This is a genomic window from Corynebacterium ulceribovis DSM 45146, from assembly GCF_000372445.1.
Lineage (GTDB): Bacteria > Actinomycetota > Actinomycetes > Mycobacteriales > Mycobacteriaceae > Corynebacterium > Corynebacterium ulceribovis.
This window is the reverse complement of sequence record NZ_AQUY01000001.1, coordinates 978,983-1,158,500: the sequence shown is the minus strand read 5'-3', so window position 1 is coordinate 1,158,500 and position 179,518 is coordinate 978,983. Positions and strand designations below refer to the sequence as shown.

Below are 179,518 nucleotides of genomic sequence, written 5' to 3'. Positions count from 1 at the left end.
CACAACTATGGTTGTGTTTGTTGTTTCGTGTTTTTGTCGGTGGTTATAGCGGTGAGGTCACGCCCGGTCCCATTCCGAACCCGGTAGCTAAGCTTACCTGCGCTGATGGTACTGCACACGGGAGTGTGTGGGAGAGTAAGTCACTGCCGACATTATTTTTTAGGCGGGGTTCTGGTTGTCACTTTGTGTGGCGGCTGGGGCCCCGCCTCTTTTCGCGATCCCAAAAGAAGTGAACGCCAGGAGCCATATTCATAGCCCTGGCTTTATCACTAACTAAAAGACTTCAGCCCCGGATATTTCGCCCAACCTTTGGGCGGAGCTGCCTCGAACTCCAACACCTGGCCGTCCGGAAGCGGCACCTCCAGCTGGTAGGCATGCAGCATCATCCCACGCACCCCGAGCCCAGCCACCACTTGGTTGAAACCTGGATTGCCATAGCGGGCGTCACCACCGATTGGATGCCCTGCATCCTGACAATGCACCCGAATCTGGTGCTTACGACCAGTCAACAAGCGCGCTTCCACCAACGTCGCCTCTTGGCCAAACCGCTGCACCACCCGGAATCGTGTTTCCGCTCGATCCCCATCCGGACGCGCCAAAGTCGCCCGCGACGTCCGCCGCAGAGGCGTGTGGCTCACCGTCAGATCTTCGGGCCAATATCCGTCAACAAGCGCAAGGTAGCGCCGTTTAATATCGGCCTCGCGGTCACGCAAAACCTCCTGCAAATGCCGCAGCGTTGCTGGATTCTTCGCAACCAGCAGCAACCCGGAGGTTTCGCGGTCAATGCGGTGGACAAGTTCGATATCCGGCAGCTCCGGAAATAGGTGGCGCAGCGCCTCAATGACCCCGACCTGGACATCAGTGCCGCCATGAACGGCATGCCCCGAAGCCTTATTGAGGACCAGCAGGTCGTCATCTTCATGGATAATTGATTTGGCAATTTGCTCAGCGAACGCCGCCGGCACATTAACCTTCTGCTGCGCCGCGACAGTAATAGCAGGCAGCTTCAGTTCTTCACCACCGACAATGCGGTAATTCTGCTTGACACGCCCGCCGTCAACGCGGATTTTCCCTTCCCGCAGCAGCCGGAAAATGAGATTGGCCGGCACACCCTTCAAATGGGCGCGAAGATACTTATCCAGCCGGCGATCCGCATGCGAATCCGGGATCGTGATAGTTTGCGCCGCTAACGTCCGGCCGCCGCCCGTGCGCTCTGAACGCCGGTTACGCTGCCCGGACCCCGAATTCCTAGTAATTTCGCATCACCGCAACTATATTCTTTATCCGCAGTGAAAAGTCCCTGCGTAATTCAACATTTTGTCTCTGTACTAATGAGTAGCCAAAGATACCGGGATCCCCAAATCCACGGCGCTCGGCACTAGCTACAATTAGCACTCATGACGATCGTTGCTGCAGCAGATGGTTCCTCTCTCGGAAATCCCGGCCCCGCTGGCTGGGCGTGGGTTATTGATGCCGACAATTGGGCGGCCGGTGGGTGGCCAAGCGGCACCAATAACAAAGGTGAGCTCACCGCAGTGCTGGATCTGCTGCAGAAGACTGCACATGTCACTGAGCCTCTGCATGTGGTGTGTGATTCGCAGTACGTCATCAACTCCATTACGAAGTGGATGCCCGGCTGGAAGCGTAAAGGCTGGAAGAAAGCCGATGGCAAGCCGGTTCAGAACGTCGAGTTGATGCAGCAGCTGGACCGGGCGATGTCGGGCCGGAAGGTGACCTTTGAATGGGTTCGTGGCCACGCTGGACATGAGCTCAATGAGCAGGCCGATCAGCTCGCCCGCGCCGCGGCGACCGCGTTTGCCAGTAAGCAGCCTCCGCAAGTGGGGCCGGGGTTCACCATTGTGCCCGCCGATACTGTTACCGCCCCGGTAGAACCTGCCGACGACGGCGCAGATGCGCTCTTTGACTTGCCGGAACCCACCACGGTTGACACCGAAACCCTCGTCCGCGCCCTGTTGGGTGGCGCCAGCACGGTGCGGTTGCGGCAGTTGATTGCCCCAAGCGCAGTGCTTATTGACGTTGGCGGCACCGCGTACACTCGCCGAACTGCAGTTTCTGCAGCTGGGAAGAAGCTTTTTGCGGGAGCGCTCGCACGTGCCCAGTCCGCGGATATTACTGTGCAGCGGATTTCGGACAGCACAGAAGTGGCTGTGGTGCGGGCGGAACACGTGGTGGCGTCGATGGTGTGGCAGCGCGTCGCGGGCTCGAGTGACGCTCAGCTGATTTCGCACCACGAATCGGCGTTGCACTAGACGCAGCGAAGGCAAGTCTTCAGGCTTAGGGCTGGTAGCGTGGAAGGTATCTAGCCGACGTGATATCCCGTCGGTTGCACTGACTTATCTGGAAACACGAAGGGACCACCTATGTCCGAATCCCAAGGCGGCGACCGCCGATCTGACCGTCCACAGCGCTCGAACTCTGCTCGCCGTAGCGGGCCAGGTGGTGGCGGTGGCGGTAAGCGGGAAGGTTTCCGCGGCGGCCGTGGTGGCGGCGGTGGCCGTGGCCGCGGTGGTCATGGCGGTCACGGTGGCCCAGGCGGTCGAGGTCGTGGCCGTGGTGGCCAAGGTGGATTCCGACCACGGGATGGCCAAAGCGGCCCTCGTCGCCACTCCAACCGTGCTGGCCAGGACCGCGACGAAAACCGGACTGGACCACAGCGCGCTGGCTACCGCGAAGAGCGCATGGCGATGCGCGAAAACGAACCAAAGATCCCAGAGGACATCCGCGCAGACGAACTCGAACCAGCAGTGCTGCGGGACCTGCGTTCCTTGGCGAAAGACAACGCCGATACCGTGGCTCGTCACATGATTGCTGCGGCCGCGTTCATGGCAGAAGATCCACAACGCGCCCTTGAGCACGCTCGCGCGGCGAAGAACCGTGCTGGTCGTGTGGCTGTGGTCCGCGAAACTAACGGCATCGCGGCATACCACGCTGGCGAGTGGAAGGAAGCCCTGTCGGAGCTCCGCGCGGCCCGTCGGATGTACGGCGGACCAGGCCTGCTCGCTGTGATGGCTGACTGCGAACGTGGTTTGGGTCGACCAGACAAGGCCATCGAATTGGGCCGGTCCGATGAGGCCCACGACTTGGCACGCCCAGAGGCGATCGAGTTGGCCATTGTGTTGGCCGGCGCCCGCCAGGACCTCGACCAGCCGGAAGCTGCTTTGGTCGAACTGGAACGCATGAGCCCAAGCTCCGAAGACAAGTCCATGGCCGGTGCCCGATTGGCCTACGCCTACGCTGACGCGCTGTTGGCCGTCGATGATGTCGCTGCCGCGAAGGAATGGTTCGGCTACGCACTCGCTGCCGACACCGAAGAAATGTTGGACACCGAAGACCGGCTAGCCGAGCTGAACAAGCCAGCAACGGAGGACTAACTGACCATGACATCGACACCGACGTTGGCAACCACCCACGACGCATTGCTGCTGGATCTCGACGGCACCGTTTATGAAGGCGGCCGCCCGATTGCCGGGGTGCTGGAAGTATTGACGGCGACCAGCCTGCCGATGCAGTTCGTCACCAATAATGCGTCCCGCGCGCCACACAAAGTTGCGGAGCAGCTGCAGGGCATCGGGTATAACGCCACCGCGGATGATGTCATGACGTCAGCCCAAGCGGCTATCGAACTGGCCGCAGCGCACGTGCCTGCTGGCTCCGCCGTGCTCGTACTGGGCACAGACTCCTTCAAGGATCTTGCCCGTGCTGCCGGGTACGCCGTCGTCGACAGTGCCGACGATAAACCCGCCGCAGTGTTCCAGGGACACAACCCGAACACCGGCTGGGCGCAACTTTCGGAAGCCGCGCTCGCCATTGCCAATGGCGCGCTGTATCTGGCATCAAACTTGGACACCACACTTCCGATGGAGCGGGGCCGCTATGTTGGCAACGGTTCGATGGTCGCTGCAGTGGTTTCCGCGACCGGCGTAGAACCGATTAGCGCTGGTAAGCCACTGCCGCCGATGTTCTTCAGCGCGGCCGCGAAGCTGAACTCGACGTCGCCGCTTGCCGTTGGCGACCGGTTGGATACTGATATCGCCGGTGGCGTCGCCGCCAATATGGATACCTACATGGTCATTTCCGGGGTGTCCGGCCACTTTGACACCTTGTTTGCCCCGCCAGCGCACCGCCCGAAGTACCTCGGCGCCACCATGGCTGGCCTCACGCAACCAGTATCCAGCGTTACCCCAGGGCCACAGGGCGGTTTCCTTGCCCATCGTGATGGCGCCGCAGTGGTGGTCTCTGGTGATGGCAGCATCGCTTCCGGTGAACACGCCGCGGCGAACCTGCTGCTGACGGCCGCCGAAGTCGTGTGGGCCACCAACGATGACACCAACCCGAACGCCATCACGGAAATTCGGGCTTCGTCGGATGCTGCGCAAGCAGCGCTCGACCAGTGGCGCTAACCGGACACGTGGTGGACCTAGTATGAGCCGAGCTCCTTCCCCCGCAGACCTCGCCGCCAGCACGCAGCCCTTGACGGCCGAGCAGCTGCGCGATGAATACACCGAGCTTATTGACGAAGTGACTGCCGCAGGTTCGGAACAAGATGCTGCGATTTTCGTCGAAAAGCTCGAACAGGCGCACACCCTCCTGCAGGATGCTTTGTCGGAAAGGAATAGTTAAATGAAACCGGCACGACGCCGCCTCGACGCTGAATTGGTGCGCCGCAAATTGGCGCGGTCGCGGGATGCCGCTGTGGAGTTGATCCGCGACCGCCGAGTGCTTGTTGACGGATTCGAAGCCCAAAAACCCGCTGCACAAGTCGAGCCGACCGCGTCAATTAAAGTCCTGGACAGCGATAATGACGACAATTGGGCATCACGCGGGGCACATAAGCTCCTTGGGGCCTTGGCCGCATTCGAACCAGCCGGACTCGACGTCAAAGGCAAACGAGTTCTCGACGCCGGGGCATCGACCGGAGGGTTTACGGACGTGCTGTTGCGCCGCGGGGCCCGCGAGGTTGTGGCTGTCGACGTCGGATACGGTCAGCTCATCTGGCGACTGCAAAATGATGACCGAGTCCAGGTGATGGACCGAACCAACGTGCGCACCCTTACTGCGGAAGCAATGGGCGGGCCTGCGGACATGATGGTGGGCGACTTGTCCTTCATTTCGCTGCGGCTTACCTTGCCAGCCATCGCCGAATCCTTGCGTGAAGGCGCTGACCTGCTGCCGATGGTCAAACCGCAATTCGAAGTCGGCAAGGACCGACTGGGTAGCGGCGGGGTAGTGCGCTCAGCGGAGCTGCGCGCTGAAGTTACCGAAGATGTCGCACAATTTGCCCGTGAGCTGGGACTATCGACCCGCGCAGTGGCCGCGTCGCCCCTGCCCGGGCCCAGCGGTAACGTGGAGTATTTCCTGTGGTTGGTCAAAGATGGCGGCGCCAGCGCCCCGACAGACGACGAGCTGCATGCAATGGTGACCCGCGCTGTGGAGGAAGGACCGCAATGAGTTCCGATCAAGACCACTACCCAATTCTGCCGGAGCCGATCCCTGCCGCAGAACTGCCAGCCCCTGGTGTGCTGCCGGGGCCAGCGCCGAAGCACCGTGAAATTCTTCTGGTGGCACACCCTGGGCGCAGCTCGAATATGGAAACCGCGGCGGAAGCGGCGAAGCTGCTGCAGGAAGCAGGGATTAACGTCCGGGTGCTGGGGTCATCGAACCCAACACCCATCATTGAACACCCAATTTTATCCCAGTTCCCGCGCTATGGTCACTCGCCGCATGCCGCGGTGGGCTGTGAGCTAGTCCTTGTTCTGGGCGGCGACGGTACCTTCCTGCGTGCGGCCGACCTGGCCCATGCGGTGGATTTGCCGGTGCTGGGCATTAACCTTGGCCACGTTGGCTTCCTCGCCGAATGGGAACAGGAATCGTTGGCGGAAGCGATTAACCGCGTGGTCGAACGCACATACCGCGTGGAGGACCGGATGACGTTGGACGTGAAAGTCTTTGACGCCAATGGCCATGAGATTGGCACTGGTTGGGCGCTTAATGAGGTATCCGTGGAGAACCTGAACCGCCGCGGTGTGTTGGACGCCATTTTGGAAGTCGATGAGCGCCCAGTGAGCTCTTATGGCTGCGATGGTGTGCTGGTGTCCACTCCTACTGGCTCGACTGCTTACGCCTTTTCCGCTGGCGGCCCGGTGCTGTGGCCAGAATTGGATGCCATTTTGGTGGTGCCAAATAATGCGCACGCCTTGTTTTCCCGTCCGCTGGTGGTCAGCCCCGACTCTGAGGTAGCTGTTGAGTCGAATCCGCATACGTCGGCGGCGGTGGCGGTGCTCGATGGGTTCCGTCCGATTCCGATGCCGCCGGGCGCGCGAGTAGAAGTGGTGCGTGGCAGCCAGCCAGTGCGCTGGGTGCGGCTGGATTTGGCACCGTTTACCGACCGGCTGGTTTCGAAATTCCGGTTGCCAGTTACTGGGTGGCGCGGCCCCAAGCGGTAGTCGCGCGCTAACCTGACACATATGCTCGCTGATATTCGCATCACCGACTTAGGTGCCATTCCGGACGCTACTGCGGAGTTTTCTCCCGGTTTAACTGTGCTGACCGGTGAGACTGGCGCCGGTAAAACCATGGTGGTCACCGGGTTGCGACTGCTCACCGGCGGCCGCGCCGACGCTGGCCGAGTCCGCACCGGAGCTGAACGCGCCACGGTGGAAGGTAGGTTTTTGCTTGACGACGTAGCGGAGGTGGCGTCGCGCATCTCCGAGACTGTGCAGGAAGCTGGCGGTGAATTGGACGAAAATGGGGATCTGCTGGTGGCTCGGCAGGTCTCGGCGAAGGGCCGCAGCAAAGCTCACGTCGGTGGCAGGTCTGTTCCGGCGGGCACGCTGGCTGCTGCCACCGAACCGTTGTTGACCTTGCATGGTCAAAATGATCAGCTGCGTCTGCTGGCAGCGGAACAACAACTACGAGCGTTAGATGAATTTGGCGGCACTGCCGTGCTGAAACTGGCAGCGCATTACCGCAGCATACGCGGCGCATGGAAAACCGCGGCGACGGACCTGCAGCAGCGCACTGAAAAGCGGATGGAGCGTGCCCAACGGGCCGACCAGTTGAGGTTTGCGATTGAAGAAATCAACGCCATTGACCCAGTTGCTGGCGAAGAAACCGAATTGGCCGCAACAATTCGTCGGCTGCACGACGCGGATGCGCTGCGGACCGCAGCAGCTGGCGCATTAGCGGCCATTGATGGGCCCGGCGCGGTTGCTGGCTTGGTCGGTGGCGCTGGTGATGCCGATGATGAGGAAGCTGCTGCCGAACTATTGGGCACTGCCGCCCAAGAACTGCGCGGCGCAACCGACAAAGAGCTGCAGGGCATTGGGACTCGGCTTGATGAAGTAACAACGACGCTTGCGGACATTTCCGCGGAGCTGGGCTCGTACCTGGAGAACTTACCTGCTGATGACGTCAGCGTCGACGAGCTGATGAACCGGCAGGCGGATCTGCGAACCCTGACCCGGAAGTATGCGCCCGATATTGCCGGAGTGGTGCAGTGGCGGGAGAAAGCCGAAGCCGCGCTGGCGCAGCTGGATGACTCAACCGAAGCGTTGGAGCAGCTGCGAGCTGACGTTGCCAAATTGGAACAACAGGTCGCAGCCGCAGCGAAAAAGTTGACTGCTGCTCGAACAAAAGCCGCGAAGAAATTGAGCACCGCGGTGACGTCGGAATTAGCCGGACTGGCAATGGGCCATGCCGCCTTGAGCGTGGATGTATCGGCGCTCGGCAAATTTGGTCCCGACGGTCAGGACAACGTGGCGTTCGCATTAGCGGAAAAGGATGGGACGAATCCGCGGCCGCTGTCGACGTCGGCATCGGGCGGTGAGCTCTCCCGCATTATGTTGGCGCTGGAAGTGGTGTTGGCTGCGGAAAGCCACGGCGGCACGTTGGTATTCGACGAAGTTGATGCCGGTGTTGGTGGCCGAGCTGCCGTGGAAATCGGGCGCCGGCTTGCCCGGCTGGCATTACGTCACCAAGTAATCGTCGTCACGCACCTGCCGCAAGTGGCGGCCTACGCCGACCATCATCTGCACGTGGCTAAAGACGTCGGCCATGGTCCTGCTGCGTCAGCGGTGACGACGCTGGCGGGAGAGGCGCGCGTGGAGGAATTAGCGCGCATGATGGCTGGGCTTGATGAGAGTGATTCTGGGCGCGCGCATGCCGCGGAGCTATTGGAACGGGCAGCTGCTGACCGAGCGGGCTGGAAGTAGCGCGGACTGGAAATAGTGCGGCTTGGCGGTAGTGGCGGCCTGACTGCGAGGATGCGTCGGCGCGCCTTACCTGGATAAGCGGACAGGTTTTGCACAATAAGGCTCATGAGTCTGTTCTCCCGCCAAACCACCACTGAACTGCCAGGCATCATCGGCGCGACGCGTGATGGTTCCCGGCCCGACCGCCTAGCCAAAAAGCTGCGCGAGGGAGACATCGTGGTGCTGGACGCACCAGATATTGACCGCGCCACCGCGCAAGCATTAATCGACGCCAAAGTTGCGGCAGTCCTGAACACCTCCCAGTTCACGACCGGTGCCGTACCAAACTTCGGCCCGCAGATGCTGCTCGACGCCGGCATCGTACTCGTCGAAGGTGTCTCCAACTATGTTTTCGAAAAGCTGAAAGACGGCCGACAAGGCCGCCTAGACGACACCAAACTTTTCTACGGCGACCGCCGCATCGCGGAAGGTAACCTCGTCACCGAAGCAGGCCTAGCAACCGCCTTCGATGAAGCACGCACCGGCCTAGCTGACCGGATGGAAGCGTTCAGCGGCAACCTCGTCGAATTCACCCGACACGAAGCACCGCTCTACATCGACGGGCTGGGTGTGCCGGACCTGCCAGTGAACCTGCGCGGGGAAAAAGTACTGATTGTTACCCCAGGGCACAACCGAAAAGCTCAGCTGAAAGAACTGCGGTTTTTCATTCGCGAATATGAGCCGATTCTGGTGGGTGTTGACGGTGGCGCTGATGTACTGTCCGAAGCCGGTTACACCCCGCACCTGATTGTCGGTGACCCAGAAGGCATCCGGGAAGACACTCTGCGCTCCGGCGCCAAAGTGATTCTGTCGGCCGAACCTGATGGCACCGCCGTAGGCCTAGAACGCATCCAAGACCTTGGCATTGGTGCGATGACCTTCCCGGCGCTGACCTCCGATGCCACGGACCTCGCACTGCTGTTGGCGGAATACCACCGCGCCGCGATGATCGTGTTGGCAGGAGACCGCTTCGACCTCGACGACCTCTTTGAGCACGCCGAGAAGCCGGACACCCCATCGACGTTGTTGGCACGGCTGAAAGCCGGAAACAAACTAGTGGACGCCCGGATGATTGCCGAGCTGTATGAAGTGAAGAGCTCTGGCTTCGGAGTGGCGTGGGCGATCCTCGGAATCTTCGTGCTGTTGGCTGCCATCATTCTGATTGCCGGGATGAACGGCGACGGTTCGGTCATGGAAAACCTCATTGATACTTGGAACAGCATTGCACTGTGGTTCCAGGGCCTATTTAAGTAAGGACATGGAATAGAACTATGGGGCGTAGCCGTCGAGTAAGTAAGTCCTATGTCTTTGCCGGCACCACCATTGGGGTGGCAGCGGGCCTATTGTTGGGAACCTATTTCCTAGGCCCAGCGTCGGAGAATCGATTGCACACTGGGCAGGAAGCCAGCAGTTCCTCACCCGCCAAGAAAGATGGCGACAAGGGCGCAGCACCGGATCCAGCTGTGCAGGCACAAGCGGATGCGGCCGATGAATTCATTGCGCAACACGCGGACGCGATGGTCAAGGATCAGTTGACCGACCGGCCAGTGATGCTGCTGCACACTGCAGATGCTGACCAAGCTGATGTCGATGAGGTAGCGAAGCTGTTGAAGGCCGCCGGGGCGAAGGAAGCTGGTCGGATTACCCTGCTGGACAAGTTCGTTAAGCCAGAAGGCGGTGACGAGCTGAAATCCATCGTGGCCAACGTCCTGCCGGAAGGTGCGCAGCTGTCCGAAGAAAAACGTGACCCCGGCACCCACGCCGGTCAAGCAATGGCACCGGCGCTGCTGCTGCACAAAGACAGTGGCAAGCCGCAGACCAATGATGCCGACCGTGCGCTTGTGCTGAAGTCGCTCCGGGAAGCAAAGTTCATTGATTACAAGGACGGCACTGTGGTGCCAGCACAACTGGCGGTCATCGTCACCGGTGATGGCACCACGCTGTCCGATCCTGGCTACCACGGGGCAGCCATCGCGGCTTTCGCCACCGCGCTGGACGACTTGGGCAACGGAGTTGTTGTGGCTGGGCGGTTTGCGTCAGCAAGCGAAAGCGGTGCGGTAGGTAAAATCCGTAACGATGAGCAGGCGCGCAAGCACGTGTCTACGGTGGATGATGTAGATACTGCAGCTGGCCGCGTGGCAACCGTACAGGCGGCAGCCGAACAGCTGAAGAACAAAGCGACAGCGTTCGGCGCGGCGGACAATGCCGACAAACCAGCGCAGTAGCTGAAGGCTCGTGGACCCGCGGGCCTTGTCCACCAGAAAGGCTGCGGAAATGTACGAAGTGACGGCGTCGGAAATTCTCTTGGAATCGCCGATTATGGCGGTGCGAAGCGACACAGTGACGATGCCTGGTGGACACAGCGCCAACCGCGAAATCATTGAGCACTTTGGTGCCGCAGCCATTGTCGCCATCAATGAGCGCCAGCAAGTACAGCTGGTGCGGCAATACCGACACGCGGTGCAACGCTACCTATGGGAGCTTCCTGCTGGGATTTTTGATGAAGCCGGAGAAGAGCCGGCGGCAGCTGCGGCGCGGGAACTTCAGGAAGAAGTGGGACTAGCTGGAGCGCACTGGTGGACGCTGACTGATGTTGTGTCCTCGCCGGGGATTTCCGAGGAAGTCTGCCGGATCTTTCTGGTGACCGACCTGCATGAGGTGCCACGTCCGGCGCCAGAAGATGAAGAAGCCGATATGACCGCACGGTGGGTCGACATTGACGATGCCGTCGCCATGGTGTTTTCCGGTGAATTGTCCAACAGCATTGCCGTGGCTGGCGTGCTAGCTGCCGCTCATCACATGCGCACCGGCACGAAGCTACGGCCAGTTGATGCGCCGTTTCCGCTGCGACCAATGCGGTTGGCGCGGCGGCGGTCGGCGGCACTAGGTGCCGGTAACTTGAAGCAATCGTTGCCGTTGGCGCAGGCCAATGAACTGAATGAAATGCGGCCGGACTAGATTTGACGGCAGAATAGAGCAGACAAGCGCTGACGACAACGAAGACGAGACATTGACAAAACCACTTGCTGCGGCAGAAGCGTGGCTGGACTTCCTGACCGTGGAAAAAGGTTCCAGCGAAAACACCCTGTCGAACTACCGACGCGACATGCGGCGGTACCTGCGCTACCTCGACACCATTGACCGCACTGACATTGCCGATGTGACCCAGGCAGACATTGAGAACTTTGTTGCCTACCTGCGCACTGGCGATCCCGAGGAAGCGATTCCGCCGTTGGCAGCAAGTTCCGCTGGTCGGGCCCTGGTCGCGGTGCGCGGACTGCATCGGTTTGCGGTGCAAGAGGGGTTGGCGAATGCGGATGTGTCGGCGGATGTGCATCCGCCACGGCCAGCGAAGTCGCTGCCGAAAGCACTGCGGGTCGATGAAGTGCTGCAGCTGTTGGATTCGGTGCCGCAGGGCACGGAGGCATCAGTGACGGATATCCGCGACCGGGCGTTGTTGGAGTTGCTGTATTCCTCCGGCGCTCGGATTAGTGAAGTGCTGGGGCTCAATATTGAGGACGTCAATTTCGAGGACAAACTGATTTTGCTGCACGGCAAAGGTGGCAAAGACCGAGTGGTGCCGGTGGGCGGCCCCGCGATTGCTGCGGTGGAAGCGTATTTGGTGCGGGCGCGGCCACTGTTGGCGACGGGGATGCGTCGCACGACGTCGGCGTTGTTTTTGAATACCTTGGGACGAAGGTTGTCGCGGCAGTCGGCGTGGCAGGTGTTGACGGTGACGGCGCAGCGGGCTGGTCTTCCGGAGGGGATTGGTCCGCACACGTTGCGGCATAGTTTTGCAACACATCTGCTGGAAGGTGGCGCTGATGTTCGGGTGGTGCAGGAGCTGCTTGGACACTCGTCGGTGACGACGACTCAGATTTATACCGAGGTGACTGCGGAGAATCTTCGGGAGGTTTGGGCGGGGGCTCACCCGCGCGCACGCTAGTAGGGGCTATCCTGTAGAGAGGAATCAACGGCGAAGGGTTGACCTCAACCCGCCGCCATACAGGAAGTCAAGGATAAGGGGTTGACTATGGCTGGTGATGGGCTTTTCGACGCTCCGGAGAGCGGAGTAGGTCTCACTGGTCGGCCCCTGCGCGACTACCCTGAGCCGCAACCAATCGACCGCACCCGACCACGCCCAGCCAAAGTGCTGGCGATGTGTAACCAGAAAGGTGGCGTCGGCAAAACCACGTCCACCATTAACTTGGGTGCCTCCTTGGCGGGTTACGGCCGTAAAGTGCTCTTGGTTGACCTTGACCCGCAGGGTGCATTGTCGGCAGGTTTGGGTGTGCCGCACGAAGAGCTCGATGTGACGGTCTACAACCTGCTGGTGGACTCGCAGGAAGATATCCGCGATGCCATCCATCCAACTAGCACCGACGGTTTGGATATCGTCCCGGCAAATATTGACCTGTCGGCCGCCGAAATTCAGCTGGTCAATGAAGTTGGCCGCGAGCAGGCTTTGGGCCGAGCATTGCGCCCAGTCATGCGAGATTACGACTACATCATTATCGACTGCCAGCCGTCCTTGGGCTTATTGACGGTTAACGCCCTAACTGTTGCCAGCGGCGTGATCATTCCGATGGAGTGCGCATACTTCTCACTCCGTGGCTTGGCTTTGCTCACTGACACCGTGGAGAAGGTTCGGGATCGTCTGAACTTTGAATTGGAGGTCGTGGGCATTTTGGTGACGATGTTTGACCGCCGCACCCGGCACGCCCGCGAAGTGATGGAACAGCTCGTGGAAGTGTTCGGGGACAAGGTGTTTGACAGTGTGATTACCCGCACGGTGCGCTTCCCAGAAACTTCGGTTGCCGGTGAGCCAATTACGTCATGGGCTCCGACTTCGCCTGGCGCTGATGCTTATCGTCAGCTGGCACGCGAGCTGGTCCAGCGGGTCGAGGGGTAGCATTTGGGTGCCCCGATTCAGGAAGAGATCCCGGGGTTTGCGGTTGCGCTGGAAAACTTCACGGGTCCGTTTGACCTGCTGCTGAAGCTGATTGGGCAGAAAAAGCTCGATGTGACAGAGGTAGCGCTCGCCGCGGTGACCGATGAGTTCATTGCCTGGACCCGTGGCCTAGATGCGATCGCAGAGCTAGACCAAGTCACGGAATTCTTGGTGGTTGCGGCAACGCTTTTGGACCTGAAAACCGCCCGGCTGCTGCCTCGTGGCGATGTCGAGAATGAAGATGACCTCGCGGTGCTTGAAGCCCGCGACCTGCTATTTGCTCGGCTACTGCAGTACCAGGCGTACCAAAAAGTGGCAGACCAGATGGCACACTGGCAGGCCACTGCCAAACGCCGGTATCCACGAGCAGTTGGGCTGGAAGCTCAGTTTGTGGATCTGCTGCCACCAGTACAGCTCGGCACAACGAGCGAAGAGTTCGCGGCCCTGGCGGCAGTGGCATTACGCCCCAAGCCACCGGAAACTGTGGGTGTGGACCATATCCATCAGACCCATGTGTCGGTTCCGGAGCAAGCTGGATATGTATTGCAGCAACTGTATGCGGCTGGGCAGGGTCAGTGGTTGAGTTTTTCCCAGCTGACCGGCGATTGTGAGCTATCACTGGAAGTGGTGGGCCGCTTTTTGGCGCTGTTGGAGCTGTATAAAGCGCACGCCGCCGAAGTGGAGCAAGCTGAGCCGCTCGGTGAGCTCAATGTGTCCTGGTCGGGGTTGGAGGTCGATCCGTCTGTGGTTGCGGCGGACAATTGGACATGAGTGAACCGAGTTGGGGTGGCGACGAGATGGATGAAATGGATGGAGCAGCTATGGAATCGATGCCGGATATTTCCCCGGTTCGCGCTGCTGTAGAAGCAATTTTACTGGTGGTGGACGTACCGGTCGACGAACCGACGCTGGCCAGAGCGGTTGGCTGCGACACCCCGGATATTCGCGAAGCACTCGCGCAGCTGCAGCGTGAGCTGCAGGCGCGGGGCAGTGGTATTGAACTGCGTCATCATGACGGTGGCTGGCGGTTTTATACTGCTGCGGCGCAGTCCGAATATGTGGAGAAGTTTGTTCTCGATGGCGCCCAGACCAAGTTGACTAGGGCAGCGTTGGAGACGTTGGCGGTAATTGCGTATCGTCAGCCAGTTACTCGGGCGCGGGTGTCGGCGGTGCGCGGCGTCAACGTCGATGGTGTGGTGCGCACTTTGCTTGCTCGTGGACTGATCGCGGAGGCGGGCTCCGAGGAAACTACTGGCGCGCATCTGTATGTGACGACGCAGCTGTTCTTGGAGCTCATGGGGTTGGACTCGCTGGAGCAACTCCCAGATTTGGCGCCGCTACTGCCGGATGTCGACATTATTGATGAGCCAAGCTAACCCCAGCCGAGTTAATATTCATTAACTTTCTTCGCCAAAATTACCCGAATGAACGCTGTTCAAGTTAGGGTGGGGAGTTATGACTGCGGTACTGCCTTCCCCTCATCACACTGACAGCAGCGCACTGGCGGCATACGACGCCGAACATATCTGGCACCCCTACGCGCCGATGCCCGCTGCCATCCCCGCCCACCCCGTGCACGCCGCGCGCGGGGTTTACCTCACTTTGGCCGACGGTCGACGCGTCATCGACGGCATGAGCAGCTGGTGGGCCGCCTGCCACGGACACGGCCACCCGCGCCTGCGCGACGCCGCCCACCAACAAATCGACACCATGAGCCACGTGATGTTCGGCGGCCTAACGCACCAGCCCGCCGCCGACCTGACCCGGAAGCTGTTACATTTGCTTAATGACGAATTGGACGTCGTTTTCTACAGCGATTCCGGATCCGTCAGTGTGGAAGTGGCCATCAAAATGGCACTGCAGTACCAACATGCGTTAGGCCGACCAGAAAAGAACCGCATTTTGACCTGGCGCGGCGGCTACCACGGCGACACCCAAGCCCCAATGAGCGTCTGCGACCCCGACGGTGGCATGCATAGCCTGTGGAAAGGCACTTTAACACCACAACAGTTCGCACCCGCGCCACCGCCACGCGGCTCCGGTCCGCTGACCCGCAACACTTACCTGGCGCATTTTGAGTCCTGCATCGACGAGCACACCGCCGCCATCATTGTTGAACCAGTGGTGCAGGGCGCCGGGGGCATGAACTTCCATGACCACGAACTGCTCGTTGGTCTGAGAGACATCGCCGACCGCCATGGTCTGCTGCTCATTGCTGATGAGATCGCTACCGGCTTTGGCCGCACCGGGGATCTCTTCGCCACAGCAGCCGCGGGCATCACACCAGACATCATCTGCGTCGGCAAGGCTTTGACCGGCGGTTTCATGTCGCTGGCTGCTACCGTCACAAAGCGCACTATTGCCGAAACCATCTCCGGCGGCGCTGGTGGCGGGCTGATGCACGGGCCAACATTCATGGCGAACCCACTGGCCTGCGCGGTGGCCAGTGCAAACCTGGACATTGTTGCGGAAGGGGCGTGGCGTGAGGACGTCCCCCGGATTGAATCCGGACTGCTCGCGGGTCTGACTCACCTCGGTGGCTCGCCGGCGGTGTCGCAGGTGCGGGTGCTTGGCGCAATCGGCGTCGTGGAACTGCATCGACCAGTAGATATGGCGTTGGCAACGGAAATTTGCCTAAACCATGGTGTTTGGCTGCGCCCATTTGGCACACTGGTCTATACGATGCCGCCGTACATCGCGACGGACCAGCATGTGGCCGAAATCTGCCAGGCCATCGAAGCGATTGTGCACGGCGAAGAACAACGACGGGAAGGTGCGCAATGAGCGTCCTATTTGTCACCGGAACCGGCACGGACGTCGGCAAAACCATTGCGACCGCAGCTATCGCCAGCACACTGAAAAGCCGCGGCGTCAGCGTGTCCGTAGTCAAACCCGCCCAAACCGGCGAATCCCCAGGCCACGGCGACCTCGCCACTATTCAGCGACTGACCGGAGTGGAATCGGTTCACGAATTCGCTCGCTACCCAGACCCATTGGCCCCAGCAACCGCAGCCCGGCGCGCCAAAATGGAACTACTCGACCTAGAAACCGTGGCGGGCTACATCCGCAGGCTCGACAAACCCGGACGAGTGGTGCTGGTCGAAGGCGCGGGCGGACTGCTTGTACGCATCGGCGACAACTGGAACCTAGCTGACCTTGCCGCACGCGTCCCACGCTCCCGCATGGTCGTGGTCACCTCCATGGGGCTGGGCAGTCTGAATATGGCCGAGCTGACTGTCGAAGCGGCAAAGCGACGTGGCCTGCAAGTCGTCGGCCTCATTGGCGGATCCATGCCCGCCGAGCCGGACCTAGCCATGCAAGAAAACCAGCAGGACCTACCCGCAGTGACCGGAGTGCCGCTGCTGGCCGTGATACCGGAAGGCGCCGGCGCACTGTCGCCACAGCAATTCCAGGAATCGGCGGCCAGCTGGTTCGAGGTTCCAGCAGGCAGCGTCATCAACAATCAAGGAGCATTTGCCGACGGCGCACCACGGTAGGTTTCAATTTCCAGGAAACTGGGCGGTAGAGTAGCTACCGAATACATTGACACAACAGAAAAGGACCACCGTGTCAGATACCGCTCGCCGAGAAGGCACACCGGAACCAGGAAACAGGACTACACCGTCCTCCGAAAATATGATTGTTTCCCACGCTAAACCAGCCCGGAAACAAAACGTCCAACCAGACCGCTCCGCCGCCGGAAAACCCGGTGAAGGAATCCGCCTGCAAAAAGTCCTCGCCCAAGCTGGTGTCGCATCACGCCGCCACGCTGAAATTCTCATCGACCAGGGCCGCGTCGAAGTGGACGGGGAAGTCGTCCGCGTCCAGGGCATGCGCGTGGACCCAAACACCTCCGTCATCCGCGTTGATGGCGACCGCGTACTGGTCAACGAAGACACCCAGTACTTCGCACTGAATAAACCGCGCGGCATGCTCTCGACCATGCACGATGACATGGGACGCGCTTGCCTCGGCGACATTGTCGGCGAACAGATTGCCGCCGGTCAGCGCCTCTTCCACGTCGGTCGCCTCGACGCCGACACCGAAGGCCTCATTTTGCTGACCAACGACGGGGAACTGGCGAACCGCCTGATGCACCCGCGTTACGAAATCAACAAAACCTACCTGGCCGAAGTCCTCGGTGAAGTCACCCGCAAGGACCTGCGCGCCCTGAAAAACGGCATTGAGCTGGACGACGGTATTGCCCGTGCCAACTACGCCGAAACCCTCGAATCCATCCAGGGCCGTTCCATCGTGCGTCTGGATATTCACGAAGGCCGCAAGCACATTGTGCGCCGTATGCTGAAAACGGCTGGCTTCCCAGTGCAGCGCCTCGTTCGCACGAAGATTCACACGGTGTCGCTGGGCGAGCAGTCCCCAGGCGCTATGCGCGCGCTGAACCGCTCGGAGTTGGCTTCGCTGTACAAGGCGGTGGGAATGTAATGACCGCCCCTTTGATTGTGGCCATTGACGGGCCATCCGGGACCGGCAAGTCGACGGTGTCCCGCGCAGTCGCTAAGCAGTTGCAGGCCTCCTACCTGGACACCGGTGCTATGTACCGCGTCGCGACTTTATGGGTGCTGCGCCAAGGCATCGACCCGAATGACGCTGAGGCAGTTGCCGCGGCCACTGCCGACCTGCCGGTGGGTGTGTCCTCGGACCCAGACACTAAGGAAGTGTTGCTGGCTGGTGAAGACGTGTCCGCGGAAATCCGGGGCGCCGAAGTGACCGCGCACGTGTCCGCGGTGGCGGCGGTGCCTGCGGTGCGCGATAACCTAGTGGCTATTCAGCGCCGGCTTGCCGCCGAGGCCGGACGCGTGGTGGTGGAAGGCCGCGATATTGGCACGGTTGTGCTTGTTGACGCTCCCACCAAGATCTTTATGACCGCATCCGCGGAAATTCGCGCGCAGCGACGATTCGACCAAGACAAAGCGGCCGGTCGAGACGCTGACTTTGACTACATTCTGGCTGACGTGCAACGCCGCGACCAGGCGGATTCCTCCCGGAAAACCTCCCCGCTGCGACCAGCCGACGATGCCACGGTGGTAGACACCTCGGCGCTGGCTATCGAAGAAGTCATCGCACGGATTATTGACCTTGTTCGCAACGACCAACCAGAAGGAGCTGCAGTACATGACTGAGACCCCACACGACGATGTCCAGCCGCAGTCGGCGACCCCCGCTGCAGACCAGGAACTGGACCAGCTGCTCGATTCCCACGAAGGGCTCATTGACCACACCGTCGCTGACCTGGAGTCCGGGGCGATTTTGTTGGACAGCGAAACCGACTGGGATGAAATTGAAGCCGCCTTCGGCGTTTTTGACGAAGCCGACGACGAAGCGGAAGCACTGCCGACCGTGGCGATCGTGGGTCGACCAAACGTGGGTAAATCCACACTGGTCAACCGCTTCATTGGTCGACGCGAAGCTGTTGTCGAAGACTTCCCAGGCGTGACCCGCGACCGGATTAGTTACCTTGCTGACTGGGGCGGTCGCCGCTTCTGGGTGCAGGACACCGGTGGCTGGGACCCAGACGCCAAAGGCATTCACGGCGCGATTGCACGCCAAGCTGAAGTGGCGATGCGCACTGCAGATGTCATCGTGTTCGTGGTGGACACACGCGTGGGCATCACCGCCACGGACGAAGTGGTCGCGCGGATGCTGCAGCGCTCGGATTCCCCAGTGATTTTGGTGGCCAATAAGGCCGACGGCGATAACCAACTTGCGGATGTCGCCGAGTTCTGGGGGCTGGGGCTGGACAATCCTTACCCAGTATCGGCGCAGCATGGTCGCGGCGCCGCGGACGTGCTGGAACTGGTGCTGAAGTCTTTCCCAGAGGTGCCGAAAGCTGCTGCGCTCCCAACCGGCCCGCGTCGCGTTGCCTTGGTGGGCAAACCAAATGTTGGTAAGTCTTCGCTGCTGAACCAGCTCACCGGTGAAGAACGCGCAGTGGTGGACAATGTTGCCGGCACCACTGTCGACCCGGTCGACTCGCTGGTTCAGATGGACCAGCAGTTGTGGCAGATCGTGGATACTGCCGGTATCCGTAAGAAGACCAAGACTGCGTCTGGCCATGAGTACTACGCGGGGCTGCGCACCCAATCGGCGATTGATGCCGCGGAAGTATGCATCTTCCTGGTGGATGCTTCCGAGCCGATCACTGAGCAGGACCAGCGGGTGCTGCGAATGATCCTCGATGCCGGTAAAGCCCTTGTGGTGGCGTACAACAAGTGGGACTTGGTCGACGAAGACCGCCGCGACATGCTGGAGCGAGAAATCGAACTGCAGCTGGCGCATATTCCATGGGCCCGGCGCGTGAACATTTCCGCTAAGACTGGCCGTGCGGTGCACAAGCTGGAGTCGGCGCTGATTGAGGCGTTGGACAGCTGGGACAAGCGTGTCTCGACGGGCAAGCTGAATAACTGGCTGCGCACCGTCATTCAAGAGGTTCCGCCTCCGACGCGTGGTGGCCGCACCCCGCGGGTGCTTTTCGCCACCCAGGCGTCGAGCTGCCCACCGGTGATTGTGCTGTTTACCACCGGCTTCTTGGAGCATGGCTACCGCCGATTCCTGGAACGCCGCCTGCGGGAAACCTTCGGTTTCCCAGGCTCTCCGGTGCGGATCGCGGTGCGGGTGCGCGAACGCCGCTCTCGCAAGTAGCTGCCGAATGTAGCTGCGGTTTGCAGCTACATCAGCTACAGCAGCAGCACAATCAGTGCCTGCGACGCAAGGATCTTGCCGATCATCATCACCGGGTACACCGCGGTGTATCCGCGTGCGGACAGTTCCGTCTTCGTCGCGGTATTCAAGTAGGCAATAATCGCCGGGTTGGTGGTGATACCGGCTGCCACACCCATCGATTCATCGAAGGTGAGTTTGCGCCAGCTCATCAATACGGCGATCACCAAAACTGCGCTGGCGACGGTGAGCACCAAACCCATGAGGATGTACATGAAGCTGGTCGGGTCCTGGAGTGCTTCCCGGAAACCGCCGCCCGCTTTGGTGCCAACACCGGCCATGAAAATCGCCATACCGAGCGTCTCAATGGTCTTATTCGAGTGATACGGCAGTTGCCAACGAATCGGCCCGGTCCGTCCCAAAGCCCCTAAAATCAGGCCCATAATGATGGGGCCGCCACCAAACCCCAGGGACACAGTGATGCCGCCGGGCAGCGGAATCGGAATCGCACCAAGCGCAATACCCAGCAGCAGACCAAGCGCAAACGGCAGCAAATCCGGCGAGGCGAGCGACTTTTCCGAATCCCCGATGAACTCTCGGACGTTATTGATATTGCTTTTTGACGTCACCACACGGATCCGGTCGGATGGCTGCAGCACATCGTCAGGGTGCGGGACAACGTCTTGGTCGCCGCGGCGCAGTCGGGAAATGAGGAATCCGTGGTCGCGCATGGTGTGCAGATCGCGGATTCGGCTGCCAATGACATCAGGGTTAGACACCACCATGCGGACATACTCCAAGTCCGTGCCGTCCGCGGTGTAATCTACTTCCTCGCCGAGCGCGGCGACCGCTTTATCAAGTTCTTCATCAGTGCCGTTGACCATAATGATGGACCCCACCGACAGTCGCGAGGTCGGCTCCAACAAGAACTGCTGTCCCTGAGATTTCACCAGCCGGGTAGCGATAACATCTGCTTCGATGAGCCCGGACAGGTCCGCGACAGTGCAGGAATCACAGTTGGGGAGTCGGTCAATGCGAATGGTGCGATACTGCAGCGGGGAAGCGAGCACGCCTTCCTTTTGCGCATCGGCAATGTGGTCGACTTTCAGCAGTTTCGCGCCAATAGCACCGACCAAGATCGCGCCGAGGATTCCGCCGGGGTAAGCCAGCGAGTATCCGATCACTGCTGGGGCGCCAGCGTCGGGGCTTCTTCCGTCACCAAGCAAATGCGGTACCGATTCCACAATGGTGGCCATACCTGGGGTGGAGGAGAGGGCACCGGCAAACATGCCGGCGCCGGTGATGCGGTCGAGTCCCGGCAGCAAAATGACGACCATGCCGAGGCCGATGAGCACGATGAGCACGACCACCGCGGCGATATTCATCGCGAAGCCGCGCGATTTCATGGTTTGCATGAAGGTGGGGCCCGCTGACAGGCCGATGGTGTACACGAAGATGGCGAGGCCGAATTGGTAAATCAGCGCTGGCATCAGAATGTCGGGGTTCGCGGCGGATAAGCCGACCGCAACAAAAAGGACGGCGGCAGCGCCAAGGCTAATCCCGCCGATTTTGATTTTCCCGATTGCTAACCCAACGGTGAGGATGACCGCCAAGGCAAGCAGTAGGTCATTAGCCAAGAAGTCGAGCATGGTGTCCTCTCGGAACTAAAGGATGAATAGCTCTTTCAAGGGTAGGCCAGGACGGGGCCGTGCTGGGGGCAAGAAAAATGTGGCCTGCGCTACGGTTCGCAGCGCTGCCGACGATTGCTGCACAGGGCCTAGCACAAAGCCTGCTGATTTTCTCCCTAAAGTTTCATATTTATTCCCTAAGTGCGATAGATTCACCTTACTTGCAAACAAGTGACCGTCGTCTCAACGGCGGTTGACCGTGAGGTCGACGAAACATGTCGGGCTCTCAACGACTTGAGGTATTTATGACTGCTAATGTGGTCGGTTTTGCATTGCTGATCCTCGGATTAGCTCTGCTGATCGGTAAAATCATCCGTGTTAAAGCCAAGTGGGTGCAGGCACTGTTCCTGCCGAGCTCCATCGTGGCAGGTTTCCTGTTGCTTCTGCTGGGCCCACAGGTACTCGGTAAATTCGACGGCCCATGGGGCGAATACGGCCTGTTCACTGAAGGTATTGTGACCACCTGGTCGAAGCTGCCGGGTCTGCTGATTTCCGTGGTCTTCGCCACGATGTTCTTGGGTCAGCCACTGCCGTCGCCAAAGCGTGCTGCCAAGTTGGTCGGTCCGCAGCTGTCCCTAGGTGTGGCGTTTGGTTCCGCCCAGTATGTGGTCGGCTTGCTGCTGGCTGCCCTGATTCTGGTGCCAGTGCTCGGCTCCTCCCCAATGACCGGCGCACTGATTGAAATCGCGTTCGAAGGTGGCCACGGTACCGCCGCCGGTATGCGCGAAGTGATGGAATCGGTCGGCTTCGCTGAAGGTGGTGACCTCGCTGTTGGTTTGGCCACGGTCGGTATTGTCGCCGGCATTGTGGTCGGTATCGGTCTGATTAACTGGGGCGTGCGCACCGGTAAGACTGAGGTGCTCAAGTCCAACGCTTCGATGTCCATCCAGGAGCAGCAGGGTCTGTTCCGTGAGGATGAGCACTACCCGGCAGGTAAGCTGACCAGCCGCCCATCGTCGGTGGAGCCATTGTCGCTGCACATGGCCATCATGGCGGTAGCTGTGCTGATTGGTTGGTGCATCCTGGAGTTCCTGCGCTGGGTCGAAAGCATGACTTACGGCAAGATCATGATCGACGACAGCACGAACCTGGAGATTTTCTCCTACGTGCCGCTGTTCCCAATCGCTCTGATTGGTGGCGTCATCGTTCAGATGATTGCCACTGCCTTCAAAATCGAACACCTCATTGACCATGGCCTGATGCTCCGTATCCAGGGTTTCGCACTGGACATGCTGGTGGTTGCGGCTATCGCTACGCTGTCGCTGAAGGCGATTGGCGATAATTTCGGTGCCTTCCTCATCCTGGCTGTTGCCGGTATCGCGATTAACGTCCTCCTCTTCCTGTGGCTGGCACCGCGGGTGATTGGCAAGTACTGGTTTGAACGTGGCATCGCTGACTTCGGCCAGTCGATGGGTGTGACCGCCACCGGTCTGATTCTGATGCGGGTCACCGACCCGCAGGCCGAAACCCCAGCATATGAGGCCTTCGGTTACAAGCAGTTGGTGTTTGAGCCATTCTTCGGCGGTGGTCTGATTACCGCGCTTGCTATCCCGGGTATTTACATTTCCGGTATTTGGCCACTATTCGGCATCATGCTGGTCTTGTTCATCATTTCGGTTGCGGTGGGTCTGTTCTACTACGCACCGAAAAATAGGAAGGAACGCGCGACGGAGGCTGCGGCGAATGCTGCTGCCGGGGGTGCCGCCACTGCGGCGAATTAGCGTTCCCCCAATTCGTCAATAAGCCCCAAAGCAGCGTCCCCCAGGCCAATCAGAACCATTCTGACGACCTGGGGGACATTTGGGCTTGTCGACGTATTGGTGCCGACAATCCGGGAGGGTTACTTCAGTTCCTTCGAGCTCAGGCCGAGCACGCGCCGGGCAATAACGAGGCGCTGGATTTCCTGGGTGCCTTCGAAAATGTCCAGGATCTTCGAGTCGCGGGTCCACTTCTCCACCAGGGTGCGCTCAGAGTAGCCCAAGGCGCCGGACAGTTCCACGGCCTTCAAAGTGATCGCAGTGGCGGTGCGGCCAGCCTTCGCCTTACTCATGGACGCTTCCTTATTGTTCGGCATCCCATTGTCGGCCATCCACGCAGCCTTGAGTGTGAGCAGGTAGGCGGACTCCCAGTCGCTTTCCAGTTTGATGAAGTCGGCAACAGCTGCGGACTGGTTCATCACTGGGGCGGTGTAGTCAATCTTCTGACCAGCCTTCTCCAGCAGCTCACGCAGCGCCTCGAGCGCAGCCTTGGACACACCCAACGCCATCGCCGCGACAATTGGGCGAGTGTTGTCGAAAGTGGCCATCGCACCGGCGAAGGACTTCTTCACATCAATATCTGGGGAACCCAGCAGGTTTTCCTTCGGCACACGGACGTTATCGAAGTTAATCTGCGCGGTATCCGAACCACGGATGCCGAGCTTTTCCTCCAAGCGCACCACCTTAAGGCCTTCGGCGGACTTGGGCACCACGAAAGACTTAATCGCAGCGCGGCCCTTCGACTTATCCAAGGTTGCCCACACGACAACATGGTCGGAGCGGTCACCAGAAGTCACGAAAATCTTGGTGCCGTTGATGATGTAGTCGTCGCCATCTTCCACCGCGGTCGTAGCGACCGCAGCGGAGTCAGAGCCAAAGGACGGTTCGGTAATCGCCATCGAGGCCCACACTTTGCCGAAGCGCTCCAGCTGCTCTTCGGTGGCCACGGCGGCGATCGCGCTATTGCCCAGACCCTGGTAAGGCAGCGACAGTGCCAGGGCGACATCGCCCCACGACATTTCCATCACGTTGAGCACCGCGGCCATGTTGCCACCGTTTTTCACACCGCTGGAGGTCTTCTTCGGCTTGTCACCGGACTTCTTCCGGTCGCCGGTGGCACCGGCCATGGCCATGCCACCTTCACTCATACCTTCGATCGCTGAGGTGAAGGTATCGAGTTCCTTCGGGTATTCGTGCTCGGCGAGATCGTATTTGCGGCTGATCGGGCGCAGAACATTCTCGGCGGCTTCGTGGGCAAGGCGCCGGGACAGGCGCAGTTTATTCGGTAGTTCGAGGTTAATCATGAGAAAACTCCTGCCTTAAAGAATGATGACGCCTTCAGCGATACCGATGGCCCGCAGATCGCGGTACCAGCGCTCCACTGGATGTTCTTTGACATAGCCGTGGCCACCGAGCAACTGCACACCATCGGAACCGATCTGCATGCCCTTATCGGTGGCAATTGCTTTGGCGAGAGCGGCTTCCCGGAAGAAGGATTTTCCTTGGTCGGCGCGGGCTGCGGCTCGAGCAACAACCAGCTTGAGGCCATCGAGTTCAGTAGCGATATCAGCTACTTTGAACGCCACAGCTTGGCGGTGACTAATTGGCTCGCCGAAAGCTTCACGCTCATTGACATAAGGCACGACATAGTCCAGGACGGCGTGGGCGGTTCCCGCTGCCAACGCTGCCCAACCAATGCGGCCGCGGGCAATGATTTCAGCCAGTTCCTGGGCGCGATCTTCGGCTGGGCGGCTGAGCCCGCCAAGGACATTGTCGACTGGCACGGTGACATCATCGAGGATGACGCGGGCAATGCCAGCTGGACGCAAACCCATGGACGGGTCAGCTTCGATGGTCAGGCCTTTGGCGTCAGCTTCGACGATGACGAGCAGTGGCATGCCTTCAAAGTCTGCGGAAATGATGAACAGTTCCGCGTTGATGGCATTGGGCACCAGTGCTTTGGCACCTTCAATAACCAGCTGGTCACCTTTGCGGCGGGCAGTGGTGACCGGTGCCATTGGGTCCGCCAGCGGCTGCGGTTCGACTAGTGCCACCGCTGCTGCAGGTGGGTTCTCGGAACCAAACGCAGGCAGGTAGGTTTCCTGCTGCTGCGCGGTACCAAAAGCGGTGAGTACATTGGCAACACCTGCTGGCGCGAGCGCCGCAACGGCGAGGGACAGGTCCCCGTAGGCAAGGGCCTCGGCGACCAGTGCATTGGTGACGGTATCTTCGCCGGTGGCGATGCCCTCAAACTCCTCAGGCACGTTAATAGCGACAACACCTAGTTCCGCGACTTCCTGTACCAAGCCTTCGGGCACCGTGGCGGTGTTGTTTGCCTCTGCGGCAACATCGCGCAGTCGAGTGCCGCGGAACTCAGCGATAGTTTCAATGAACATCTGCTGGTCTTCGCTCGGGTTGAGATCGAAGTTGTAGCTGCGCTTTTCTGGAGCCGCGCTCGTGGTGTCTGCAGCTGCCTCGGCGGCGGCCTTGTCGTGCGAGCCCAAGCGGATTGGCTTGGTTGCTTTGCTTACTTTCCGGAAACTGCGAGAGACCTGACCCATGGTGCGCACACCGGATTTGGTGGACTGGAAAACCACCCGGTCCACCACTGGTTGCAGTTCACGCTTAGTGACGAAATTAGAGCCACTCAGCGTGGTGAGGAAGCGCATGGCAGCTCCGATTGGCGTTTGCCGGCGACGATTCCGGCTGCTGGAGTTGCTGTTGGTCATTGCTAAACAGCCCTTTCCCGATTGTTGGGGTTAATACAACTTAAAACATAGCAAGTTGCATAGGTCACTTTCGGGAAATCACTGTTTTTCTTATCACATATTTAGAACTGCTTTTGGGAGCAATTTCGACGGCGCCCCAGAATAAGACACCACCAGCTGGTCGCGTGCCCGCGACGCTCCGACGTACAACATCGATCGTTCTCGCCGCAGCTGATCTTCCCGTTCCTGGCCGGTCAGTCCCAGTAGCGAGAACTGGTTAGGCACTGTGTCGGCCCCCACGCCCACGAGGGCAACATGCGTGTACTCGTGCCCCTTTGCCTGCGCAAAAGTAGTCACGCACACTTTTTCGCCAGCCGACTTTGCATTCGGGGTTTGTACAGTAGCCACGCCGAGCTTCTTCAGGGCACGGGCGACTGTGCCTTGTAGGGCAGTGGTGCGAGCAAAGACCGCTATGCGTGGCGGAGTGCCCGCTTCCTCGCCAATGCGCTGCCAGTCCTGAATCATCTGAGACACCCACTCGATCTCACCGTGGAAATCAGCACACGACTGCACGACCGGTTGCGGACCAGAACGCAGCGAATGGTAGCCAGAGAGGGTGTCGCCTTCTTCTTCGACACCATCGAGGTCTTCCCATTCCTCGTCACCAAGCAAAGCCTTGGCAAACTTCAGGTTCTGCCGAGTAGTGCGATAGTTCACCACCAATTCCCGGGCGCGGCCGCGAGTAGAAATCTGGAACTTCGACAGCGTCAACTCCGGGCCCGACGTGTGCTGATGCACATCGGCCGTAATGAAGATGTCATTGGCGCCAGCCTGGACCGCAGCGCGCAGCATTCGCCAATGGCCAGCATTTAAATCCTGACCTTCATCGACCATGGCGTGGTCAAACATTCGGCCAGTGCCACTAAGCAACTGAGAGCGGAGCACCTCCGCAGCGATAGCCGCAATCGCTGGGCCAGTGAGCCGGCCATGGTGTTGGCACAGCTCATGGAATTTGGTGACAATCTGCCACACAATTTCGCGCTTCTTTTTCGGAAGCTGGGTGCCACGCGCTTTCCGCGGCACCTTCAGATAGTGCTTCTCGGTGCTGACCTCCTGCGACAAAATCACACCGTTGTACTCAAAACTCATAAAGTGCATTGAGTCCATTGGATCAGGCATGTCTTCGTCAACAAGCGCAATGGCTTCCTGCCAGACTTCTAGGTCTTGGCCGGTATTGAATTCCTTGAGCCCACCGATGAAGGGGAAACCGAGGACAGCGTTGCTGGCGGCGGTAATCTCAGCTGGGGTGGCGCGCTCCAAAATCCATTGCGCCAACGTGTCGATGCCCGCCACCCAAGCGCCTGGCTCCCCAGGGTGCTCTGCAATTGGCGCGTCGGGGTTGAGCAGCAGAAGCTGGTCTTTAATCGCGGCCGCTAGCTCCGAAGTTCGCGTGGTCAACATCAGCCGCGGCGGCTTGCCCTGCTTCTGCTGCTGCAGCAAGTGGTTTGTCCGGTGCACAAGCACCACCGTTTTGCCGGTGCCAGCGCCACCTTTGATGCGCGCCGGGCCGTTGAAATCCTTGGTAACAAACTGCTGCTGTGATGGGTGTAGGAAAACTCGCCATTTCTGGAAGTCGCCGCCGGAGATGACTTTGCCAATGTCACTTTTATCGCTGTCGACAATAGTGAATTCACCACTGTTAGCTGGGTGCACCAAACCGGACACGAGCTGTTCGGCAGTAGGCTGCTGCTGGTCGGGGCCGTCGGAGGCATCAACGCTTCCCGGCAGTGCTAGAGCTTGGTATTCTTTAACCTGCGCAATCGTTCGCCCGCTAACCAGGGCTTTGAGCGCCTGCGCTTCAAAGACCGGCGCATTGTGCAGCAGAAAGTCCAGCTGCGATTCAGAGGTTGCGTTGCGGGCAAGGTCAAAGGTGTCTGGAGAGATTCCGAGTTCCCGCTGCACATCATCCGCATTAAAGCTTCCCAGCTCCTTGGCCGGGTTGAGTTCTTGGGCATAAGGGTTCTCTCCGTAGTCGACGGCTGGGTCGCCCGCTGCTTGACCGTCACTAAACGGATTGGCCCACGGATTATCGTCACCACCGCCTAGTTGGGCTGTCGGTTCCCAGGGAAGCTGGGGGAGGGCTGGCTCGTGCCGAATGGAGGTGATGCCGCTGGCCGCGTCATAGCTCAGGCTCATGCCCTGTGCTTGGCGCTGCGCTTCTTCAGCCTCGAAAGTGCCAACATAGAGATAGGTGACATCGTGCGGGTTAGCGTCGACGTGCGGGTTGGCGTCGTCATGCGGATTGGTGTTGCTTGCGCCGCGGATTTCGAAAAAGATCGAGGCATAGTCGGCATTGATATGACTGAGTCGGATCTGTTCGTCGGTCGCGCCGGGCACTGTGACCAGGGCATGGTCGCCGAGGTCGTCGCCGCGGCGCATTTTTCCGTGCAGGTTATCGAGTTGGCTAGTGATGTCTTTCGGCAGCGCGTTATCGCCGGTGCTTTCCGAAAAGATCATCGTGGCCATGTGGAACGTCCTTTAGTTGTCGACATCACGGTAGGTGGGGTAGGCATTCCAGCATAGCTGCGGTACATCTAACTTTGACGGATTGCCCAGGTAGACCTAAGCTTAGAAATGATAGAGACACCCCGTCACTAAAGCGTGTTACCAGACCGCGCCATCAAATTGGAGGAATCATGACTGACACCTCACTGTCCACCACAAAAGTCACTGCTAAAGGCGCTGCAGCCGAACGCCTGCTTTTCACCTTTGTCGCCATCTTTACCACCCTGGGTCTCCTCGGCGGCTTGTACTACCGAGAACTGACCAAGCTGAAGGACTTCGACACCATCGGTCACTTCACGCAGCTCAGCACCGTCCACACCCACTTTTTGGCTTTGGGTCTGCTCTTGGGATTCGCCATGCTAGCCCTGGTCCGCGTCTTCGACCTTTCCCGCTCCAACAAACTCATCCCAGCGATCTGGCTGTGGGCAATCGGTGTTCTGCTGACCGGCGGCATGCAAGTTGTCAAGGGCACCCTGCAAGTACTGGGCAATGAGGCTTTCGAGAGTCCCGCGATTGCCGGTATTTCTGGCTTGGGCCACATGATTATCACCGTTGGCTTCATCTTGTTCTTGATGGCACTTGGCCGAGGTCTGAAGCTGGACGCCCACCGCGCCTAACCCCCAGTGTGTGCCCCCGTTATGAACTCATGGCAAACTAGCGGCCATGAAAGCTTTCCCCGTAGTGCATATCAATGAGGTAGAAACCGCCATCTCCCAGGCTCAACTCGCCTTGGATATGGGTTCCGATGGTGTTTACTTCATTGATCACCAAGACCGTGATCCGCGCGACACGGTCTTGCGGGCGTATGGGGGCTTATTGACGAATACCCCAGACGTATTCGTCGGAGTCAATCTCTTGGGCAGCACTGTCAAGCAGGCATATGACATTTTGCTCGAATCGCTCAACAACGGGCTGATTCCGCGGATGCCCAATGCGCTGTGGTGTGACGATATCCGCGATAGTGGCACTGCGGACCTAGCTGAACTCGATGAGTTCCGTCGCAGCGAACCAGAACTGGCGAATATCACGCTGATGGGCGGCATTGCCTTCAAATACACGCCGAACTACACCTCGGACCCAGACCGCGCCGCTGCCGAAGCGAAGGAACTGGAACCCTACGTTGATGTTGTGACCACCTCTGGGCGTGGCACGGGCACTGCACCAGATGCCGAAAAGATTCACGCGATGAAGTCGGTCATTTCCAAGCCCCTAGCTGTGGCTTCCGGTCTATCCGCGTCGAACCTGCATCTTTTTGAGGGCATCGTCGACCAAATGATTGTGGGCACCAGCATTGAAACCCATGTGTATTCGGGGATTTTCAACACTGATGCCCTAGAAGAGCTACTCTCCGCGGCGCACGTGCAGCGCAACTAACGCGGAAGATTAGTCTTCAGCGCGCACCACGATGCCGTCGGCATCAGAGTAAAGCATTTCGCCTGGCTTAAATTCGATGCCGCCGAAAGCCACCGTCACGTCCCGCTCTCCGGCACCTGTTTTGGTGGACTTGCGTGGGTTGGTGCCCAGCGCTTTACAGCCAAAATCCATATCCCCAATGATGTGGGAGTCGCGAACAGCGCCATTGACGACCACGCCGGCCCAGCCGTGATCCTTGCCCAAACCGGCGATAATGTCGCCGACTAGTGCCGTGTGGACGGAGCCCGCGCCATCAATAACGAGGACACCGCCGTCGGATTCTTCCTGAAGTACCGACTTCAGCAGCGCATTGTCCTGGAAGCAGCGAACCGTGGTGATGCGGCCATAGAACTCTTTCTTGCCCCCAATATTGCGCAGTTGCAGGTCGCAGCTGCGGACATCTGGGCCAATTTCGTCTACAAGATCCGCGGTATTAATGAACTGGGTCACGGTGGGCTCCTTTATGAAATATGGGTTACAGGTCAATACAGGTCAGATTGTGCCACGCAACCGGACCCGCGAGCGGGGTGGGGTAGTAATTCCGTTATTGTGGGGTGAACGATTGTCCTGAGTAGGAGGCACGTCATGGCCCGATTCGGCTGGTTCTGGAAAATGCTTGGTGCCGAACAAAGCACCAACCAAAAGAAGAGCCGAGCGTTGGTATCCGAAGCCAACGATGTGGAAGCACAACTGGCCACACTCAGCGACGCTGAGCTGGTGACACTGGCGAAAGAGACCGCCACCGATGACGCCCGCCGCGCCGAGTTCCTTGCGGTGCTGCGCATTGCCGCGGAGAAGACACTGGGCATGCGCCCATTCGATGTTCAGGTACAGGGCTGTTTGCGCCTGCTCGAAGGCGATGTCGTGGAGATGGCTACCGGTGAAGGTAAAACGCTCTCCGGTGCGATGGCCGCTGTCGGCTATGCACTGGCCGGAAAGTCTGTGCATGTCATCACGGTGAACTCCTATTTGGCGGGCCGCGACCGCGACTGGATGGGTCCGTTTGTTGAGTTCTTCGGCTTGCGCACCGCAGCTATTACTGAATCGATGGACGCAGCAGCCCGACGCGAAGCGTACAAGGCAGATGTCCTATTCGCCCCAGTCAACGAGCTGGGCTTTGATGTCCTGCGCGATAACCTGATTTTGCACCGCGACCAGGCGGTACAGCACGGCGCCGACGTTGCGATTGTGGACGAGGCCGACTCCGCGCTTGTTGACGAAGCTTTGGTGCCGTTGGTCTTGGCCGGTAGCGCAGAAGGAGTGCCCCCAGCTGCCGCTATTACTGAAGTAGTTCGGGAATTGGCATCAGATATTGACTTCGAGATTGACCCAGGCCGTCGTAATGTCTTCTTGACGGACAAAGGTGCCCGTCGAGTAGAGCGCAAACTTCGGATCAACAACCTCTACGATGACGAGCATGTGGGCACAACCCTGGTTCAAGTGAACTTGGCTTTGCATGCCCAAGAGCTGCTTAAGCGCGATGTGGATTATATTGTCCGCGACGGATCGGTTGCCTTGGTCAACGCTTCCCGTGGCCGAGTGGCGGACCTGCAGCGCTGGCCGGATGGGCTGCAGGCTGCGGTGGAGGCAAAAGAAGGCCTTGAGGTATCTGATGGCGGCCGCATCTTGGACACCATGACAGTGCAAGAGCTCATCGGCTCCTACCCGCGGGTATGCGGCATGACTGGTACCGCAGTAGCTGCTGGCGACCAGTTCCGACAGTTCTATGGGCTCATGGTGTCGGTGATTGAACCGAATGAGACGTGTATCCGTGACGACTATGGTGACCGGATTTACGCGACCGAAAACGAAAAGTTCAATGCGGTGCTGGACTACATCGAAGAAGTGCACCGTACGAACCGGCCAATTTTGGTTGGTACCCAAGACATCGCGGAGTCTGAACGCATTGCCGAAGCTCTGAAGCAAGACGGTATCGACGTAGCTGTACTTAATGCGAAGAATGATGAACTGGAAGCAGCCATTGTGGCGGAAGCCGGCGCTCCGGGCCGAGTCACCGTCTCCACTCAGATGGCGGGCCGTGGTACCGACATTCGCCTAGGCGGCAAAGATGAAAGTGCCCACAAAGAGGTCGTCGACTTAGGCGGCTTGTGCGTGGTCGGCACTGGCCGACACCGCACTCGACGGCTGGACAATCAGTTGCGTGGCCGTGCCGGTCGCCAAGGTGACCCAGGCAGCTCCGTGTTCTTTGTCAGCTTGGATGACCCAATGGTCACTGAAGGTGGCGCCGGGGAAGAGCTCACGGCTATTCCAGAAGAAGATGGGCGACTGGTTGAGCCGAAGGTTGCTGAATTCATTGACCGTGCGCAGCGCGTCACAGAAGCGACGATGTTGCAGATCCACGGCACGACCTGGAAATACAACCAGCTGATTGTGGACCAGCACCGCATTATTGCCAAGCGTCGGGACCAGCTCCTGGATACTGATATTGCTTGGAAAGAACTAGCTGAAGCCGCACCGGAAAAGGCTAAGAGTGTGGCGGAAACCGTCAATAAGCAGACACGGGAACAGGCAGCGCGGGAGATTATGCTGGCGCACCTGGACAATGCGTGGTCGGATCACTTGGCCATGCTTGATGACCTGCGCGAATCCATTCACTTGCGGGCCATCGCCAAGGAAAGCCCGATCGATGAATACCACCGACAGTCCATCGCAGCGTTTAAGACCATTGCCACGGATGCAGTTGCAGAGGCAGTCACGACGTTTAAGAACGCCGAGATTACGGATTCGGGTGTGGACCTAGCTGCGGAAGACCTTGCCCGGCCAAGTTCGACCTGGACGTATATGGTCAACGACAATCCGTTGTCTGGTTCGGGCAGCGTCATTGGGGCAGTGGAAGGGCTCTTCCGTTAATGGAACGTCGCACAATCAAAAACCCTCGGTCGGGGCACAGCGCCCGCGCAATCCCACCCGGATTGCCGGAAGCTGACATTTCGGCAGCACGCTTTAACCGCGTGTGGACCGTGCCGAATATGTTGTCCTTCCTGCGGATTTTGCTTGTGCCAGTCTTTGCATGGCTGCTTGTTGGCCCTGGCGAATATGGGTGGGCACTGGCGCTGCTCGCGTTTTCCTCCGTCACGGACTGGGTGGACGGAAAAATCGCGCGGATGTTCAATCTGCAGACCAAACTGGGGCAGTATCTAGACCCAGCGGCGGACCGCCTGCTGGTGCTGGTCACGCCAATTGTGTTCGTTGTTGTGGGCATTCTGCCACTGTGGGCAGCCGTAGCGCTGGTACTGCGAGATGTGCTGCTGGCGCCGACATTGCTTATCTATCGCCGTCGGAACCTCGACAGTCACGTCATGTACCTCGGTAAAGCCGCGACGTTCGCGCTGCTGTGGGCCTTCCCGCTGTATCTTGCAGCGCGGGCTGGCTGGTCATTTAGTGGCTGGTTCGAACCATGGGCGCAGGCACTGATGTGGTGGGGAATTGCGCTATATCTATGGACGGGTGTGCTGTACATCTGGAAAGCCCTGCTGGTGCAGCGGCGAATCCCAGCGGCGTAATTACCCCCGTTCTGTTTCGACGGTTTCGATAGGTCTGCGACGGCTCTGACCGGCATAAACTTCAAAATCTCCGAAATCACAATCGATTACTTGATCCGCGGGCAGAAGTAACCGGCTATGATGACAGTCAAATACCTGTTAGTTCAGAACCGGAGGAATGGACCATGAGTGAAAACACCGGGATCCCTGAGGTTTCCGTGGAAACGACTTCTGTTTTCCGTGCGGATCTGCTCAAGGAGATGGAAGCGGAAAGCACCGCTCCGACGGTCTCGGGAGTTGAAGGCCTTCCGGAAGGCTCCGCATTGCTGGTCGTCAAGCGCGGCCCTAACGCAGGCTCCCGCTTCTTGCTGGACCAGCCAGTGACTTCCGCTGGCCGCCACCCAGATTCCGACATTTTCCTGGATGACGTGACTGTGTCCCGTCGTCACGCAGAATTCCGCCTTAACGCGAATGAATTCGAGGTTGTGGATGTCGGATCTCTGAACGGCACCTACGTTAATCGCGAGCCTAAGAACTCCGCTGTGCTGTCGAACGGTGACGAAGTCCAGATCGGTAAGTTCCGCCTCGTGTTCCTGACCGGCATGAAGAACGCCTAGTCAGTATTCGTGGCTGCAGTCCGTCGAATTTCCACCGCCTCAGCCCAGCGGGCAAGCACCAAGGCAAAAATGTCTATTGGTGCGGTCTTGGATGAACTCCATAAGGAGTTCCCTGAAGTCACCGTTTCCAAGATTCGCTTCCTGGAGTCTGAAGGACTCGTTTCGCCAGCGCGTACCTCCTCCGGCTACCGGCGCTTTTCTAGCGCCGACGTTGACCGGTTACGCTATGTGCTGACGACCCAGCGGGATAACTACCTGCCGCTGAAGGTCATCAAAGAGCAGTTAGATGAGCTTGATGACGCTGCCGTCACTGCAGCCATGACCGTTGGTGTCGTGCCGGCAAACGGCACATCTGGGCTGGCGCCAGTGGTGACGCCAGAACAGTTCCGTCGCCCACCAGCTACTCGGATTACCCCGGAGGAGCTGGCAGAGCAGGCAGATGTTGAGACAAGCTTTGTCACGACATTGAAGAAAGCCAAGCTTGTGTCCGCGGACGCATCCGGTTTCTTCACCAATGAAGATGTCGCGATTGTGCAAACCTGTGCGCAATTGGTGGCTGCTGGTATTGATGAGCGGTTGCTGCGGCAGCTGCGGACCGCCGCAATGCGCGAGGCGGACATTATTACGCAAGCTTCCGGTGTGGTTCCAACCTCGAAGGGTGACGATTCCGCTCGTGAACGTGCCCGCGAGCGGTCCCGCGAATTGACTGCGCTGGTTGTTTCATTGCATGCGCTGCTGGTTAAGGATCAGGTCTACGACGAATTGGGTGGCTAGATGAGCCTCATCGAAGTCGAATATATGGGCGTCCAGCTCTTCGGTCCTGAAGGTGATCCCGTCATCTTGCTGCACTGGCAGGAGAAGGACAAGTACCTGGCGTTGTGGATCGGCGCTGGCGAAGCATCCGAACTGGTGCTGCGTGACCGCGGTCTGGTGCCGGACCGGCCAAGTGCGCACGACGTGATGGTCGATATCTTGGAGCAAAAGTCCGACCCCGTTGACCATATTGAACTGGTCAGCTACCACATGGGCGTATTTGTAGCGGCAATTGTTACCGAAAGTCAGCTGAGCATCGATGCACGGCCATCTGATGCGCTCAATGTCGCGCAGATTGCTGACGTGCCGATTTTGGTCGATGAAGCGGTTCTGGATGCCGCGGCGATTGTGCTGCCGGACTCTTTCTTTGTCGATGAAGGCGAAGAAGAAGATGCCGGTTTGGTTCGCGAAGACGAACGTGTCGATGAATTCCGAAAGTTCTTGGAGAGCATCGATGCGGAAGACTTCGAATCTGGTTCCGGTGGGGACGATATTCCGAAGGAAAACCCGTAGTCGCAGCGAAAACCAGCACAGTTAGATCACGGCCTGGTAACAATATCCCTCAATCTAACCTTAAAGTTAAGGTTTAGGGCGTGTTATCCACTTTTGGTGTTGACATGGGCATACGCTTGGCGAAAGATAAACAACAAGCGTGAAGTTCCAAAGGGGTTATGCCAGTGAGCGAAGACAACTACGGTTTCCAAGAATCTCTCTTCGACATGGGGCCTGACGAAGAAGTCGGCTACCGTGTCCCAATTGCATGCCAGGTTGCTGGCATCACCTACCGGCAGCTCGACTACTGGGCGCGCACCGACCTAGTCAAGCCATCCATCCGCACTGCACAGGGCTCCGGCTCCCAGCGTCTCTACAGCTTCAAGGACATCCTCGTCCTAAAGATTGTGAAGGGCCTGCTGGACACCGGCATCTCGCTGCAGAACATCCGCCTTGCTGTCGAACAGCTCGAAGTCATGGGCGTCGACGACCTCGCTGGCATCACCTTGGTCTCCGACGGACACACCGTCTACCAGTGCCGCTCGAATGAAGAGGTCATTGACCTGCTGGCCGGCGGCCAGGGCGTCTTCGGTATCGCAGTGCCAGGCATCATGAAGGAACTGACCGGCACCATTGCCCAGTTCGAAGCGGAGCGCGTAGACCTCAGCTCCGAACCAGTCGACGAGCTTGCTGCCCGTCGCCGCCGGAAGATTTCCTAACTTTCGTTACTTCGCAAACGCTTGTTGCATAGCTTCTGCAAACTCAGGCGAGTCTGAAGTTTGCGCGCTGTAAAGCTCACCGCCAGTTTCCGCGGTGAGCTTTTCGTATACCTCGGCGTCAATCTTGTCGCCCAGCAGCACCACATCAATCTGCACCGGCCGCTTCGGATCCATCGCCTGCTGCAACTCGGATAGGAACTGCTCCGCAGTCGCACCAGAATCATCCGGCCCATCCGTCAGCAACACAATCCGGTTCACACCGCCGTCGTCATAAGCTTCCGTCGCATGTGCCAGGGCAGCGAGCACCGCCTGGTACGTCCACGTAGCGCCGCCGAATCCCAGTGCCTGAACTGCCTGCGCACTCTGGTGCCCATCATCGTTCTGGCCGAGCGGCACATTATCCCGCCACCCCTTCGTCACACCGGCCGACTGCGGCGACGAGTAATTCCACAACCCGACCCGCGCGCCATCGGCTCCGGCATCAGTCAGACCTGCTGCCGCCAACTCTTGTGCCCGGTCCATGCGGGTTTTTCCGCCCTCAACCAAACCCATCGACCCAGAAGTGTCCATGAGAAATAGGGTGGACACGACCTTGCGGTTGTCTGCGTCCTTCGGCTTGTCTGAGGTACCGGCCGCATTGTGCTTTGTGACGGTAGCAGCCAGCTGCGCGACTCGGCCGCCATTATGTGGTGGATTGGCTAAATCAACGTCACCAAGCCCGGACTTTTCCGCAAAACCTTGGAAGTCCTTCGCAGCGCGTGCGGCAAGTTCGGGGGTCTTGTCACTTGGAGTCATGGCCACCACCGGGCCTGGTGCAGTGAGATCCTCGGGGGAGACGAAGGCCTGTCCTGATGCGGAGGCCTGCTCTTGCGTGGCAGGCACGGCGTCATATTGGTCACCGATTCCCGCCAACAAGTCGGTCAGACTCTTGCCGCCAGCGCGGCGTGCGGCAGCCTCCGCTGCCTTGTCATCCAGACCCACCGCGGCAAGCACGGTGGCACTGACTGCTGCTTGGTCACCGCCGGCGGCAGCGATTTTCAGTTTGCCCAGGTCTGACCACGACTTGTCCTTCAGCTCAGCTTCCCGGTCCGGGGCGATCGCGAAACCTACCGGCACCTCGCCAGCGTTAGGGGTCTTGGTGTCCATGGCAACGCCACCGGCCTGAGCATCGGCGGCGAAAGCAGCACCCGCTGGCACCCACACGGCGGAGTTAGTGGCGCCACTGTCATCACCGGTCAGTGTTTCCAACGTGGTTGCTGACGCTTGCGTTGTCACCTGAGGCTTGACGCAATGATCCTGCACAACCGGATTGGATTCTTTATACTTGGTTACCAGCTCGCGCACCTGCTGTTCCAACGCGGGGTCAACGCTAATCGGGAGCGTCATATCGCCTGCGGCACAAGCGGTGTCATCGGCGCGGTTGGCAGCGGTATCGGAACGTAGCTGCCACCAACCCAGCACCAGCGCCACCACAATGATCAGCGCCAGCAGCACTAACAGCGGCCCGCGCGCAATCCGATAGTTCTGCTTCCCGTTCGAATGCCTGCCCATAGCCGCGTTAGCCCCTTTCGCCGCATAAAGATTTCCCTCAGCTTAGCGAATCGGCCAGTTCAAGCACGGTAAGAAGCTCTGCTCGGAGCGCCGCCGCTTCCGCAGCCAGCTGCCGCTGCCGCGCCACAAACTCAGTTTTGCCCTCCGGAGTCTCAATCCGCACCGGCTGGACATCCCACTCCCGCAAGTCATACGGCGACGATGCCATATCCAGCAGCCGCACCCGGCACGCATGCTCAAAACAGTCCAGCCACAATTCGCCAGGCACCAATGGCCCCAGCTTCGTCGCCCACTTGTACAAGTCCATATTCGCGTGCAAACAGCTCGGACGCTCAAATTCTTCCTGCTGCTCACGCGTTGGTGCAAGCGCATTCAATGGCCGTGCCGCGGCCGTAAAGAACCGGTAGGCGTCGTAGTGGGAACACTTAATATCGTGCTTTTCGACGACAGCGTCCGTCCCACGTTGCCCCAGCCGCAGTGGCTCCGGATGACGCGGGCGAGGGGAGCGGTACACCATTGCCCATTCGTGCAACCCGAAGCAGGAAAAACTGGACTCGTTAGCCGCGGTACGGCGCAGCAGCTGCTGAATATAGCGGTAGGTCTTCCCGCGACGCGCCCACAGTGCCGCAAGATCCGCGGCGACGCGGCCCTCTTCGTTGCAGCGGTAGTCGCGAAAAGTGGCTGCTTCGCTGCCATACCCGTCAATAAGCTCAAATCCAACGCCGGGGTGCCACCGCCGTAACTGTCCCGGATTGACCGGGTAATAATTGAACATGAAGTCCCAGACCGGGTGGCGTTCACCGCGGGTGCGGCGAGCCAAATGTGCGGCGGTGAGCCGATCGACGCGATCTTGGTGGGCCTGCTGACGGGCGCGCCACACCGCTTGGGGCAGCGGTGTCCACGTCGACGGAAGCCGGTTAGGCGTCGTCATGGGTCCAGTCGTGCACTTGTCCGACATACTCTTCAATCAGATCTTCGAGGGTGATGATGCCCAAAAGCTTAACGCCTCGGTGCACCTGCGCCATATGCGCCTGCTGACGGCGCAACAATCGCAACGTTTCATCCATCGCGCCATCGGGGTTCACATTGAGCAGTGGCCGGATATCCTCCGCATCAATGACCGTGTCGCGGCCCGTATTAGGCTGCAGCATCTGATCCAACATGTCCTTGACGTGCACATAACCCACATATGTGCCCGTACTCGTGCACACCGGGAAGCGGGAAAAACCAGTTTCGGCGACGGCATCTTCCAAATCGCCGACCGTCGGGCCGGAATCCCGATACGGCAAAGTGACAACCTTGTCGTAAGGGATAAGCACCTCATCGAGACGGCGCTTAGACGTGCGCAGCGCTTTCGACAACCGGGCGTGTTCTTCCGCATCGAGCAAGCCTTCCTGGCGGGACTCAGAAATCATCGACGCCAACTCCACGGAATTCACCGCAGAATCCAGCTCATCTTTCTGCTCAATTCCGAATAGGCGCAGCGTCATGCGCGCCACCCAGTTCAACGCCAACAGGAATGGCTTGGTCAGCTTGAAGAACACCATATGGGCTGGAACCAGCCACATTGCCATGGTTTCCGGCCCGGCCAGCGCGATATTCTTCGGCACCATCTCACCCAAAATAATGTGCAAAATGGTCACCAACAGCAGAGCAATCGCAAACGACAGCGGGCTTTGCAGCGACTCCGGCACACCAATGGCCTGAAATGGCCGGTCCAACAGATGCGCGATCGCTGGTTCGGAGACTTTACCCAGCAGCAAAGAGGCAATTGTGATGCCGAGCTGGGCGGCGGCCAACATCAGCGACAAATGCTCAGTTGCATCCAACACCACCCGCGCCCGGCGATTACCCTGCGAAATCAAGGTTTCCAACCGGTCGCGGCGCGCCGAAATCAACGCAAACTCCGCACCCACAAAAAATGCGTTAATGGCTAGGAGCAGGACCGTCAGACTGACACCAACGAGATCACTCATGGAACATCTCCTTCGCCTGCTCTGCCGTAATTGGCGTTAATACCGCACGGTCGATGCGGCGGCCATCCATCTGCGCAACACGGGCATACCACCGGCCTGGAATACCGGACTCAAACTCATCGAGCGCATCCCGCTCAGTTTCCGGCAGCAACACCCGGTCACCTTCCTGCGGGATCCGGCCCAAAACCGTCATAAGCAACCCACCCAAGGATTCATATGGCCCTTCCGGCGGGAAATAGCCGATCCGATGAGCAAGCTCGTCGACCCGCACCAAACCAGAGCAGTTCCATGAATGTGAACCAGTCCGGCGGATTTCCCGTTCCGCCTCGGCATCGTCATATTCGTCATAGACCTCACCGAGGATTTCCTCCACGACATCTTCAATCGTGACAATGCCTGCGGTGCCACCGTATTCATCAGCGATAAGCGCGACCTGTGAACCGGCAGCGCGAACTCGGTTCAGCACAGCATCGCCATCCAAACTGGTTGGCAGTACTGGCACCGGCTTGGCCAGTGACCCCACCGTCGTGGTGTAGCGGCGGGCCGCCGGAACCGAAAACGCGTCCTTGACGTGCACCACACCAATGGTGTCATCTAGGTCTCCGTCAGCGACTGGGAATCGGGAGTGCCCAGTTTCAGAGGCCACCTTCAGCAGGTCGATGACCGTGTCGGTTGCCTGCAGGAACTCCACGGTGGACCGCGGGGTCATTAAATCTTCGGCTGATGTTTCGCCGAACTTTAACGAACGGTCGAGTAGCAGCGCATCGGCGGACTTGAGGGAGCCGTGCTGAGCGGAGTTGCGTACCAGCGCAGCCAATTCTTGTGGTGACCGGGCGGAAGCCAATTCATCCGCGGGTTCAATGCCCAGTTTGCGGACTAGGAAATTCGCGGAGTTATTCATGCCGCGGATAAACAATGCGAAGACTCGGTTGAACGCCATGACGGGCAACACCACATATCGGGCGGTCGCCATCGGCCTAGAAATGGCCATATTCTTCGGCACCAACTCGCCGTACACCATCGACAGGATGGTGGCGATTATCAGCGCCAACACCAACGCCACCGCAGTGGCGCTGGTATCGGACATGCCGAATAATTCGAGCAGGGGAGTGAAGAACCGGGCCAACACTGGCTCTGCCAGAAAACCGGTTGCCAGAGTAGTCAGCGTGATGCCCAGCTGCGCGCCCGACAGCTGAAAGGACAGCGTGTTGTGCGCCTTCAGCACAGCGCGGGCTGGCGTATCGCCGCGAGTGCGAGCCGCGGTTTCAATGGTGGAGCGCTCCATGCCGGTCAGTGCAAACTCAATGGCAACGAACACGCCGGTAGAGGCAGTCAAAGCCACAAACCCCAGCAATGCCAGCAAGCTATACAAAACATCCATGGCTATTGTCAGCTCTTCTTTGGCCGCGGACGCTTCTTACGGTGCGGGCGAGACGGTTGCACGCGGCCCCGCGCCGACCGAGAGCCAGAAGAACCACCCGAAGATTTCTGCGCTGCCTTACCGGCAGGCTTCTTCCCAGACTTACCCGCTGGCTTCGTCGCAGCCTGCTGCGGCGCGGCGACCTGCTTGACCAGTTCTGGCCGAGCCCCAGTAATCTGCACCAACTCTGGGCAGCCCGGAGTCACCGGCAGCTCCGTCGGCGATACGCCAGCGCGAGCAAACATCTTTTCGACATCGTCGACCTGCGGCGGCAACACCAACGTCACAACAGTGCCGGATTCACCCGCACGGGCGGTACGACCAGCACGGTGCACATAGGCTTTGTGCTCCGCTGGCGGGTCGACATGCACCACCAAAGAAACGGCAGCGACATCGATTCCGCGGGCCACAAGGTCGGTGGCCACCAACACTGGAATCGACCCATCAGCAAAACCAGCCAGTGCTTTTGCCCGCGTGGTTTGGCCTTTATCGCCGTGCAGCCCAGCGCAGCGCACCCCAGCGCGGGTCAGCTTCTTCACCTGCTTGTCCACGCCGTATCGAGTGCGGACAAACATAATGGTTTTACCAGGCCGCAGCGCGATTTCAGCCGCGATGAGGTTCTTTTCTTCCCGCGATTCCACGCGGAACACGTAGTGCTCCATGGTGGTTACCGCAGCCTCGGATGGGGCGGTGGCGTGTTCAACTGGGTCGTTCATAAACCGATCAACGAGTTTTGCCACATCACCATCCAAGGTGGCGGAAAACAGCAACCTCTGACCATTGGCAGGAGTGCGAGCCAGCAAATCCACGACCTGCGGCAAAAAGCCCATATCTGCCATGTGGTCGGCTTCATCTAGCGCCGTGATTTCCACCTGCGACAGGTTCAGCGCACCTTGGCCAATCAGGTCTTTAGCTCGGCCAGGTGTAGCAACCACAATGTCCACGGGGGTGAGCAAAGCCTTTTTCTGCACATTGATGGACACTCCACCAATGACAGAGACCACGCGTTGGCCAAGCGCCGCAGCCGGCAGCGCCAAGTCTGCGCTGACTTGTTCGGCTAGTTCTCGGGTCGGCACCAGCACCAGACCTCGTGGGGTACCGGCTTTGGAGGAGCGGCCCGATAGCCGCTGCACCATGGGCAGCCCGAAACTGAGGGTTTTGCCGGAGCCAGTCGGTCCGCGGCCTAGGACATCTCGGCCGGCTAGGGCATCGGGGATTGCCGCTTCCTGGATCGGAAACGGCTCGGTAATGCCGCAGCTGCGTAGGGCTTTAGCGACCTCAACATTGATGCCGAGGTCGGTAAAACTTCGACTCGGACTTTCTGGTTCAGCCATCACTCTGGGTGGTTTTCCTTCGGGTTAACTTTCAACTTCGCTGCGGTCGCCAGACCACAGGGTGTGGAAAGCACCAGGCAAATCCACACGCTGGTAGGTGTGCGCACCAAAGAAGTCACGCTGGCCCTGAATCAAGTCAGCTGGCAGACGCTTAGCACGCAGTCCGTCGTAGTAGGACAGGGACGAGGCAAACACTGGAATCGGCAGGCCACGCTGAGTTGCGGCCACCACTACGCGGCGCCAAGGGTCAACGAGGTCCTTCAGCTCCAGCTTGAAGAATGGGTCAAGCAGCAGCGATGGCAGGTCTGGGTCGTTGGCGTAGGCGTCGGCGATGCGGTTCAAGAACTTCGCCCGGATGATGCAGCCGCCACGCCAGATAGTTGCCAAATCACCAGGCTTGATGGACCAGCCGTATTCCTTGGCACCGGCTTTAATCTCATCGAAGCCTTGTGCGTATGCCACCAGCTTCGAGGCGTATAGCGCGCGGCGCACGTCTTCAATGAACTCAGCGCGTTCCACTTCGTCATTAAGCAACTGTCCGGAAGGCAGCTGACCGTGTGCGGCCTTACGCTGCGCAAGCGCCGACGACAGGGCGCGGGCGAAGACAGCTTCGCCGATGCCGGTGACTGGGATACCAAGGTCGAGGGCGGCCTTGACGGTCCAGCGGCCGGTGCCTTTTTGGCCAGCGGCGTCGACAATGACGTCGACTAGTGGCTTTCCGGTTTTCGCGTCAACCTGGCGCAGCACCTCAGCGGTGATTTCGACGAGGTAGCTTTCCAGTGGGCCCTTGTTCCACTCGGCGAATACGTCAGCGATTTCTGCCGGTTCCATGCCTGCGACGTGGCGCAGCAGGTAGTAGGCTTCGCCAATGACCTGCATGTCGGCGTATTCGATGCCGTTGTGCACCATTTTGACGAAGTGGCCGGCACCATCGGTACCGATGTGGCGGCAGCATGGCACGCCGTCGACGTGGGCGGACACCGATTCCAGCAGCGGACCGAGCGACTTGTAGGACTCGGCTGGGCCGCCAGGCATGATGGATGGGCCGAGCAGTGCGCCTTCTTCACCACCGGAAATACCAGCGCCGACATAGTGTAGGCCTTGCGCGCGGATTTCCTTTTCGCGGCGGATGGTGTCGGTGAACAGGGAGTTACCGCCATCGATAATGATGTCACCTCCGTCCATCCGGCGAGCCAATTCGGCAATGGTGGCGTCGGTGGCAGCGCCAGCCTGCACCATAATCAGGGCGCGACGTGGCTTTTCCAGGGACGCGACGAATTCATCCATGGTTTCGGCAGCCAAGAAGTCACCTTCGGCACCGTAGTTGTCCATGAAACCTTCGGTGCGGGCGAAGGTGCGGTTGAACACGGCTACGGTGTGGCCTTTGGAGGCGAAGTTACGGGCGATGTTGGAACCCATGACGCCCAAACCGACGACACCGATGGGTGCGAGTTTGGTCGAATCTGCGGACTGTGCGGTTGCTACGGCATTGTCATTAGTCACCTGCACCACTCTACCTGTCCACCCGTCGGATTCGAACGCCGCGCGCACTAATTATGCAAACAGAGCAGTTTCGGTTGGTAATTTCCGTTACGGTTAGCTGCATCCACACCATTGGGCTTTTTGACGAAAGGGTACGGCCTTGAGCGCTGAAATTTTCACCGAGTTGATCCGCACCGCGACGCAGCGGGAACTAACGACAGCTGAAATTGAGCAGCTCAACAATGGAATGGCGGGTCCTGGGGCCCCAGAAAATTTCGACAAACTCATCGGGGACCGGTACCTGGCGGCGGGGCCAGAGGGCATCACGGTGGAGCTGACCGTCGGGCCGGAGCATTGCCAGCCATGGGGCATAACCCACGGTGGGGTATACGCGGCGTTGGGTGAAACCGCTGGCTCGATTGCCGCGTTCATTGCTGCGGGGGCTGACTTGAGCACACCGGTTGTTGGTACGGCCAACAACACGGACTTTATTCGCTCATCAAAAGTGGGTACGACCATTCACTCAACTGCGACGTTGGTGCATAAAGGTCGTACCCATCATTTGTGGTTGATTAACCACGTCGATGCCGACACCGGCAAGCCATTGGCTCGGACGAACTTGCGGCTTGCAGTGCTTGGTTAGCGGCGGCCGGTGTCACGAACTTCAAGGAGTTCGTCACCGGACAGATCCTTGAGTTGGTCCAGCGCACGACGGGCGTACATCTGCTGACGGGTCGACACCATCTGGTAGCGGTCGCGGGTCAGGACGTTCAGACCCCACGCGAACGCGGAGACGAAGCGGTTACGGAAGCCCACCAAGAACATCAGGTGGACAACGAGCCACAGCATCCAGCCGATGAAGCCGGTGACCTCGACCTTGCCCATCTTCACCACAGCGGAGAAGCGGGAGACAGTGGCCATCGAACCCTTGTCGAAGTAGGTGAAGTCTTCGCGCTGGCCTTCTAGGCGGCCAAAGACCTCGGCACCGATCTGGTCAGCGGCGTATTCGCCACCCTGCATAGCGACCTGAGCCACGCCTGGCAGTGGGGCACCGGACTCGCCAGCAAGGTGCATCATGTCGCCAATCACGAAAATTTCTGGGTGGTCTGCAACCGACAGGTCCTTGTTGACCTGGACGCGACCAGCGCGGTCGAGCTCTGCGCCAGTCTGTTCAGCAATCATCTTGCCAAGTGGGGATGCAGCGACACCCGCGGACCAGATCTTGCAGAAGGATGGGATGAAGGTTTCCGAGCCATCCTTGGCGTTCTTGTAGGTCACGCCTTCTTCGGTGACGTTGGTCACCAGGCAGTTCAGGCGGACCGAGACACCGAGCTTTTCCAGGGTGCGCTGTGCGTTTCGGCCCAGACGCTTGCCGAATGGTGGCAGGACCTGTGGCGCGCCGTCCAGCAGGATGACGCGCGCAGCGTGTGGGTCGTAGTTGGAGTAAGAAGACTTCAGGGTACGGTTCGCCAGCTCAGCGACCTGACCAGCCAGCTCCACACCAGTTGGGCCGGCGCCGACAATGGTGAAGGTCAGCAGACGTTCGCGCTCAACTGGGTCGGTGGTCAGTTCAGCCTGCTCGAAGGCAGCGATGATGCGGGCACGCAGCTCCAGGGCATCGTCGATGGTCTTCATGCCTGGGGCGAACTCGGAGAAGTGGTCGTTACCGAAGTACGACTGGCCAGCGCCCGCCGCGACGATGAGGTAGTCGTAGGCAAACTCGCCGGTGATATCGGCCAGCTTGGCGGTGACAATCTTGTTGTCCACGTCAATGTTGGTGACGTCACCTTGGATGACCGTGGTGTTTGGCTGGTTGTCCAGGATCAGACGGGTCGACGGTGCGATTTCGCCGGAAGAGAGCATGCCGGTTGCTACCTGGTACAGCAATGGCTGGAACAGGTGGTGGTTAGTGCGGTCGATGAGCGTGACATCGACGTCTGCGTCTTTCAGCTTCTTCGCTGCGAAAAGACCACCGAATCCGGAGCCGATGATCACTACGTGTGCTCGGCCGCTCTCTGGGTGGTAAGGCTTATCAGCCATGGATGGGGTCCTCCATCAAAATTTAATAAATGGTTACCGGGGACATGATAGGCCTATAGGGTGCAACACACAGAACTAGGCTACCAAGGTGCAGGTAGTTCGGTCGGTATCCTCAAAGGGGTGACCCAAATGACGAGGAGCTAGGGGGCAACTTTTATGAAGCATGAACCCATGGTTCCGCATGTCGATGCTGAGTTATGGCCAGGTGTTGCGGCTATCCCTTCGACAGCAAGTCATGCCGTAGGGATGCGCACCATTTTGATGCGCCGCCGGATAGCTAAGTTAGCCGAACACCACGGCGCTCTCAACGACCACGCTCTGACTATCTCCGACTCCGCGACATACGCCCGGATCGCCGAGTTTGGCTGGGTCGGACTGCTGGAGAGTTTCTTGGCCAAAGAATGGACCAGCGCAGACCTCACCGAGACCATCACTGCGTTGCTTACGGCTGGGTTGGATTCACCGGTTACTCGGCAATGGCGCAAACTCGCCGGCTCCCATGGGCTATTGACGCAGCACCAAGGCGATGGGGACGGCGGACAACTACCAAGTGACCTCGTAGCGTTGTATACCGGCGATAAACTCACCGCAGCCTCCGCATTATTCGCCACCGGAGTGCGAACCACCGTGCGCACGCCAGTGGAATCATTTGTGCCCGGCGCGGGACGTCGCGGTATCCCACAGTCCAACGTCATCGATCTCGTTGATATTGCTGCCCCGGATCCGATTGATCGTGCAGACCTAGTTGATGCTCAAGCCCGTCGTATCGATCGGATGCTTGATTCAGCGCAGGTGCGAGCGGGTGACCGAGTACTGGAATGGCCATCGTCGGGTGGGGAACTAGCGATCCGGGCAGCTGAGCGCGGCGCCAGCGTGACCGTCATGACCTCTGACCTAGACGAAGCCGATGCTGTGGCGGAGCGCTTTGAGGAAGCCGGTCTGCTTGGGGCAATTCGTATCGTCGAAACGCCCACTGCTATTCCCAATCCTCGGGAATTTTCTGGCATGTTTGATTGCATATTTTCGGTCGAACGTGTGGAAACCTTAGGGCGCGGTGGCCTGGTGCGGTACCTCCACGCGGCGGACCGGTTGCTGGCAGAAGATGGCGTCATTGTGATGCAGAACCTGCGGGCAACTGCCGGATTCGATTCGGAAGCTGGTTGGGCTCTCGACACGTTGCGGGCCTATTTGTGGCCGAAATTGTGGCTGCCAACGGCTGAGGAGATTCGGCAGGCTGCCGATAAGCACACTGGCTTGCGGGTCTGTGAAGAGGCGTCATTTCCTGGGCACTACGTGCAGACCATTGAGCAGTGGCAGGGATTGTTTGAAGCGCGCCAACGCGAAGCCGCAGGCCTCGGATTCGACCGTGTGTACCGCCGATTGTGGACGTGGTATTTCGCGCTGCTCCTAGCGTTACTGCAGTCAGAGCGGATTGACGTGGCGCAAACGGTGTTGCGGCGCCGAGTCCGACAATTGGGTCGGCGATAGTCCACTTGGTGACGGCGGCATACAAGTTGTAACTATTTTGTGCATTTTTGGAGTTTCGCTTCGGCTACCCGAAAGCATCGCTAGTTTTGTAAGTAAATCAAAGGCGATGCTAGTGAAGGAGCAATCATGACGAGCGTCTCTGAATCCATCTTCAAACCAGATGCGATCATCATCGGCTCAGGTCTGTCCGGACTGGTGACGGCATATGAAGCGGCCAAAGCAGGTCGTCGCGTAATGATTCTTGACCGAGAAGATTCGCCGAACTTGGGTGGCCAGGCTTTCTGGTCCCTTGGCGGTCTCTTCCTGGTTGATTCCCCAGAGCAGCGCCGCCTCGGCGTCAGTGACTCCGCTGAACTGGCGTGGCAAGACTGGCTCGGCTCCGCTGACTTCGACCCTGAAGGTGACAATGATGCCTGGGGCAAGAAGTGGGCCCGCGAATACATCAACTTCGCGACCTACGAAAAGCGCGACTATCTACGCGGCCTGGGGCTGCGAGTCGTGCCCACAGTCGGATGGGCTGAACGCGGTGACGGGCGCGCCGATGGGCATGGCAACTCCGTGCCACGGTTCCACTTGGCGTGGGGCACTGGGCCGGAAATTGTCCGAATCTTTGAAGAGCAGCTACGGGAGCAAGAAAAGCTGGGCCGCGTGCAGTGGGCGTGGCGCCACCGAGTTGACGAGATTGTCCAGGAGGACGGCAAAGTTGTTGGCGTCCGCGGTAAAGTGCTCGAAGATTGCGCCTATATGGGACGCGGCGCGAAATCCAACGAGCGGGAACTGTCTGACTTTGAAATCCGCTCTCCGAACGTTGTCATCGCCACGGGCGGTATCGGCGGCAACCTCGACTTGGTACGGGAAAACTGGCCGACGGAGAAGTTCGGGCCGATGCCTGACGACGCCGTGACAGGTGTCCCAGCCTATGTTGATGGTTCTGGGCTGAAAATTGCGGAAGCCTCCGGCGCCAATGTGGTGAATAAGTCTCGGATGTGGCACTACACCGAGGGCATGGCCAACTGGGATTCCATCTGGCCGAATCACGGTATCCGGCTGATTCCGGGGCCAAGCGCCATGTGGTTTGACGCCACGGGCGAACGCCTAGAGCCACCAAACTTCCCAGGGGCTGACACGAACCGCAGCTTGCAGCGTGTTTTGTCCACGGGGCACAGCTACAGCTGGTTCATCTTCAACCAGCCAATCGCGGAAAAAGAGATCATGTTCTCCGGCTCCGAGCAAAACCCTGACCTGACGGATAAAGACTGGCGAAAGGTTGCCTCCCGCACCGGTGGCGGTATCCCTGGGCCAGTGCAAAAGTTCATTGATAAGGGCGAAGACTGGATTCAGCGGGAGAATATCTTTGACCTAGTCAAGGACATGAACGCGCTGGCCGGCCCGGATGCACCGCAGCTGGATGCTGCGAAAATTGCGGAGCAGATTTATGCCCGTGACCGCCAGATCACCAACCCATTCACGAAGGACGCCCAGGTACAGAGCATCCACAATGCGCGCCGATTCCTCGGCGATAAGCTGGTGCGAACGGCGAAACCGCAGCGCATTTTGGACCCAGCGACCGGCCCGCTCATTGCGGTCCGCCTGCGGATGCTCACCCGGAAAACTCTCGGCGGCGTGCAAACTGACCTGCATTCCCGGGCGTTGCGCGCAGACGGTTCGGTGTTCCCAGGACTGTTCGCGGTCGGTGAAGCCGCTGGCTTCGGCGGCGGTGGTGTCCACGGCAACAGCGCCCTCGAGGGCACCTTCCTCGGCGGGTGCGTGTTCACTGGCATGAAGGCAGGCCGCTTCCTCGGCGAGCTGCCAGCGGACCGACCAGGAAAAATGTACTCAAACGATTTCCCAATCGGCCCAGATGGCGCCGCAAAGCAGACCCGGAAAGCCGCAGAAGACGCTGAAGACGCTGCTAATCCAGCAGATCCAGCGGATGAATCCCCAGCTGAATAATTTCGGCAATCTCTGAAACCGCCCACGGACTAATTAGTTCTGGGGCGGTTTCCGCGATCTGCACTACCGTTTCCCACGGCAGCCAGGTGAGCTCCGCAATCTCCTCCGGATTTGGACGCAGCGCCGCCGGATCAATACGGCCAACCATGACGGGGCAGAATTCGTTCTCCACAATCCCAGAGGCGTCCACAGCTCGATAGCGGAAGTCCGGTACTACGACTTTCAGGCCGCTTGGTGCGCAGCCCAATTCGTCAATAAGCCGTCGCATGGCGGCGTCCACGGGGGATTCCTGCGGCCGACGGTGACCACACGCGGAGTTCGTCCAGACGCCGGGCCAGGTGACTTTCGACAATGCGCGGCGAGTCATGAGTAGGCGGTTGTCTGGACCGAATAGGAAGGTGGAAAACGCCAGGTGTAGTGGGGTATCAGTGGTGTGAACTGTGGCGCGGGGTGCCGTTCCGGTTGGATTGCCGGAATCGTCTACCAGCACCACAACGTCGTCTGTGTGGTTGGTCATCTCAGTTATTTAGTCCAGCCCCAGGGAGAAGGCAGCTTCCAAGTCGTGCTTGGAGTAGGCGCGGAATGCGAGTTGCGTTTGCGTGCCGACGACACCGGGCACTTTGGACAGCTGATTCGGGATGATTTCGGCGAGTTTGTCATGGTCACGCACCCGCACCATGGCGATGAGGTCCCAGTCGCCGGTGACGGAGTACACCTCGGTGACCCCTTCGATTTCGACGATGGCGCTGGCCGCTTCGGGGATGGAATCAGCGTCGGCGTTGATCATGACGAATGCGGTGAGCATCAGGCCTCCTGGCGCAAGAATCGTTACAGTTCTTTTCATAGTACCGGCCCCGGCAGGTCGGGATTCTTTGGTATACACGGAGGTATGCGGTGTAATCTGCCGGATCTCTCATTTAGCCTGCATAAATGACGTTTCTACACCGCTCGCAGATGACCCCGTCCCGCAGCTGTCCCACGTGACAGCGTCGCGACGATTGCGTCCCTAGCCCTATCCTGCGCGCCCTCCACGACATGCGCGTACACGCCGAGTGTCACCGCCGGACTGGCGTGACCTAGCAGCGCCGAGACGTCCTGTACCGGCAGTCCGCTAGCTAGGAGCTGCGACGCGAAGTGGTGTCGCAGGGAGTGAAAGTTGACATGGTCAAGCTCCTGCCGCCCAATCGCGATTGCATGAGACAGTGCGGCGTAGGACACCACGCCGCCAGTGCGTGCCTTGAACAGACGGCCACTGCCTGCATATCGGGCTAGAACTTCCTCAAGCTCTGGCACCATCGGGATAACGCGACGTGCGGCCGGAGTCTTAAGCTGAACCCGCTCGCCACTCCTGTTTGCCTGCGTTGTCACCTCGATGACTTTCGCCGCGAAATCAAGGTCGGCATCATCGAGCGCCAGGACTTCACTTGCCCGCATGCCGGACAGCTTTCCAACCTCCATCAAATCTGCATAGATAGGCGCTGGTCTAGCGGTCGATGTGGCCTTCTTGCCATCGCGCACAACGGGATACTCGTATCCGCCATGCCGTACGTCGTAAATGACCCGCTCGACTTCTGCCTTGGTCGGAATCTCCACCCGGACTCCGACGCGACGCGGCGGTGTAGAGCGAACCGGATTGCGCGGCACGATGCCAATCTCAACGCCATAGGCAAAGGCGTTACGCAGGTGCGACAAGCTTGCTGCGGCCGTCGAGTGTGACACCCCTTCATCTTGGCCGCTTATCCAGTCTCGACCAGCTCGCATGCGGTCATACCATTGCCTGACCTGTACGGCAGTGACTGACGATGCGGGAAGATGGGCTAGAGGCTCTAGCATCGTGCGCCGGGTGTATAGGTAGGTCTTATACGTGTTTGCGGTACGAAATTCTGACGCGACCCAATTGTCGAATAGTTGCCCCACGGTCACCTTCGTGTTGGCTGGGTCTTGCCATGTGCCGCCCTCCATCGCCGCCAACTGCTGCGCTAGCCAGGTCTTGCCGTCTTTCTCGCGGTCAAAAGTCTTAGAACGCTCTTTGCCGCCCGGGTCGCGATAGCGCGCCACCCATCGTGTCTTGCCGCCCCTTATGCGTTTTTGGACACCCATTGATACGCTCCTTATTGCCAGCGTTCGATACCTGTCTGGTCATTCCTGCTAGCGCATGCATTCCCTCATGCGCTGCCATTAAGCCCCCGCTTGCCGTTCCTCAACGCGGCAGGTGGGGGCTTATTTTTATTTCAATGCAAAGCTGCCCTTAACTTCGGCGGTGCCATCGTCCTTAGGTTCGACAACGCAGCCATAGGTGCGCCCATCTTTAGTCTTGCCCTTGATGTCGTATTTCATGACACCAGAGACATTAATCTCGCGGATATTTCCAGGGCTGACCGTCTTGAAATCCGAAATGGAGTACTTACCGCCGCTACTGTCCGCCAGGTGCTTCTGGCACGCTACGACCGCTTCAGATTCGCTCATACGGCCATCGTCAGTGCTGCAGCCGGTCAGTAGCGCGGCGGCCACCAGGGCGAGAGTGCCTGCAGTTGCTTTACGAGTGTTGATATTCATGTTCCTTAATCCTTTGGTGCATGGTCTGCCACACCTCGAGCAGGTGCAGCGTGACGCCTAGCTCACGGGCGATATGGCCAGGGTGTGAGCACTGCGCTTCGGCGGCGCGGTAGGCGGCGGGGTCGATGAGCAGGTTGGCGGCGAAGCGGTCGGCGCGCCGCTCCATCGCCCTATCGAGATGTGTGATGCCGGTGAGTGTGTCGCCGTGGACGGCATGGCCCAGCTCGTGTGCCAGCGTGCAGCGCCGGGGCACGTCGAGCAGGTCGCGTCTAAGCGAGATAGTCCGCGCGCTGTGGTCGTAATACCCCTTGGTGCCGCCGTCATGCTCGACGACTGTCACGCCGAGCTGCACGGCCAGGTGGTCTAGGTCAATCAATCAAATTCCGCTCCATCCCAGTCCTCTTCCGGACTGCTATCTGCGACGACACCAAAAGGCATATCAGACGGCTCAGACAGCGTCGCGGCAGTGCTCGAACGGCGTTCGGCAAGCTCGTCGACTGGCGCAGTATCGAGTAGTTTCAGGCGGCGCAGTAATTCATCGGTGAGCTGTTCGTCGGTGGCGCGACTAAGGGCTGTAGTGACGCCAGGCTCGGTAATCCATCGTGCGCTCATGAAGCCAAGGTCAACAAGGGCTATGGCTGGTGACTCTTCGTAAGCTTCGGCAATTTTGATAATCATTTCCGGCTTGAGTTCGCCCGCCCTAACTTGCCGCCCTAGCGTCGCGTCTGACACTCCGGCGGCGTCTGCAATCTGTCGGTTTGAGTCGCCTTTAGCGACCCGTTCTAGCCATTCGAGGTGAGTGTGTCTCATGGCTATAACCGTACGCTGTCGCACGCGCTGCGTCAAGATGACGTGCCCCACACGCTGGGGAAATGGGTGGTTACAGCGTGGCGACTTGCGTAATTCTATAAAGTGCGTCAAGATGATATCACCGCATCAAAATGATGTAAGCGAGTCGAAAGGGGGCACAGTGTCCGTCAAGCTAGATCCATCTGTCATTGACCAGCTTCGTGAGCAGCATGGGCTGAAAAACTTCGAGCAGGTAGGCCAGAAGCTCGGTCGCACAAGCCACACGGTGCGCAAGTGGTATCACGGCCAAACCGTTCCAAATTCGCCTGACCTGGTGAAGCTTCAATTCCTTACGGGTCGGCCATACGGGACGATGCTCATCATCAAGTCCGAGCCAGGCCGCAAGAGCGCATAAAAATGCCCGGCGGGAGAACGCCAGGCAAATAAACAGTTATCAAGATAGGGGTTACAGCATGTCTGACCTAATTCCAATCCAGGACAATGACGGTGCGCAGGCTGTCCTAGGCCGCGACCTGCACGAGTTTTTGGAAGTGAAGTCCAATTACACAGAGTGGCTTGGCCGAATGGAAGAGTACGGCTTTTCGGAGGGTCAAGACTTTATTCGAAATTCCGAATCAAATGGACGTGGCCGACCAACCGTGAACCACATCATCAGCCTGGACATGGCGAAAGAGATTTCCATGATTCAGCGCACCGACAAGGGCAAGCAAGCGCGCCAGTACTTCCTTGAGTGCGAACGCCGCGCGCGCCAGCCGCGCATCGACGGAAACGAATTGACACGCCTTGAGCTGATTCAGATTGCGATGAACGCCGAAACTGAGCGCCTGGAGCTCGAGCAGAAGAACAAGGAGCTCGAGCCGAAGGCGGACGCTTACGACAGCTTCCTAGAAACAGACGGCACCTACAGCGTTGGCAATGTGGCGAAGATGCTTGGCAAGTCGCAAAACAAGCTGTTCGCAGAACTGCGCAACGTAGGTGTACTCATTTCCAAGGGCCATATGCGCAATACGCCATACCAGCAGTACATGAAGCACTTCACCGTCAAAGCTCACGAGTATGAGCGCAGCGACGGAACTACTGGCTGCTCATACACGACGCGCGTTCAGCCGTCTGGCGTGGACTTCATTCGCAAGAAGCTTGGACTCAAGCGGATTGACCCAGAGCTTCCAGCAGCCTAAATAAATCGTCACACCTTTTGTCACAGCCATGTTTTGGCCCATACCTAGGTATAGGCCGGAACGGCGGTGTGACGTTTCATGTGACGTTTAGACCAGGTCGGTTTAAGCCGCCGGGGCAGTGCAACGCGCCCCTGGTCACGACGTCAGCCCGAGCACGCGGGGCTTGACACTGATTTTTGAAAAGTTCATAGCTTGCCGTGTGGAAGATACGGGGGTCGAGCGTTGGTGCACAGATACGCCATGACGCCCCTACACCTGATTTGCACTCAGTGGGAACGAGCGCACGGAAGAACACAAGCACGCACGCCTGCGTAGCTCAATGGATAGAGCATCGCGCTCCTAACGCGAAGGTTGCCGGTTCGATTCCGGCCGCAGGCTCTGCTGACCGCGCCGGGCGCACCTTCCCATCTGGGGTGGATTGTCATCGGCAAGACCGCCGTGCCACCCCCGGCACCTGGTGTGGTCAGCCAACACGAAACCCCGGCAAGTCGTGACGGACTAGCCGGGGCAGTTGCAGCAAGGACTAAGGAAAATGCCGCAAACCAAGACTAACACCTACCTCACCGCCGCCATGGTGGCCGAGAGGTGGGAGACAACAGAAAGACATGTGTACCGACTTATGGCCAGAGGACAGCTGCGCTGCAGCAACCTTGGCGGCGTCAAGCGCGTGCACAGAGACGACCTAGCCGAGTTCGAGTCGGCAGCAAGGGGTGAACGATGAAGCCAGACAAAGATGACCCGCTCGCCCTGGCGCTACTGGCTGGACTGCAAGACCTAGACCTAGATGAACTAGCTCACCAAGACAGCCCGGCAGACGTGGCATTCTTCGGCGCGATGATGGCGCTGCTCGTGCTGCTCGCCTCCATCGTCGCAGTGAATCTCATCGTGGGGCTGCTATGAGCGACACACGAGAGTACATTGCCCGCATGCGCCAGCTCGCCACGCAGGAGCACATCCAGCAGTTGCGAGACCGTGGGGTGACGTTTGTCGAGATTGGCAAGCTCGCAAAGATGGGCCACACCTCGGTCAGCAACTTCGCCTACGGGTTTGAAGTGCCGGGCGCAGAGGCCGCCGTCAAGATTATGAGCGTTGGCCTAGACAACTTTCAGCCGAACATCAATATCGACGGCACGCCAGTCCCGCGCGACAGCGAGCTGAGGACTGATGCGGTACTGGGGCGCATCGACGAACTGCTCGACGCGGGGCTGTCGATTGAGCTTGTCGCCAAGGTCACCAAGGTTACCAGGGCGACAATCAGGCTATGGCAGAGGGGCAAGGTCACGCCATCCATCCCCGTCGCCGCAAAAGTGCTAGCAGTCAGCCTCGACGACCTGGACGAATTCGGCCCCGAAATTGAGGTAGCGAAAATCAAGCAAGAATACCCGTTCATGCGGTACATGTTCGGCAACTTTGACGATGCGGCAAGGCGGCTCGCCGATGCGTTTTCGCGGCCTGTCGATGAGGTGCGAGAGATTGTCGACCCAGGTCGAAAGAGGAACAGAAAGGCGGCGTCATGACCTCCTTTAGCGAAGCTCTTAAGCGCGACCGGATTCGCTGGGCGTTCAGACTGCAGTGCAGTCGACTAAGTCGCGCCGGAGCCATCGGACACTGCGCCACCCTGTTCGGGCGCGCGCCACTGGAAATTGAAGAAATTGTGAAGGAGCAAAAATGCTAGATGTCATTTTATTTTTGACTGTCACCGTCCTGGTAATCGCCTTCGGCTGGCAACTGCTGTCCGACGTGCGCGGCATGCGTGAGCATCGGGAATTCCTATCCAACCTGAGGCTAGATAAGGAGGGGCAGCGCCGTGGCCGCCACCGCCGAAACTAAAGAGCGCCTTCGGGTCCAGGCGCTAGCGCACATCGACCAGTTACGCGCCGCTGGTAAAAACATGGCCTGGATTGCGCAGATGGCCGGGTTTGACGCCAGCCTGATTAGCCGCTGGCGGCGCTCGGAAAACTACCCTAGCCTGCACACTCACCGACGCATTTTGGCCGTGACGCCTGACCAGAAGCGACCGTTTCCGACGTTGCCAGAAGATAATCAGGCAGTGCGGCATGAATTTAAGCACATGAAGCACATCCTCGGCAGCACCAACGCTGCGCTGCACAGGCTCGCCGACGCCTACTGCATGCCGGTCGCCACGATCGAGAAGCGGCTGCGCAATGCAGGGGAGGAGTTGCACCATGCACCCTAAAGAGCCACGGCTCGACGACGACTTCGCGCGCGACTACGCCCCGGGTGACTACGCGACCGACTGGCAGGAAGTATGCGGCATCGACCGCCCGGAGGATATGGACGAATACCTGTGCGAGGGAGATGAATATGAGTGACCTGCCACCACTTGACCAGCTCAAAGAACTGCAGCAACGCATCACACCGGGGCCGTGGTTTAGCATCAGTGACTTATACGATATTGACATGACCTACATCTACGACGGGGCGGGGCAGATGTGCTTAAGTCTAACCCCGATCGGTTCCGGGTCGTCGTATCAACCCGGAGACCTTGAAGTGGCTGCACTCGCCCCCGCCTTGCTGGCCGAAGTAATACGCCTGCGGCAAAAGGAACTGATGCCATGACAGTTTACCGGCAAGAAGCCCACAACGGGGACGGGGACTGGAAACCCACCGGCGACTACTGGGCAGACGAAGATAGCCCGGCGATCACATGGTCAGAATGCCACCGCAAAACACGACTACAAGACGGGGAATGGGTCGAAGATGGCTGAAACCTTCCGCCACGCAATCACACAACTACTCGAAAGGGCAACGGCATGAGACATCAAAGCCCGACGGCAAGCGAAAGAACCAAGAATGACTAAGTACGAATACGGCGCCCATTACACGGGCACACATCGCTATGTGACCTGCCCATCTAAGGGTCACGCAAAATTCATCGTGCAGCGCAACCTGGACGCAGGCATTCCGTGCGAGGTTGTCCGGCGCGAGGTCGGAAAGTGGGAGGGCGTGAAGTGAGCATCACGTCGACCATTGCACTGGCAGTTGCCACCGTCGTGACATCCGCAGTTTTCGCAGCTCTCTGCTTTGAGGTGCGAAAAGCTCGCATCGACATGGACGCCATAGAGCGGTCCATCAGGCGCCTTCGGTCAGATGTCGACCTACAGCATGAGTTCTACTTAAAGGACAAGTCGCATACATTCGCGCTATCTACCAATGTGCACAAGCTGGAAAGACGGCTGCGCAGGCTGGAGAGAGCTAAGCGCCGCGCTCCGGTGAAGCGTGACGACCTAATCAGGCGGCTCGAAGAGATTCTTGCCGACGTGAGGGCTATCAGCAAGGAAGGTAAGGGCTAAGGAATGCCAAACAAGGTAGTCAATAACCCACCACGACCGGGCAGTTCAGAATGGCTGCGCGTAGTCACCGCGTCAAAGGTGCCCGCAATCCTCGGCCTGTCGCCGTGGAAAACAGCGGGCGAAACATGGATGGAAATGTCCGGCCTGGCTGAGCCGGAGCCGGTCGACGATATGCAAGACCGCTTCATCTGGGGTCACTGCGCTGAGCGGTCACTAGCCGAATTCTGGCAAGAAAAACGCCTGCTAGACACGGGTGAGATGTGGCAGCTATCGCCCGGCGAGGTGGCCTACACGGACGAATCGCTGCCGTTCCCAAACCTAGCGACACTCGACCGGCGTGCACTGAATCGCAAGCGCACTAAGGCACAAGGTCGCTACCTTTTCATCGAGTGCAAAACGTCAGACTCGAAGGAAGCGTGGGGTAGCGGTGAACTGCCGGCGCATGTCGCCGGGCAGGCGATGGCACAAGCTGCAATCAGCGGCATTCATACCGGCTACGTCGTGGCACAACTCTGGTCGACGCTCCCTGAAGTCCATGAGGTGCAGCATGACCAGGAGCTATGGGACGGCACTGTCGACCACATCGCCGAATTTGTGAAATCACTGGGCGAGCATGAGCCGCCAATGCCGCCCGCTGACCTGCTCGACGAAATCAACCGACAGCGCAAGCTCTTAGTGAGCTTCGACGACGACGTTGACCTCGAGGAAGATGATGGCAGGCTCGCCAGCTACCTCACCCTGAGGCGCAAGCAGGCTCAAGTCAACGAGATGGTCGCCAGCGAGGAAAAGAGGCTCGAAGAGTGGGCGGCAGGCCGAAAGGTCACCGTGGGCGGCAAGGCGTTCATGTCGCCAGTCAAGGGCCGCTTCTCCAAGACGCGATTTGATAAGGATGACGGCCTAAAGCAGTACCGCCACCTGCTGCAGGACGCGGACTGCATGGAGACGAAAACCGCCTTCAGCGGCAAGCTATTCAAGCAAAAGTACCCGGACATATATGCCGCTGCAATAGGCGACGACTCCTACCGCTTCCGCGACATCACCTAGTCGCAGCAACATCAACCCAATCTGACGCGCCATGAGGGCGCATTTTTTATGCCTCGAGGAGGGCACAATGAGTAACCTACCGGCCAATATCGACCACAGCGATGCGCCAGCGACACCACCTAGCGCGCCGCAAACTGTCGGCACGCAAGCCCTGCAGAACCTGCAGATGCAGGCCAACGCTATGCGCAACGCCATGCAAATCGCCGAAGCGATGTGCGCCACCGAGATGGTGCCGAAGCACTTCAAGGGCAAGCCCGCTGACGGTGCAGCCGCCATCCTATACGGCGCTGAGCTTGGCCTAAACGCCACTCAATCCCTGCAGCAGGTCATGGTCATCAACGGCAAGCCTGGCATCGAGACACGCACCGCGATGGCGCTGCTCATCAAGCAGGGCTATGTGGTGGAGACACTGGAAACGTCAGACCAGTGCGTCACCGTGAAAATCACGGCACCACGCGGCAACCACGAAATCGCGTCGTGGGATATTGAACGCGCCACCAAGGCTGGATACCTCTCCAACAAGCTGTACAAAACGATTCCGCAGCAGATGCTGTATGCCAAGGCTGCGATGGAAGCTGCCCGCAAAATCGCGCCACACGTCCTATCTGGCATCGCGTACTCCACGGAGGAACTGCAGCTCGAACGGATTAAGGCGACCGCGACACGCACCGACCACGGCATGGGTGCAGTGCGTGAAGCCCTGGCGCAGAAGCAGCAGCCAGCACAGCAGCAGGATGAGCCAGCTCAGGCCATGTCCGAGTTCGCCACAGAGTCGCTTGCTGCCATCGAGTCCGTGTCCACAATGGATGAGCTGACCGAAGTAATGGGATGGGCGCGGCCTGACGATATGCCTGCGGTCGAGATTGACGCTATCCGCGATGCAGCTAACCGCAAGGCGCGCAGCGAAGGGTGGGCATAGTGAAACCCGCCAACATACTGGTATTCAGTGGCAGGCTCGGCAAAGACGCTGAAGCCCGCGTAAACCCCAATGGTAAAGAGCTGGTCACGTTCAGCATTGCGCAGGACGAGCGCCGCAAGAACCAGCAGGGCGAATGGGAGACGCTATTCACCAGTTGGGTGCGTGTCACTGCGTGGGATAGGGACGCGCAGAACCTGGCCAGGCAGCTCACCAAAGGTCAGCTAGTCACAGTTGTAGGCAGGCTGCAGGTCAGGCCGTGGACAACAGATGACGGGCAGCAACGTCTATCTGTCGATGTTGTGGCCGACCGCGTAGACCTCGCCCCCGACTTTACCCCACAAGGCCAGGGTCAGGGCGGCTGGCAAGCGCAAGGCCACCAGCAAGCAACCAACGCCTGGGGCAGCACCCCTAAGGCGCAGCCATTCCCGGACGAGGACCAGCCGCCGTTCTAATGCACATCACGACCATCAGATTGCACAGGGGCGCAGCGCGGCAATTCAGGGACGCGCACCACGCCCACGCCATCATCTACACCTTCCTCGGAGAGCGCGGACTGTGGGCACAACCGCAGCCTGACACCATCGTCATCCAGCATGGGCGCCCCATTGACTGGCTTGCACATGACGACCTCATCAAAAGCTCATTCACCACCGAAATCCCGCAGCATGCAGACGGTGACGAAATCACATTCGCCCTCATCGGAAACCCCACATTCCAGAAATTCGAACGCGGCAAACGTGGCAAACGCAAACCCTTGCCGCCAGAAAGGTGGAACGAATGGCTAGAGCGTCGCATGGGTGAAATCCTCGACCTCCACACCATCGACACCACCAGCATGTCGACAGCCACAGGGCGCTACCATGCCCGCCGCACGACACACCTGCGGGTGATGTACCTGGGCATGGCAACCGTCAAGGACGCTGCACGCCTCCACACCCTGAAAGCTAACGGCGTCGGTAGAGGAAAAGCCTACGGATGCGGACTGCTCATCACACAAAAGGAGGAAACGTGACATCAGCGCAGAGACTCATCTGGCAGGCAGCTGGCAAAAAGCCAGTCCCTGGAGCGAAGGCAAAGCTGCTACAGGAGCGCCCAGCAGTCTGCTGCATCACCGGCGACCAGGAGGCCGTTACGGCTGACGCCAAGAAAGCACTCGGCGACAATTTCACCGACCAATCCCTATGGAACTCTGGGTCGGGCCGTGTCGGGCAGGCCGCACTGTGGTGCTGCTCAGGGAAAGGCAAAGAGTCACCGCGAATGTGGACTTGGGTCTGCGCACCTGGCGAACATCTGCCAGATTCGCATGAGAAGGCCGCCCATCGAGCACCTGGACTCTGCCTGACAAACCGAGCCAACACTCGGCCAGTCATCGACACTCTCATGAAGCCCCCAATGGGCGAGTGGACGGTCTGCGTCGCAGTGAGCGGGCAGAAGCACGCACTTCCCTACGCCAGGACCAACATTGGCGACCGGGCATGGACAGTGCGCATGGAGGACCAGGACATCACATCCACGAGCAGCGTGTGGCACGAGGTGTTTTTCACGACCCTCGCACTACGCCGCATGGGAGTCCATGCCGACAACATCACCGCCGGAATGCCTGGAAACTTCAAAACTCATGACGAGCTCAGTCGGTGGCGACACCTGGCCGCCACGCTCGCCCCCTACCAGTCTGCACCAATCACACAGCTCGCACTGTGGTGCATCACAAAACCAATCATGGAGGACACCAATGCCTACCCCAACGACTGACCAGCTCGACAGCGCGACCGTCGGCCTTATCTTCGCGCTGCGCGACAGTCTGACCGACGCTAGCCCCAGCCTCATCGACTTCTGGAACGAACGGGCTGCAACCGCTATCGAAACCGCCGCAGCCGGAGCGGACAATGCACCACAAGCGCTATCCATCGCCTGCCGGAAGCTGCAAATTCACACCATCAAGCCCAGCGCGGTCGACACCGCAAAGCGAGCGACCGACATTATCAGCCAGGACTTCCAAGCCTGGTCGAGCCACGTCAGCCAGACAATGCCCTACATCGTCATGCTTGCCCGACTCGACCGCGATAACCGCAAATCAAAAAAGGCCACACAGGCCGTTGTCGCCGATCTAGGAAAGCCAGGATTCTAATGACTACCATCACCCCACAGCCACACACCGAGATTCGACTGACGGCCACACTGGCCAGCCCCTTCCATCACGGGGCGGGCACCTCTGGAAACACTAGCCTGCTGCGCACTCAGGACAGCGTCCTGCCGGACGGCACCGTAGCCCGCACCCCCTTCCTCTCTGCAGCAAGCATCCGCCACGGACTCCGAGACGCCCTCGCATGGCATCTGGTCGAGAATGTCGGAATTGAGCCGGGCTCACTCTCCAAAACTGCAGTCGACCTACTGTGGACCGGCGGGTCGGTGACATCGACTGGGTCCCGCACCAACCTTGAGATGATGCGCCGCATTGAGCAGACCCTGCCGATGCTGAGCATGCTCGGCTACGCCGCCGCATCAGACATTGTCACCGGAACCTTGCGGGCCAGCGACATGATTCTGGTCTGTCGGGAAAACAGCTGGCGACTGCCAGAGAGTCTGCATACGGACCGGCAGGCAGCCGCATTCCGCGGTGAAGAGTTCGGCACCCGCCACGACCAGGGGGCTGGGCCTGCGGCCCGCTACCTCGCCACCGTTGACGGCGAGATGAGTACCGCACAAATGATTTGGGATACACAGGTGCTCATCACTGGCGCGAAGCTGCACGGCACCCTGTCGCTCACACCGGCCGCCACCGACGCACATGATGTCACCCTAGGTGCCGCACTTGCACTATGGGCCCCAGAGGGCAAGGTGACCCTTGGCGCTAAGACTGCCCAAGGCTATGGCGCGGCCACCATCGACGGCATTGACCACGCAGACGCTAACGCAAAGCTGCGGCGGTGGACCGAGCACGTCACAGATCGAGCGATGGACATCAGAAACCTCATCGAAGAGTTGACCAAATGAGCAGCCACCGTATCCGCGCCCACCTCGACACGCCAATCATCGGCGAACTTAGTCCGCTAGATGGCCCGACATCTTGGGCCTTCTGGCAAAAGTCAGTGCGCGATAACCTTCCACTTACAGACATAACGCCAGAGGGGTGTCCCGACTTTGACCTGCCATTTGAGACCTGGCAGCGCGGTGACTACTGGGGCTGGTGCGTCTCGGACGCTATCTACACCCCGGGCCACTACGGCGCGACCGAAATACGTCGCAGGCCAGCGACCGGACCTATGGCCGCATTCACCACCGTCAGGGAGCATCATCACGGACTCGGGCAGCTCAAGGCCCGGAATGTCACCATCGGCACAACGCACGCTGCCCATGTGGACTACTACGCGGAGGTGACTGACCTCGACCTGCTCCGAGAACTACTCGGCATCATCACTCATCTAGGGGCTCGTCATCGAAATGGATTCGGACATGTAACGCGCTGGGAAGTCTCTGATGCGCTGCCAGGCATGTGGCAGCAGCGGCCTATGCCGTCAACGTCTGGACGGATGATGCGCACCCGCGCACCCTACTGGCACCCGACAGAGAGGACGCAATGCGAAGTTTTGCCGACCTAGATCAGCACGTCTGGCGGCAGCGGTCACGGCTCTTCAAGGCCTTTCACGACGACCCTGCAAAACGTGCCGCGATGGCGAGGAAGAGGATTGAAGAGTTCCTCTCTGACGGAGATGCGACTGTATCTGTGTCGTGGGGCAAGGACTCTGTCACAACTGCCCACCTGACCGCAAGCGTTGACCCTAAGATTCCGATTCGATGGGTGCGGGTCAGCGGGTTAGAGATGCCAGGCACCCTAGCCGTGAGAGATGCGTTCCTGGAAATGCATCCGCACGTCGCCTACCAGGAGATTGCAGTTGACCTGCCCATCATGCGCGGCGAGCCGGGCTTTCCGGGGGTTAGTGTCGATTATCTTGCCGGCTCGAATACTGGTCGCACGATTACGGGGATTCGAGCTGCCGAGTCGAGACAGCGGGCAATGTCAGCCCGCGTACATGGGGTCATGACCGCCAAGACGTGCCGACCCATCATCGACTGGCCAGATATGACAGTTTTTGCATACCTGGACTCGGAAGGTCTGCCCATCCATGCGGCATACCGACAGTCCCTTGGTGGCCGTCTGTCATTGAGTGACATCCGTGTCCACGCGCTGGGTACTGCGACACTGCATGGCTCATCATTCTGGCCACGCATCGTCGAGTGGGAGGACCATTACTACGGTGACACCCTCGGGGAGGAGTTGGCGCGCCGTGCACGTCGATGACCCTATGCAGCCGAGCATTGTAGGACACTACATTCAGCCGCCATTCAGCGTCCTAGATAGACGTAAGGGTGAGTGGCGCAAACGCACTCAGTGGTGGCGCGAGCAGCTCCCGGACGATGCTGACGGGCGGGATGTGGCATGCAACGCTAGTGGCGGCATTATGTCCATCGGTGATGGCGTCAGTCGGTTTGACCCTACGCTAGCTGAGGTTTTTTATCGATGGTGGACGGCATCAGGCGACTTGGTCTTCGACCCCTGCTGTGGGGGAGTCACACGTGGGCTCGTCGCCAGTGCGATGAGGCGGCGCTATGTCGGAGTCGACGTGCGTAGCGAGCAAGTTGCGGCCAACTCAGCATATGGCGACATGTGGCGCGTCGGGGATGGTCGAGTGGGTCATATGTCCGGTGTCGATGCAGTGTTTACCTGTCCGCCATATTGGCGGCTTGAGCGGTACTCAGACCAGTCGGATGATATGTCAGCCATGACGCTTGCCCAGTATCGCCAGGCGGTCAATGAGATTGCCGCGGCCAGCTATGGCGCGCTCGCCGAGAATCGCTACATCGGTGTGGTCATCTCAGATGCCAGAGGCAGGGATGGCCTCTATGCGGGACTTCCTGCGATGTGGTGGCAGGCGATGAGCGATGCAGGCTTCGGCATGCTCGCCGACATGGTCGTCCTCGACCCAGTGGGGCGCAAGTACCTCACAGGCTGGAAGCTGCTTGGCACATCCAGAAAGCCGACGCGAGTGCATCAATACCTGCTCGTCGGAGTCAAGGGCGATGCAAGGCAGGCTGCGGCGCGGCTGCATTCGAAAGATATGCACACAACACCAATCTAATCAATCATCTACCTAACCCGCGGGAGGGCGATATTTAGTGAGCATTCGTGCCGTCGCGTGGGTGAGTGATGAGGTTGATGGGGTCACACCGACAGAGAGGGCTGTGCTGTATTTCCTAGCCGATAAGGCAAGGGAGCACGGCGGCAGTCAGCAGGCGTGGCCGTCGGCTGTGTTTATGGCTGACCGTCTTGGAGTGAACAAAAGCACGGTAAAAAGGGCGTTGAAAGTTCTTGAAGAACGTGAGTTTATTAAGCGCGGGAATCAAGAATTAACCGCCGCGAGAGGCGGTGGGCGCGCCCCGGTCGTGTGGCGATTGAACATCAAAACATGACCTGTTTTACCGCCCGCAAGGGTGCACGGGTGCACCTTTCGACCACACAGCAAGGGTGCATGGGTGCCACCTTCAAGGGTGCATGGGTGCACCTTTGCAAGGGTGCACGGGTGCACCATAAAGACAGTAAGTCAACCAGTAATAAACCCCGCAGCCGCTCAATCTCTTTCGCTTCCCACGCGTCTGCTGTAACCGGGGCTACGCCGCCGGGCCCGAACCGGTAACTTCCCGCAAAGGCTCATTCGCCATTGCGCCACAGACCCACGAATTATGAACCAAACTTTGTGCGCGTTTTAGGCGCGCCCATTTTGCATGGAGGTTTTCATTGCAATTTTTTGTCGAAGGCATCCCGCGCCCCCAAGGCTCCAAGCGCGGATTCGTCCGCAAAGGCCGGGTGGTGCTCGTCGAAGTGTCGAAACACCTCGCCCCATGGCGGGAACGGGTTGCCGCTGCCGCCGCTGCCCACGCCCAGGATGGAGAACTCATCGGTCCAGTGGTCGTTGAGCTTGAATTCGTCATGCCCCGCCCTAAGGCGATGAGCATGCGCATGCCGACGCCGTGGCACGTGAAGCGACCAGACGTCGACAAGCTCACCCGTGCCGTGCTCGATGCGCTCACGGGGTCGTGCTTCGTGGACGATTCTCAAGTCGTTGCGATAAACGCCCACAAACGCACCGCAGAGCCGTTAGAACCTGTTGGGGTATACGTGTGGTGCAGTAGCGCCCAAAAGTGGCTCAACGGCAAAAATAAGGCCGGTTACGGGGACATGGTGACACAATGGCCGAACATATCGCCCGCATTTTAAAGGGGGAGGAATGACCGACGATTACCGGATTGCGTGCATGAACTGCATGGTCGATGACCTAGAGCGCGCTATGGATCACGCGAGAGTTGACCTTGAGCACGACCGAAAAACCGCAGAACGACAAGCGCTTACCCGCCGCACACAATTCACCATCATCGAAGGAGGCAGGGAATGACCACTGAAATGGACCGTCAGCATGTCATCGAACTTGTGAGTGCCAAGCGAACCAAAGGCGAATACCCGAACCTGATCGGCGAGAACCTGCGCCACGCAGACCTGCACGGCACAGACCTAAGCTACGTAGACCTGAGCTACTCAGACCTGTTCGACGCGAACCTGTACGACGCGAACCTGTACGACGCGAACCTGTACGACGCGAACCTGGTCCACGCGGACCTGACCGACGCGAACCTGAGCCACGCGAACCTGGCTGGTGGGAACCTGCGCGGCGCAGACCTGAGCTACGCCGACCTGAGCCACGCGAACCTGGGCCACGCGGACCTGAGCTACGCCGACCTGAGCCACGCGAACCTAACCGGCGCGAGCCTGGTTGGCGCGAACATGCACAACACCCAAGCGGGAGACATCCTCCAAATCACCGGCCTCCACCCGCGCCAAATCATCGTCACGCCAGAGCGCGACGGCTGGAACATCAACATCGGATGCTGGAACGGCACCCCCGCCGAACTCCGCACCCTCATCGCGCAGGACACCGGTTGGCCGGAAGCAGAAGGCGATGAAATCCTCCACCGCCGCCCCCTACTCGAAGCGGCACTCACCATGATCGAAGCACACATGGCAGCACACCCCAGCGCCCTGGATGCCGCGCGCCAAGCACACGCACGCTGGGAAAAGCACAAGGAGGATAACAATGCTTAGCGAACACGATTTGCACAAGGTGAACAAACTACTCACACACCAACCCGACTATTCGCTACGCAGGTTTGATGACCCGGAGCTAAAGCGCCTCGAACAAAACGTCAGTCGTGCAGAACAAAAACTGTTTGAAGCACGAGCTGCGTTGCAGCAAGCCGCGCGTAAGAAACTCGCAGAACACAAAAAAACAGGCAGGTGTTAGCGATGCTTGAGCCTGATTACACGACAGAAAGACCTCGAACAGAAACTGGGGTAGCTGCAGGGGGACGAGAGCAAGCAATGAGCACAGCCTCCCAAATCCTCGACGCTATCCGCCATAAGCACCCGCGCCTCGCTGTTGTTCCGGAGCTGACTATCAATGACATGTGGCACCGTGAGCAACCCGACCTAGCGAACATCTACAGACGCCGCATTGACGCGCTGATGTTTGATGGCGGGCAGCGCACAGCCCTGGAAATCAAAGTGAGTAAGGCAGATGCGAAGCGGGAGACATGGCACAAGACAGCACCGTGGCGCAACGTCTGCCACCGCTTCATCTACGTCACCACGCCCGACATCAGCTTCAGTGACATCGGAGACAGAAGCACACCAAGCGGTGGCGCGAACTGGGCCTGTGGACACTGGGTAGTCCACCCAGACGGCACAGTCGAAGTGAAGCGGAAAGCGAAGGTGAACAAATATCCCGAACCCTTGCCAAATGACGTAATCCTCCGGCTTGCCTACCGTGCAAGCGGATACCGAACTATTGGAGATACCGATGCCTGAACTGTCCACCAAACTTTTACGCCAAATCGCCGAAGCACTGCCCGCTGGCGACCTACGGAACAAAATCACCGCGATGCTGCCATACCATCCGGAACAACTATTCGGCGCACAAGCAACACACCCGGAGCATGGGCGGGTGCTGGTCATATCAGCCCATGCAGATAAAGAAGGGGATGTTCGGGCCGCAATGATCGATGCCAAAGACCGCGAATATGGATCTGATTGGTTTTACCCACCCCTCAACGAGCTAACGTTCCACGCTCCAGATACAAAAGCTCTGCCGCGGCAAATCGAAACAGTGGAAGAACTGAAGGCACTACCGATAGGCACCATCGTCGAAAATGACCACATTAGAGCAGCGCAGCTAGTCAACAACAACCGCTGGTTGAAGGTCGGCAGCGAATGCGCGCTGGCGCATCTAGGCATGGCCCTATTCCTCCCCCTGACTGTGGTCAAGGTTGGAAGCGATGGGTAGGGCAGACCAGCATGCAGATGTGAGCCCGGTGCTGCTTCGCCTGGCAACGTGGCTCGACGAGATGCAGGGCGACCTGCGTGACGCGCCGCTGCATGCAGCACGCACCAGCCAGACTGGCGTGAGGTCAACCACTGTTGGCAGGCCAGCGCCGTGCCCGCTTGTTCCGCTGGATGAGTGGATAGACCTGACTGATGAGGTCATCGACGTGGTGGACAGGGCGGCTAGCGGCATGCTGCCCGCCGCTAAGCGCAGGCAGGGCGCAGCCGCTTGCTGTCGGTGGCTGGCTGACATCTCGGAGTGCATCGCTGACTGTGATGACCCGGAGCAGGTCGTCGAGGACATCAAGACGCTGGAGCTTAGCTTGTATCGCAGGTGGAACCGCGAGGTGCCAAAGGGGTACGCATCGAACTGGCTGGACGCGTCACAAGTGACCGAGCGTGCAGCGCGCGAGGGGCACAAGGTCAGCGCCAATCGAGTGCGCAAGTGGAAACAGCGGCGACTGATTCGGCATAGGCGCTTTGCTGATAGCCAGTGCTATTGGTGGCCTGACGTGCAGGAACGTCTTAAGTAGACCGAAGTGTCACGCCATGGTGTATGCTTACGCATAAGCGAGTTCTATCTAGAGATATGAATGCCCCGCGGCCTTCGGGCTGGCGGGGTTTTTTCATGCCATTTTCCGGAGGTGAGCAGCCAGTGAAGTCCACCAACGAGCGCGGATATGGCTGGCATCGCCACATGGTGCCGCGCCGCAACCTGCTGTACAACCACATAGACGGCAGTGAGTGCGAATACTGCGGGCGCCCAATGTTCCGCGACGGAACCAAGAACTTCGACGGCGAATCACTGCACGCCGACCATATCGAGGCGGACAAGTCACGCCCGCCAGGTCGCCTGATTCACGCGCAGTGCAACCGGAAGATGAACCGGAAGTCGCGATGGGTGAAGCACGGCCCGGAATGGCGGCTCAAGCACCAGGTCGCCGAGCAGGGGCTCGGAGTCGCAAGCGGCTCTCCGATCGTGTGGTGAGTTGTGAAAATCGACGGGGTGGCCAAATTATTCGAGGTCATCGCAGTTGCCTGTGCCCCGTCCGACCTGCTTAGGCAACGATTTCTTCAGGGTGCCAAAAGTTACGGGTTCAAACTATTGAACTTCTCCCAAATTGTGCCAGGAAGGGTGGAGAAATGGCTTCGACTGCACAGTTCGTCATGCCGGAAGAGTTCGGCCCCGGCGGCAGGCTGCTACATGCAGACCTGGCACAAGGCACTGATGACGCTGCGACCAGCGCGTTAATCATCGAAGCAGCACGCACCAAGGACCGTCTAGACCGCCTGAATCGGATTACTAGTGGCGACGAGGATGTATGGACGCGCGTGTTCACCGGGGAAGGTGAACTCGTGCTCAAGTTGGACACTGCCGTGTCGGAGCAACGTCAGCTGTCCACAGTGTTCCGGCAACTGCTGGCCGAGATTCAAAGGAGGCAAGGTGACTTCGTATCCAGCGACGAAGAAGACGGGCTTAAAGACCTCTGACCCTCGCGACTACAACGCGGAATTTCAAGACCTCATCGACGCCGAGTTTCCGGGGCTGACTGGCCGGCAGACTCCGCAGGACTTCATCTATCGCGCAGGCGGCAACTTCGAGCATGGCTACAAAGCTATCGAGCTTGCCCGGCGATTCGGCGTGACGCTCATGCCGTGGCAGCGCGACCAGGTGCTACTGGCGTTGGCAACTGACATGGATGACCGCTGGCTACACACTGACGTGGCGCTTATCTGCCCACGGCAGAACGGCAAGAGCTTGATTCTCGAAGTCATCATCCTGTATCGACTCTTCGTACTCGGCCACCAGATTGTGTTCTCGGCGCACCAATGGCGCACGGCGAAGTCGATTCGCAACCGATTGTGGCGCCGAATCAAGTCCAAGCGCTGGGCTGAAAAACGTATCGTGCGCAACACCGCGTCGGCGGGCGAGGCTGAGATGGAGACCGCCGAGGGCGGCAAGCTGCAGTTCACGACTCGCTCGAATGACATGGGTCGCGGCTTCGACTGCATCGACCTGCTGCTACTCGACGAGGCGTACAACTTGGAGTCCGGCGAGCTCGACGCGGTCGCGCCAACACAGCTTGCAGCAGGCGACCCACAGACGTTTTACAGCTCGTCGGCGGTCAATGAGACGAAGCACCCGAAGGGTGAAGAGCTCTCGCGCGTGCGACACCGTGCACTGAGCGGAAACGCTGACGGCATGATGTTTGCCGAGTTCCGCGCGCCTGACGGCATGGACCGCGATGACCCGGTGTGCTGGCGACTAGCTAACCCGTCGTTCGGGTTCAAGAGCCTCGTCAACGACAAGAAGATGCGCTCCATGCGCTCAAAGCTCACCGACGTCGGCTTCGAGGTGGAGATGCTGGGCTACGGCCGTTGGTTCGACGTCGGCGACACAAAGGCTGTCGACGATATCGAACCCATCGTTCCTCTTGACCGCTGGAACTCGCTAGCGGTTGCCGAGCAGGTCGACATTGGCCACCGCGTCCTGGCGGTCGAGGTGGCGCCGGATGCTGACTCGGTCGCGTTCGTCGCAGCCGGGCAGACTTCGCGCGGCGTGCACCTCATGCACAGCCCACATAGCGGCGAGTTTCACGCCGACAAGGCGGTCGACATCATTGCGCAGTTCATCAAGGCAAACCCAGACCCGGCAGCCGTCGCGCTCGACAAAGATTCGCCTGCGGGAGTGCTCGTTGACCGGCTGCTGGCTGTTGGCATCGAGCCGGTGCAGCTTAACGGCGGCTGGGTCGCTGGCGCCTACCGAGAGTTCCGCCAGGCGGTCGCTGATGGCACTGTCACGCACGACGGGCATCACAGTTGGGCTGACGCCTTGGCTGTCGCCAGGGAGCGCAAGTCTAAAGACGGCAAGTATCCGGCAGTCGACCGATTCAGTGGCAACGTCTCCGGACTGATTGCCGGCACGTTCGCGCTGTGGGCGCTGACGAAATTCCTAGCCGAGTTCGGCTCTGTCGCCAAGCAGGTCGAGCCGAAGAAAACCAACCCAGCCGGGGCGCTGCCACGGTTCAGCACGACGCACATGAGGGGAGGCAAGCTCTATGCCTGATACAACACCCGCCGCCGAGATTGGCCACGCGGTCACGCCGGGCTGGCGTGCAACGCTGGCAAGTGCAGGCAAGCGCACTTGGGAGCAGCAGCAGCGCGAGCTGGCTGAGATGCGCATGACCGCCAAGGTTGCCCAGGTCGAGAATGCTATCCGCAAGCCACTCATGCAGGCGTCCTGGTCCATCGAGCCTAACGGCGCTCCGGCCGACATCGTCGAGCTGGTCTGCACTGACCTGCGCCTGCCCATCAAGGGCGAAGATGGGCAGGTGGCGCGACGAGCTGACCGCGTCTCGTGGGCTGAGCACCTAGAGATGGCGATTGGCGCTATCTTCATGGGCGTCGCATTCTTCGAGCAGGTCTACTACGTCGGTGGAGACGGCCGAAACCACCTGCGCAAGCTGGCGCCGCGTCCGAACTTGTCGATTAAGAAGATTCACGTTGCCGCTGACGGCGGCCTTGAAGGCATTACACAGTTCGGCGGCTCGCAGGCGCGCGACGTGTTCATTCCGGTTGACCGGCTAGTTGTCTACCGCCACGGCGCGCTAGACGCAGGTTGGCGAGGTGTGAGCGTGTTTGCTGCCGCGCGCGACAACTGGGTCGAGCTGATGAAGATGCAGAAGCTCAACTCGATGGTCATGCAGCGCAACGGCATGGGAATTCCAAAATACAAGGCGTCGCAGCTCACCGAGCGAGCGCATGTACAGGAAGAGCTGGACCACGGCCAAGCACTCGCAGAGTCCTACGCCGCCGGAGAAGTTGCCGCCTACTCGCTGCCGCCTGGCGCTGACATGCCCGTGGAGGGCGTGACCGGCTCGCTGCCGGATATTGGCGCTGCGATGGAGTATCACGCCAATCAGATTGCTATCAGTGTCAACGCGACACACCTGAACTTGACCGGCTCCGGCGGCTCTTATGCGCTGGCGAATGTGCAGCTGGGCGAGTTCATTCAAGGCTTGCAGGCCAACGCCGAATGGATTGCCGACGTGGCGTCACAGCACATTGTCGAAGACCTAGTGCGCCTAGCGTTTCCGGATTACAGCGGACCTATCCCGCTGGTCACGTCTACCCGCATTCAGGTTCAAAAAGACTTGACCCCGGGCGACATTTCGCAGCTAGCCGCGCAAGGTGTGCTCACTAAGGAACCAGTGCTTGAGGGCTGGGTTCGCTCGACGTTCCGCATCCCACCGCCGCGCACGCTCATCGAGGCGCTGCGTGCGAAGAAGCACCTCAAAGACGCGGAGGAGCAGACCGGCATCACACTGTCCGGCGAAGAAGTTCAGGAGGTTGAACAATGACCGAGATTCTTATCTACGGCGAGATTGGCTGGGATGTCACGCCTAAGGCGGTTGTCGAGCAGCTGAACGGCACCGACGGACCCGTCACTGTCCGCATCGACTCTTACGGCGGCGACGTCTACGCAGGCATTGCCATCATGAACGCGCTGCGCCGCCACGCCGACACCGTCACCGTCGTCGTAGACGGCATGGCCGCATCTGCCGCAAGCTTCATTGCGGTAGGCGGCGGTGACCGCGTGGTCATGTCGCCTAATAGCTCGATGATGGTGCACGGCGCCTGGACTTTCGCCGACGGAAACGCAACGAAGCTGTCGGAGGTGGCTGACGACCTGGCGAAGATTACCGAGAACATCGCCGGAATCTATGGCGAGAAGTCCGGCCAGTCCAGCGAGTACTGGCTAGCCGTCATGGAGAAAGACACCACTTACAGCGCCGACGAAGCTGTCGAGGCTGGCCTAGCTGACGAGGTGGCGACGCTGGAAAAGTCCGCGTTCGCTGCGCAGCGTCAGCAGGTGCTCGCCAGTGGCGACGGCCAGAAGCGCCGCCGGTTCGGTAGTGGCGTGCCAACGATTGCCCCGCGGGCTACGGCGCCGTCGCAGCCTGTAGCTAGCCGGTCGGAATCGGCAGCAACACCAACGAAGCCCAGCGATGGGCAGAATGGAGACAAGATGAATGTCTTGAATCAGCTTGCCCAGGAGCTGGGTAAGAAGCCGGAGGAAGTGCGAGATGCGCTTTCCGGCTTTTTCAATGAAGCGGTGGAAGTCTCTGGTGAGGTCGAAGTGACCTACCCGGAGGGGCTGACCATCGTGCCAACCGAGCGCATTGTCGTCGAGCCGGTCATTGCCGAGCAGGCGCCAGACGCAGAGCAGTCGAGCGAGCCGCAGAACTTGGCGGCGCCAGCGCTGGCCGCCAGCCTGCAGTTCGAGATGGGCGAGATTGCCGAAGGCTTCACCGCCGAGTGCGACGCCGACGGCAAGGTCACCATCACCGCACCATCTGGCGCAGAGGTTGGCGCAACCGCCGAGTTCACCGTTCTGGTCAACGGCGCAGCAGTGCCGCTGACTGTGACTGTGCGCTCCCTGTCTGAAGAGCCTGCAACTTCCGAGGATTCAGAAGCGCCGGCCGCGCCAGCACCAACTGCAGGTGCGGACATCGTGCAGGTGCCACGCGCACACTTCGACTACTTGAACGAGATTGCAGCGAACTTCGGCAAGGCGCAGTCCGAACTCGAAGCCAAGGTGCGCGCCGAGCGTGTGGACCAGGACATCAAGGACGGACGCTTCGCCGCAGCTAACCGCCAGGTCGCACTCGACACGCTGACTCGCAACCCGTCCGCTTACGACGAGTCGTGGGGTCGCATGCCGAAGAACACTATTCCGGTTGTCGAGATGGGCAACGCGGGAGAACCACAGTCGCGTGTTGAAGAGCTGCTAGCTAAGGCGCGCGCTAATCGCACCCACAAGAAAGGCGCTTAAATGTCTAACCCAACTTTCACGCAGGGTCCTATCTCGTTTGAGATTGCTAAGGACCTCGACAAGTTCCGTCTGGTCAAGCTGGACGAGGACGGCAAGCTCACCTACGCAGCCGAAACCGGCGAAGTGCTCGGAGTTATCACCGAGAACGGCCGACTGAACCCACTCGACGGCGGCGCTAAGACTGTCGCAGTTCACTACGGCACTGCTGCTGTGAAGCTCGAAACCTCCGGCGATATCAAGGCTGGCGCGAAGGTGTGCGCAGCCGCCGACGGCAAGGTGTCCGCCACCGGCGACGTCACTGTCGGCGTCGCAATTTGCCCGACCGAGGACGGCAAGACCCTGACCATCATCAACGGCCTTCCTGTGGCCGCAACCGCCTAGGAGGCAAACCTATGTCTGTTGAAAACTCTGTTTTTGACTCGCTCGCTGACCTGACTGTCAGCGACATCCTGACCTCTTCGGAGCTGCTTGAAGCTGCTGCCGCAGAGCAGCTCATCGGCACCCAGGCCTACGACCTGCTTTTCTCGCCAGAGGATGTGGACAGCATGGCTGTTGCCTATAATCTGGATGTCGCCCCAGCGCTTGACGAGGCCGTTCAGCAGGTGGCTGAATTCGGCGAGATTCCGGTTGGCGACCCTAGCCGTGGCCCGCGAAAGACTGCCGAGCTCAGCAAGCTCGCCTTGGGTCTGCGCGTATCGTGGGAGCAGCGCAATATTGGCGCTGCATCCGGCACTGTTATTCAGCGCGAGCTGGTTTCCCGCCTGGCTGAAATTCGACGTCGCAACTCCGCCGACGCTGTCGCGGCCCTCGAAGCTGCCGGCATTGAAGAGCTGACCGTCGACGCCAAGTGGACTGACGAAGCCGCAAAGGCCGCTGACGATCTCTTTGCTGCTGACGACCTGCTCGCAAGCGCTGTAGACGCGAACGGCAACAAGTTCAACTATTCTGCTGGCTTCGTGTGGGGCAACCGCCGCACCTTGAACGGCCTGAAGCGCAACGATCAGGTCGTCAAGATGTACACCGGTGACATGGCATCGAAGAATCCGCTGTTTGCTGACGTCGCCAACCAGCCGCTCATCGCCGAGCAGTTCCAGCTGGTCGCAGACCAGGCGCTACCCGATGGTGTCGTCTACGTCTTCGCTGGCGAAGAGTACGGCAAGGTCGGCACCCGCTTCCAGATTGGTGGCCCGCGCTTCACCGACTGGTACTCTGAGCGCGGCCAGTCCGAGCTGGGCGGTGCGACCATGGCGTTCCGCTCTGACTACGTCCACTTCCGTCACCTGGCAGTGCGCGCGCCAAAGGCGATTGTGAAGCTGGTCGGCGCTATTTAGGCGGCGGTGCACAATGCCAAAAGTGACATTACTGAAGGCAGCTCGCTTTCCACTTGGCTCCCGTCAGGTTCATCCGTCTGGAACTGTGCTCGACGTGTCTGACGCGGACGCTAAGGCTCTGCTTGAGCGCAGTCTTATCGCTGAAGAGTCGGAGCCAGGACCGGCACCTGAACCGGAAGCGGGCAAACCAGAGCCAGAGCCGGAGAAGGAACCGGAGCCGGAGCAGGTGAGCACGGCCTACGGCCCACTGCCTGCCAAGACCGCCCCGGTTGCCATCTGGAAAGAGTATGCGCGGTCCAATGGCATCAAGCTGACCGGACTGACCAAGCGCAACGAGATTATGGGCTTCATCACGAAGACTGTTCAGGCCGACTAGCGGCCGGAGAGGGGAGGGTATGGAGGTCACCGCATCTGACGTGGAGAGCGTCTTTCCGCGCCCTCTGCTCGACGAAGAGCGCGAGCGAATGAGCGCGCTCATCAGTCAGTCGCTAGAGCTCATCACCCTGGAGTTCGCCCGCCGTGGCCGCGACTTTGCTGCCGAGCTGCAGCATGTGCCGTGGCTGCCGATGGCTGTGCGCCAGGCGGTGCGCATCATGGTGTCGCAGGCGGTGCTTGTCGGTGAGAACGTTGGCCGCATGTCGGTCGCATCGACGACGGGTCAAGAGTCTGACTCCATCACTTTTTCCCAGGGGATTGGATTCCACTGGGGCGGCGTTGGCATCGACGACGCCGTGCTGGAGTTGCTTGGGCTCCACGGCTGGACAAGGCCACGCGGACGCGGTGGGCGGGTTATCCCGTTCGGTTCGCGCGAGCGCTGGTTTGGTGCCGAGTTTTCCGAGCGGCCAGGTGGTGCGTGATGGAGAGCATCATCATTCACGGCAAGGCTGCTGGCGTCGACGACGATGGCAACCCACTGCCTGGCGCTGCCGACCGCACAGTCGCGGTGAAGACGGTGCAGCCGCTAGCCATGTCAGAGATGTCTGACGAGGACAAGCAGGGCACCATCGACGTGCTGCGCGTGTGGGCACCAGCTGGAACGCAGGTGGAGGACGGCGACGACGTGACGGTGCGCGGCGAGCGCTACCAGGTGCGCCTGACGGCGTGGGACTGGTCGAAGAACCGGCGTCCTGCGCTGCGTTCACACCGGCCAAGCATGGTGTTCGACTGTGTGAGGGGCGAGGGCTGATGGCTATGCAGCTTGACCTGCCTGACGAGTGGTACAAGGGCTTGCTTCAGCAGCTCGCTCCGGAGGTTGCCGCCGCAGGTCGCAAGGTGGCCGGCAACATCAACGAGCCGGACATTCCAGTGAACGTGCACGACAAGCTGGACCGCAACGGCCGCCCAGTGGCCATGGTTGTCATGGCGCACCCGAAGGCGATGGCTACGCAGGCTAAGCGCGGTTCGCTGACCCGCGCGGCTGCTGCAGCCGGATTGGACGTGCGACGCTATGCTAACTAGCCACTTCATTCAGCGCGACGCGCCAAAGGCTATCCGCGCTCAGCTTCGGGAAGTGATGGCGAACGGCCAGGCTGTTCGCTCTGAACTTCCTGACGGCTGGACAGCAGACAGTGGCGTGGCTGCAGTGACGGTGACCGGAGACGGCACGCCCCACCACGGCCGCGCCACATCGACAGAGAACGTCCGAGTTGCCGTGTATGCGCGGCACGAGCCGACAGTCAGAAACATGGCCACGCAGATTGATGCCTGGCTTCTGAACCCCGCCAATGTGCGAGGTTTTCGCATATCCCCCGGCCCTGGCTTGGTGTGCGCGCGAGACGCAGCCACTAAGGGCTGGGTAGCCGCGGTCACGGTCGTGGCCGAATCAACCAAACATGAAAGGTAGCTATGTCTAGCCCAATTAAAGACCAGACGCTCGAAACTGAGCGCGCCCGCTACATCGACATTTGGAAGAATGCCGAGGTTTACATTTCCGACGATGCTGACCCGAAGGTAGGCATGGACGGCAGCTTCGACCCAGAGGTGTGGAAGTTCGTCGGCCTTCTAAACGAGGGCTCTGCCATCGGCCAAGAGCCGGAAGTTGACCGCACTGAAATCAAGTCCTTCGGCGGCGTCCTCCAGCTGATGAACAACAAGTTCAACAAGGACTCCCGCACTTTCGACGCTCTGGAAGAGAACGAGGTGACCTTTGGCTTCATGTGGCCAGGCTCCGAGTTCAAGCGCGACGAAGCTGGCGTTCTGGTCACCCCGGAAAACCCAGCGGAGCAGTTCATCGCATTCAAGACCACCAACAGTTTCGGTGACGTCTGGATTGACGTTTCTCGACGTAAGGCGCTGATTTACCCAGCTGGCGCACGCGACCGCAACGATGACGGTGCGACCGTGACGACGTTCCAGGCTGACGTGCGCAAGGACGATAAGGGCGGCTTGTATGACTACCTGCGTCTGCAGGGCGGCGACCAGGTGGCTGAGATGCCTGAGGTTATTCGTTTTGGGGCGGCTGTTGACGCTAACGGTGATGACGTTCCGGATGAGACCGGCGACACACCTACCGACCCAGAAGTTTAGTAGGTGAATGGGCTAGGGGAGTTCCTGGCGGGTCGCCCCTAGCCCTATCCAAAGACCCGCCAGTACAAACTTCACTTATGCCTGAAAGGACCCGCCATGACCACGAAGAAGAACCCAGCTAGCGAAGAGCTGGAAGACGTAAAGACCACCTCCGAAGTCGTTAAGGAGGTGGCCGCAGAATCGGCTGACGAAACCGAATTCCCAAAGTTCACCGTCGAGGTGAACGGCGAAGGGATTGAGGTTGAAGACCGTTTTCGCGAGGGTGCGACACCAGCTGCGCTGATGATGGCGTCGAAATACCCGGAAAAGTACGCACTGGCAGCGATTGAGGCGCTGCTCGGCCAGGACCAGGTGGAGAAGCTCATTCTTGCTGGCGCGACTTCTGGAGAGCTTGGCGACGCAATTACCGCATGGGCCGAGCACCGAGATATCGAAAAAAAATAGGGCTACTCGCTCTCATTTTTGACCATGAGGACGAGATAGAGGCCGACCTGCAGCGGTATTACTCGCAGGACTATCGCGACGTGTTCCGCCCCCATGGCGGCGCGTCGCGTTTTACGTTGCGCAGATTGTTCGTTCTGGTGACGCATTTGCCGCCGGAGTCTGCGTTTCAGTCGGCGATTAGCGGCCGTGTGCCCATCAGTGAGATTGGCTCTTTGCTGCTTGATCTGTGGGAGCTATCTGCGCAGCGCTCGCACCCGCGATGGACGGAGTTAGAGCGCCGCCGTGACGCGATTGAGCGTCAAAAAATTATGGAGATTGCCCGCGCTAAGGCGCGGAGGTTCAACGCTATCGGGAGGTAGGCATGGCGAGCGGAGGCGCGGCAATTTTGCCGGTGACGGTGTCGCTTTCTGGCATCAACTCGGAGTTAAAGTCTAAGCTGGTCGCCCCGGCGGAAAAGGCTGCCAAGCAGGCTGGCGCCGCCATGCAGAAGGGCATGTCTACCGGCTCCGATAAGGCGCTGCAGGCTGTCGAAAAGGCGCAGTACCGTGTCACCAAATCTTCCGAAGAGCTGCATGACGCGCAGGGTAGGCTATCAATTCAGCAGGGTAAGGCCGCTGCCGCGTCTAAGCAGCTCGAAGCTGCCGAATCGAAGCTGGAGACGCTGCGCAGCAGTGGCGGCGCGACCGCCGAGCAGCTAGCTAAGGCCGAGGCTGACGTTCTGAAGAAGCGCGCCGGTGTCGAGACCGCTGCAATGAGTGTCGAGAAGGCAGAGCGCGGCGTCGAAAAGGCTATGACCGAGTCGGCTCGCGCGTCGGAGTCTCTGGCGCAGCGCCAGGACGAGCTAGCTAAGGCGACTGACGGCGCTACCGAGTCGACTTCCGAGCTTGGCGACGCTGTTGGCGATGCTGGCGATAAGTCTGACGAGGCTGGCCTGTCTTTCGACAAGTTCGCTGTCGGAATCGCGGCTATTGGCGCTGCAGCTGGCGCGGCCCTCAAGGGGCTGTACGACATCGGCGCAGGCTTTGACGACATGTACGACACGATTCGTGTCGGAACGGGTGCGTCTGGCGCCGCGTTCGATGAGCTTTCCGAGTCGGCACAGAAGCTGGCTAATAACGTGCCGGCCATGGATGGCGGCTTAGCGCAGATTGGCTCGACACTTGCCGACCTGAACACCCGCCTGGGCTACACCGGCGAGCCGTTGGAAGCTCTGACGGAGCAGTTTTTGCAGCTGCAGAACATGGGAATCGATGCGGATATCAATACCGTCGCCGGTGCGTTCCAGCAGTTCGGCGTTGAAGCTGAGCAAGCGCCGGAAGCTCTGGATAACCTCTTCCGCATTTCGCAGGCAACCGGCCGCACCATCACTGAGCTGACTGACAACTTGTCGAAGTCCGGCCCGGCGCTGCAGAAGTTCGGATTTGGGCTGGATGAGTCGGCAGGTCTGCTGGGCGCGCTCGACAAGGCCGGTCTGGACTCGGAGAAAACCCTCGGCTCCATAACTAAGGCGCTGGGAGAGTTCGCTAAGTCTGGCGAAGACCCGCAAAAGGCGCTCTGGGGGACGATTGTCGAGATTGACAAGCTGTCTAAGTCCGGCAAGAACATGGAAGCCATCGACTTGGCGAACAAGCTCTTTGGCGCCAAGGGTGGCGCAGGATTCGTCGCTGCGGTCGAGTCTGGCGCGTTCGCCTACGACGACTTCCTGGACTCCATCGGCGCGACCGATGACACCATCGTCGGCATAGCCGAAGAGACGGCAGACTTTGCCGAGCAGTGGCAGTTGGTGAAGCAGCAGGCGCTGCTGGCGCTGGAGCCTATCGCGACGAAAGTGTTCGACGCTATGGTGCCGGCGCTAGAGAAGGCTGTCGATATCGTCAAGGACGTCGGCGAGAAGTTCGACAAGCTGGCTGGCTTCATCAAGGACAACCGGGACGTTATCGAGCCGCTTGCTGTTTCGGTCGGGATTCTAGCTGGCGGCTATGCGGCGCTGGCGTTGCAGCAGAAGATTGTCGCGGCTGGCGGCATCATTAAGGCTTTCAAGTCGCTGACGGTTGTCACGAAGCTGCAGGCCGCCGCGCAGGCCGCGCTGAACGTTGTCACTGCTGCCAACCAGTTCGTGCTGCTCGGCATTGCCATCGCTGCTGTTGTCGCTGGCCTGGTCTACTTTTTCACCCAGACGGAGACTGGCAAGCGCATCTGGGAGAAGTTCACCCACAAGCTCAAGAAAGGCTGGGACGACTTCAAGGAAGCGTTCGGCGAAGGGGTTGAATCCATCAAGGAGTGGTGGAACGGCCTGACCGACGACTTGAAGTCGGCCTGGGAAAGCTTCAAGTCTTTCTGGTCGATGGACTGGCTCAAGGAGGGCTTTTCTAAGGGCGTTGATAAGGCCAAGGAAAAGTGGGCCAACTTCACCGACGACGCCAAGGAAAAGTGGTCTGGCTTTACAGACTCGACCAAGGAGAAGTGGGGCAGGGCGTCTAGCTTCTTGACCGACAAGGCCGGGGAGCTCAAAGACAAGTTCAAGGAAAAGCTGGAGCCGCTCACCAACTTCCTGGAGCCAATCATCGAGCCGTGGAAGTCTACCTTCACTACGGCGATGGAGAATATTAAGGCCATCGTCAGCGGTGCGATTGAGGTTGTGAAAACCTACTTCGGCACCGCATTTGAGGTGGTCAAGGCGATTTTTACCGGCCGCTGGTCGGATATCGGCGGCATTGTGTCTGGCGGTATGGACAAAATCAAGTCCATCATTTCCGACACGTTCGGCAAGGTGACCGAGAACATCTCGACATGGGCCACTGACGCCCTGGCGCGTTTCGGCGGCATGTGGGATTCGGCGAAGACCAAGTTCCACGACGGCGTAGAGGCCATCAAGGCGAAAATCGTCGAGATGGTCACCGATGTCGTGGCCAAGGTCGAGGAGTGGAAGAACACTTTCATCGAGAAGACGACGGCGATGGTCACTCTTGTGGTCGCAAAAATCACCGAGCTTCCAGGAAAGGTGTCGGCGCCGCTATCGCGAGTCGTTTCGATTGCGAAGCAGAAGGCGCAGGAGTGGTACAGCGGCGTCACATCCAAGGTGCGCGAGATGATTAATAAGGTCATCTCCTACCTGAATGAGCTGCCCGGCAAAGTCAAGAGCGCCTTTTCCAATGCTGGCGAGTGGCTCAAAGGTGCCGGCAAGAACATCATCAACGGACTATGGAACGGCATGAAGTCGGCCTGGTCGAGCGTGTCGGACTGGATTGGCGGCATTCGAGACAAGATTACCGGCGTCTTTAACGACATTGGTTCGATCATTCCAGGCGTCGGTAATGCTGACGGCTCCGTCATGGCTGACGGCGCGGTGAAGTTCTTCGCCAATGGTGGCGAGAACCACGTCGCGCAGATTGCTCGCGGCGGCGAGTGGCGCGTGTGGGCTGAGCCTGAAACGCAAGGCGAGTCCTATATCCCACATGCGAAGTCGAAGCGCCGACGCAGCACGCAGATTCTGGCGAAAACGGCGGAAATGTTTGGGTTGACGTTGCTAGACAAGGGCGGCCTGCCTATCAGCGCGCCTAGCCTGGCATCGGTCGCTCCGAAGTCGACGGCATACTTTGCTGACGGCGGCGTAACGGCAGGTGATTTTGACAAGTTCGTGCGCGGAGGGCGCGTTAGCGGTCAAAAGGCTTCTGGCTCTCTTGAGGGCTGGACGTATGAGAACTTCCCGCGTGACCCAAATGCGTGGGGGGATTGTTCGTATACTGTGGGCAAGGTCGCCGCCCTGGCGGCTGGGATTAATACGTCTGGCCGACATTTTGCCACGGGCTCTCAAGCTGCATGGATGTCGAGCCACGGCTTCAAGCGTGGCAAGGGTAAGGCTGGCGACCTGCGCATCGGAATGCGAAACGGCGGCCCGGCGGGTGGTCACACCTCGGGCACTCTGCCCGATGGCACCAACTTCGAGATGGGTGGCGCTCGCGGCAACGGTCAAATTGGTGGCCGTGCGGCTGGCGCGTGGGACTCGTACTACAACGAGTTTTTCTACAAGACTGTCAAGCCGGAAATTCCTATCGACACGTCGATGACGAAAATGGCGGCGACCGGCGCTGATGCGACCCTCATAACGGGCATTGATGATAGTGGCGCCGTGGCAGTGTCGACCTCTGGCGAGTCGACCAAGGAGCTGGTCAAGCTGTCGCCAGAAGAGGCGGCTGGCCGCACTGCAGCCAATTGGCTGGGCAATCGCTCGATTCTTGACGTGGTGGCGGGTGGGATGTTCGAAATCCTCGGATTGAGCGGCTCACTGACAGAGAAGCTGCTGACCACCAAGGGTAGCGACCTGTTCCCGTCTGGCGATTCCATTATCACAACCAAGGTGGTGGAGCAGCCTAAGACCAATGTCGCCGAGAAACACGCGAACGAGATTCAGGACGCGGCACTGAAGTCTGGCAGTGTCGACCCGCGCGACCCGCAGCTGAAGATTGCAGCGACCGAGAACGTCGACCTTCCGAAGTGGGGTCCGGAGTTCTTTGCCCGCGAGATTGCCCGCAAGGCTAAGTCGATGGGGCTGGATGAGCTGGCGGCGAAGATTGGCATCGCCACTGCGCTGGTGGAGTCTGGTAACCCGCTGAAAATGTGGGCTAACCGGCGTGTTCCGGAGTCGCTGAAGTTCCGCCATGACGCCATCGGTTCCGACCACGACAGCGTTGGCCTGTTCCAGCAGCGCGATAACGGAGCGTGGGGCACGGTCAAGGAGCGCATGACTCCGTTCGACTCGGCGGGCATGTTCTTTAACAAGCTCAAGAGTTTCGATTACAAGTCGATGGACCCCGGCGCAGCTGCGCAGAAGGTCCAGGTGTCCGCATTCCCTGACCGCTACGGCAAGCAGATGTCCGCTGCGGAAAAGCTGCTGAACAGCACGCGAGTTTACGACCAGGGCGGCTGGCTGAAGCCGGGCGAGTTCGCTGTGAACTTGAGCGACAAGCCGGAGCCAGTCTTTAGCCACAATCAGTGGCAGGACATCAAGAAGGACGGCGCGCGACAGGGTGGCGTGACTCTGGTTGTCAACCTCGACGGCGAGGAGGTGCTGCGCAAGCAGGTTAATGCCATTGAGGGGCGTGTGGAGATTAATGAAACCGACATTGAGAAGCTGAAGGGCCGCAAACTTGTTGCTGCAGCCTCAACCCGAGGAGGTGTTCTGTGATGGTGGCTCCGGTTCGATTCCCGGCGACCAGCAGTGCGGTGGGCAGCAGTTCTATCGCGCATGATGGGCACAAAATCATTTACCATGACACGCACGGCCTGCTGTGGCTGCTGCATTCAAGGCGAGAGTCTGAGCTTGAGCGTTCTCCAGTTTTTCTTGCAGAAAATGGATGGGCTGGCGGAGACGCAACTGTAGTGCTGACAGAGCAGGAGACGGTAAACCGATTTGGCGCCCGCGTGGTGGGTCAAAAATATCCACCTTTTGACGGTGCGCTAGATGTGGTCGTGCGCGGGATGGGCAAGCCGCTATCCACGGTGTGGCGACAGTGGCGACGCGGGTGGAGCCACAGCAATCCGGGCGTTCTCCAGGTCATCTCCCCGGAGGGGGAGATGTTCTCCACCTCAGTAGCGCTTCGTGGCTTCAGCGATGTCACGTCTGATGTGTCTATGGAATCTCTTGTGGAAGAGAGGGTGGAGTGGCGCAGCCTCGACGGGGCGTGGCGTGGGCAGGTTAAAGAATTCACCGGCGATGCCGAGGTGCCATCGGATGGCGACTTGCCGCCACTAGTGAAAGTGCGGTGGGATTCGGCCAGCACGTCATCAATGACGCTGCCCGATGGCCGCACGGTACAGCTGCCATCACACCCCAACGGCGGCGTGATGACCGTCAATCTTGACCGTGGACTGATGGGGCATGTGACTGACTCCGACGGGCAGACGGTATCTGAGCTGTGGTCTCAGCTGCGTGGCACAGTCTTCGGAGTCGAGATTGAGCCGAATAGCGTCACACGCTGGAAGGTCGGACCCGGCGCGACTCTAGAGGTCTCATCGCGATACACGTCCCCATGGAGGTGGTGAGTGGTGGCTACTGATTGGCTAGCGTTTCGAAAACACCGCCAGAGTGTTTTGAAGGTGCGCGGCCAGGGTGTGTGGATTCTCGACAGGAATTACGACTTTGTGATGGATGTCGAGGACTGGATTAGCGCGACCTGGACCCAGCAGTTTGGCGACACGGGCAGCATGGAGATGGTGATTCCTGGTGAGGTGTCCCCGGGGGTACAGAATCCTGTCATCTCCTACCTGCTAGGACTGGACTTAACGACGCTCAATAATCCGGAAAAGCTCGATGACCTGTTCCACTCCGGCATCAATATTGTCGTCGAGCGCCTGGGGGAGCGTCGGCGGTGCTATAAGGTGACCGAGCTGGTCGCCGAGGGCGGGGATGAATATCCTCGGCAGCTGACGATTCGCGGCGTTGACTTGGTCGAGCACATGAAGCATTTGCCGTGCTGGGCGAATCCGTCCAACCGTTCAAAGGTGGTGCAGCTGCAATTTTCTGACATTCAGTCAGGTGAGGCTGAGCATGTCTCTCGAAAGCTTTTGGGGCGAAACTTGCTTGGTTACTTCCAGCCGTCTCTTCTGCGTTCGTCAGCGTCATGGACTGGCGACTATGAGGCCGTCGAGCGCTGGTCGGCATTCCAGCCGGATATGCACCCCATCATTGTTTCCCCAATCAAATCGGGGATGCGGTCGGAGTGGACGGTCGTTGAGGCGAGGTGGGATAACGCGTGGGATTTGATGAAGCCGACATGGGATGCCGCTGGTGTCATGCCGCTCGCTGACCTGTGGCTGCCTGGCGACCGGCAGCCGTTCCCGAGTCACGCAACATTAAATCTGCCCACGGTTGTGCTGAACTTCGTTCCGCGGTCCGTGGTGACCGGCGCTCGCACCATGATTGGGCAGGCGATCGGGCATATTGACCGGGTCATCAACTCGGATGACAATATTTCGTCAGTGATGGCGTTCAAGGACGCGGCGGTCAAAAACTACGATGGGCGCGACCCGTGGGTTGTCTTTGATTTTGATGATGCTCCGACTATCCACGTCAAGAAGTCCACTGACTCTAGGTTTCTTGTCGGAGGTCAGTCGCCGAAGATTGTCAACGACATTATCGAGGTGGGCATTAAGTCTGCCGTCGCGGCTCTCGTTGCATCGATTCCATTCATCGGACCTGGCTTGGCCGAGATTATTAAGGGCGGCGGTGAGCTGCTGGCAAAAATGTCAGCAAACCGGTTCCTCAACCTCAATGAATTCACCGACAAGGTGCGCCGGCACTATCACGGCCGCAGTGGGTACGTGTCGCTCTCCAAGGCGGGGCAGGCGAACACCTTGGAGTCGCTGCAAAAAGCGTGGCAGGCAAAGCAGGAGACCGAGGGCGGTTTAGCCATCGAGTTTTTAGTTGAGGATGTACACCCCTACGCCCCTGGCCGTGACTTCCATCTGGGCGACACGGTGGGCGTCGCTGCGTGGGGTGCGGTGTGGGCTGCCTATGTCGCTGAGCTGACGTGGGTCTCAGAGCCCGGAAAGCCGATGTCGTGGCATGTCAAGCTTGGCGACCTGGCGTCGCTGGCTAACCCGGACCAGGTCTTTGCGCTGAATTATGAGCGCGTTATGGGCGTCTTGAATCGATGGTCCACATATGTCACATCCTAAAGGAGGGTCGATGAAGATATACCCATTTCAGGTGCCAGAGGATGCACATCCTCTGGCTTTTTTGTTTCTCGGATTTGGGCTAGATGTGCGAGTTATCAATGTGCTGTGTCGCCATCTTTTTGATGTGGTCGGCGTGCGGTTTCAGGAGAAAGAGCCGGTTGATGTCGCATTCCGCTATGCGGTGTCGCAGCAGATTGTGCCTGCTGGGTTTGAGTCGGTCGACGTAGGCGACATCTTGGATGTGCGCGTAGGGGATGGAGATGTCACGGCGGTGCGCCACATCGGCGGTCACTTGCCGCCAGGCATCCGACTGCTCAAGCACAACGGCCGCCTTTCAGGCACCTTCGCGACCCCGGGGCTGTATGAGTCGACCTTCCGTGTGGGGACGGGGGCAAAGTATGACCCCCTCGGCGGGGACGGGTCGCCTGACTCACCTGGCGAGTGGATTCCGTGGGAGGCGAATCGGTATCAGCCAGAGCCAGTGGCGGTGCCGACGTCGACGGACGACCTCAGCCCGGCGGAGCTGGAGGATTTGATTGTGCAGATGCGCGAAGTGCAGGCAGCGAAGCTCGCTGAGATGAGGGGGGATTGACGTGGCCATTTTTCCAAAAGGGGCACAGTCTGGCTGGGCCCCACCACCCACAGACGATGTATCTGGTCGTTACCAGGGCTTCATTACTGACATGGATGGCGTCGGCGCGACAGCGGGTGAGGGTCTGGCTGCGATTGACGCTAAGGCTGAGTCTGCGCAAAAGCAGATAGCGGCGGCGGTCAAGGAGTGGCTGGACGGCCAAACCGCCCTCAATGACCGCACCGACCTGCTGAACACAAAGCTCGGCGAATATGAGGTCTTTTTTAACCGCGGCTGCGCGTCGCTTCCTGCGGCAGTGTCGATCGGCGGGACGTGGACAAAGGTTTCGATGGGGCGCACCATTGGCCCGCACCAGGGGTGTCGGCTAGTTGATGGCGGGTGGGTGCTTGACGAGGCTGGCGTGTGGAATATTCACGGCCAGGCCACGCTTTTTGCGGGAGGGCTTCTTACTAGGGGTTCGAATGCTGAATTGCGCATCTTCTCGCCAATGGGGACACCGTTTTCGAAGGTCAAGTGGTCGGCGACTGTCGACACCACTGGCACTGCGGTCATGTCGCGCGACGTCGTCGTCGACCAGCCCGGATATCGCGTCGAGCTTTGGGCCAGGATGAATGCGGGAGGGTCAGTCGGTGGCGGGGATGACAGAACTTTCGTATGGGTTCAGCACCAGAACCGCACTGTCGCTGGCGGTCGTGGCAATGTCATCGACGACACGACAGAAGTTCCTCCAGAGCCAGAGCCAGAGCCAGAGCCAATCACTTAGCACCCTACGGGGTGCATTTTTTATGCCTTCTGAAGGGAGGAAGCAATGACGGTCATTCATGGTGATGTGTCCGATATTTGTGGCGTGCGGGGTGATGGTGTGCTGCGGGCTGCAGCAACGACGTCGCGGCCTGGGGTGCGGCGCGCGGGTCTGGTGACAGACTCGTGGCGGGACATCCCAATTGTGAAGGGGAAGTTCACGACACCGGATTTGGATCCAGGCCCGGCGAAATTCATTGTCATGTCCGGCACGACGGTGGAAGAGTTTCGGCTGGATGTGCCGGAGTCTGGGCCTGTGGAGTTTCACGAGTTGATTGATGCCTCGTTTGAGTGGTCTCCGCCGGTGGTGGGGCGTGCTCAGGCTGCAGCGTCGGAGGCTGCGGAGTCTGCTCGGCAGGCGGCCGAGTCAGCTGACCGTGTGGGCAGTGCTGAGGCGGTGCTGGAGGCGCGCCAGGCGGCTGAGGCGGCGGCTGAGCAGGTGGCCACCGACCAGGGGCTTGTCAGTGCTGACCGGCGCGCTACCGAGGCGGCGGCCGAGCTTGCAACGCAGGCGCGGGATAGTGCGCAGGCTGCGGCTGGCGCTGCGGCCTCGGACGCACAAGCCGGGGTCGACGCTGCCTTTGTCACTGGGCAGGCGAAGATCGACATGTCTGTGCTGCAGGCGAAGGACTTTGCTGGTGATGCGGCGAATGCAGCGAAGGAGGCGAAGCAGACCGCCACCGATGCGGAAGCGCACCGGGGTGCAGCAGCGGAGCAAGCAGAGCGGGCTGGTGTGTCTGCTGGTGCTGCAGCGCAGTCGGCTACTGCGGCTGATGTGGCGCGGCAAGCCAGTGACCAGGCGCTCATTGATGTGCGCACCCTCGCGGAGCGGGCTGATGTGGACGCTGGACGTGCGGAGGCTGCCCGTACTGATGCGGAGCGGCATGCGACGACTGCAGGCAGTCAGGCGGGTGCGGCTGCAGAGTCAGCACGCCAGGCTGCCGCGTCAGCGGAGCAGGCGCAGACTGGTGCGCCGGAGGGTGGCTGGACGAAAGCGCAGCTGCACATCAACGTGCAGACCCAGCTGGACAAGGTCGATAGCCTGCCGACATCGCAGACGGTGCAGTCGATGATTGCAGACAAGGCGACGGTTACCCAGCTGGAAGAGGGTCTGGCTGGGAAGATGGACAAGCAGCTTGTCTCCGAGTCGGTGACCAGTGGGTCTTTGGTCAAGCGCACGTCTGGTGGTCAGGTGAAGGTGGGGGCACCGGCTGCGGATGATGATGCCGCGACGCGGAAATATGTAGATGCTCAGCGGGCCGCTATCCAGTCCTCGATGGAGGGGAAGGCGGATAAATCGCAGTTGGTCAGCCTGGAAGGGCGCACACCGAAGATTGTGGTGGTATCTGCTCTGCCTGGGGAGCCAGATGCTGAAACCGTCTACCTGGTCACGGGGTGATGATGTGGACTTGAATGTCGGCAATTCGCCGGTGAAGCAGGTGTACGTCGGCTCGACGCCGGTGAAAGCCGTGTACGTCGGCGGGAAAAAGATTTGGCCGACTCAACGCACCCTATCCATCCGCACCCACTACGCCTCGCCGAACAATTTGTGGACCTCGGGCACTCAATCAGGGGCGACTGACCTGATTGTGCACTTTTCCGAGCGCCACGTCCGCCTGAGCGAAGACGTGACATGCAACCGGCCGGTGACCGCAGCGATGCGGACCGTCGCCCCGGGCACAGTGATCGCCGCAGGGTCGGACATCTCCCCAAATGACTGGGGCGTCACGTTCACGTTCACCACCACATAGGAGACACGCATGGACCTGTCCGCACAGATCGCCGCAGGATGGGAGCGCCGACGAGCTTCTGCGGTCACCGGCCAGGCCGTGGGGAAGCTCGACGGCCCTGCTGCTGGCACTGTCACAATCGAAAAATAGCCACCTCACACCGAGGTGGCTTTTCTCATACCCACAGAAAGGGGGGCAAATGGACGCACGCACCCTATCCGAGGCGATGGGCGGCAGCCTGTCGCTCGCGCGCTACAAGGAGCTCCTGCCAGCCTATGAAAAGATGCTGCGCATCATCGGGGCGGACACCGTGCGCAAGTGCGCCATGGTCGCCGCGCAGCTCGGTCACGAGTCGGTAGGGCTGAAATACCAAGAGGAGATTGCCGACGGTAGCGCCTATGAATGGCGCGCCGACCTGGGCAACACTCAGCCCGGCGATGGCCGCCGCTTCAAAGGCCACGGCTGGATTCAAATCACCGGGCGGCACAATCACACGGCGGTGTCGAAGTGGGCACATCAGCGCGGCATCGTGCCCGTGGCGGACTATTTCGTCCGCAACCCAAAAGCATTAGGCAGTGACCAGTATTGCTGGATTGGCCCCGCCTGGTACCTCACCGCCGCGCGGCCGGGCTTCATGGCCATGGCTGAGCGCGGCGACCTGGAGGGCTGCACCCGCGCCATTAACGGTGGGCTGAACGGCCTCAGTGACCGGCGCGCCCGCTACAACCGCGCCCTCACGCTGGGCACACGACTACTCCCAGGAGGGGCAGTGGCAAAGATAGAAAAACGGCTCGACTACCCGCGCGCCATCGTCAAACAAGACACATCCTATTGGTGCGGCCCCGCCACCGGGCAGATGCTCATGGCGGCACGCACCGGAAAAGTGGTGCCGGAGTCGACGCTGGCTAGCGAGATGGGCACCACCATCAACGGCACCAACGGCGTCGGCCAGATTGCCCGCGTGCTGAATCAGCGGATGCCTGGCGCGGGGTGGACAGTGGTGGACATGCCAAACGACCCACCATCCAAGGCCCAAAAGGATTTGCTATGGGAGCACCTCACGCAGTCCATTGACGCGGGGGTCGGCATCGCCGCGAACATCTGGGCACCAGTCAACAACTACCCGCGCGCCTCCTACACGTCGACGCAAAACCTGCGCTACAGCGGCGGCTTCGTGCGGCACTACGTCGCGCTCATGGGCTACGCCGTCGACAGCAATGGCACCCGCCATGTGTGGTGGGCAGACTCGGGCTTCGCGCCATTCGGCAGCTGGGTCACATTTGACCAAACCGCATCGCTGATTCCGCCGCGCAGCTACGCATACGCGCACGGCATAGTCGCAGCACACAAGGCAAAAACAACAACCATAGATTGGACACCACACGCCATGAACCTGCTCAAAGAAATCTGGACGCAGCTCCGAGGGCCAGGCGGCAAAGGATGGCTGCAGCTCGGAAAGAACGCGAAAGGTCAGAACCTGTCACTAGTCGACGGCGTGGCAGCATGTCGCGCCGACATCGCTGCACTGACCAAAAAGATTGACGACCTGAAAGAGGGCCTAAAGTGAACGCCGAAAAAGCAACCCAATACCGCCGTGCCGCCTATGCCGTCATCGCCGCCATCATGGCAGTGCTGACCGCCATTGGCGTCATCACCGGGGCGCAGGCAGACAGCTGGCTAGCCATCGGTGAAAAGCTCATTGACATCATCGCACCACTCGCGGCGACGATCGCGCTGACAGTCGCGGCGAAAAAGACTAATCGCGGCTCTGACGACCCGACCACCGCCGCAGATGTGGACGCCGCCCTGGCTACCGGGATTGAGCAGGGCCGCGCTGCTGAGCGGGAGGCGGCGGTCAGCATCATCGACATTCCAGCGCCGCAGGAGACGGAGCCAGCAGCTGCAGACCTGCCTGCCTACGACCTGGATTCGACGAATGATTGAGGCCACGCGTAGCCAGAGGGTGCTCGGCTCCATGAGCTTCGGGCTTGCTGCCGTCGGCTTCGCCACTGCCCTTAAGGGCGTCTCCTATTTCCCGCCTTTGAAAGAGCCGACGCGGGCGCCTAGCCACTGGCTGGAGCACTTTATTGAGATGCCTGTCATCGGCTTCGCGTGGCTCGCCATCGGTCTTTTGTGCTTCGTCGCTATTCCGAAGCGCCGCCTGAGGTCTACCGCGTGGGGGCTGGTCATGGTGCTCCATGCCGCGTGGATGATGAGCTTCGCCATGAACTGGGTGCTCTATCAGGGTCGCGCGTGGGTGAGTGCGCTGTCGTATTTCACCATTGTGGCACTCATTTTCTGGGGGCTCGCACGGCAGAATCGGGAGGTCACCGAATTGTGATGGAGAACATCTTAGGCGGCGCTATCGTCGCCCTCGTGACCGGTGCATTCGCGTGGCTCGCAGCACGCACATCAGCCCGTGGACAATTGCAGGCGGAGGAGGCGAAGGCGACCGCCCCGAACTGGATTGCCTTCACCGAGAAATTGGAGCTGCGGATTGATGCCCTGGAGGAAGATGTTCGGGAGCTGCGCGCGGAGGTGGACAAGTGGCGCAGCGGTTTCTACGCCGCGATTGACCATATTCGGGAGTGGCGCAGAAAATATCCCATTGACAGCTTGTCCGCGAATCCGCCCGAATCTATCCGCAGTGAATTGTGAAACCCCATGCCCCATGCCCCGCGCACGGTGTCCTCAGTGGCCCGGCGCGGGGCTCTTTTTTTATTGGGGGAGTGCCAGCAGGGGGGGGTGCTGGCAAGTGTGAACTTAGCGCATCTTAGCGGCGTGCGCCCGGTGGACCAGGACGCGACGCATCCCACGTCCGGACATCATCGGCACGCCACAAGCGCATGCGGTCAATGGTGCCGGCAGATTCCGGGGCGCGCCCGCGCGACACATAGGCTTGCCAAGTGCCTAGCGCGACGTCGATAAACTCTGCACATTGCTTTGAAGTCCAGCACTCGCGACCATCCTGGTCGATGATTCTGAATTGCACAGCCCGTCCTTTCGTGTACTATGGCTTTAGATGCGCTTGGAGCATCTTCCCCGCGTTGCGGGGGTGAGCCGTCCTAGTTGTTGGAGGCCCTACTTTCCCCGCGCTGCGGGGCTTAACCCCACTGGTGACGGTGGGGTTTTACCATTCCCAGGACTTGCGGGCGTGCATCTGCAGCGCCTCCATGTCCATGTTGTCTTTCATCCACTGGCGGGCTTCCTCCCAGATGTCCAGCAGTGTTTCGCCGGTGATATCCTGGTCTAGGTCTGGGTGCGATTTGCGGCCGCTGCCGTATTTTTTCAGGTGAGCGCGGGTGACGCCGTTCGACCAGTCGAGGCTGGCGAGCATTTGCGCCTGCTCCACTTTTGGGATGCTGCACCACTGCGCCTTGAGCGACTCGATGAAGACGCGGGATTTGGTGTGGGGGGTGTAGCGGGCTTTTTCTAGGGCTGCGAGTGTGGCGTTCATTGTGGCCTCCTTTTACTGATGGCGGGTTATAGGTCGGCGGTGTGGTCGCTGATGTTGCCGAGGTAGCGGCTCCATCCATAGTCCTCACTAGCGGCGCTCTTGCGCATGCTGTGCAGGCCATAGTTTTCCCTGCTGCACTCTTTGAGCCATTCGATGGCGCCGCTTGCTAGCGAGCGGTTGTATTGCTCGAGGTCGTCGGCGGTTGGGATGCCGATGTAGGTGCTGGCTGGGAGCAAAAATTCGTTCGTGTGAATGCCCTTGTTCCACAGCAAGATCATGATGTATTTGATTTGTGCAGGCGTGGCAGGCAGTGCGCGCTGCTCCTTTTCGTATGGGGTGAGGTATGACAGGCCGTCGAGATGCTCGGCGGTGAAGATTTGGGACTTGATGGTCATCGCCCTGTTCCTTTTCTGTGATGGCGGGGTAGCTGGAGATTAGGCGGCGAGTGCGTCGTAGGCGTCGAAGATTTCGACCATGAAGCTGTCGGCGATGGACTCGCGAGCGATGATGGCGGTCGGGATTATGAGGGTGCAGCCTAGGTGTGCATCCTCGTCTTGGTCGTCGGAGCGAGCGCCCTCGACCTCGAGCAGCTCCCAGGTTTCGTCGAACGGCATGCCAGACTGGGCGAGGTACTCGGCGAGCTCTTCGCGGGTATCGCAGACGGAGACGCCGCGGCGGATGCGGTCGTCGTCGCCGAGGTCGTTCCAGCTGGTGCTGGTCTGGAATTCTGGGTCGAGGATGTCGGGGCGGTCTGCTGGCTGGATTCGGAAGTAGGTCATTGTTCTGCTCCTTCGTTCTAACACCAGTCTACAGTGTCTAGACTGCAATGCAAGTTAAAAACTGCATAGGTGACGCAACTCACATGGGTGGGCGACCTGTCGACGTTTTCCCGCTTCTTCGACACGTTCCGGCGACGTGGTTATTCCGTCACCATGTCCCGCCCGTCCCGCACTGGTCCCGCACTAGCCCCGGCAGCCGGGTCGTCCATGTCGCACATGTCGGCTATGTCGCACATGTCGCAACCCGCTGACCAGCGCCGTTGATAAACGTCCATGTCGGAGCTTTTTCTTTGGTATACACGGAGGCATGACGAACACCGCATTCAAAGGAACCCCTGTCCAGCTCTCCGGCAACCTGCCAGCCGTGGGAGATTCCCTGCCAGAATTCACCGTTGTCGGCACTGACTTGGCTGACATCACTCCAGCGAACTTCGCTGGTAAGCGCGTAGTTATTTCGGTTTTCCCGTCTGTTGATACTGGCGTGTGCGCTGCGTCGGTTCGCGAGTTCAACGAGCGTGCTGCATCCCTGGACAACACCGTGGTGCTGAACGTTTCCCGCGACCTGCCATTTGCCTTGGATCGTTTCTGCGCAGCAGAAGGTATTGACAACGTGCAGGCAGCTTCTGACTTCCGCCACAACTTCGGTGGGGCCTTCGGCTTGGTGCAGGAGGACGGCCCACTGGCTGGCCTGCTGGGTCGCGCTGTCATCGTTGCTGACGAAAACAGCAAGGTGCTCTACACCAAGGTCAACGACGAAATCGGCGAAGAGCCGAACTACGACGAAGCACTGGCTGCCCTGAACTAAGAACCCAGTTCCAGGCCCTGTGTCCGCCATCAATACACCTGACCTGCCCATTTCCGTTGACGTTGCTGTCATTGGAGGTGGGCAGTCGGCGTTAGCCTGCGCATACTACCTGCACCGCAGTGGGCTGAGCTTTGTGCTTTTTGACGATAGGGAAGCAGCTGGCGGCGCGTGGCAGAACTCTTGGTCGAACCTCACGCTGTTTTCGACCCATGAGTTCTCCAACCTGCCGGGCATGCCGATGCCGAAGTATGACGGTTTTCCGCCATATACACATGTCATTGACTATCTGACAGAGTTTGAGCGGCGGTTTGACGTGCCAGTGGTTCGGCCCGCGCACGTAGACCGCGTGACATGGCAGCCTGGCGGCAAGGCCGAGGGCGAAGGGGGACAGGACGCAGGGGAACAGCGCGCCCATTTTGTGTTGCATATCGGTGGTCAGCGCTGCCGTGCGCTGGCGGTCATTTCAGCGACCGGCACTCGCAGCAGGCCTTTTGTGCCTCGGTATCCTGGTGCGTTTTCTGGGGTGCAGCTGCATAATGAGCAGTACCGCGGGCCGGAGAAATACGCCGGAACCCGCGTAGCAGTGGTCGGCGGCGCGAATTCTGCGGCGCAGGTTGCCGCAGACCTAGTCAACGTGGCTGATGTGACGTGGTACACCAAGGAGCCGCCGCGGTGGATGCCCGATGAGGTCGATGGGCGAGTGCTATTCCAGAACTTTGATAAATTTCGCCGAGAGCAAGAAGGCAATCCGGATACCGAACCGGTGGACGTGCCCGATCGCAATCCCATCGGGGACATTGTGATGGTGCCGCCGGTGCTCGCAGCCCGAGACGCCGGAAAACTCACCGCAACACCGATGTTTCATAGCCTGGATGAGGTAGCTGCGGACTATCTGATTTGGTGTACTGGCTACCGTCCCGAATCAACGCATCTTCGTGGCGTCATTAAGCAAAAAACGCCGCAGCACCCTGGGCTTTACCTGGTGGGCTATGGCAACTGGTGTGGTTTAGGGTCGGCAACCTTGGCGGGGGTTGGGCCGTCGGCGCGGTCTGCGGTGGCAGCGGCGCGGGACCACATTGGGGAAATCACCAAGTCACGGCGGTGAATCTGCCACATCACTGCGATGGCGAATGCACCGAGTAGCACCGTCGTGATGAGGGAGCCTTCCAAACCAAATGCGCCACCGGAAATGAGGTCATTTCCGACCGCTTCCGTGCGGATGAAACCAGCTACGGCATTGCCGGACACTGCGATCCCGAACAAGCCCTGCAACATGTTCCACGCGAAATGCAGTCCGATGCAGAGCCACAAGTTGCGGGTGAGGCAATAGAGGGCTCCGAACAGTAGACCGGCTTGCAGCGCAATGGAGGTGGCGCTGAGCCAAGTGGCGTTGGTGTTGCCCATGTGCATCATGCCGAAGATAAAGCCAGAGCCGATAATCGCCCACCACGTGCCAAGAAACTCCTCGAGCAGGCGCAGCAGCATGCCACGCATGAGGATTTCCTCGACGATACCGGCAGTAAATCCGGCGGAAAACAGCAGGGTGACCAGCGAGCTGGCTGTTGGAAAGCCAGTACCGAGGAAGAAGATACCGCCGAATGCCCACACCGCGAGCAGCACAACAGTGAAGCAGACGATGCCAACGAGCAGGCCAACCAATAGGCCACCGGCGCGGCGAGGTGACAACTCGAACATAGGGCGTCGTTCGATGAAGCGGACGGTTACCCAGTAGGACAGTACAGCCGCTGCAATGATGGCGACGGCCAGGTACATGGTGACGAAGATGTTGTCATTGTCGGGCGCGAACAGTGCCGGTATTTGCAACAGGGTCGCTGTCACGAATAGCAGGACGAGGAAGGCTGCGAACCGCGCCATTGGGTGTTGCCACCAGCGCCGATGGGCTAGTGGTGCGTCGAGCGGATAGTCCGGGGTCAGGCCATCGCCGCGCAGCATTGTGGGTGGGTAGACAAGAGCATGCACACCGTTCAGTGTAGTGAAGTTGAGTAGGCGAGTAGACTCGGCAGGCGTGACTTCAACTGCGAAACAAATCAATCTCACACCCAATGCGAACAAACTGCAGCGGCGCATTCGCTTCATTGTGGCGTTCACCATTGCCTACAATGTCATCGAAGCGGTTATTGCTATTTCTGCAGGTAGCGTCGCTGATTCTGGGGCGTTGCTCGGTTTTGGTCTGGACTCGACGATTGAGGTGACATCCGCACTGGCAGTTGCATGGCAGTTCACGCGCCAGGATCCGAAGAAGTGGGAAGGTCCGACGCTAAAGATTATTGCGTTGGCATTTTTCGCCCTGGCCGCCTTTGTGACGATAGATGCGGTGCAGACCCTCTGGACCGGTGAACAGCCGGAACACAGCACAGTCGGCATTATTCTGGCGGCAGTCAGCGTGGTGTTGATGCCGGCGATTTCCGTTGTGGAGCGCCGGACTGGTCAGGCGCTGGGATCGGCGACCGCGGTGGCGGATTCCAAGCAGCTGTTGGTGTGTGCGTACCTGTCGGCGGCGGTGCTGATTGGTCTGGTGCTTAACGCGGCGTTCGGCTGGTGGCAGGCTGACCCAATTGCGGCGCTTGTGATTGCCATGATTGCTGTGCATGAGGGCCGGGAGGCTTGGGTCGGCGATGGCTGCGCGACGTCAACAGGGCGGGCGTTTGCTGGGGACGAATCCGCGTCGTGCTGTGGGTGCAGCGATAGCTGTTCCTAGTTAGTGAGCTGTCGACGGGGCAGCTCCAGATATCTGCAAAATGACATAATGTAGATTATCGGCTAACAGGGGTTATTGTCGAGGTGGTGCTTAGTTCAGTAGGTGCTTAGCTCTGGGGTTTGCCGCGTTCCAGCTCGATGATGTCCCGCCACAGTCGTTGTGCATGCGCCTTGGAGATGCCCTCATGGTCTTCCTGGATCGCTCGGATGGCTGCGCCGCGGCCAGACTCAAAGGCAATGGACTTATACCGCTCGGCGTCCAGGCTCTGAACCTTCACGCGGATATCTGCGGTTTCGTTGGTGCGGGCGCGCCAGATGTCGAGCGCTCCGTATGTGACGGCAAAAGCCGCCATCGCGATGAAGAACGGTGCATTGGCAGAATCAAAGATGCGCGCGCATGCGATGGCGATCGCGGTGACTACTGCAGTGAGCAGAAAGCTGGTCGTTTGCCGCTTATTCACTTGTCAGGCCCCTCTTGTGGCTGTTTCTGGCAGTGCTGCCAATTGGGTTAGAAACGTCACTGTGACGATACTGCTGGTTGTGACTACTGCTTTTCGAAGACCAGCAACAGATTCAGCTCGCCTTCTTCATCAATTTTCGCCGCAACCAGCTCAGGAGCTTCCACACCGAAGTCCTTCCGGTTAATCGGAATGTCGCCGCCGACAATCACCCGATTGCCAGTGCGCAGCGCACGCACTTCACCGGAGACTTCACGAGTGGTCGACAAGATCGTCAAGTCACCGGTCAGCTTCACGGTGCCGACGGTGCCATCATCTGGCAATGACGACACATCCACTGGCTCGGTAATCCGGAACTTGGACTCTGGGTACTTGTAGGTGAAGAAAATACGATCCCGAACTGAGTTGTCCCGCTTCTTGTTGTCCGAGGACACCGTGTCCATATTGACGGTCACATCACCGGAGACAATCTTGTCGTCCTCCACAGTGATCTGACCGTCCACATCTTCAGTGGTGCCGGAGGTATCGCGCGCCTCATTCGGCAGCAGTTCATGGAATGTGTAACCAGCCGAAGATGTGTTCTGACCAGCGCGATCAATGATATTCCAGTGGCCATTCATGTCGGTGGAAGCAGGTTCTGCGTCAGTGGAATCCAGGGTTGCTGTCTTTGAACCGGGCCCCATCATGGTGAGGTAAGCGACAACGCCGACCGCAAAAAGCGTCAACACGGTAACCAGAGCAACGACGATTCCAATAACAGTCCGTTTCATAATGCTTGATGGTAGCCCTTCCCCACCCAATTCCACTATTGAGACACCCCGACGGGTATCACGGTCAACCCCAAACAGGAGCAAAACCGATAAAGATGCCGGTCACTCGCCTACCGCTCGCTCAACTTGTGTTGCAAGTCGCACCAATTCGTCAACAAGCCCCTGCACTTCCTTCTGGGACGAACCCTCCGCAACAGCGGTGCTGACGTCCTCTGCGGCGCAGCGGAGCTGAAAAGTGAGGTCGACGACTGCCTCACGGCGCGACACAATCTGCTCCACCGGGACGGCGCTTTCCCCAGCAAAGCCAGTGGAATTGCGTTTTTCATACGCACGCTGACGGCAGGACCGGCTGCAATACTTTCGGCGACGACCACGCAGCGGATACTCAAAACTGCGGCCGCACCAGTCACACCGGGCTTTAACAAGTTGGGGGTCGCTGTTCACAGACTTGACCTTAGCTGGGCAAACCTGCCACAGGCTGGCACCACGCGGACAAAGTGGGCTATATTAGAAGGTCGGAAAAGGAAAGGGGACACCACAATGGCAGATCGCGTACTCCGCGGCAGTCGCATGGGTGCTGTCAGCTACGAAACCGACCGTGACCACGACCTCGCGCCACGGCAAATGGTCAAATACAAGACTGACACCGGACAAGTTTTTGAGGTCCCATTCGCAGAAGAAGCAGAAATCCCTGCAGAGTGGCTGTGCAAAAACGGCGAAACCGGCTACCTCATGGAAGGCGAAGGCTTCGAAGCCAAGCCAGCGAAACCACCACGCACCCACTGGGACATGCTCCGCGAACGCCGCAGCATCGAAGAACTTGACATTCTGATGGAAGAACGCTTGGAACTGCTGCGCTCGCGTCGCCGCAACGCTGCCCGCATGCAGCGCCAAGACGAAGCCGAAAACAAGAAGTAAGCACTAGGCAGAGCACCTAGCTCGACGCCCATCAAAACCAAAAGGGGCGGCCCGCAACCAACTGCGAGCCGCCCCTTTTTGTGCTGCCAAGAGCCCGGCGCGGGGTGCGCCGACTTCCCTACTTCACGCGCCAGTCTGGACGCTTGAGCATCTGCTGCACGCCATGCTTACCCAAGCGGAACAACTCGCCGGAAATGTCCTTTGCCAAGCCGCCCCAATGTTCAAAGCCCCACATGGTCACCTGGCTCAGCGACTCGGTGACGAAAGAACCGCTCATCTTCGACTCGCCAGTTTCCCGCTCAATGAAGGTAATTGGCACTTCACGAACATCGAATTCCGCGTACACGGCCTTGCGGCCCAGGTCGGTCTGGAACAGGTACGCCGAACCGGTCACCGCATCCAAGTCCAAGGTTTCGAGCACTTCGCGGCGGAAGGCACGGTAGCCCGCAGTGATGTCCTTAATGCCGGTACCCAGTGCCATGCCGATGTACAGGTTGCCGCCCTTGGACAGCACCAGGCGGCTCAGTGGCCAGTTGACGGTTTTGCCACCTGGCACATAACGCGAACCAATGACCAAGTCAGCGCCGGCATCGACAGCCTCCAGCAGCAAATGCAGCTGCTCTGGCTGGTGGGAGCCGTCCGCGTCCATTTCGCACAGCACCTGGTAGTCGCGCTCCAAGCCCCATTCAAAGCCCGCTTTGTAAGCGCCATACAGGCCGTCCTTGGTGGCACGGTGCTTGACGAAAATGCGGCCGTTGCCGTCACCACGTTCGGCGATATCAGTTTTGGCAAGTTCCTCGGCAATTTCACCAGTGCCGTCTGGGGAACTGTCGTCGACCACCAGAATGTGGACCTCTGGGTTTGCTTCCAGCGTGCGGCGAACCACATCCGGTAGGGATTCGCGTTCGTTGAAAGTCGGGATAATGACCAGGGTCTTGTCACTTGGTGCGGTCAACGATCTCTCCTTGCTGTTGGTGTTTGACTTCTACTGTAGTTCCCCGTCGCCGTCGGAGCGACAAGCCCAACGCCAAAAGCCCGCCGATGGCACCGACAGTAATCACTGCCCGGCTGATCTCCGCCCCAAAACGGGAGGCAATAGTGCGGCTATCCTTCAGCGGCAACGCGGCTGCCAACTGGGCCGGCTCAAAAATTTCCGACTGTTCAATGACCGAACCATCCGGCAGCACCAACGCGCTCACCCCACTGGTGGCCACCACTACAACCGCCCGGTCCATCTCAATGGCCCGCATCCGGCTCATCGCCAACTGCTGATAGGTCATATCCGTGAACCCGAACGTCGCATTATTCGTTGGCGTCACCAGTAACTGCGCACCATTGCCGACCGCGCGGCGATACGCCGGGTCAAACGCCACCTCGTAGCAGGTTGCGATCCCCAGCTGCACGGGCGCATCGCGGCCCGCAACCTCCACATTCAACACACCATCGCCTGCCCCAGGCTCAATGAACCCAGCCTGATCCACCAAACTGGTGAACTTTCGGAAGAAACTGCGATACGGCATATATTCACCAAACGGTTGCACATGAATTTTCTCATGCACCTCCCCGGTCGGCCCCTGCTGCGGGTCCCACACCACCATCGAGTTATAGACCTGCTGTTCCGGCCCATAGGTAAACGTGCCCGCCACAATCGGTGCCTGCGCCCCAACCGCCGCTCGGTCAATCAGATCAGCGGCCGCCTGGTCCCGAAACGGACTGACGTCGGAGGCATTTTCCGGCCACAGCACCAGCTGCGGTTCCGGCCGCGCACCGGTCTTTACCTGACGGTCCACATAATCGAGGGTCTGGTCCACGTGGTTGGTCAGCACAGCCCGGCGCTGCGCATTGAAATCTAGACCCAATCGGGGCACATTGCCCTGCACAGCCAAGACCTCTAGCTGCTCGGAAGCGCCAGCGTCACCGGCACCCTCAACACCACCAGCGCCCAATTCCTCAGCATCCGCGCCGCCCACGCCAGGCCACACCAGCAGCACCGCTGGCAGCACTAACGGGACCAACAGCATCGCTGCGGACGTCACAAAGCGCCGACGCAGTAACCCCAGCAGACCGACCCCGGCCAGCGCCGCCATTGCCGACACCAACACTGGCCCGCCGACAACCGCCCACTGCTGTAACGGCCCACCAACCTGGCTCCAACCCAGCCGCGGCCACGGGAAACCGCCGAAGGGGAAACGCGAATACGCAGCCTCCGACGCCACGAACCACAACGCCACCGCCGGCCACTGCAACCACGCAGGCCACGGCGTACGCATTATCGCGGCGGCCCCAAGAGCGAAGAGGCCGTAGTACAGCGCAAGGAATGCTGCCAGCGCAGCCGGTGCGAAGGCGCCAACATACACCCCCACCCAGTTCAGGTGCCCAAAGAGGAACACGACGCCAAAGAGGTAGCCAAGTCCGAACGCTTGACGTAACGTCGGCGCCGACCACATACGCCACGGCAGCAGCGCCGCAGTCAGTACCGCTACCGCTACCAGCGCTAACGGCCACCAGCCCACTGGTTGGAACGCCGGTAACATGAGCAGACCAGCAACAATGGCTGCTCCAATCCGAGCCACACCGGGCTTCGACACCACAGCCATGAACATCCTTGGGGGTAACAAGTCGGGAATAATGAACCCATTTAGGGTACAACTTCGTTGGTTTTGTCGCGTTGCACACTAGCATGGACGCATGACCAAATTGTCCCCAGAAACTCCACTGTTGTACATTGCTGATTTTCCCGGCCGCGCAGGTATCGCGCGCGTGCGGTTTCACGCAATGGATGTCAGTAGCGTGACCTGGGCACATATTGCGAAGCTTGCCGCTGAATTCGGCTCTGGGGACGTCCAAATCGTTGATGATGGCGACCTCGAAATTGGTCAGGTCTCCGACCCAGAAGCGTTAACCGCTGCCGCTCGCGAGCTTGGCTGGCCGGTACATACCGCTGTGCCGGGCCCGGTCGTCGCCTTCTCCCCCATGTCCGGCCGCAGCGGCGGCTGGGCGGATATCCGCGACCTTTACACCGAGTTAGCCAGCCGCGCCACCGGCCTGCCGGTTGCCGCGTGGTCACCGTTCTTTGGGCTTGATGACGGAAGGGGCGACATCGCAGCGTTGAAACCAACGGTCGGAGTTATTGCGGACGAGCCAGACCGGTTCCGGCTGATTCTTGACGGCGAAGCAACTGCGGACCACGTGGCGTGGGACGATGTGGTGGACCGGATGGTCGCCGAATATGAGCAGCGGCTGGCGGGCCCGGCGCCAACAATCAAACGCGAACTGGAGATCGTGGATTCCACCGCGGCAGTCTCAGCGCTCCGGCCCGGCCTGGACCTTGTTGGCTGGCTGGCCCAAGAAGACGGGAAAATTACGCTTGGTGCAGGCCTACGATTCGGTGAGCTGACCTCGGAGGTAGTGCAGCTGCTCGCAGCAACTGAAGCTGCTGTGACGGTGACCCCATGGCGCTCCATACTCATCCACGACCTCGATGAGCATGAAGCGGAGTCGGTGCTGCGGGTGCTGGCGCCCCGGGGCCTTGTCTTCGACCAAGAGTCGCCATGGTTGCGAGTCTCGGCCTGCCCGCACTGCCACCTATCGCTATCCAATACCGAAGGTGATGCCGAAACTGCGGTTCATTCCGGTGATTTGCCTGCAGGCCGCGTGCACTTTGCCGGCTGTGACATGCGTTGTGGCTTGCCGCGTGGCAACTTCATTGAGTACCTCGCACTGGCGGACGGCGAGTACGAGGTCTCGTCCACTAGCTAACCCAAGTGGCGCTTGAATAGCGCCAGAATGTGCGGCAAATCCGCCATATACGGAATCATGTGGTTAATCCCCAGCTTGCCCGGCAGATGCGGTGTTTCATCGACCCGGTAACGCACAGGGGTTCCTTTTGAACGCCACGCATGGAATACATCGGTGACTTGGCCATGCGGAATGATGTCATCGTGGCGACCCGACCCCAGCAGCACAGGATGTCGCGGATGGTCTTGGCCTAGCTTTTGCCGCTCCAACGCCTGCAACAGCTGCGGATAGCGGTGCGCCACCTGCATCAGCGACTGCCGCGAGCGCATCATGGTACGGGTATCTGCCAATCCAGAGGCGAACGCCGAACCTGCAATGCACAGTGAATCATTGACCCGCAGCGTGTGCAGGCCCAGGGGGCTCAGCTCCTGCTGCTCTAGCTCTTCTCGCAGCTCCGGGATATTGTCCAAGGTTTGATTAGTGGCGTAAGCCAATACTCCGGCAATAAGCGACCCGTCGACGGCTCGCATCACCTGCATCAGGTCCGAGGGTGGGGCTCCGACATAGCTGGCCTTCACGCTCAGTTCTGGGGCGTATCGGTGCACATTCTCCGCGGCCCACCCAGCGGCGCCACCGCCCTGCGAATAACCGGTGAACCCAACCTTGGTTTCTTTCGGTGCGCCCATAGCCTGCAGGGAGGCTGCGGCGGCATCGATAAGTGCCTGCCCCGAGGCGATATTGTCCACATACTTCTGGGAGCCGGTGTGTGGGTCACGCGGATGGTCGATAGCCACCACCGCGTAGCCTGCGGCTAACAATGGCGCCACAATAACCGCTTCATACGGCATCACAGCATCAACTGGGTTAATCCGTAGCTGCACACCGGTGCGGAAGGCATTAGAGGCATCACAGTGCTTGCCAACGCCCTGGGTTCCAGGTGCCACCGCCACTAGCGGCCGCGGCCCCCTCCCTCTCCATGGTTGCTTAGGGACGGTCAATACCCCAGAGGTCGTGAGCTGTCCGCCCACGGAATCAGTGGTGCGGTACGTGACCTTCTTCGCAGTTAGTCCTTGCGTCGTGGCAGAGCCGCTGCCATTGCCCTCAGCAATCGCGAACACCTTCTGCGACACTAGCAGGCCCCGGTTAGGTGCTGGGGCTGGGTGCGACGGCAGTGGCGTGAAGTCGCTCGTTCCTTGTGGCAGCGTCTTGGTATCACCCGCGTCACCGGGGGCTTGTTGCGCCGAACCGGACTGCCCACCAGGCTGCAGTGAACCCGGTAAGGACGACCCCGGCACACCTGGGGCCGGCAACCCCGGGGCCGGCATCGAGGATTGTGCGGCGGCATGTGCCCCGCTGCTCAGTAACAAGGCGCCGCTGGCGAGCAACCCCAGCACGGACTTAAGTTTTGTAGAAACCATGAAACTCCTTCGGAAAAAGTTTTCTTGGGGAATGGTTTCTATAATTTAACTATCTTCTGAGCGATTTTTAACGAAACGGCGGAAGTAGTAAGGCTTCCGAGGCATCAGCGACCACCCGCACACCTGGTCGTACCGTCGGTGGCTCCGGTGTAATCATCACCACTGGTACCCCGGCGCGCCGGGCCGCTGCCAGCGATAACTCGTCCGTGGCATCGCCGGTATTGCCCACCACAACCGCGTCCAAGCTACGCTGCTCAATCATTTCCTGAGAAACAGCTGATCCACCCCGCGGGAAGACGGTAGAAACACTTGGCCCCAGCTTGAGCTTCGCCGCGACCTCCGGCGAAATCTGCATGCCCACCTTCCGGTAACGTTCCCGCACCACCGCAGCCGCGGTACGCAAGTCAGACACTTCAATCCAATTATCGGCGCGCTGCGGGATCCACGGCTGCGGCACAATCGCAATCAACGGTGTACCCGTGGCCCGAGCCGCCTCCGACACCGACACCGAAATCTTTCCAGCAAACGGACCGGCAGCGTCAACGATCACTTCAACACCTTGCGCAATCAGCCACTTCACCAGGCCCGCTGGCCCACCGAACCCACCGATATGCACTTCCCCAGGTGGCACCAGCGACTGCGCATGATGCGGCGCGACCACTGATGTGACATGCCATCCGCCGGCCTGCAGCCGCTCCACCATTTCCAAAGCCACTGACGTACCTGCAATTACTAGCGCTCTCATCGCGGCATCCTCCGCCAGATCGCTCGCGGGGTCACCGACATCGCCGCAGCGAGCAGCGCCAGCGCGCCGGGCACCCAGATCCGTGTTTTACCTTTCGCCAGCGCCTCAACTACCGCTTCGGCGACCTGCTGCGGGGTCGACGACAATGGCGCTGGTTTCATCCCCTCGGTCATCCGCCCAATGACGAACCCTGGCCGAGCCAGCAGCAACTGCACCCCTGTGCCCGCCAACGCATCCTGCAGTCCTTGAATGAAACCATCTAGGCCCGCTTTCGCGCTGCCATAGACATAGTTCGCGCGCCGCACCCGATGACCAGCAATCGACGAAAACGCCACGATCTGTCCGCCGCCCTGCCGCTTCATCTGGCTGGCCAGCGCCGTTAGTAATGCGACCTGCGCGGTGTAATCCACATGCACGATGTCAGCCGCATACGCTCCATCAGCTTCGGCGCGTGCTTGGTCCCCGAGCACCCCGAATGCGACCACTGCGATATCAATGGCCCCATAGTCGGCGACCAATTCGTCAACAAGCCCGGTGGCCGCGGTGATGTCTGCAGCGTCGAAGGGGACCTGGACAACCTCCACGGCGCCGGCGGTGCGCATGGTTGCGGTCGGTTCAGTGAGCTTATTGACGTCGCGGGCAGCGAGAACGACTCGACGTCCGGCGGCGAGTCGTCGGGCGACCTCACCGCCGATTTCGCTGGCGCCGCCGAAAATGACGAGAGTGCTGGTGGTGGACATAACCCCAATCGTACTGGTCGGGCTACGTACCCAGCGCGACCACGCCGCGGCGAATCGCAGTAATCGCATCGGAGGCATTGTCGCGGACCTCATCGCTGTAGCCCGTCTGGCGGACCTGAATCAGCAGGTCAACAACCTGGCGGCACCAGCGGACAAAGTCACCGGCGGTCAGCTCCGCACCGTTTTCCTCCGCGGCCGCCAAGCAATAACCCAATGGCGCGCCCGCTGTCCACTGGTGCATCGCGGTGGCGAAGGAATTATCCGGCTCGCGCGTCGTTGGCAACTTATGGCGCACCTCATCGGCAACCAGCTCTTGCCAAATCCGACGAGTCGCCGCCAGCGCTCCATCCAACGGCTCAGTTGGGGATGCGCCCGCCACACCCATCTCGCGGCGGTTTTCGAACACCAAAGCGGAGACCGCACCAGCGAGCTCTGCCGGGTCCAAGCCTTCCCAAATACCGCGGGAAAGGCACTGGGCAACCAGCAAGTCCGCCTCGTTGTGGATGCGGGCCAGCTTCTCGCCTTCCACCGTCACCGTGCGCTGACCGTCGGTGACTTCGAGGTAGTTCTTCTCTGTCAGCAGCGCCAAAATGCGGTCAAACATGCGACCCAACGTGTCGGTAGCACCGCCGACCTTCTTCCGCAGGCGAGCCTCATTGCGGCGCGCGCGGTTAATCTGCTCACCGACGCGGGCGAATTCCTCCCGCTGCGGCCACTTGTGCGCCGGATGCGCCTTGAGCCGCGCCCGGATTGGCGCCAAATGGCGAGCCTTAGTCCGAGGAGCAGTCGGGATGCGCTTTGGTGCCGAAATCCGCGACCGGCGCAGTGCCTGCTTGACCTGACCAACTGCCCGCTTCGGGTGCCGGCCGGCATCAGCCGGAATCCGAATCCGGCCAAGCACCGGTGGGGCCACCGCAAACATTGAGGAGTAAATCCGTCCGGTCCACCCAGACTCGGAAATCACGGTCGGCCGCGCCGCCGCGCTGGTATCGACCCGGGTGACCACCGCGAGCTGCGGCCGCTTACCCGGCAAAGCAATAACCTCACCGGCATTCAGCTTGCGCAACACCGCCTGAGTTTCCTGCTCCCGCTGCCGCGAATTCGCCTTCCGCGCGGCCTTTTCTTCCCGAGACAGCTCATCGCGGATCGCCATATACTCCAGGAAGGACTCGGTCTCTGCCTCGTCGTAGTGCTCGCCGACCATTGTGCGTAGCTGCAGCTCCAGCTCAGCGAGGTCCTGCTCCACCCGTTCGAGTTCGCGGACCTGACCAACCACACTGCCGTCCGCCTGATACTGGGCGAAGGACTTCTCCAGCAGTCGCACCGCATCGTCATAATCCATGGTGCGCAGCAGGTTGATGGACATGTTGTAGCCCGGCCGGAAGGTAGAAATCAGCGGGTAGGTACGCGTCGACGCCAAACCGGCGACCTGCCGAGCATCCATCGCTGGTGCCCACTGCACCACCGCATTACCTTCAACGTCAATCCCGCGGCGGCCCGCACGGCCCGTCATCTGCGTGTACTGCCCTGGGGTGAGGTCCACATGTGCCTCACCGTTGAATTTCACCAGCTTTTCCAGCAGCACCGATCGGGCCGGCATATTAATGCCCAGCGCCAACGTTTCCGTAGCGAAAACTGCCTTGACAAGCCCTTCATTAAAGAGCTTTTCGACGATATGACGGAACGCTGGCAGCATACCGGCATGGTGCGCCGCTACCCCGCGCGTCCACGCAGTTTTGACCCGGTCGTAGTCAAGTACCTCAAGGTCGGCTGCTGGAATATCGACGACGCCGGCATCGGCGATCTCTGCGATGCGTTGCGCTTCGGACTCGGAGGTCAGTACCAGCCGGTTGCCAAGGCATTGGCGCACTGCGCCATCGCATCCAGCGCGGGAGAAAATGAACACAATCGCCGGCAGCATCTTATTGCTACCCAAGACGCGGAGAGTTTCTGGTCGTCGCAGTGGCCGGTAGCCAGCAATTTCGCTGGTGTCATCATTCCATTGGCGGCGGCGCTGGCCACGCTCAGCTTCCCGGCGTTTAGCGCGTCGCGATTTCGCATTGCCACCGCGTCGGTATTCATACCGGTCCCGTTCCCGGTCAGCTACTGGGCCGCCACGTTGCGCTAGCAGTGCGCCATGTTCTGCACGGGCAGTGGCCTGTAGCAAGTCTGGGTTCACAGCGAAACTACCTGGCTTGAACAGCGGGAACATATGCTTGCCCACCAGCATCCACTGGTTCAGCGGCACTGGGCGAAGATCCGAGACAATAATGTCGGTGCCGCCACGCACTGTGGAAATCCAGCGGCCAAACTCCTCCGAGTTCGACACCGTGGCCGACAGTCCAATGACATGGATGTCTTCGGAGAGGTTAAGGATCACTTCTTCCCAAACAGGGCCACGTTCCTGGTCAGCGAGGTAGTGAATCTCGTCCATGACCACGTGCGTGAGGCGGCGCAGCGCCGGTGAGCCGGCGTAGATCATGTTGCGCAGCACCTCGGTGGTCATGACGACAATGTCGGCATCGCCATTAATCGCAACATCACCGGTGAGCAAGCCGACGGCATCTTCGCCGTATTCATCGACTAGGTCGTGGAACTTCTGGTTACTCAGCGCCTTAATTGGTGTGGTGTAGAAGCATTTACCGCCAGTGGCTTTCGCTGCGTACACTGCGAACTCACCAACGAAGGTTTTACCGGCGCCGGTTGGTGCACAGACCAATACTTCTCGGCCATCTTCAATGGAGATGCAGCCGCGGAGCTGGAAATCGTCTGGGGTAAACGGCAAGTCAGAAATGAATTCTGACAGGAGACTGCCCGGCTTGACTATCGGCTTATCGGCTGTGTCCGTGGCGGTGTAATGGAATAGCCGCGAGCCGGGCATAGGCTGTGGGACTTCCTGTGGCGTCCCAGACTCATCGGCGTAGTCTTCGCCGGGATAGGGTTCGTCGACATCGAAGTCATCATCAAAGTCGGCGTCATCGACGTCGTCATCGTAGTCCTCCTCATGGAGGTCGAAGAACTCGACGTCGTCGTCAATATCGAACCGAAGGTCTTCCTCACGCGGGTGCATATAACCAGGGTGTCACAATTTCCGCGCTCGCGCCGCAAGCTGCGGCGCAATGACCCGGCGAGCCGGCTTTGAGCTTACAGAACGTCGTCGAAAGAACCAGTGTCGCGGGCAGAAAAATCGCCCAAGTCTTCGGCGTAGTCGCCGCCAAACGGCTGAGTACGTGGCCGGGATACACCATCGTTGCGGCGTGTTTCACGCACTGAGGTCGGAGCCGATACCGGTGAAACTCCACCGAGCTGCGACGGTGAACCCAAATCGGATGGCGTATCCAACCCAGTTGGTGCACCGACATCGCTAGGCGAACCAAGACCCTGCGGGGCATCTACTCCACCGGCGCTCAAATCCAATGAGGACGCAGTTTCATCATCCAGATCCAGCCATTCTGGTCGCTTTTCGACCAGTTTGCGGTCATGGATGCGGGAAATCTGAATGGCGATTTCCGCCAGCAGCACCATGGTGGATGCCAGCGCAACCATCGACATTGGGTCGCCACCCGGCGTCATAAAGGCAGCAAAAATGAACAGGCCGATGATGATGAGGTGCCGCTTTTCCTTCATCTGCTCGTACTTCAAAACACCCACACGGTTGAGCATGATGATGATGAGCGGTAGCTCAAAGCTGACACCAAACACCACAATCAGGGTGATCAGGAAGTTGAAGTAGCTCGTACCCGACAGTGCTGCGGCTTGGAAATCCTGACCCATGGTGAGCAGGAACTCCAGTCCGAAGGACACGACGAAGTAGGCCAGCACTGCGCCAAGAACAAACAAGGTCACGGCAGCGGAGACAAAAGTCAGGGTGTGCTTGCGCTCATTGCGCTTGAGTCCTGGGGTGATGAACGCCCAGATTTGGTACAACCACCACGGTGACGACAACACCACACCGGCCAATGCGCCGACCTTAAGTCGGAGCATAAACATGTCCATTGGGGTTGTGGCCAGCAGGCGGCATTCCCCATCAGCGGTTAGGCTCACCCGCTTATCTGGATCCAATGAGCAGTACGGGCCGCGAAGGATTTCACCGAGTGCTGGGATTCCGCCCCATTGCACCGTGCCGACTTTAGGAATCGTGAAACTGAAACCGGGTACCGCGGTTTGGTACCAAATGAACCCAACGATGGTGCCGACCACGACGGCCAGCAGAATCTGGATCACTCGGTCGCGGAGCTCATTGAGGTGCTGCACAATTGACATGGCACCTTCCGGATTGCTCCGGCGGTTTTGGATCTCGCGTTTCAGTTGCCGCTTGCGGCGTCGTTCAGCACGGAGCTGACGACGGCGTTGGCGGTCGGCTTCGGACGATGGGACTGAAGAAGTCATTGCGAAATGACGATGCCGTTAGGCGTCCTGCTCTGGCGTGCGGTCCTGCTGCACCTGAGGCTGCTGAGTAGGCTGCTGCACGTGTGGCTGCTGAGCCTGAGTTTCCTGCTGCGAAGCCGGGGTCTTTTCGATTTCCTTCTTCGCATTCTCGTTCTGCATCTCGTTCATTTCAGATTTGAAAATACGAGCGGAACGGCCAATAGAGCGCGCAGCTTCCGGCAACTTCCGAGCCCCGAAGAGCAAAACAACAACCAGCAAAATAATCAGAAGTTCTGGCCAACCAATAGGCATGTTCCGTTACCTTTCCTTAATAGCTCCACACAGCTTAACGCCGACTAATTATCCCCGCTAGACGGGGCTGTGTCCGCCGGGTCACATTCCAACTGAGACAACGTTTTTGCTACCTGATTTCGCAAAACTTCCCGCAGCTCATGGGGTCCCACAACCTGAATTCCCGGCCCATAGGCCTGAATAAAACGTGCCGCCCAGGCAACGTCAAAAAGCGGCAAGTACCCCCACGCCCGTTCCGAGTCGTCGAAAACCAACTCGATATCGGTGTAGTCAGCCACCCACCACAGGTCTTTAACAACCAGCAATTCAGCCCACTGCTCAACGTCGCGGATATTGCCCGGATCATTGACATCGACATCAATGTCCTCATATCGACGCCGACGGGCACTACTGACTTCAATATCACTCATCCGATCCAGGAAAAACGTCCTTCGGGACTGAGCTACGTCCTGGGTCTGGTCGTGGACCTTCCGGTCAATAGCCACGAGGAACGGACGACCATCCTTCAAAATGGCGCGCACTGGATCGACGAGTCGTTCGGTGACTGTGTTGCGTGTTTCGCCATGGTAGGTAAACCGCAAGGCTTTATTCTGCTGCAGCGCTTGGTCAATCGCGTGATGAATCGGATTCGATGCCGCGGGCGCTGCGACAGCTGTGTCGGAAGGCTCGATACCAACGAGCGACTCCAGTTTGCTTATCGCTGAGCCTAAGGACTGCACGTCGCCGTACAACGCTGGAGCCGACCGTAGGTGCTTCAATGCGATGAGCGTCAGTCCGATCTCATCTGGCCGCAGGTGGGAAAGCTCCCGGAATCCCTGCCGCGAGGTTTCCCAGGTGCCTTCACCTGCTGCAAGCGGCCGCCAGAAGCCATGGAGTGACTGGGTGAGACGGACCCCCTCCGCGCTTTCTACGTATGAGTAGGTGTGAGCGTCAAGAAGCAAGTCCCCTGCCTTGACTCCGATGCCGGTGCCTTCCGCGGACCCGACTTGGTCCATCATCTCCAGCAGTTTCGTCAGTTCACTGCGGGTCACGCCCAGTCGTCTCGTGAGCTCCGTGAATGCAATAGGTTCCTCGGTTGCTTCGTTCTCCAGGATCTCAATCAGGGCCCATAACTGCAGCACCTCGTTCGGTGCGACTTCCGCTGACTGGGGCGCGCTGTCCTCCATCACATTCGCTAAGTAGCTACGCACCATCTGACCGGTGACTACCTCACCGCCACCAATGGGAGTTTCCTTATCCAAGTCGCCAAGGATACCCGTGAAGCGTTGTCGCACCTGGTCCTTCAGCGACTCGGGCGACTGAACCGTGACATCTGGTTGAAACTCACAAATCGTGCGCAGCAGCTCATCTGGGTTAGCGCCGGACACCTTCAACGGCACCAACCGTTCCCCATCAGCGACAATGTCGGCATGTGTTGGCAGATTATCGTCACTAAGCCACTTGGCGAACGCCGACACTAACCGCAACGGTACGGACAGCTCGGCGTCCTCGTGGTCGACGGTATTGCGACGCAGTGACTCGGTGACCAATGCGGCTAACTCATGCGAAGACGGCACTGGCTGCGTCACCGTCAGATCGGTACGTACCTGGAGGTCATCGATATGCGGCGCGCGAAAAGCGCGGACCGCATCGCGATCGGTGTCCCAACCAATGAGGTATGTGCGGCCATCTTTGACTTCCCAACCCCACGGCTCCATTTGCCGCTCAGTCCAATCCGTCGCCGAATTCGGCTGATACAAAAACTGCACCGGATGTTTGCCGACCGCATCAAACAAGTTGGCGTGCTCATCGGCAGACAACAAAATGGAATCCGGAATTAAATAGGACGCATTACGAATAGCGTGGAATTGATCGGAACCAACCGCAGCCGGGGCGAGTTTCATACTCATATTCGCTACCTGCGCCCGCAAATCGGGCTGCAAAAGCATCGACGTCGCAACCTGAATGAGCGCCCACTCCTCGGCAGTAAACCGAATATTATGGCCGGCACTATTGCCTTTCAGCCGGTAGCGCACCCCATCGGGAAAATTCACCTTTTCGACGAAAACCCCGACGGCAGCTAAATCTCGGATATCGCGATCCAGCGTTCGTTGGAAACTCTCCGGAACGGTGTACTGGCCATAACCATTTGCAGAGCGTTTGAGATAGGACGCAGTTCGGCCTTCATGGCCGGCCCCGCGCAGCGCAGTAATAAGCTGCATGAGGCGCGGCGGCACACTATCAAACGGGGCAAACTCTTCCGAGTCGAAATCCACGGTCAACTCCAATCTGGTCTAGCCCATCGACGCAATTAACTCCGCAACTGCTGCGTTTTCACTCTGGAATGGATCTTCGCACACAACCATCCGCGGTTCGGGACGATTGACCTTCAGGTGCGTCCAATCCACCGTAATGTCGGCGCCTGCCGAGCGGGCTGCCTGCAAGAACTGTCCACGCAGCGCCGCCCGAGTGGTCTGCGGCGCGGTGTGTTCCGCTTCTGCCACTGCCACCGGATCCACCCAACGCTGAGCAAGTCCCTTGGCTTCCAGCACCTGGAAAATGCCCCGACCTGGACGGATATCGTGGTAGGACAGGTCCAGTTGAGCAATGCGCGGATGGTCCAAGTCGAAATTGCCGCGGCGCATAAAACCATCCAGCAGCTTTTTCTTAATTGCCCAGTCCACTTCGGTGTCAATTCCGGAGAGGTCACCGGTTTCCAGCGCCGAAATAACTCGGCCCCACAGGTCGAGGACGCGGCGCATTTCGGCATTAGAGGTGCCGGAGTCGTCATTGCGCTGCGCCACATATTCAGTGGCCGCGTCAAAGTAGATTCGTTGAATATCCAGTGCGCTCATTGTGCGGTCATCACGCAGCACCACTTCTGCCCCGCCCGTCAGGTCGCGGGCAACGGCGCGAATGGATTTAATTTCATTCGCCACTTCAAGGTCCGGTAGTGGCCAATTCGCTTCCATCATTTCCAACACCAGATGAGTCGACCCCACCTTCAGTGCTGTGGTGCATTCGGACATGTTGGAATCACCGACGATGACATGCATGCGTCGAAAAGCATTGGAATCGGCGTGCGGTTCATCGCGGGTATTAATAATCGGGCGGGACCGTGTTGTGGCGGAGCTGACGCCTTCCCATACGTGGTCAGCGCGCTGCGCGAACGTGTAGGAGGTTGGCTGGCCATCATAAAGACTGCCCGGCAACGGCTTATTCACCATGCCGGCGCCGCACAGCAACTGCCGAGTAACCATGAACGGCAGCAAGGACACCCCGAACTTTTTCAGCGAGGTGGCGCGACTAATTAAATAGTTCTCGTGGCAACCATAGGAATTGCCGACCGAGTCGACATTATTGCGGAATAGGTAGACTTTCCCGGCGATTCCCTCATTCGCTAGGGATTCCTCTGCCTGCTCGGCAAGCCGATTAAGCATGACATCGCCAGCGCGGTCATGGGCAATGAGCTGCGACAAACTATCGCATTCCGCGGTCGCATATTCCGGGTGGGAACCAACATCCAAATACAGCCGCGCAGCATTATTCGTGAAGATATTCGTCGAACCGAACTCTTCAATCACCGGACGGAATAGATACCGCGCAATGTCATCTGGCGATAGCCGCTGCGAGCCATCAACAGTGCAGGTAATGCCGTATTCGGTTTCAATGCCAGTAATCCGCCGAGTCAACGGGCCTTGAGGGGCTTCCACGGCCTACTGGCCACCCTTCTGCACGTAGGAACGAACGAACTCTTCTGCATTCGATTCGAGCAGATCATCAATCTCATCAAGCAAATCGTCCGTGTGCTGCAACTGCTGCTGGGCCTGGCCGGAACCAGCAACCTCGTCGATAGCATCGTCGCCATCATTGTTGCCGCCGCCACTGATTTGAGTGCCACGAATATCAGCCATGGTGTAATCCCTTTTCGGTTAGTTGTTAGTTTGTTTGAGCTTATCGACGACTTGGGTCACATTCGCGGATGTAGCAATGATCTCTTCTGTTTCGGATCGATTCATTGCCCATGGGTCGGAAAAGACGAGCCGCTCAAGTCCATTGTCGGTGTCAAGGATCATTGATTCCCAGCCCACTGCCGCAATATCATGCGCGAACTTTGCCATCATCATGCCGCGGAAATAGGCGCGAGTATCCGCTGGTGGCTCGTCAATTGCCGCAGTGACCTCGTCCTCTGTGACCAAACGTTTAATGGCGCCGCGGGCCACCAAGGCGTTATACAGTCCCTTGTTTGGATCAATATCGGAGTACTGCAGGTCAATCAGACGCAACTTCGGGTGATCCCATCCCAGACCAGCGCGGTTACGCAACCCTTCCATCAGCTTGAGCTTCGCGGTCCAGTCCAGCAGATGAGCGGTGGACATTGGGTCAGTGTCCAGCATGTCCAGTACTTCCATCCACAGGTCGGCAACCTGCTGGTCGACTGCGGAGAACCTGTCTCCGAGCGCTTCGGTGACACGCTGGTGGTAGATTCGCTGAATCTCAATTGCGGTGCGGAGCGTGCGGAAGTCGGAGTGTTCCAGCTTCTCCGTGCAGGACAGGTCTTGGCTGACGCGCTGCACATCCTTGACTGGGTCGCGCAGCTGTAGGTCGGAAAAGTCTACTCCGGCTTCGATGGCATCGAGCACCAGGCAGGTGGTGCCGAGTTTGAGGAAGGTCGAGTACTCCGACAGGTTGGCATCGCCAATGATGACATGGAGGCGACGCCACACATCAGTCTCAGCATGCGGCTCATCGCGGGTATTAATAATGCCGCGGTTGAGCGTCGTTTCGAGTGACACTTCCGTTTCGATATAGTCGGCGCGCTGCGAAATCTGGAAGCCCGCCTTTTGCCCCGTGGTGCCAATGCCTACGCGACCCGAACCGGTGAATACCTGGCGAGTGACGAAGAATGGGATGAGCCCAGAAATAATGGCATCGAAATCAGTGTCGCGACGGAAGAGATAGTTCTCGTGGGTGCCGTAAGAGGCCCCTTTGCCGTCCACATTATTCTTGTAAATCTTCAGCTGCGGGTGGCCTTCAGTGGCGCTAGAAATCTTCGCTGCCTCATGCATAATCCGCTCCCCAGCTTTGTCATAGACAACCGCTTGGTAGGCATCAGTGACTTCTGGTGCGGAATACTCGGGGTGGGCATGGTCCACATAGAACCGAGCGCCATTGTTGAGCACCACGTTGGCCGCGCCGACCGCATTCGGATCCAACGACGGCGCATTGTCGGAGCGGTACCGGCGCAAATCAAAACCGCGGGAATCACGTAGCGGTGATTCAGGTGAATAGTCCCAGCGGGTGCGGCGGTCTTCCCCACCGCCGTATTCACTGGCATAAGCAATAATGACCTGGGTGGAGGTCAAAATAGGGCTGACGGTGGGATCTTCCGGCGTAGAAATGCCGTACTCGACTTCGGTACCAATAAAACGCTGAGCCATTAGTGCTGCACCACCCGAACATCAGTGACTCGGCCAAAGGTACGGCCGGAAATCTTTGCCCACTCATCTGGGTTAGAGGTATTCGGTAGATCTTCACCTTCGGCGAATTCCTTGGCCACTGCCTCAAGCAGATGTGCCAAAGTGACGCCCTCGCCGCGGCCAGCAATAACGTCCTTAATCGCGAACTTCTTCGCGCGGTCCACAATGTTGGAAATCATGGCACCAGAGTTCAAATCTGAGTGGTAGAGCATTTCCTTCGAACCGTCGGCATAAGTCAATTCGACGTATTCATTGTCCGGAGAATCGGTGTAAATTGCGTCGACCACTTCGTCAATAAGCGAATTGACCAGAGCGTCAACAGAACCGGCAGCTTCGATAGCCGCAGGAGCATACGGCAGCTTGTCTGTCAGATACTTCGAGAAGATTTCGCGGGCTGCGACCGCATTTGGCCGATCGATGCGAATCTTGATGTCCAGACGACCTGGCCGCAGAATCGCTGGGTCAATCATCTCTTCGCGGTTCGATGCGCCAATGACAATGACGTTTTCCAGACCTTCGACACCGTCAATTTCCGCCAGCAGCTGCGGCACCACCGTGTTTTCCATATCGGAGCTGATGCCAGAGCCACGGGTACGGAAAATGGAATCCATCTCGTCGAAGAAGACAATGACTGGCTTGCCGGCCTCGGCAATTTCGCGGGCGCGTTCAAAAATCAGCCGAATCTGGCGCTCAGTTTCACCCACATATTTATTCAGCAGCTCCGGGCCCTTGACATTTAAGAAGTAGCTGCGGGCATTGCGCGCTACCTCCTCGGACTCACCGCGGGCTTCCGCCATCTTGGTTGCCAAGGAATTGGCAACTGCCTTGGCAATCAGGGTTTTGCCGTTACCCGGTGGGCCGTATAGCAACACGCCTTTTGGTGGGCGCAGGTTGTAGGCAGCGTAGAGCTCTGGGTGAAGAAACGGCAGTTCCACTGCGTCGTGGATCTCGGAAATCTGCTTCTCTAGGCCGCCAATGTCGGCGTACTCGACGTCAGGGATTTCCTCCAGCACCAGCTGCTCAACTTCAGCCTTCGGAATTACTTCGAAGGCATGGCCAGACTTGCGGTCAATCAGCAAGGTTTGACCTGGCTTAATGCCCTGCTCCAACACTTTGCCAGCAAGGCGAATGATGAACTCCTCGCCGGTGCGGTCCACCACGAGGGCGCGCTTGCCGTCGAACAACACGTCCTTGACTTCCGCTAGGTCACCGGAGTCGGTGAACCCACAGTCCTCCACCACGAGATTGCCTTCGGCGATGCGCACTAGCGCACCTGGCGGAATGTTCTTCAGTGGTAGCTTCTTATGCACGTTCAGGCGCATGCGGCGATTGCCGGTGTACACCTCGGCGAAGCGGCCATTCGACCCTTCGGATACCTCCAGGAAAGTTCCGTACGTCGATGGGGGTTCGGTCATCTCGGCGAAATCTTCCCGCAGTGCCTGCAGTTGGTTGCGGGTTTCGCGCAGCAGCTGCACCAATTTGGCGTTACGGGTGCCTAAGGTCCGGTTTTTCGACTCGAGGTCGTTGACTTGCTGCTGTAGATTTTCCGGCGTTGTCATGGCTCCAGCCTACAAGGGTCGAGGTTGATTAGTTTTAGCGGCGGTTTCGGCGTTGCGGACGCGGTGCGACGGTGCCGTCGGCCAAGCGCCGAGCGGTGATGAGGAATGCGGTGTGTGCCTGCATCCGGTGAACGGGGCGAACGGCGAGGTCCACGACATGCCAGTCACGAACAATGGTTTCCCAGGCGCGTGGCTCCGTGAAGCAGCCTTGGGCGCGGATACCTTCCATGACTTTCATCAGCTGGGTGACGGTCGCGACGTAGCAGATGAACATGCCGCCGGGCTGCAACACGGTTTTGACGGTGTCAAGGCATTCCCATGGCTGCAGCATATCCAGGATGACGCGGTCGACTTTGCCGCCGAGCTCTTCCACAGTGGCTTCGTTCAAATCGCCAAGGCGCAGGTCCCAGTTCTCTGGGTGCTCGCCGAGGAACCCAACAACGTTCTTTTCGGCGGTTTCTAGGTGGTCTTCGCGGATTTCGTAGGAAATCAGCTGGCCGTCGTTACCAATCGCCCGCAGTAGGTAGAGCGATAGTGCGCCGGAGCCGGCACCAGCTTCCAAGACGCGCGCCCCAGGGAAAATGTCGCCTTCCACCAGAATTTGGGAGGCGTCCTTCGGGTAGATGACTTGTGCGCCGCGTGGCATGGATAGGACATAGTCCATCAAGGTGTGGCGCTGAGCGAGGTATACGGTGCCTTCGCCGGACAGCACGGTGGTGCCTTCGTCTTTGCCGATGAGGTCATCGTGGGCGATGGGCCCGCGGTGGGTGAAGAACCGCTCCCCTGGGGTCAGGGTGATGGTGAACTTGCGGTTCTTCCCGTCGCTGAGTTGGACTCGGTCGCCAACTTGAAATGGCCCGCTTGCTGCCACGGCTAAACTCCTTCAGTCAGGGGATGTGACTGTCCAGTTTAGGCGGCGCGGGCCAGCGAGTTAACCAGCGGTGGCGATTTCGTCTGGCTGCTTAGGCAACGTGGTCTTCGCGGTGACTTTTCCGGAAGCCAAGTCGACCACATGCAGGGTGTTGTCCGCTGGGTTGGTGACGTAGGCAACGTCACCCTTCACGGTGACTGCTGGGCGTGGCTGCTGCCATTCTTCTGGCGCTTCCCACTTGTCAATCACGTCGATGCTCTGAGTGACCTTCCCGGCTGCTGGGTCAATGACATGCAGTTTGCCGTCGGTACCCAGAACCACGCCTTGGCCTTCGTCAGTCATCTTTAGGGAGCGGAAGGTGTAGGACGTGCCGAGTTCGATAAGCTTGCGCTCGGCAGTTGCGGTATTCACTGCGACGATGCGGGTTGGCTTTTCGGACTTGTCGCCTTCCTTGACCTTGTAGTCGCCGATGACCCATTCGCTGTTCAGGTTGGCGGCCTCGGTACCGGTGCGGCCGTATGCGTCTTCAGCCTTAGCCTTCTTCACCTTGCCGTCCTGGAAGATGATGACACCGTCGGTGCAACCAGCCAGCACGGCGCCGTCGGCAGCTTCACCGACACCATGGGTGCCTGGGCAGTCCATGAAGTCCTGCTGTTCTTTGCCGTCCTTGTCCACAATCATCAGGCCGCCGGCTTTTTCGCCGTCAGGCTTGGTGGTCAGGTACTTGCCATCCTCCAGCTTCAGGGCGATGCCGTGGTGGGCTGGGATGGAGAAGGTGTCTTTGATGGCAGCTTCTGGCTTACCAGCCACGAGGTCCTTCAGCACAACTTCGGTCACCTTGCCGGTGGCATCGTCAAAAAGCACGGTGGCTTCTGGTGTGCCAACAACGTGGCCAGGCTTTTCGGCGTCGACGGCAAGCTCGGACCAGGTGGCGTCGCCTGCGTAGTAGTGGAAGTGGTCGCCGTGGCCTTGCTTGTAGGCGCCGAGGTCGAGTGGTTTGAAGGCATTGTCGGTGGAGACGATGACGTGGCGGCCGTCGCCGGATGGGTTCAGGCGCAGGTAGCCGTCCGCGTCGAATTCGGAGAGGACCTTTGGCTCGGTGCCATCGGCTGCGTCGGTGGCGTCGACGACCATGACTCCGCCGTCGGTGGAGATAGCCAGGCGGGTTTGTTCGCCGCGCACTTCCTTTGGTTGTGCAACTTCTTTAGCGCTGGTGGTGGCGCTGCTGCTGGTGTCGGTGGTGGCGGCATCGTCGCTGCTGGAGCAGGCGGTCAGTCCGGCGGATAGGGCGATTACGGATACGAGTGAGGCGCGGTATGCGCGGGAGAAATGCGATTGCATGGGAAAAACCCTAGCGGTTACTGACAATGAATATCAATAAAGGGCTGGGTTAAGTAAGTAAAGTGTTGCGAAAAGGGTTCGCGCCGGGCTGTCTGACCCGGGAACTACACTTGTGGACATGACCCCTCGCCCACTCGCTTTATCCCCTTCCCGCGCCGCAGATTTCCAGCAATGCCCCCTGCTGTACCGCCTGCGCGCCATCGACCGCATCCCAGAGCCTTCGACCATCCACCAGGTCAAAGGCACCCTCGTCCACGCGGTCCTTGAGAACATGCATGGGCTCAGCCGCGCCGAACGCACGTACCCGACCGCCGTCAAAATGCTCAAACCCCAGTGGGAAAAGATGCTTATTGACGATCCGGAGCTGTCGGAATTAGTTCCCGAAACTGAGTTAATGGACTTTCTGGTGGACTGCCGCGGACTGCTCAAGGGCTACTTCATCATGGAAGACCCCACCCGATTTGATGCCGAGGCAATGGAGAAATTCATCGGCGGCGTCATCGGCGGCGACGTTCCAGTGCGCGGCTTCATTGACCGAGTCGATGTAGCACCAACTGGTGAAATCCGGATTGTCGACTATAAAACCGGTAAGAAACCGCATCCGCGCTACCAAGACAGCGCACTGTTTCAAATGCGCTTTTACTCTCTGGTGTGGTGGCGACTGACCGGAAACATGCCCACCCAGGCCCGGCTGATGTACCTGAAGGTCTATGACGACTTGGTGTACACGCCAACTGAAGCGGACCTGGAGCAATTTGAGGTGCAGGTCCGGCACTTGTGGCGGCAAATTGAAGCCTCGGGCAAATCCGGTGAATTTGCCACAAAGAAGGGCAAGTTGTGCGGTTGGTGTTCGTTTCAGGAACTATGCCCTGAGTTCGGGGGTACCACTCCGGCGTACCCCGGCTGGCCAGGAGCTGCGAACGAACACGTCTAACACATTAAAGTAAAGGGATTTACTATCTGGGTAGTAAGAATTATTGTTGACTGATCAAGAACAGTGGTGAAAGCCATGGATAGTGTGCGTGAGCGCAAGAAAGCTGAAACCCGCAGCCGACTGGCTGCGGCAGCTGCAGAGTTAATTCTCGCCGGGGAGCCAGATGGTGCCACCGTCCGAGCAATCTCTGAACACGCTGGAGTGTCCACCCGGACCTTCCACAACTATTTCACGTGCCGGGAAGAAGCCCTCTTCCATTTCGTCGCCGAAGTCGTCGCCGCTTGGACCGCCCAGATTGAATCGGTACCGGCACAACTAGGCGCCCGGAAAGCCATGCACGTGGCCACCATGAATATGTTCAACCAGCCAGAAAATGACCCGCGCTACCCTGCTAACCTCACGCTGCTTGGTGAACATCTCGCCCATGTCAGTGGAGCCGAAAACCGGCGCCGCGCATACGAGCTCTACGCACCATTGCGAGCCGCAATGGTCAGCCGGAACGGCGATGAGCTTTCCGAAATGGAAGCCCAAGTGCTCATTGACGCTGTTATTGCAGCGGTCGGCGCCGTGCTGACGTGGTCGCAGCTCGGGCTGCTCGGCGCCGACGAAAACTTTGTCACGGCCGCGGACCAAGCGCTCACCGTGATTTGCCGCGAACGCTAGCGCGAAGCGGCCGCATTCCAAGAGCGCAGAGCCGCCAGCTACTTAGTCGGTAGCTCCGTGAAACGGGTCTCATCCGCGGCGTAGACCCTGCCCAGATACGTTGGATTCATCAGGTTTTCTGGGCTCAGCGCCTCGTCGATCTGGGTTTGCGTCAACAAGCCCCGTTCCAACACTAGGTCACGCACACTCCGGCCGGTAGCTGCGGCCTCTTTACCCAACAGATCGCCCATGTGGTGGCCAATCAGAGGGTTCAGGTACGTCACGATGCCAATCGAATTCTCCACATAGGCGCGGCAGACATCCGGGTTGGCGGTGATGCCCTCAATGCACAGCTCGTGCAGTGTCGTCGCAGCATTGCGCAGCAAGCTAATTGACTCGAACAAGCACTGCGCAATCACTGGCTCCATGACGTTGAGCTGCAGCTGACCGGCCTCCGCAGCCATCGTCAAGGTGACATCATTGCCGAACACCTTAAAGCACACCTGGTTAACCACTTCGGGGATAACCGGATTGACCTTGGCCGGCATAATCGACGAGCCTGCCTGACGGACCGGCAGGTTAATCTCATTGAGACCAGCACGTGGACCCGATGACAGCAACCGCAAGTCATTGCACATCTTCGACAACTTCATCGCCACACGCTTGAGCGCCGAATGCACCCGCACGTAGTCGCCAGTATCCGAAGTAGCTTCGATGAGGTCCGTGGATGACAGCACCTCTAAGCCAGTGACTTCCCGAAGTGCCTGCACAACAGCGTCGCGGTAATTACCCGGAGTGTTCACACCGGTACCGATTGCGGTGGCGCCCAAGTTAATGGACAGCAAATCAACCGCAGCGCTGGTGATGACATTGAGCTCTTCATCAAGGTTATTGGCAAACGCTGCGAACTCGCGCCCCAGCGACATTGGCACTGCGTCCTGCAGCTGAGTGCGACCCATCGTGATAATGTCCGCGAACTCTTCGCCCTTGACATGCAGCGCAGCGACTAGGTCAGCGATTGTCTGCTTGAGGTCCTCAATGGATTCCACTACAGCCAGGCGCAGGCCGGTTGGATAAGCATCATTTGTGGACTGGCACTTATTAACATCGTCATTGGGATTGATGATGTCGTAGCGGCCCTTCTCGTAGCCAAGGTGCTCGAGCGCCAGGTTCGCAATGACCTCATTGGTGTTCATATTCAGACTGGTGCCCGCACCACCCTGGAAGAGATCAATCGGGAACTGATCCATGCACCGGCCCTGTAGCAACACCTGGTCGCAAGCCCACACAATGACATCAGCGACATCCTGCGGCAACGTACCAATGCGGCCGTTAGCCAGCGCCGCAGCCTTCTTTACCAGCACCATCCCGCGCACAAACTCCGGAATATCGGAGACCGTGGTGCCCGAAATCTGGAAGTTACTCATAGCGCGCTGTGCATGCACACCGTAGAAAGCGGTATTGGGCACCGTCATGGGACCAAGTAGGTCCTCTTCAGTCCGCTGCGAACCTTCTGACACTACCGGCTCAGTCATTGACCATTGGCCTTTCTTATTAAGTACGAACAATGCGCAAATCGGACGCCAAAATAGCACGCGCCCCCACGCTGTACAGCTGGTCCATCAAGTGGTTTGCGCTCTTACGCGGCACCATCGCCCGCACCGCAACCCAGTTCTCATCCGCCAGTGGCGACACCGTCGGCGACGACAGACCAGGAGTCAGCTTAATGGCCTCATCCAACAGCTGGGCAGGCACGTTGTAGTCCAGCATCAGGTAGGCCTGTGCCTGCAAAATACCGCGGATGCGGTGCAGTAGGACTTCCATCTCTGGGGTGACATCCCGGCCTTCGCGGACAATGACCACCGCTTCGGATTCGACGATTGGCTCACCAAACGGTGCCAACCCCTGCTGACGCAGTGTCCGGCCGGTCGACACCACATCGGCAATCGCATCGGCCACGCCCAGCTTGATGGAAATTTCCACGGCGCCATCCAACCGGATAACGGTTGCGTTCAAACCGCGACGTGCCAAGTCTTCGCGTACCAGGTTCGGGTACGACGTAGCAATGCGCTTGCCGTCGAGCATGTCCACGGTCCACGACTGCTCCGCTGGTGCGGCGTAGCGGAAAGTCGAACCGCCGAAACCAAGCTCCAACACTTCCTGGACTGCCGACTGCGAATCGCCGGCAAGGTCGCGGCCGGTGATACCAAGGTCTAGATGGCCTTTAGCTACATAGATGGCGATGTCTTTTGGCCGCAGGAAGAAAAACTCCACCTGGTTGGTCTCATCCATGATGGTGAGGGCCTTGGAATCGCCTCGGCTTGGGTAGCCTGCTTCCTTCAGGATCTCCATGGCGGCTTCTGACAAGGAACCCTTATTTGGTACAGCAACGCGCAGCATTAGGTCGGTATCTCCGATTGTGGGTGAAAGTGTTGGGTTAGAGCTTGCGGTAGATGTCTTCTGGGGTCAGGCCGCGACCGACCATGACCACCTGCAGCCAGTAGATAAGCTGGGAAATTTCCTCTGCCAGCTCATCATCAGACTGGTACTCAGCTGCGAGCCATACTTCGCCAGCTTCCTCTACGATTTTCTTGCCTTGCGCATGCACGCCGGCATCCAATGCCGCTACGGTGCCGGAACCTTCCGGGCGATTCTGGGCACGATCCAGCAGTTCTGCGTAGAGGGAGTCAAAGTTCTTCACGTCGGCCATTGTTTCACGTTCTACCCGATGGTGGGCACTTGACCCCCGAAATCAAACACCTGCTGCAGATCTGACAACGAAGTACTCCCCAAATTGGTGCGCTGCTGCCCTGGGAAGGCCTCATCCATAATTATCGAACCGGCAGGCTTTGAGCTGCTGGTAGCCGGTGGCACATTGGCGTCATCCATCGGCAAGTACAAGGTGCGGCATCCCGCAGCGAGCCCCGCTGTTGCCCCAGTCTTTGAGTCCTCAATGACCAATGCCTGCTCCGGCGGTACCCCCGCCAGGAACGCCCCCTTGATATATGGGTCGGCGCCCGGCTTCGGGTGCTCCACCTCATTCCCGGCTACGGACGCAACGAAAAATTCGGGACCCATGGCTGCGATGCAGATATCAGCGAGCACGCGTTGGGTATTTGTCACCACGACCATCGGAATGCCAGCGGCCAATCCGTCATTAAGCAAAGTTTTTATGCCGGGGCGGAAAGAAATACCACCGGACAATAGGTCGGTCATGCGGGCGTGGAAGAAGGTGTTGCCGTCGCGAATGAGCTCTTCGGTGAGCTCGCGGCCAGTCCAAGCCGCAAGGATAGCCATGGTGTCGCGCAGTGCGCAGCCGATGGTGGCCTCGCGTCGCTCCGGGGTCAACCGACGCCCAAGTCGCTCCGACAGTTCGTAAGTGGCCTGCTCCCACAACGGTTCAGTGTTGATCAAAGTGCCATCCATGTCCCACAAAATTGCGCGCATAGTTCCCTACCGTACCGCCCCCGTCCAGATTGTTATGGTTGCGAATTTTTCCAATGCGCAACTTGTGACGCGGACCACCATTATCTTCAAGGCATGGCTTACTACGAGTTCCTAGGCACCACAGATGACGGCCTTAACCGCTACCTGCCCACCGAACACACCCACGGCGCATGGGGCGCCTTCCAACACGGTTCCCCACCAGCAGCGCTCGCCAGCCGCGAACTAGAGCGCTTCAGCCCCGACGACGGTATGCGCACCGCACGGATTACCGTTAACCTGCTCGGACCAGTCCCCTACACGGAGCTGCGCGCCCGCACCCGCATTGTTCGACCTGGCAAGCAGATCAAAAAGCTCGAAACCGAAATCCTCGCCGAATCTCGTGGCGAATGGCGGCCCTGCGTCGTAGCGACCTCATGGCGACTTGCCACCTTTGATACCTCCGAGATTGAACACACCCGCGAAGCCGCAGTACCTTCCCTCGCCGAATGCACCGAAGACAATGTGCCGCTGAAGGATTGGGAAGGCGGTTACATCCAGTCGATTGTGGCCCGGTCCGCACATGAACCTGGCCTGGAAACCGAACCGCAGATGCACTGGGTGAATACGGAGCACCAGGTCGTGGCAGCTGAAGAACCGACCGCCATTGAGCATGCAATGAGTGTGGTTGACACCGCCAATGGCATTGGTGCGGTGCTCAACCCGAAAGACTGGGCGTTTATGAATGTGGATTTGACGGTGCATTTCCACCGGGAACCAGAATTCGGCTGGTTGGGCATTAGGGCGCGCGGAAATATCGGTCCGGATGGCGTGGGTATGACCGGGACCGTGCTTTATGACGAAAAGGGCGCTGTCGGTCGGGCCGCACAAGCCCTGCTCGTGCGGCCTCAGCCGAAATAGCGCTAGCTAGAATTCGCGGTTTTTCAGGTCGGTGTGTTCGGATGACAGACCAGCCGCATGCGCGGCGGACGTCATGAGCGCGACAATGTCAGCGCGCTCATCATCGTCGATGACGGCATCTTCGAAACGTGCGTTGACCTCATTGAGTTTTTCCGTGAAGGAATCCATCACGGCAAGCACAGTTTCTTCGGTGCCGGACTCGCCGAGTTTATCCAGCGCGTCTAGGTAGTTCGTCAGAACTTCGGCTACCTGTGGGACAGCAGCTGGGTCAAAAGGCTCATCCCACAACTCGCGCTCATCTTCACGCAGGTAAGAGCCGGTTGCGTAAGTATTGAGGTTGTCGATGAACTCATCTAGCTCGGGCTGGAAACGAGATCGAATACTCATATCCACAGTATGGCGCAGATAGTCACCGCGCGCAGCCTCCAAGCGAAAGTTCTACAACTTCACGCCAAGCAGCGCGTCGACCGCCGCGCGCATCGCCTCCCCATCGGCGGCCGTGACCTCTGGCGCAGCGGGACTATCTGCCGCGGCGGCACCCTCTGCCCCGCTTACCTGCTCGCTGTCTGGGGCCGCCCACTGGTCCACCACAGTGAGAGCCGTTGGGGTGTCCAAGTCGTTGGCCAAAGCGGCACGTAGCTCGGTGATTGCCGGGGCGGCTGGCCGTTGCGGGCTCGCTACCGCTGCCCGCCAGGTAGCTAGCCGCTGCGTAGCGGTACGCAGCACCTCATCCGACCAGGACCGGTCTTCGCGGTAGTGGCCAGCAAACACCCCAAGGCGAATCGCCGAAGGATCTGTGCCCGCTGCCGTGAGCTTGCTGACGAAAACCAGGTTGCCAAGGGACTTGGACATTTTCACGCCATCGAGTTGAATCATCGCCGAGTGGACATAGAAATCAGCCATCCTACCACCGTGCACAGCTTCTGCATGCGCAGCTGAGTACTCGTGGTGTGGGAAAATCAGGTCCGAGCCGCCGCCCTGGACGGTAAAGCCCATACCCAAGCGATTAACGGCAATGGCAGAGCACTCGATATGCCAACCAGGCCGACCTGCACCAAACGGTGCGTCCCAGGAAGGTTCGCCGTCGCGAGCTGCGCGCCACAGCAGAGCGTCGAGGGGGTCACGTTTGCCTGGGCGGTCGGGGTCGCCGCCTCGTTCGGCGAAAAACTCCGCCATGGTTTCGGCATCGTAGTTCGACTCATAGCCGAAATCCGGGGTGAAGTTCCGGTCGAAATAGATGTCTCGGTACTCGTCGGCATCCACGACGTACGCAGCGCCGATATCCAACAGTTTGCCGACCATCTCAATGACTTCATCGACCGATTCAATTGCACCAATGTAGTGCTGCGGCGGAATAACCGACAGCGCTTCCATGTCACTGCGGAAGAGGTCGATTTGGCTGTCACCCAGCTCTTGCCAGTCCACCCCATCGCGCTGTGCTCGTTCAAACAGCGGGTCATCTACGTCTGTGATGTTTTGGACGTACTCGACCTTGTGGCCAGCATCAAGGAAGAGGCGGTAAATCAGGTCGAAAGTTAAGTACGTTGCTGCATGCCCCAAGTGAGTTGCGTCGTACGGGGTGATTCCGCAGACATACATCCGGGCCGGTTCGTCAACAAGCAAATTGACGGGCCGTACCTTGCCTGCCGACGTATCGAACAGCGACAAGGTCGGGAACGTGCCGGGAATGACGGGAACTTGTGGACGTGGCCATGAACGCATGAGTAACAGTGTAGGCAGTGCCGCGGATTACGCCGAGATGACCCCGGTAGCCAGCAGCAGCATCACCAACAAGCCAGCTGGGATACGGTACGCCGCGAACCAGGAGAAGGAATGATGTGCGACGAAACGCAGCAGCCAGGCAATAGAGGCGTAACCGAGCACAAAACAAATAACTACGCCAACACCAAGCTGCGCGGCCGAGGCTGCCTGACCATTGGCGGGGTCGAAGGCGTCTGGAAGTGAAAACAGCCCGGACGCCAGCACCGCTGGGATAGCCAGCAGGAAGGAAAACCGGGTAGCGACCTCGCGGTCCAAATTGCGGAACAAACCAGCCGACACTGTGCCGCCCGAGCGCGACACACCTGGGATCAGCGCCAAGCACTGGGCAAAACCCATCCAGATGGCGTCGGCCATATTCAGCTTGTCGTAAGTGCGCTGCTTCTTACCGACCTTCTCCGCCCAAATGAAGACGAATGAAAACAGCACCAGCACCGTCGCGGTGATCCACAGGTTGCGGAGCGCGTCGCGAATATAGTCCTGAAAGAGGAAACCGATAATGCCAATCGGCAAGGTACCGACAATGACCATCCAGCCCATTCGCCAATGGTCGCCCCGCTCAGCCTTATTGACGAGGCCTTTGAGCCAACCCACCGCAATCGACCAGATGTCTTTGGCGAAGAACACCAGCACCGCCAGCTCAGTGCCCAACTGCACCACAGCGGTAAACGAAGCACCGGCATCGGTGCCCCAGAACAGCTGTGACACAATCCGGAGGTGGCCGGAGGAACTGACCGGCAAAAACTCGGTCAGACCTTGGACGATGGACAGCACAATAACTTGCAGCCAAGACATGGATTCGGTGGCCGCGACAGAAGCGGAGGTAATCACGAGGCTTGACACTACTCCGGAAGTCCCCGTTGGTGCGGTACCCCAAGCCCGGTACATTGAATTGCTATGGAACACAGGCAAGTAGGTCGCAGCGGTTTGCGGGTCTCACGGTTAGGGCTCGGGGCCGACCGCTGGGGCGTCGATGTCTCACTAGAAACAGCTGAGAACATTGCCCGACAATTCCTGGATGCTGGGGGAAGTTTGCTGGAAGCGTCCCAACCCGACACCTATGGGGTTGCTGACGACATGCTGGCAACAGTGCTCAGTCAACTGCCCCGCGACGAAATTTGCCTGTCCGCAGTGTCCGGCGTCGACCCACGCAAACCTGTTGGGCGCCGAGTGGATTGTTCTCGCCGGAATTTAATTCGGCAGCTTGACGAGCGCCTGCGGGCACTGGGAACTGACTATCTCGACCTGTGGTCGGTTGCCTGGTGGGATATGCGCACCCCGCCCGAGGAAGTTGCAGACACGCTGGTCGGCGCGGTGCGAGCTGGAAAAGTCCGGTATGTCGGGGCGCGCGGCTATCGCGGATGGCAGCTCGCGGTCACAGAGGGCCTCGTCGCGGCGTCGGCAAGCTACAGCCTATTGAACCGCGACGTGGAAGATGAGGTCCTACCTGCGGCAGCCCACCTTGGTCTGGGGTTTTTGGCTGGACGCGCACTGGCCCAAGGCGTCTTGTCCGGCAAATACCGGGAGCAAGTGCCCACCGATTCGCGGGGCGCTGACCCCGTTGGTGGCGCGGAGGTGCTCGATCGGCTGGACCACCGCTCGGACACTGTTCTAGATGCGTTGCAGCTGGCTGCCGACGGGCTGGGCATTGCCCCGAGTACTGCGGCCCTGTCCTGGGTGCAGGAACAGCCTGGGGTGACGGCCGCAATTATTAGTGTGCGCAATGAACAGCAGTTAGATGAAGCGCTCGCCACTGCCGATGTGCGGCTGCCGAAAGCAATCGGTGAAGCGCTCGCCGATGTGTCCGCGCTGCGGTTGCACTAGCCAACTATCGCGATAACTGGCCTGTCTGACCCGTGTAGTAGCGTTTAGAGCGTGATGAATTTGCGCCGCTCCCCGATTCCTGCGCTGGCAGCTGTTGCAGCGACCGCACTGATTGCGGGTTGTTCCTCCAATTCGGAACCAGCCGAAGGCGGACCGGGGTTGGGTAATGCCACCCCAGTGCCCGCCGCCCCTACTCAAACCGAACCTGCTGGCACTGTGACCGAAACGGATCTGAAGGTCACCGACGCGGCATTTGTTAATGACACCGTCGCGCTGCGCGCTGGCGATACGCTGTTGGTCGGCCCCGCGAAGGATGTCGCAGCCGGAAACGGCGAACGCATGACCATCCAAGAAAACTGCCAGGACTTGGAAGCTGGCATTGACAGTTTCGTGCTGGCCTGCCCTGGTGCTGTGCAGATTATTTCCACCGAAGGCAAAGTCGATAACACCTTGTCAGTCGGCGAAGATGGCGAAGAATATTCCGCCGCGACGATGTTGGCAAACGGCAATGTCCTCGCAGCAGTGGCTGACTCCCGGGTGCGTCGGGTTTTCTCCCCAGACAACAGCCTCGAGGACAACTTCAAAGTATCCGAACACGCTAACCAGCTGGTGCGCATCCCATTGGCTGACGGCGGCGAACGTGTTCTAGAGGCGAACCGTCCGAATTCTTCGATTCACGGCATGGTGCTGCCAGACAGCAAAGCCGGTGCGGCGCTGCGTGCCGGGTCCGGGCTCGGTCAACTCGTCCCGGCTGGCCCAGGCACAGCTTTGGCCACCGACACGATTGGTAGCCAGCTGCTGGTCTACACCACCTACGACATTTTGCGGCTGAACATGTCCCGCGAAGTTCCTGCTGGCCCGTGGGCCGTGCTGTGGGACGACACCCGCAACCTGGCTTGGGTCGCCTCTACCGAAGGTTCGGTGCTCACCGCGTGGAATATTTCCACCGGCGTTCCAATCAAAGCGGCCTCATTGGATTTGCTTGCTGACGGACAGACACTGGTCTCCGATGGCGATGGCGGCATGATTGTTGCTTCGGCAACTGGCGCTGGCATTCAGCATATTTCCGCAGCAGACGTGGATAAAGCCGTGGAATCAGGCAAGAAAGCTTTCGAAGCCGACATGCAAAAAGAGCGTCCCGAAGTAGGCTCAGATGCTGAACCGGCAAGCACTCCCCAGGACAACTAATCCGGACAATTAAGTAAGAGGAATAAGAGGACTTCGTGACCGCGCACCCACTTCGCGACGCAGCCTATGCCGCCGCCCTCAAAGTCATGTTCCAAGTGTCCCCAGAACGGATCCATGACTGGCTCAACACCGGTCTAGACGTTCTCCAGAAAGCTCCGGGCGCTATCACCGCCCTCGCGGGTACCTTGCCAGTGACTGACCCAGTGCTGGAACAAGAGGTATTTGGGGTGAAGTTCCCGCGACCACTGGGTCTGGCCGCTGGCTTTGATAAAACTGCGCACGCGGCAGATGCGTGGTCGCCACTGGGATTTGGCTACGCCGAACTTGGTACCGTCACCGCAAAAGCACAGCCAGGTAACCCGCAGCCGCGACTATTCCGAGTGCCAGCAGACCGCGGCATCATTAACCGGATGGGCTTTAACAACCCAGGCGCCGATGTCGTCAAAAAGCACCTAGCCAACCGGAAACGCACCGGCGACGTTATTGGCATCAACATTGGCAAAACGAAAGTTACGCCGCTGGCAGAAGCCGAAGCTGACTACCGCTACTCCGCGCAGCGCCTAGCACCACTGGCTGACTTCCTCGTTGTGAATGTGTCTTCGCCGAACACGCCAGGGCTGCGCGATCTGCAGGCGGTAGAGTCGCTGCGACCAATTCTGGCTGGGGTTCGTGAAGAAACGGATAAGCCGGTGCTGGTGAAGATCGCCCCAGATCTCTCGGACGATGACGTCATTTCCGTGGCGGAGCTGGCCGGCGAAGTGGGCCTAGCTGGCATTGTCGCCACGAACACCACCATTAGCCGCGCCGGGCTGAAAACCCCAGCGCAGACGATTGCGGACATTGGTGCCGGTGGGCTGTCGGGCGCACCAGTTGCGGCTCGAAGCTTGGAAGTGCTGGAACTGCTGAACGCTGTAGTCGGCACGGAACTGGTGTTGGTGTCGGTCGGTGGTATTGAAACCCCGGCACAAGCATGGGAGCGCATTGGTGCCGGTGCGAGCCTGCTCCAGGGCTACACGCCACTGATTTACGGCGGCCCAGACTGGATTCGGGATATTCATTTGGGTCTGGCCGCGCAGGTTAAAGCCCACGGCCTGAACAATCTGTCCGAAGCCGTGGGCGAGCATTTGCCGTGGATTGCCCCGTAGCGTTCGCGGGCGAAAGCCCTCGAGGGGTACAGCTCTCGGGCTCGGGTGCTTCCGTTACTGCTCAAACCAGCCGGTAATAATGCTCCGGCCAAGCGAGTGGAAATAGAGATTGAATCCGAGCACCGTCACTGGCATGTCTTCTGGGATGTCGAGCTTGTCGACGTCCACGGCATGAACCGCATACATATAGCGGTGCGGGCCATGGCCCTCTGGTGGATTTGCGCCGTAGTGGCCGCGGCGCAGGGAATCGCCAGGCAGCTGGATAGCCTCTGCTGGCAGCGCCGTGCTGTTTTCCGCACCAGCACCGGTAGGTAGCTCTGTGACCGAGACTGGAATGTTGAATACGCCCCAGTGCCAGTAGCCCGAGGCAGTAGGTGCATCCGGGTCAAAACAAGTGATGGCAATCGACTTGGTGCCTTCCGGAAGATCGGACCATGCCAACTGCGGTGAATCACCGCCGCCAGGTTCAGTGACTGATTCTGGCAGACGCTGCCCATCGGTGATGTCCGTGGAAGTCAGCGTAAAAGCTGGAAGATCTTTCAAGGGTGCGTACGGATCTGGGCCTGGGAAGTTGATGTCGCTTACAGAAGCGGTCTTGTCAGTAGTCATATCTTCAGTGTGCCCACTGTCGGCCCAGTTTCGCCACCATTTGAGAATTTTGTTTTGTTCCTGAGACTACTGCCCCATTCCTGCCATGTTGGACTGCAGATGTGTCAGCCAATGCTAGGATTATGTCAGTTTAGTAACTTGCCACGCTCGGTGGACAGTAGTTATCGGTAGGAGCCCGCCTATGCCAATTCGTCACAAAGCTCGAAAACCCCACAAACAAACCGCAACCATCAGCATGTTTGCCGTAACTATCGCATCGGCCCTACTGCTGACCGGCGCTCCAGCAGTCAGCGCGGCTCCGATCCCCAAAGTCGGCGGGGACCTCGTCATCAATGCTCCTGGGCGCACCCAAATCAGCTTCCAACACTCCCCAACCGGCATCCACGCCGACACTGCCAACGAGCATCAATCCAGGCCAGGGCTCTCAATCGTCAAAATGTACATCGCGGACTACGTGTTCCTGCATGGCACTAAAAGCGAAAAGGGTGCGGCCTACGACATGCTGCGAACCTCAAACGACAACACCGCTAGCTGGCTCTATGGCAAATACCCCAACTCCATTAACGCCACCGCTCGGGCCTACGGCCTTCGTGCAACATTTGGCGCAGCCCACTGGGGCAACTCCCGCACCTCCACCTATGACTCCGTGAAATACCTAGAGGCGAAGAAGCGGAAAAATCCGAAAGATCCAGTGCTGCGCGCCCTCGCTACCGCAACGCCCGTGGCGGCCGACGGATACCGGCAGAACTTCGGCACCGCACGGCTACCGGGCGCTAAAGGCACCAAATTTGGGTGGTCGGATGACCGACGCAGCTTTCACGCCACCGCGACCTACGGTGACGACTACACAGTCGCAGCCGCCACCAATGGAACCGCACAGCAGCTGACCGACGACGTCCTAGGGGCGTTTTTGCCCGGTGTGACGATCCCCGCGCCACCACAATTACCGGCCGTGCCGACCAGTTCGGGGTCTTTCTAGCGGTTCGGTGGCTGAACAGTCATTAAACAACGACAGTGTAACTCTGATATCGGCAGGTCACGGTATATATTTGGATAAACCTGCTTCGTCGGGCTAACCTGTTCAAGTGCCTTGGCAGTTACACTGTCACAAACACCCTGCCCGGGTGGCGGAATGGCAGACGCGCTAGCTTGAGGTGCTAGTGTCCTATTAACGGACGTGGGGGTTCAAGTCCCCCTCCGGGCACAATAGCGGCTCCGAGCCGCAGCAACCGGGAGTCGCAAACTCGAAAGAGAACGCGACGCCCGGTTTTTTCGATCCAACCGCTAGCGCCACCGCTACTGCAGTGCGGAAGTCATCCGGAGCACATTGTCGAGGTAACGCAGCCCCCAATTTCGCTGCTTCCACTCCTCCAGCGTCAGTAGCCGAGATGCCGCGCGGTACTCGTCGGCGCAGGTCCGGAGTTTCGGCACCAAGTCGCCGCAGGAACTGAGCAACGTAACCTCATAGTTCAAACCGAAGGAACGCATATCCATATTGGATGAGCCCATGACGGCAACTTTGTTGTCGACCACCATGAACTTTGAATGCAGAATCATCGGCGCCGGATAAAGGTAAATCTTCACTCCCGCTTCCAGCAGCGCGTAGTAGTAGGAACACTGCGCATGCCCAACCATGAAGTGGTCCGACTTCTCGTTAACAAAAAGCTCCACCTCTACCCCGGCGTACGCAGCTGACGTCATCGACATGAGGAAAGACTCGTCGGGTACAAAGTACGGGCTGCAAATGGATACGCGTTCAGTGCCCATGTACAGCAGGTCGTTAAATACCCGCAGGTTTGGCTCCGTGGTGTAGCCCGGCCCCGACGGCAGAATCTGCATCAAACTGCGGTTACTCGGCGCGGAACTGCGGCCAGGCGACTCATCGCCAACGACTTCTTGGCGCATCTGAATAGCGGGCACATCAACGGATTCACTAGCCCAGTCCGTGGCAAAGACAGCCTCCAGCTGCGGCACAATATCGCCTTGCAGCTCCACCATGATGTCGATCCACTGCCGACCAGTCTTATGGTTCTCGCGCTGCTGATATTCCGGTTCAATCATGTTGAGGCTGCCCATGAACGCGGTATGACCGTCAATAAGCAACATTTTACGGTGGTTACGCAGGTCGAAACGGCGCCAACGGAGGCGGAACAAGTTGATGGGCAGCATGGCATGCCAATCGATCTCATGGTCGCGGAGGAATCGCTTGAGCTTGCGGTACCCGGGGTACTTTCGCGAGCCAATCGGGTCGACCAAGACACGAACATGCACCCCGCGGGCTTTCGCGCGGCCGAGCGCGTCAATAAAGGGTTTGGTGGTCTCGTCGAGCGCGAAGATATACATCTGGCAGTACACCGTGAACTCCGCGCGGTCAACCGCGGTCGTCATCGCCGAAATAATGCTCGCATATGAAGTGTGCAGCGCTTGCACGTCGCCGGAGACCGCAGGCATTCCAATTAGTTTTCGAGCCATGGAAATTGTGTTGGCCAGTTCCGGGTCGACGCTGGCATCAGGTGGAGTGTCCGGCAGGTCGCGGTTTCGGGCGACAATTTCCTTATTGGCCATCGCCTGCACTCGGTGCCGCCGACCAGTGATGGTTTGCGAACCAAAAGCCAAAAACAGTGGCAGGCCGACGAACGGCAGCAGCAGAATAACCAGCAGCCACGCCGTTGATGAAGAGGGATGACGGTTTTCGGGGACCACACCGACCGCGACAATCTTAATGCTGTAGTCGATGATGAACAGCGTTAGTTGCCAGGCCGTGAGGTCCCCGAAAAACTGAAGCATTACTTCAGACTAGTGAGCTCGCGGCTAGTGCTGCTCATTTGGATCATTTTTGGCGTCTTCTTGCGTCTTGTGCATGGTGCCGTGGACGTGGTCGACTGGGCCATAAAGGGAGTACAGCTTCAGCGGTTCATCGCCAATGTTGACGATGTTGTGCCAGTGACCTGCCGGAACCAACACGATGTCATCGTCGCTGACTTCTTGGTCCAAAGTGAGGTCGTCTTCCGAAGCACCAATCATTGCGCGGCCCTTGCCGGACTCCACGCGCAGGAACTGGTCGGTGTCTGAGTGCACTTCAGCTCCGACGTCTCCGCCGACTGGAATGTTCATCAAGGTGAGCTGAAGTTGCTTGCCAGTCCACCGCGTGGTGCGGAAGTTCTCGTTCTCGAGGGTTTCGTCTTCAATGTTGGTAGTAAATGGTGCTGGACCAAGGTCCTTGTAGATGTCAGACATCGCATACTCCTTTTCAACTTGCGGGACGTACCTCCGAGCATACGGACTTTCCGGGAAGTAGGATTGGGTAAATGTTCAAACGGGTAGTGCACAGCAGGTTCGGCGATTTCGTCGCCACCGTCAGTGCTGACCTGTGGGCTACTTTCCTCGGCTGGCCGGTATGGAAACGGCTTGCCGCCATCACTGCCCTTCTCACGGTCGTTGCGGCGCTACTGTTTTGGGACTTCCCTTCCGCAATCCAGATTCGGGCTTGGGCTGACACACTCGGCTGGGCCTTCCCCGCCCTGTTTATGTTGACGTATGCCACCATTGTGCTGTTTCCAATCCCTCGTACCGTCCTGACGCTGCTTTCCGGATTCCTCTTCGGCCCAGCCCTCGGCATTGCGGTAGCGATGACCGCAACCACGGTATCGGCTGTTGTGGCGTTAGTGGTGGTTCGTCGCCTCAGCGGCGGCTGGTTTGCCCCGCATCTGAACCACCCCGCGATTTCCGGTCTGAATGAGCGCTTGGAGCGACGTGGTTGGCTTGCCGTCGGTTCGTTGCGAATGATTGCGGCCGTGCCCTTTTCGGTACTGAACTACGCCGCGGCGCTGACATCGATTCGGGTGGTGCCGTTTGCCATCGCCACAGCCATTGGGTCATTGCCCGGTACAGCAGCGACCGTTTTGCTTGGTGACGCTTTGACCGGCGACGTACGCCCAGAAAATCTCATTGTCACCGTCGTACTATTCGCCTTCGGTGGCTTGGGGCTGTACATAGATTCGAAGTTGCCGTAACTGGCGGGATAGCCGGTATTCTCGCCGACGAGTGCTGCACAACTGGCGCGCCTTCGCGGCCCAGTCAAGGGTACAGCGTAGACTTACGGTATTGATTCTCTGTTTAATGGAGGGCGTATGTACGCGGTTTACGCACGCTATCGGGGGCCAGGTCGGCGCCGCGCAGAACTTGTCTCGGCTTCAGCTGCCGCGCTGAGCGGGATGGCTGGCTGCGAGAATATTCGCGTTGTCGATGTGGACAGCATCGTCGGGACGATGGATTCCCCGATTTCGACCACAGCTTTGCTGATGGCCTTAATTTCCGCCAAGCATTGGGCGATCGGGATTTCGGTAGCGAACCCGGCTTCGATGCCGGACGCGGAATCCCTGGAAGCCGCCGCTAAGGAACAACTGACGGGTGTTCCGCGGGCCGGGTCCATCCGCGCGGCTGTGTTGGGCGCCCGACCGGATGCGCAAAGCCGTGCAAAGGACATTATGGCGGTGTTTGCGCTGCTGCAGCATGTGTTGGCTCGCCGGTCGCCACAGGGGCGTGAAGCGACCGCATTGATGCGCGATGGCTGGTCCCAGATTGAAGCAGCTGCGGAACTAGGCATCACCAAACAAGCAATGAGCCAGCGTCTTGCCGCGGCGGGTTGGCACGCGGAAGAAGCTGGCTGGCGTCTTGCGGTTAATGTGTTGGAGCGAGCTGCTGGTTAACCCAGCGGCGCTCCACCACGTTTAGGACTGTGGGTATTCCCAACCCCTGCTATTTGGGTCTGGGTTAGGTTGACCAAACTGTGGCGGCTGAACCGAGTCGCCCTGCTGGAATGGCTGACCTTGCGGAGACTGCGGATCCTGAGGAGTCTGTCGAGCTTGCTGCTTGGTTTGCGGTTGCATCGGTTGCACTGGCTGCGCAGCTTGCGCGGCTTGGATTTTCTGCGCCGACAACGCAGACTTTTGCTCCAGCTCAGCAGCAGATGACTTCTCTTCCTTCTTGGACGGCTTCGACTTCAACAAATCATCTTCGTCGACTGGCCGGTTGGCGACCTCCGATGCAGCCTGCACCGCGGCGGCCACTTCTGGGTTGCGGGCGGTATCGAACCAATCCGACTCGTCAGTGTCAGCCTGTTCCTTGACTTCTTCGTCCACCTGCGGTGGCTCGTAGCGGAACACGCCGTCGTCACCCTTGTTCGCGTAGGAACGCACGAACTGCTCAAGGGAGTCACCGAACTGCGATGGGACAACCCACATGGCGCCGCCTTCAGCCATCTTCGGCAGTTTCTCCAGGTACTGGTAGGCCAGTACCTCTGGGGTCAGCTTCGCGGAGCGGATAGCAGCGTTGACTTTTTGAATGGCACGCGCTTCACCTTGCGCACGCAAGTAGGTTGCGGCACGTTCACCTTCGGCGGTCAGCATCATGGACTGACGTGAACCTTCAGCAGCCAAAATCGCAGCATGCTTATCACCTTCAGCAGCCAGAATCTGCGACTGCTTGCGGCCTTCAGCGGTGCGAATGTCTGCTTCACGCTGACCTTCCGCAGTCAGAATCATGGCGCGCTTTTCTCGGTCTGCCTTCATCTGCTTTTCCATTGCCTGCTGAATGGATGGTGGCGGATCAATAGCCTTCAGCTCAACGCGGGCAATGCGCAGACCCCAGCGCGAGGTCGCTTCATCCAACTCACCGCGCAGGCGACGGTTAATGAACTCACGGGAAGTCAACGTCTGTTCCAAGGTCATGCCACCGACAACGTCACGCAGCGTTGCAGTGGTGATCTGCTCGACACCGAAGATGTAGTTTTCCACACCATAGACCGCACGAGCTGGGTCGTTGACCTGGAAAGTCACAACGGTATCAATCGCGACAGTCAAGTTGTCTTGCGTAATGACAGCCTGTGGCGGGAAGCTCACTAGCCGTTCACGGATGTCCACTTTTTCCCGAACCCGGTCGATAAATGGGATCAGGAAGCCAATGCCGGCGCTGATGTCGTGGGTGTGCTTACCCAGTCGTTCAATCACCGCTGCCGAACCCTGCGATACCACGATGATCGAACGAGACACGATCACGATGGCCAGGACTGCGAGCAAGATCAGGAAGATCAGAAATGGCGACACGGTTTACCTCTCTTTCCAAACAATTGCAGTATTACCTTCAATACGGATGACCCGTACCACTTCGTCTACAGACAATGGCGCACCGGCGGTCAGTGCGCGAGCGGACCACACGTCTCCGCCGAGGCGGATGAGCCCAGAGTGATCGTCCACCGGCTCCAGTACCAGCGCGGTTTTGCCCTCTAAGGCTTGTGGCCCAGTCTCAAAAGTCGGAGTGTGCCTATCCATTGCCCGTTTGAGAAATGGGCGCAGGCCAACTAACAACGCGATCGAAGACACAACAAATACCGCAACTTCGACCCACAATGGGACACCGACCAGAGCCAACGTCGCGGTAATCGCCGCTGCTAGTCCAAGCATCAAAAGAGAGAAGTCGCCTAGCGCCAAAAGCTCAGCTAGGGCGAGTACAACTGCTCCGATAAACCATAAAAGTGCACCCATAAAACCCAACTTAGTCGAAATTCAGGTGGGGTTCAGTGACAAAGTCGATCAGCCGTTCTACAGCCCCAATCAGGGAGGAGTCCAAGTCGCGGAAACTGTTCACTGCTGAATACACTCGCATCCAACCATCGGAGGGGTCACCCCACCCCAGCTCCTCGCACACACCGGTTTTCCAGTCGGTGCCATACGGAATCGTTGGCCACTGCCGAATGTGCACGGCTTTCGGTTTAACCGCTTCCCAAATGTCGATATATGGGTGTCCGGTGACCATCACATGCGGACCTAATGATTGCGTTAGCTTCATTTCCTTGGTGCCTTCGACCAAGTGGTCGGCCAACACTCCCACCCGACGTTTTGGCCCCGGTCCGAACTCTGCGAGCCGTTCGGGAAGGTTGTCCAGCCCTTCGAGGTATTCCACGACTACCCCATCGACCCGCAGGTCATGACCCCAAATCTTCTCCACGATCGCGGCGTCGTGAATACCTTCCACCCAGATGCGCGATGGCAGGGCCACTTTCGCTTCGACACCTTCGACATAACGAGACCCCGATCGCGACCGTTTCGATGCCGTCGATTTCGGCGGCGCATATTTCGTCAGCGTCGTTGGCACGCCTTCCACCAAGAATCCGCCGGGCCGTAGTTTGAACAGCCGGTTGCGGCCGCGACGGTCTTCCAGCCGGATGAAATCGCCATCGTAGGTCTTTTCCTGACCGATAATCGCGCCCACCCAACCAGTGGCGATATCTTCCACCACCATTCCGGGCTCCGCTGGCAGCGTTGGATAGGTCTTGGGCGCCTTTCGTTTATGCCCGCCTAAAATGTCGTAACCGTAGCGATCATCCATACTCATGGCTGTCCACGTTAGCCGCTAAACTAGAGCAATTATGGAACGCACGTCCGTCACATCTGTTCGGTCACCCGCCCAGGGCATGTCGTTGTGGCTTGCTGCATGGCTTTATGGCAGGTGCAGTTACGATGAGCTTATTGACGCAATGGCCGACCTCGGAGGGCCACATACGACAACGCTTGAGTGGGGCGACACTGTCGAAGGCGCGGAGTTTCTTCGCTTTCTTCGGAAGCAGGTCTCAATCCCGCTGTCCGGACCAGGCGCTGTGGCAAATCCGGAAGCTGAGCCAATCCTCCGGTTAGTGATGTCGGGGCCAGGTGATGCTCCCGCACTTCCCGCTGGCAGTTACGCGGCTGGTGCTGCCGCGCGATCTGGCGCTGCCATTGTCCTGACTGATGCCGCTGAGCCCGGCCTGTACCAAGTGTTGGCGCCGCAAAGTTTGGATTCAGGCACGCGGTGGCATCGGTATGAAGTAGACGGCCCACTGCCTGCGTTGCCGCACCTATCTCCTGGGGAAGCTGACCTTGCGCTTTCTGATGCTGTCCGCAGCGCCGCGAAGTTGGTACAACAACGGCACCCGGTTTCGCTGCGGGGAGTCAGGTCTCCTCGCTTGACTGTTGGGGCGCTATCGGATGTGCTGGCTATCCCAGGGATGCCGGACGATGTCCCAATTCGCGCGCAACGGCTCTTCGCACGCGCTGACCAAGTCGACGCGATCTTGGAGGTAGCGGCTAACGCTGGTAGCCATTCCCACGCCCTTGACCCAGAGCTATTGCCACTGCGGCGCACCGTTCGGGCCGCCAGAATCGTCGGGGTGGATTACACGCAGCGGGAATGGATCCGGCAGGCCGCCACCGCCTAGCTGTTCGGCAACTGAGTTAGCTTCGGCGGCGGGCTGGAACGCAACAGTCCGTGCCACATAGTGCACCGTTCACGCCAGCGCCGAACTGGGGTGCTTGACCTAACCGGCGCGCGGGCGCACCTTCGGTCTGTTCGTCAATAAGCTCCACAATCATCTTGGCGAAGCTGGCGGTTAATCCTGGGGTGGCGGCGCGGGCGACGGTGACTCCCAGCGGTGCTACTTCCTCGACGAGTTCGGTGTCGAGGTCCCAGACCACTTCGATGTGATCGGTGATGAAGCCAATCGGACAGACGATGACGGCCTTGGTGCCTTGGCTTGCCAAGTCCTGAACATGGTCGACAATATCTGGCTCCAACCACGGGATATGCGGCGAACCCGACCGTGATTGCCACACCACATCAAACTCGGCAGTATTCGCAGCCGCTGCCACTAACGCAGCTGTCTCATGGACCTGGCGGGAATACAGATTGCCACCGAGCTCGGCTGGACCGGAAGCATCATCGGCGCTGTTAGGCACTGAATGTGCGGTAAACACCAACCGCGCCTCGGCTTGCAGCTCATCCGGCAAGGACTGGCGTGCAGCAGTCACTGCGGCCGCGAACTCCGTCACCAGCAACGGATGATCATGAAAACCACGCAGCTTCTGCAGCTGCACCGGCGGCAAACCCGACTCCTGCAAATGCGTCAAACCACGCAGCACATCCTCGTGATACTGGCGGCAACCCGAGTAACCGCCCCACGCGGAAGTGGCAAACACCAACGCATTGCGCACGCCGTCGCGGGACATCTGCGCCACCGTGTCCTCCAGCATCGGATGCCAGTTGCGGTTCCCGAAGTACACCGGCAACTCCAGGCCGCGGGCAACTAGCTCCTGCTCGACATTTCGGATAATCTCTCGGTTCTGATCATTGATCGGCGAGCGGCCACCCAACTTGTAGTAGTGCTCCCCGACCTCATCGAGCCGCTCCGGCGGGATGCCACGGCCGCGAGTGACGTTCTCCAAAAACGGCCGAATATCCTCGGATTTTTCCGGGCCACCAAAAGACAGCAGTAACAAAGCGTCGTAAGTCATAGCAACATGCTACTTGGTCGGAATCATTCGACGGCCGCCGATTGCCCCCGTCACCACCTGACTGCGAGCCAGCAGCCCAGCAACTGCAACAAACAATGCTGCCGCGCTACCCATCATCCACGGACGCGGATTTTCCATCTTCTTCCGCTCATAGCCAATCTGATCATCCAATTCCGAGTACACATCACGAAGCTTGGCCAAACTGTCAGCCGTAAACGCTGCACCATCGGAACGTTTCGCAATCTCCGCCAAGGATTCATCATCAACCGGAACTGGGATCCGCTCGCCGTCGATGTCGACAAAACCCGTCTGGGTGCCGAAAGAAATCGTATTAATCGGTACCCCGACTTCCTTGGCACTGTCAGCTGCGGTATATGCCCCGCGTGGATCATCCAATGACGGCGGCAACGTCTGTTTACCGTCACTAAGCAGCACAATCTGGGCTGGCGGCGCCCCTTCGACACCAGCTAAGGAGTTGCCGAACTGCTCAATCGAATCCAACGCAGTAAACAATGCATCGCCGGTAGCGGTCGCAGGTCCCAACTTCACATTGGCCAACGCCCGAGACACCGACTGATGGTCCTGCGTGGGCGCAACCAGGTTCTTGGCATTACCTGAAAAAGACACCAAACCTAAGTTAATGCCTTCAGGAAGGCCCTCCGCGAACTCCGCACCGGCCTTTTGAGCAGCATCGATCCGCGACGGCTCCACATCGGTCGCTTCCATGGAATACGACACATCCACCACCAAAATGACGGTGGCACGATTGCGGGCAACATTCTTCTCCACCTGCGGACCAGCAAGCGCCACCGACATCAACGTCAACGCCACAATGGCGGCAATCGGGGCGATATGCCGCGTCCAACGCGGAAGATTTCGCGCGGCCTTGCCGGCGACCTTGAAGTTGGAGAAGACCACCGCGCGCTGCTGAGAACTACGATCCACAATGAGGTAGCCAATCAGACCGGCAATCGGAATGACCAGCAGAAAAAGCCAGTTGGGATAAGCGAAATCCATGGATGCTCCTACTGTCGAATCGAATTGCGGGCAATCTGATGGGCGAAGTCCACGACCCAATCGCGGTCAGTGCGGAGCGTAACTACTCGGGCGCCGGCAGCACGGAGAGCTGAATGCACGTCGGCGCGATGACGGGCGGCAGTCTGGGCGTAGTTCGCCCGAGCCTCATCCGTGACGATGATATCGACAACTTCTCCGGTCGCCGGATCCTGCAGCCGGACTGGGCCATCACCTGGCAGCTGTTCATCTGCTGGGTCAATTAACTCGATGGCGAGCACATCACAGCGCTGGTGCAGCGTATTCAGTGCATCGACCCACGTAATATCCCCGAGGAAGTCACTGATGACCACAGTCATCCCCGTGCGGTGAGCGGTGCGGGCCAGCCGAGTAATTGGCACAGACAAATCCGACTCGCCCGAAGTAGCAGCCTGCGCTGCTATTAACCGGCGAATATGGTTCCGGCCGCTGCCCAATGGCACCACCGTTGACCCCGTTATCAGCCCCACCCGGTTACCCGTGCCAGGGACATCGCTGAGATACGCCACTGCCGCACACGCCGCAGTAGCCAAATCAGCTTTGGTGACAGCGGCCTGGCCAGTACCAAACCGGGCGCCCGTGTCGACGATAATCTGCACTTCAAGCTCTCGCTCCGCGACTGTGTCGCGCACATGCGGGGTGTTTGTCCGGGCCGTCACCGACCAGTCCATGCGGCGGACATCGTCGCCGATTTCATACTCGCGAGCAGTACCAAACTCACTGCCCACCCCCACTGCATTCGACAAGAAATTGCCGCGCAGTAGTCCATCAAGACGGCGAGTGACCGTCAGCTCTAGCTCGCGGAGCGTATGGGCAAAATTCTTCTCACCGGATAAGTCCGCCATCGAGGATTCCGACATATTACTGTGCGATACCCGTTACTGCGTGACGTTCGGCAGCCGGACCGTCCGCAACAGCTGCTCAATAATCACGTCAGGGCTGATTTCGTCAGCAAGCGCCTCATAGGACAGCACCAACCGGTGACGCAGCACATCCGGCACTACCTGAACCACGTCTTCGGGGGTGACGTAATCACGGCCGGACATTAAGGCCAACGCCCTGGCCGCGGAAATAATGCCGAGTGACGCGCGTGGTGAAGCACCATACGACAGCCACCGGTTCACGTCATTGAGCTGCGCAATCATTGGCTTACGGGACAAGTCAATTAGCGCGACCACGTAATCGACCAGCGAGTGGTGCACAAACACATTCTTTGTTTGCGCCTGCAACGCCAACACTGTGTCGGTATCCAAAATTTGGGCGGCCTCCGGCGGGGTTGACCCCATCCGGTAAATGATTTCGCGTTCCTCCGACGCCGTCGGATAATCCACCACCAGCTTGAACAGGAAACGGTCACGCTGAGCTTCCGGCAGTGGATACACACCCGCATTTTCAATCGGGTTTTGCGTCGCAAGAACCATATATGGACGCGGCACCGGGTAGGTTGTGCCGCCAAGCGAAACCTGCTGCTCCGCCATCACTTCCAGCAGCGCCGACTGCACTTTCGCCGGGGCGCGGTTAATCTCGTCGGCAAGCAGCACATTCGCCATCACTGGGCCGAGCTCAACATCAAAACTCTCATCAGACGCGCGGTAAATGCGGGTACCGAGGATGTCCGACGGCACCAAATCCGGGGTGAACTGAATGCGGGAGAAGCTACCGCCGATGACTTTTGCGAAGGTGGACACCGCCAGCGACTTCGCCACACCTGGTACACCCTCCAACAACACGTGGCCACCGGCCAGCATGCCCACCATCATGCGTTCGACCAAGCGGTCTTGCCCCACAATGACTTTCTTCATCTCCACAACAGCGCGTTGTACTGGGAGGTTGTCAGTCACAGGCAAGTCCTTTCGGTGGAAATAGAAAACGCTGCAGCAAAGCGTTAGTTTGCTACAGCGCAGAATACCGGAGAATTACACGAGGCGAACAACGTTCGGAGTCATGCCGTTCCAACGAACAGGCACAACCTGGACGTGACCGCCAGACTGCGGCGCCTCAATCATGGTGCCGTCACCAAGAGCAATCGCAACGTGACCGTGACCATTCGGGCCGTAGAAAATGAGGTCACCGCGCTGCATCTGAGACGCTGGCACTTGAGTTCCGCGCTGGTACTGGTAGCCAGTAAAGTGCGGCAAGTCGATACCCAGTCCGGCGTAGGCATAGAGCGTCAAGCCAGAGCAGTCGAAACCAATCTTGTTGAAGTCGCCGTGGCGGTCAGCAACACCGCCGTCTCGAATACCCTTCGTTGGGCCAGAAGCGTTGCCGCCGCCCCATGCGTATGGCTGGCCGATCTGCCCCATTGCGCGGCTGATGACAACTTCAATCTGCTCGGCGCGGGACATGCCTGCCACACTTGGCGCCACAGAAGTGCCAGAGTCCGACTCTGGGGTGGCTGGCACGGAGGTGGTGTCCGTTGCCTGTTCCACGGTGGCTTCCGGGGTTGCTTCTGCATCCGAGTCACCGCTGGTTGGGGCGTCAGTGTCTGTAGATGGCTGCTCAGGGATGGTGATGCCATCTGGAGTGTCGGCCTCAATATCGTTGGCAGCTGGGAATGGGTTTTCCAGGTCGGTGTGGTCGAGCTGACCTTCAGCCAGCTGGTTAGCGACATCAAGCGCAGTGTTCAGCGCGTCGGTCAGCGCGTCTCCCACAGCGGCATCAGTGCCTTGGGTGTCTTGGGCACCCTGGCTGCCCTGCTCTGCTGGCGCTGGCGCTGGTTCTTGCGCCGGAGCTGGTGCTGGTGCCGGAGCTTGAGCTGCGGGTTCGTCTGCTGGCGCAGGTGCTGCAGGTTCCGCTGCTGGTTCCGACTTTTCTTCTGACTTCTTCTCGGCAGTAACTACCGAGTCGGCTGCCTCCTGCGCAACGTCATTCTCGCGTTGCTGCTGAGCCGCAGGCGAGGCGTTCGGCTCCGACTCAATCTTCGCGATGGCTTCACGTGCTGCCTTGAGCTTTGCCTGCGCTAGGTCACGGTCGGCGATCGCTTTGTCGCGTTCCGCGATGACCGTTTCTAGGTCCTTTTCCGCGGTGGTGAGTGCGGTTTCGGCAGTGGTCTGGGCGTCCTTAGCTTTGCCTTCTGCCATTTCGGCGTCGGTGCGGGCGACGCGCAGCTGAGATTCCTTGTTGGCTTGCTCGGTGCGCTTTTGGTCAAGTTCATCGATGACCTTCGCCTGCTTTTCAGCGTCGCCTCGCAGGAAGCTGGCGCGGTCCAAAGCATCGCCAACATTGTCTGCGCCGGCATACATTGGTTGGCCGGCCGTTGCGCCATTTTTGAACGCGGACTGTGCGATCTTCGAGAACTCAGACTGGGCGCTGAGTACATCTTCGTCTGCAGTGGTCAGTGCCTTCCGCGCCTCTTTGGCGGTCAGGCGAGCCTTCTCCGCAGCAACTTGTGCGTCTTTGAGGTCGACTAGGGCCCGGTTGACCGCTTCTCGGAGCGTGCCGAGGTTCAGTTCCAGTTCCGATGCTTGGTTTTCCTTGGCGGTCGCGGCCTTCACCAGTTGGCTAAGCGTGGATTCGCTGCTTCCGGCCACTTCCCCGTTGGCCGGTGCCGCATGCGCGAGTGGAGTGGATGTGGCGATCAGGACAGTTCCGATTGCCGCGGCTAGGTGACCCGAAACCTTCTTCCACCGTGGGCGGCGGTACTTAACGTGCGGTTCCACCGATGCTCCTCATTTCTGAGACAGGACTTCCACGGCGATAGGTAGCGCAAACGAGCGTGAACTCCTTCCCCAGAACTCACACTCACATCACGGGTTGATTTCTATCGCTTTGGGCTCAGGGCGCCCAAGTGGATAGTCAAGCCTCTTTAGCTGACAACAGCACCGTACGACACTGGAACACCGAACACCACAAGAGTCACATGCGTAACAACAGAAACGTTTCCGGGTATCGAAATAAATCCGTTATCTGCCTGCGCTTTTACTTCCCCGTAACGACATGTGTGAATTGCGTCACATTTATGACAGTGTTACCCCGATTGCATAACGGCCGCATAACTATTTTGCGGCAGGGTCAAGGATTAAACCTTGACGTAAAGTTTTAATGTTGCGGTTGGCTCGCTACCGGACCTTGTGGGCTTGTCGACGAATAGCGGCGGCGCACACTGCGATAATTGCCGCGACCAGTACCAACGCCCCGACGTTCAGCGCGTTCCATGGCACATTGGAATGCGCTTCAAGGTTCTTTACATACGTTTCAAAGCCGGTGACATAGTCCGGGTGCTTCAGCATTCGCGACTGGGCAACTTCAAGTTCAGCGCGGGAGTACTCCATTGAATGGGTCCCCGCTCCGCCTGGTGTCCGGATGACAATTGTCTTGCCGGTTTCTTCTGCCACTGCGGTGGCGATGTCGCGAGTATCGGCCCTAATGCGCGGAGCCGTATCGAGCACAACCACGCCAACATTCGTGACGCCGCTTTCCGATGCGTCACCAAGCACCTTCTGAATCGCGGAATCGAGGGCGGGGTCGGTGGTGGCTACACCATCTTCATTCACTTCTGCTGAAAGAGAAGCGATGTCAATCTCTGAAGGGATCATGTGCCTAGTTCCTCTGTGATTCCACTGCGCGGGGGTGGGGTCAGGTGGTATTCAAATCTCTACGAAGTTAACTGCACTTACGTTGGAGTGATGCCTGTGGCCTGCCCCATCCGGGTGTGTTCTGCGATTATCAACGGGAATTCCGTGACAGCCGTTACTTTGGTGTCCCTTGGGGACTGGTAGCATCTTATAGGAACGCCATGCGCTGACTGTGCAGGTGCGTGACGGTGTGTGGGCACGTCTGTGTCTCGCGCTGATAAACCCCAGGTATCAACTTTTACGGAGCTGACTGTGACTGAAAGCAAGAACTCCTTCAATGCAAAGAACACCCTCAAGGTCGGAGATAAGGAATACACCATCTTCCGCCTTGACGCTGTTCCGGGCATGGAGAAGCTGCCATATTCCTTGAAGGTTCTCGGCGAGAACCTCCTGCGTAACGAGGACGGCGCGAACATCACCGCCGACCACATCAACGCCATCGCCAACTGGGATGCTTCCGCTGATCCTTCTATCGAGATTCAGTTCACCCCAGCCCGCGTGATTATGCAGGACTTCACCGGTGTTGCTTGTGTCGTTGACCTTGCAACCATGCGTGAGGCAGTGAAGACCCTGGGCGGCAACCCAGACCGCGTGAACCCACTGAACCCAGCTGAAATGGTTATTGACCACTCGGTCATCATTGAAGCATTCGGTGATTCCGAAGCATTCGAGAAGAACGTCGAAATCGAGTACCAGCGCAACGACGAGCGTTACCGCTTCCTGCGTTGGGGCACTGGTGCATTCTCCAACTTCCGCGTTGTGCCTCCAGGAACCGGGATCGTCCACCAGGTCAACATCGAATACCTGGCTCGCACCGTCTTCGACAACGACGGCGTCGCATACCCAGACACCTGTGTCGGTACCGACTCCCACACCACCATGCAGAACGGCCTGGGCATCCTGGGCTGGGGCGTTGGCGGTATTGAAGCTGAAGCAGCAATGCTGGGCCAGCCGATCTCCATGCTCATCCCACGCGTTGTTGGCTTCAAGCTGACCGGCGACATCCCAGCTGGCGTCACCGCAACCGACGTGGTGCTGACCATTACCGACATGCTGCGTAAGCACGGCGTTGTCGGCAAGTTCGTCGAATTCTACGGCGCTGGCGTTGCCAAGCTGCCACTGGCTAACCGTGCAACCATCGGTAACATGTCGCCAGAATTCGGTTCCACCGCTGCGATGTTCCCAATCGACGAAGAGACCATCAAGTACCTGCGTCTGACTGGCCGCGACGAAGAGAAGCTGGCACTGGTCGAGGCATACGCCAAGGAACAGGGCATGTGGCTGGATCCAGAGAACCCTGCAGAGCCAGAGTTCTCCGAGTACCTCGAGCTGGACCTGTCCACCGTGGTTCCTTCCATCGCTGGTCCAAAGCGTCCACAGGACCGCATCGAGCTGTCCGACTCCAAGGAAACCTTCCGCAAGGACCTGCACAACTACGCCAAGGGCAACAACGCAGACCTGCAGGACTTCGTCGCTGAAGGCGGCAACCCAGGCTCCCTGGTTACCCCTGCGGTTGAAGATGCGAACGGTGTCCCTTCCCTGGCAGAAGGCGCTGCTGGCCGCCCAACCTCCCCAGTGAAGGTCAACTACAAGGGTCAGGACATGATCCTTGACCACGGTATGGTTGCCATCGCTTCCATTACCTCTTGCACCAACACCTCGAACCCATCTGTGATGCTGGGTGCCGGCCTGCTGGCACGCAACGCCAACAAGCTGGGTCTGAAGTCCAAACCATGGGTGAAGACCTCTATGGCTCCAGGTTCCCAGGTCGTCACCGGCTACTACAACGCTGCTGGCCTGTGGGAAGACCTGGAGGCACTGGGCTTCTACCTCGTCGGCTACGGCTGCACCACCTGTATCGGCAACTCCGGCCCACTGCCAGAGGAAATCTCCGCAGGCATCAACGAAGCTGACCTGGCTGCAACCGCAGTTCTGTCCGGTAACCGTAACTTCGAAGGCCGCATTAACCCAGACATCAAGATGAACTACTTGGCGTCTCCAATGCTGGTTATTGCATACGCAATCGCCGGTACCATGGACTTCGACTTCGAAACCCAGCCACTGGGCCAGGACCAGAACGGCAACGATGTCTTCCTGAAGGACATCTGGCCATCCACCGAGGAGATCCAGCAGACCATCGAGTCCGCTATCACCGCGGAACTGTACGAAGAGGACTACAAGGACGTCTTCGCTGGCGACTCCCGCTGGCAGTCCCTGCCGACCCCAGAAGGCAAGACCTTCGCGTGGGACGAGAAGTCTTCCTACATCCGTAAGGCTCCTTACTTTGACGAGATGGAAATGGAACCAGCACCGGTCAAGGACATTGACGGCGCACGCGTTCTGGCGCTGCTGGGCGACTCGGTCACCACTGACCACATCTCCCCTGCTTCCTCCATCAAGCCGGGCACCCCAGCTGCTCAGTACCTGGACTCGATGGGCGTTGAGCGCAAGGACTACAACTCCCTGGGTGCACGTCGTGGTAACCACGAAGTGATGGTTCGCGGTACCTTCGCGAACATCCGCCTGCAGAACCAGCTCCTGGACGGCATCACCGGTGGCTACACCCGTGACTTCACCCAGGAAGGTGCACCACAGGCCTTCATCTACGACGCTGCTCAGAACTACAAGGCTGCCGGTACCCCACTGGTCGTCCTGGGTGGTAAGGAATACGGCACCGGTTCTTCCCGTGACTGGGCTGCAAAGGGCACCCTGCTGCTGGGCGTCAAGGCTGTTATCGCTGAGTCCTTCGAGCGTATTCACCGTTCGAACCTCATCGGCATGGGCGTTATCCCACTGCAGTTCCCAGAAGGTGAGTCCTGGAAGTCCCTGGGCATCGACGGCTCCGAGACCTTCGACTTCGAAGGCATCGAGGAACTGAACAACGGCTCTACCCCTAAGACCGTTAAGGTGACCGCTACCAAGGCTGACGGCTCGAAGATCGAATTCGACGCTGTCACCCGTATCGACACCCCAGGTGAGGCTGACTACTACCGCCACGGCGGCATCCTGCAGTACGTGCTGCGCAACATGCTCGCTGGCGAAAAGTAAGCCACGCCCGACCACTAGGTCGGCTGCGCTAGTCGCTGGCTGAGCACTGAGCTTAGCCTTCGCCTAGCACCGATTGAGCGCTCTACCTCCCCAGGTAGGGCGCTTTTTCGTATGGCTCGACTTAACCGGCCTAGACTTCCCCACGCACATGCCGCAGCAACGGCAAGGTACGATTCGGGATGCGGTGACGCAGCACAATTTCCGTTCGCATGCGAGCCACGCCTTCGATTGCCAGAATGGCCTGGCAAATGTCTTCCAAGTGGGTGTGGTCCTTAGCGACGATGCGGCACGACATGTCATCAGCGCCTGCAACCGAATCAGCGCGGATGACGAAGGGGATTTCAGCTAGCCGCGCTGTGACCCGATTAAGATCGGTCTGCCGCAAAGTCAGATGCACATTGGCATTGAGCGGGAACCCGAGCTCGGCAGGGTCAAGCTCCGGGGCAAAGTTGGTGACCACTCCCCGCTCGACGAGTTTGTCCAGTCGGCTCTGCGTCGTTCCGCGAGCTACGCCCAACCGACGAGAGTATTCTCGTACCCCAGCTTTCGGTTCGGTTACGAGCAACGTCAACAGGTCAATGTCTAGTTTGTCCACCGGATGTCCTTTCATCTCGAATTCCACTGCACCGTCGCTGCCTGGTGGTGGCGGTCCATCGGTACAGTCTGACGGTCGTTTGCGCCATCACGCTGCACAGCTGGTGTTATTTTTGCTGACCATACTATTCGTGAGTTTCCTCATACTCTACAGTGTGATGCACCGCACATGAAGTGTGTTGTGAAAGCTGCACCACAGGTTTCACTGCGTACTTCGCTAACTACGAGTCAATGAGGTGACCACCATGACCACCATGCTGAACCCGAGCAGCCGGGAAGAAAATCGCGCAACCACCCGCGCTACAAAGCCCGCTGCCACCAACCTCATCGAGGAACGGCTCACCGACGACCGTGGTGCAGTCCAGCTCACCGGCATCCAAGCCTTGGTTCGCATGATCCGAGACCGTGCCCTCTCCGATCGAGCCCGCGGCCTGAATACCGCCAGCTACGTATCCGGATACGAGGGCTCGCCATTGGCTGGCTACGACCTCGAACTTGCTCGTCGAAAAGCTCTCTTGGAATCTCTGCACATCCGCCACGAACCGGCAGTCAATGAGGAACTGGCAACAACCGCGGTACAGGGCAGCCAACTGGCAGCTGCCACCGCAACCTTGCGCGACGGCATCGATGGCGTCGTCGGCTACTGGTACGGAAAAGCACCTGGACTTGACCGTGCAGCCGATGCTTTTCGCCACGCAAACCTCGCTGGCACCCACGGCACCGGCGGCGCAGTAGCGATCGTCGGGGACGACCCGACCGCAAAGTCCTCCTCCGTCCCCTGCTCATCAGAAGGCCTGCTTGCAGACCTCGGCATGCCGACTCTAGTGCCAGCGGACTCTGCCGAAACCCTGAAAATGGGCATCCATGCAGCATGGATGTCCCGCCACTGCGGGCTGTGGACAGCGCTTCGAGTCACCGCTGAAGTCGCCGACGGCAACTCCACGGTGTACCTCGACGGTTCGCCGGTGGCTCCCGCGCCACTGTCGTCAGACCAGGCACATCAACCAGATTCCCGAACACTCGGTCCGACACTGCACAAGCTAGAAGCTAGCCGCGTTGGTATCCGCCGCCAGCGTGCCCTTGACTACTGTCGCGACCACGGAATTAACCGGGTGCTGCACGAATCCCCAGCCAACAAAGTCGGCATTATTGTCTCCGGCGCGCCGGCGCTGCATGTCGAACAAGCTCTGCGTACCGCCAACGTCGGCGCCGAAGGTGACGAACAAGTACGAGTGCTGCGCCTGGGGATGATTTGGCCGCTTGATGCCGAACTGGTTGCCGAGTTTGCCGAAGGTCTCGATGCCATCCTTGTGGTGGAAGAAAAAGGTACCTTCATCTACGACAGCGTGCGCGCTGCCCTCTACGACGCCTTCTATCAAGCTGCGCACCGCCCAGAAGTCACCCTTGCTGCCAAACCGCAGGAAGGCATCGCGAAGTTCCTCACTAGCAATGACATCGCGCATGAACTTCCGGCGAAGGTTGCGCGCGGGCCACGTCCGTTGACCCTCAACGTTTCAGCGCGCACCCCACATTTTTGCTCCGGTTGTCCGCACAATGCTTCCACCCGTGCTTCGTCAGACAGCTTGGTCAGCGGCGGTATCGGCTGCCACGCCATGGTTCTGATGATGGATACCGACCGTGTCGGTTCGGTTACCGGCGTCGCGCAGATGGGCGGCGAAGGTGGCCATTGGATCGGAATGAACCAGTTTGTCAAGGAAGGACACTTGATTCAAAACCTGGGTGACGGTACCTTCCTGCACTCCGGTTCCCTCGCTATCCGCGCACTCGTCGCGGCAGATGCCAACATCACCGTCAAACTGCTGCACAACGGCACCGTCGCGATGACCGGTGGCCAAGACCCAGTCGGTGGCCAGCCACTTGCTGGTCTCATTCGAATTCTGCAGGCTGAAAACGTCGCCCGCATTGTCGTCACCACTGACGACGTGCGCCGCACCAAACGCGAACTCACCCGAGGCGCCAACACACTTCGCGGCAGCAGTAGCCTGCGCGGCGTTGAGGTCCGTGACCGTAGCGAACTCGGCGCCGTTCAAGAAGAACTAGCGAAGGTACCCGGTGTCACCATCTTGGTGCACGACCAGGCCTGCGCCACCGAACTGCGCCGCGCCCGCAAACGCGGCAAGGCACCAACGCCAGAAGCCAAAGTCGTCATCAACGAACGAATCTGTGAAGGTTGCGGCGACTGCGGTGAGAAGTCTGGTTGCCTGTCCGTCCAGCCCGTCGATACCGAATTCGGCCGCAAGACGCGTATTGACCAGACGTCCTGCAACCTGGACTACTCCTGCCTGAAGGGCGACTGCCCAGCGTTCACTCTGGTCACTCCGGATGTTGAAGGCGCCAAGGCACTGAAGCGTCAGCTCAGTGAACGCGCCATCGCCGAGCTCGCCGACCTCGACATCCCAGCACCGGAACCTGCCGACCTCACCGACGACACCAGCTGGAACGTCCGCGTCACCGGTGTCGGCGGCACAGGCGTGGTCACGCTCTCGGCTGTCATTGCCACCGCCGCACGTCTGGATGGGCGCTTCGTTCGCGGACTCGATATGACTGGTCTGGCCCAAAAGGGCGGCGCCGTGGTGTCGGATGTCCGCATTTCCACGGAGCTTATTGACGAACCGAATACCGTCTCACCAGGGCAAGCCGATCTCCTGCTGGCCTGCGATGGGCTCACCACCGCCGACCCGAAGAACCTTGCTGTCATTGCAGCTGACCGCACGACCGCGGTGATTTCTTCTGCCGACAGTCCAACCGGCGTGATGTGCACAGACGTCAAGGCAAGCCGGCCGAATGGTGTGGCACTTGCCGGAGCTATTGGTCGCAGCGCCCGCCGCGCCGTCACCATGGATGCTGCCGACATTTCCCGGAGTCTCTTCGGCGATGCGACGTACCAAACGATGGTGCTGCTGGGGGCTGCTGCCCAAGCTGGCGCGCTACCAATCTCCCCTGAATCCCTCGAGCTAGCCCTGACCGCAAACGGTGTGGCAGTGGATCGAAACATCGCTGCGCTGCGCGCTGGTCGACTGCTAGTTGCGGATGAACATGCGCTGACCGTACTCGTCAATAAGTCCGAAAACGGTGACCAACCTACTGCCCCGACTTGGGCGCTGGACATGGTGACCGGCACTGCGGAACTGGTCGGCGTGCCGGAGCCACAGCAACGGTCGATTGCGCTGCGCATTTCCGAGCTTGCCGAATGGGGCGACATGGAAGATGCGGCGCGCTACCTGGGCGATGTCGCGGTGATTGCGTCGGCGGAGCAGCTGCTGCGTCCGCGGTCGACCGAACTGTTGGAGGCTGCGTCCTTCGGGCTGTACAAACTCACGGCCTACAAGGACGAATATGAGGTTGCCCGACTAGCGCTGGCCAGCGAGTTCGACGATTCTGTCCGCAGTGACTTCGGCGCCGGTGCTGAGGTGAAATTCCAACTGCACCCACCGATGTTGCGCGCCCTGGGAATGGACCGCAAGATTGGCCTTGGTCCAAAGGCTCGGCCGGTGCTGCAGGCACTAGCGAAAATGAAACGACTGCGCGGCACCAAGTTCGACATCTTCGGGATGGGGAAAGTCCGTCGCCTGGAGCGCACCTTGGCCACCGGCTACCGCTCCGAACTGCTGAACCAGGTTCGTCGCATGGATGCGGACAGCTTCGATGATGTGGTGGCATTTGCCCGGATGGCCGATGATGTCCGCGGCTATGAGGACATCAAGATTGCTAACGCACAAGAGCTGCTCGCGCGGATTTAGCTCCTATGCAGCGCATGCGGTAAATTCAGGTGATTACCGCACGCGTGCAAGGGAGTGCTCCAATTACCGAACATAAGCCGTTCCTCCTGCTGACCACCCGCCCCGAGGGCGACATTGCGTATGAGGAATACCTATCTTTCCTGCGGGCAAGTCAGCTGCCCGCAGTGGCACTCCACCATCTGCGACTCGACCTGGAACTGCCAGAACAGCCGGATATTCACAAATACTCCGGCATTATCGTCGGCGGCAGTCCATACAACTTCTCCGACCCTGACAAGTCGCAAACTCAGCTGCAGATTGAAGGGTGGCTGCTGGAGCTGGTCGGACGCTGCCTAGAAGCAGACTTCCCTTTCCTGGGGGCCTGCTACGGGGTGGGGCTACTCGGGTACGTGGGCCGCGGTGTGACCTCCCGGAAGTATGGGGAGCCAGCGGGCGGGATTTACCTGACGAAAACCCCCGACGGTGCGCAGGACCCGATCTTGAACGGTCTGCCAGAGCGCTTCGGCGGCCATGTTGGGCATTTGGAGGCCTGCGAAGTGCTGCCGAAAGAGGCAACGCTGCTGGTTACCGGCGAAAACTGCCGGGTGCAGATGTACCGCTATGGCACATGCGCCTACGCCACACAGTTCCACCCAGAGCTGGATTTGGACGGTTTCCACCGCCGAGTTGTCGCCTATGGCGGCACCTACCACGAGCCGGGCGATGAACTAGAGCTGGTGGCAGTGGCGCGGGAGCGCAATTCCGATCAGGCGCAGCGGGTGCTGCAGAACTTCGTGGAGATTTACCGCACGCCGGTGGCCTAGTCCGGCTCCGGTGGCGTAGTCTGCCCTAGTTCCCAGGCACCGGCGCTGGGGTGCCTTCCACCTGTTGTAAGTGCCGCTGAATCCGCAACGACATACTCCGCGAATCGGTCACCATGATCGTGCCGACACTGCGCAGCGCGCCACTATCCGGTGTCACGGTCACTGAATAGAATCCACGGTCTCGAAATACTGCATCAGTCTGCCCATTGTTGCAGGTCGGTGCGATAATGTCGCCGCTATCTGAGGTGACCTGCACTGGCCCAGCGGTACCGAGCAGGTCACATTCGATGGTGATTGTTCCGCCCTGATTCACCGATTCCGGCATCACCATCGTCGGCCAGGTCGGCTCCTCCGGTACCGGATTTTCGGCGCTGTCGATAATCCAGGACACCAGCTGCTGCACCGTTTCGGCGCGCTCTTTCCTACCTTCGTCGGTGTCTTTGAAGTATTCCGTGTGCGGGTTTGGCCCACCACCCAGCACGGAATCCACCAATGCGGTTCCGGAGAAATCGCAGAACATGTCGTTTTTGCGGCACAGGGACAGTGTGTTGGCGCCCAACAGCTCCGTCGGCGTACCTGGGTGCATGCCCGCAGCGGTGTACAAGCCACGCCCACGGTCACCGGTACCCAGAGTCTGCAGACCGCCGTCCTGGTACGGATACCCCACCATCATCGTTCCGGCGAGCAGCCCCGTTCGATGCAGCGACATCGCCACTGGCGTCACGGCCATCGCGCCTTGCGAGTAGCCACTGAGCAGAAACCGCGGTGATGGGCATTGTTGGTCTGCGGCTTCTTTTCGGTGCTTTTTGACGGAACGAATGAGCTCTAACGTGCCTTTATTCGCGGAGTTTTGGATCCCGGATAGAGCTTCGTAGAGCGGATGCTGCTTTTCGCGCTGCGCAAATGCTTCATCCAGCAGGCCAATGGCGTCGGTCGCGGTGTACTCCAGCGCTTCGATTTTCACTTTCGAGCCGACTTTAGGGTTTTTGTCCAGCTCAGCGCGCAGCTCGGTTTGCACTTCTTTCCAGCGGCCGTAGAGGTCATCGGAGTTAATGACATCAGCGGCGCGAACAGCGCCTTCGTTGCTGCCGCGGGCAAAAATCGCGACGGTGCGGACACAGTTGTCGTTGCTTGGTGCAACGTTGACATCAGCGATGGGGGCAGAGTCAGGGCGTAGCGCGAAGAAGCCGCCAATCAGGCCGACCACTGCGATCAAGACACCGATAACAGCGAATTTTCTCCGAGCCTTGTGCCGCTCCGTGCGACCCCGAAAACTCATGCCAGCTCCACAATCTCCATGTAGTCGTCAGACCAGTGGTCTTCTGTGCCGTCAGGCAGAATGATGACGCGTTCTGGTTCCAGTGCCTGCACGGCTCCAGGGTCGTGCGTCACGAGAACCACAGCACCAGTGTAGGTGCGCAGCGCACCGAGCACCTGTTCCCGCGAGATCGGGTCGAGGTTGTTCGTCGGCTCATCCAGCAGCAGCACATTTGCTCGTGATGAGACCAGCGTAGCAAGCGCCAACCTGGTTTTTTCACCACCGGATAGCGTGCCGGCTGGTTGCTCCAGCTTGTCTCCAGAGAACATGAACGCGCCGAGCAGACTCCGCAGATCCTGCTGGTCTGCGTCTTGGCAGGCACTGATCGTGTTTTCCCAGACCGTTGCATCTGGGTCGATGGTGTCATGTTCCTGGGCAAAGTAGCCGATGCGCAGGCCGTGTCCGGTGACAATGCCGCCTTCACCATCGGTGCGCTCTACCCCAGCCAAGAGTTTGAGCAGCGTTGTCTTACCTGCACCGTTGAACCCGAGCACCACCACCCGCGATCCCTTGTCAATTGCTAGGTCCACACCCGCGAACACTTCGAGTGAGCCGTACATCTTCGTCAGTCCCTTGGCGAAAAGTGGCGTCTTTCCGCATGGCGCGGGCTCTGGGAAGGAGATGTGGGCAACCTTATCGTCAATACGCACCTCATCGAGGTTGTCCATCAATCGGTCGGCGCGCGCGAGCATCTGTTTGGCGGCTTTCGCCTTGTTTGCCTTGGCGCCGAACTTGGCGGCCTGCTGTTTCAGTGCGCTTGCCTTCTTCTCGGCGTTGGCACGTTCGGAGCGGCGGCGGGCCTCGTCGGTAGCGCGGGCATCGAGGTACTTCTTCCACGTCATGTTGTAGACGTCAGCTTCAGCGCGCACCGCGTCAAGGAACCAGACTTTATTACAGACCGCTTCGAGCAGCTCCACGTCGTGGCTAATCATGATGAGGCCGCCTTCGTGCTTAGACAGGAAGGTGCGCAGCCATGAAATCGAATCGGCATCCAGATGGTTGGTTGGCTCGTCCAACAGCAAGGTGGTGGCCGACTTGCCGGATCCGGCGGTGGCAGCAAAGAGAATTTGTGCCAGTTCGACACGGCGGCGCTGACCACCGGAAAGCGTGTCCAGGGTCTGATCAAGGATCCGCTCCGGCAACCCCAGACTGTCGCAAATCCGCGCAGCCTCCGAGTCTGCTTCATACCCGCCGAGGCTGTGGTATCGCTCCTCCAGTCGCGCATATTTCTTCACCGCCGACTCCATTTGGGCCGGAGTGCCGGACTCCATCAGTTCCTGTTGCCGTTCCATGGACGAGCGAATCTGGTCCAGGCCACGAGCTGACAGCACGCGGTCACGCGCAGTTTGATGGATGTCGCCTTCTTTGGAGTCCTGTGGCAGGTAACCAATTTCACCGCTGCGGACCACTTTGCCGCCGTATGGTTCGGTCTCCCCGGACAAAATACGCATGGTGGTGGTTTTACCGGCACCATTGCGCCCAACTAGACCAATTCGGTCGCCGGGCTGCACGCGCAGATGCTCCCCGGGAGCGGAAAGCAGGGTGCGGGCGCCGACGCGGACTTCAAGGTCTTGGGTAACAATCACGGAAAGCGATGCTACCAGTGTCGCAAGACATGAAGTAAACAGGAATGCAGCGGGTTGTTCGAATGGAAACAGCCGCGCCGATATCCGAACTTCAAGCCGAACTCCAACCGGAAGGTGGTGCAGAATGCGCAGACAGTTGCACATCGTTGGCTTAGGTCCGGCAGGAATCCTCGCAGCCCACCGTGCTGCATCTCGCCCCTCAATGAGCGACCTGCATATCGTTGGCTGGGATCCGGAGGGGCCCAACCTCAAAGGCACGCTCTGCTGCTTTCAGAGGCAGCTGCCAACGTGGTTTCCCGACGCCGCCATCGCTCAGCGCTGCACAGTTAGCGTTGAGTTTGATTCCGGGCGGTTGGTGCTTGATGACGATTACCTGGTGATCTCACCGCAGCTGTCGCAGTTGCTCGGAGGCTACGAAGTACGGCAGGAGCGATGGCCTGATGCGCCTGATGGGGAAACAGTGGACACGCCAGTGCTGTGTTGCATGCCCCGAACGAAGCCGATGACGGCGCGCCAGTTCGCGATTGGTGTCATCATTCCAGAAGATGCGCTGCCGAGGAAGCATCGCTACCCAGTGATGATGGACTGGACAGCACCCGAATTCGCCGATGCTGCTGCTTCCGACGATGAAGTGGCTGCAACGTTTAGCTACCGCATTCCGGTGGGCAATGGGCAATGGCTTATTCAAGAGACAGTGTTAGCGACGGAAAAGCCTTGGGCTGAAGTTTTGCCGTACTTAGAAGCACAGTTAGCCGCACGCCTGCAGAAGCTCGACGTTGACGGTGCGCAGCAACCCTGGCCGCGAGAAGTTGTCGACTTTCCGCTTGGACCGGAACACGTAGTCAATTCGGCGGCGGTGTTCAGTTCCCAGCATGGTTGGATGCACCCAGCGACCGGATACTCCTTTGGTGCGCTTGCTGAAGATGTGGACCGAATGCTCGATGAGTTCATCGGTCGGCTGGGCGGAGTTGCGGTCAATGGCGCACGAGGCCAGACACGTCGCAAAGGACTGCGCCCACTGTCCCGAGTGCTGACGGAACGATTGCATCGGATTGGGTTGGCGCTGCTGTTGTCCCTCTCCCCTGTTCAAACGCGCCAATTCTTTGAGTGCTTCTTTGCGTTAGGGCCAGATGTTGTCCGCAATTATATGATTACTACCGACCCAACTATGACGGCGAAACTGATGTTCCGGCTGTGGCTGCGGTTGTTGATGAAACATCCAGAACTGGCGTGGAAATGTGTACGCGCGGCGTGTGGATTCTAGGAAAACGCATGTTATCGGGTTAAGATAGTGGGGTTCACCAACAGTTATTGAGTGATGGCGGTGCGTCACATGCGCCTCAGGACATTGAGAAACGCCTGGTAAACCCAGATTTTCATCCCTTGCCACGCCGACAATACTGTTGAGCTTTTAAGTGCAACCGAAGCGGACACATCCAACCCGTGACGGTCATTTAATAGCGCAACTTTTACTTTTTGACCTCACCAAGGAGTTCAATTCAATGGCAACTACGACTGCCACAGGTGCGGAGGGCACCAGAAAACTGCGCCGTAACCTCAAGGCGCGCCACCTCAACATGATCGCTATTGGCGGTGCCATTGGTACCGGCCTCTTCGTCGCCTCCGGTGAAACCATCGCTGAAGCAGGACCAGGTGGCGCACTGACCGCCTACGCCCTCATCGGCATCATGGTGTGGCTAGTTATGCAGTCACTTGGCGAAATGTCCGCCTACCTACCAGTGGCGGGGTCCTTTCAGGAGTACGGTACTCGCTTCGTCTCCCCGTCCTTCGGTTTCGCGATGGGCTGGAACTACTGGTTCAACTGGGCAATTACCGTCGCCGCCGAGCTGGTTGCCGCCGCCTTGGTGATGAAGTATTGGTTCCCAGAAGTAGATTCCATTGTTTGGTCCGCAGGGTTCCTAGCGATCTTGTTCACCATCAACGCACTGTCGGTGCGTGCCTTCGGTGAAGGTGAATTCTGGTTCGCCGCCATCAAGGTAATTACCGTCGTAGTGTTCCTCATCCTCGGTGTCGCCATGATCTTCGGCATCATGGGCGGCGAAATGACCTCCGGCGAGAACTGGACTACCGGCGACGCTCCATTCGTTGGCGGCGGTATGGGTATCCTCGCGGTGTTCATTGTGGCGGGGTACTCCTTCCAAGGTACCGAGCTGGTGGGTATTGCCGCAGGTGAAGCAGAGAACCCAGAGAAGACCCTGCCGCGCGCGATCCGCACCATTTTCTGGCGCATCATGCTCTTCTACATCGGCGCAATCGCCATCATCGGCTTCCTCATTCCATACACCGACCCGAACCTGCTGCGCGCTTCTGAAGAGAACATTGCAGTCTCGCCATTTACCTTGGTCTTCGACCGCGCAGGCATTGCCCTTGCTGCTGGACTGATGAACGCCGTCATTTTGACCTCTGTGTTGTCGGCCGGTAACTCTGGTCTATTCGCGTCGACTCGTATGCTGTACTCGCTAGCCAACAACGGTGACGCACCGAAGTTCTTGGGCAAGCTATCCAAGCACCATGTGCCAATGAACGCGCTCTACGCCACCACTGCTGTCGGTATGGCGGGCTTCATCACCTCCCTGGTTGGTGATGGCGCTGCCTACACCTTCCTGCTGACGCTGTCTGCATTGGCGGGCTTCATTACCTGGATGGGTATCTCCTGGTCGCACTATAAGTTCCGTGCCGCGCTGAAAGCTCAGAATAAGAGCTTGGATGAGCTGCCATACCGGGCGAAATTCTTCCCACTTGGTGCAGTCATTGCGCTGGTGCTCTGCTTCGGTGTTGTCATCGGTCAGGCTTACGGCCCAATCGTGAACCAAGAAAACATGTTTGCGATTTTGTCCCCTTACCTGGGCATCCCAGTGTTCTTGGCCCTGTGGTTCGGCCACAAGATGGTGAAGAAGACTAAGGGAGTTGACCCAGCACACGCTGACCTATCCCGGGTCGTCGACTAAGATCCACGCGCTGCTGCAGCGCGTGCCATCCATAACAGTGCATAGAAAAGCGGGAGGAATCATGACGATTCCTCCCGCTTTTGCGTGCAGATCAGTGTGTGATGCCTACACGTTGAAGCCGATAGCGCGCAGCTGCTCGCGGCCTTCTTCGCTAATCATGTGTGGGCCCCAAGGCGGGATCCAGACCCAGTTCAGCTCGTGGTCCTGGTACCAGTCCAAGTCAGCAATGACCGACTGAATCTGGTCTTCCAGCATGTCGGTCAGCGGACACGCTGGCGACGTCAAGGTCATGTTAATGACCACGTGATTCGCGTTTTCAATCCAGATGTCGTAAATCAGACCCAAGTCCACGACGTTAATACCCAGCTCTGGGTCGATAACGTCGAAAAGCCGGTCTTCAACCTGGATGGCCTTCTGCTCATCTTCTGGAGACTGCTCAGGACGTTCACGCGGCTCATCAGCGTTGTCCTTCGCGCCCTCCAAAATCTCGTCAACAGGCCCAGTGGTGGCTTCGGTAGTGCTCTTGTCAGTGGTTTCGTTTGGCTCAGTCATCGGAACCATTCTCCTTCTTCGTCAACGCTTCCGAGCTCGCAGCTTGAAACGCCTTCCATCCCAGCAGCGCACACTTGACGCGTGCTGGGTACTGCGACACGCCCGAAAAGGCGACGCCATCGCCGATGATGTCCTCATCACCAGTTTCTTTGCCGCGAGAAGTAATCATCTTCTCAAACTCGGCCAGCTTCTGCATCGCAACGTCCAGCGGCTGCCCAACAATCTCCTCCGCCATCACCGACGTCGAAGCTTGCGAAATAGAGCAACCGTGTGCGTCATATGAAATATCGTCAACGGTCTTGCCGTCTTCCGACAAGTGGATCCGCAGCGTCAGCTCGTCGCCGCAAGTCGGATTGACATGGTGCACTTCCGCGTCAAAGTCCTCCCGCAGTCCGCTGTGCTGGGGATTGCGGTAGTGATCCAGGATCACTTCCTGGTACATCGCTTCGAGTCTCACCGCCGCTTCACCAACCTTTCTTCATAGTTTCTACAGTCCGAAAAATTCCTGCGCCCGACGGATACCCGCCACCAGCGCATCAATCTCTTCCGGCGTGTTGTACAGATAGAACGATGCTCGAGCAGTCGACTGCGCCTTCATCGCCCGGTGCAGCGGCCACGCGCAGTGGTGCCCCACGCGAATAGCTACGCCATCGTCATCAAGCACCTGGCTCAAGTCGTGCGGGTGGACACCGTCCACGTCGAAGGACACTGCGCCGCCGCGCATCACCGTGTTCGTTGGGCCGATAATCCGCAGACCTTCGATCTCCTGCAGCTTCTCCAGCGCCAACGCAGTCAACGTGCGCTCATGCGCTGCAATCTTGTCCATGCCAATGTCGCGTAGGTACCGAACTGCCGCCCCGAGTCCCACGACCTGCGTGTTCATCATGGTGCCTGCTTCAAAGCGTTGCGGCACCTCAGCGAAAGTCGTCTTCTCCATGGTCACGGTCGCAATCATGGAGCCACCGGTTAAGAACGGAGGCAATTTCGTCAATACGCTCATTTTGCCGTACAACACACCAACGCCGGTCGGACCGCACATCTTGTGTCCGGAAAACGCGGCGAAGTCCACGTCCAACGCCTTAAAGTCCACCGGCATATGTGGCACGGACTGGCAGGCATCCAGCACCACCAACGCACCAACAGCGCGGGCACGACGCACCACTACCGGCACATCAGTTACAGCGCCGGTGACATTCGACTGATGAGTCACGGCGACAACCTTGGTGTTCTCACTGAGCTCCAGCGAGTCCAGGTCAATGCGGCCGTCATCAGTCAGGCTGTACCAACGCAGGGTGGCACCCGTGCGGGCACACAGTTCCTGCCATGGCACCAAGTTGGCGTGGTGTTCCAGCTCAGAGATGACAACCTCGTCGCCTTCACCAACGGCCAAATCGCCGGAGCGTGGGTCGCCCAACGCAAAAGCGACAGTGTTCAGCGCCTCGGTGGCATTCTTCGTGAACACCAGCTCGTCGTACTCAGCGCCGACGAACTCGGCGATATCTGCACGAGCGTTTTCATACGCCGCGGTGGCGTCCTCCGTCAGGGAGTAGGCACCACGGTGCACCGGCGCATTCGACTGGTAGATGAAGTCAGTTTCAGCTTCTACCACCTGTTTTGGCCGTTGCGATGTGGCTCCGGAGTCCAGGTAAGTCAGCGGGCTGTCGTTGCGCACCCGCCGCGACAGGATTGGGAAATCCTCCCGCAGCTTTGGGTCCAGCAGGAAGCCCGTTCCTGCGCCAGTTGCTTCGTCAGTCATTAAGCGTTCGCCCCAAGGAATGGTTCGTAGCCTTCAGTTTCCAGCTTGTCGGCGAGCTCTGGGCCACCGGAGGTGACAATCTTGCCGTCGGCAAAAACGTGGACGAAGTCAGGCTTGACGTAGTTCAGGATGCGCTTGTAGTGGGTAACCATCAGGATGCCGCCGTTGGATTCTTCCTGGTAGCGGTTGATGCCTTCCGACACGATGCGCAGCGCGTCGACGTCCAGGCCGGAGTCAGTTTCATCCAGCACCGCGAACTTTGGCTGCAGCAGGTCTAGCTGCAGGATTTCGTGGCGCTTCTTCTCACCACCGGAGAAACCTTCGTTGACCGAACGCTCGGAGAACTTCGAGTCAATCTTCAGGTCGTCCATCGCTTCGCGGACTTCCTTGACCCAGGTACGCAGCTTTGGTGCTTCGCCGCGGACTGCGGAGGCAGAGGTACGCAGGAAGTTGGACATGGATACGCCCGGAATCTCCACTGGGTACTGCATAGCCAGGAACAGGCCGGCGCGGGCACGTTCATCAACGCTCATCTCGAGGACGGATTCGCCGTCGAGGAGGATGTCACCGGAGGTGATTTCGTAACGTGGGTGGCCGGCGATGGTGTATGACAGAGTCGACTTGCCGGAACCATTCGGTCCCATGATGGCGTGGGTTTCACCGGACTTAATGGTCAGGTTAACGCCCTTCAGAATTTCGGTTGGCGCTTCGTCTTCGTTAGTTGGCAGGACCTGTGCGTGCAGGTCTTTGATTTCAAGGGTGCTCATGTGCAGTGGTCTCTTTCGTTTCGCTGTGTCCGTATGTACGCCAGTGCGCGTTACGCCAATCCGGCGATGGTGAGTTCTTCGGCTACGCGTGCCTGGAGGCGTTCGCGGACAGATTCGACTGGGATGCGGTTGATGACTTCATTGAAGAAGCCGTGGATGATCAGGCTGCGGGCAGCCTTTTCTGGGATACCGCGGCTCATCAGGTAGAACAGGTGCTCGTCGTCGAAGTGACCGGTGGTCGATGCGTGACCGGCGCCTGCGATTTCACCGGTTTCGATTTCCAGGTTTGGCACGGAGTCTGCGCGGGCGCCGTCACCGATAATCAGGTTACGGTTCAGCTCGTAGGTGTCGGTGCCTTGCGCTTCTGCGCGGATCAGGACATCGCCGACCCATGCGGTGCGTGCTTCTGGCAGGCCAGATTCTGGGTCGCCCTGCAGTGCGCCCTTGTACATGACGTTGGAGCGGCAGTTTGGCTGCGCGTGGTCAACCAACAGGCGCTGTTCGAAGTACTGGCCAGCGTCGGCGAAGTACACACCGGTCAGCTCAGCGTCGCCGCCTGGACCGTCGTAGCGCACTCGTGGCACCACACGAACCAGGTCACCAGCGAAGCAGGCCAGCGCGTGACGCAAGGTGGCATCGCGGCCGAGGCGTGCGTGGTGGCCGGCCAGGTGTACAGCGTCACGTGCCCAGTCGGTGTCAATGATGATGTTCAGGCGGGCGTTGTCGCCGACCTTGATTTCCAGGTTGTCGGCGTAGGTGCCGGAGCCCTGGTAGGTCAAGGTGATGGTGGCCTCTGCCCCATCTTGAACATCGATGATGGTGTGGCCGTATGCCACATTGTCTTCACCAGGGCCAGTGATAGTGATGTCAATTGGCTGTTCAATAACAGCGTGCTTATTGACGGTTACCACCGTTGCGCTGGTGAAAGAGGACCATGCTTGGGCAGCAATGCGGTCGACTGGCTTGCCTGCCAGCCCGATGCGGCTGTCGTCGCGGCCAACGGTTTCAGCGGTGGCGTCTCCACCGTCTGGGATAACAACGTCCGTGGTAGCGGCGACTGGCGCTGGGGCCGAGCCGTCGTGGAGGCCACGGAGACGTCGCAGGGAAACGAAACGCCAGACTTCATCTTTGCCGCGTGGGACGGCGAAGTCGGCTACATCGTAGGAAGCGAAAATGTCGCCCTTGGTGTTGTGCACGCGTGCGGTGTTTTCGACGGTTGTCATTTTGGTTAGCCGACCGACCCTTCCATCTGCAGTTCAATGAGGCGGTTGAGCTCGAGGGCGTATTCCATCGGGAGCTCCTTTGCAATTGGTTCCACGAAGCCGCGAACAATCATTGCCATGGCGTCTTCCTCTTCGATACCGCGGCTCATCAGGTAGAACAGCTGGTCGTCAGAGACCTTGGACACGGTTGCTTCGTGTCCCATGGTGACCTTGTCGTTGCGGATATCCACGTACGGGTACGTGTCCGAACGGGAAATGTTGTCCACCAGCAGCGCGTCACATTCAACGTTGGACACGGAGTTGACCGCATCCTTGTTGACCTGAACCAGACCACGGTATGCGGAGCGGCCGCCACCACGGGCCACCGACTTCGACACCACCGAGGAGGAAGTGTTTGGTGCCATGTGCACCATCTTCGCGCCGGTGTCCTGGAACTGGCCTTCGCCAGCGAAAGCGACAGACAGCACTTCACCGCGAGCGTGCTCGCCGGTCATCCACACCGCTGGGTACTTCATTGTGACCTTGGAGCCGATGTTGCCGTCGACCCATTCCATGATGGCGCCCTCTTCAGCCTTGGCACGCTTGGTGACCAAGTTGTAGACGTTGTTGGACCAGTTCTGAATGGTGGTGTAGCGGCAGCGGCCACCCTTCTTCACGATGATCTCCACAACTGCCGAGTGCAGCGAGTCGGACTTGTAGATCGGTGCGGTACAGCCCTCGACGTAGTGCACGTAGGCACCTTCGTCAACGATGATGAGGGTGCGCTCGAACTGACCCATGTTCTCGGTGTTAATGCGGAAGTATGCCTGCAGTGGAATGTCGACGTGGACACCCTTTGGCACGTAGATGAAGGAGCCACCGGACCACACAGCGGTGTTCAAAGCGGAGAACTTATTGTCACCGGCTGGGATGACGGTGCCAAAGTACTCGTGGAAGAGGTCCTCGTGCTCACGCAGTGCAGTGTCGGTATCAAGGAAGATAACGCCCTGCTGTTCCAGGTCTTCGCGAATCTGGTGGTAAACAACCTCAGACTCGTACTGAGCTGCCACACCGGCAACCAGACGCTGCTTTTCCGCCTCCGGAATACCCAGCTTGTCGTAGGTTTCCTTAATGTCTTCCGGCAGGTCTTCCCAAGTGGTGGCCTGCTTCTCGGTGGAGCGGACGAAGTACTTGATGTTGTCGAAGTCGATATCCGACAAGTCCGCGCCCCATTTTGGCATTGGCTTCTTGTCGAAAATCTGCAGAGCCTTGAGCCGCTGGTTCAGCATCCACTCGGACTCGTTCTTCTTCGCGGAAATATCGCGAACGACGGCTTCATTCAGACCACGTTGTGCGGCGGCACCAGCGGCGTCAGAGTCATGCCAGCCGTACTGGTATGCACCGATAGAGTCAATAATCTCCTCATCGGTCTGTGGTTTCGCCGGTATGTTGTGCTTGTCCTGTGCGAGAGTCACGATCCGCTCCTTCCTTCGGGCTCATGAGTAACTGGGGTAATTGGAATGTAGGTAGTGCAAATGCCATTGCCATCGGCAATTGTGGCGAGCGATTGGATGTGCTGACCCATCAGGTTCGACACAACTTCATGTTCCGCTGCACACAGTTCCGGGAAATCCTCAGCCACATGGCTGATTGGGCAATGGTGTTGACAGATTTGGACACCGCGACCAGAGTCCGTCACTGATGCGGCATATCCATGTTGGGATAGTGCGTCAGCAACTTCTTTCGCGGTTCGGGCAAGCGATTCCGAATCATCTTCGGCTGGTTGCACGTCTTTCAGAATGTCTACGATGCGCTGCTTGGCAAATGCCGCCACGGCAGCATCGCCACCGGCTCGTCGCAAAGCATGCAACGCTGCGGCAGCAAGCGAATCGTATTCATGGCCGAATTCCGCACGACCCGCATCGGTTAGGCGGAAATCTTTAGCCGGACGACCCCGGCCCCGGTTCCGCGTCCGGTTTTCGATGACTTCTGCCAAGCCATCCTTCTGTAAATTGTCCAAGTGGCGACGGACACCAGCTGCAGTTAGCCCCAATTCGGAACTAATCTCAGTGGCGCTAATCGGGCCGCTGGCCAGCAAAAGCCGCAGAATGTTCTGCCGAGTATCACCGTCTTGGTTGACCGGCTTGAGCGCAGCGCCCTCGGTAACCTTTTCTGTAGATACCACTTCGACTTCACCTCCATTCCAGCTCCATAGTTAAAAGTGGCAGGCACCACTCCTAACGAATTGGACTACACCAGTGTTCCTTAATTCAGTTGGTTTGTCCACTATTCGATTACGACGCTGCCGAACCCACGTGAGTAATATGTGCAGGCGTGAAGGCAACGACTACAAGCGACGACGCAGCCCAAAAGCAAGGCCGGCAGCCACAATGGCTGCGCAGCATCGTCGAACAGTTGCCACGATTCGGTCGTGCCGGTACCCGAACCGCCGAACTCCACAGCGGCGCTGATGCCACCGCCAAACCAAACACGCGCGCCATCACCTACCGTGAGCTGGAACGATTCGCCCAACTGCGCCTGCTTGGCACTATCGGCACCCTCCTGATGGCCATCGGCGGTCTCGGAGCCGGCGCGCTTCCCGTAGTCGGTAACCCATTCCACGCATTCCCGCTGGCCAACCTGCTCAGTCGCATGCTGTACTCCTCCACCGTCCTGGTGCTCATCGGCATTGGTCTGCTCATGGTGGCCTGGCTGATGATGGGCTTTTTCGTTGTAGGCCCCAAACGCGCCCGCTACGGTGTCGTGGCCACCGGAATGCTGGTGCGCACCTACGCCGCTTGGGTCATCCCGCTGTTGCTCACGGCCCCACTATTTACCCAGGACATCTACTCCTACCTGGCGCAAGGATCCATCGTTCGCCAAGGAATGGACCCCTATATCGCTGGGCCAGTTGACCTGCTCGGCACATCGAATGAACTCGCTCGGTCGGTGCCACTTATCTGGTCCCACTCCCCGAGTCCTTACGGCCCAGTTGCTCTCGGCATCGCCGCCGCTATTTCACAGATCACCGGCGACCACATCGCAGCTGGCGTCATCGCGCACCGGTTTGTCAGTACTATTGCCCTTTTTATTGTTGGCTGGGCGTTGGTGCGCCTGTCCCTGCGCTGCGGGGTGCGCCCACAGGCTGCGATTTGGCTTGGCATTTTGAACCCGCTGGCACTGCTTCACCTCGTCGCCGGCATACATAATGAGTCCATCATGCTGGCACTCATCCTCGTCGGACTCGAGCTCACCCTTCTCGGCTTATGCGGCCGCCCGACACCAGGTTCGCCAGATAGTCTCAGTGCCGGCGGCCATGCCGCGACTGCGGCTGTAACCGTCATAAAGCCCATTGTCTTTTCCCTATCGGCGCGGGCCTGGGGATGGTGCATCGTCGGCACGGTGCTCATCGCCTTGGCGGGAATGGTGAAAGTCACCGGGTTCATCGCACTCGGATTCGTCGGTATGGCCATTGCCCGTCGACTCGGCGGCAGCTGGTTGCACGTTGCCCTCGCAGCAGCATTTCAAGCGGTAGTCGCCGCCATCACTGTCGTCGCAGTCTCCATTGGCTCCGGCATGGGGCTGGGGTGGATTTCAGCGCAGGGCGGCGCCGCCACTATCCGCAGCTGGATGTCCATCACCACCGACGTGGGAGTTGTATCCGGATTTCTCGGCAACCTACTCGGACTTGGTGACCACACCGAGGCAATCCTGACGCTTTCGCGTGGACTCGGTGTGCTCGTCGCCATGGCGTGGATGCTCCGAATGCTGTTCGCAGTGCTGCAGGGACGCATTCATCCCCTCGGCGGCTACGGCTCATCGGTGCTGGTACTCGTGCTGCTCTTTCCCGTCGTGCACCCGTGGTACCTGCTCTGGGCCATCGTTCCACTGGCCGCTTGGGCAGACCGTCGGGGCTTCCGCCTGTCGGTTATCGCCTACTCGACCTTCTTCTCTTTTACAGTGCTGCCCCGCGGTCTGGCGCTGCCGCCCAGCGCCATCATCATTATTTACGTTTCCGCGGCGCTCATTTTCATCGTTTTGCTGCTGGGGCTGCTCTACCTCTTCACCCGAAATAAGCCGCTAGTCACCGGCCGAATCTGCCCCCCATGTGCGACGGGCTAGACTCTTCGATTGTGACTTCCCAAGCTATCCCGGCGCTGCGCCTTGACAACGTATCCAAACACTTTGGTGCCACAAAGGCGGTTAACGACCTGTCCTTCACCTGTGAACAAGGCCAGATCATTGCTCTGCTTGGACCCAACGGTGCTGGTAAAACCACCACCATTGAAATGTGCGAGGGCTTCCAGAAGCCGGATGCCGGCAGCGTGGAAGTGCTTGGCATGAATCCAGCTACCCACCCCGATCAGCTCCGGTCCCGCATCGGCATTATGTTGCAGGGTGGGGGCGCCTACCCCGGTATCAAAGTCGGCGAAATGATGAACCTTGTTGCCAGTTATGCCGACAATCCGCTTGACCCGTTGTGGCTACTGGAAACCGTGGGACTAGCCCAGCACCAAAAGACCTCCTTCCGGCAGCTGTCCGGTGGCCAACAGCAGCGCCTGTCGCTGGCTTGCGCCCTAGTGAACCGGCCGGAGCTGGTGTTTCTTGACGAACCGACCGCGGGGCTAGACACGCAGTCCCGGATGGCAGTGTGGGATTTAGTCAAGTCCATGCGCCGTGACGGGGTCACCATTGTTTTAACCACCCACCTGCTTGATGAAGCGGAAGCGCTCGCTGACCGGGTCATCATCATCGACCATGGCCAGCTGGTAGCCGAAGGCACGATGGCTGAACTGACCCGCGCCACTCACGCGCAAGGCATTTCGGTGACCACCACCGTCGCACCGGACTTCGACGCGCTCAGCGGCGCGTTGCAGGCGGCTGGGGTTACCTCCACCCCGGTGCACCAGACCGGCGCGCTGCGATTCAAGATTGATGCGGCGGCCACCCCGGCGGTGGTTGCGCAGGTTGCTTCGGTCCTAGCGGAGCAGGATATCCTCGCTACCAGCATTGATGTGGCGACGAGGCATTTGGAGGACGTTTTCCTTGAGCTCACCGGACGGGAGATGCGCAAATGAGCAATGAACAAGTAGCTGCCACCCAGTTCCCGCCAGGGACCTTCACCCCAGCGCCGAAACGCGCAAGCCTCGGCAAAATCCTATGGACGCAGTCCAAGATGGAAACGAAGCTGGTGATGCGCCACGGGGAACAGGCCCTGTTGAACCTCATCATCCCGCTGCTCATGCTTGTTGGACTGACGCTGTTCGCCAAACCAGAAGGCGGAGTTGACCAAGTCTTCCCGCTCATCCTCGCCATTGGTGTGATGTCCGCTGGCTTCACCGCTCAGTCCATCAGCGTCGGGTTTGATCGTCGCTATGGTGCACTCAAGCGCATGGGCGCGTCCGGCATTCCGAAGTGGGCAATCATCGGCGGCAAAATTGGTGCAGTCATTGCCACGGTTATTGTGCAGACCGCGATTTTCACTGCTGTTGCCCTATCCCTTGGTTGGCGCGCAACCCCAGCTGAGCTGCTGTTTGCCGGCATTATTTTGCTGCTTGGTGCGGTGTGTTTCACCTCGCTCGGCATGCTGCTGGGCGGCACGCTGTCGGCACATGTCATTCTGGCTGTCGCCAATATTGTGTGGTTTGTTTTGCTCGGTGCAGCCTTTATCGCAGTAATGACTGCCGACCTCAATCCGGCGGTGGAAGCTGTGCTGGCGTGGATACCGTCGGTGGCGATTGCCTCGGGTCTGATTGACGCGTTTGCCGGCAGTTTTGCCTGGCATAGCGTGCTGGTGTTGCTGGTGTGGTCGGCGATTGCGGCATTTTTTGCAGTGAAGCTATTCGACTTCCAATCCAAGCGCGACTGAGTAGCATGTGAGGCGTGAATTATCTAAGTCGGAGGTCAACTTAGGTCCGACGCGCATTGTGGCGTTGGCCTTCCTGACCCTGATTGTCCTGGGCACTGCCCTGCTCATGTTGCCGATTTCGGCAAGCTCTGGCGACGCCACTGATGTCGTCTCTGCCCTGTTCACCGCAACCTCCGCTACCTGTCTGACCGGCCTCATCGTGGTGGACACCGCGACACACTGGTCAGCCTTCGGCCAAATCGTGGTCCTCAGCCTGATCCAACTCGGCGGCTTCGGCATTATGAGCCTGACATCTCTCGCCGGCATGTTGCTCACCGGCCGCATTGGGTTGCGCTCCCGCCTCAACGCTTCCGCAGAAGGCCGCACCCTGAGCCCCGCCGACGTTCGCCGCACCATCATCGCCACATTGGTCCTCACCGCTGTGATGGAGGTTGCGGTTGCATGCTTTTTGACGTTCAGGTTCGCACTCGGATACGACATGTCCGTCGGCCGCGCCATCTATGAGGGCATATTCCATTCCATTTCTGCGTTCAATAATGCCGGTTTCGGGTTGCGCAGTGACAATCTGATTCCGTACGTCGGCGACGCGTGGATCATCTTGCCGATTTCCGCATCACTGGTTATTGGCGGCTTAGGCTTCCCAGTGTTGTCGGAACTACTCGGTCGGGCCCGCAATTGGCTGCGCCGCGGCGAAGTGGTGGAAGACCGCAAAACGGAACGACTGTCGGTGACCGCAAAAGTCACTCTGATCGGTACCGCCATTTTGCTGACCGCCGGCATTGCCATGGTCGCAGTATTGGAGTGGAATTGGGCGCTGGCTGAACTGAGTACCAAAGAGAAAGTCTTTGGTGCGTTTTTCCAAGGTGTGACACCGCGCACCGCCGGTTTTAACTCCGTGGATTACGCAGACTTTCACCCCACGACGTTGATGGGCACTGACATCCTCATGTTCATTGGTGGCGGTTCAGCTGGTACTGCTGGTGGCCTGAAGATTACGACGTTCGCGGTATTAGTCGCGGCGATTGTGGCTGAATTCCGCAGCCGCGAAGTATGCACTATTAATCAACGCAGCATTGACCCGTCTGTGGTTCGGCAGGCACTGGCGGTGGCGTTTGCCGGGATCACCGTCGTCATTATTGGCATCGGGGCGCTGCGGATTTTAGAACCAGCAATCAACGGCGACTTCATCGTCTTCGAGGTGATTTCTGCCTTTGCGACTTCGGGATTATCCACGGGCATCACCGCCGAATTAAGTACACCGTCCAAGCTGATTCTTTGTTTCATCATGTACTTCGGCCGCGTTGGGCCGATAACATTGGTCACAGCACTCGGCACTCGTAAGGTCGCTGCCCGCTTCCAATACCCGAAGGAAAGGCCGTTCATTGGCTAGTCGTTTCCAGAATATGTTCCGCTCCCCTCGGAAGATCAATATTCCACCGGTAGCAGTGCTCGGTCTGGGGCGTTTTGGCACCTCCCTTGCCCATGAGCTCATTGACCACGGTGTCGAAGTTTTGGGGGTTGACTCCAATCCCCGCCAGGTCCAAGACATGGCGGAAACACTGACGCAGGCAGTGGTCGCCGACACCACAGATCCGCAGGCACTGCGCCAGCTGGGCATCGCGGAGTTTGACCGCGTGGTGGTGGGGATTGGTACAAACCTCGAGACCAGCATCCTGACCGCAGCCAATGTGGTGGACCTGAATGTGCGGGAAGTGTGGGCGAAAGCTGATTCGGATTCGCACGCCCGTATCCTGCGGAAAATCGGTGTTACTCAAGTGGTGCGACCAGAGTTCGATACCGGTAAACGGGTGGCGCACCTGCTGGGCGGACGCATCCAGGATTATGCGGCCTTCGCCAAAACCTACGCCATGGTGAAGTTAGCTCCGCCAGCATTTATGGTTGGTAAGCCGCTCGATAACCAAGCGCTGTGGAAGCAGCACCATGTGCATGTAGTGGCGTGTTATTCCCCACAACACGGATGGCAGCCGATGACCGACGGCGCGGTAGCAAAACCGGATGATGTGCTGCTCATCGGCGGCGATCCAAATGATCTTGAACTCATCGGGGAGCTTTAGGGCGGCGGATAACCGTCAAAAAGCTCGGTTTTTTGGGCAGCGGCAGCCGCGTGGAAATAGCTTATAAAACCGGCGGTGACTAGGGTTACGAGTGTGACTGCAACACCTAAAATTGACGGAAACCCTGCCTACACCGGGGCTTTTCGCTTCTTCCCGCTCCCAACGATTGCGCGGCAGCGTCTGTATGCGTTGCTGGTGCTGATTTCCCAGGCTGCGATTACCGTCACCGGCGCCACCGTGCGCGTGACCGGATCTGGGCTGGGCTGTGAAACTTGGCCGCAATGCCACGAAGGTTCGTTTGTACCGGTGGCAGGTGCCAACCCGATTCTGCAGCAGGTCGTCGAATTTGGTAACCGCCTGCTGACCTTTGTGCTGGCCGCCGCCGCAATTGTCATTGTGCTGGCCGTGTACCGAGCGCAGCGTCGCACCGAAATTAAGGTGCTGTCGTGGATCATGATTATTGGCGTGATTGTGCAGGCTGTTCTCGGTGGTATCACCGTGCTGGTGGGTCTGCACTGGACACTGGTGATGGCACACTTCCTGCCGTCTTCCCTGCTGACGTTCCTGGCCGCGATTTTGTATGTGCGCGTGGCAGAACCTGATGACGGCCACGATGTGAAAGTGTTCCCGCAGCAGCTCAATTTGCTCATCGCGGCGTCCACTGCCCTGCTGGCCTTCGTTTTGGTCACCGGAACGTTGGTGACTTCCGCCGGTCCACACGCCGGTGACGACACGGTGACCGCTGACCAGCGTCTCCAAGTCGATATTGATGCGATAGCCCGACTGCACGGCATCTCTATGTGGCTGTTCCTGATTTCCGTTGCGGCGATTATTGCCTTCCTGCTGCGCGTGGAACTGGATAAGCGCGCAAAGACGGTGGCGTGGGCGTTGGCAGTGTCGATTGGTGTACAGGCCGCAATTGGCTACATCCAGTACTTCAACGGCACCCCACGCGCCTTGGTACCAGTGCACATCGCCGCCGCCGGCGTGATTACCGCGCTGGCTGGCATCCTCTTCGCCTACGGTGTGCAGCGCCAAGGCGGTACCGCTACCCAAACCGGCTCGGTTGCCGCTGACGCCGAGCTCGCAGGACACACCAACTAGCGGCCCAAAAACAACGAACCCCTCGAGGTAGCCAGCGCGAAGCTGACTGCTCGAGGGGTATTTTATTGGGCGTTATGACGGTTACCGGAACCGGAAGTCTTAAACGCGCCGTCTAGAACACCGTCTAGAACAGGGAAGCTGGGAAACCGATGAAGTTACCGAGCTGTTCCAGGCCGATAAACGCGTCGACCGACAAGCCCACGCACCACAGGGCCAAGTAGTTGTTGGACAGCATGAACAGCTTCATTGGCTTAATTGGGGCGCCCTTTGTCACGTTAAGGTGCAGCTCAATGGCGCGCCAGAGGAACCAAGCGCCAGTGAGCACCGAAATCAGGGCGTAGAGCCAGCCGGCAGCAGGAATGAGCAAGAAGGTGGTGACAACGGTGGCCAAGGTGTACCAAATAATGCGAATGGTGACCTCTGGGGCCTTCTTCACCACTGGCATCATTGGCACACCAGCGGCTTTGTAGTCTTCCTTGTACCGCAGACCCAGCGCCCAAGTGTGTGGTGGAGTCCAGAAGAAAATGACCAGGAACAGCACAATCGCCTGCCACCAGTGTGCCGGCTCGCCCGGGTTCGCATCCGTGATGACGGCCCAACCGACCAGTACTGGCATGCAGCCAGCAGCGCCACCCCACACCACGTTCTGGTCCGTGCGGCGCTTGAGCCACATGGTGTACACGAAGACGTAGAAGGCAATGGTGATCAGGATGAAAATGCCGGCGAGCAGCGAGTTGCAGAGCAACCAGAGCCACAGGAAGCTGGCCACCATCAGCACGGTTGCAAAGATCATTGCAGCCCGGTTGGAGACACTTTCGCGGGCCAACGGTCGACGCCGAGTGCGGCGCATCTTCTTGTCAATATCTGAGTCCGCCACCATGTTGTACACGTTTGCGGATGCTGCGCCCATCCACCCGCCGACAAGTGTCAGCAGGATCAGCATTGCGTTGAGGTCCTGGCGGTCGGCCTGGAGCATCGCCGGAATGGCTGCGACAAGCAGCAGTTCAATCACTCGCGGCTTTGTCAACGCAATGTATGCCTTGACCGTATCTAGCAACAGTCCTCCCAATTCGGTTAATAAGCCTAAGTAGGTAGTCGGATGGCGTGGGCGAAAAGTTCCCAAAGAATTCCAACATCCTATTTTTAGGTCTTGTTTATGTTAGCGGTCGGACAAGGGGTTACAAACCTCGCCATGCCGTGGCCTAAACTAGGAAACGAAATGTCCGCTGTTGATAAGGAGAACAGACAGTGCATCTGACCCCAGAGCTTGAGGCGCTGACAAAGCCGAACCACCCAGCTGATTGGACTGACCTAGACACCCAAGCTGTAAACACTGCCCGCTTCCTGGCGGCAGATGCAGTGCAAAAGTGCGGCTCCGGCCACCCAGGCACCGCAATGTCCCTCGCGCCACTGGCCTACACCCTGTATCAGCGTGCAATGCGTCTGGACCCAACCGACCAGAAATGGGTTGGCCGGGACCGATTCATTCTCTCCTGCGGACACACCTCCCTCACCCAGTACATCCAGCTGTACCTTGGCGGTTTCGGTCTGGAACTAGACGACCTGAAGGCACTGCGTACCTGGGGTTCCCTTACCCCAGGTCACCCAGAATATGGTCACACTGATCACGTCGAAATGACCACCGGCCCACTCGGCCAGGGCCTCGCCACCGCCACCGGCATGGCGATGGCAGCGCGTCGCGAACGCGGCCTGTTTGACCCAGAACCAGGCCCAGGCAAGTCGCCATTCGACCACTTCATTTACGTCATCGCTTCTGACGGCGACGTCCAAGAAGGCATCACCGCTGAAGCTGCATCCCTGGCGGGTACCCAGCAGCTGGGCAACCTGATTGTGTTCTGGGATGACAACCGCATCTCCATTGAGGACCACACGGACATTGCCTTCAATGAAGATGTTGCTGCCCGCTACCGTGCCTACGGCTGGCAGGTCATCGAAATTGAAGGTGGCGAAGACATTGTCGCCATTGAGAAGGCTATTGAAGAGGCGAAGGCTGACCCGACTCGCCCAACGTTCATTCGTCTGCGCACCGTTATCGCATGGCCAGCACCAACCATGGCCAACACCGGTGCATCGCACGGCGCTGCGCTGGGTGAGGATGAAGTAGCCCGCGCCAAGGAAGGCCTCGGCTTCGATCCAGCTGAAACCTTCTTCGTTGCCGACGACGTCATTAAGCACACTCGTGCGCTGGCAGAGCGTGCTGCTGCTGCGCGCGCTGAGTGGCAGGAAAGCTTCGATGCGTGGGCTGCTGACAACCCAGAGCGCAAGGAGCTGTTTGACCGCTTGTACGCAGGTGAGCTCCCAGCTGATTGGGATGCGGAACTGCCAAGCTACGACGCTGACCCGAAGGGCGTGGCCACCCGTAAGGCTTCGGAAGCAGCTATTCAGGCGCTGGCCGCGAAGCTGCCGGAACTCTGGGGCGGCTCCGCTGACCTGGCAGGTTCGAACAACACCGTGATCAAGGGTGCGAAGAGCTTCGGTCCACAGACTATCTCCACTGACACGTGGTCCGCTGAACCATTCGGTCGTAACCTGCACTTCGGTATCCGCGAGCACGCCATGGGCGCAGTCGTCAACGGTATTGAACTGCACGGCCCTACCCGCGCCTACTGCGGTACATTCCTCGTGTTCTCGGACTACATGCGTCCGGCGGTACGGTTGGCTGCGCTGATGAACGTCTCCCCTACCTACGTGTGGACCCACGACTCCATCGGCCTTGGTGAAGACGGCCCGACCCACCAGCCGATCGAGCACCTAGCTGCGCTGCGTGCCATCCCGAACATGACCATGCTGCGCCCAGCCGACGCGAATGAAACCATCGCCGCTTGGGCAGCCTGCATCGACGGCCCAGAAGGACCAAAGGGCTTGGCGCTGACTCGCCAGAATGTGCCTGTGCTGGAAGGAACCAAGGACAAGGCCGCTGAAGGTGTCCGCCGCGGCGCCTACGTACTGGTTGAAGGTTCGAAGGCGACCCCGGACCTTATCGTGATGGCAACCGGCTCCGAGGTGCAGTACGCCGTTGCTGCGGCTGAAACCTTGGAAGCTGAAGGCACCGCTACCCGTGTTGTGTCTGTGCCGTCGCTGGACTGGTTTGAGCAGCAGGACGCTGAGTACATCGAATCTGTGCTGCCAGCAGCTGTGACTGCTCGTGTGTCCGTTGAAGCTGGTATCGCGATGCCGTGGTACCGCTGGCTGGGCAACCGCGGCGAAGCTGTATCGATTGAGCACTTTGGTGCATCGGCACCAGCTGGTGAGCTCTTCGAGAAGTTCGGATTCACCGCACAGGCTGTCGTTGACGCTGCGCACCGCAGCTTGGCGAAGTAAGCCGCGACCTAGGTAAAACCTAGGTCTGTAAGTTGCGTCGGTGTCTGTCTGACGGGGCGTATACGATGGGTGTGTCCCGCCGCATCGTCGGCCCCGTCTTGACGCGAAAGATGACACTGATGACTAACGCAAACGTTACCGCCCTTTCCGCAGCCGGAACCTCCACGTGGCTGGATGACTTGTCCCGCCAACGGATCCAATCCGGTAACTTGCAGCAGCTTATCGACGAACTGGCTGTGGTCGGTGTGACCACGAACCCAGCAATCTTCGCCACCGCCATGACCAAAGGCAGCGAGTACGAAGAGCAGCTGGCTGAACTCGCCGCCACCGGTGCTGACGCTGCTGAAGCCGTCTTCACCATGGCCATTGACGATGTTCGCGACGCCTGCGACGTGTTCGCACCAGTAGCTACTGCCACTGATGGTGTCGATGGCCGCGTGTCTATTGAAGTGGACCCACGCTACGCAGCTGACTACGACAAAACCATTTCCCAAGCACGAGACCTCGTCGCTCGCGTCGGCCGTGAAAACGTGCTGATCAAGATTCCAGCAACCCCGGAATCCATCCCAGCGATCGAAACTGCAATCTCCGAGGGCATTAACGTCAACGTCACCCTCATCTTCTCCGTGGAACGCTACCGGGAAGTCATCGAGGCCTACATTTCCGGCCTCGAGAAGGCGAAGGCTGCTGACCTGAACCTGTCCGCCATCCACTCCGTTGCGTCCTTCTTCGTTTCCCGCGTGGACTCCGAAGTGGACAAGCGCCTTGCCGCCATCGGCACCGAGGAAGCCAAGGCGTTGGAAGGCAAAGCTGCGTTGGCTAACGCCTGGCTGGCATACGCCTTGTACCGTGAGCAGTTCTCTGCGCAGAATCCACGGTGGGCGGCACTGGCCGAAGCTGGCGCAAAGGTACAGCGACCATTGTGGGCATCGACTTCTGTGAAGAATCCGGCCTACCCTGCCACCTTGTATGTCGAGGAACTGGCTGCAGCCAACACCGTCAACACCATGCCAGAGAGCACCCTGATGGCTGTGGCCGACGCTGAGCAGGCTGTTTCCGGCGCCGCCATCACCCCAGAGCGTGAAGCGGAGGGTGAGCGGATTTTCGAGCAATTGACCGCTCTGGGCGTCGATATGGCCGATGTGTTCCGTGTGCTGGAAACCGAAGGCGTTGAGAAATTTGTCGCCAGCTGGGACGAATTGCTGACCGCGATTGACGGCAAGCTTGCCGCAATGCGCTAAATTCGATCCGCTAGTTTTTCTATTCGAGAAAGGTCCCGATGACCAATCCTCTAAGCGGTGGTCCCATGCAGGAAGCGGACTTCAACCCGCTGCGTGACTCGCAAGATAAACGTCTACCGCGAATCGCCGGTCCCGGTGGCATGGTGATTTTCGGTGTCACCGGTGACCTAGCCCGCAAGAAGCTGCTGCCTGCAATCTATGACCTCGCGAACCGCGGGTTATTGCCAGCTAGTTTCGCGCTAGTGGGATATGGCCGTCGTGACTGGTCAAAGGAATACTTCGAGCGTTTCGTCTACGACTGCATCGTGGACCGCGCCCGTACCCCACTGCGGGAAAACGTGTGGCGCCGCCTAGCAGAAGGTATTCACTTTGTGCAGGGCACTTTTGACGACGACGAAGCTTTTGACCGGCTTGCCGCAAAGCTTGGCGAGATCGACCGCACCCGTGGCACCGCCGGGAACTGGGGCTACTACCTATCCATTCCACCGGCAAGCTTCTCCGCGGTCTGTAACCAACTGGACCGAAGCGGTCTGGCGAAATCCGAAACCGGTAGCTGGCGCCGCGTCATCATTGAAAAGCCATTCGGCCACGACCTGCAGTCCGCACGCGAGCTGAACCATATCGTCAACAGTGTCTTCCCGGAAGAGGCTGTCTTCCGCATCGACCACTACCTTGGCAAAGAAACAGTGCAGAACATCATGGCGCTGCGGTTTGCCAACCAGCTATTCGATCCACTGTGGTCCTCGCATTACATCGACCATGTGCAGATCACCATGGCCGAAGACATTGGTTTGGGCGGCCGTGCCGGCTACTACGACGGAATTGGCGCTGCCCGAGACGTCATCCAGAACCATTTGCTGCAGCTGCTCGCTTTGGTGGCGATGGAAGAGCCGCTGGCTTTTACCCCGCATGAACTGCAGACCGAGAAGATTAAAGTGCTGCGCGCCACCGAGCCAGTGTTCCCATTCAGCCGTACGACGGCGCGTGGACAGTATGCCGCTGGTTGGCAGGGCTCAGAGCCGGTGGTTGGTCTGCGCGATGAAGAAGGCTTCGACC

General features: G+C 59.2%; 189 protein-coding genes, 2 tRNA genes and 1 rRNA gene (1 of these 192 only partly in view). 120 read left to right on the top strand and 72 right to left on the bottom strand.

The window, feature by feature from the left end:
* Nucleotides 1-35: 35 nt before the first annotated feature.
* Nucleotides 36-152: ribosomal RNA gene (gene rrf / locus A3EC_RS0105495) — 5S ribosomal RNA — on the top strand.
* Nucleotides 153-269: 117 nt separating this feature from the next.
* Here rrf and A3EC_RS11480 read toward each other — a convergent pair.
* The gene (locus tag A3EC_RS11480) at nt 270-1,169 is read right to left on the bottom strand and encodes an RluA family pseudouridine synthase (RefSeq protein ID WP_281163679.1); all 900 of its coding nucleotides are present in this window, start codon (nt 1,167-1,169) and stop codon (nt 270-272) included.
* Nucleotides 1,170-1,397: 228 nt separating this feature from the next.
* Here A3EC_RS11480 and A3EC_RS12725 point away from each other — a divergent pair, with 228 nt between their 5' ends.
* From A3EC_RS12725 to der, 19 genes are all read left to right on the top strand, one after another.
* Nucleotides 1,398-2,270 (top strand): ribonuclease H family protein, encoded by an 873-nt coding sequence (locus A3EC_RS12725; protein WP_018024176.1) that lies wholly within the window; start codon nt 1,398-1,400, stop codon nt 2,268-2,270.
* A 111-nt stretch (nt 2,271-2,381) separates the two neighbouring features.
* Nucleotides 2,382-3,392 (top strand): tetratricopeptide repeat protein, encoded by a 1,011-nt coding sequence (locus A3EC_RS0105480; protein WP_018024175.1) that lies wholly within the window; start codon nt 2,382-2,384, stop codon nt 3,390-3,392.
* A 6-nt stretch (nt 3,393-3,398) separates the two neighbouring features.
* Nucleotides 3,399-4,421: an HAD hydrolase-like protein gene (locus tag A3EC_RS0105475; RefSeq protein ID WP_018024174.1), complete on the top strand. Its 1,023-nt coding sequence runs from the start codon at nt 3,399-3,401 to the stop codon at nt 4,419-4,421.
* 22 nt (nt 4,422-4,443) lie between these two features.
* The gene (locus A3EC_RS0105470; protein ID WP_018024173.1) at nt 4,444-4,641 is read left to right on the top strand and encodes a hypothetical protein; all 198 of its coding nucleotides are present in this window, start codon (nt 4,444-4,446) and stop codon (nt 4,639-4,641) included.
* Nucleotides 4,642-5,469 (top strand): TlyA family RNA methyltransferase, encoded by an 828-nt coding sequence (locus A3EC_RS0105465; protein ID WP_018024172.1) that lies wholly within the window; start codon nt 4,642-4,644, stop codon nt 5,467-5,469.
* Nucleotides 5,470-5,606: 137 nt separating this feature from the next.
* A complete protein-coding gene (locus tag A3EC_RS0105460) occupies nt 5,607-6,464 on the top strand; it encodes an NAD kinase (RefSeq protein WP_245532952.1) in 858 nt (285 codons plus the stop codon).
* Nucleotides 6,465-6,485: 21 nt separating this feature from the next.
* The gene (recN, locus tag A3EC_RS0105455; RefSeq protein ID WP_018024170.1) at nt 6,486-8,231 is read left to right on the top strand and encodes a DNA repair protein RecN; all 1,746 of its coding nucleotides are present in this window, start codon (nt 6,486-6,488) and stop codon (nt 8,229-8,231) included.
* A 105-nt stretch (nt 8,232-8,336) separates the two neighbouring features.
* Nucleotides 8,337-9,524 (top strand): putative cytokinetic ring protein SteA, encoded by a 1,188-nt coding sequence (gene steA / locus A3EC_RS0105450; protein ID WP_018024169.1) that lies wholly within the window; start codon nt 8,337-8,339, stop codon nt 9,522-9,524.
* A 17-nt stretch (nt 9,525-9,541) separates the two neighbouring features.
* Nucleotides 9,542-10,495, top strand: a complete 954-nt coding sequence (locus A3EC_RS0105445; RefSeq protein ID WP_018024168.1) for a copper transporter — start codon at nt 9,542-9,544, stop codon at nt 10,493-10,495.
* A 49-nt stretch (nt 10,496-10,544) separates the two neighbouring features.
* Complete coding sequence (locus A3EC_RS0105440; protein ID WP_018024167.1) at nt 10,545-11,228, top strand: NUDIX domain-containing protein; 684 nt, start codon at nt 10,545-10,547, stop codon at nt 11,226-11,228.
* Nucleotides 11,229-11,280: 52 nt separating this feature from the next.
* A complete protein-coding gene (gene xerD / locus A3EC_RS11470; RefSeq protein WP_018024166.1) occupies nt 11,281-12,216 on the top strand; it encodes a site-specific tyrosine recombinase XerD in 936 nt (311 codons plus the stop codon).
* An 87-nt stretch (nt 12,217-12,303) separates the two neighbouring features.
* Entirely contained in the window at nt 12,304-13,182 is an 879-nt protein-coding gene (locus A3EC_RS0105430; protein ID WP_018024165.1) for a ParA family protein, read from the top strand.
* A gap of 3 nt (nt 13,183-13,185) precedes the next feature.
* Nucleotides 13,186-13,992 (top strand): segregation and condensation protein A, encoded by an 807-nt coding sequence (locus A3EC_RS0105425; protein WP_018024164.1) that lies wholly within the window; start codon nt 13,186-13,188, stop codon nt 13,990-13,992.
* Complete coding sequence (gene scpB / locus A3EC_RS0105420) at nt 13,989-14,597, top strand: SMC-Scp complex subunit ScpB (RefSeq protein ID WP_018024163.1); 609 nt, start codon at nt 13,989-13,991, stop codon at nt 14,595-14,597. Before A3EC_RS0105425 ends, scpB begins: the two co-directional genes overlap by 4 nt.
* Before the next feature lie 79 nt (nt 14,598-14,676).
* A complete protein-coding gene (locus A3EC_RS0105415) occupies nt 14,677-16,005 on the top strand; it encodes an adenosylmethionine--8-amino-7-oxononanoate transaminase (RefSeq protein ID WP_018024162.1) in 1,329 nt (442 codons plus the stop codon).
* Nucleotides 16,002-16,718 carry a dethiobiotin synthase gene (gene bioD, locus A3EC_RS0105410; protein ID WP_018024161.1) on the top strand — a complete coding sequence of 239 codons (717 nt, stop codon included), beginning with the start codon at nt 16,002-16,004 and terminating at the stop codon, nt 16,716-16,718. Before A3EC_RS0105415 ends, bioD begins: the two co-directional genes overlap by 4 nt.
* Nucleotides 16,719-16,788: 70 nt before the next feature.
* The gene (locus A3EC_RS0105405) at nt 16,789-17,664 is read left to right on the top strand and encodes a pseudouridine synthase (RefSeq protein WP_026162235.1); all 876 of its coding nucleotides are present in this window, start codon (nt 16,789-16,791) and stop codon (nt 17,662-17,664) included.
* Nucleotides 17,664-18,362, top strand: coding sequence for a (d)CMP kinase (cmk, locus tag A3EC_RS0105400; RefSeq protein WP_018024159.1), 699 nt, complete (start codon nt 17,664-17,666; stop codon nt 18,360-18,362). Before A3EC_RS0105405 ends, cmk begins: the two co-directional genes overlap by 1 nt.
* Entirely contained in the window at nt 18,355-19,881 is a 1,527-nt protein-coding gene (gene der, locus A3EC_RS0105395; protein ID WP_018024158.1) for a ribosome biogenesis GTPase Der, read from the top strand. Before cmk ends, der begins: the two co-directional genes overlap by 8 nt.
* A 35-nt stretch (nt 19,882-19,916) precedes the next feature.
* On the opposite strand, the gene A3EC_RS0105390 is transcribed toward der, so the two are convergent.
* Nucleotides 19,917-21,548 carry an aspartate:alanine exchanger family transporter gene (locus A3EC_RS0105390; protein WP_018024157.1) on the bottom strand — a complete coding sequence of 544 codons (1,632 nt, stop codon included), beginning with the start codon at nt 21,546-21,548 and terminating at the stop codon, nt 19,917-19,919.
* Nucleotides 21,549-21,832: 284 nt separating this feature from the next.
* On the opposite strand from A3EC_RS0105390, the gene A3EC_RS0105385 reads away from it, so the two are divergent.
* On the top strand, nt 21,833-23,308 hold the full coding sequence (locus A3EC_RS0105385; RefSeq protein ID WP_018024156.1) for a sodium/glutamate symporter: 1,476 nt from the start codon (nt 21,833-21,835) through the stop codon (nt 23,306-23,308).
* Nucleotides 23,309-23,427: 119 nt separating this feature from the next.
* Here the strand turns inward: A3EC_RS0105385 and A3EC_RS0105380 are convergent, their stop codons facing one another.
* The 3 genes from A3EC_RS0105380 to A3EC_RS11465 form a co-directional block, all read right to left on the bottom strand.
* On the bottom strand, nt 23,428-24,648 hold the full coding sequence (locus A3EC_RS0105380) for an acyl-CoA dehydrogenase family protein (protein ID WP_018024155.1): 1,221 nt from the start codon (nt 24,646-24,648) through the stop codon (nt 23,428-23,430).
* A gap of 15 nt (nt 24,649-24,663) precedes the next feature.
* Nucleotides 24,664-26,073 (bottom strand): acyl-CoA dehydrogenase family protein, encoded by a 1,410-nt coding sequence (locus tag A3EC_RS0105375; protein ID WP_040427924.1) that lies wholly within the window; start codon nt 26,071-26,073, stop codon nt 24,664-24,666.
* Between the two features lie 93 nt (nt 26,074-26,166).
* Entirely contained in the window at nt 26,167-28,578 is a 2,412-nt protein-coding gene (locus A3EC_RS11465; protein ID WP_018024153.1) for a UvrD-helicase domain-containing protein, read from the bottom strand.
* A gap of 170 nt (nt 28,579-28,748) precedes the next feature.
* On the opposite strand from A3EC_RS11465, the gene A3EC_RS0105365 reads away from it, so the two are divergent.
* Together A3EC_RS0105365 and A3EC_RS0105360 are read left to right on the top strand one after the other, a co-directional pair.
* Nucleotides 28,749-29,234 (top strand): DUF2871 family protein, encoded by a 486-nt coding sequence (locus tag A3EC_RS0105365; protein WP_018024152.1) that lies wholly within the window; start codon nt 28,749-28,751, stop codon nt 29,232-29,234.
* A gap of 46 nt (nt 29,235-29,280) precedes the next feature.
* Nucleotides 29,281-29,991 carry a BtpA/SgcQ family protein gene (locus tag A3EC_RS0105360; RefSeq protein WP_018024151.1) on the top strand — a complete coding sequence of 237 codons (711 nt, stop codon included), beginning with the start codon at nt 29,281-29,283 and terminating at the stop codon, nt 29,989-29,991.
* Between the two features lie 9 nt (nt 29,992-30,000).
* On the opposite strand, the gene rraA is transcribed toward A3EC_RS0105360, so the two are convergent.
* Nucleotides 30,001-30,480, bottom strand: a complete 480-nt coding sequence (gene rraA, locus A3EC_RS0105355) for a ribonuclease E activity regulator RraA (RefSeq protein ID WP_018024150.1) — start codon at nt 30,478-30,480, stop codon at nt 30,001-30,003.
* A gap of 135 nt (nt 30,481-30,615) precedes the next feature.
* Between rraA and secA2 the strand changes: the two genes are divergently transcribed.
* The 6 genes from secA2 (at nt 30,616) to A3EC_RS0105325 (ending at nt 36,174) form a co-directional block, all read left to right on the top strand.
* On the top strand, nt 30,616-32,901 hold the full coding sequence (gene secA2, locus A3EC_RS0105350; protein WP_018024149.1) for an accessory Sec system translocase SecA2: 2,286 nt from the start codon (nt 30,616-30,618) through the stop codon (nt 32,899-32,901).
* Nucleotides 32,901-33,554, top strand: coding sequence for a CDP-alcohol phosphatidyltransferase family protein (locus tag A3EC_RS0105345; RefSeq protein WP_018024148.1), 654 nt, complete (start codon nt 32,901-32,903; stop codon nt 33,552-33,554). Before secA2 ends, A3EC_RS0105345 begins: the two co-directional genes overlap by 1 nt.
* A gap of 164 nt (nt 33,555-33,718) precedes the next feature.
* Nucleotides 33,719-34,150, top strand: coding sequence for an oxoglutarate dehydrogenase inhibitor Odhl (odhI, locus tag A3EC_RS0105340; protein ID WP_018024147.1), 432 nt, complete (start codon nt 33,719-33,721; stop codon nt 34,148-34,150).
* Between the two features lie 9 nt (nt 34,151-34,159).
* Nucleotides 34,160-34,924 carry a transcriptional regulator FtsR gene (gene ftsR / locus A3EC_RS0105335; RefSeq protein ID WP_018024146.1) on the top strand — a complete coding sequence of 255 codons (765 nt, stop codon included), beginning with the start codon at nt 34,160-34,162 and terminating at the stop codon, nt 34,922-34,924.
* Complete coding sequence (locus A3EC_RS0105330) at nt 34,925-35,476, top strand: bifunctional nuclease family protein (protein ID WP_018024145.1); 552 nt, start codon at nt 34,925-34,927, stop codon at nt 35,474-35,476.
* Between the two features lie 158 nt (nt 35,477-35,634).
* Nucleotides 35,635-36,174 carry a MerR family transcriptional regulator gene (locus A3EC_RS0105325; protein ID WP_018024144.1) on the top strand — a complete coding sequence of 180 codons (540 nt, stop codon included), beginning with the start codon at nt 35,635-35,637 and terminating at the stop codon, nt 36,172-36,174.
* 6 nt (nt 36,175-36,180) lie between these two features.
* Here A3EC_RS0105325 and A3EC_RS0105320 read toward each other — a convergent pair whose 3' ends face one another.
* The 6 genes from A3EC_RS0105320 to gndA are packed head-to-tail and all read right to left on the bottom strand — an operon-like array spanning nt 36,181 to nt 43,874.
* A complete protein-coding gene (locus tag A3EC_RS0105320; RefSeq protein WP_018024143.1) occupies nt 36,181-37,725 on the bottom strand; it encodes a VWA domain-containing protein in 1,545 nt (514 codons plus the stop codon).
* Between the two features lie 37 nt (nt 37,726-37,762).
* On the bottom strand, nt 37,763-38,656 hold the full coding sequence (locus A3EC_RS0105315; protein WP_018024142.1) for a hypothetical protein: 894 nt from the start codon (nt 38,654-38,656) through the stop codon (nt 37,763-37,765).
* Nucleotides 38,643-39,701, bottom strand: coding sequence for a hemolysin family protein (locus A3EC_RS0105310; protein ID WP_018024141.1), 1,059 nt, complete (start codon nt 39,699-39,701; stop codon nt 38,643-38,645). The genes A3EC_RS0105315 and A3EC_RS0105310 overlap by 14 nt, the downstream gene beginning before the upstream one ends.
* Nucleotides 39,694-41,082 carry a hemolysin family protein gene (locus A3EC_RS0105305; RefSeq protein WP_018024140.1) on the bottom strand — a complete coding sequence of 463 codons (1,389 nt, stop codon included), beginning with the start codon at nt 41,080-41,082 and terminating at the stop codon, nt 39,694-39,696. Before A3EC_RS0105305 ends, A3EC_RS0105310 begins: the two co-directional genes overlap by 8 nt.
* Nucleotides 41,083-41,090: 8 nt before the next feature.
* Nucleotides 41,091-42,455, bottom strand: a complete 1,365-nt coding sequence (locus A3EC_RS0105300; protein WP_018024139.1) for a DEAD/DEAH box helicase — start codon at nt 42,453-42,455, stop codon at nt 41,091-41,093.
* Between the two features lie 24 nt (nt 42,456-42,479).
* Nucleotides 42,480-43,874: an NADP-dependent phosphogluconate dehydrogenase gene (gndA, locus tag A3EC_RS0105295; protein ID WP_051061018.1), complete on the bottom strand. Its 1,395-nt coding sequence runs from the start codon at nt 43,872-43,874 to the stop codon at nt 42,480-42,482.
* A gap of 223 nt (nt 43,875-44,097) precedes the next feature.
* On the opposite strand from gndA, the gene A3EC_RS0105290 reads away from it, so the two are divergent.
* Nucleotides 44,098-44,580 carry a PaaI family thioesterase gene (locus A3EC_RS0105290; protein ID WP_018024137.1) on the top strand — a complete coding sequence of 161 codons (483 nt, stop codon included), beginning with the start codon at nt 44,098-44,100 and terminating at the stop codon, nt 44,578-44,580.
* Here the strand turns inward: A3EC_RS0105290 and A3EC_RS0105285 are convergent.
* Nucleotides 44,577-45,977 carry an NAD(P)/FAD-dependent oxidoreductase gene (locus tag A3EC_RS0105285; protein WP_018024136.1) on the bottom strand — a complete coding sequence of 467 codons (1,401 nt, stop codon included), beginning with the start codon at nt 45,975-45,977 and terminating at the stop codon, nt 44,577-44,579. The genes A3EC_RS0105290 and A3EC_RS0105285 overlap by 4 nt on opposite strands.
* A gap of 156 nt (nt 45,978-46,133) precedes the next feature.
* Between A3EC_RS0105285 and A3EC_RS0105280 the strand changes: the two genes are divergently transcribed.
* Both A3EC_RS0105280 and A3EC_RS0105275 read left to right on the top strand, forming a co-directional pair.
* Nucleotides 46,134-47,465 (top strand): class I SAM-dependent methyltransferase, encoded by a 1,332-nt coding sequence (locus A3EC_RS0105280; protein ID WP_026162231.1) that lies wholly within the window; start codon nt 46,134-46,136, stop codon nt 47,463-47,465.
* 126 nt (nt 47,466-47,591) lie between these two features.
* Entirely contained in the window at nt 47,592-49,418 is a 1,827-nt protein-coding gene (locus tag A3EC_RS0105275; RefSeq protein WP_018024134.1) for an FAD-binding dehydrogenase, read from the top strand.
* Here A3EC_RS0105275 and idi read toward each other — a convergent pair.
* The 6 genes from idi to A3EC_RS12440 all read right to left on the bottom strand — a co-directional run bounded on the left by idi (nt 49,378) and on the right by A3EC_RS12440 (nt 52,784).
* The gene (idi, locus tag A3EC_RS0105270; protein ID WP_018024133.1) at nt 49,378-49,935 is read right to left on the bottom strand and encodes an isopentenyl-diphosphate Delta-isomerase; all 558 of its coding nucleotides are present in this window, start codon (nt 49,933-49,935) and stop codon (nt 49,378-49,380) included. The two genes, A3EC_RS0105275 and idi, sit on opposite strands and share 41 nt — an antisense overlap.
* 9 nt (nt 49,936-49,944) lie before the next feature.
* Entirely contained in the window at nt 49,945-50,223 is a 279-nt protein-coding gene (locus A3EC_RS0105265) for an Lrp/AsnC family transcriptional regulator (protein ID WP_018024132.1), read from the bottom strand.
* Nucleotides 50,224-50,357: 134 nt separating this feature from the next.
* Entirely contained in the window at nt 50,358-51,476 is a 1,119-nt protein-coding gene (locus A3EC_RS0105260) for a tyrosine-type recombinase/integrase (protein ID WP_169331392.1), read from the bottom strand.
* A 168-nt stretch (nt 51,477-51,644) separates the two neighbouring features.
* Nucleotides 51,645-51,974 carry a hypothetical protein gene (locus tag A3EC_RS0105255; RefSeq protein ID WP_018024130.1) on the bottom strand — a complete coding sequence of 110 codons (330 nt, stop codon included), beginning with the start codon at nt 51,972-51,974 and terminating at the stop codon, nt 51,645-51,647.
* Nucleotides 51,955-52,350 (bottom strand): ImmA/IrrE family metallo-endopeptidase, encoded by a 396-nt coding sequence (locus A3EC_RS0105250; RefSeq protein WP_018024129.1) that lies wholly within the window; start codon nt 52,348-52,350, stop codon nt 51,955-51,957. Before A3EC_RS0105250 ends, A3EC_RS0105255 begins: the two co-directional genes overlap by 20 nt.
* On the bottom strand, nt 52,347-52,784 hold the full coding sequence (locus tag A3EC_RS12440; protein WP_156812826.1) for a helix-turn-helix domain-containing protein: 438 nt from the start codon (nt 52,782-52,784) through the stop codon (nt 52,347-52,349). The genes A3EC_RS0105250 and A3EC_RS12440 overlap by 4 nt, the downstream gene beginning before the upstream one ends.
* Nucleotides 52,785-52,944: 160 nt before the next feature.
* On the opposite strand from A3EC_RS12440, the gene A3EC_RS0105240 reads away from it, so the two are divergent.
* The 57 genes from A3EC_RS0105240 (at nt 52,945) to A3EC_RS0104955 (ending at nt 91,262) form a co-directional block, all read left to right on the top strand.
* Nucleotides 52,945-53,178, top strand: a complete 234-nt coding sequence (locus A3EC_RS0105240; RefSeq protein WP_018024127.1) for a helix-turn-helix domain-containing protein — start codon at nt 52,945-52,947, stop codon at nt 53,176-53,178.
* Between the two features lie 58 nt (nt 53,179-53,236).
* Nucleotides 53,237-53,962, top strand: a complete 726-nt coding sequence (locus A3EC_RS12720) for a phage antirepressor KilAC domain-containing protein (protein ID WP_018024126.1) — start codon at nt 53,237-53,239, stop codon at nt 53,960-53,962.
* A 305-nt stretch (nt 53,963-54,267) separates the two neighbouring features.
* Nucleotides 54,268-54,340 (top strand) — tRNA-Arg (locus A3EC_RS0105230).
* Between the two features lie 154 nt (nt 54,341-54,494).
* Nucleotides 54,495-54,683, top strand: a complete 189-nt coding sequence (locus tag A3EC_RS13275) for a helix-turn-helix domain-containing protein (protein ID WP_018024125.1) — start codon at nt 54,495-54,497, stop codon at nt 54,681-54,683.
* Nucleotides 54,680-54,862, top strand: a complete 183-nt coding sequence (locus tag A3EC_RS0105220; RefSeq protein ID WP_018024124.1) for a hypothetical protein — start codon at nt 54,680-54,682, stop codon at nt 54,860-54,862. Before A3EC_RS13275 ends, A3EC_RS0105220 begins: the two co-directional genes overlap by 4 nt.
* Nucleotides 54,859-55,479 carry a helix-turn-helix transcriptional regulator gene (locus A3EC_RS0105215; RefSeq protein WP_018024123.1) on the top strand — a complete coding sequence of 207 codons (621 nt, stop codon included), beginning with the start codon at nt 54,859-54,861 and terminating at the stop codon, nt 55,477-55,479. Before A3EC_RS0105220 ends, A3EC_RS0105215 begins: the two co-directional genes overlap by 4 nt.
* Before the next feature lie 151 nt (nt 55,480-55,630).
* Nucleotides 55,631-55,792 carry a hypothetical protein gene (locus A3EC_RS12910; RefSeq protein WP_018024121.1) on the top strand — a complete coding sequence of 54 codons (162 nt, stop codon included), beginning with the start codon at nt 55,631-55,633 and terminating at the stop codon, nt 55,790-55,792.
* Nucleotides 55,770-56,159 (top strand): hypothetical protein, encoded by a 390-nt coding sequence (locus A3EC_RS0105200; protein ID WP_018024120.1) that lies wholly within the window; start codon nt 55,770-55,772, stop codon nt 56,157-56,159. Before A3EC_RS12910 ends, A3EC_RS0105200 begins: the two co-directional genes overlap by 23 nt.
* Complete coding sequence (locus A3EC_RS12905) at nt 56,149-56,295, top strand: hypothetical protein (protein WP_018024119.1); 147 nt, start codon at nt 56,149-56,151, stop codon at nt 56,293-56,295. The genes A3EC_RS0105200 and A3EC_RS12905 overlap by 11 nt, the downstream gene beginning before the upstream one ends.
* A complete protein-coding gene (locus A3EC_RS0105190; RefSeq protein WP_018024118.1) occupies nt 56,288-56,542 on the top strand; it encodes a hypothetical protein in 255 nt (84 codons plus the stop codon). Before A3EC_RS12905 ends, A3EC_RS0105190 begins: the two co-directional genes overlap by 8 nt.
* Entirely contained in the window at nt 56,539-56,691 is a 153-nt protein-coding gene (locus A3EC_RS12900; RefSeq protein WP_018024117.1) for a hypothetical protein, read from the top strand. The genes A3EC_RS0105190 and A3EC_RS12900 overlap by 4 nt, the downstream gene beginning before the upstream one ends.
* Nucleotides 56,692-56,776: 85 nt before the next feature.
* Nucleotides 56,777-56,938 carry a hypothetical protein gene (locus tag A3EC_RS12895; RefSeq protein WP_018024116.1) on the top strand — a complete coding sequence of 54 codons (162 nt, stop codon included), beginning with the start codon at nt 56,777-56,779 and terminating at the stop codon, nt 56,936-56,938.
* Complete coding sequence (locus A3EC_RS0105175) at nt 56,935-57,276, top strand: hypothetical protein (RefSeq protein WP_018024115.1); 342 nt, start codon at nt 56,935-56,937, stop codon at nt 57,274-57,276. The genes A3EC_RS12895 and A3EC_RS0105175 overlap by 4 nt, the downstream gene beginning before the upstream one ends.
* Nucleotides 57,277-57,279: 3 nt before the next feature.
* The gene (locus A3EC_RS12435; protein ID WP_018024114.1) at nt 57,280-58,320 is read left to right on the top strand and encodes a YqaJ viral recombinase family protein; all 1,041 of its coding nucleotides are present in this window, start codon (nt 57,280-57,282) and stop codon (nt 58,318-58,320) included.
* 67 nt (nt 58,321-58,387) lie between these two features.
* Complete coding sequence (locus A3EC_RS0105165; protein WP_018024113.1) at nt 58,388-59,239, top strand: hypothetical protein; 852 nt, start codon at nt 58,388-58,390, stop codon at nt 59,237-59,239.
* On the top strand, nt 59,239-59,691 hold the full coding sequence (locus tag A3EC_RS11445) for a single-stranded DNA-binding protein (RefSeq protein ID WP_018024112.1): 453 nt from the start codon (nt 59,239-59,241) through the stop codon (nt 59,689-59,691). Before A3EC_RS0105165 ends, A3EC_RS11445 begins: the two co-directional genes overlap by 1 nt.
* Nucleotides 59,691-60,251 carry a type I-E CRISPR-associated protein Cas6/Cse3/CasE gene (locus A3EC_RS12430; RefSeq protein WP_018024111.1) on the top strand — a complete coding sequence of 187 codons (561 nt, stop codon included), beginning with the start codon at nt 59,691-59,693 and terminating at the stop codon, nt 60,249-60,251. The genes A3EC_RS11445 and A3EC_RS12430 overlap by 1 nt, the downstream gene beginning before the upstream one ends.
* Nucleotides 60,248-60,991, top strand: coding sequence for a hypothetical protein (locus tag A3EC_RS0105150; protein WP_018024110.1), 744 nt, complete (start codon nt 60,248-60,250; stop codon nt 60,989-60,991). Before A3EC_RS12430 ends, A3EC_RS0105150 begins: the two co-directional genes overlap by 4 nt.
* Nucleotides 60,972-61,367, top strand: a complete 396-nt coding sequence (locus A3EC_RS0105145) for a hypothetical protein (protein ID WP_018024109.1) — start codon at nt 60,972-60,974, stop codon at nt 61,365-61,367. Before A3EC_RS0105150 ends, A3EC_RS0105145 begins: the two co-directional genes overlap by 20 nt.
* Entirely contained in the window at nt 61,367-62,233 is an 867-nt protein-coding gene (locus A3EC_RS0105140) for a hypothetical protein (RefSeq protein ID WP_018024108.1), read from the top strand. The genes A3EC_RS0105145 and A3EC_RS0105140 overlap by 1 nt, the downstream gene beginning before the upstream one ends.
* Nucleotides 62,230-62,838: a hypothetical protein gene (locus tag A3EC_RS0105135; RefSeq protein WP_018024107.1), complete on the top strand. Its 609-nt coding sequence runs from the start codon at nt 62,230-62,232 to the stop codon at nt 62,836-62,838. Before A3EC_RS0105140 ends, A3EC_RS0105135 begins: the two co-directional genes overlap by 4 nt.
* On the top strand, nt 62,817-63,539 hold the full coding sequence (locus A3EC_RS0105130; RefSeq protein WP_018024106.1) for a phosphoadenosine phosphosulfate reductase domain-containing protein: 723 nt from the start codon (nt 62,817-62,819) through the stop codon (nt 63,537-63,539). Before A3EC_RS0105135 ends, A3EC_RS0105130 begins: the two co-directional genes overlap by 22 nt.
* A 481-nt stretch (nt 63,540-64,020) precedes the next feature.
* Complete coding sequence (locus A3EC_RS12890; protein WP_156812825.1) at nt 64,021-64,377, top strand: hypothetical protein; 357 nt, start codon at nt 64,021-64,023, stop codon at nt 64,375-64,377.
* Between the two features lie 37 nt (nt 64,378-64,414).
* Complete coding sequence (locus tag A3EC_RS0105120) at nt 64,415-64,708, top strand: helix-turn-helix domain-containing protein (RefSeq protein WP_018024104.1); 294 nt, start codon at nt 64,415-64,417, stop codon at nt 64,706-64,708.
* A gap of 325 nt (nt 64,709-65,033) precedes the next feature.
* On the top strand, nt 65,034-65,513 hold the full coding sequence (locus A3EC_RS11430) for a RusA family crossover junction endodeoxyribonuclease (RefSeq protein WP_018024103.1): 480 nt from the start codon (nt 65,034-65,036) through the stop codon (nt 65,511-65,513).
* 10 nt (nt 65,514-65,523) lie between these two features.
* Nucleotides 65,524-65,688 carry a hypothetical protein gene (locus A3EC_RS12885; RefSeq protein WP_018024102.1) on the top strand — a complete coding sequence of 55 codons (165 nt, stop codon included), beginning with the start codon at nt 65,524-65,526 and terminating at the stop codon, nt 65,686-65,688.
* Nucleotides 65,685-66,392: a pentapeptide repeat-containing protein gene (locus A3EC_RS12425; protein ID WP_018024101.1), complete on the top strand. Its 708-nt coding sequence runs from the start codon at nt 65,685-65,687 to the stop codon at nt 66,390-66,392. The genes A3EC_RS12885 and A3EC_RS12425 overlap by 4 nt, the downstream gene beginning before the upstream one ends.
* Nucleotides 66,385-66,591: a hypothetical protein gene (locus tag A3EC_RS0105100; protein WP_018024100.1), complete on the top strand. Its 207-nt coding sequence runs from the start codon at nt 66,385-66,387 to the stop codon at nt 66,589-66,591. Before A3EC_RS12425 ends, A3EC_RS0105100 begins: the two co-directional genes overlap by 8 nt.
* A 77-nt stretch (nt 66,592-66,668) precedes the next feature.
* Nucleotides 66,669-67,154, top strand: a complete 486-nt coding sequence (locus A3EC_RS0105095; RefSeq protein ID WP_018024099.1) for a hypothetical protein — start codon at nt 66,669-66,671, stop codon at nt 67,152-67,154.
* Nucleotides 67,147-67,629: a hypothetical protein gene (locus A3EC_RS0105090; protein WP_018024098.1), complete on the top strand. Its 483-nt coding sequence runs from the start codon at nt 67,147-67,149 to the stop codon at nt 67,627-67,629. The genes A3EC_RS0105095 and A3EC_RS0105090 overlap by 8 nt, the downstream gene beginning before the upstream one ends.
* Nucleotides 67,622-68,200: a hypothetical protein gene (locus A3EC_RS0105085; RefSeq protein ID WP_018024097.1), complete on the top strand. Its 579-nt coding sequence runs from the start codon at nt 67,622-67,624 to the stop codon at nt 68,198-68,200. The genes A3EC_RS0105090 and A3EC_RS0105085 overlap by 8 nt, the downstream gene beginning before the upstream one ends.
* 95 nt (nt 68,201-68,295) lie before the next feature.
* Nucleotides 68,296-68,655, top strand: a complete 360-nt coding sequence (locus tag A3EC_RS11420; RefSeq protein WP_156812824.1) for a hypothetical protein — start codon at nt 68,296-68,298, stop codon at nt 68,653-68,655.
* 155 nt (nt 68,656-68,810) lie between these two features.
* Complete coding sequence (locus A3EC_RS0105075) at nt 68,811-69,158, top strand: hypothetical protein (protein ID WP_018024096.1); 348 nt, start codon at nt 68,811-68,813, stop codon at nt 69,156-69,158.
* The gene (locus A3EC_RS0105070; protein ID WP_018024095.1) at nt 69,112-70,734 is read left to right on the top strand and encodes a hypothetical protein; all 1,623 of its coding nucleotides are present in this window, start codon (nt 69,112-69,114) and stop codon (nt 70,732-70,734) included. The genes A3EC_RS0105075 and A3EC_RS0105070 overlap by 47 nt, the downstream gene beginning before the upstream one ends.
* A complete protein-coding gene (locus A3EC_RS11415) occupies nt 70,727-72,028 on the top strand; it encodes a phage portal protein family protein (RefSeq protein ID WP_018024094.1) in 1,302 nt (433 codons plus the stop codon). The genes A3EC_RS0105070 and A3EC_RS11415 overlap by 8 nt, the downstream gene beginning before the upstream one ends.
* Nucleotides 72,025-73,503 (top strand): head maturation protease, ClpP-related, encoded by a 1,479-nt coding sequence (locus A3EC_RS12420; RefSeq protein ID WP_018024093.1) that lies wholly within the window; start codon nt 72,025-72,027, stop codon nt 73,501-73,503. Before A3EC_RS11415 ends, A3EC_RS12420 begins: the two co-directional genes overlap by 4 nt.
* Complete coding sequence (locus A3EC_RS11405; protein ID WP_018024092.1) at nt 73,504-73,884, top strand: DUF2190 family protein; 381 nt, start codon at nt 73,504-73,506, stop codon at nt 73,882-73,884.
* Nucleotides 73,885-73,895: 11 nt separating this feature from the next.
* Nucleotides 73,896-74,834, top strand: a complete 939-nt coding sequence (locus tag A3EC_RS0105050; RefSeq protein WP_018024091.1) for a hypothetical protein — start codon at nt 73,896-73,898, stop codon at nt 74,832-74,834.
* 22 nt (nt 74,835-74,856) lie between these two features.
* Nucleotides 74,857-75,210, top strand: coding sequence for a hypothetical protein (locus A3EC_RS0105045; RefSeq protein ID WP_156812823.1), 354 nt, complete (start codon nt 74,857-74,859; stop codon nt 75,208-75,210).
* Between the two features lie 19 nt (nt 75,211-75,229).
* Nucleotides 75,230-75,691 (top strand): Gp19/Gp15/Gp42 family protein, encoded by a 462-nt coding sequence (locus A3EC_RS0105040; protein WP_018024089.1) that lies wholly within the window; start codon nt 75,230-75,232, stop codon nt 75,689-75,691.
* Nucleotides 75,691-76,020 (top strand): hypothetical protein, encoded by a 330-nt coding sequence (locus A3EC_RS0105035; protein ID WP_018024088.1) that lies wholly within the window; start codon nt 75,691-75,693, stop codon nt 76,018-76,020. Before A3EC_RS0105040 ends, A3EC_RS0105035 begins: the two co-directional genes overlap by 1 nt.
* Complete coding sequence (locus tag A3EC_RS11400; protein ID WP_018024087.1) at nt 76,020-76,292, top strand: hypothetical protein; 273 nt, start codon at nt 76,020-76,022, stop codon at nt 76,290-76,292. The genes A3EC_RS0105035 and A3EC_RS11400 overlap by 1 nt, the downstream gene beginning before the upstream one ends.
* Nucleotides 76,282-76,677 (top strand): hypothetical protein, encoded by a 396-nt coding sequence (locus A3EC_RS0105025; RefSeq protein ID WP_018024086.1) that lies wholly within the window; start codon nt 76,282-76,284, stop codon nt 76,675-76,677. The genes A3EC_RS11400 and A3EC_RS0105025 overlap by 11 nt, the downstream gene beginning before the upstream one ends.
* 2 nt (nt 76,678-76,679) lie before the next feature.
* Nucleotides 76,680-77,360: a hypothetical protein gene (locus A3EC_RS12415; protein ID WP_018024085.1), complete on the top strand. Its 681-nt coding sequence runs from the start codon at nt 76,680-76,682 to the stop codon at nt 77,358-77,360.
* 96 nt (nt 77,361-77,456) lie between these two features.
* Nucleotides 77,457-77,804, top strand: coding sequence for a hypothetical protein (locus A3EC_RS0105015; protein WP_018024084.1), 348 nt, complete (start codon nt 77,457-77,459; stop codon nt 77,802-77,804).
* Nucleotides 77,805-77,929: 125 nt separating this feature from the next.
* Nucleotides 77,930-78,163, top strand: a complete 234-nt coding sequence (locus A3EC_RS12880) for a hypothetical protein (protein ID WP_156812822.1) — start codon at nt 77,930-77,932, stop codon at nt 78,161-78,163.
* Nucleotides 78,164-78,165: 2 nt separating this feature from the next.
* On the top strand, nt 78,166-82,989 hold the full coding sequence (locus A3EC_RS0105005; protein WP_018024082.1) for a phage tail tape measure protein: 4,824 nt from the start codon (nt 78,166-78,168) through the stop codon (nt 82,987-82,989).
* Nucleotides 82,989-83,846 carry a hypothetical protein gene (locus A3EC_RS0105000; protein WP_018024081.1) on the top strand — a complete coding sequence of 286 codons (858 nt, stop codon included), beginning with the start codon at nt 82,989-82,991 and terminating at the stop codon, nt 83,844-83,846. The genes A3EC_RS0105005 and A3EC_RS0105000 overlap by 1 nt, the downstream gene beginning before the upstream one ends.
* A gap of 3 nt (nt 83,847-83,849) precedes the next feature.
* Nucleotides 83,850-85,481, top strand: a complete 1,632-nt coding sequence (locus A3EC_RS0104995) for a Gp37-like protein (protein ID WP_156812821.1) — start codon at nt 83,850-83,852, stop codon at nt 85,479-85,481.
* Between the two features lie 10 nt (nt 85,482-85,491).
* Complete coding sequence (locus tag A3EC_RS0104990; protein WP_018024079.1) at nt 85,492-86,073, top strand: Ig domain-containing protein; 582 nt, start codon at nt 85,492-85,494, stop codon at nt 86,071-86,073.
* A 1-nt stretch (nt 86,074) separates the two neighbouring features.
* Complete coding sequence (locus A3EC_RS0104985) at nt 86,075-86,836, top strand: hypothetical protein (protein ID WP_018024078.1); 762 nt, start codon at nt 86,075-86,077, stop codon at nt 86,834-86,836.
* Nucleotides 86,837-86,881: 45 nt separating this feature from the next.
* Nucleotides 86,882-88,273 (top strand): hypothetical protein, encoded by a 1,392-nt coding sequence (locus A3EC_RS0104980; protein ID WP_018024077.1) that lies wholly within the window; start codon nt 86,882-86,884, stop codon nt 88,271-88,273.
* Nucleotides 88,242-88,625 carry a hypothetical protein gene (locus A3EC_RS0104975; protein ID WP_018024076.1) on the top strand — a complete coding sequence of 128 codons (384 nt, stop codon included), beginning with the start codon at nt 88,242-88,244 and terminating at the stop codon, nt 88,623-88,625. The genes A3EC_RS0104980 and A3EC_RS0104975 overlap by 32 nt, the downstream gene beginning before the upstream one ends.
* A 178-nt stretch (nt 88,626-88,803) precedes the next feature.
* The gene (locus A3EC_RS13170; protein ID WP_018024074.1) at nt 88,804-90,171 is read left to right on the top strand and encodes a C39 family peptidase; all 1,368 of its coding nucleotides are present in this window, start codon (nt 88,804-88,806) and stop codon (nt 90,169-90,171) included.
* On the top strand, nt 90,168-90,548 hold the full coding sequence (locus tag A3EC_RS0104965; RefSeq protein ID WP_018024073.1) for a hypothetical protein: 381 nt from the start codon (nt 90,168-90,170) through the stop codon (nt 90,546-90,548). Before A3EC_RS13170 ends, A3EC_RS0104965 begins: the two co-directional genes overlap by 4 nt.
* Nucleotides 90,541-90,945, top strand: coding sequence for a hypothetical protein (locus tag A3EC_RS0104960; protein ID WP_018024072.1), 405 nt, complete (start codon nt 90,541-90,543; stop codon nt 90,943-90,945). Before A3EC_RS0104965 ends, A3EC_RS0104960 begins: the two co-directional genes overlap by 8 nt.
* Nucleotides 90,945-91,262, top strand: a complete 318-nt coding sequence (locus tag A3EC_RS0104955) for a hypothetical protein (RefSeq protein WP_018024071.1) — start codon at nt 90,945-90,947, stop codon at nt 91,260-91,262. The genes A3EC_RS0104960 and A3EC_RS0104955 overlap by 1 nt, the downstream gene beginning before the upstream one ends.
* 115 nt (nt 91,263-91,377) lie before the next feature.
* On the opposite strand, the gene A3EC_RS0104950 is transcribed toward A3EC_RS0104955, so the two are convergent.
* The 4 genes from A3EC_RS0104950 to A3EC_RS0104935 form a co-directional block, all read right to left on the bottom strand.
* Complete coding sequence (locus A3EC_RS0104950; protein WP_018024070.1) at nt 91,378-91,596, bottom strand: hypothetical protein; 219 nt, start codon at nt 91,594-91,596, stop codon at nt 91,378-91,380.
* 138 nt (nt 91,597-91,734) lie between these two features.
* Complete coding sequence (locus tag A3EC_RS0104945) at nt 91,735-92,061, bottom strand: hypothetical protein (RefSeq protein ID WP_018024069.1); 327 nt, start codon at nt 92,059-92,061, stop codon at nt 91,735-91,737.
* 26 nt (nt 92,062-92,087) lie between these two features.
* A complete protein-coding gene (locus A3EC_RS0104940; protein WP_018024068.1) occupies nt 92,088-92,456 on the bottom strand; it encodes a hypothetical protein in 369 nt (122 codons plus the stop codon).
* Between the two features lie 39 nt (nt 92,457-92,495).
* The gene (locus A3EC_RS0104935; protein WP_018024067.1) at nt 92,496-92,840 is read right to left on the bottom strand and encodes a hypothetical protein; all 345 of its coding nucleotides are present in this window, start codon (nt 92,838-92,840) and stop codon (nt 92,496-92,498) included.
* A 69-nt stretch (nt 92,841-92,909) separates the two neighbouring features.
* On the opposite strand from A3EC_RS0104935, the gene A3EC_RS12875 reads away from it, so the two are divergent.
* Genes A3EC_RS12875 through A3EC_RS12715 form a run of 3 tightly spaced genes read left to right on the top strand, consistent with a single transcriptional unit; the run spans nt 92,910 to nt 94,750 of the window.
* Nucleotides 92,910-93,104 carry a hypothetical protein gene (locus A3EC_RS12875; protein ID WP_156812820.1) on the top strand — a complete coding sequence of 65 codons (195 nt, stop codon included), beginning with the start codon at nt 92,910-92,912 and terminating at the stop codon, nt 93,102-93,104.
* Nucleotides 93,105-93,147: 43 nt separating this feature from the next.
* Nucleotides 93,148-93,645, top strand: coding sequence for a thiol peroxidase (gene tpx, locus A3EC_RS0104925; protein ID WP_018024065.1), 498 nt, complete (start codon nt 93,148-93,150; stop codon nt 93,643-93,645).
* Between the two features lie 19 nt (nt 93,646-93,664).
* Nucleotides 93,665-94,750: an FAD-dependent oxidoreductase gene (locus A3EC_RS12715; RefSeq protein WP_245532932.1), complete on the top strand. Its 1,086-nt coding sequence runs from the start codon at nt 93,665-93,667 to the stop codon at nt 94,748-94,750.
* Here the strand turns inward: A3EC_RS12715 and A3EC_RS11375 are convergent.
* Nucleotides 94,633-95,625: a CPBP family intramembrane glutamic endopeptidase gene (locus tag A3EC_RS11375; protein ID WP_169331391.1), complete on the bottom strand. Its 993-nt coding sequence runs from the start codon at nt 95,623-95,625 to the stop codon at nt 94,633-94,635. The genes A3EC_RS12715 and A3EC_RS11375 overlap by 118 nt on opposite strands.
* A gap of 46 nt (nt 95,626-95,671) precedes the next feature.
* Between A3EC_RS11375 and A3EC_RS0104915 the strand changes: the two genes are divergently transcribed.
* Nucleotides 95,672-96,364: a cation efflux transmembrane domain-containing protein gene (locus A3EC_RS0104915; RefSeq protein WP_018024063.1), complete on the top strand. Its 693-nt coding sequence runs from the start codon at nt 95,672-95,674 to the stop codon at nt 96,362-96,364.
* A 106-nt stretch (nt 96,365-96,470) separates the two neighbouring features.
* Here the strand turns inward: A3EC_RS0104915 and A3EC_RS0104910 are convergent, their stop codons facing one another.
* The 3 genes from A3EC_RS0104910 to A3EC_RS0104900 form a co-directional block, all read right to left on the bottom strand.
* Nucleotides 96,471-96,824 carry a hypothetical protein gene (locus A3EC_RS0104910; protein WP_018024062.1) on the bottom strand — a complete coding sequence of 118 codons (354 nt, stop codon included), beginning with the start codon at nt 96,822-96,824 and terminating at the stop codon, nt 96,471-96,473.
* Nucleotides 96,825-96,907: 83 nt separating this feature from the next.
* On the bottom strand, nt 96,908-97,591 hold the full coding sequence (locus A3EC_RS0104905) for a YceI family protein (RefSeq protein WP_018024061.1): 684 nt from the start codon (nt 97,589-97,591) through the stop codon (nt 96,908-96,910).
* Nucleotides 97,592-97,693: 102 nt separating this feature from the next.
* Nucleotides 97,694-98,035 (bottom strand): hypothetical protein, encoded by a 342-nt coding sequence (locus A3EC_RS0104900; RefSeq protein ID WP_083879949.1) that lies wholly within the window; start codon nt 98,033-98,035, stop codon nt 97,694-97,696.
* A 96-nt stretch (nt 98,036-98,131) separates the two neighbouring features.
* On the opposite strand from A3EC_RS0104900, the gene A3EC_RS0104895 reads away from it, so the two are divergent.
* Nucleotides 98,132-98,509 carry an RNA polymerase-binding protein RbpA gene (locus A3EC_RS0104895; RefSeq protein WP_018024059.1) on the top strand — a complete coding sequence of 126 codons (378 nt, stop codon included), beginning with the start codon at nt 98,132-98,134 and terminating at the stop codon, nt 98,507-98,509.
* A gap of 118 nt (nt 98,510-98,627) precedes the next feature.
* On the opposite strand, the gene A3EC_RS0104890 is transcribed toward A3EC_RS0104895, so the two are convergent.
* Both A3EC_RS0104890 and lnt read right to left on the bottom strand, forming a co-directional pair.
* The gene (locus A3EC_RS0104890; protein WP_018024058.1) at nt 98,628-99,464 is read right to left on the bottom strand and encodes a polyprenol monophosphomannose synthase; all 837 of its coding nucleotides are present in this window, start codon (nt 99,462-99,464) and stop codon (nt 98,628-98,630) included.
* A complete protein-coding gene (gene lnt / locus A3EC_RS0104885; RefSeq protein WP_018024057.1) occupies nt 99,448-101,106 on the bottom strand; it encodes an apolipoprotein N-acyltransferase in 1,659 nt (552 codons plus the stop codon). Before lnt ends, A3EC_RS0104890 begins: the two co-directional genes overlap by 17 nt.
* 91 nt (nt 101,107-101,197) lie before the next feature.
* Between lnt and A3EC_RS11370 the strand changes: the two genes are divergently transcribed.
* Nucleotides 101,198-102,268, top strand: coding sequence for a hypothetical protein (locus tag A3EC_RS11370; protein ID WP_018024056.1), 1,071 nt, complete (start codon nt 101,198-101,200; stop codon nt 102,266-102,268).
* Here the strand turns inward: A3EC_RS11370 and A3EC_RS11365 are convergent.
* The 13 genes from A3EC_RS11365 to A3EC_RS0104815 form a co-directional block, all read right to left on the bottom strand.
* Complete coding sequence (locus A3EC_RS11365) at nt 102,265-103,665, bottom strand: lipase family protein (RefSeq protein WP_018024055.1); 1,401 nt, start codon at nt 103,663-103,665, stop codon at nt 102,265-102,267. The genes A3EC_RS11370 and A3EC_RS11365 overlap by 4 nt on opposite strands.
* 67 nt (nt 103,666-103,732) lie before the next feature.
* Nucleotides 103,733-104,410 (bottom strand): precorrin-6A/cobalt-precorrin-6A reductase, encoded by a 678-nt coding sequence (locus A3EC_RS12405; protein WP_083879948.1) that lies wholly within the window; start codon nt 104,408-104,410, stop codon nt 103,733-103,735.
* Nucleotides 104,407-105,150, bottom strand: coding sequence for a decaprenylphospho-beta-D-erythro-pentofuranosid-2-ulose 2-reductase (gene dprE2 / locus A3EC_RS0104865; protein WP_018024053.1), 744 nt, complete (start codon nt 105,148-105,150; stop codon nt 104,407-104,409). Before dprE2 ends, A3EC_RS12405 begins: the two co-directional genes overlap by 4 nt.
* A 22-nt stretch (nt 105,151-105,172) precedes the next feature.
* Nucleotides 105,173-108,220: a DEAD/DEAH box helicase gene (locus A3EC_RS0104860; RefSeq protein WP_018024052.1), complete on the bottom strand. Its 3,048-nt coding sequence runs from the start codon at nt 108,218-108,220 to the stop codon at nt 105,173-105,175.
* Between the two features lie 74 nt (nt 108,221-108,294).
* Nucleotides 108,295-109,539: a twin-arginine translocase subunit TatC gene (gene tatC, locus A3EC_RS0104855; protein ID WP_018024051.1), complete on the bottom strand. Its 1,245-nt coding sequence runs from the start codon at nt 109,537-109,539 to the stop codon at nt 108,295-108,297.
* Nucleotides 109,540-109,557: 18 nt separating this feature from the next.
* Nucleotides 109,558-109,830 (bottom strand): Sec-independent protein translocase subunit TatA, encoded by a 273-nt coding sequence (gene tatA, locus A3EC_RS0104850; protein WP_018024050.1) that lies wholly within the window; start codon nt 109,828-109,830, stop codon nt 109,558-109,560.
* A gap of 44 nt (nt 109,831-109,874) precedes the next feature.
* The gene (locus A3EC_RS0104845) at nt 109,875-112,085 is read right to left on the bottom strand and encodes a helix-turn-helix transcriptional regulator (RefSeq protein WP_018024049.1); all 2,211 of its coding nucleotides are present in this window, start codon (nt 112,083-112,085) and stop codon (nt 109,875-109,877) included.
* Nucleotides 112,086-112,103: 18 nt separating this feature from the next.
* Entirely contained in the window at nt 112,104-113,522 is a 1,419-nt protein-coding gene (pafA, locus tag A3EC_RS0104840) for a Pup--protein ligase (protein WP_018024048.1), read from the bottom strand.
* Nucleotides 113,523-113,525: 3 nt separating this feature from the next.
* Nucleotides 113,526-113,723 (bottom strand): ubiquitin-like protein Pup, encoded by a 198-nt coding sequence (locus A3EC_RS0104835; RefSeq protein ID WP_018024047.1) that lies wholly within the window; start codon nt 113,721-113,723, stop codon nt 113,526-113,528.
* A gap of 18 nt (nt 113,724-113,741) precedes the next feature.
* Complete coding sequence (dop, locus tag A3EC_RS0104830) at nt 113,742-115,250, bottom strand: depupylase/deamidase Dop (protein WP_018024046.1); 1,509 nt, start codon at nt 115,248-115,250, stop codon at nt 113,742-113,744.
* A complete protein-coding gene (gene arc, locus A3EC_RS0104825) occupies nt 115,250-116,848 on the bottom strand; it encodes a proteasome ATPase (protein ID WP_018024045.1) in 1,599 nt (532 codons plus the stop codon). Before arc ends, dop begins: the two co-directional genes overlap by 1 nt.
* Nucleotides 116,849-116,882: 34 nt before the next feature.
* Nucleotides 116,883-117,719, bottom strand: coding sequence for a tRNA (adenine-N1)-methyltransferase (locus A3EC_RS0104820; protein ID WP_018024044.1), 837 nt, complete (start codon nt 117,717-117,719; stop codon nt 116,883-116,885).
* A gap of 60 nt (nt 117,720-117,779) precedes the next feature.
* Nucleotides 117,780-119,060, bottom strand: coding sequence for a YncE family protein (locus tag A3EC_RS0104815; RefSeq protein WP_018024043.1), 1,281 nt, complete (start codon nt 119,058-119,060; stop codon nt 117,780-117,782).
* Nucleotides 119,061-119,178: 118 nt separating this feature from the next.
* Between A3EC_RS0104815 and A3EC_RS0104810 the strand changes: the two genes are divergently transcribed.
* Complete coding sequence (locus A3EC_RS0104810) at nt 119,179-119,994, top strand: RecB family exonuclease (protein WP_040428125.1); 816 nt, start codon at nt 119,179-119,181, stop codon at nt 119,992-119,994.
* A gap of 75 nt (nt 119,995-120,069) precedes the next feature.
* On the top strand, nt 120,070-120,657 hold the full coding sequence (locus tag A3EC_RS12400) for a TetR/AcrR family transcriptional regulator (RefSeq protein ID WP_018024041.1): 588 nt from the start codon (nt 120,070-120,072) through the stop codon (nt 120,655-120,657).
* A gap of 38 nt (nt 120,658-120,695) precedes the next feature.
* Here A3EC_RS12400 and aspA read toward each other — a convergent pair whose 3' ends face one another.
* Genes aspA through A3EC_RS11350 form a run of 4 tightly spaced genes read right to left on the bottom strand, consistent with a single transcriptional unit; the run spans nt 120,696 to nt 124,083 of the window.
* A complete protein-coding gene (aspA, locus tag A3EC_RS0104800; RefSeq protein ID WP_018024040.1) occupies nt 120,696-122,171 on the bottom strand; it encodes an aspartate ammonia-lyase in 1,476 nt (491 codons plus the stop codon).
* A gap of 19 nt (nt 122,172-122,190) precedes the next feature.
* Entirely contained in the window at nt 122,191-123,036 is an 846-nt protein-coding gene (hisG, locus tag A3EC_RS0104795; RefSeq protein WP_018024039.1) for an ATP phosphoribosyltransferase, read from the bottom strand.
* A 37-nt stretch (nt 123,037-123,073) separates the two neighbouring features.
* Nucleotides 123,074-123,346, bottom strand: a complete 273-nt coding sequence (locus A3EC_RS0104790) for a phosphoribosyl-ATP diphosphatase (protein WP_018024038.1) — start codon at nt 123,344-123,346, stop codon at nt 123,074-123,076.
* A gap of 11 nt (nt 123,347-123,357) precedes the next feature.
* Complete coding sequence (locus A3EC_RS11350) at nt 123,358-124,083, bottom strand: HAD family hydrolase (RefSeq protein ID WP_018024037.1); 726 nt, start codon at nt 124,081-124,083, stop codon at nt 123,358-123,360.
* A gap of 93 nt (nt 124,084-124,176) precedes the next feature.
* Here A3EC_RS11350 and A3EC_RS0104780 point away from each other — a divergent pair, with 93 nt between their 5' ends.
* Entirely contained in the window at nt 124,177-124,980 is an 804-nt protein-coding gene (locus tag A3EC_RS0104780) for a thioesterase family protein (protein ID WP_018024036.1), read from the top strand.
* Nucleotides 124,981-124,986: 6 nt separating this feature from the next.
* Here A3EC_RS0104780 and A3EC_RS0104775 read toward each other — a convergent pair whose 3' ends face one another.
* From A3EC_RS0104775 to A3EC_RS0104765, 3 genes are read right to left on the bottom strand one after another with little or no spacing between them, the layout of a single operon-like run.
* A complete protein-coding gene (locus A3EC_RS0104775; protein ID WP_026162225.1) occupies nt 124,987-125,367 on the bottom strand; it encodes a hypothetical protein in 381 nt (126 codons plus the stop codon).
* A 51-nt stretch (nt 125,368-125,418) separates the two neighbouring features.
* A complete protein-coding gene (gene mshC / locus A3EC_RS0104770; protein WP_026162224.1) occupies nt 125,419-126,702 on the bottom strand; it encodes a cysteine--1-D-myo-inosityl 2-amino-2-deoxy-alpha-D-glucopyranoside ligase in 1,284 nt (427 codons plus the stop codon).
* Between the two features lie 27 nt (nt 126,703-126,729).
* Complete coding sequence (locus tag A3EC_RS0104765) at nt 126,730-127,554, bottom strand: undecaprenyl-diphosphate phosphatase (RefSeq protein ID WP_051061017.1); 825 nt, start codon at nt 127,552-127,554, stop codon at nt 126,730-126,732.
* 102 nt (nt 127,555-127,656) lie between these two features.
* On the opposite strand from A3EC_RS0104765, the gene A3EC_RS0104760 reads away from it, so the two are divergent.
* From A3EC_RS0104760 to A3EC_RS0104750, 3 genes are read left to right on the top strand one after another with little or no spacing between them, the layout of a single operon-like run.
* A complete protein-coding gene (locus tag A3EC_RS0104760) occupies nt 127,657-128,583 on the top strand; it encodes an aldo/keto reductase (RefSeq protein ID WP_026162222.1) in 927 nt (308 codons plus the stop codon).
* Nucleotides 128,584-128,634: 51 nt separating this feature from the next.
* Nucleotides 128,635-129,771, top strand: a complete 1,137-nt coding sequence (locus A3EC_RS11345) for a hypothetical protein (RefSeq protein WP_156812819.1) — start codon at nt 128,635-128,637, stop codon at nt 129,769-129,771.
* 35 nt (nt 129,772-129,806) lie between these two features.
* Nucleotides 129,807-130,916, top strand: a complete 1,110-nt coding sequence (locus A3EC_RS0104750) for a quinone-dependent dihydroorotate dehydrogenase (RefSeq protein ID WP_018024030.1) — start codon at nt 129,807-129,809, stop codon at nt 130,914-130,916.
* Between the two features lie 54 nt (nt 130,917-130,970).
* On the opposite strand, the gene A3EC_RS0104745 is transcribed toward A3EC_RS0104750, so the two are convergent.
* A complete protein-coding gene (locus tag A3EC_RS0104745) occupies nt 130,971-131,525 on the bottom strand; it encodes a YbhB/YbcL family Raf kinase inhibitor-like protein (protein ID WP_018024029.1) in 555 nt (184 codons plus the stop codon).
* A gap of 181 nt (nt 131,526-131,706) precedes the next feature.
* Here A3EC_RS0104745 and A3EC_RS0104740 point away from each other — a divergent pair, with 181 nt between their 5' ends.
* Nucleotides 131,707-132,504 carry a hypothetical protein gene (locus A3EC_RS0104740; RefSeq protein WP_018024028.1) on the top strand — a complete coding sequence of 266 codons (798 nt, stop codon included), beginning with the start codon at nt 131,707-131,709 and terminating at the stop codon, nt 132,502-132,504.
* 139 nt (nt 132,505-132,643) lie between these two features.
* Nucleotides 132,644-132,729 (top strand) — tRNA-Leu (locus tag A3EC_RS0104735).
* A 92-nt stretch (nt 132,730-132,821) separates the two neighbouring features.
* On the opposite strand, the gene cls is transcribed toward A3EC_RS0104735, so the two are convergent.
* Together cls and A3EC_RS0104725 are read right to left on the bottom strand one after the other, a co-directional pair.
* On the bottom strand, nt 132,822-134,312 hold the full coding sequence (cls, locus tag A3EC_RS0104730) for a cardiolipin synthase (RefSeq protein WP_018024027.1): 1,491 nt from the start codon (nt 134,310-134,312) through the stop codon (nt 132,822-132,824).
* A gap of 24 nt (nt 134,313-134,336) precedes the next feature.
* The gene (locus A3EC_RS0104725; protein ID WP_018024026.1) at nt 134,337-134,762 is read right to left on the bottom strand and encodes a cupin domain-containing protein; all 426 of its coding nucleotides are present in this window, start codon (nt 134,760-134,762) and stop codon (nt 134,337-134,339) included.
* Between the two features lie 71 nt (nt 134,763-134,833).
* Here A3EC_RS0104725 and A3EC_RS0104720 point away from each other — a divergent pair, with 71 nt between their 5' ends.
* Both A3EC_RS0104720 and A3EC_RS0104715 read left to right on the top strand, forming a co-directional pair.
* Complete coding sequence (locus A3EC_RS0104720) at nt 134,834-135,538, top strand: TVP38/TMEM64 family protein (RefSeq protein ID WP_018024025.1); 705 nt, start codon at nt 134,834-134,836, stop codon at nt 135,536-135,538.
* A gap of 117 nt (nt 135,539-135,655) precedes the next feature.
* Nucleotides 135,656-136,234 carry a hypothetical protein gene (locus A3EC_RS0104715; protein ID WP_018024024.1) on the top strand — a complete coding sequence of 193 codons (579 nt, stop codon included), beginning with the start codon at nt 135,656-135,658 and terminating at the stop codon, nt 136,232-136,234.
* A 21-nt stretch (nt 136,235-136,255) separates the two neighbouring features.
* Here the strand turns inward: A3EC_RS0104715 and A3EC_RS0104710 are convergent, their stop codons facing one another.
* The 3 genes from A3EC_RS0104710 to A3EC_RS0104700 are packed head-to-tail and all read right to left on the bottom strand — an operon-like array spanning nt 136,256 to nt 138,917.
* Nucleotides 136,256-137,629, bottom strand: a complete 1,374-nt coding sequence (locus tag A3EC_RS0104710; RefSeq protein ID WP_018024023.1) for an SPFH domain-containing protein — start codon at nt 137,627-137,629, stop codon at nt 136,256-136,258.
* A gap of 3 nt (nt 137,630-137,632) precedes the next feature.
* A complete protein-coding gene (locus A3EC_RS0104705; RefSeq protein WP_026162221.1) occupies nt 137,633-138,067 on the bottom strand; it encodes an NfeD family protein in 435 nt (144 codons plus the stop codon).
* A 10-nt stretch (nt 138,068-138,077) separates the two neighbouring features.
* Nucleotides 138,078-138,917 carry a DUF3097 domain-containing protein gene (locus tag A3EC_RS0104700; protein WP_026162220.1) on the bottom strand — a complete coding sequence of 280 codons (840 nt, stop codon included), beginning with the start codon at nt 138,915-138,917 and terminating at the stop codon, nt 138,078-138,080.
* 34 nt (nt 138,918-138,951) lie between these two features.
* On the opposite strand from A3EC_RS0104700, the gene A3EC_RS0104695 reads away from it, so the two are divergent.
* Nucleotides 138,952-139,776: a hypothetical protein gene (locus A3EC_RS0104695; RefSeq protein ID WP_026162219.1), complete on the top strand. Its 825-nt coding sequence runs from the start codon at nt 138,952-138,954 to the stop codon at nt 139,774-139,776.
* A 16-nt stretch (nt 139,777-139,792) separates the two neighbouring features.
* On the opposite strand, the gene A3EC_RS0104690 is transcribed toward A3EC_RS0104695, so the two are convergent.
* The 6 genes from A3EC_RS0104690 to A3EC_RS0104665 form a co-directional block, all read right to left on the bottom strand.
* Nucleotides 139,793-140,848 (bottom strand): ferrochelatase, encoded by a 1,056-nt coding sequence (locus tag A3EC_RS0104690; RefSeq protein WP_018024019.1) that lies wholly within the window; start codon nt 140,846-140,848, stop codon nt 139,793-139,795.
* Between the two features lie 9 nt (nt 140,849-140,857).
* Nucleotides 140,858-141,865, bottom strand: coding sequence for a VWA domain-containing protein (locus A3EC_RS11340; RefSeq protein ID WP_018024018.1), 1,008 nt, complete (start codon nt 141,863-141,865; stop codon nt 140,858-140,860).
* A gap of 8 nt (nt 141,866-141,873) precedes the next feature.
* On the bottom strand, nt 141,874-142,761 hold the full coding sequence (locus A3EC_RS0104680; RefSeq protein ID WP_026162218.1) for a DUF58 domain-containing protein: 888 nt from the start codon (nt 142,759-142,761) through the stop codon (nt 141,874-141,876).
* 18 nt (nt 142,762-142,779) lie between these two features.
* Complete coding sequence (locus A3EC_RS11335) at nt 142,780-143,742, bottom strand: AAA family ATPase (RefSeq protein ID WP_018024016.1); 963 nt, start codon at nt 143,740-143,742, stop codon at nt 142,780-142,782.
* A 75-nt stretch (nt 143,743-143,817) separates the two neighbouring features.
* On the bottom strand, nt 143,818-145,560 hold the full coding sequence (locus A3EC_RS0104670; protein WP_018024015.1) for a DIP1281 family NlpC/P60 protein: 1,743 nt from the start codon (nt 145,558-145,560) through the stop codon (nt 143,818-143,820).
* 399 nt (nt 145,561-145,959) lie between these two features.
* Nucleotides 145,960-146,436: an Rv1476 family membrane protein gene (locus tag A3EC_RS0104665; RefSeq protein ID WP_018024014.1), complete on the bottom strand. Its 477-nt coding sequence runs from the start codon at nt 146,434-146,436 to the stop codon at nt 145,960-145,962.
* 291 nt (nt 146,437-146,727) lie between these two features.
* Here A3EC_RS0104665 and acnA point away from each other — a divergent pair, with 291 nt between their 5' ends.
* On the top strand, nt 146,728-149,523 hold the full coding sequence (gene acnA, locus A3EC_RS0104660; protein ID WP_018024013.1) for an aconitate hydratase AcnA: 2,796 nt from the start codon (nt 146,728-146,730) through the stop codon (nt 149,521-149,523).
* A gap of 130 nt (nt 149,524-149,653) precedes the next feature.
* Here acnA and A3EC_RS0104655 read toward each other — a convergent pair whose 3' ends face one another.
* On the bottom strand, nt 149,654-150,133 hold the full coding sequence (locus tag A3EC_RS0104655; protein WP_040427921.1) for an Lrp/AsnC family transcriptional regulator: 480 nt from the start codon (nt 150,131-150,133) through the stop codon (nt 149,654-149,656).
* Between the two features lie 229 nt (nt 150,134-150,362).
* Between A3EC_RS0104655 and A3EC_RS0104650 the strand changes: the two genes are divergently transcribed.
* Entirely contained in the window at nt 150,363-153,878 is a 3,516-nt protein-coding gene (locus A3EC_RS0104650) for an indolepyruvate ferredoxin oxidoreductase family protein (RefSeq protein WP_018024011.1), read from the top strand.
* 44 nt (nt 153,879-153,922) lie between these two features.
* Nucleotides 153,923-154,681, top strand: coding sequence for a glutamine amidotransferase-related protein (locus A3EC_RS0104645; protein WP_026162217.1), 759 nt, complete (start codon nt 153,923-153,925; stop codon nt 154,679-154,681).
* Nucleotides 154,682-154,706: 25 nt separating this feature from the next.
* Here A3EC_RS0104645 and A3EC_RS0104640 read toward each other — a convergent pair whose 3' ends face one another.
* Both A3EC_RS0104640 and A3EC_RS0104635 read right to left on the bottom strand, forming a co-directional pair.
* Entirely contained in the window at nt 154,707-155,960 is a 1,254-nt protein-coding gene (locus tag A3EC_RS0104640; RefSeq protein WP_040427919.1) for a cutinase family protein, read from the bottom strand.
* Nucleotides 155,957-157,585, bottom strand: coding sequence for an ABC-F family ATP-binding cassette domain-containing protein (locus tag A3EC_RS0104635; RefSeq protein WP_018024008.1), 1,629 nt, complete (start codon nt 157,583-157,585; stop codon nt 155,957-155,959). The genes A3EC_RS0104640 and A3EC_RS0104635 overlap by 4 nt, the downstream gene beginning before the upstream one ends.
* A 124-nt stretch (nt 157,586-157,709) precedes the next feature.
* On the opposite strand from A3EC_RS0104635, the gene A3EC_RS0104630 reads away from it, so the two are divergent.
* Together A3EC_RS0104630 and A3EC_RS0104625 are read left to right on the top strand one after the other, a co-directional pair.
* Nucleotides 157,710-158,849 carry a lycopene cyclase family protein gene (locus A3EC_RS0104630; RefSeq protein WP_083879944.1) on the top strand — a complete coding sequence of 380 codons (1,140 nt, stop codon included), beginning with the start codon at nt 157,710-157,712 and terminating at the stop codon, nt 158,847-158,849.
* Nucleotides 158,850-159,087: 238 nt separating this feature from the next.
* Nucleotides 159,088-160,554 carry an amino acid permease gene (locus tag A3EC_RS0104625; RefSeq protein WP_018024006.1) on the top strand — a complete coding sequence of 489 codons (1,467 nt, stop codon included), beginning with the start codon at nt 159,088-159,090 and terminating at the stop codon, nt 160,552-160,554.
* 105 nt (nt 160,555-160,659) lie between these two features.
* On the opposite strand, the gene A3EC_RS0104620 is transcribed toward A3EC_RS0104625, so the two are convergent.
* The 7 genes from A3EC_RS0104620 to A3EC_RS0104590 are packed head-to-tail and all read right to left on the bottom strand — an operon-like array spanning nt 160,660 to nt 167,016.
* A complete protein-coding gene (locus A3EC_RS0104620; protein WP_018024005.1) occupies nt 160,660-161,106 on the bottom strand; it encodes a metal-sulfur cluster assembly factor in 447 nt (148 codons plus the stop codon).
* On the bottom strand, nt 161,099-161,563 hold the full coding sequence (gene sufU, locus A3EC_RS0104615) for a Fe-S cluster assembly sulfur transfer protein SufU (RefSeq protein WP_026162216.1): 465 nt from the start codon (nt 161,561-161,563) through the stop codon (nt 161,099-161,101). The genes A3EC_RS0104620 and sufU overlap by 8 nt, the downstream gene beginning before the upstream one ends.
* Before the next feature lie 30 nt (nt 161,564-161,593).
* On the bottom strand, nt 161,594-162,862 hold the full coding sequence (locus A3EC_RS0104610; RefSeq protein ID WP_018024003.1) for a cysteine desulfurase: 1,269 nt from the start codon (nt 162,860-162,862) through the stop codon (nt 161,594-161,596).
* Nucleotides 162,862-163,629, bottom strand: coding sequence for a Fe-S cluster assembly ATPase SufC (sufC, locus tag A3EC_RS0104605; protein WP_018024002.1), 768 nt, complete (start codon nt 163,627-163,629; stop codon nt 162,862-162,864). Before sufC ends, A3EC_RS0104610 begins: the two co-directional genes overlap by 1 nt.
* Nucleotides 163,630-163,679: 50 nt before the next feature.
* Complete coding sequence (gene sufD, locus A3EC_RS0104600) at nt 163,680-164,852, bottom strand: Fe-S cluster assembly protein SufD (protein ID WP_018024001.1); 1,173 nt, start codon at nt 164,850-164,852, stop codon at nt 163,680-163,682.
* 5 nt (nt 164,853-164,857) lie between these two features.
* Complete coding sequence (sufB, locus tag A3EC_RS0104595; protein WP_018024000.1) at nt 164,858-166,306, bottom strand: Fe-S cluster assembly protein SufB; 1,449 nt, start codon at nt 166,304-166,306, stop codon at nt 164,858-164,860.
* On the bottom strand, nt 166,303-167,016 hold the full coding sequence (locus A3EC_RS0104590; RefSeq protein ID WP_018023999.1) for a helix-turn-helix transcriptional regulator: 714 nt from the start codon (nt 167,014-167,016) through the stop codon (nt 166,303-166,305). The genes sufB and A3EC_RS0104590 overlap by 4 nt, the downstream gene beginning before the upstream one ends.
* A 149-nt stretch (nt 167,017-167,165) precedes the next feature.
* Here A3EC_RS0104590 and mptB point away from each other — a divergent pair, with 149 nt between their 5' ends.
* From mptB to A3EC_RS11330, 6 genes are all read left to right on the top strand, one after another.
* The gene (gene mptB, locus A3EC_RS0104585; RefSeq protein ID WP_018023998.1) at nt 167,166-168,953 is read left to right on the top strand and encodes a polyprenol phosphomannose-dependent alpha 1,6 mannosyltransferase MptB; all 1,788 of its coding nucleotides are present in this window, start codon (nt 167,166-167,168) and stop codon (nt 168,951-168,953) included.
* The gene (locus tag A3EC_RS0104580) at nt 168,938-169,909 is read left to right on the top strand and encodes an ABC transporter ATP-binding protein (RefSeq protein ID WP_018023997.1); all 972 of its coding nucleotides are present in this window, start codon (nt 168,938-168,940) and stop codon (nt 169,907-169,909) included. Before mptB ends, A3EC_RS0104580 begins: the two co-directional genes overlap by 16 nt.
* Nucleotides 169,906-170,700 (top strand): ABC transporter permease, encoded by a 795-nt coding sequence (locus A3EC_RS0104575; RefSeq protein WP_018023996.1) that lies wholly within the window; start codon nt 169,906-169,908, stop codon nt 170,698-170,700. The genes A3EC_RS0104580 and A3EC_RS0104575 overlap by 4 nt, the downstream gene beginning before the upstream one ends.
* A 7-nt stretch (nt 170,701-170,707) precedes the next feature.
* On the top strand, nt 170,708-172,090 hold the full coding sequence (locus A3EC_RS0104570; RefSeq protein WP_026162212.1) for a TrkH family potassium uptake protein: 1,383 nt from the start codon (nt 170,708-170,710) through the stop codon (nt 172,088-172,090).
* A gap of 13 nt (nt 172,091-172,103) precedes the next feature.
* Entirely contained in the window at nt 172,104-172,775 is a 672-nt protein-coding gene (locus A3EC_RS0104565; RefSeq protein WP_018023994.1) for a potassium channel family protein, read from the top strand.
* Between the two features lie 93 nt (nt 172,776-172,868).
* A complete protein-coding gene (locus A3EC_RS11330) occupies nt 172,869-173,879 on the top strand; it encodes a COX15/CtaA family protein (protein ID WP_018023993.1) in 1,011 nt (336 codons plus the stop codon).
* Nucleotides 173,880-174,003: 124 nt separating this feature from the next.
* Here A3EC_RS11330 and A3EC_RS0104555 read toward each other — a convergent pair whose 3' ends face one another.
* Nucleotides 174,004-174,936: a heme o synthase gene (locus tag A3EC_RS0104555; protein WP_018023992.1), complete on the bottom strand. Its 933-nt coding sequence runs from the start codon at nt 174,934-174,936 to the stop codon at nt 174,004-174,006.
* 191 nt (nt 174,937-175,127) lie between these two features.
* Here A3EC_RS0104555 and tkt point away from each other — a divergent pair, with 191 nt between their 5' ends.
* From tkt to zwf, 3 genes are all read left to right on the top strand, one after another.
* Complete coding sequence (tkt, locus tag A3EC_RS0104550) at nt 175,128-177,221, top strand: transketolase (RefSeq protein WP_018023991.1); 2,094 nt, start codon at nt 175,128-175,130, stop codon at nt 177,219-177,221.
* 119 nt (nt 177,222-177,340) lie between these two features.
* Complete coding sequence (gene tal / locus A3EC_RS0104545) at nt 177,341-178,462, top strand: transaldolase (RefSeq protein WP_040428111.1); 1,122 nt, start codon at nt 177,341-177,343, stop codon at nt 178,460-178,462.
* Between the two features lie 38 nt (nt 178,463-178,500).
* Nucleotides 178,501-179,518, top strand: partial view of a glucose-6-phosphate dehydrogenase gene (gene zwf / locus A3EC_RS0104540; RefSeq protein WP_051060987.1) — the 5' portion only. Its footprint extends 539 nt past the window's final position; only the first 1,018 of its 1,557 coding nucleotides appear in the window; the start codon lies at nt 178,501-178,503; the stop codon falls past the right edge of the window.

Excerpts from the sequence above, each read along its gene's own strand:
- A3EC_RS0104760 (WP_026162222.1), top strand. The coding sequence starts at position 127,657 with ATGGAACACAGGCAAGTAGGTCGCAGCGGTTTGCGGGTCTCACGGTTA.
- steA (WP_018024169.1), top strand. The coding sequence starts at position 8,337 with ATGAGTCTGTTCTCCCGCCAAACCACCACTGAACTGCCAGGCATCATC.
- A3EC_RS11415 (WP_018024094.1), top strand. The coding sequence starts at position 70,727 with ATGCCTGATACAACACCCGCCGCCGAGATTGGCCACGCGGTCACGCCG.
- A3EC_RS0105480 (WP_018024175.1), top strand. The coding sequence starts at position 2,382 with ATGTCCGAATCCCAAGGCGGCGACCGCCGATCTGACCGTCCACAGCGC.
- A3EC_RS0104780 (WP_018024036.1), top strand. The coding sequence starts at position 124,177 with ATGGCTTACTACGAGTTCCTAGGCACCACAGATGACGGCCTTAACCGC.
- A3EC_RS0104975 (WP_018024076.1), top strand. The coding sequence starts at position 88,242 with ATGCTGAAACCGTCTACCTGGTCACGGGGTGATGATGTGGACTTGAAT.
- A3EC_RS0104895 (WP_018024059.1), top strand. The coding sequence starts at position 98,132 with ATGGCAGATCGCGTACTCCGCGGCAGTCGCATGGGTGCTGTCAGCTAC.
- A3EC_RS0105365 (WP_018024152.1), top strand. The coding sequence starts at position 28,749 with ATGACTGACACCTCACTGTCCACCACAAAAGTCACTGCTAAAGGCGCT.
- A3EC_RS0104955 (WP_018024071.1), top strand. The coding sequence starts at position 90,945 with ATGGAGAACATCTTAGGCGGCGCTATCGTCGCCCTCGTGACCGGTGCA.
- arc (WP_018024045.1), bottom strand. The coding sequence starts at position 116,848 with ATGACAACGCCGGAAAATCTACAGCAGCAAGTCAACGACCTCGAGTCG.
- A3EC_RS0105430 (WP_018024165.1), top strand. The coding sequence starts at position 12,304 with ATGGCTGGTGATGGGCTTTTCGACGCTCCGGAGAGCGGAGTAGGTCTC.
- A3EC_RS0104790 (WP_018024038.1), bottom strand. The coding sequence starts at position 123,346 with ATGGCCGACGTGAAGAACTTTGACTCCCTCTACGCAGAACTGCTGGAT.
- A3EC_RS11370 (WP_018024056.1), top strand. The coding sequence starts at position 101,198 with ATGACCAAATTGTCCCCAGAAACTCCACTGTTGTACATTGCTGATTTT.
- tatC (WP_018024051.1), bottom strand. The coding sequence starts at position 109,539 with ATGACTTCTTCAGTCCCATCGTCCGAAGCCGACCGCCAACGCCGTCGT.
- A3EC_RS0105215 (WP_018024123.1), top strand. The coding sequence starts at position 54,859 with ATGAGCGACACACGAGAGTACATTGCCCGCATGCGCCAGCTCGCCACG.
- A3EC_RS0104745 (WP_018024029.1), bottom strand. The coding sequence starts at position 131,525 with ATGACTACTGACAAGACCGCTTCTGTAAGCGACATCAACTTCCCAGGC.
- A3EC_RS0105025 (WP_018024086.1), top strand. The coding sequence starts at position 76,282 with ATGCTAACTAGCCACTTCATTCAGCGCGACGCGCCAAAGGCTATCCGC.
- A3EC_RS0105000 (WP_018024081.1), top strand. The coding sequence starts at position 82,989 with ATGGTGGCTCCGGTTCGATTCCCGGCGACCAGCAGTGCGGTGGGCAGC.
- A3EC_RS12425 (WP_018024101.1), top strand. The coding sequence starts at position 65,685 with ATGACCACTGAAATGGACCGTCAGCATGTCATCGAACTTGTGAGTGCC.
- A3EC_RS0104715 (WP_018024024.1), top strand. The coding sequence starts at position 135,656 with ATGTACGCGGTTTACGCACGCTATCGGGGGCCAGGTCGGCGCCGCGCA.
- A3EC_RS0104940 (WP_018024068.1), bottom strand. The coding sequence starts at position 92,456 with ATGACCATCAAGTCCCAAATCTTCACCGCCGAGCATCTCGACGGCCTG.
- A3EC_RS0105015 (WP_018024084.1), top strand. The coding sequence starts at position 77,457 with ATGACCACGAAGAAGAACCCAGCTAGCGAAGAGCTGGAAGACGTAAAG.
- A3EC_RS12910 (WP_018024121.1), top strand. The coding sequence starts at position 55,631 with ATGCTAGATGTCATTTTATTTTTGACTGTCACCGTCCTGGTAATCGCC.
- A3EC_RS0105265 (WP_018024132.1), bottom strand. The coding sequence starts at position 50,223 with ATGCTCACCGCATTCGTCATGATCAACGCCGACGCTGATTCCATCCCC.
- mshC (WP_026162224.1), bottom strand. The coding sequence starts at position 126,702 with ATGCGTTCATGGCCACGTCCACAAGTTCCCGTCATTCCCGGCACGTTC.
- A3EC_RS13170 (WP_018024074.1), top strand. The coding sequence starts at position 88,804 with ATGGACGCACGCACCCTATCCGAGGCGATGGGCGGCAGCCTGTCGCTC.
- secA2 (WP_018024149.1), top strand. The coding sequence starts at position 30,616 with ATGGCCCGATTCGGCTGGTTCTGGAAAATGCTTGGTGCCGAACAAAGC.
- tal (WP_040428111.1), top strand. The coding sequence starts at position 177,341 with ATGACTAACGCAAACGTTACCGCCCTTTCCGCAGCCGGAACCTCCACG.
- A3EC_RS0104680 (WP_026162218.1), bottom strand. The coding sequence starts at position 142,761 with ATGTCGGAATCCTCGATGGCGGACTTATCCGGTGAGAAGAATTTTGCC.
- A3EC_RS12420 (WP_018024093.1), top strand. The coding sequence starts at position 72,025 with ATGACCGAGATTCTTATCTACGGCGAGATTGGCTGGGATGTCACGCCT.
- A3EC_RS13275 (WP_018024125.1), top strand. The coding sequence starts at position 54,495 with ATGCCGCAAACCAAGACTAACACCTACCTCACCGCCGCCATGGTGGCC.
- A3EC_RS0104980 (WP_018024077.1), top strand. The coding sequence starts at position 86,882 with ATGACGGTCATTCATGGTGATGTGTCCGATATTTGTGGCGTGCGGGGT.
- A3EC_RS0105285 (WP_018024136.1), bottom strand. The coding sequence starts at position 45,977 with ATGGCTGATAAGCCTTACCACCCAGAGAGCGGCCGAGCACACGTAGTG.
- A3EC_RS0104945 (WP_018024069.1), bottom strand. The coding sequence starts at position 92,061 with ATGAACGCCACACTCGCAGCCCTAGAAAAAGCCCGCTACACCCCCCAC.
- A3EC_RS0105075 (WP_018024096.1), top strand. The coding sequence starts at position 68,811 with ATGGCTTCGACTGCACAGTTCGTCATGCCGGAAGAGTTCGGCCCCGGC.
- A3EC_RS0104815 (WP_018024043.1), bottom strand. The coding sequence starts at position 119,060 with ATGCAATCGCATTTCTCCCGCGCATACCGCGCCTCACTCGTATCCGTA.
- tatA (WP_018024050.1), bottom strand. The coding sequence starts at position 109,830 with ATGCCTATTGGTTGGCCAGAACTTCTGATTATTTTGCTGGTTGTTGTT.
- dprE2 (WP_018024053.1), bottom strand. The coding sequence starts at position 105,150 with ATGTCCACCACCAGCACTCTCGTCATTTTCGGCGGCGCCAGCGAAATC.
- A3EC_RS0104665 (WP_018024014.1), bottom strand. The coding sequence starts at position 146,436 with ATGATCCCTTCAGAGATTGACATCGCTTCTCTTTCAGCAGAAGTGAAT.
- A3EC_RS11350 (WP_018024037.1), bottom strand. The coding sequence starts at position 124,083 with ATGCGCGCAATTTTGTGGGACATGGATGGCACTTTGATCAACACTGAA.
- A3EC_RS0104705 (WP_026162221.1), bottom strand. The coding sequence starts at position 138,067 with ATGGGTGCACTTTTATGGTTTATCGGAGCAGTTGTACTCGCCCTAGCT.
- A3EC_RS0105090 (WP_018024098.1), top strand. The coding sequence starts at position 67,147 with ATGCCTGAACTGTCCACCAAACTTTTACGCCAAATCGCCGAAGCACTG.
- A3EC_RS0105095 (WP_018024099.1), top strand. The coding sequence starts at position 66,669 with ATGAGCACAGCCTCCCAAATCCTCGACGCTATCCGCCATAAGCACCCG.
- A3EC_RS12440 (WP_156812826.1), bottom strand. The coding sequence starts at position 52,784 with ATGAGACACACTCACCTCGAATGGCTAGAACGGGTCGCTAAAGGCGAC.
- A3EC_RS12725 (WP_018024176.1), top strand. The coding sequence starts at position 1,398 with ATGACGATCGTTGCTGCAGCAGATGGTTCCTCTCTCGGAAATCCCGGC.
- A3EC_RS0105375 (WP_040427924.1), bottom strand. The coding sequence starts at position 26,073 with ATGACCAACAGCAACTCCAGCAGCCGGAATCGTCGCCGGCAAACGCCA.
- A3EC_RS0105305 (WP_018024140.1), bottom strand. The coding sequence starts at position 41,082 with ATGGATGTTTTGTATAGCTTGCTGGCATTGCTGGGGTTTGTGGCTTTG.
- A3EC_RS0104625 (WP_018024006.1), top strand. The coding sequence starts at position 159,088 with ATGGCAACTACGACTGCCACAGGTGCGGAGGGCACCAGAAAACTGCGC.
- A3EC_RS0104720 (WP_018024025.1), top strand. The coding sequence starts at position 134,834 with ATGTTCAAACGGGTAGTGCACAGCAGGTTCGGCGATTTCGTCGCCACC.
- A3EC_RS0104810 (WP_040428125.1), top strand. The coding sequence starts at position 119,179 with ATGACCCCTCGCCCACTCGCTTTATCCCCTTCCCGCGCCGCAGATTTC.
- A3EC_RS0104690 (WP_018024019.1), bottom strand. The coding sequence starts at position 140,848 with ATGACTTACGACGCTTTGTTACTGCTGTCTTTTGGTGGCCCGGAAAAA.
- A3EC_RS0104775 (WP_026162225.1), bottom strand. The coding sequence starts at position 125,367 with ATGAGTATTCGATCTCGTTTCCAGCCCGAGCTAGATGAGTTCATCGAC.
- A3EC_RS0104905 (WP_018024061.1), bottom strand. The coding sequence starts at position 97,591 with ATGAAACGGACTGTTATTGGAATCGTCGTTGCTCTGGTTACCGTGTTG.
- A3EC_RS12890 (WP_156812825.1), top strand. The coding sequence starts at position 64,021 with ATGACGCTTGCCCAGTATCGCCAGGCGGTCAATGAGATTGCCGCGGCC.
- A3EC_RS0104610 (WP_018024003.1), bottom strand. The coding sequence starts at position 162,862 with ATGACTGACGAAGCAACTGGCGCAGGAACGGGCTTCCTGCTGGACCCA.
- A3EC_RS0105135 (WP_018024107.1), top strand. The coding sequence starts at position 62,230 with ATGAGCAGCCACCGTATCCGCGCCCACCTCGACACGCCAATCATCGGC.
- A3EC_RS0105220 (WP_018024124.1), top strand. The coding sequence starts at position 54,680 with ATGAAGCCAGACAAAGATGACCCGCTCGCCCTGGCGCTACTGGCTGGA.
- A3EC_RS0105145 (WP_018024109.1), top strand. The coding sequence starts at position 60,972 with ATGCCTACCCCAACGACTGACCAGCTCGACAGCGCGACCGTCGGCCTT.
- der (WP_018024158.1), top strand. The coding sequence starts at position 18,355 with ATGACTGAGACCCCACACGACGATGTCCAGCCGCAGTCGGCGACCCCC.
- A3EC_RS0105005 (WP_018024082.1), top strand. The coding sequence starts at position 78,166 with ATGGCGAGCGGAGGCGCGGCAATTTTGCCGGTGACGGTGTCGCTTTCT.
- A3EC_RS0105315 (WP_018024142.1), bottom strand. The coding sequence starts at position 38,656 with ATGACGACGCCTAACCGGCTTCCGTCGACGTGGACACCGCTGCCCCAA.
- A3EC_RS0105100 (WP_018024100.1), top strand. The coding sequence starts at position 66,385 with ATGCTTAGCGAACACGATTTGCACAAGGTGAACAAACTACTCACACAC.
- A3EC_RS0104695 (WP_026162219.1), top strand. The coding sequence starts at position 138,952 with ATGGAACGCACGTCCGTCACATCTGTTCGGTCACCCGCCCAGGGCATG.
- A3EC_RS0105130 (WP_018024106.1), top strand. The coding sequence starts at position 62,817 with ATGCGAAGTTTTGCCGACCTAGATCAGCACGTCTGGCGGCAGCGGTCA.
- lnt (WP_018024057.1), bottom strand. The coding sequence starts at position 101,106 with ATGGCTGTGGTGTCGAAGCCCGGTGTGGCTCGGATTGGAGCAGCCATT.
- A3EC_RS0104630 (WP_083879944.1), top strand. The coding sequence starts at position 157,710 with ATGCGCAGACAGTTGCACATCGTTGGCTTAGGTCCGGCAGGAATCCTC.
- dop (WP_018024046.1), bottom strand. The coding sequence starts at position 115,250 with ATGGCTCAGCGTTTTATTGGTACCGAAGTCGAGTACGGCATTTCTACG.
- A3EC_RS12400 (WP_018024041.1), top strand. The coding sequence starts at position 120,070 with ATGGATAGTGTGCGTGAGCGCAAGAAAGCTGAAACCCGCAGCCGACTG.
- A3EC_RS0104990 (WP_018024079.1), top strand. The coding sequence starts at position 85,492 with ATGAAGATATACCCATTTCAGGTGCCAGAGGATGCACATCCTCTGGCT.
- A3EC_RS0104725 (WP_018024026.1), bottom strand. The coding sequence starts at position 134,762 with ATGTCTGACATCTACAAGGACCTTGGTCCAGCACCATTTACTACCAAC.
- A3EC_RS12885 (WP_018024102.1), top strand. The coding sequence starts at position 65,524 with ATGACCGACGATTACCGGATTGCGTGCATGAACTGCATGGTCGATGAC.
- A3EC_RS0105325 (WP_018024144.1), top strand. The coding sequence starts at position 35,635 with ATGCCAGTGAGCGAAGACAACTACGGTTTCCAAGAATCTCTCTTCGAC.
- gndA (WP_051061018.1), bottom strand. The coding sequence starts at position 43,874 with ATGGGTTCCAACATCGCCCGTAACTTCGCCTCCAAAGGCCACACCGTA.
- A3EC_RS0104700 (WP_026162220.1), bottom strand. The coding sequence starts at position 138,917 with ATGAGTATGGATGATCGCTACGGTTACGACATTTTAGGCGGGCATAAA.
- A3EC_RS11465 (WP_018024153.1), bottom strand. The coding sequence starts at position 28,578 with ATGGCCACGATGATCTTTTCGGAAAGCACCGGCGATAACGCGCTGCCG.
- A3EC_RS0105300 (WP_018024139.1), bottom strand. The coding sequence starts at position 42,455 with ATGGCTGAACCAGAAAGTCCGAGTCGAAGTTTTACCGACCTCGGCATC.
- A3EC_RS0105460 (WP_245532952.1), top strand. The coding sequence starts at position 5,607 with ATGGAAACCGCGGCGGAAGCGGCGAAGCTGCTGCAGGAAGCAGGGATT.
- idi (WP_018024133.1), bottom strand. The coding sequence starts at position 49,935 with ATGACCAACCACACAGACGACGTTGTGGTGCTGGTAGACGATTCCGGC.
- A3EC_RS11405 (WP_018024092.1), top strand. The coding sequence starts at position 73,504 with ATGTCTAACCCAACTTTCACGCAGGGTCCTATCTCGTTTGAGATTGCT.
- A3EC_RS0105280 (WP_026162231.1), top strand. The coding sequence starts at position 46,134 with ATGAAGCATGAACCCATGGTTCCGCATGTCGATGCTGAGTTATGGCCA.
- A3EC_RS0105380 (WP_018024155.1), bottom strand. The coding sequence starts at position 24,648 with ATGATTAACCTCGAACTACCGAATAAACTGCGCCTGTCCCGGCGCCTT.
- A3EC_RS0105035 (WP_018024088.1), top strand. The coding sequence starts at position 75,691 with ATGGAGAGCATCATCATTCACGGCAAGGCTGCTGGCGTCGACGACGAT.
- A3EC_RS0104575 (WP_018023996.1), top strand. The coding sequence starts at position 169,906 with ATGAGCAATGAACAAGTAGCTGCCACCCAGTTCCCGCCAGGGACCTTC.
- A3EC_RS0104565 (WP_018023994.1), top strand. The coding sequence starts at position 172,104 with ATGTTCCGCTCCCCTCGGAAGATCAATATTCCACCGGTAGCAGTGCTC.
- A3EC_RS12415 (WP_018024085.1), top strand. The coding sequence starts at position 76,680 with ATGTCTAGCCCAATTAAAGACCAGACGCTCGAAACTGAGCGCGCCCGC.
- A3EC_RS12720 (WP_018024126.1), top strand. The coding sequence starts at position 53,237 with ATGTCTGACCTAATTCCAATCCAGGACAATGACGGTGCGCAGGCTGTC.
- A3EC_RS0104835 (WP_018024047.1), bottom strand. The coding sequence starts at position 113,723 with ATGGCTGATATTCGTGGCACTCAAATCAGTGGCGGCGGCAACAATGAT.
- A3EC_RS0105140 (WP_018024108.1), top strand. The coding sequence starts at position 61,367 with ATGACTACCATCACCCCACAGCCACACACCGAGATTCGACTGACGGCC.
- recN (WP_018024170.1), top strand. The coding sequence starts at position 6,486 with ATGCTCGCTGATATTCGCATCACCGACTTAGGTGCCATTCCGGACGCT.
- A3EC_RS0105310 (WP_018024141.1), bottom strand. The coding sequence starts at position 39,701 with ATGAGTGATCTCGTTGGTGTCAGTCTGACGGTCCTGCTCCTAGCCATT.
- A3EC_RS0105360 (WP_018024151.1), top strand. The coding sequence starts at position 29,281 with ATGAAAGCTTTCCCCGTAGTGCATATCAATGAGGTAGAAACCGCCATC.
- A3EC_RS0104620 (WP_018024005.1), bottom strand. The coding sequence starts at position 161,106 with ATGACTGAGCCAAACGAAACCACTGACAAGAGCACTACCGAAGCCACC.
- A3EC_RS11340 (WP_018024018.1), bottom strand. The coding sequence starts at position 141,865 with ATGGATTTCGCTTATCCCAACTGGCTTTTTCTGCTGGTCATTCCGATT.
- A3EC_RS0105415 (WP_018024162.1), top strand. The coding sequence starts at position 14,677 with ATGACTGCGGTACTGCCTTCCCCTCATCACACTGACAGCAGCGCACTG.
- A3EC_RS0104765 (WP_051061017.1), bottom strand. The coding sequence starts at position 127,554 with ATGTCTTGGCTGCAAGTTATTGTGCTGTCCATCGTCCAAGGTCTGACC.
- A3EC_RS0105440 (WP_018024167.1), top strand. The coding sequence starts at position 10,545 with ATGTACGAAGTGACGGCGTCGGAAATTCTCTTGGAATCGCCGATTATG.
- A3EC_RS0105475 (WP_018024174.1), top strand. The coding sequence starts at position 3,399 with ATGACATCGACACCGACGTTGGCAACCACCCACGACGCATTGCTGCTG.
- bioD (WP_018024161.1), top strand. The coding sequence starts at position 16,002 with ATGAGCGTCCTATTTGTCACCGGAACCGGCACGGACGTCGGCAAAACC.
- sufC (WP_018024002.1), bottom strand. The coding sequence starts at position 163,629 with ATGAGCACCCTTGAAATCAAAGACCTGCACGCACAGGTCCTGCCAACT.
- scpB (WP_018024163.1), top strand. The coding sequence starts at position 13,989 with ATGAGTGAACCGAGTTGGGGTGGCGACGAGATGGATGAAATGGATGGA.
- A3EC_RS0105085 (WP_018024097.1), top strand. The coding sequence starts at position 67,622 with ATGGGTAGGGCAGACCAGCATGCAGATGTGAGCCCGGTGCTGCTTCGC.
- A3EC_RS0104640 (WP_040427919.1), bottom strand. The coding sequence starts at position 155,960 with ATGAGTTTTCGGGGTCGCACGGAGCGGCACAAGGCTCGGAGAAAATTC.
- A3EC_RS0104860 (WP_018024052.1), bottom strand. The coding sequence starts at position 108,220 with ATGCACCCGCGTGAGGAAGACCTTCGGTTCGATATTGACGACGACGTC.
- A3EC_RS0105330 (WP_018024145.1), top strand. The coding sequence starts at position 34,925 with ATGAGCCTCATCGAAGTCGAATATATGGGCGTCCAGCTCTTCGGTCCT.
- A3EC_RS0104960 (WP_018024072.1), top strand. The coding sequence starts at position 90,541 with ATGATTGAGGCCACGCGTAGCCAGAGGGTGCTCGGCTCCATGAGCTTC.
- A3EC_RS0105320 (WP_018024143.1), bottom strand. The coding sequence starts at position 37,725 with ATGGGCAGGCATTCGAACGGGAAGCAGAACTATCGGATTGCGCGCGGG.
- A3EC_RS0105390 (WP_018024157.1), bottom strand. The coding sequence starts at position 21,548 with ATGCTCGACTTCTTGGCTAATGACCTACTGCTTGCCTTGGCGGTCATC.
- cls (WP_018024027.1), bottom strand. The coding sequence starts at position 134,312 with ATGCTTCAGTTTTTCGGGGACCTCACGGCCTGGCAACTAACGCTGTTC.
- A3EC_RS0104935 (WP_018024067.1), bottom strand. The coding sequence starts at position 92,840 with ATGACCTACTTCCGAATCCAGCCAGCAGACCGCCCCGACATCCTCGAC.
- A3EC_RS0105255 (WP_018024130.1), bottom strand. The coding sequence starts at position 51,974 with ATGAATATCAACACTCGTAAAGCAACTGCAGGCACTCTCGCCCTGGTG.
- A3EC_RS12435 (WP_018024114.1), top strand. The coding sequence starts at position 57,280 with ATGCCAAACAAGGTAGTCAATAACCCACCACGACCGGGCAGTTCAGAA.
- A3EC_RS0105190 (WP_018024118.1), top strand. The coding sequence starts at position 56,288 with ATGAGTGACCTGCCACCACTTGACCAGCTCAAAGAACTGCAGCAACGC.
- A3EC_RS12900 (WP_018024117.1), top strand. The coding sequence starts at position 56,539 with ATGACAGTTTACCGGCAAGAAGCCCACAACGGGGACGGGGACTGGAAA.
- A3EC_RS0105465 (WP_018024172.1), top strand. The coding sequence starts at position 4,642 with ATGAAACCGGCACGACGCCGCCTCGACGCTGAATTGGTGCGCCGCAAA.
- A3EC_RS0105470 (WP_018024173.1), top strand. The coding sequence starts at position 4,444 with ATGAGCCGAGCTCCTTCCCCCGCAGACCTCGCCGCCAGCACGCAGCCC.
- tpx (WP_018024065.1), top strand. The coding sequence starts at position 93,148 with ATGACGAACACCGCATTCAAAGGAACCCCTGTCCAGCTCTCCGGCAAC.
- A3EC_RS0105275 (WP_018024134.1), top strand. The coding sequence starts at position 47,592 with ATGACGAGCGTCTCTGAATCCATCTTCAAACCAGATGCGATCATCATC.
- A3EC_RS0104740 (WP_018024028.1), top strand. The coding sequence starts at position 131,707 with ATGCCAATTCGTCACAAAGCTCGAAAACCCCACAAACAAACCGCAACC.
- A3EC_RS11420 (WP_156812824.1), top strand. The coding sequence starts at position 68,296 with ATGCCATTTTCCGGAGGTGAGCAGCCAGTGAAGTCCACCAACGAGCGC.
- A3EC_RS12405 (WP_083879948.1), bottom strand. The coding sequence starts at position 104,410 with ATGAGAGCGCTAGTAATTGCAGGTACGTCAGTGGCTTTGGAAATGGTG.
- A3EC_RS0105050 (WP_018024091.1), top strand. The coding sequence starts at position 73,896 with ATGTCTGTTGAAAACTCTGTTTTTGACTCGCTCGCTGACCTGACTGTC.
- A3EC_RS12905 (WP_018024119.1), top strand. The coding sequence starts at position 56,149 with ATGCACCCTAAAGAGCCACGGCTCGACGACGACTTCGCGCGCGACTAC.
- A3EC_RS0104655 (WP_040427921.1), bottom strand. The coding sequence starts at position 150,133 with ATGAAAGGACATCCGGTGGACAAACTAGACATTGACCTGTTGACGTTG.
- cmk (WP_018024159.1), top strand. The coding sequence starts at position 17,664 with ATGACCGCCCCTTTGATTGTGGCCATTGACGGGCCATCCGGGACCGGC.
- A3EC_RS0105040 (WP_018024089.1), top strand. The coding sequence starts at position 75,230 with ATGGAGGTCACCGCATCTGACGTGGAGAGCGTCTTTCCGCGCCCTCTG.
- A3EC_RS0104580 (WP_018023997.1), top strand. The coding sequence starts at position 168,938 with ATGTGCGACGGGCTAGACTCTTCGATTGTGACTTCCCAAGCTATCCCG.
- aspA (WP_018024040.1), bottom strand. The coding sequence starts at position 122,171 with ATGACTGAGCCGGTAGTGTCAGAAGGTTCGCAGCGGACTGAAGAGGAC.
- A3EC_RS12430 (WP_018024111.1), top strand. The coding sequence starts at position 59,691 with ATGCACATCACGACCATCAGATTGCACAGGGGCGCAGCGCGGCAATTC.
- odhI (WP_018024147.1), top strand. The coding sequence starts at position 33,719 with ATGAGTGAAAACACCGGGATCCCTGAGGTTTCCGTGGAAACGACTTCT.
- A3EC_RS0105345 (WP_018024148.1), top strand. The coding sequence starts at position 32,901 with ATGGAACGTCGCACAATCAAAAACCCTCGGTCGGGGCACAGCGCCCGC.
- A3EC_RS11365 (WP_018024055.1), bottom strand. The coding sequence starts at position 103,665 with ATGGTTTCTACAAAACTTAAGTCCGTGCTGGGGTTGCTCGCCAGCGGC.
- A3EC_RS0105445 (WP_018024168.1), top strand. The coding sequence starts at position 9,542 with ATGGGGCGTAGCCGTCGAGTAAGTAAGTCCTATGTCTTTGCCGGCACC.
- A3EC_RS11400 (WP_018024087.1), top strand. The coding sequence starts at position 76,020 with ATGGCTATGCAGCTTGACCTGCCTGACGAGTGGTACAAGGGCTTGCTT.
- A3EC_RS0104650 (WP_018024011.1), top strand. The coding sequence starts at position 150,363 with ATGACCACCATGCTGAACCCGAGCAGCCGGGAAGAAAATCGCGCAACC.
- A3EC_RS0105165 (WP_018024113.1), top strand. The coding sequence starts at position 58,388 with ATGAGTAACCTACCGGCCAATATCGACCACAGCGATGCGCCAGCGACA.
- sufD (WP_018024001.1), bottom strand. The coding sequence starts at position 164,852 with ATGACAACCGTCGAAAACACCGCACGCGTGCACAACACCAAGGGCGAC.
- hisG (WP_018024039.1), bottom strand. The coding sequence starts at position 123,036 with ATGCTGCGCGTTGCTGTACCAAATAAGGGTTCCTTGTCAGAAGCCGCC.
- A3EC_RS12895 (WP_018024116.1), top strand. The coding sequence starts at position 56,777 with ATGACTAAGTACGAATACGGCGCCCATTACACGGGCACACATCGCTAT.
- A3EC_RS0105385 (WP_018024156.1), top strand. The coding sequence starts at position 21,833 with ATGACTGCTAATGTGGTCGGTTTTGCATTGCTGATCCTCGGATTAGCT.